We start from the raw sequence: 230,686 nt of genomic DNA on the forward strand, positions 1-230,686 counted from the left end.
GCTGCGCGACGGTGGTCGGGAGGATCTGACCGAGACCGACAGTCTCGACCGGCTGCAGGATGAAGGCGCGGATGCGCTCTATCACGATCTCTTCGACCAGCTGGACACCGCAAGCCGGTTGCGCGCCTGTCTTGGGCGGCTCGACGGCCTCCGTCGCAAGACGGTGATGATGGCCTATGTCTCCGGCTACAGTCATGGCGAAATTGCCGGTCGCCTGAAGCTGCCGCTCGGCACGGCGAAGGCCTGGATCCGCCGCTCCCTGGTAGCCCTGAGGGAGTGCATGGCATGAGCACCTGGCAAACCGAAGCAGAACGCGCCGATGCCTATGTTCTTGGTCTGATGGACGAGGACGAGCGCCGTGCAGTCGAAACGGAGATGGAAGCGAACGCCGAGCTGGCTCGACTGGTCGGCGAGGCGCGCGACCGTTTTCTCGAACTGGATCTAGCAGGACCAGCAGCAACCGTCTCCGCCGATCTCTGGTCGCGGATCGAGGAGAAGCTCGGGCCACAGCAAGCTGCCGCCGTGCAGCCAGCGTCGCGCGCCGCCGTCAACGACAATCGCCTTGCCTGGTGGCGTGGCGTCGGCATGTCCGCTGCCGCAGCCTCGGTGCTGTTGCTTGCCGCTCTGACCTATACGGTCCTGGGGCGTGCGGAACCGCAGGTCATCGCCGTCCTGATGAATTCCGAAGGCGAGCCCGTGGTCATGATCGAGGACTTCGGCAACGACACTGCCAAGGTCATCCCGCTAACCGATGTGTCCGTTGACGCTGATCGATCGCTGCAGCTCTGGACCCTGCCGTCTCAGGATACCGGCCCGGTATCTCTCGGCGTCCTCGATGGCTGGCGCACGGCAACCGTCGAAGGTCCTGACCTGCCAGGGCCTATGGAGGAACAGCTCTACGAGATCACCGTAGAGCCCCTCGGCGGTTCACCGACCGGCAAACCGACGGGGCCGATCCTGGGCAAGGGCTTCGCCAAGATGCCGAGGCCCTGACGATCGGTCGCGCCCACCGGATGGGCGCGACCGTCTGGTTTCAGAATTCCTGCCACTCGTCCTGCTTCAGGGCCGCATTGCCATGCATCGGGGCAGGGCGGGACGGCGCTTTCCGCGGGGCACTGGCCGGGGTTGCAGGTGCTGCGGCGCGTGGGGCTGCGTGGCTTGTCGGCGCAGCGCTCTGCTTGCCGGCATAGTGCCGGCCAAGCGTGAAGCGCGAGATGAACTGGCGCAGGCGCTGGGTTTCCGTGGCAAGCGTCGCACTTGCCGCATTGGATTCCTCCACCATCGCCGCGTTCTGCTGGGTCACCTGGTCCATCTGGTTGACGGCCGAGTTGACCTCCGAAAGGCCGGTCGCCTGTTCGCGGGCCGAGCTCGCAATCGCCTGCATGTGGTCGTTGACCGCCACGATATTGTCCTGGATCGTCTTCAGCGCCTCGCCGGTCTCGCTGACCAGCTTCACACCGTTCTTCACCTCTTCCGACGAGTTGCGGATCAGTTCCTTGATCTCCTTGGCCGCCTGCGCAGAGCGCTGGGCGAGCTCGCGCACTTCCTGTGCGACAACCGCAAAGCCCTTGCCGGCCTCACCCGCACGGGCGGCTTCGACGCCAGCATTCAGCGCCAGGAGGTTGGTCTGGAAGGCGATCTCGTCGATCACGCCGATAATGTTCGAGATCTGGTTCGACGACTGCTCGATGCGCGCCATGGCCCCGACGGCCTCAGCAACGATCTGGCCGGAGCGCGTGGCGCTCGTGTCGGCGGCCTGGGTCGCGTGACGAGCTTCCTCGGCACGCTTGGAGGCGTTGTTGACGTTGACGGTGATTTCGTCGAGCGCCGCCGCCGTCTCCTCCAGCGAAGCCGCCTGCTGTTCGGTGCGCTTCGACAGATCCTCTGCGCTCGAGCTGATCTCGCGGCTGCCGCTGTCGATCAGATCCGTCGACTGGGCGACCGCGCCGAGTGTCGTCGCAAGCTGGCTCACCGCTTCGTTCAGATTGGTCCGCAGCGACTCGAAATCCGGAGCGAAGGCTTGATCGAGAGTGAAGCTGACATCGCCCTTGGCAAGGCGTCCAAGTGCGTCGCCGATGGTGTCCACCGCGGTCACACGCTCCGTCACATCGGTTGCGAACTTGACCACCTTGGTCACGCGACCGCGGTCATTCAGGATCGGATTGTAGGAGGCGTTGATGACGACCTTCTTGCCGCCTTTACCGTAGCGCGTGAATTCGGCCGCCTGGAACTTGCCGGCTCTGAGCTGGGTCCAGAACTCCTGATAGTCAGAGCTTCTTGAATATTCCGCATCAACAAACAGGCTGTGATGTTTGCCCTTGATTTCATCCATCCGGTAGCCGAGCGCATCGAGGAAATTCTGGTTTGCCGAGACCACCTCGCCCTCTGGCGTGAACTCGATGATGGCCTGCACGCGGCTGATGGCCGCCATCTGGTTCTGGAAGTCGAGGTTCTGCAGCCGCTCTTTTGCGTTTGCCCATTCCACGACGAAGCCCGTGGTCTTGGAGCCGCTCTTCAATGGCGTCACGATCAGATCGAAGGCCCGTTGGCCGACCCAGATTGTCGCCTTGTGCTGGTTCTGCAGGCTCGCCAGCATATTGCGCTGGTGGCCCGGGTTCTTGTGGAAGATGTCGATATTGCTGCCGATGAGCTTCGCAAAATCGAAGCGTGGCAATTCCTTCTTCAGGTCGCTTTCTGCTTCTCTGAGCAGTTCCTTCACGGCGGAGTTCATGTAGCGGATATTGAGCTTCTCATCCGCGATCATGATGTTGGCGGTGATTACTTCCAGTGACTCGAGCTGCGCACGGGTGTTGGAGGGCATTCCGAACATAGTTTTGGTCCTTTGGCCAAGCTTTGATGACGAACCCCGGCTGCAGGACAGTCGAAGGTAGACAAACAGCGGACCACAAGACCGATTTTGTTATTTGTGTATATCTTGTTGATTCCGAACGTTTTTCTGGATCAAGATATACAAAATTAGAAGTGTCGAATGAGTTAATGTGCGAGCAAACGACGCACGCCGTAGACAAAAGTCTTGTAAATCAAGGATGACAAAAAAGGCCGCGATCGCTCGCGGCCTCAGACCCTTCAGTTCAGGAATGCGTATCAGAACAAGACGCTGGCGCCCTGATCGGCCGGTCCGGCAATCCGCCGGAAGCTTGCAAAAAGCTCGCGCCCCATTCCGAATTCGTTGCCATCGAGATCAGTGGTTGCCAGCGGCCGCGCATGGAACTCTGCGGCATCGACGAGCACTTCCAACGTACCGGCCACAGCATCGAGACGAACGATGTCGCCGTCCTTGATCTTGGCGATCGCGCCGCCGTCCACGGCCTCGGGCGTCACGTGGATCGCGGCCGGCACCTTGCCGGAGGCGCCCGACATGCGTCCGTCGGTGACGAGCGCCACCTTGAAGCCACGGTCCTGGAGGACGCCGAGCGGCGGGGTCAGGCGGTGCAGTTCCGGCATGCCGTTCGCCTTCGGACCCTGGAACCGGACGACGGCAACGAAGTCCTTTTCCAGCTTGCCGGCCTTGAAGGCGTCCTGCAATTCCTGCTGGTCGTTGAAGACGATGGCCGGTGCCTCGACGACATGGCGCTCCGGCTTCACGGCGGAGATCTTGATGACCGCCTTGCCGAGATTGCCGGTCAGCATCTTTAGGCCGCCATTCGGCTGGAACGGCTTGTCGATCGTCGTCAGTACCTTCGGATCGGCGCTGACCTCGGCGGCCGGCTCGCGTTGCACTGTGCCGTCATCGGCAAGCTTCGGGTCGATCGTATAGGCGGCGAGACCCTGGCCATAGACGGTGCGCACATCGTCATGCAGGTAGCCGGCCTTCAAGAGCTGCTTGATCAGGAAGCCCATGCCGCCGGCCGCGTGGAAGTGGTTCACGTCGGCAAGCCCATTCGGATAGACGCGGGCGAGCAGCGGCACGATGTCGGAGAGCTCGGAAATATCCTGCCAGGTGAGCTGGATGCCGCCGGCACGCGCCATCGCGATCAGGTGGATCGTATGGTTTGTCGAGCCGCCGGTCGCATGCAGGCCGACAACGCCGTTGACGATCGAGCGCTCGTCGATCATCTCGCCGGCCGGCGTGAACTCGTTGCCGAGCGCGGTGATGGCGAGTGCGCGCTTCGCCGCTTCCTTGGTCAGGGCGTCGCGCAGCGGCGTGCCCGGATTGATGAAGGAGGCACCGGGCAGGTGGAAGCCCATGATCTCCATCAGCATCTGGTTCGAATTGGCCGTGCCGTAGAAGGTGCAGGTGCCCGGCCCGTGATAGGACTTCGATTCAGCTTCCAGCAGTTCGGCGCGGCCGACCTTGCCCTCGGCATAGAGCTGGCGGATGCGTGACTTCTCGTCGTTCGGCAGGCCCGAGGTCATCGGCCCGGCCGGGATGAAGACCGAGGGCAGGTGACCGAAGGTGAGTGCGGCGATCATCAGGCCCGGCACGATCTTGTCGCAGACACCGAGATAGACGGCTGCGTCGAACATGTTGTGGCTGAGGCCGATGCCGGCTGCCATGGCGATCGCGTCGCGCGAGAAGAGCGAGAGCTCCATGCCCGGCTGGCCCTGGGTCACGCCATCGCACATGGCGGGAACGCCACCGGCCACCTGTGCCACGCCGCCGGCTTCGGAAGCCGCCTGGCGGATCAGTGCCGGATAGGTCTCGAACGGCTGGTGGGCAGAGAGCATGTCGTTATAGGCAGTGATGATGCCGAGGTTCGGCACCACGTCGCCGGCCAGTGCTTCCTTGTCCCTGGGGGAACAGACGGCGAAGCCATGGGCAAGGTTGCCGCAGGACAGGGTCGAGCGGTGCACGCCCTTGGAAATCGCACGGCGTGTGCGGTCGAGATAGGCTTCACGGGTCGGCTTGGATCGCTCGACGATCCGCTTGGTGATGGCTTCGATACGGCTGTCTGCACTCATCGGATATGGCTCCTCGTCTGGCGCGGGCGCTTGAAGGCGCACATCGCGCAAAGGCCTCCTCGGCCGGGAAACTCGTCATTCGCGCATCAGCCCGCCGCATGTGCCGGCGGGCGAGGGCTCTCCCTCAGAGCGCCCAATAGATGTCGGGCGTTGTCTGGGCTCGTTCAAGAACGGCCCGGATCGGCATGTCCTTCTCGTCCGAGCCGGCCAGTGCCTTGTCCAGCACGGCTTTCTTTTCGCCGCCCTCGATATGCACGACCAGAAGACCGGCATCATGCAGCGCTGAGAAGGAAAGCGTCAGCCGGGCTTCGCCTGCGCCCGGCGCTTCCATGGTCATGACGCGGCGCGGCTGCGAAAGATCAAGCGCCGCATCCAGATGGTCTCCGCCGGGGAAGAACGAGGCGGTGTGCCCGTCCGTACCCATTCCGAGGATCACGACATCGAAGGCCTTGGACATGCCGGGCACGATCCCGGTTGCCGTCTTTGCAGCCTCCTCGATCGTGGCCTCAGGCCGATAAAGCGGCACGAACTCCGCCGCGGCCGCTTCATTCTTCAGCAGGTGCGTCTTCACCAGCAGATGGTTCGAACGCGGATTGTCTTCCGGGACGAAACGTTCATCGACCAGCGTCACCTTCACCTTGGCCCAATCCAGCGCCCGCGTCGACAGCGCCTCGAAAAATGCCTTGGGCGTGGAGCCGCCGGAAACGGCGAGCGTCGCCTCGCCTGTCTTGGCGATCGCCGCAGACAGGGCCGTGACCACGGCGTCTGCAAGCCCGTTTGCGAGGGCTGCACCTGTCTCGAATGTCTTCATGTGATGCGCCATCGCTTCCGGCCTCAGTCGTTTTCGTGCCAGGTACGGCCGTCACGCTCGATGAGCGCGATGGCCTGGCTCGGGCCCCATGTGCCGGAGGTATAGCCTTGCGCCTTCTGGCCGATCTCTTCCCAGGATTTCAGGATCGGATCGCACCAGTTCCACGCGGCCTCGACTTCGTCGCGGCGCATGAACAGCGTCTGGTTCGAGCGGATGACGTCCATCAGCAGGCGCTCATAGGCGTCCGGATTGCGCACGTCGAAGGCCTGGGCGAAGCTCATGTCGAGGGACACGTGGCGCAGGCGCATGCCGCCCGGGCCCGGATCCTTGATCATCAGCCACTGCTTCACGCCTTCGTCCGGCTGCAGACGGATGACCAGCTTGTTGGCCTCGATGCGTCCGGCATTTTCGCCGAAGATCGAGTGCGGGATCGGCTTGAAGGCAATGACGATCTCCGACATGCGGGTGGCGAGCCGCTTGCCGGTGCGCAGGTAGAAGGGCACGCCCGCCCAGCGCCAGTTGTTGATCTCGGCCTTGATTGCCACGAAGGTTTCCGTGTCGGACACGGCGCCCAGTTCTTCCTGATAGCCGTTGACCGCACCACCGGCAGAAGCGCCGGCGCGATACTGGCCGCGCACCGTCTGCTTCTCGACATTGGCCGGTGTGATCGGCTTCAGCGAGCGCAGCACCTTCAGCTTCTCGTCGCGCACGGCTTCGGCGTCCAGCGAGGAGGGGGCTTCCATGGCCACAAGGCAGAGAAGCTGCAGGATGTGGTTCTGCACCATGTCACGCAGGGCGCCGGCCTTGTCGTAATAGGTTACCCGGCCTTCGAGGCCGACGGATTCGGCGACCGTGATCTGCACATGGTCGATATGGGCGGAATTCCACAGCGGCTCGTAGAGTGCATTGGCAAAGCGCAGCGCCATCAGGTTCTGCACCGTCTCCTTGCCGAGATAGTGGTCGATACGGAAGATCTGGTCTTCCTTGAACACCTTGCCGATCGTGTCATTGAGGATCTGCGCCGAGGCGAGGTCGCGGCCGATCGGCTTTTCCACGACGATGCGGGTCGACTTGGTGATCAGCTTGTGATCGCGGATCTTGTCGGCGATGTCACCGAAGATCGACGGCGAAACGGCGAGATAGAAGGCCCGGACGATATCCTTGCCCTGATCGAGCAGCTTCTTCAGATCTTCCCAACCCTGGTCGGACTTCGCATCGACGGAGACGTAGAAGACGCGGGCGAGGAACTTCGCAACTTCCGCCTCTTCGAGTTCCTCTGCCTTCAGATGCTCATGAAGCGCATCGAGCGTGAACTTGCGATATTCCTCATGCGTCATCGCTGTACGCGAGGCACCGATAATGCGTGTCGGCTCGGTCAGCTGGCCGGCCAGCTGGCGGTGAAACAACGCCGGCAAAAGCTTGCGCTCGGCCAAGTCGCCGGTGCCGCCGAAGACGACGTAGTCAAAGGGTTCAACGGGGATGATCTGGCTGCTCATGCGCATCTCTCGTTCGGCAAATTCGTTGGACAGGTTCTAATCTAATCGATTTAAAAAAGCCACCCCGATAGGGTGGTTTTTGTCGTGGGACGTCGCAGAGAGGATGAACAAACCGTGTTCTGCGACAATCCAACACACCCGCCGGGATCTTGTGCGATCTGCGGTCGGCGGGTGCACTTTCGGCTCAGAATCGGTCGCGCAGCGCGTACCAGGTGAGCGCCAGGAACAGCAGCGGCTTGCGAAGGCTGGCCCCGCCGGGAAAGGGCGGGATCTTCAGCTCCTTCAGGACGTCGAGTTCCCGCGCATTGCCCGCCACCGTGTCGGCATACATCTTGCCGGAATAGTTCGATAGCATGACGCCGTGTCCGGAATAGCCGGCAAGCGACGTGACGCCGGGCATGACATCCCGGGCAAACGGTTTGCGCGGCAGCGTGATCCCGACCGAACCGCCCCAGCCATGGGTGATCTCGATGTCCTTAAGATCCGGATAGATCTCGGCAATCTGCCGGCGGATGTGGCTGGAGATATCCCGCGGACTGTCGGCCGTGTAAGCCTCCCGCCCGCCAAACAGCAGCCGCCCGTCGCGGCTCTTGCGAAAGTAGCGCACCACGAAGCGGCTGTCGGCAACGGCCTCCGAACCGCGCAGCACCTGCGGAAACTTGGTCAGCGGCACGGTTGCGCCGATGAACGACCGGATCGGCATGACATGTGACGCCGTCACGGGCTCCAGATTGCCGATATAGGCATTTGTCGCAATCAGCACGCGGTCCGCGGTGATCGTGCCCTTGGGCGTGTCGATGAAAGTCTTTCCGCTCGCCTGGCGAATGGCGCTGGCCGGGGTCATCTCGTGGATCTTTGCGCCAGCTTCGGCCGCCACGCGGGCAAGCCCGACCAGCAGCTTCAGCGGATGGATATGCCCCGTCCCGGTGTCACGCACGCCGTAATGATAGCGGGTGGATCCCACCCGCTCATGGGTCTCCTCGCGATCCATGTAGGAGATATGCGGATAGCCGTAACGCACCGCCATGATCTCCGCGTCGTGTCGATAGTCCGATTCCCAGCCCCGCTTGTGCGCAACGTTCAACTGGCCGGGCATGTATTCGATGTCGATGCCATGCTGTTCGGCGAAGTCGATGAGGTAGCGCTTGGCGTTTTCCGCCATGTCGAACAGCGCCTTGGAGCGTTCGAAGCCAAGCTCCGCCTCGAGCTCGCCCGGCCAGGCGCGCTGGCCGGTGCCGAGCTGTCCGCCATTGCGACCGGAGGCGCCATCGCCGAAGCGGCTGCCCTCGATCAGAACGACGGACACGCCGAGACGCGCGAGATTGTAGGCGGCCTGCAGGCCGGTAAAGCCGCCGCCGATGATGGCGACGTCAGCGGTGACGGAGCCGTCGAGACCAGGATATTCCGGGCGCTCGCCAACACTGTCCTGATACCAGGAGATCCCCGGCGCGATCGGGCTTTGCCATGTCATGACTGCGAGTTCCTCACACGTTGAGCAGGAGGAATTCGCGTTCCCACGGGCTGATCACCTGCATGAAGGTCTCGAACTCCCCGCGTTTGACGCCGGCATAGATGCCGATGAATTCGGAGCCGAAGACTTCGTTGAAGTCGGGCTCGCTCTCGAGCAGGGCAACCGCTTCCAGCAGGCCGCGCGGCAGATCGACCGAGCCCTCGTTCTCGGATCCCTCGGCGGCAGCCGTCGGCTCGATTTCCTTGACGATCCCGAGATAGCCGCAGGCGAGCGACGCCGCGAGCGCGAGATAGGGATTGGCATCCGAACTCGGCAGGCGGTTTTCGACGCGCCGCGCGGCCGCATCCGACACCGGCACACGGAAGGCCGTCGTGCGGTTGTCGTAGCCCCAGGCATTGTTGACCGGTGCCGCCATGTCGGGTGTCAGGCGGCGATAGGAGTTCACGTAGGGCGCCAGCATGACGAGCGAGCTCGGCACGTATTTCTGCATGCCGCCGATGAAGTGGAAGAACTCCGGCGAGGCCGAGCCATCAGGATTGGAAAAGACGTTCTTGCCCGTCTTGATATCGACCACCGACTGGTGGATGTGCATGGCCGAGCCCGGCTGGCCCTGCATCGGTTTCGCCATGAAGGTCGCATAGATCCCATGCTTCAGCGCCGCCTCGCGGATCGTGCGCTTGAACATGAAGACCTGGTCGGCAAGCTCGATTGGATTGCCGTGACGCAGGTTGATCTCGAGCTGGGCCGGACCCTCTTCATGGATCAGCGTGTCGATCTCCAGACCCTGCTTTTCCGAGAAGTGGTAGATGTCGTCGATCAACTCGTCGAACTCGTTGATCCCGGCGATCGAATACCCCTGGCCACCGACGATCGATCGGCCGGAACGGCCCTTCGGCGGGTGCAGCGGATAGTCCGGGTCGTCGTTCATCGCAACGAGGTAGAACTCGATTTCCGGGGCGACGACCGGCTTCCAGCCCTTCTCCTCGTATAGCCTGAGCACGTTCTTCAACACGTTGCGCGGTGTGTACGAGACATTCTGGCCATCGACATTGACGATGTCGCAGATCACCTGCGCCGTCGGATCGCTTTCCCACGGCACGACCGAAAGGGTCGAAAGATCGGGCACCAGCTTCAGGTCGCTGTCGCGCGGCTCGTAGCGGAAGTTCTCGGTCTCATCGGGATATTCGCCGGAGATCGTATGGCGGTAGAGCGCCGAGGGAAGCGCCAGCGAGGTGTTCGACGTGAACTTCGACGACGGCATCATCTTGCCGCGGGGAACGCCGGCAAGGTCGGGCGTGATGCATTCGATGTCCTCGATGCCGCGGGCTCTCAGCCACGTCGCCGCTTCCTTCCAGTTCGAGACTCCACGCTTCGATCCGGGGTCGGGCGGAATGACCGCCTTTTTGGAGGGCGCGCTCTGGGGTCTCAGCATGGATTTCTTCGCGGGCATGTCTCACCGGTTGGTTGTTGATGCGGTCCATCATAGCCAGACTTTGCCCTTTGGCCAGCGGGACGCGTTGACTTTGATCATAAGTTTGTCGAGACAGACGGCGGATTCCCGGGAGCAATGGCCTATGGCGAAGAAGTTTGACGTCGCGATCATCGGAGCCGGTGCCGCCGGCATGATGGCGGCTTTCACTGCCGGCCGGCGGGGCAAGTCGGTGATCGTGCTCGACCACGCCAAGGCGCCGGGCGAGAAGATCCGCATCTCCGGCGGCGGCCGCTGCAACTTCACCAACATCCATGCCGGCCCGAAGAACTACATTTCCGAGAACCCGCATTTCGCCAAGTCGGCGCTCGCCCGCTACTCGCCATCCGATTTCATCGCCATGGTCGACCGCCACAAGATCGCCTGGCATGAAAAGACCCTCGGCCAGCTCTTCTGCGACGACAGCGCGAAGGACATCATCCGCATGCTTCTGGAAGAGATGCGGGCGGTACAGGTTGATCTGCGTCTGTCCTGCGAGATCTCCGACATCGCCAAGGGCGTCGACGGTTTCCGCCTGTCGACCAGCGAAGGACAGATCCTCGCAGACAATCTGGTGATGGCCTGCGGGGGCAAGTCGATCCCGAAGATGGGTGCGACCGGCTTTGCCTATCGCATCGCCGAGCAGTTCGGCCTGCCGGTCACGGAAACACGACCGGCTCTTGTGCCCCTGACGCTCGAACCCAACCTGCTCGGCGAACTCTCGGAACTGTCGGGCGTTGCCGTCGATGCCGATGTCTCCTGTGGCAAAACCCGCTTCCATGAGGCGTTACTATTCACCCATCGCGGCTTATCCGGTCCCTCCATTCTGCAGATCTCGAGCTATTGGCGCGAAGGCGACGAGATCCAGCTTTCGCTGGAGCCTGGCGTCGATATCCTCGGACACCTGAAGACGGCCAAGCGCGAAAATGGCCGCCAGCAGGTCCAGACCGTGCTCGCCCAGCATCTGCCGAAGCGTCTGGCCCAGTATCTGGCGGAGACCGCAAAGCTCGAACGTCCGCTCGCCGATCTGCCCGACAAGGCACTTGCCACACTGGCTGAGCGCATCCGCCGCTGGGCGATCAAGCCGGCAGGCTCGGAAGGCTATCGCACGGCTGAGGTCACGCTGGGTGGGGTGGATACGAATGCCCTCGACAGCCGCTCCATGCAGGCCAAGACCGTGCCCGGCCTCTATTTCATCGGCGAATGCGTCGATGTCACGGGCTGGCTTGGCGGCTATAACTTCCAGTGGGCCTGGGCCTCAGGCCATGCGGCCGGCGAGGCCCTCTGAACAAAAGCTCACGCTCCGGACAAGCTTAGGCGGGTAATTCAGAGCTTGTTAACATGCGTCGGTCATCCTGCTCGAATGCCGGTGTGATATCGCTGATATCGCGACATGAGGTCTGGCCGGCTGAGGCCCGCAAGGGCATGACCTTCCCTGGCCGCATCAAGGACCGCGCCCATGAGCCCTGAGACCCGCAAGCCCCGTGCCATCGCCATTGCCGCCACCCGTGCGCGGGACGAGGAACGCACGCGTCTTCGTCATCTGAGCATCGTCTGCTTCTATGCTGCCAGTGCGCTTGCCGCGCTCGCCCTGCTCGGCTGAAGCAATCTCCTCAAGTCAAATCATGACGGCGGTCGCCTCCGATCGACCCTTCGTCACGCATGGTCGAGCCGCCGCGGCGACGTTGTCGGCTATAGACCAGACACGTCTTCGACAGATTGTCCCGCTTTGAGACCCCGCTCTCGCCTTTAACGCAACCTTGAGACTTTTGCTGCAACCCTCTCCGATGGAGTGGAGTGCAGACTGTGGCGATGACCTTCGGCGCAGTCGTCATTTGAGGCGGCAGACACCGAGCGTGCACCGTCTTCTGTTGGAGGAAGTCATTTGATCGATCGTATTCTTTCGCGCTTTTCGATTTCGACCAAGGTGCTGGCCTTCGTGCTGCCCTTTGTACTTTCGATCACCGCTGTTGGTCTGATGGGCCTTTACGCATCGGGCCTCCTCCAGCAGCGCATGGAAATCTCCAACGGCACGATGCGCTCCTTGAACGGCTTTCGAAACGTGAACGCCGCCATGACCCGCTTCCTCGATCAGACCTCTGAGGAAACCCGCACCGCCGTGGTCTCGGAACTCTCGACCCAGCAGGCGACGCTCAACCAGAACATCGCCGAGATCGGCACTGACGGCACGGGCCGCAACTTCCTCGACGAGGCGATCGCTGGAACCGGTGCCGTCAACGAGAAGATCGACACGCTCTGGCAGTTGCATGAATCCGAAGTGGCGCTGGCCGCGGCGATCCAAGATCACCTCAAGGGACTGATGGCCCAGCAGATCCGTGTTTCCGACGAAGCGCAGAAGCTGCAGCGCGCCGTGCTCGGCGGTGAGAACGATGCAAAGAGCGCGCTGAAGGAGGCGGACCGCCTGTCTGCAGCGGCTCGTCAGCTGGGCGAGGTCAGCAAGGGCTATTTCTCCGCCGGCCTGCCGGAGGCTCAGTTCCCCTATCTGCAGACGCAGGTGGCAGAGCTGGTCAAGACGCAGCGCAAGATCGCCAACGCGCTTCCGGCTGAGCATAAGGGCATGGGCAAGGAGCTGCAGGCCGCGATCAACGATATCAAGAAGATCATTGCCGCAGGTGATACCAGCATGGAGGCCGGGCGCGCGATGGGAAGCATCCTCGCGCAGTTCCGCGGTTTCCAGGCCGTCCTGACGGAAAGCGCCGCAACGAAATATGCCGAGTCGGTACAGAAATTCGCGGCCGTCGAAACCGGCGCCGTCCAGGCGGCCGACGTCTTGGTTGGAAGCCGTACCCTGATCGCTGACGTCTATGATCTGCGCATCATGACCGCGACCTTCCTCAACGTGAAGGACGACACCACACGCGAGCCGATCCTGCGCCAGATCAAGCTGATCGGCGACAATCTGGCCGTTCTCGGCGGAAGCATCTCGGATAAGGCTTTCTACGACAGCCTGACCGCCGCGATCACCCCGCTTCTCGCATCGCTGACGGCCGACACCGAAGCGCTCGTGAAGACGAGCGCCGAGCGTATCGCAAGCTTCGATGAAGCCAGCCGCACGATGGATGCGATCTGGGCATCGCTGACCTCGTTTGCAGATCTGCAAAAGGATGTCGCCGGTACCGAACGCCAGGAGGCGAACCGCCTCTCGATCGGCACCATGATTGCCGGCGTCGCGCTCGCCGTCATCGGCGGTATCGCGCTCGTCATGACGCTGCAGCGTCCGATCGCACGCATCACGGCCACCATGCAGCGACTGGCCGAGGGCGACCTCGAAGCCGGTATCGCCGGTGACAAGCGCGGCGACGAAATCGGCGCCATGGCCCGGGCACTCGCCGTCTTCAAGACCAATGCCCGCACCAAGCTGGAGATCGAATCCGAGCGTCAGCGCGAGCAGATGGAGGCCGAAGCCGAGCGTCGCCGCAACGATGAGGAAAAGCAGGCGCTCGACCAGCAGATCGAACATGCCGTCGGCAAGCTGGCCCAGGCTCTGGAGCGTCTCGCCAATGGCGACATCTCGTTCGAGATCGAGGGCCGCTTCCATGGCCGTCTCGAACAGCTCCGCAACGACTTCAACCTCTCGCTGGCGCGCCTGCGCGACACGATGCACCAGATCTCGGGCAACGTGGACCAGATCCAGAACAACGGTCGCCAGATGGCGCAATCGGCGCTCGACCTCGCACGCCGCACCGAACAGCAGGCCGCATCTCTGGAAGAGACGGCCGCCGCCGTCGACGAGATCACCGCAGCCGTCCGCTCGTCGTCCGAGCGTGCGGAAATGGTGAACGGCGTCGTCCGGGAAGCCAAGAAGAATGCGGATGAATCCGCAGTCGTCGTTGGCAGCGCCATCTCGGCCATGGGTCGCATCGAGGAGGCCTCGGCCCAGATTTCCAACATCATCGGCGTGATCGACGAGATTGCCTTCCAGACCAACCTTCTGGCTCTGAATGCCGGTGTCGAGGCTGCTCGTGCCGGTGAGGCCGGCAAGGGCTTTGCCGTGGTCGCCCAGGAAGTCCGCGAACTTGCGCAACGCTCGGCCGGTGCCGCCAAGGAAATCAAGGCGCTCATCAACCGGTCGGCGGAAGAAGTCGCCAGCGGCTCCACCCATGTTCAGCAGACAGGCACCGTCCTGTCTCGCATCGGTACCCAGATCGCCACGATCAGCGAGCATATCGAGATGATCGCCGAGACCAGCCGCGAACAGTCCGGTGCCCTGCATGAGGTCAACGGTGCCGTTGGACGCATGGATCAGATGACGCAGCAGAACGCCGCGATGGTCGAAGAGGCCACGGCCGCCACCCAGGATCTCTCCGCCCAGACGGATGCGCTGCGCGATCTCCTGCAGCAGTTCCGCATCGAAGCCGATCGCCAGCATACGGCCAGCCGCGTAGCCTGACGGAGCCTGAAAACTACGAAAAAGCCCGGCCATCTGCGCCGGGCTTTGTCGTTTCAGGCGTCAGCCAGCCGGCAGGCATGGCCGGGAGGGGCTTCAGCGACACCGCGTGCCTCTCGTCTCCGCTGCACTGCGCGTTTCAAACGATCTGCGAGGCGGCGGAATCTGCTCCATGGGGCCTCGCTGTGCTGCGCATAAAACGCGTCCTCGGACATATGCTCCTTCTGGCCAACGTGTCGCTTGAGCGCCGTGATTGCGATGGCTGCGTAAACTTCGTGCATGACGGATCTCCTGTATTCGATGCCGTCCTTCCTTCTATTCATCATTATTGGATGTAAAAACGATCAAGATCGTGCTATGTCTTTCATCCATGAAAGACATAGCTTGGGACGCCTATCAGCTATTTCTCGCGGTCGCCCGGCAGGGCGGCCTGACCGCCGCTGCGGAAACCACGGGTCTGAGTGCGGCGACACTCGGTCGGCGCATGGTCGAACTCGAGCAGGCGCTCGGGCGCGAACTCTTCCTGCGCAGCCAGACCGGCTACCGCCTGACGAGCGACGGCAGCCAGTTGCTGGAGCATCTCGTGGAGCTGGAGGCGGGAAGCCGGCGGGTGGAGGAGTGGCGACGCGGCACGGTGGGCCAGTCGCTGGTGCGCATCAGCCTCGGAACCTGGATCGCCTGGCTTCTTTGCCAGAACATGGCCTTGATCCGCACAGCCCGCGACGAATTCCGCATCGATCTCAACGTTGCCGAACAGCGCGCCCGCCTCTCGCATCGCGAGACCGATATCGGCATCCGTGCCTTCGAGCCCGAAGAGCCGAACCTTGCCGCCATGCCGGCAGGCGAGGTGGCCTATGCAGCCTACAAGGCACGCAACAGGGAATGGATGGGCCCCGAGCCTTGGGTCGCCGTCGATGATGAGAATGCCGTCTCCGCTTATCTGCGCTGGCCACGCCAGCAGGCTGCCGATCGCGTTGCTATCACGGTCAATCGTCCGCGCTCGCTAAGAGATCTGATTAGAGCCGGCGCCGGTGTCGGGGTACTGCCCTGTTTCGTCGGCGATCTCGACCCGACGCTGGAACGGGTAGGGGACGAGATTCCCGAATTGCGCCATCGCCAATGGATCGTCATGAACAATGACGACCGCCATCGCAGCGATATCCGCGCGGTCGCCGACCGGCTGTCAAAGCTGCTGAAGTCTCACCGGGATATTCTCGCCGGCAAACGTCCGAGCACCAGCGGCTAGACCTCGTCCAGCCAAAGCGCGTCGGCGGTGTTGCGGTGGGCTGCACCAAAACGAAAAACCCGCACGACGATCAAACTCCTCCCCGGAGGCGATCATCGTGCGGGAACCGATCCGGAGGTCAGGTGCCGGACGGGGGATTGTCTGTGGCTCAGGCGGCCTGGTGGTTGCCTTGGGTCACGATGACGGGGATCAGGAGATCACCCCAGTTGCCGTCGCCACCGTGATGGCGGGCGGAGCGAACGAGTTCGACCGAAACGCCGGCATCGACGGCCTTCATGATCGAATGGTTGAGACGGTGCAGGTCATTGGCCAGCATGCGGATCATCGCCTGCTGATCGGTGCTCATGGCCGACGACTGTTCTTCGGCACGTTCCTTGACTCGGGTCTGGGGTGTCATGGCATTTCTCCTCTTGGTGTTGGGGGTTCTTGAACTGTTGATCTCGTGAAGCTCGGCCCCTCATCCGGCTGCCGCCACCTTCTCCCCGCAAGCGGGGAGAAGACGCACTACGATGCGTCGGTCTCCGGGCTCCCTCTCCCCGCTTGCGGGGAGAGGGTAGGGTGAGGGGCTATCGCCCAGGTCATTCGGCCGCCGGCTTGAACTGCTCGGTTTCGGTCGATTCTTTCATCGCGGTCGTCGAGGACTGGCCGGCGGTGATGGCAAGCGAAACGGCGTCGAAGTAACCTGTGCCGACTTCGCGCTGGTGCTTGGTCGCCGTGTAGCCGTTGACCTCGGCTGCGAATTCCGCCTCCTGCAGCTCCGAATAGGCCGCCATCTGACGATCCTTGTAGCCGCGGGCCAGTTCGAACATGCCGAAGTTCAGCTGGTGGAAACCGGCAAGCGTGATGAACTGGAACTTGTAGCCCATCGCGCCGAGCTCCTTCTGGAACTTGGCAATCGTCGCGTCGTCGAGGTTCTTCTTCCAGTTGAACGACGGCGAGCAGTTGTAGGCGAGCTTCTTGCCCGGATGGACCTTGTGCACGGCTTCGGCGAACTTACGGGCCTGTTCAAGATCCGGCTTGCCGGTCTCCATCCAGATCATGTCGCAGTAAGGCGCATAGGCGATGGCGCGGGCAATGCAGGGCTCGATGCCGTTCTTCACCTGATAGAAGCCTTCCGCCGTGCGGCCTGCATCGTAATCGACGAAGGGCTGATCGCGTTCGTCGATGTCGGAGGTGAGAAGCTTCGCTGCTTCTGCATCGGTGCGGGCAACGATCAGCGTCGGAACGCCCATGATGTCGGCAGCCAGACGGGCAGCCGTCAGGTTGCGGATATGGGCTGCCGTCGGGATCAGAACCTTGCCGCCGAGATGGCCGCATTTCTTTTCAGACGCCAGCTGATCTTCGAAGTGGACGCCTGCAGCACCGGCTTCGATGAAGGCCTTCATGATTTCGAAGGCGTTCAGCGGTCCGCCGAAGCCGGCTTCTGCATCAGCAACGATCGGTGCGAACCAGGTGTCGACCGACAGGCCCTTGCCTTCCTGCGTCTCGATCTGGTCAGCGCGCTGCAGTGTGCGGTTGATGCGCTTGGCAAGCTCCGGTGCGGCATTGGCCGGATAGAGCGACTGGTCCGGATACATGGCGGAAGCCGTGTTGGCATCGGCGGCAACCTGCCAGCCGGAGAGATAGATGGCCTTCAGGCCGGCGCGGACCATCTGCATGGCCTGGTTGCCGGAGAGCGCGCCGAGCGCGTTGACGAAGGGCTCTTCGTTGATCAGCTTCCACAGGCGGTTGGCGCCCATTTCGGCAAGCGTATACTTGATCTCGACCGAACCGCGCAGGCGCTGGACGTCAGCGACAGTGTAGGGGCGGTCGATGCCGTCATAGCGGCCCTTGGGGGCATTCGGAACAAGATTGTAAAATTCAGTCATGATGTGTCTCCCTGTCACTGCTAGGCGCGGGCCAAGTCGGTTGCCTTGACCGCTTCTGATGTGACTAGATTTACACCGCAACGCAAAAGACGGCCAGAAAATTCGATAAAACAAGGGGATGAAAGAGGTTATGCTGTCTTGTCTTTGACAAGAGGGGCGTGTAAAGTTGTAAAAATAGTCAAATCTAGACACGGTCATCCGGCTGTAGGATCTTGTAAAGGAGCTGTAAAATGGCAGAGCGCAAGATTTTCGCGGGCCCCCGTGTCCGCCGCATCCGCAATGGGCTCGGGCTGACCCAGACGGCGATGGCAGAGGCTCTGGAAATCTCGCCGTCCTATCTCAACCTCATCGAACGCAATCAGCGGCCGCTGACGGTCCAGCTCCTCCTGAAGCTCGCTTCGGTCTACAAGGTCGATCTCGACGAATTGCAGGGGGAGGCCGGTGGCTCGACCAGTCAGCTGCGCGAGGTCTTTGCCGATCCTCTCCTGTCGGGCGAATTGCCGGGTGACCAGGAGTTGATCGAAGTGGCGGAAGCTGCGCCCAATGCTGCAAGCGGCATCGTCAAGCTCTATCGCGCCTACAAGGAGCAGGCGGCGCGTCTGTCGGATCTTGCCGATTTGCTCGCCCGGGAAGGCCATGAGACATCTCTGTCCGGGGCGAAGCTTCCCATCGATGAGGTGCGCGAAGTCTTCGAGCGCCGGCCCAACTATTTCGCAAGGCTCGATGAGGCCGCCGAAGCCTTCCACGCCACACTCAACCTTTCGCCGGGGGACGATCTCGCCGTCGCGCTGAAAGCCTGGCTTCGGTCCACCCACGGTATCGTCGTGCGGGCTTTGCCCGTGCAGACCATGCCGTCCTTGCGTCGACGCTACGACCGCCACTCCATGCGTCTCTTTCTCTCCGAGCGTCTCTCGCCTTTCGACCAGCTGCGGGAAGTGGCCATGGAAGTCGTGTTGCTGGCACTCGGCGAACATGTCCAGGCCGAACTCGAGGCGCTGGAGCTTTCCTCCGGAGAGGCGCGCCGCATCGCCCGCTTCGAGCTGGCCCGCTATGCGGCCCATGCGCTGATGATGCCCTATGGCGCCTTCCTCTCGGCCGCCATCCGTGCCCGCTACGACATCGACGTGCTGCGCGCCCGCTTCAATGTCTCCTACGAGCAGGCGGCAAACCGCCTGACGATGCTGCAGCGGCCGGGCGCGGTGGGTGTGCCCTTCTTCATGATGGAGATCGACAATGCCGGGAACCGCTTCCGCCGCGCCGGTGCAACGGGCTTCCCGCAGGCGAAGTTTGGCGGCGGCTGTCCCAAGCTCAATATCCACGCCGCCTTCGCCCAGCCGGGGCAGGTGCTGGTCGAGCAGGTCGAGATGCCGGATGGCAGCGCCTTCCTGACGATGTCGCGAACGCTCGAGGGGCCGCAGGCCGGCTTCGGCGAGCGTATCCGCCGCACCGCGCTGCTGGTCGGCTGCGATGCCGCAAGCCGCGACGACGTCGCCTATGCGGCAGCCCTGCCGGATCGGTCCATGCCGGCGGTCGCGATCGGTCCGGCCTGTCGCCTGTGCGAGAGATCGGGCTGTCTTGCCCGCGCCGAACCGCCGCTCACGCGCCCGCTCGGCCTCGATGAAATGGTCACCGGACTCTCCGCCTTCGATTTCCAGTGAGTATGATCATCCCCTGATAAAGCATTCGCGACTGCGAAGATTTTTGCTTGTCGCCCGTCCAATTCCTTTCTAGTCTCTTAAAAAATAACGGGAATGGCACGGGGAGCTCACCGCTCCCTCAGGCTGGAACAGGAGAAAAAATGAAGGCTCATTTCATTCGTACGGCGTCAGTGGCCCTGGCGACGATCTTCATCGCATCGGCTGTCCAGGCGCAGGAACGCGTCGTCAACGTCTACAACTGGTCGGACTATATCGACGAGTCGGTTCTCGAAGACTTCACCAAGGAAACCGGCATCAAGGTTGTCTATGACGTCTTCGATTCAAACGAGCTTCTCGAAACGAAACTGCTGGCCGGCGGCTCCGGTTACGACGTCGTGGTCCCGACCGCGCCCTTCCTGGCGCGCCAGATCCAGGCCGGCGTCTTCCAGAAGCTGGACAAGTCCAAGCTTCCGAACCTGTCAAACCTCTGGCCTATGGTCTCGGAGCGTCTGGCCAAATACGACCCCGGCAATGAATATGCCGTCAACTACATGTGGGGCACCACCGGCATCGGTTACAATGTCGCCAAGGTCAAGGAAGCGCTCGGTGCAGACTTCACCGTCGACAGCTGGGATGCGATCTTCAAGCCGGAAAACGCTGAAAAGCTGAAGTCCTGCGGCATCAACATCCTCGACGCCTCCGACGAGACCTTCGCGATTGCGATGAACTACATCGGCAAGGATCCGGACAGCAAGGAAACCGCGGATCTCGAAGCCGGCGGCGATGTCTACATGAAGATCCGTCCGTCGGTCCGCACCTTCAACTCCTCCGCCTATATCGATGACCTCGCCAATGGCGACATCTGCATGACGATCGGCTGGTCGGGCGACATCCTCCAGGCCAAGGCGCGCGCCGAAGAAGCCAACAACGGTGTCGAGATCAACTACGTGATCCCGAAGGAAGGCACCTACATGTGGTTCGACAACATGGCGATCCCGGCGGATGCCAAGAATGTCGAGGAAGCCCACGAATTCATCAACTTCCTGATGCGTCCCGACGTCATCGCCAAGGCATCGAACTATGTTCAGTACGCCAACGGCAATCTGGCCTCGAAGGATCTGCTCGACGCTGAGGTCAAGGACAACCCGGCCGTCTACCCGCCGGAAGACGTCATGGCCAAGCTCTTTACCATCTCGCCTTACGGCCCACGCGAACAACGCGTGCTGAACCGGGTCTGGACGCAGATCAAGACCGGTAGCTGATGAAAACGACCATTCGCCGGGCGCCATAAACGCCCGGCGAATTTCTTATGGATAGGGGCAACGATAAAAACGGCTGGGTTGGTAATGGCGAAGACACTGGGGCCTGTTAAGCGTAAATTCTCTCCTTGGACCGATCCGGATGCCGTTCCATTCATCCGCTTCGAAAACGTCACGAAGCGCTTCGGCGATTTCGTCGCGGTCGATAATTTGAGCCTCGACATATACGAGCGTGAATTCTTCTCGCTGCTCGGTCCGTCCGGATGCGGCAAGACCACCTTGATGCGCATGCTGGCGGGCTTCGAACAGCCGACCTCGGGGCGCATCCTGTTGCAGGGGCAGGACCTCTCCGGCGTGCCGCCCTACAAGCGGCCGACCAACATGATGTTCCAGTCCTATGCGCTCTTTCCGCATATGACGGTCGAAAAGAACATCGCCTTCGGCCTCGAGCAGGACAATCTGCCCAAGGCGGAGATCGACGCGCGCGTTCAGGAAATGCTGAAGCTCGTCAAGCTCGAGCAGTTCGCCAAGCGCAAGCCGAACCAGCTCTCCGGCGGCCAGCGCCAGCGCGTGGCACTGGCCCGCTCGCTCGCCAAGCGTCCCAAAGTGCTGCTGCTCGACGAGCCGCTCGGCGCACTCGACCGCAAGCTGCGCGAAGAGACCCAGTTCGAGCTCATGGACATCCAGACCAAGCTTGGCCTGACCTTCCTGATCGTCACCCATGACCAGGAAGAGGCGATGACCGTTTCGGACCGCATCGCCGTCATGGACAAGGGCATCCTTGTGCAGGTGGCAACGCCGGCAGAGATCTACGAGGCGCCGAATTCCCGTTACGTTGCCGACTTCATTGGCGACATCAACATTCTCGAAGCCAGGGTCGAATCCAAGGAAAGCAACGGCAGCGAAGATCTTGTCCGCATCGACAGCGACGGCCTGAAGATTGCCGTGGAGCAAGCCTGCGAAGCCAGCAAGGGCGACAGCGTCGCTTTCGCCATCCGGCCTGAAAAGGTCCGCATCTCCACCTCCCAGCCGGAGAGTGCAGCCGCCAATGCACTGCATGGCGAGGTGTGGGATATCGGCTATCTCGGCGACTTCTCGGTCTTCATCGTGCGTCTGGACGACGGCCGCATGTTCCGCGCAGCCCAGGCCAATGTCGCCCGCCTTGTCGATCGTCCCATCACCTTTGGCGACATGGTCTGGTTGTCCTGGCCGGCCGATGCCGGCCTCGTTCTGACACGCTGAGGAGGGTAGAATGGCCGATACCGTCGCCCTCTCGAAGCCAAATCCAGCGCGCTGGCTGGTCGTTCTCGTCCCCTATCTGTGGATGGCGCTTTTCTTCCTGACGCCCTTCCTGATCATCGTGAAGATCTCGCTGTCCGACACGGCGATCGCCATGCCGCCCTATACGCCGGTGCTGGAAGGCTTCTCGGCGATCGGCGACTTCATCAGCCAGCTGGATTTCGAGAACTACGTCTTCCTCACCGAGGACCCGCTCTACGTCAACGCCTACCTCTCGTCATTGCGGATCGCGTTGATCTCGACCTTCCTGCTCTTGCTGATCGGTTATCCCATGGCGCTTGCCATGGCGCGCGCTTCGGTCAGCATCCGTCCGACCCTGGTCATGCTGGTCATCCTGCCCTTCTGGACCTCCTTCCTGATCCGCGTCTACGCCTGGATCGGCATCCTGAAGCCGGAGGGGCTGCTGACGGTGCTGCTACAGTCCGTCGGCCTGATGGATGAGAGCACTCAGGTGCAGATCTTCCGCACCGAGATCGCAGTCTTCATCGGCATTGTGTATTCCTATCTGCCCTTCATGGTGCTGCCGCTTTATTCGGCGCTCGAGAAGATGGACGGCACGCTGCTCGAAGCTGCAAGCGACCTCGGCTGCCCGCCTTGGAAAGCCTTCTGGAAGATCACCTTCCCGCTCTCAATCCCGGGCGTCATCGCCGGCTCGATGATCTGCTTCATCCCGATCACCGGCGAGTTCGTCATTCCGGATCTGCTCGGCGGCGCCGATACGCTGATGATCGGCAAGACGCTCTGGACCGAATTCTTCGGCAACCGCGACTGGCCGCTCGCCTCCGCCGTGGCCGTATTGCTGCTCCTCATTCTGGTCGTGCCCATCGCGATCTTCCAGAACCAGCAGCAGAAAGCGTGAGGGCGGTCCGATGAAACCTGGAAAATTCGACGCCACCATCCTCACGCTCGGCTTCGCCTTCCTCTACATCCCGATCCTGATCCTGGTGATCTACTCCTTCAACGAGTCGAAGCTGGTGACGGTCTGGGGCGGCTTTTCGCTGAAGTGGTATGGCGAGATGTGGCGCAATGACGGCCTGATGAGCGCCGCCTGGGTCACACTGCAGGTCGGGCTTCTGAGTGCCACGCTCGGCACCGTGCTCGGCACGCTCGCCGCGCTCACCCTGGTCCGCTTCACCCGCTTTCGCGGTCGGCTGCTCTTCTCCGGCATGGTCTATGCGCCGCTCGTCATGCCGGAGGTCATCACCGGCCTGTCGCTGCTCCTGCTCTTCGTCGCCATCGGTGTCGATCGCGGCCTGATGACGGTGGTGATCGCCCATACGACCTTCACCATGTGCTACGTGGCGATCGTCGTGCAGTCGCGCCTCTTGACCTTCGACATGAGCCTGGAAGAGGCAGCCCAGGATCTTGGCTGCCCGCCGGTCAAGACCTTCTTCAAGGTCACCCTGCCGCTGATTCTGCCGGCCGTCATCTCCGGCTGGATGCTTGCCTTCACCCTGTCGCTCGACGATCTGGTCATCGCAAGCTTCACCACCGGCCCCGGTGCCACGACCCTGCCGATCAAGATCTACTCGCAGGTTCGTCTGGGTGTGACGCCTGAAATCAACGCCATCTGCACCATCCTGATCGGGATCGTCACGATCGGCGTGATCATCGCCTCGATCGGCACCAAGCAGAGGGAACTGCAGCGGCAGCGCGACGAGCACGTCGCGGCCCGCGGCGCCATGGCATGACATCTGCAAGGGCTGCCCCGGTTATCCCCGGGGCGGCATCAGCAGATAGGCGACCAGCCAGACCGGCAGGATGACCACTGCGCCCATCAGCATGCGCGGGGCCGCCCAGGCAAAGCAGGCGACAATCCCGTTCTGCAGGTCTTCCGCGGTCATGCCCATGCTGTCGAGCACGGCTCTCGGCGTGATCCCGAAGAGGGACAACAGGCTCCCCGCCAGCAAGGATGCCAGCGCGAGCTTGAATAAACCCGATACCATTGACTGCACGTCCCGCCCCCGAAACTCCGACTCGTCACATTCTAGACGGAGGTCTTCCGATTGGAACAGTCGGCAGGGGTTGGACCGCGACCTTTATTGCCCCGGCGTGGGGGAGTTGGGGATCGGCGAAATGACCGGGTCGTTCCACGCGCCGCCGATGAAAAAGCGCAAAGGTGTATCGGCTTGCGCATCGGCATCGGAGAGTTCACCGGTCAGCGCGAGTGCCTGCCGGCTGTAGGGAACGATGCCCGACAGCTCCAGAATCTCGTCTTCTGTAGCAATCCTTGCCCGCTCGACCTCTGCGCTTCCCTCCGAAAAACGCACGGCAACGTCAAGCGCCTCGTAGTCGAAGCTGCCGTCGCCGGCCGCGCTCAGCTGGAAATAGGCCCGGTCCGTTGCCAGTCTGCGCAATCCTGCCGCATCGAAATTCAGGATCTCGCCGCTGTCGGAGGAAATCTGGAGACGGCCGGACATGCTCTCGATATTGCTCTTCCAGCCGGTCCCCAGCAATTTGGCATTGAGGCTGACAGATCCCGTTCCCTTCAGCGACGGGCCGCCACCAAGAGCGAGGCCTGACGTAAGGCTGCCGAGGTTGATGCCTTCCATGTTCATCGCCAGATCGGCGCCCTGATCGAATGCCTCCCCGCTGCCCGTGAGGCGCGCCGAAATCGTTCCGCCGAGGAAACGGGTGTCTGCGATGACCAGTCTCACGCTGTCACGTTTGGCGATCAGGCTCGCGCCGAGATCGGTAAGGGGAAAGGCCTCATAGCTAGCGGTGTCGGCCGAGAGCCTGATGTCGACGTCGATCCAGCGGGTCAATGCCGGCAGAGGCACATTGGCGCGATCGCCGACCTGGATGGAGAGCGCTTGGAGCATGTCTCCCAACTCCAGATGCTCGACCGCCAGCGTCCCGCTCAGCAGAGGCCTTTCGTCGGGGCGTGGCCTGAGCGCCAGGATGCCGTCGCCGCGGCTGTCGTTGATTTGAAACTCCAGACCTTCGAAGCGCCATTCGTCGGTCATGTTCGAAACCTGCGCATTCAGCGAAGCGGTCCGCCAGCGTTCGGTGCCTGCGAGCCGAATGCCGAATGCCGCTGCCGCCTGCGCGACGTCTCCGACGCGAACATTGATATCAAGGGTATCGACGCGAGCATCGCGCAGGCCGACCAGCCCTTGCAACTGCGCCTGCATGCCCGGCAATGTGACCGAGGTCCGGATCCGGCTCGAAGCGCCGCCGATCAGCCTGAGCGGTGTCGGCGTATCAAGCGTCACCGATACCGGCTTTTCATCGACAAGAAAGGATGCCTGTCCTGACAAGGGCGCTGAGAGATCGCTCCAGTCGATGGTCGCGTTCACCGCGCGGGCGGTGAGGGATGCGGCACTTGCCGCATCGGTGAACGTGAACTCACCGTCGACGATGTCCACGCTGCCGATTTCTACGTCGCCGGAGTTGTTTTCGGATCCGCCATCCGCGCTGCTATCGAGTGCAGCTCGAACCGCTTCGCTGAGCAGGCCTTCCTCGGTCCAGTCGAGACCACCGTCTGCGCCGCGCACGACGTGAATGCGTGGCCGCTCGAGACGGAAGGTCTTGAAGTCGGGTCGCCCCATGAAGGCGGAGATCAATCCGAATTCTGCGGATAAGCGCTGAACCTCGCCCAGAACCTCCCGCTCGCGGCCACGCGTGCGGCTGAAAACGATGCCGTTCAGGGTGACTTCCGGCGTCGGCCAGAAGCGCACATCCGAAACGTCATCGATGGAGACGTCATGCCCCGTCCAGACGGCAATCGATGAGGCAATTGCGGATCGGACGACGGAACTCGAAACCAGATAGGGTCCGCTCAGCCGCAGCGCGACCGAAACCAGGACGAAGGCGAGCGCAAGAAAAATCCCGAGCTTGAGCGCGCCTCGGCGACGGCTGCCTGGCGGTCTGGAAGAACTTCCTTCAGGCTGAACGTGACGCCCTGTGTTGCGCATGCCGGTGAGGGATCCCGCGTTTTTCATCAAGTCACTCCGGCGGATATAGGAATTTCCCCACCGGCGCAAACCTCAGACGATATTCCAAGGTCTTCGCGTCTGTATATTGCATTGCGGCATGTTATAGGATGACCTCTGTGATGAGGAGGATCAGCATGACCGGACAGCAAGCCCTTTGGACACCCTCGGAAGCCTTCAAGGCGACACAGCCGCTCAGCCAGTTCATGGCATGGTGTGCCGAGCGCACCGGTCGCAGCTTTTCCGACTATGACGACTTCTATCGCTGGTCCGTCGAAGACCGGGCGTCCTTCTGGTCGGCGGTCTGGGATTACTGTGGCGTGATCGGCGATAAAGGGGAGACCGCACTTGCCGATGGCGACGACATGCTCAAGGCTCGTTTCTTCCCCGAAGCCCGCTTGAACTTTGCCGAAAATCTCCTGGCGCATGCGGGCGAGGGGGATGCCCTCGTCTTCCACGGAGAGAACAAGGCTGCAGACCGCTGGTCCTGGACCCGCCTGACGGCAACCGTCTCTCGGCTTCAGCAGGCGCTGACCGCCATGGGCATCGGCGAGGGCGATCGCGTTGCCGCCATGATGCCCAACATGCCCGAGACGGTCGCGCTCATGCTGGCGGTCACGTCGACAGGCGCCATCTGGTCCTCCTGCTCGCCCGATTTCGGCGATCAGGGCGTACTGGACCGCTTTGGCCAGATCGAACCCAAGCTCTTCATCGCCTGCGACGGCTACTGGTACAACGGCAAGCGGCAGGATGTCGCCGACAAGGTCGTGGCAGTCTCATTAAAGCTCAACGTGCCGGTCCTCGTCGTTCCCTATGCCGGCGACACCCCGGCTCTGCTGGAACGGCTCGCCGATGGCCGCAGTTTCGATCAGTTCATCGCCGACTACTCGGTGAAGGAGATCGAATACAAGCGGCTTCCCTTCTCGCATCCGATCTACATACTCTTCTCGTCGGGCACGACGGGCGTGCCGAAATGCATCGTGCATTCGGCTGGCGGCACCCTTCTGCAGCACCTCAAGGAGCACCGTTTCCATTGTGGCCTCCAGGCGGGCGAGAAGCTGTTCTATTTCACCACCTGCGGCTGGATGATGTGGAACTGGCTGGTATCCGGTCTCGCCTGCGGCGCAACGCTCTGCCTCTATGACGGCTCGCCCTTCTACCCGGACGGCAATGTCCTCTTCGACTATGCCGCGGAAGAGAAGTTCGCGATCTTCGGCACATCCGCCAAATATATCGACGCAGTTCGCAAGGGCGGCCTGACGCCGAAGGTCACCCATGATCTGTCCAGCCTGAGGCTGATGACGTCGACCGGTTCGCCGCTGTCGCCGGAAGGCTTCTCCTTCGTCTATGAAGGCATCAAGGACGATATCCAGCTCGCATCGATTTCGGGCGGCACCGACATCGTCTCCTGCTTCGTGCTCGGCAATCCCTTGAAGCCCGTCTGGCGCGGTGAGATCCAGGGTCCGGGCCTCGGCCTTGCCGTCGATGTCTGGGACGATGAAGGCAAGCCCGTGCGCGGCGAAAAGGGCGAGCTCGTCTGCACCAAGGCTTTCCCGTCCATGCCGGTGATGTTCTGGAACGACCCTGACGGAGCAAAGTATCGCTCCGCCTATTTCGATCGCTTCGAGAACACCTGGTGCCACGGCGATTTCGCCGAATGGACCGAGCATGACGGCCTGGTCATCCATGGGCGCTCGGATGCAACGCTCAATCCGGGCGGCGTGCGCATCGGCACGGCAGAGATCTATAACCAGGTCGAACAACTCGACGAGGTGGTCGAAGCGCTCTGCATTGGCCAGGACTGGGAAGACGACGTGCGGGTGATCCTCTTCGTTCGCCTTGCACCCGGCATCACCCTGACCGAGGAGCTCGACAAGAAGATCAAGACCCGGATCCGCACCGGCGCCTCGCCCCGCCATGTGCCCGCCAAGATCATTCAGGTCGAAGACATCCCCCGCACCAAGTCGGGCAAGATCGTCGAACTCGCGGTCCGCGAGGTCGTCCATGGCCGCCCGGTGAAGAACAAGGAAGCGCTCGCCAATCCTGAAGCGCTGGCCCTGTTCGCCGATCTGCCACAGCTCAGGTCCTGACCTCTTTTTTGTCCCGAAACGCTGCAATTTCAGGACAATACCTCAAATGTGGGGTAGCGGCGGAGGCCGGGCGGTAAGGTTCTCTTAACTGGCATTCGGCAAGACTGGCGCCAACTTGGAGATGCGCGATCAAACGCAGCGAGGCTCTGCCTCCGACAAAATGTCGATCGCTCTATTGCTCCGGTTCGACAGCATTGACTAAGGGCGGCTCCGGCCGCCCTTTTTTTCGTCTGAGCGCTTGAGATCAGCGCTTTTCGTCGAGTGAGCGCGATACCAGGATCACCGGAATGAGCCCTGCCGCGATGATAATCATCGCAGCCACGGAAGCATCCTGCGCCATGCCGCGCGAGGCGTCTTCATAGACGAGGGTCGCCAGCGTGTTGAAGTTGAAGGGGCGCAGCAGGATCGTCGCCGAAAGCTCCTTCAGGGTCTCGATGAAGACCAGCAAGGCGGCGGTCAGGACGGCGGGCCTGAGATTGGGCAAGAGCACCTGTCGCAACGTCTGCAGCCCCGATCGACCGAGCGTGCGCGCCGCCATATCGAGATGTGGCGACAGCTTCTGGAAACCGGCATCGATCGTGCCTTCCGCCATGGTCAGGAAGCGCACCGTATAGGCATAGACGATGGCAAATCCCGTGCCGGAGAGCAGAAGGCCCGTCGACAGCCCGAGGTTCTGTCGCAGCCAGCCGTCGAGCGCGTTGTCGAAGGCCGCAAGCGGGATCAGCACGCCGATGCCCAGCACCGTGCCGGGAATGCCGTAACCGAGCGCCGCAAGCCGCCCGGCACCCTTGGCGAGACGCGAACGATCCGTGCGCGCGGCATAGGAGAGCACAAAGGCGAGCAAGACGGTGATCAGCGCGGCCGATGAGGATACCAGCGTCGAATGCCAGAGCGCATCGAGCAGGCGCGGTTCGAGGAAATCTTCAAGCCGTCGCCAGGCAAAGCCGCCAAGCACGAAGACGGGGACGAAGAAGCCGACCAGGATCGGGATCGAGCAGAACAAGGTCGCCAGCACTGCCTTGATGCCGGACAGGCGAAGCCTGACCGCATCCGGCACCACCGCTGTTGTCTTGTGGCTGGTGAACCGCTGCTGACGCCGGGCCATGCGTTCGATGATCAGGAGACCCGCCACGATCACCAGCATCACGCAGGCGATCTGTGCGGCACCCGCCAGGCTTCCGCGGTTGAGCCAGGTGTCATAGACCGAGAAGGTCAGCGTTTGCACGCCGAGATATTCGACCGCACCGATATCGTTCAACGTCTCCATCATCACCAGCGTCAGGCCGATCATGATGGCCGGCCGCGCCATCGGCACCTGGATGCGGGCAAAAACCCGCAACGGACTGGACCCGAGCGTGCGGGCCACATCCGCTGCCGCGCGGCCCTGCATCAGGAACATCGAGCGGCAGGCGAGATAGACGTAAGGGTAAAGCACCGCGGACATAACCAGGACGGCACCCGTCAGCGACTTCACGTCGAAGAAACTGTACTCGCGGGACGAGGTGAAGCCGAAGAGCGCCCGGTAGCCCGTCTGCACCGGACCGGTAAAGTCGAGAAACTCGCCGAAGGCATAAGCTGCGAGATAGGAGGGGATCGCCAGCGGCAGCACCAGCGCCGGTGACAGAAAACGCCGCAGCGGAAATTCGCAGGCCGCAACCAGCCAGGCGCAACCGATGCCGACGACCGCCGTGACGAGGCCCGTGAAGAAGAGCAGCCAGAAGGTCCGCACCCCGGCCCGCGGGATGACATTCGTCATCATGTGCTGCCAGTTGTCCGGATCCGCCGAGAACCCGATGACGAAGATCGCAATGATCGGCATCGAGACGATCGCAGCCGCGACAAGCGCTGCAATCGTGGCAGAACCGAAGCGCTTCCCGGCGGGTGCGCCGGAGGAAATGGCGGAGTGGGCTGTGCCCGGGCGCGGCAGTGTGGACAAGGTATCGGCCCTTGCGAAAGCGGGAATGGCTCTCCTCTAGCCCAAAGCGCCGGCAATGAAAACCTGCCCTTGGGGTCACACCTGCCTTACCGGCGCAGGAGCGCGAGGCTTTCCCCGATCAGCCTGACACCGAGCGCGGCGATCACGGCGCCTGCCAACCGGTCGACCCAGAGCTTCCCGCTGAGATAGGCCCGCTGTGAACGCGGTGCCGAAAAGGCGATCGCCACCACGGCATACCATCCGGCTTCGATGAGGAAAATCACGGGCGGCAGGGCAAGAATGAGCGCCAGCGGCGGCTCCTGCGGCATGAGAGCTGCGAAGATGCTGGCATAGACCACGGCCGTCTTCGGGTTGCTGACTTGTGTGACAACACCGAGAAAGAAGGCCCGTGGAACGGAGAGCGCAAACCGGCCGTCTGATGGGCCGACGGACATGGGCCCGCGGGCGCCGCGCCAGATGGCGATGCCGAGATAGACGAGGTAAAGCCCGCCGGCACATTTGAGAACGAGATAGAGCCATTCGACCCTTTCGAGGAGGGCGACAAGACCCGCCAGCGCCAGCACCGCGAAGAAGGCTCCGCCAATTCCCATGCCCACGGCCGCGGCAAGCCCATGTAACCGGCTATTCGCCACGGAGATCCGCGAGACGAGCACAAAGCTCGGTCCGGGACTCATCGCGCCGATGCCGATCGCGATCATGATCGCGAGAAGAACGCTGATGGTTGCCATGCCGATGCCGCCTCCGATTGAACCCGCCGGTGGTCACGCTATCGGGCAGATACTGGCCGCGCAAGCCTGTCGTAGACAGCAGAGTGACCATTCCGAACGAAGCCGCTGCGGCGACAGCCGAACCGGTGCCGCCTTCGAAATCACCATGCCGCGCGGCGCGTGATAGGCGCCGCCCGTCTGACCTCAGTCGGCCAGAACGCGCGGCGAGGGGAAGGTTACCTCGACCAGAGTGCCTTCGTTCGGCGTCGACGAAATTGCAAACTGCGCCCGGTTCGCATCGACCATGGCCTTGGTGAGCGGCAGGCCGAGGCCCGTGCCGTCGCCACGATTGCGCGGCGTGCCGGTCGAAACCTGGCGGAACGGCTTCATGGCCTGTTCGAGTTCGCTGCGCGACATGCCGATGCCTGTATCCCGGATCCGGAGCACGACGCTGCCATTCGGCTCATAGGCGGACGACACGATGATCTGACCGCCGGACGGCGTGAAGCGGATCGCATTGGCGAGGATGTTGAGCACGATCTGCTTGATCGAGCGACCGTCGGCCACGACGTTCGGAACGGCCTGCGACAAAGCGGTGCGGATGATCACGCGCTGGCTGTTTGCCTGCGGCTGGACGATCGCGACGGCCGCCTGCACCATCTCGTTCAGGCCCACCGAGGAGAAGTCGAGTTCCATCTCGCCGGCCTCGATCTTGGAGATGTCGAGGAGGTCGTTGACGATGTCGAGCACATGCCGGCCAGAGCGCACGATGTCATGTGCATATTCGCCGTAACGCGGGTGGCCGACGGGACCGAAATGCTCGTTGGCCATCATGTCGGCAAAGCCGATGATCGCGTTGAGCGGCGTACGGATCTCGTGGCTGACGCGGGCAAGGAAATCGGTCTTGTGGGCATTGGCCGTCTCGGCCGCACGCTTGGCGTTGCGCAACTCTTCTTCCGTGCGCTTCCACTGCGTGATGTCGCGGATCACGGCGCAATAGCCGTTGGACGAGGCGAGCTTCCCGATCGTCATGAAGAGCGGCAGAAAGCCACCGGAGGCTTCACGGCCGATGACTTCGCGGCCGTCGTTCAGCACGCTCGCCACGCCATGGCCCGAGAGGCCGTTGAGATAGTCGAGGATCGACTTCTGGCTCTCATGGGCAAACAGCATGACAAAAGGCTTGCCGCGGGTTTCCATGTCATCGAAGTTGAACAGCGCGCTCGCCGCCCGGTTCATGGAGCGGATATCACCGTCGGAATCGAGGATCACCACGCCATCGGTCGCCGTTTCCAGGATCGAGCGCAGCTCGTCGACTTCGACCTTCAGCCGCGCCAGTTCGCCTGCCGAGGCCGGCGCCGCAGCAGGTACCGCAGCGATTTCGCCCACGGGCTCAGCCGGCGTCTCTGGCTGTGCGGCAAGTTCCGGCTGCGCGATCAGCGCCAGCATCAGCGCGCTCGTGTCGTCGAAACGCACCGACTGCAACCGTGCCGTCACCGGCAGCAGGCGATCGTCGGCGCACAGAGCCACGACCTGACCCGCTTCGTCGCCGGGCGTCTCGAGATCGCGGCGCTGGATCAGCGTGTCGAGACCGCCGACTTCTTCGAGCTCGGCCAATGTCTTGTAGCCGGTGAGGTTGAAGAATTCCGGATTGGCATGGATCAGACGGTCGCCGACATGAACGAGAAGCGCCACCGGCATCAGATCGACGATGTCGGCTGTCAGACTGCGTTCCCGCTTGCCCGTGCCGCGTTCATGCCCGGCAATCGTTGCCATCGCCGGCAGAGCAGGCTCTTCGACCGTAACAGGGGCAGGTTCGGACGGCGGCGTCGGAACCACGGCGATCGGTTCTGCCGGTTGAGGCGCTTCGGGTGCCTTCGGCGGCTGAGGCGCCGGTTCGCTGCGCAGCGCCGGCGGCTCCGTAGGGGTCAGCGACTGCTCGACCTTGGCGCGAAGCCCGAGCGGATCGAGCTTGCGCGCGATTTCCTGGAACGCCGCCTGTTCCCCGGGCGTCAGACTGTCGCGCTGACGGGTGCGGTGGTCCTGCAGATGAACGACCTTGTCCGGCAGGCTGGGCTTGCGCGGTTCCATCACGCGAAGAACCGGCGGCTCGAAACCCGACGTCCTGGAGACCGGGCTGTCACTGGGGCTTTCAGGCGCGGGGTCGACGGCCGTCGCGGTCTCTGCCTCGTCGGCATCCTGCGCGTCATCTGCGTCGTCGACCAAAGCCTTAAGGGTCTGCTCTCCCTCTTCCGCGATCTGGTCCTCGACGAAATCCTCCGGCGGATGTGTTTCCCCTTCGCTGAGTTCGCTCAGGAATTCCGCGAGCTCCTCTTCGCGATCGCTGTCGCGCAGCACCGGCTCATCGGAAACCGCGTCCACCGTTTCCGCCTGATGCACGAAGGTCATGCCGATCGCATCGGGATCCTCGATGGCATCGGCGACACGCACGATGCCGAAGCCGCGGAAACCATCGAAGTCGCGGTTGCGGGTATAGGTCGGCAGAGCCGCGAGATCGACGGGTACGACGAGCCGCGTCCCTTCGACGGGCCAGTAGATCGTCTTGCCGGACCACGTATCCCGCTTTTTCAGCAATTCGCCGATCTTGCCCTCGGGGTCGAGGTTGAAGAGAGCCGCGAGATCGGAAAAGGCGACGCCATTGATGTCGGCTGCGCGCGGGCCTACGGCCTGCGCGAACTCTGAGGAGACCTCGCTGAAGCGGCCTTCGGCATCGATCTTCCAGACGAAGCGCGTGGCACGACGGTTCTGGCTGAACACGAAGGCTTCGCCGTCGGCGACGGCAGACGTCGACTTGATCTGCGCTGCAGGACGTGACGGCGCGACAGCGTGAACTGCCTCGGCTGCTGGGACCGGATCTGGCTCAGGCTCTGCGACCGGCTCGACGGCAGTGGCCGGCTCGTCCGCCGTCTCTGCAGCTGCGTCGTCCGCGGTCTGGGACGTGTCATCAGCCTCGCTGTAATCCTCCGATGCCACTTCCTCGGCGTCGTCCATCTCATCGAGTTCGTCCGTCGACGGCACGATTTCCTCGATGTCGCCGAGCGCGGCAATCACGCTCTCGAACGGAGCCGCAGCCGAGGGCAGCTCCTCCGCGTCGAACGCGGTCTCCGGCTCAGGCGTTTCAGCCGTCTGCTGATCGACATCGTCTTCGACCGTGTCGTCGGCGCGCACCGGTTCGGCGATCGCCGTCGGCAGATCCTCGTCCGGCGCATCGGCGAAATCGCCGCTCGGATCCATCTGGCCGAGAATCGTTTCGACGGTGAAGAGGAGATGCAGACCGGGCTCGTCGGCGATCTTTCCGATGGCAGCGGGCAGATAGCCACGGCCCGTCGGGATCGGACGCTTGACCAGCCGGTCGGCATCGGCCTCGACGAGGTTCACCAGCATCCGCGCTGTCTGCGGCGTGATCCCGAGACCGGCAAAACCCTCGGAGCTTGCGATCAGGCCGCCGTCGCCATCAAGCACGGCCATATGCGTATCCGGGTCGTCGAAGCCGCTCATCAGCTCCTGGGCGAGCTGCCTCAGATTGCCGTCGTTGCGTTTCAAGGGCGGCACCGCGAGCAGGATCGCCGGCTCACCCTTGCGGATCTCGATGCAGTCCGCCGTCGCCGTGACCGGCACGTTCTGGAAACCGGAATTGATCCGCAGCATCAGGCTGCGGCTGTCACCGACGGCAGAGAGCTGGCCGGCGACCGTCTCGATCTGGCGGAAGGTGATGTCGCTGCGATTGGGGCCTTCCTCGAGAAAGTCGTAGAGCGAGGCGCTGCCGAAGAAGCGCGCGCCCGCACCATTGCACCACAGCACCCGCTCCGGTCCCGGCGCAAACAGCACGAGCGCCTCGCCACGCGCCAGCCGCGGGCGGATGAGGTCGTGCACGGCGACGTCGATGAAGGGATATTGAGCGGGCATTCCTGGACCTGTCGTTTCATGGCCTGCAAGCAAATTAACAGATTTTTAATAGCTAGGCAGTGCCCTTGGGTCCAGAAAGTGGGGAGGCTTTCGATTGATAAGGTTAATCCGGCCGGCTTATCAACATGCAGAAAATCTAATTGTGCGGCGCACAATCATGTTGCAATGCACAATAAGCGGTGTTATATAAGCTTCATGAGTGAAACACGAGGGGTCGTTCAGATCCCGTAACGAGAGGAAATGCACCATGAATGCCAAGGATATGTTCTCTTTCTCGACCTTCGACCCGTCCAAGATGCAGGAAAGCTTCCGCGACTTCGCCGAAAAGGGCGCTGCTCAGTCCAAGGAAGCTTATGCCAAGATGAAGGCTGCGACCGAAGAAGCCACCAAGACCATGGAATCGACTGTACAGACGGCTCAGGCCGGCACGGTCGAACTCGGTCTCAAGGCCATCGACGCGATGCGCACCAATGCCGACCTTTCGCTGTCCCACATGGAAGCGCTCCTCGGCGTGAAGTCGGTTGCGGAACTCGTCGAGCTGCAGACCGCTTTCATCCGCAAGCAGGCTGAAGTGACCATCGAGCAGGCCAAGGCCATGCAGGAAACCGCCAAGAAGGTTGCCGAAACCGTTGCCAAGCCGGGCAAGGAAGCAGCCGAAAAGGCAATGTCCTCGCTGAAGGTCGCCTGATCGCCTGACGCAAAACGAAAATCCTCCCCAGGATAGTGGGCCGGGCATCAAGCCCGGTCTTTTTTATGAACCAGGCCTTTTCACAGGATGCGCAGAAAGGGCTTGAAAAAAAATCCGTCTGCTCGTATGTGACCCCTCAACGGCGTCAGCGACGCGGTCATGTGCGGTTGTAGCTCAGTTGGTTAGAGCGCAGGTTTGTGGCACCTGAGGTCAGTGGTTCAACTCCACTCAACCGTACCATTTTCTTTCTCCTCCCAAAGAATGTCATCGTGACGGTCACCGGCTGCGTCATCGTGCCGTCCAGATAGGTCAAATGCGACCGATTCCGTTTACCCGAATGCAAGGCTTTCAACAGTCTCGCCTTTCGTCGGCGAGCGTTTGCTGATCTGGTCGCTTCATCCAAACGGAGGTTCTTGATGGAGCGACGACACGAGATCCGGCAGGCCTGTGAGCTGAGCTCGCTGGTACTGATGTTCGGCTGTCATTTTCGCGGCCTGATTTCGGACTGGAGCCCCAAGGGACTGAAGCTCGAACTGACGGAAAGCCTGATGCTTGCCGACCGCGAAGCTTTCGTCCTGCATTGCGAGCGCTTCGGTGTGCTTCATGCCGAGGTCATCTGGCGAAGGGGTGTCAAAATCGGCGCGCGCATCCACAACTGGAGAACCGCCGCCGTCAGCAGCCGCATGCGTCCCTATCTTGCGCAGTCCGCACATCACTGAAAGCCCGAGGCTGCCCGGCCGCGCCGGTCACGGATTGCAGAGCGGACAATGGCTCGGATCGGCGAGCGCGCCGGCAGAAAGCGCATGCGTCTCCTCCGCGTCGCAGGAAACGCAGCCGAACACATCATGGCGGGGCAGGGAGGTCGGGCTGCCGCAGAGGCTGCAGGGCAGGCCACGCTCGGTTCGGACGCGTCCCCAGCCCGGATGCCGGCAATGCGGGCAGAGCGTCGCCAGGCGCGCCGTCAGCGATGTGCCGAGCCTGCCGATCACCTCCATCCGGCGCGGGTTCATGAAGGCGCGCATGTCGGTCTCGATATGCGCCTCACCGGTCTCGGATTGCCGAGCGGTGGCGAGGATCGCGTCGTCGAGTTCGTCGAGGTTACAAATGCCCTTCGCCACCGGTTGCAGAAGCTTGCCCGCCGGCGCGACGATCACACCTTGCTGCGGAAACCCGATCCTGCGCAGAAAGTCTGAAGCCTCGTCCACCGACGCTACCTGACAATGGCCGAAGCTCGGATCCTCGTCGATCGTCATCTCCGCCACCTCGAAACCCTGAGCGGCATCGACAAAAAGCAGCAATTCGCGTCCCGCGGCGAGAAAGGGAACCGTCGGATGCGGCCCATAGGCGCCCTCGCTGGCAAGCGCCGCCTTGAGACCGGTCGCCTCAATCGCGGCGGTGGCTTTCGCGCGCGCCGCCTCCAGCATCGTGCCCGCCCGCGGGCGCTCGCGGGTGAAGGTGCCGAATTGATCGGTATCGAGATCTGAAGGCATGACCAGCTCGATCCCGATCTCGGCAAAGCTTGGCCGCAGCACACGCTCCTTGCCGTGCATCGTTGCCATGGCGATCCGCCGTGGCAGCCCGATGGTGGATCCTGCATGCTCATCCCTCATGCCGTCACTCCAGTTTGAAAGGTAGACGTCGTCACCGACGAAAAAGCCCCGCCATGCTGCCATGACGGGGCCTGAGGATCATTCGGAAAGCCGCCGCATCAGGCGCGCATGACTTCCTTCACCCAGCCATGCGTGTCGGCGACAGATCCGCGCTGGATGCCGGTCAGCTGGTTGCGCAGCTTTTCGGTCTCGATGCCGGTGCCGGCATTGCCGATGACAAACTCGCCGCCGGGATGGCGTACGGTCCCGATGGCGGCCACCACAGCAGCCGTGCCGCAGGCAAAGGCCTCGCGCAGCTTGCCGCTGCGCGCATCCGCCATCCATTCATCGAACGAGTACGGGCGCTCGATGACCTTGAGGCCGTTTTCATTCGCAAGCTGCATGATCGAGTTGCGCGTGATGCCCGGCAGGATCGTGCCCGACAACGGCGGTGTTACGACGGTATTGTCGTCCATCACGAAGAAGACGTTCATGCCGCCCAGCTCTTCGATCCACTTGTGCTCGGCCGCGTCGAGGAAGACCACCTGGTCGCAGCCGCGGCTGGCGGCTTCCTTCTGGGCGAGAAGGCTTGCCGCATAATTGCCGCCGCACTTCGCAGCGCCCGTGCCGCCCGGTGCCGCGCGGGTGTAGTGCTCGCTGACCCACAGTGTCACCGGCTTGCTGCCGCCCTTGAAGTAGGGACCGACAGGCGAGGCGATGACGCAGAAGACATATTCACGCGACGGGCGAACGCCGAGGAAGGCTTCGCTGGCGAACATGAAGGGGCGCAGATAAAGGCTGCCTTCGCCTTCCGGCACCCACTTGGCGTCGATCTTCACCAGTTCCTCTACCGCCTTCAGAAAGAGTTCTTCTGGCACGTCCGGCATCGCCATGCGCTCGGCCGACTTGTTGAAACGGCGGGCGTTCTCTTCCGGGCGGAACAGCGTGATGCGGCCGTCCGCACCCTTGTAGGCCTTCATGCCCTCGAAGATTTCCTGAGCGTAATGCAGGACGCTAGCGGCCGGATCGACCTGGAACGGCTTGCGGGCCGTAACCTCCGGGCTGTGCCAGCCCTTGTCGACATGCCAGTGCACCACCGCCATGTGGTCGGTGAACAGCGTTCCAAAGCCCAGGTTTTCGAAGGCCTGCAGCCGCTCTGCTTCGGGCATGGGCGAGGCATTTGGAACGATCTGGAAGTCGAGCAGTGCGGTATTCGTGGTCATGGAGAGCCTGTGCCTGAGCTGTTCACGGTTGCGCGGGCCGCGCCGATAAAGGCGGTCGCGGCCGGTGCCGTGGTTTGTGCGGTTTGATCAGGGTTTGTCAACAGAAACCATGCGATCGCGATGCAGCAAAACGCTTGTGTCGCAGGGCGTCAGCCCATTTAGGCCGCCGCTGGAGCCAACAGAAACCAGAGGCCCGCCAGCGCAATCGCCGCACCGAGGCCCTGAACCAGTCTGCCGCCGGCGATCAGCTTCAGCGCCGCGCCGATCGCAATCCCGATCACATGGATGACACCTGTCGAGACCACGAAACCCACGGTAAAGGCTGCGGGATCCGTGGCGCGGGGTGCGAGAACGCCATGCGGAATGCCGTGCAGGATGGCGAAGATCGAAATCAGCAGAAGCGCTACCCATTCCGGCGCCTTCCAATTGGCCGCGATCACGCCGCCGAGCACCAGCACGGAGAGCGCGATGCCGACCTGAACGATATCCGTCGGCAGGATGCCGAGCATTCCCAGGACGCCGCCGACGCACATGATCATCGGGAAGGTTGCCGGCAGCGTCCAGACGGTCCGGCCCCCGATCTGGGCACCCCAGAGGCCGACGGCGAGCATGGCAAGGAAATGGTCAGGCCCGGCGAGCGGGTGGCCGAACCCCGAGCCGAAGCCGCCAAGCGGACCATCCATGACATGCGCATTGGCCGCCGAGGGCAGGAGAAGGAGGCCGAGGGACAGGCCCGCGAAAAGACGAGAGGCACCGCTTGCCAGGGCGCGCAAAAAGGGGAAATGAGAAGGGCGCGCCATATTCGCTGCTCCGGCTCTAGCTGCATTGGTCCTCGGCACGAAGAACCGACGACAGGGCGGCCTCCGCGCGAACACTTTCCCATCTACAGTCTCACACGATTCGGATATAGTCAGGCCGAGCCGCGTCGCATGACGCACGGCGTGATCCTCTTGCACCCAAGCCGGGTCATCATCGCGTTTCGGAGAAACCCATGTCGCTCAACCGACTGACACCTCTTCTCGGCCTTGCCGTTCTGGCAATGGCCTTGCCCACCGCAGCTGAAGCGCATGTCCTGGCGGGTGAGGGAGGCGGCTTCCTCCATGGTTTCGAGCATCCGCTGTCGGGACTCGACCACATGCTGGCCATGTTCTGTGTCGGCCTCTGGGGCGCGCAAATGGGCGGTCGTTCCGTCTGGAGCCTGCCGATCGCCTTTCCGCTGATCATGGTCGTCGGCGGCATGATGGGGATCGCCGGCGTCCCCCTCCCGGCTGTCGAAAGCGGTATCGCCCTTTCGATCATCGTCCTCGGAGCCGCAATCGCCTTCCTCTGGCGCCCGCCGGAATGGTTGGCCGTGGCTGTGATCGGTGTCTTCGCGATCTTCCATGGCTATGCCCATGGCGCGGAACTGCCGGGTGCGGCTGATCCTGCCTCCTATGCGCTAGGCTTCGTGGTCGCAACCGGCCTGATCCATCTCGCCGGCATTGCCGTCGGTCTCGGCTTCCAGCGTATCCAGGGCGGGCAGATGGCGAGAGCGCTCGGCGGATTGATCGGCCTCGGCGGCGTCTACTTCCTCGTCGCCTGATGCCGCTATCTGCAATACGCCTGCTTTCGCTGCTGCCACTTCTGGCAGGCGCGGTTGCCGGCGCTCTGTTCCTGTTGCCCGGATTATCGGACGGCACATCGGCCTATGCCGCCATCGCGAGCGTCGAGGTCCTGCTTCCGCTCGTCGGGCTTGGCGTGTTGCTCGGGCAGCTACCGGGACGTTGGGCCATGGCGAGTATGCTCTGCATGGTCCTCGGGAACCTCGCAGGCTTCTGGTATCGCGAAACGGTCTATGGCTGGATGGCGCCCGTGCCCGGTGCCGCACCCCATCTCTTTCTCGCCGGGCCGATCTCCTGCGCGCTGGTGGGGTTCGCGCTCATCCTCTCACCGAGGTTCCGGCCTGTCGTCTGCCTTCCCGTCTTTGCTCTCGCAGGCATAGCCCTTGCGACCGCAACGCGGCTTGGCGATCCCGTGCTCTTCGCAGAGCACTATCGGTGGAGCGCGCCCCTCCTGCAGGCCCTGACCATTCTCTCGATTGCTTGGCCGGCATCTCAAATCCGCAACACCGGCTTCACCATCGCCACCCGGATCGGCGGAAGCTGGATGCTGGCCGTTGCTCTCCTCTACGGCGGAGCTTTCCTCGCCGGGCGCGAGACTCAGCTGTCACCGCCAGACTTTCCACCCCTGCCTCGGTCGTTTGCGTCGGAGGCGCTGGTCCGGTGAAGCCAAATTGCCTTTACGCCGCTCTTCCTCTTGCTCTTTTTCTGTTCGCCGCGCCGGCCACAGCGCATCCGGATGTTGCAGCCTCGGCACGCCTTGTCTTCCATCTCGACGGAAACCGCCTGACCGGCCTCACACAGATCCTCGGTTTCGATCAGGCCACCAGCCGCCGGCTGGCCTCACGCTTCGACAAGGACCATGACGGCACGCTTTCCGATGCGGAGCATGCGGCACTCACCCGCGAACTGGGCGACCGCCTCTCGTCCCGGGGCTTTTTCCTGGAGGCAAGGTTTGGACCCGAGGCCGTGAACCTGCCACCCGCAGCCTCGGTCCGTGTCGATCTCGCAACCGGCCAGGTTACGATTGCGGCGGACTATCGCTGGCCGACTGCACTGCCGCTGGATGGCCAGTCGCTCTCGCTGATGCTGCGCGATCGCGACTTCACAATTGCCTTTCGCTTTGACCCGGAACTCCCCGCCGTCGTCTCCGGCACGCCTGGCGACTGCGAGATCTCCGTTGCCCCGGAACCGGGCGAAGCCTATTTCGGCGGTCTCGTCATCCCGGAGATCCTGCGCCTCACCTGCCGGTGAGACGAACCAGCATCAGGCGAAGATCGCCCGATCCTGCTCGACGGCGTCCTGCAGAAACTGCACGACCGCCCGCACCCGCACGAGCTCGCGCGCGCTCTCATGAAAGGTCGTCCAATAGGCCCGCCGGATCGTGACCTCGGGCAGGACACGCACCAGGCTTCCGTGCTGCCGGGCGATATAGCTGTGCAGGATGCCGATGCCGGCGCCGGCCAGCACCGCCTCCGTCTGGCCGATCGCCGAGGAGATCTCGAAGCCGGCATTCCAGTCGCGCATCACCTCGCCGGTATAGTTCAGCGACGGCGTGAAGATCAGGTCTTCGACATAGCCGATCCGGCGGTGGCCCTTCAGCTCGTCCGGTGTCGTCGGCAATCCCCTGGCTTCGGCATAGCTCTTGGAGGCGTAGAGGCCGAGCGTATAGTCGACGAGCTTCGAAGACACGAGCCGTCCCTGATCCGGCCGCTCGAGCGTCACCGCGATATCTGCCTCGCGCTGCGACAGGGAAAAGGAACGCGGCACCGGCACGAGCTGGATCTTCAGTTCCGGATGTCGCTCGATCAGCGCACCCAGGCGAGAGGCGAGAAAGAAGACGCCGAACCCATCGGGCGCGCCGATCCGGACGGTGCCCGCAACCTGCGTGTCCGTCCGCCCGAGCCGCGCCTGGACCTCCAGCATCTCGGTTTCCATGCGCTCGGCAGAGGCGAGAAAGGCTTCCCCCTCGGCCGTCAACTCGCAGCCATTGGTCCGGCGGATGAAGAGCCGGGTCGCGAGCGCCGTCTCTAGGGCCGTCAGGCGGCGCGACAGTGTCGCGTGGTTCAGCCCGAGCCGGCGGGAGGCGGCGAGGATCTGGCCGGTCCGTGCAACAGCGAGAAAGATGCGGACATCGTCCCAGTTCATCGCGCGTTCCCTCTTGCGTCAGCGTTCCCACTCACCGTCATGCCACGCCTTTCCCCGCCTGAAGGCCGAGCATCTCCATGCGCGTCTCGAAACTGTCTGCAATGTCCGACAGGCGGATGGCCGAAAAACGCGAGAGCAGCAGCGCTTCGGCCTCGCGGCGCGCATCTTCGAGCGCCTCGTTTACGGCGATCTCGACCAGACAGCCCGCATGATCCGAGGATGCGACGAGACAGAACAGCTCTGGCCGCTCGAGCGCGTCATAGACATCGAGCAGGGTGATCTCGCCGAGGGTCTTGCTCAGGCGCCATCCGCCGCCATGGCCCTTTTCCGACTGCACGTAGCCGCGCTCGCGCAGGCCGGCCATCGTGCGGCGCACCACGACCGGATTGGTGTTCAGCATCTTGGCGATCGTCTCCGAGGTCATGCTTTCGGCATGGCGACCGAGATGGATCAGCACATGCAGCATGCGGGACATGCGGCTATCCCCGCGCATCGGCATCTCCTTTTGTCATCCGCAAACGCTACCGCAACTGCGTTCACGCAACAAGCCAAGTTACATCACTTGACATGGGCTCGTCATGTAACTTATCAAAGTACATAACTTCAAAAGTTACGTGATGGAGATGCAGATGAAGTACGAAGCGATTGTTATCGGCGGCAGTTTCGCCGGGCTCTCGGCAGCCATGCAGCTGACCCGCGCGCGCAGAAACGTGTTGCTCATCGATGCGGGCCGTCCTCGCAACCGGTTTGCTGAAGCGTCGCATGGCTTCCTCGGCCAGGACGGAGTGGCCCCGGCAGAAATCCGCCGTCGCTCTCTCGAGCAGTTGGCCCGCTACCCGAACTTCACCCTGCTGGAAGGGGAGGCGGTTTCAGCCGAGCGCTGCCTCGGCGGCTTCCGGCTGACCATGGCCAACGGCAAGGTGCTGAAGGGGCAGGTTCTCGTACTGGCGCTTGGTGTCACCGATACGCTTCCTGCCATCCCGGGCCTCGCCGAACGCTGGGGCCGCACCGTCCTCCATTGCCCGTATTGCCATGGCTATGAGATCGGCGGTGGCCCGATCGGCATCCTCGCATCCTCTCCGCTTGCAGCGCACCAAGGGGGTATCCTGCCGGACTGGGGCAAGACCACGATGTTCGTCGAACCGGGTGTCATCTTCGACGAAGAGCAGCATGCCATGCTGCGCGCCCGCGGCGTGACGATCGAGACGGAGCGCGTGGTGGAACTGATCGGTGAGGGACAAGGCCTGGAGGCGGTGCGCCTGGCAGACGGGCGCGTCGTCGAAGTGCATGCGCTCTTTGCCCAGTCGAAGGTGGCCATCGCCTCGCCTCTGGCGGCTGAACTTGGTCTGCGTCTGGAAGAGGGACCGCAAGGCTTCCACATAGCGGTGGAGATGGGATGCACGAGCGAAGCGGGTGTCTTCGCGGGCGGCGATGCCACAAGCGCCATGCACAATGCCACCCTCGCCAGCGCGTCAGGCGTCATGGCGGGTGTTGCCGCCCATCGGGCTTTGATCGAGGCGTCCCTGTGGACCTGAGCGGGAACAGATTGCGCTGATTTTTGCACAACGGATGCGGAAATCATCGTCTTGATTTGTGAAAATCGAAGCGCATACTGCCTCCATCAAATTCAGGAGGAAACCCATGTATCAGATCGGGCATTTCATCGGCGGCAAGCATGTCGCCGGCACCTCGGGCCGCAAGCAGGCCATCTACAATCCCGCCACCGGCGAAGTGCAGGGCGAAGTTTCGCTCGCCAGCGCCGAGGAACTGAACGCGGCCGTCGAGAACGCCAAGTCGGCCCAGGCCAAGTGGGCGGCCACCAATCCGCAGCGCCGTGCCCGCGTCTTCATGAAGTTCGTTCAGCTCCTGAACGACAACATGGACAGCCTCGCCGAGACCCTGTCGCGCGAACACGGCAAGACGATCGAAGACGCCAAGGGCGATATCGTCCGTGGTCTGGAAGTCTGCGAATTCGTCATCGGCATCCCGCATCTGACGAAGAGCGAATTCACCGAAGGGGCCGGCCCGAACATCGACATGTATTCGATCCGCCAGCCGGTCGGCATCGGCGCGGGCATCACGCCGTTCAACTTCCCGGCCATGATCCCGATGTGGATGTTTGCGCCGGCGATTGCCTGCGGCAACGCCTTCATCCTGAAGCCGTCCGAGCGCGACCCCTCCGTTCCGATCCGTCTGGCCGAACTGATGATCGAGGCAGGTCTGCCTGCCGGCATCCTCAACGTCGTCAACGGCGACAAGTCGGCTGTCGACGGCATCCTGACCCATCCGGATGTTTCGGCCGTTTCCTTCGTCGGCTCGACCCCGATCGCCCGCTATGTCTATGGAACGGCTGCCATGAACGGCAAGCGCGCCCAGTGCTTCGGTGGCGCCAAGAACCACATGATCATCATGCCGGATGCCGACCTCGACCAGGCCGCCCAGGCGCTGATGGGCGCCGGTTACGGCTCGGCCGGCGAACGCTGCATGGCGATCTCGGTCGCTGTTCCGGTCGGCGAGGAAACCGCCAATCGCCTGATCGAAAAGCTGACCCCGATGGTGGAAAGCCTGCGCATCGGCCCATACACCGATGACAAGGCCGACATGGGTCCCGTCGTTACCAAGGAAGCCCAGGCGCGCATTAAGTCGCTGATCGACAGCGGTGTTGAAGCCGGCGCCAAGCTCGTTGTTGACGGCCGCGATTTCAAGCTCCAGGGCTATGAGAACGGCTACTTCGTCGGCGGTTGCCTCTTCGACCACGTCACGCCGGACATGGACATCTACAAGACCGAAATCTTCGGACCTGTTCTCTCGGTCGTCCGCGCCAAGACCTACGAGGAAGCCCTCGACCTGCCCATGAAGCACGAATACGGCAACGGCGTCGCGATCTACACCCGCGATGGTGATGCCGCTCGTGACTTCGCGAGCCGCATCAACATCGGCATGGTCGGCATCAACGTACCGATCCCGGTTCCGCTCGCCTACCACTCCTTCGGTGGCTGGAAGTCCTCTTCCTTCGGTGACCTCAACCAGCACGGCACGGATTCGATCAAGTTCTGGACCCGCACCAAGACGGTCACCTCGCGTTGGCCGTCGGGCATCAAGGACGGTGCCGAATTCGTCATGCCGACGATGAAGTAAACTGGGCGTCGGTCCGATCACATTTGCGCCACCCCGTTGAAGGACGGGGTGGCGTTCTCTTGTCAGGCGCCAGCCAATCGATAGCTTTTGCTTCGGGAGGGCTGACGATGCCGAAGAAGAAGATCCATACGGGCGGTTGCCTCTGCGGAGCGATCCGCTTCGAAGCCGATGCGCCGGCTGCCAAACCACACACCTGTTCCTGCAAGATGTGCCAGCGCCACACCGGAAGTCTGACGGCCAGCTGGGTCGAATTCCCGCGCGATGCCGTCCGCTGGATCGGGCCTTCAGGCGAGCCTTCCACCTGGCGCTCATCAGATATCTCGTCGCGCGCCTTTTGCAGCACTTGCGGCTCCTCGCTCGGCGCCATCGATGACCAGCCCACGGTCGCACTCCTGCTGGGGAGCTTCGATCGCACAAGCGCTGCCGACCTCAAACCCACCTATCACTCCTACAAGGGTGGGCGGCCGAAATGGTGGTGCATCGAGATCCTCGACATCTGAGGTCCAATGCGGACATCCGGAGTGTCGCAGCGCACTTGAGTGTGAGGGTGTCTCATGATCAATGTTCGAGCGCATCGCGGGGGATAGCGACGCAAACGATTTGATTTCATGAGGGACATTTCATGCAACAGGCAGTTTTCGGCCGGGCGGATGCATTGCGGCGCGGCGAGTTTCGCGGCAGCGCCGGCGAGTATTTCGGCATCTGGATCGTCAACATCCTGCTGACCATCATCACGGTCGGCATTTACTCGGCTTGGGCCAAGGTCCGCCGCAACCGCTATTTCTACGGCAACACCTTCGTTGACGGGCATTCCTTCGACTATCACGCCCGCGGCCTGCAGATCTTCATCGGCCGCGCCATCGTCTTCGGCTACATCGTCGCCTACAACCTGCTTCTGACCTTCAGCCCGATCATCGGCGGTATCCTGGCGCTATTGATGCTGGTCCTCCTGCCGTGGATCGTCATGCGCAGCCTGCGCTTCAACGCGCGCGTCACGAGCTACCGCAACATCCGCTTCGATTTCGTCGGCAAGACCGGTGGCGCCTTCGTCGCGATCATCGTCGGCGGTCTCGTGTCCTTCTTTTCGCTCGGCATTCTCGCCCCCTTCGCCAGCCGCTGGCTTTATCGCTACATCTTCAACAACCTGCGCTATGGCGATCGAACCTTCGAGACCGATCCGAAGATCGGCGCACTCTATCGCGTCTGGCTGCCGGCCTTCTTGCTGATGCTGGTCGGTGCCGCCGTAGCGGGGGTCCTTGGCATGGCGGCCTATTACGGTGCGGTCGAAGGTGCTGACACCAGCATGGATCCGGAGGCGCAATTGGTGCTCAGCATCTATGGAGCGCTGATCCCGGCCCTGGTGCTCTGGAGTGTTGCCGCGATCTTCTATCGTATCGGTGTGCGAAACGTGGTGATGAATTCGGCGCGTTTCGATCGCCGTCACAGCCTCTTCTCCGATCTCGGCCGGCTTCGCTATTTCTGGATCGTCATCTCCAACCTCGTCGTCACCGTGCTCACCCTCAGCCTGATGCGCCCTTGGGCCGCGGTTCGCGAGCACCGCTACGTGATCGAGCATTCCGGCATCGTGGTCGATGGTGAGCTCGATGATGTGGTATCCTCGATGCAGGCTTCCGGCTCTGCCGTGACGGCGGAATATCTCGATCTCGAAGGGTTCGACTTTGGCTTCTGACGACAAGCGCATCGCCGCCGGTCGCTGGCATCCGCCCGGCTCCAGCCGGGCGGAGCCGGCACTTCTCCTGAGCGAGGGCAAGACGCTCTATGTGCGGCTGACAGCAGGTGGCGATCCCGTTTCTGTCGGAGACATGGCCCGGACGGAGATCTCCGCCCGGGTCGGCCGCATTCCGCGACGGGTCGGTTTCGCCGACGGCTCGCTCTTCGAAACCGAAGACAACGACGGCATCGATCTCTTCCTGAAGAGACACGGGAAGACCGGCTTCGTGCACGAGCTGGAACGCTTTCACCCTCGGCTGCTGGCCTTCGTCGTCGCCGTCTTTCTGCTGGCCGGCATGATCTATCGTTATGCGGTGCCGGCGCTTGTGGAAGTCGCGGTTCTGGTGACGCCACCCGCTGTTACCCAGTGGATGGCCAGCGGCACACTTCTCTCGCTCGATCAGGCGGTCTTCAGCGAAACCCGCCTGCCGGAGGCACGGCAGACCGAGATCAGTCAGGCCTTCAACGAGATTGCAGCCCTCTCGTCCCGCGGCGTCGCCGGCTACAATCTCAACTTCAGGCAGGGCGGCGCGATCGGCCCCAATGCTTTTGCGCTGCCCGATGGCACGCTCGTCATCACCGACGAATTGATCGAACTGGCCGACGGCGACATGGATATGATCACCGGCGTTCTCGCCCATGAGATCGGCCATGTGGAGGAGGAGCACTCGCTTCGCCAGCTTTATCGCGCGGCCGGCATGGCGGGCCTCATCATGTTGATCGCCGGCGATGTCGGAGCAGCCGGCGAGGATATCCTGACCAATGGTGCAGCACTCATGTCGCTCTCGCATTCCCGCGACGCGGAAAACGAGGCAGACCGTATCTCGGTCGAACTGATGGCCAAGGCCGGGCGCGATCCACGCGCGATCGGCCGTTTCTTTGCGCGCCTGGAGGAAAAGCTCGGCCTCGGCGGCGATTCGTCCTTCCTCTCCACGCATCCCGGCACGGCCGAGCGTCGCAAGGCGATCGACGAGCACGCCCGGGCAATCGGCGCCGGCGGCACCTGAAAGTCCCGGCACAATCGAAGATAACGCGAAACGAAAGAAGGGGCGGTCATGGACCGCCCCTTCTGCATTCTGCTTAGACCAGCCGCTGCTTACTGCGTCGGGCCTTCGTTCAGCCCGACCTTGTCGACCAGTTCGGACGCGACCTTGCGGTTGGCGGCGATGTCGGTGAGCGGCAGCGTGTCCGGCTTGATCGCGCCGAAGCCGGCAACGATCTCGGAAGGCTTTGCATTCGGACCGACCGGATATTCGAAGACCTGCTCGGCATAGATCGTCTGGGCTTCATCCGAAGCCAGGAATTCCATCAGCTTGACGGCGTTGTCCTTGTTCGGGGAATTCTTGGCCAGCGCCATGCCGGAGATGTTCACATGCGTGCCGCGGTCGGCCGCATTCGGGAAGAGAACCTTGACCGACTTGGCCCATTCCTTTTCTTCCGGCTCCTTCTCGTTCGTCTGCATCAGGCCGAGGTAATAGGTGTTGGCCAGACCGAGATCGCATTCGCCGGCATAGATTGCCTTGGCCTGAGCGCGGTCGTTGCCATCGGGCTTCTTGACGAGGTTCTGCTTCAGGCCGGCAAGCCACTTCTCGGTGTATTCGGCACCATGATGCGCAACCATCGAGGCGAAGAGACCGATATTGTAGGAGTGCTGGCCGTCACGCATGCAGATGCGGCCCTTCCACTTCGGATCGGCAAGCTCTTCATAGGTGATCGCATCTTCGGAGACGCGATCCTTGGAGGCGTAAAGCACGCGGCCACGGGTCGTCAGGCCGAACCAGTTGCCATCGGTATCGCGATACTGCGCCGGGATCTGGCTGTTGATGTCTTCATCGTTGAGCGGCTGGGTGACGCCGCCATCCTTGGCTTCCGTCAGACGGGCGATGTCGACGGTCAGGATGACGTCGGCCGGCGAGTTTGCGCCTTCGGCCGTGATGCGCTCGACCAGACCCTTGTCGAGGAAAAGCACGTTCGTCTTGATGCCGGTTTCCTTCGTAAAGGCGTCCATCAGCGGCTGGATCAGTTCCGGCTGGCGGTAGGAATAGATGTTCACTTCGCCGTCGGCGAGCGCCGATGTGGCCGACAGGGCCAAAACGGATACGGCGCCGAGTGCGATGCTACGAATGGATGTCATGATAGGCCTCCCTCTTGCAGATTGTTGAGGCGCATATTCATGAATCCGGATAAGCTGTCAATTGGAGTCGACTTTAATCACAGACACGTGAGTTCAGAACTTGAGTATTTTGGAATTGTTCAAAACTGCAAAAGGCGCTATATAAGCCTCAACAAAACAGAGGAATCGTGCATGCGTTTGACAAAGCAGACAAATTACGCCGTGCGCATGCTGATGTATTGCGCAGCCAACAATGACCAGTTGAGCCGGATCCCCGAGATCGCCAAGGCTTACGGCGTCTCCGAGCTCTTCCTGTTCAAGATCCTGCAGCCGCTCAACAAGGCCGGTCTGGTGGAGACGGTGCGTGGTCGCAATGGTGGCGTGCGCCTGGGCCGTCCAGCCGAAAAGATCACGCTGTTCGATGTGGTGAAGGTCACGGAAGACAGCTTCGCCATGGCGGAATGTTTCGAGGATGACGGTGACGTCGAATGCCCGCTGATCGACAGCTGCGGCCTGAATTCGGCGCTGCGCAAGGCGCTCAACGCCTTCTTCGACGTGCTCTCCGAATACACGATCGACGATCTGGTCAAGGCGCGCCCGCAGATCAACTTCCTGCTCGGCATCGACGACCTGCAGCCGCGCCGTGTTGCAGCCGCACCGGCTGCCTGAGCAGCACCCCACACAACGAACTGATGAACCCGCCGCAAGGCGGGTTTTTCGTTGGCGGATAACCCTTTGGCGCCCCGCTTGCGTCCCTCCGCCGCTATGCTACGCTTACGTTCACGGCAATTTAAGTCTGCTTAATGTAGTCGCTACAGAAGTGCTGGGCGGGTACAGGTCTCTGGGGGGAGAGCATGTACGACTATGTGATCATCGGAGGCGGTTCCGCAGGCTCGGTTCTGGCGGCGCGCCTGAGCGAGGATCCCTCCGTCACCGTCTGTCTTTTGGAAGCAGGTGGACGCGGTGATGGCGTCTTCGCCCGCGTGCCGATGGCAGCGGCCGCCGTGGTGCCAGGACATGTGAAAAGCGGCAACTGGCGGTTTTCCACCGTGCCGCAGGCCGGGCTCAACGGACGTCGCGGCTATCAGCCCCGGGGCCGGGGTCTCGGCGGCTCGAGCCTGATCAACGCCATGCTCTATGTCCGCGGTCATGCCGGTGATTACGACGAATGGGCCACTCTCGGCTGTGAAGGCTGGTCCTGGGCGGATGTGTTGCCCTGGTTCAGGAAGGCCGAGGACAACATTCGTGGTGCAGACGATTTGCATGGCCGCGGCGGACCGCTTCAGGTCTGTGACCAGAACTGGACGCGACCGATCAACCAGGCCTTCCTCAAGGCCTGCGAGCAGAGCGGCCACCGCCAGAACGACGATTTCAACGGCCCTCAGCAGGAAGGCGCCGGCGTCTATCAGGCGACCCAGTTCTGGAACGGGCCGAAACGCGGTGAGCGCTGCTCGGCAGCGGCTGCCTATCTCCACGATGTGATGACGCGGCGCAATCTGACCGTCATCACCGAGGCGCATGTCACACGCATCGTCATTGAGCAGGGCAGGGCGGTCGGCGTCGCCTATCGTTTCGGCAAGGAAGAACGCACCGTCCGCGCCGGCCGCGAGGTGCTGCTTTCGGCCGGCGCGTTGCAGTCACCGCAGATCCTGATGCTGTCAGGCATCGGCCCTGCCGACCATCTGACCTCTCTCGGCATTCCCGTGGTTCTGGACCGCGCCGAAGTGGGCTCCAACCTGCAGGACCACCTCGATTACACCATGATCTTCCGCTCGCCCGACACCGATCTCTTCGGCATGGGCATCACGGCGACACGCGATATCCTGCGCGCCGCGCAAGAGTGGCGGAGGGAGCGCATGGGGCATCTACGGTCGACCTGCGCGGAATCGGGCGCCTTCTTGAAGACGGATCCCTCTGTCGACCGCCCGGATATCCAGCTACACTTCCTCGTCGCCATGGTTGATGACCACGTGCGCAAGATGCATTGGGGCCATGGCTATTCCTGCCATGTCTGCGTTCTGCGCCCCCATTCGCGAGGCACCGTGCGGCTTGCAAGCGCCGACCCCTCGGCCGCCCCTCTGATTGATCCTGCCTTCCTCTCCGATGCTCTCGACCTGGAGACCCTGCGCAAGGGGGCCCGGATGATGGCCGAGATCATGGCAGCCCCCGCGCTCAACAGGTATCGCGGCGTCGAGCTCTATCCCGCGGGGCCTTCGGACGCGGAACTCGACGCCGCCATCCGCGCCCGGGCAGACACAATCTACCACCCAGTCGGCACCTGCCGCATGGGTTCGGATCCGGATGCGGTTGTTGACCCCAGCCTCAGGCTCAACGGCGTGGAGGGCCTTCGCGTCGTCGATGCCTCCGTCATGCCGCGCCTGATCGGCGGCAACACCAACGCCCCCGTCATCATGATGGCCGAGAAGATCGCGGCCTCCATAAGGGCTGAGCGGCAGCCAGCAAGAGAAAGAGGTCTCGCCAGAGACGCGGTCAGCAAGAGCGGATTGCATTTCGCCTGAACCTTCCTATTGTCGCGGCCCTTGAACGAGGGTTGAGGAAGAGGAAGAGCATGCCGCACGAAAATAAGCCCACCGTCCCGCAGGCGGTGATCGTCATGGGCGTCAGCGGCTGTGGCAAGTCTTCGGTGGGCGCGGCCCTGGCAGATCGTCTCAGACTTCCCTTCATCGAAGGCGATGTGCTGCATCCCGAAACCAATGTCGCGAAGATGGCCGCGGGAACACCGCTGACCGACGAGGATCGCTGGCCCTGGCTGACAGTGATCGGCGAGCGCATGGCCGAGGCCCTGGCAAGCGGCGAGGGGATCGTCGTGTCCTGCTCTGCGCTAAAGAAGATCTACCGCGACCACCTGCGCGCCGCGACAGGCGGACGTCTCTCGTTCGTCTATCTCGATGGTTCGCGGGAACTGCTCGGCCGCCGCATGGGCGCCCGCACCGGCCATTTCATGCCGCTCGGTCTGCTCGATAGCCAGCTTGCCACCCTGGAAGTGCCGACGGGTGAGCCCGGCGTCGTCACCGTCTCCATCGATCAGCCGGTCGATGGCATCGTTGCCGACGCGCTTGCAGGCTTGAAGACGGAGGCCTGAGCCTCAGCCTTCATAGCCCATCAGCGGGCCGTAGAGCTCAGGGCGACGATCGCGGAACAGGCCCCAGCTGGCGCGCTGTCTTGCAATGCCGTCGAGGTCGAAGGTTGCGGTCAGCACCGTTTCCGTCTCGCGGTCGGCGGTCGCCACCATCGCGCCGGTCTGGTCGCAGATGAAGGACGAGCCGTAGAAGGTGAGCGACGTGCCCTTTCGTCCGTCTTCCTTGCCGATGCGGTTCGACGCGATGACCGGCATGACATTGGCCGCTGCATGGCCCTGCATCACGCGCTGCCAGTGGCCGGAACTGTCGAGGCTCGCATCCTGCGGCTCAGAGCCGATCGCGGTGGGATAGAACAAGAGTTCTGCCCCCTGCAGCGCCATGGCGCGGGCTGCTTCCGGGAACCACTGGTCCCAGCAGATGCCAACGCCGATCGTCGCGTGCCGGGTCTCCCACACTTCGAAGCCGGTATCGCCGGGTGAGAAGTAGAACTTCTCGGTATAGCCGGGACCATCGGGGATATGGCTCTTGCGATAGATGCCGAGCACGTCACCGGTGGCATCGACGATGGCCACGCTGTTGAAGAAGGTCTGCCCGGCCTTCTCAAAAAAGCTGACGGGAATGACGACGTTGAGCTCTTCGGCCAGTGCTGAGAAGTGATCGATCAGAGCATTGTCATGCGCAGGCTTGGCGAGATCGAAGAACTCCGCGATCTGGTCCTGGCAGAAATAGGGCGCCTCGAACAGCTCCTGGATCAGGACGATTTGCGCGCCCTTGGATGCTGCCTCGCGCACGAGCTTTTCGGCCCGTGCGATATTGCCGGGCAGATCCCAGCTGCAGGCCATCTGGGTGGCGGCGACGGTGACGGTGCGGGTCATCTGATCTCTCCTTACACGCCAAGCCGGTCGCGCATGCCGTAATACCAGGCACCGAGTGCGGTGAACGGCACGCGGAACATGCGACCACCCGGGAAGGGGTAGGCCTGCAGCGACGACCAGACGTCGAAGCGGCTCATTTGGCCGTGCACGGCTTCGCCCAGGATCTTGCCGAGCAGATGCGTCGTCGTCACGCCATGGCCGCTGTCGCCATGCGAGAAGTAGACGGTGTCCGACAGCTTGCCCATATGCGGGATGCGCGTCAGCGTCAGTGCAAAATTGCCGCTCCAGGCATAGTCGATCTTGACGTCCTTCAACTGCGGGAAGGTTTTGAGCATGTTCGGCCGGATGACGCCCGTCAGGTTCTTCGGATCCTGGCCGCCATAGCCGATGCCGCCACCATAGAGCAGACGGTTGTCGGCCGTGCGGCGGTAGTAGTCGAGAACGTAATTGGCGTCCTCGACGCAGTAGTTGGCCGGCAGCAGCTCCTCGATCAGCTTGGGATCCAGCACCTCGGTCGCCATGACCTGGCTGGAAACCGGCATCATCTTCTCGGTCACCTTCGGCGCGATGCCGGCCATATAGGCATTGCCGCAGACGAGGATGTGCTTGGCCCTGACGATCCCGCCTTCGGTGCAGACGAAAGGCTGCGGGCCGGTGTCGAGATGCACGACCTTGGAATTCTCAAAAATCTTGGCGCCGAGGCTTTCGGCCGCTGCCGCTTCGCCGAGCACCAGATCGAGCGGATGAATATGGCCACCATGGCGATCGATCATGCCACCGACATAACGATCGGTCTTGGCATATTTCGCGACTTCGGACTTGGAGACCATTTCCAGCCCGTCATGGCCGTGCTTCATCCAGTGCGCCCGGACGTCTGCCATCTCCTTCACCTGCTTGTCGGTGAAGGCCGCGAAGAAACCGCCGTCGACGAGATCGCATTCGATCCCGTATTTCGCCACGCGCTCGCGGATGATCCGGCCACCTTCCAGCGACATCTCGCCGAGACGGTCTGCCTTGTCCTGGCCGTAACGCTTGGCAATCGTCTCGAGGTCACGGCTATAGCCGTTGACGATCTGGCCGCCATTGCGGCCTGAAGCGCCGAAGCCGATGCGGTCGGCCTCGAGCACGATGACGGCATAGCCCTTTTCGGAGAGCTCAAGCGCTGCCGAAATGCCGGTAAAGCCGGCGCCGATGATGCAGATATCGGCGGTGTGCTGGCCATCCAGCTTCGGGCGCACGCGCTTGTCGCGGGCAGAGGCTGCGTAATAGGTGGCCGCATGGCCGGGATTGGGTCCGATCGACTTGGTCATGGCTTCACCTCACACGGTCCGGATATAGGCGTCGTATTCGACGTCGGTCACACGCAGCGAGAACTCCGAGAGTTCCTGCTGCTTGCAGGCGGTATAAAGGCTTCGATATTTCGGCCCGAGCGCCGCATAGGCGAAGCTCGACTTGGCAAAGCGCTGCAGCGCGTAGTCCCAATTGGTCGGCAGCGGCTCGTGATTGACGGCATGGTCGTCGCCGGAAATTGCGCCACCGGGCGAAAGCTTCTCCTTCATGCCAGCCAGTGCCGCCGACAGGATCATGGCGAGAACCAGATAGGGATTGGTGTCGGAGCCGGCGACGCGATGCTCGATGCGGGTTGCGGGCTTCGAGGCCGTGATGACGCGCACGGCCGCGGAGCGATTGTCGAAACCCCAGGAGGCATAGGTCGGCGCATGTTCGGATGGGCGCAGGCGGCGATAGGAGTTCTGATGCGGCGCAAAGATCGCCATGCTCTCGCCCATGTTCTCCAGAAGCCCGCCAACGGAGTGGAAGAGGGCTTCCGACGGGCCATCGGCGCCGACATAGATATTCTCACCCTTCTCGTCGAGAACGGAGAAATGCACATGCATGCCGCTGCCGGCCTGCGTGCCATAGGGCTTGGCCATGAAGGTGGCGTCGAGGTCGCTGGCGCGGGCCACGCCCTTGACGATCCGCTTCAAGAGGACCGCATAATCCGCGGCCGCCAGCGCATCCGGCACATGGTTCAGGTTGATCTCGTACTGGCCGGGGCCGTTTTCGCGCAGCGTCGTATCGGCCGGCACGTTCTGGGCACGCGCCGCCGTTGAAATGCCGTGAAACACCTCTTCGAAGTCCTGCAGTTCGGAAATCGAGAGAACCTGTGTCTGGCCGGTATGCCAGCGACCGTCACGCGTATTCGGCGGACGCACCGGGTCGAGTGCGGAACGCACCGGGTCGATCAGGTAGAATTCGAGTTCGGTCGCAACGACCGGCGTCAGCTTGGCCGCCTTGAAGCGATCAAGCACATGGCTCAGCACCTGGCGCGGATCGGCATAGAAGCTCTCGCCTTCCTGGGTGTGCATCTGCAGGAGCACCTGCGCCGTCGGGCGCGACAGCCAGGTGACCCGCGAAAGCGTGCCCGGAACGGGAAAGCAGATGCCGTCAGGGTCGCCGGTCCCCTCGGCAAGACCCGCGGCGTTGACGTCCCGGCCCCAGACGTCCAGCGCATAGACCGAGCGCGGCATGGCCATGCCCTTGGTCAGCACGTCGATGGCGCGTTCACGCGGGATCCACTTGCCGCGTGGCACGCCGTTGACGTCAATGACGAATGCTTCGAGGACTTCGATATCGGGATTGGCCGCGAAAAATTCGCGTGCCTCTTCGGCCATGTTCATGGATCACCGTGTGGCTGATTGAATTCGGGTTCGATACGTGCAGGCAGAAAGCGCGCGGACGCCAGGTCCGCTAACGATAGACGCTTTTCGCGTTATGGATCAAACACCGGCGCATGCCACTGTCCGTCTCTTCCTGATCCCCTGGCCGCCGGCGTTCTTGCGACGCTTCTTCTTGCCGGCCTGTTTCCACCGGGAAACAATTTGATCAAATTATTCGATCTGAGTACCACCTCGGGGCCAAAAAGGCTAGCCCCTTGAGACGGGGGCCAGAGAAGCTGGATGATTTTACGGACGGAAACGCTCCGGGCTCCAGGCGCGGGCGTCGATGAACGTCTTCTCGCCATCCATCATTTCCGCGATAAGGCGGCCGGTGACGGGCCCAAGGGTCAGGCCATGATGCGCATGGCCGAAGGCGAACCACATGCCGTCGTGACGCGGCGCCTTGCCGATGATCGGCATCATGTCCGGCGTGCAGGGACGGGCGCCCATCCAGGGCTCGGCATCCAGCCGCTCGGCGAGCGGGAAGATCTCGCGTGCCACCTTTTCGGCGCGCGCCAGCTGCACCGGCGACTTCGGTGCATCGCGATTGGCAAATTCCGCCCCCGTCGTCAGGCGAATGCCCTTTTCCATCGGCGCGAGGAAGTAGCCACGCTCGGCATCCATGGTCCAGTTGTTGAGGACGGCATTGCCGGCCGGCGCGTAATGCATGTGATAGCCGCGCTTGACGCCGAGCAGGAAGCGATAGCCGAACTTCCGGGTCACTTCTTCCGACCAGGGGCCAAGTGCCAGCACAACATCGTCGCCTTCGACCATGCCGTCATCGGTCTTCACCCGCCAGCCCTTGCCGGAAGCCCCGGTCTCCAGCGAAAGGGCATCGCCCTTGACGAAACGTCCGCCAAGCGACTGGAAATAGGTAAGATAGGCCTGCGTCAGACCATGCGGATCGGTGACCGACCAGGGATCGTTCCACTTGAGGCCCCCGACGAAGTCACCCCGGATATGCGGCTCTTCCTTGGCCAGCTCATCAGGGTTCAGCGCGCGGTAGCTGACGCCATATTCCCGCGCCAGCCGCTCTGCCTCGGCCAGCTCCGTGTCACGCTTGCCGGTCGTGCGGAAGATCTCCATCCAGCCGTCCTTGCGGATCAGATGATCGGCATGGGCCGCCTGGATCAGGTCCTGATGCTCGCTGACCGAGTTTTCGATGAGCGGCGCATAGGCGCGTGCGATCACCTGATGCCGGCTCTTGTTGGAATGCCACCAGTAGCGCGACAGGAAGGGTACGAGTTTCAGGATGGCGCTTGCATGATAATGCGCGTCGATGCGGTTGTTGAAGCCGTAGCGGATCAGCATCCCGAGCTCCTGCGGGAAGCCATAGGGCACGACGCCCTCGCGCTGGATGAGCCCCGCATTGCCGAAAGAGGTTTCCTCGCCCGCGCCGCGGCGGTCCACAAGCACCACCGAGCGCCCGCGACGGGCGAGATGGATGGCTGTGGAAACGCCGATGATGCCGGCGCCGAGCACGAGGGTAACCTTGGACATGTCAGTTGAATTCCTGAAGGTGGGATTGCCGGGCAAGGATGCATCCCGGTCTATTGCGGCGCAAACGAAAAATCGCCGCATTTGCCGCAATCCTCAAAATCCTTGCCAAGTCCGATTCCTGCGATATCTGCAGGCTATGCGACGGCAGCCAGCAAAGGGAATGCAATGCGCCTGCTCATACTTGGCTTTGCCTGGTTGATGGTCGGCATCGGCATCATCGGCATTTTCCTGCCCGTCTTGCCGACGACACCCTTCATGATCCTGGCCGCGGCCCTCTTTGCCCGCTCTTCCCCGCGCTTCGAACAATGGCTTCTCGATCACCCGCGTTTCGGCCAGCCTCTGATCGACTGGCGCAGGGAAGGGGCGATCTCGCAGAAGGCCAAGATCGCCTCCGTCTCGCTGATGACGCTGAGCTATGGGATCGTGATCTTCTTCGGGCCACCACAGCTCTGGCTCAAGCTGGTGATCGGACTGATCCTCGTCGCCTGCGCAGCCTTTATCCTCACCCGGCCTGCGCCAGGCCGCCCGCAGTGATCGCTTCGCCGCCGGAAAGCAGCGAATGGGCAGCCGATAGCGCCATGATCTGACGGGCCGGCTGCGGCCGCCCGAAGAAATAGCCCTGTCCTTCTTCGCATCGAAGCGCCGTCAGCATCTCGCATTGCAGGGCATTCTCCACCCCCTCGCAAACCAGCGTGAGGCCGAGACCGTGGGCAAGCGTGGTGATGGATTGCACGATAGTCTGCGCGGCGGGGTCGCTCACCATGTCGCGGATGAAGGCCTGGTCGATCTTCAGCTTGTCGAGCGGCAGGCTGGAAATATAGCTCAGCGACGAGTAGCCGGTGCCGAAATCGTCGAGCGCGATCGTCACGCCAAGATCGCGCAAGGCGTTGAGCTTCTCGAAGAGCTCCTCCGATTTTTCAAGGAACATCGACTCCGTGATCTCGACATGCAGCCGGTGCGGCGCAAGCCCGCTGACGGCCAGAGCCGCCCGAAGATCCGCGAGCAGATCGCCACGCAGGAACTGGACCGGCGAAATATTGACGGCGACGCTGACATGCGCCGGCCAGCTGGTGGCTGCCTTGCAGGCTTCCTTGAACATGAACTGCCCAAGGTCGCAGATAAACCCATTGGTCTCGGCAATGCCGATGAATTCCGCCGGCGAGATCATGCCGAGCGTCGGGTGCTGCCAGCGCAGCAGGGCTTCCGCCCCGACCAGCCGCCCGCTCTTGAGCGCGACCTGCGGCTGATAGAGCAGGAAGAACTGACCCTGTTCGAGCGCCCCGCGCATCTCGGCTTCCAGAAGGCGGGATCGTGCCCGGCGAAGGGCCGAGGAGGGATCATAAGCGCGCCAGCCGCTGCCGCCGACCCGCTTGGCCTCGATCAGCGCCAGTTCGGCCGCTTCGATCCATTGGCCCGGATCGCCGAGATCGAGGCTGCCGCTGCAGGCACCGACCCGCGCATTGAGCTCGATCTTGATACCATCGACTCCGAAGGAGGTGTCGAAGAGGGCAAGCAGGCGCTCGGCGCTCTCTGAAAGACCGGTCTCATCCTCGACGCCGGGTGTGGCAAGACAGAGCGTGTCTCCTGCCAACCGGGCGGAGAGACCATCGATGCCCGCATGTCTGCGCAGGCGTGCCGCGACCGCCGTCAGCACGCCGTCACCCTTTTCGCGGCCGAGCGTTTCGTTGAGATGGGAGAACCGATGCAGGTCGATAACGAAGACCGAGAAACCGGTCCCGACCGTGGCCATTGCATCCGCCAGCCCTCGTCGCGTCAGAAGCCCGGTGAGATCGTCGACGCGTGACATTTCTTCGAGCTTGGTCTCGTAAAGCCGCCGCGCGGTGACATCCCGCAGGCTTATGCAGGTGACATAGGTTCCGACCGAAGACAGGCCCTGTCCGCCGCCGCTTTCGAACGGCGAGATCGTGATCACCGCCTCGAGGTGTCGGCGACCGCTCCGCCCGGGCATGCTGAAGGAAAGAGGCTCGCTATGCGCCTTGTCGGGCTCGGCAACATGCTTTGCTTCAAGAGCCAGCACGGCCTCCATCAGAACCGCCGGTACGAAACCGGAAAGGTTTGTGCCGCGGGCGACCGGTTCGTAAAGTCCCAACAGGTCCGTGGTCGTGTGGCTGGCATCGAGCAGGTTGAACTTCTGGTCGAGCACGATGACCGGGTCGACGCTGTCGTTGATCACCCGTTTCAGCACCCGGCGAATGTCGCGGTTTTCGCGGATGGCCAGTTCCGCAAGCCAGCCTTTGATCCCGATCTTCTCCGCCATCAGCATCAGCAGGCCGAAGGCCAGCACCGCCCAGAGCGTTGCCGTGTGAAAGACGATCGCCTCGTTCTTGTAGAGGAGGAAGGCCGCAGCCTCGCCGATCGCCACCATGGCCGCAGAGGCTGCAAGCGGAACGCCGAAGGAAACGCGACTGAAGGTCAGCATGTAGGTGATGATGAGCGCGGCCAGCAGAAGCACGATCGGCTCGATTTGCAGCGGCACCAGCAACCGGTCCTGGACCAGCGTTTCCGTCGCCAGCACATGCAGCATCGGCCCGCTCAGGATACCGTAGACCGGCACCGCGAACAGATCCTTCAGCTCGGTCGCATAGGCACCCACCACCACCGATTTGCCGGACAAGGCGTCCCCTGCCACGGAGCCGGATAGAATGTCCGACACCGAATAGGTCGGCACGGTTTCCGGGCGGATGGAGAAGTCGATGGCGAGCCTGTGGGTTCGGGCATCGCTATAGCCGGCAAGGACGGCCGGTGCCGACTGGGTCGGCACGCCATCCACCATGTCGGTCACGGGGAAGGACCGCATCAGCCCGTCCTCGTCGAGCGAAACGTCGACCAGCGCCGTCCAGGCATGGTCCGCGAAGAGGGGGATCGGCGCCGTCAGCGTCAACGGATCGTCGGACCGCGCGCCGAACTGCTGGCGAAACATCGGCAGGATCACGCCACCGCCGGCCTCTTCGAGCGCGCGGGCGAGCCGCGCATCGCTCTCAGGACGGGAGGGCGTGCTGAAGTCGATATCGAGGAAGATGTCGCGCGCCCCTGCCGCGACCAGCCTGTCGATCAGTTCGGCATGCACATCGCGTGGCCAGGGCCAGGTCCCGACATCCGCCAGGCTCTTCTTGTCGATGGCGACGAAGACGAAGTCACCGGTGGCAGGCCGAGGCGCCCCCGCGGCCCGGAAAGCCGTCAGCTCATTATCGACATGCTGCACGACGGAAAGCGAGGGCAGCAAAAAGGGAAGCGCCATGATCATTGCGATCATGGCGAGCCTGAGCGATGTCAGGGAAGACAGCGTGCCGCGCGATTTGCGGGGGCCAGCCGTCATTCGCTGACCACTGTCATGAGGTGTGGTGCGACCCGACGATCAGTCATCGCGTCCACCCTTGCCGCCACCCTTGCCGTTGCCGCCGCCTTTGCCGTGACCGCCGCCCTTGCCGCCGTCACTGTCATTGCCGCGGCCGTTCCCCTTCCCACCGGAATTGCCCTTGTCTTTTCCTTCGCCTTTGCCGCCGGCATCGCCCTTCGAGGTGCTCTTGCCCTTGTCCGGCGCTCCGCCGGCTTTGTCGGCCTTGGATTTCTCCGCCATGGATTTCTCGGGGCCTTTCTTGCCTGCCTTCTCGGACTTTGGTGCATCCCCCTTGGCACTGCGGGCGGGAACGGCTGGCTTCGACGGGGTGACACGCGTGACGTCCGGCTTGCCGGAAAGGCCTGCGACCGCCATGCCGGAGGTGTCGACACGGGCACCCTGGCCGGCGCCCAGGTCGCTGCGTTCGCCGCTGCCGAAGCTCGTGACTTGCACGAGGCCGCGGTCGACGGCGACGGCCGCATCCGTCTCAGTGACTTCGACGGTAAATTTCGTGCCTTTGACCACGGCAGCGAGGAAAGGTGTCTGCACGGTGGTATGCGGTTGCTGGCGCTTCTCGATTTCGAGACTGATCTCGCCGACCTGCTGGACCACTTCCGTCTTGCGATTGATGTCGCTGCCCCGCGTGATGACAGCCGCGAGCGTGTTCGGCTGGAAGGCGATGCTTTCCGTGCCGCGCACGAGTTGCAGACGCCCGCGGGGACCGGTCGAAATCCAGGCCTTGTTCGGAACTTCCATGCCCTTGCGCAGCGGAATCCAAGTTTCCTTGTCGGTCGTATAGGCGACCTGGGACGTAGCTCTCGCTGCCACCCAGGTCTCGGTCGTCGCTGAAACGGTGCCTGACATGCAGGCCATGAGTAGACAGAGAATGGTGGACACGATGATGCGCATGATGGGCTCTCCCTTGATGCCCTAATTCAGCACTTCTTTCTTAAGATTCACCTGAATCTGATACCTCGGTTTTAGCAAACGCCTCTTTTTTGGGCGGTCAATCGCCCTTCCTGAAAAGATATGCGTCGGACGCATGGCGCTCCACTGAAGGGGTAGTCGCGTATGCAACCGCCTCCTGCGGACGGCCTACCTCGCCGGTCTCCCTGAGAAAAAACCGACGGCGCTGTAACAAATGCTGGCGTCATGTGTCGTATGGTCAGAAACCGATATCTTGGGCAGAGGCACGCATGGATCGCACGGAGCCGACATCGAACCGACCCGCCTCGGGCTGGACACGACCGAAACGTTTCGATCGCAACCTCATCGTGATCGGCGCAGGCTCGGCGGGCCTCGTCTCCGCCTACATTGCCGCGGCCGCCAAGGCGAAGGTGACGCTGGTCGAGGCCAACAAGATGGGTGGCGATTGCCTCAACTTCGGCTGTGTGCCTTCCAAGGCGCTGATCAAGAGCGCCAAGGTGGCACACCAGATGCGTCATGCGGACCATTATGGGTTGGAGCCGGTCGAACCCAGGGTGCCCTTTTCTGCCGTGATGGAGCGGATCCACAAGGTGATCGCCGAGATCGAGCCGCATGACAGCGTCGAGCGCTATACCGGGCTCGGCGTGGAAGTGCTGCAAGGCTATGCCAAGCTGATCGATCCCTGGACCGTGGAAATCGCGCTGAACGATGGCGGCACGCAGCGCCTGACGACGCGCGCGATCATCATTGCGACAGGCGCGCAGCCTTTCGTTCCGCCCATTCCGGGTCTCGCCGAGATCGGCTTCCTGACCTCGGACAACATGTGGGAGCGGCTCCGCGATCGCCCCGCGGTGCCGCAGAGGCTGGTCGTTCTCGGTGGCGGCCCGATCGGCTGCGAACTGGCGCAGAGCTTCGCCCGGCTTGGCTCCGAGGTGACCCAGATCGAAATGGCGCCGCGCCTCATGATGCGGGAAGACGAAGATGCGGCCCAATTCGTCGAGGCCTCGATAAGAGCGGATGGGGTGAATGTCCTGACCCGCCACAAGGCGATCGCCTGCGGTACCGAGGGGGGCGAAAAATGGATCGAAGTCAAGCATGACGGCAGCAAGCGCCGCATTGGCTTCGACGAAATCATCGTGGCCGTCGGGCGCGCGCCGCGACTGAAGGGCTTCGGGCTCGAGGAACTCGGCATCAAGGTCGACCGGGTCGTCGAGACGAACGAATATCTGCAGACACTCCACCCGCATATCCTGGCGGCGGGCGATGTCGCTGGGCCCTACCAGTTCACCCATGTCGCCGGACATCAGGCCTGGTTTGCCGCCATCAATGCGCTCTTCGGCGATCTCAAGCGCTTCAAGGCCGATTACTCCGTCATTCCCTGGGCGACCTTCACCGATCCGGAAGTGGCTCGCGTCGGCCTGTCCGAGGCCGAGGCAAAAGAGAAGAATGTGCGCTACGAGGTCACGCGCTTCGGCATCGACGATCTCGATCGCGCCATTGCCGATGGATCGGCCCGCGGCTTCGTCAAGGTGCTGACGGTGCCGGGCAACGACAAGATCTTAGGGGCTACGATCGTCGGTGAGCATGCGGGCGATCTGCTCGCCGAATTCGTCTTCGCCATGAAACACGGCCACGGCCTCGGCAAGATCCTCGGCACCATCCATATCTATCCGACGCTCGCCGAAGCCAACAAGATGGTGGCCGGCCAGTGGCGGCGCAATCACATCAACGGCTTCCTCCTCTCGCTGCTCCAACGCTTCCAGACCTGGAGGCGCGGATGATCGACGCCAAGATATTGCCGCTGCAGAAAGCGGCCCTTCAGCCGGTTGCCCAACGTCTGGCACATCGCGGCGTGAAGGCCGATCAGATCAGTCTCGTTGGTTTTTTGGCAGGGTTAGGCGCCTTCATCGCGCTCTGCTTCGGCCAGTGGCTCGCAGCTCTGCTGCTGATCCTCGCCAACCGTGTGTTCGATGGACTGGATGGCGCCGTTGCCCGCATCCAGGGTCCGACCGATCGCGGTGCCTATCTCGATATCGCGCTGGACATGGTCTTCTACGCCTTGATCCCGCTCGGTTTCGCTTTCGCAGCCCCGAACGTGAATGCCCTTCCCGCGGCCGTGCTCATCGTCTCCTTCGTCGGCACGGGATCATCCTTCCTTGCCTTTTCAGCGGTTGCCGCAAAGCTCGGCCGCAAGGCGCCTGAATTCCCCACCAAGGGCATCTACTACGCCGGTGGTTTGGCAGAAGGCTTCGAGACCATCGCCGTCTTCGTTGCCATGTGCCTCCTGCCGGCTAGTTTTCCGGTCATTGCCTATGGCTTTGCCGCCCTTTGCGCGCTGACCACCGTCATCCGCTGGCGCCAGGGCTGGGTCGCGTTCTCGGGGGACGGCCGATGAATGCCACCTGGTCATTCTCAAATGGCGGCGTTCAGCTGGTCGAGCGCGTTGCGCACCGTCAGGCGCGCGCGATGGAGAAGGACACGCATATTGCCCTCGGAAATGTCGAGGAGGGCACAGACCTCCGAGGCTTCGAGCTCCTGCTGACCCCGCAGGATCAGCACCGCGCGTTGCGCGGGCGGCAGCGTTTCGATGACCGCCTCGACATGCTGCAGGACGCTGCGTCCCTCGATGTGCCGCTCGGGTGTCAGGTCTTCCCAAAGCTCGGGCATGCTGCGCCAGTGGCCGCGACCGTCGAACGCTCCGGCGAGACCCTCGCCATCGCCGAAATCGTCAAAGGAGACGGTCCGGCCCTCGCGCCGCGCGCGGCTGCGCGCCTTGTTGATCAGGATGGTATAGATCCAGCCGGCAAGCGATCCGCGCCCCTCGAAGAGATCGATGCGACCGAGAACGGCGACCCAGGTATCCTGCACGACTTCTTCGGCAAGGTCGCGCGAGCGTACGATCCCGGCGCAAAACCGGAGCATCGCCGCGTTGTGCCGGCGATAGACGAGCTCGAAAGCCTCCGCGTCGCCGGAAAGCAGCCGCAGCGCCAGAGCCCGGTCATCACTGTCAATCTCCGCCACGCCGCCCCCTGCCTCAGCTCGCGGGCCATTAGCGAAACAATCGACTTCAAAGTCCAGCCGCATTCGACTCCATCAAGCCATAGTGACCATAGGGGATCAGTCGCCTTGCAGGGCACGATCTTACACCGCACGCATCCTTGCCCGGGAGATCATCATGGATGACCGCAGATCTCCGCACCCTGCTGGTGGAGCCAAGAGCATATGGCGCTATGCGCCCGTCGTTCTCGTGATCGCAGGCCTTGTGCTCGGCTATGCTTTCGGTCTCCAGAACTATCTGAGCCTGACCTTTCTGGCCGAGCAGCGAGAGGCCTTGCGCGCCTATGTGGACGCGAATTTCCTCTGGTCGGCGCTGCTCTTCCTCGTCGTCTATATCCTGGCGGTCGCCTTCTCCTTCCCCGCAGCCTCGGTGCTGACCATCTTCGGCGGTTTCCTCTTCGGCTGGCTGATCGGGGGAGCGCTGGTGGCCGTCGGCGCGACGATCGGCGCGTCGATCCTGTTCCTCGCCACGCGCTCGGCCTTCGGAGGCTTTCTGCGCCACCGGGTCGATGGTGTCGTCAAGAAGATGGCCGATGGCTTCCGGGAGAATGCCTTCGGCTATCTCTTCGTGATCCGTCTCGCGCCAGTCTTTCCCTTCTTCGTCGTCAATATCGCAGCGGCACTCTTCGACATCAGCCTTGGCCGGTTCTTCACCGCCACGCTGTTCGGGATCCTGCCCGGGACCTTCGCCTATGCCTATCTCGGCCAGGGTGTCGACAGCGTTCTCGTCGCCGCGCAAGCGAGCGGCCGGGAGGCGCAGATCTCCGATCTGGTGACACCGGAGATCACGCTCCCTTTCTTTGCGCTGGCCTTCGTCGCCCTGATCCCGACCGTCGTCAAGCAGATCCGCAAGCGGGGAAATGCAGGATGAAAAGCCAAGACATCATTCGGGAGGAGGGCTGAGCTATGTATCGATGCAGTGAAGTCGCCGAGCGCGCCAGCCTGCTGATCGACGGCGAGCTGGGCTTTCTGCCCCGGCTCAACATCCGGCTCCATCTGGCCGTCTGCCGGGGCTGCCGGGCCTTCATCGAGCAGATGCGCATCACCCGCGAATTGACGGCAATGGCAGACACTGCGGACGATATCCCGCCCGGCGAGGAGATAAAGGCCGCTCTGGCTCAGCGGCAGATGCAATTGAAAACAAAAGCATGAGATCCGGCGGATCTCATGCGCGTAGTTGAAACAGGATCCGCAGAGAGCCTTGGCATCCTGCGGTTGACCGAGAGGGAGATGAAGAACCATGCGTTTGATGACTGGAGTTTTTGCGGTCGGCCTTTTGGCTGCCTCAAGCAGCCTGCCAGCGGCGGCAGCCGGACCGGACCTCACCGACTGGAGCGCCATCGAGAAGGCCGGATCCGGGCAGACGGTCTATTTCAACGCCTGGGGCGGGTCTGAAAACATCAATGCCTATCTCGAATGGGTGGGCGCCGAAATGCAGTCGCGCTACGGCGTCACCGTCGTGCAGGTGAAGCTCGAGGATACCGCAAGCGCCGTCGCCAAGGTGATCGCCGAAAAGGCGGCCGGCAAAAACGAAGGTGGCTCGGTCGATCTCATCTGGATCAATGGCGAGAACTTCGTCTCGATGAAGCAGCAGGATCTGCTTCTGACGCCGGGCTGGGCGACCGCGCTGCCGAACTGGCAATACGTCGACGTCGAGAACCAGCCGACCATCCTCACGGATTTCACCGAACCGACGGATGGGCTCGAAAGCCCCTGGGGCGGCGCCAAGATGGTCTTCTTCTACGATAGCGCCCGCACGCAAGCCTCGGCGCTCCCGGACGATGCCATGGAACTGCTCGATTGGGCGAAGAAGAACCCCGGTCGCTTCTCCTATCCCGCGCCTCCGGATTTCATTGGCTCGTCCTTCTTGAAGCAGGTGCTGAGCGAAGTCATCGATGATCCGGCCAAGCTCGCAAAGTCTGTCGAAGAGAATAGTTTCGAACGGGACGTCGAACCGCTCTTCGCCTATCTCGATGAGCTGCATCCGGTTGCCTGGCGTCAGGGCAAGGCTTTCCCGCAGAACTATCCGGACATGAAGCAGAAGCTCGCGGACGGGGAACTCGACATCATCTTCGCCTTCAACCCGGCAGAGGCCTCGGCCGGCATCAAGGCGGGCGAACTGCCGGAGACCGTGCGCTCCTTCACCTTCTCCGGCGGCACCCTCGGCAACACGCATTTTGTCGCCATTCCCTATAATGCCAATGCCAAGGAGGGGGCGCTTCTGACGGCGAACTTCCTGATTTCGCCCGAAGCGCAGCTGCGCAAGCAGGATCCGACCTATTGGGGAGATCCGACCGTTCTCGCCATGGGAAAACTGCCGCAGGAGGATCGGGCAGCCTTCGCCGCCCTCGACCTCGGCGTGGCAACGCTTGCGCCCGATCAGCTCGGACCGGTCATTGCAGAACCCCATGCCAGCTGGATGGAGCGTATCGAGGTCGAATGGCGCCGACGCTACGCCAGCGGCAATTAAGCCGTGGCAGTTGAAGCGGCAGATCGCGTGTTCAGGAACGGGTTGACCGCAGTCCTTCCCAGGGCTGCGGTCGCCGTCACGCTCGGTTTCCTGCTTCTGCCGATCACCTTCGGCTTGCTCGGCACGCTCCTTCCGGCCTTCGGCTATCTGCCAGCTCTTGGAGGTGTTGAGCTGGGCTTCGCCCCCTTCCGGGATCTCTTCGCCACACCAGGCCTGGTCGCCGCCGCGGCCTTGAGCGTAGCAACGGGTCTTGCCGCTTCGCTCATCTCTGTCGGAATAACGCTGGTGTTCATTGCAAGTTATGCCGGCACCCCGACGCTCTCTCGCCTGCAGCATCTGCTGTCGCCGCTGCTTGCCGTTCCCCATGCTGCGGCGGCCTTCGGCTTCGCCTTTCTGATCGCACCGTCCGGCTTCTTGATCCGCCTCGTCGCTCCCGTCTTCGGCATCGATCGGCCGCCGGATATTCTCATCCCCCATGATCCCATGGGGCTGGCGATGATCGCGGGGCTTGTCATCAAGGAGACGCCTTTTCTCTTTCTCGTGACGCTCGCCGCCTTGCCACAGGTGGATCTCGCCGCTGCCCGCAGACTTTCGGCCTCTTTCGGCTATGGCCGGATCGCGGGCTTCGTCTACCTACTCTGGCCGGCGCTCTACCGCCAGATCCGCTTTGCCGTCTATGCGGTGATCGCCTATTCGTCTTCCGTGGTCGATGTCGCCCTGATCCTTGGCCCCAATTTGCCCGGCACGCTGGCGACACGGCTCGTCCAGTGGATGAACGATCCGGATCTCTCCGCCCGCTTTCTCGCCTCAGCCGGCGCCGTGCTGCAGCTCGGCGTTACCCTCGTGGCACTCATTGCCTGGTTCGTCCTGGAGCGACTTGCGTCCGGTGCGCTCAAGACCGCGCGCGACAAAGGCTGGCGGTGGGTGGCGGACAGGCTTGTCCGCCGCGTCTCGATCCTCCTCGTTGGCCTGATCGGCACCATCGTTTTCGCAGGTCTTGCCATTCTCGCCATCTGGTCGCTGGCCGGCCTCTGGCAGTTTCCGGAAATCCTGCCGCAGAGTTTCACCTTGCGAAGCTGGATGAGTGCCTGGCCGCGCATCGGCGATCCCCTGGTCACCACGCTGCTGACGGGCCTCGCCTCGACGCTGCTCGCCATCATACTCACGATCGGTTGCCTGGAGCGGGAGCTTCAAACGGGCCGCAGCGTCAGTGAAAAGGCGCTGTTGATGCTCTATCTGCCGCTGATCGTGCCGCAGATCACCTTTGTCTTCGGCCTGCAACTGCTCTTCATCGGCAGCGGCAGCGAACACAGGCTGCCGGCGCTGGTGCTCGTTCATCTGGTTTTTGTGCTGCCTTACGTGTTCCTCTCGCTGGCGGACCCGTGGCGCTCGCTCGACCGCCGCTATGAGATTATTGCCGCCGCTCTTGGTCGGTCGCGACTGTCCGTGCTCCTATCGATCCGCCTGCCCATGTTGATCCGTCCGATCCTGACGGCCATGGCGGTCGGCTTCGCCGTCTCGGTCGGGCAATATCTGCCGACGGTCCTGATCGGCGAGGGGCGGCTTTCAACCATCACCACGGAGGCGGTCGCACTCGCCTCCGGCAACAACCGCCGTGTCATCGGAGTCTATGCCCTGCTGCAGACCATCCTGCCTTTCCTCGCTTTCGCGCTCGCGGCCTTGATCCCCGCAGCACTGCACTGCAACCGCCGCGAGATGAAGGTCTGATGATGCTGCAAAGACAAAGCTCGACCGGCCTCTCGCTTTCTGGCGTCCTGATCCGCCTGAGAGGTTTGACCCTGATCGACCTGAGTTCCGATGTGGCGCCCGGTTCCGTGCTGACCGTCATGGGGCCGTCCGGCTCGGGCAAATCCACCTTGCTGTCCTATATCGGCGGCTTTCTCGATCCGGCTTTCGACGCGCAAGGCGCCGTCTCCGTCGATGGTCTCGATCTCCTGTCGCTTCCGGCAGAGGCCAGACGGGCCGGCATTCTCTTCCAGGATCCGCTGCTCTTCCCGCATATGTCGGTCGGTGCCAATGTCGCCTTCGCCATCCCGTCCGATGTCGCAGATCGCCGGCAACGTCGACAGATGGCCGCGGAGATCCTGGCCGAGATGGACCTGGCCGGGTTCGCAGAGCGCGATCCGGCAACTCTGTCCGGCGGGCAGAAGGCACGGGTGGCGCTTGCCCGCGTTCTCGTGTCGCGACCGCGCCTCCTGCTGCTCGATGAACCCTTTTCCAAGCTCGACATGGAGTTGCGCGCCCAGATGCGCCTGCTGGTCTTCGAGCGCGCTAGAACGGCCGGCCTCCCGGTCATCCTCGTCACCCATGACGAGGCTGATGCCGAGGCCGCAGGCGGTCCCGTCCATCGTCTCGGCGCCAGGGGAGCGCCCCATGAATGAAGTGGGCGAAGCCGTAGTGCCCATCCTCCTTCTGGGAGGGGGCCACGCACATGTCGAGGTGGTCCGGCGACTGGGAGAACTCGGTCTCGGCGCACAGATCACGCTGGTCTCGCCCTCTCGCCACGCGCCTTATTCCGGCATGCTGCCAGGGCACATTTCCGGCGAATACGGGTTTGACGACTTCCACATCGATCTCGCAGCGCTCTGCGCCCGCTCCGGCGTCACCTTTGTCGAGACATCTGCAACGTCCATCGATCCCGATGCCCGTCGGGTCTCGCTCTCCACCGGCGGAGATCTCGGCTATCACCTGCTGTCGGTCGATATCGGCTCTACCCCCTCGCTGCCGGACGGCATCGCGGCCGGGATTGCGGTCAAGCCGATCTCAAGCTTCACCGACCTTTTGCAAAGGCTCGATACGCAGGCGGCCGAGGGCAGGCTGTCCCGCCTCGCGGTGGTGGGGCAGGGCGTCGCCGGTGTCGAGGTGGCCTTCGCGCTGAAGCGACGCTTCGCCAGCCGCAATATCGCCATTGCGCTTGTTGGCCGCTCGACCGGAGTAGTCCCCGAGCGCAGCCGCTGGGCTCGATATTGCATCGAACGGGAAATGCGGAAGGCAGGGATGGCGCATCATCCCGCTTTCGATGTCGTAGCTTACGAACAGGGCACGCTCGTCGCCCGGGACGGACGTCGGCTGACGGTGGACGAGGTGGTCTGGACGACGTCGAGCGGCGCGCCGGCCTGGCTCAGGGAAACCGGCCTTTCTCTCGACGAGAGCGGCTTTATCCGAGTCGATGAGACGCTGAGATCGCTGTCACACCCTGAGATCTTCGCGGCCGGCGACGTCGCCTCGCTCTCGGATCCACGTCCCAAGGCCGGCGTCTTCGCCGTGCGCCAGGGACCTGTCCTCGCCGAAAACCTGCGCCGCAGCCTCGCCGGCGAAAGCCTGCAACCCTACCGACCGCAGCAGTCCTGGCTGGTGCTGATCTCGCTCGCCGACAACAGGGCGATCGCCGACAAATGGGGCATGGCTGTGCTTGGCCACTGGGTGGCGCGATGGAAGCACCGGATCGATACCCGCTTCATGCAGCGGTATCGATGATGCTCGCAAGGCAGGCTGGCAACGCTCGCAAAACGGCTGACGCGTATTACGATCAGTCTGTCTGCTGTGCCGCCGCCACTGGCGCCGTCACCAGCTTGTATTCCGCCATCTCTTCCGGCGTCAGGTAGTAGAGCCGGTCGGGCGGCGTCTCGAGTGCATTGATCCAGAGACCGTTGCCGATCCCCATCTCGTCCAGATGCCGCGCAATGCGCGCTGTCGTGCTCTGGGCCCCGGACATGGCCTGTTCCGGCGAAGGTCGGTCCTGGCCGGCATTGAAGACCTGGTGCACGCCGAGAATGGCGTCCTTCTCCGCCTCGCGGGCAACGCCGCCGGCAAACACCAGAGGGCAGGAAGAGGCACAGAGCGCTTTCGTCGCCACCTCGGTGTTGAGCCCTTTTTCCCGGATCAGCTTGGACATCGCCAACGCGTCCTCGACCGAGCCACCCGGTGAATTGAGCGAGACCGCCTTCACATATTCGCCGCGGGCGGCAATCTCTTCGGCAAAGCGGTCTGCAGCGCCCAGATCGATTGATCCCTCGGCCTTCAGCACGCCACCCGACAGAAGCTCGAACCGCATCGGCTGGCGCAGCACCTCCTGCGGTGTCCCGGGTTCGACCGGCGGCCCCTGAGGGTCGCCATCCGTCAGCGCCGGCGGCAGGACCGGCGCATCGGTGGTCATCGGGTTGTGGCCGGGCAGGGCTTCATTGGCCAGCTGCAATTCGCGCAGGTCGACAAAGAGGAAGGCACCCGCTGCCGCCAGGAGGCCGAAGAAGGCCCCACGCATCAGCAAGCCATCATCGGCTGTCAGAAACGCATGTTTCAGGCGTGGGAAAAGCGACGATGGCCTCACGCGGGTGGCCCCTTGCGCGGCGCCTTGGCCGACATGTCGAGGCTGGTGATGTTGGAATCCGTCCGCGCCAGCTCCTCCTCGTTTTCGGCAGACCTGACGGCCTCTTCGACATCGATCCCCTGCCGGCCCAGCGCGCGCTGAACCTCAAGCGCCTCCAGAAGCTCGGCGGCCGTTATCCGCTGGGCAAAGGGCATCCGCTCCTCCTGCCGCCGGATCGCCCCGTGGACCACGGCGAGGATGAAGACGAGAACCGCCGGCAACAGGTCGATCGAGATCGCTCCCGCCCAGGCCGGAATGAAGTCGGCGGCATAGCGGAGCACCGCCTCGGCAGAGGACAGGGGCACGAAACGGCGATCGGCAACCGGCTCCCGTGCGAGAATATCGTCGGCTGCCTGTGACAGCACCTGCGACTGGGCGGAGACGGAGGCGCGGATCGTCTCCATCACCTGGTCCTGTCGGTTGACGAGATCGGCACCCCGACCATCGGCAACGGGTGCGATGAAGCCGAGGGAAAGGTCTTCCGCAGCGCGCTTCACCGAGGGGGCGATCGAGGTCTGTTCCAGCGAGGTGATGACGCCGGACAGCGCCACGACCTCGGCCGAGAAGTCATCGCTGCGCGGGGCGATCGCGCCGGGGGCGGAAACTAGCTTGCGCATGGTTTCGAGATGGCTGCGCCCCTGGTCGAAGAGGGTGGTGACCCGTTCCCGCGAGGCGGTGATGCCGGTTTCCAGCTCGTTGAGCTGTGCCGACATCTGCGACAGCAGCTGGACCACGCTGCCCGACCCGGTCGTGCCGGTCAGCGCCCCGTTCTGGCGTTCGTCTTCGGCAAGCCGCGCAAACCGCTCCGACGTCCGCTGGATGTCTGGCAGCAAGCTTTGCGCCGCGAGCGCATTCTGATGCGCCTGGTCGAGGTCGGCGGTATAGTCTTCGACCGTCTCGGCGAGATGCTGTTCGAGTGCTGCCGATCCTGCGAGTGCTGCAGCATTCAGCCAGCTGGACATGGCAATGATCATGGCGCAGCCAAGGGCCATGACGCCGATCATCGCGCCACGGGCGGCGGCACCCGTCACATGCGGATAGAAACGCGCCATGTAGGACCAGAAGGCATAGATCGCCACCGACACGGAGGCCGAGTAGATGATCGCGGCGAAGAAGACGGCCGTCGCCGAGCCGTCGAGCAGACTGCGCACGCCGAGATAGGTATAGACGCCGGAAGCGAGAGCCAGAACGGCGAGCGCAAAGCGCGTCATGGTTTCGACGGCGAGGACGCCGTCTTGCAAGCGATGCGATGCGCCAAGCGCCATGAAGACCTCCGACAGGAATGAATTCTTACCAAGTTCTTAAGAACGGGGCGAAATGAGGGCCGGCGGCGCTTTCAGCCCCCACCTGCCACTGTTGTGATCGGCCGGCCAGGAAACATCCCGCGTCTTTAAGGCGATACCTGCCGGTTCTCAGCTGGCGAAGGCGCCGGACGTGCCTTCGGAGGCGTGCGGCAGGGGGATGCTGAGCCGCATCCGATATTGATCACCATGCTCGACGGTGATCGTGCCCTGCCACTTCCGGTCGACGAGCTGATGGATGAGCTTGGAGCCGAAGCCGGAAGCCTTGTCGGTGGCGGGGGCCTGACCGGAAGACATTGGATCCATCCATTCCGCTTCGAAGCGCGATCCGTTTTCCGCCTCGACCGTCCGCCATTCCAGCGTCACGACGCCGTCGTCGCGGCCGAGGCTGCCGTATTTGATCGAATTCGTGGAGAGTTCGCTGAGGACGAGGCCGAGATCGAAGCTGAGCTCCGGCGGCAGAAGGACATCATTGCCCTTCATCTCGATCTTCTCGGCAAAGGGCGAGAGCGTTTCCTCAGCGAGCGTCTTGAAGCGCGTGTCTGACCAGCCCTGCTGGGCAATGGCATGATTGGCGCGCGCCAGCGACGAGAGCCTGTGATTGAAAGCCTCACGAGCCGTGTCGGGATCGGCGGAATGGCGAAAGGTCTGCGCCGCAATCGAGCTGACGAGTTGAAGCATGTTGCCGGCGCGATGCGCCATCTCGCGGATCAGAAGCGTGCTTTGCGCCTTGGCTCGCTCCCGGCGCACGGCATTGGAGATGATGGCCGCAAGCGAGATCAGGAAGCTCGCATCGCCCTGGTCGAACAGGCGCGGCTCGGTCGAGTGAACGCCGAAGACGCCGTAGGGCCGACCATCCGAGCCGGCGATCGTCACGCTCATGCCGCTGACCACTCCGTGCTCGTGCAGGAGAGTGGGGCCCGAAAACCGCGTCTCTGTCGCGAGATTCTCGACGATCACGATGCCGTTCGACTGCAGGGTATAGCCTGCCTGGGAGGCGCGTTCGATGCCGACCGCGGCCGAGCCGACCAGTCCCGCCTGCCAGCCGATGCCGGCGACCAGAGTCAGGTGCTCGGCGGAATCGGCGAATGCCAGGATCTTGGTCAGCGGGAGGTCGAGCGCCTCTGCGGCAACGGTGACGGCCTTGTCGAGGATGGTCTGGAAGTCCACATCCTGGAAGGCCAGCTGGCCGGTTTCCGCAATCGCCGTCTGCTGCGCCAGGCGCCGCCTGGTTTCCGCAAGCGCCAGATCTTTCTCGCGCTCGAGCCGTTTGCGCTCCGTGATCTCCACGGCCGCGACATTGGCTGCGACAACCTCGCCGTGTTCGTTGGTGACCGGCGACCAGAACTCCATCCAGAAACGCTCCTCGCCTGGGGCGGCAGAGGTCTCACCCGACACTTCGAAGGGACCAACTGGCTCGCCGGTATCAACAATTTGATCCATCAGCTGGCGGGCCGCGGGTACAAACTCTGGGATGACGTCGGAGACACTGCGTCCCATGTGATCGTCCACAGGGTAACCGTTGAATTGAGCCATCGTTTCATTGACGCGCAGAAATTTGAGATCGCGGCTGATCACGCACAGCCCGACGGGCACCGCATCATAGTCCGCATCCGCGCCCTGGTCGGCTGCCGTCTCTGTCAGGTCTGCACTCATGTGATGGTCCCTCCAGAGCCGCGAAGCTCTCACAGCCACTGCGACTTCCATGCCCGACAACCATGTATGGCCGCAGACCCGAAACGCAAGTGCCGAGCGCAACTGCCCGCGTCCTCGACCAGAAAGTGATGTGGACAAGGTCGTTGACGGCATGCGCATGCAGGTAGGGTGATAACGACTTCATGTTCGCTCTGACGATCGGAGCACTTGTGGCCAACAGATATAGTTGATAGTTCCAATCACCTTTTAGCCTTTTCGTGCATTGCCACGACGAGGATCTTCGATTTCTGGAACATCCCATGCGCCTATGCCTCCTCGCCATTTCTGCACTCCTCTGGGCATCCTCGTCATGGGCCGCACAAGAACCGGGCTGGGACCCGCGCATCGACACGGGTGAGCTCAAAAACGGCCTACGCTACTTCCTCTATGACAGTGGCAAGGACGCCGATCCCTTCAACATACGCCTGATCGTCCATGCAGGCTCGGTGGATGAGCCGGTTCCAAGCGGGATTGCGCACATCCTCGAGCACATGGTCTTTCAGACCAATACAGCTCGTGGGCGTTCCATGCATGACGAGATCGAGGCGCTCGGCTGGCGAACGGGCGTGCAGATCAATGCGGTGACACGCGAGTCGGAGACACAGTTCATGCTCCGCACGCGCCCGAACGACAGCCTCGACCTTGCCGGATCGCTGCAGTTCATCGCCGATCTGGTGCTGAAGCCTGCCTTGAAGCAGGACGACTGGGAGAAGGAGCGCTTCGTCATTCTTGAGGAACTGCGGCAGACGGTCAGTGTCGCAGACAGGGTCAGTCGCCTCAAGAAGGCCGCTCTACGGACGGGATCCCGTTACGTGGATCGCCCGACGATTGGCACCCATGCCGGCATATCGCGCACCTCGATCGAGGAAATCCGAAGCTTCTATCAGAGCTTCTATCGCACATCGAACATGACGCTGATCGTCACCGGACGGTTCGACAAGGAGGCGGCACACAAGGCGCTGGAGCAGTCCTTTGCTGCTGCACCGAAGCTTCCTGCTCCGGAGCGGGACTACCGCATCCTGCCTCTGAAACAGGGACTGAGCGTTGATCTTGTGCAGGATGACGAGGGATCGAGCTCGCAAGTCACCTACGCCTTCCGACTTGCCATGCCGGAGCGGCTGACCGGTGCCGGTCAACTGGCCTATCTCCAGCAATACTTTCTGACGCGGCTGATCCGCGACGCAGTGCAAGCGGAAGCGCCTTATCACGCTGACGTCGCAGACAGTCTGAGCTTCGTGGCGCAGGAAACGACCGAGGAGCGGCTGATCCTCGCCTTCAACGCGCGGACGCAGAACCACACCGCCGCCACCTCGGTGCTGTTGCAAACCGTTGAACGGCTGCGGCGCGAAGGACTGTCGCGCGCCGGTTTCGACGAGCTGATGACGCGTGCGCGGAGGATAAACGCCAACAACGAGGGCGCGGCAGAAAACCGGACCTTCGCCGAATGGGAAGACAAAATTGCCTCGGCGGTGTTGACCGGCTCAGTCGTCGATGACCCCGCGACGCGCTCGGCGAGGACCGCAGCGCTTCTTGACCGGATCACGTTCGAAGGCCTCAATGCCCGGCTCCGCGAGATGCTGGATGCCGAGGACCGGGTGCTTTTCCTCCAGGCACCCGGTGGCGTCTCGGTTGCACTGCCGTCAGTCGAGGCGGTCGAAGCGGAACGGCAGCGTTTGGCGGCTCTGAGCAAGCTTCCTCCGCGCCAGCCTTTGGCGACGGAAGCTCCTGTCGTGGCGTCTGCGCCCCTCTGGCCGGCCGATAAGCAGGTAGCCCGGACAGGCCACATCATGGCCGACACGCGAACCCATGATCCCGAGGTGATCGAATGGAAGCTCTCGAACGGCGATAGAGTGGTCTGGCTGGTGCGGGACACGCCGGATGGCAAGGTCTATCTCTCGGGGCAGTCGCGCCCCGGCTACCTCAACAGCCGCTTCGGCAGCCCGGCCTCCCAGGCGGCTGTCCAGCTTTTCACCCAGAGCGGTTTCACCTTCTGGACACAGGCGGAAAACGATCTTTGGGCGAAAGAGCAGAAGCAGCAATGGAGCTTTGCTCTGAAGGAAGGACACCTCGACCAGGGGCTCGCTGCAGATCCAGCCGATCTGCAGGCACGGCTTGAGACCTATGCGGCAATGCTCGCCTTCGGCGGTGTCCGCGCCGAGGCAATCGAAGCATTGCGGGCACAGATTGGCGAGGAGCGTCCGGACGAACTGGTCAAAACGCGTGCGAGACTGCTCTATGGCACAGCCGACACAGCGGAAGACCTTGAGACACTGAGGCAAGTCGCGCCGGACGAGATGAACGGGATTGTCCGAGCCCATTTCGAGCAACCTGTGATGTGGTACGCGGTCGGGCCCGAGCCGGGGCAGGAGATCCGCGACAGTTTCGGCGCAGTGATCGGTGCTGTACCACGCAGACCCTCGATGACGGCCGAGATCGCCCTGCAGCAGCCCGGTCGACACTCTGCCGACGTCGAGGTCTTTTCTGATGACCGCGCCCGCGTTGAGATATCCTTCTATGCAGGCCTCGACTGGACGCCGGAAGCAAGCTTCGTCATCTCGACCCTGACGCCGATGGCACAGCAGAGCCTGAAGAAGGAACTGCGCAACAGGCTGGGCGGCATCTACAGCCTGGAATTCGAGCTGGAAGTGGACCCGGATCAGGATCGTGTTCTTGGCACACTCGCCTTCTACTGCGCTCCGGACCGGACCGAGGAGCTGACGCAGGCCGCCTTTGCTGTCCTCGACGATATGCCAGAAATCGCAAAACAGGCGGATATCGAAAAGATCCGGTCCGACATCGCGTTTGCTGAAGGTGCGCGCTTGACCGACCCGAACACATGGCTCCGAAGGCTGGCGCTCAGCTATCGCCGCTACGGTGATGCCGGATACCTGCGCCGCATGCAGGGACTGGGCGAGCGGATCACTGGGCAAAGGCTTGCGGCCCATGCCAGGCACATTTTCAAGAGTGAAAACGTCGCCGTGCTGGTCAAGCGTCCGCTCGGCACCAGCGCAAAGCAGGAACGCGGCGTCGAATGATCCTGCTGCTGCCGGAACAACCCCGAGATTGTGACTGGCGGTGGGCCCGTCCACCGGCCGTGCATCCCGTTTGCGGCAGGATGCGGGGATGACCGGCGACGCGCAAAGGCTGGATGACGCCTTTCTCGGCATGCGGCAATCGCTCTACCGCGCGATCCTGCGTATCGTGCGCGATGCGGCCGAGGCTGAAGAGCTGACGCATGACGCCTATCTGAGAGCACGACGGGCCTTCGATCACGGCACTCCGGGAAATGTCGAAGCCTTCCTCTGGCAGACCGCACGCAATCTGGCGCTCGACCACCTGCGTCGCCGCAAGGTCCGGTCGCTGCACGAGGAACGGGAATTCGAGGCCGCCGATGTGGTCGTCGTGGCCGATCCGCAGCCCAGCATCGAAGAGCAAGCCATCCAGCGCGACATGGTGAAGGCCTTCAACCGGGCCCTGCTCACCCTGCCACCCCGTGCCCGCTCCGCCTGGTGCCTCAACCGTCTGGAGGGCCTTGCCTATCCCGAGATCGCAAGACGGCTCGGTGTCTCTCCCAACACTGTTTTCAACGACATGAAGATGGCTATGGCCGTGCTCATGGAGATTCGGGAGAAAATGGACCGATGAGCCGGGTGTGGAGGAGCGTGTGGGCAGGTTTTGGGAGGAAAGTCATTTTGAAACGTCATTTCTTCAGTGGCTCTATTTCAGTGGAAGATCATCATGCACACAGTGACTGACGACAGGCAGCACGCGGAGTACCGTCATCCTGACGCGATGATCGACCAGGCGCTGGAATGGGTGCTGAAGCGCCAGGCAGGCGAGGTGGATCAGGACGCTCTGAATGCATGGCTGGCAGAGGGTGCGGATCGCGGCGCGGCTCTGGCGAAGGTGATGGCGCTTTACGACTGTCCCGCACTGACCGTTGCGACCGCGCAAACCGCCCCGAGCGGCCAATCCCCCCAAGCCGGGCAGATGGCGGCCATCGCCATCAAGGGAGCAGAGACCGGGAGGCGGCGCTGGCCCTTGCGGCCCCTCGCGCTGGCGGCTTCGATCGCCGCAGCCGTCGCAGTGCCTCTCCTCGGCAGTGACTGGCTCATTGGCCTGGAGGCCGATTATCGCACGGGCGCCGGTGAAGTCGTGGCCATCGATCTGCCGGATGGCTCCCGCATGCAGATGAACAGCCAGACGGCGGTCAGCCTGGATTTTGCAGGCGGTCGAAGGGCGGTGCGGCTTCTCGAAGGCGAGGCCTTCTTCGAGGTGGCGCATGATGCGACCCGTCCCTTCACTGTGACCGCCGGCTACGCCACCGTGAAGGTCACGGGTACGGCATTCGATGTCGCGCGAGGGGACGAGGCGGACGTCGTGCATCTGGAAAGCGGACGCGTGATGCTGATCCATGACGAGGGCGAAGCGGATGAGGTCGAGATGTCTCCCGGCCAGACTGCCTCGGTCGATCATTCGCAGATCGCCTTCCTCCCTTCATCCGACAATGAGAGCCGCCTTGCCTGGCGCGAGGGCTGGATCCAACTATCGGCCGTGCCGCTGCACACGGCGCTCGCCGAGATCGGCCGCCACACGGATCTCAGCATCGTCACTTTGCCGGGTGCAAGCTTGAATACTCCCGTCAGCGGCAGCTTCCGGATCGACGAGGCCGATGCGGCGATCGCAAGTGTCGTGACCGCTGCAGGCGCGAAGTTCGAACGACTGCCGGGCGGAATCCTATTCATTCACTAAAGCCTCAAGTTTTTTTGTGAGGCCGGCCGGGCTGATGCGTCATCCCCATCAGAGCCCTCGCGCATGATGCGCAGGGGTGGGGTGACAACAGGGTGACAAGGGCTTCCGGCCCGGGATGACGATGGTAGAGCGTAGAGTATCTTCCGGCAGGCGCAGGCTTGCCATGTTCATGGTGTCCACAGCACTGGTTTCGGCTTCGGCCAGTGTGTTTACGGCTTACGCGCAGGACATAGGGTCAAGTCCCGCAGCGACTGCCCCTCGTGCCATATCGATCCCCGCGCAGCCGCTTGATTCGGCGCTCCGGGCATTCACTCGCCAGACAGGTTGGCAGGTGGGCTATGCCGCTGCCCTGGTTGCAGGCCGGACCTCTGGTGCCGTTGCAGGCGAAACAGATCCCCTTTCCGCACTTCGCACGCTCGTGGCTGGTGCCGACATCGAAATCCGTGTGACAGGCGCCCGCACTGCTTCCCTGGTTGGTGCCGAGATCATTGAAGAGTCGGCGGCCGCCGGCACGACCTTGCTCGAGGAAATCACGGTGTCCTCGTCGGGAGGCGGTGTAAAGCTCGGGACAGAGAGTGCCGGAGATACCGGCACGACGGTGCTCGATGCGACGCAAGTGGGGATCCGCACCGACGGCAGCGGCGACGCCAACAGCTTCCTGCGGGGCCTGCCGAATGTTCAATACCAGGACGATACCAGCGACGATGCCGGCGTTGATGGGCAGGATGCGATCAACCTGAAGCCGCTCGAACTCTCGATCTCGGGCGGCCGCACTTACGAGAACAATTTCATCCTCGATGGCATTGCCATCAACACGGTGACGGGCACCGAGGAGATTATCGGACAGGAGCTGGAGAGCAGTACCGACACACCCAACATCGATCGCATATTCGGCCTGCATTCCCAAACCGTCTATGTCCCGTCGAGCTTCGTCGAGAGCGCCACTGTCATAGACAGCAATGCATCGGCAAAATACGGAAACTTCCTCGGCGGTGTCGTCTCATACGAGCTTTCCGATCCGGCCACGGATCGTTGGCGCTATACGGCGGAGGTCGAGTATCAGTCCGATGCTATGGTCAGATATGAGCTTGGCACGGAGGACGGATCAAACCCGTTGGACAAAGCTGCTCCGGAATTCGTCAAGCGCAAAGCCAGTATCTCGGCCACGGGGCCTGTCACGGACAAAATCGCCGTAATAGGCCAGTTCAGCCGATCAACGGCCGCGACGTCGAAGGAGCAGGCCTACAATTACTATTCAAACGTAGTGGATGAAGACAGCCGCAACGACTTCTACCGACTGCAGGTCAACGCCGAAACCGATCTCGGTGATTTCAAGATCGAGGCGGTGAAAACGGACTACTCGCAGAGTTTCCAGTCCGACAACTGGTACAATTACGGCTTTGACAGCGACACCCGGACAAATGCGTTGAAGCTGGAGCACGCCTATGATTTCGACGAGTTCGAACTCGGTGGATTGTCATTCAGCAACGTGAAGCTTGTAACGAAGGCGGTCCATTCGTCGTCCGATACGCTCAACATTCTGGGCGGAAGCGAGGTTCGATCCTATCAGCTGACGGAGTATTCCGGTGGTAGCATACGCTGGACGTCGACAGAGCTTGCCGATTACTGCCAGGTCGAACCGACGAGGACGAACGCTCAGTTCTGCCGCATCAGCAACACGGACGAGAACGAAAGAGGCCAGGGGCAGAAACAGAATTCCTTCTCCCAGGAAATCACGGGCGATGTCCTCGCAGGCAGTTTTCTTCTCGGCTACGGCTATGATCAAATTGTCGCGCATCGCTGGCGGGAGCAGGACTACGTCTACTATACGACCGCAACGACGATCTATGATCGGCGAGCCCTCGGCATCAGCGGCTTCACATGCGCCTCGTCAGAAGTCTGTAGCGCCGAGCAATATGCCAACCTCAAGGCGATCAATCCCGCCTTCGACATCGAGGCCAGTGTGGCCTCGTTCAACAGCTATCTGGAAGTCGATCAGACCTTTGGCTGGCTGACCCTCCGGGGAGGGGTAAGACTGGATTATGATGATTACCAGCAGAATATGAACCTTGCCCCCCGCCTTGTGGGCACGATCTCGCCAACCGAAGATCTGGATATCTCGGGCGGGTACAACCGCTATTACAGTGGCGCCAATCTGGCCTATGCCGTCCGCGATCAGCAACCGCGTACACAGAACTATCGCCGCACGGATACCGGCGGGGTTGTGGGTGACGATTGGACACCGTTCGGGACGACGGGCGTCTATTCAAATTCCGTTTCCGATCTCAACACGCCTTATGCTGACGAATTCACGGCTGCGATCCAGTGGACTGACCCTTGGCTTGATGCGGACTGGCGGTTGCGTTATCTGCGCCGTGAAAGCAAGGAGCAATATGCGTCTGAGTTGATCGCATCCAATACCCGTGCGCTGACCAATGCCGCCTCCGGCAATTACCAGTCGGTCACTGGCGAGTTCTTCAAGGAGCTGCCCGCGCATTGGGTGCCTCAGATGGATGCGGCCGGGCTTTCGGCATCGCTAACTTGGGCCGACCGCAATGTCTCCGCCAACAGCTACTTCTATGACGAGGATGAGCTTGAGGAGCGGATCTATTATAAGGGCGCTTCCTATTCCAAGGCCGGCTTCAACGTCGTGACGGGCAATATGGATATTCCGTTGCGGGCGCAGATCGGATTGTCCGGCAGCTTCTTCGAGGAAAAGCTGAGGCTCGGGATCGCGGCCAACTACAATTTTGCCTATGACGGCGTGTCCGACTCCGGAGACACGATAGAAGTCGACGGCGTCGACCACGAAATATGGGAAGACAAGGCCTTCGATGGTGTGCTGACGGTGGATCTGACCGGTTCCTACAAGTTCGCATCGATCGACGATCACGGCATGACCTTGAACTTCAAGGTGGTCAATCTCTTCAACGAACTCGGAAACGCCACGGCTTCCAACGACAATCCCTGGGTCATCGGCCGCACCCTTTGGGTCGGTGCATCTGCGGAGTTCTGAGACGTCAGGGTAAGGGATCGCCCTCCGGCAAAGAAGCCGTCGCGCTTTACCTCATCTGCGGAAACGAAAGCTCACACTCGAAGCCGTTGCCCCCGTCTTCGAGTATGACGCTCCGAAGATTCATCGCGCCGTTCATCTGCGCCATGAGCCTGTCGACGATGGCAAGGCCGAGGCCGGAACCCGGTTTGCTGGTCTGGCCGCGTTTGAAACGGGTTCGGTAGACATTCACATCGGGATCGAGCGGGACCGGGACGGCGTTGGTGACCGTGATGCGGCCATGGGCCGTCTCGTCAGTCGTGTCAGGCCGCCGGCCGAATAGCCGGCTGCGGAGAACAGATGGGAAATTCCGGCGTGCTCAAAGAGATCCGATGCACTGACCCGGAAAGCTGACAGGAACCTGAACGGCGCTGCGGGGGCCGATAGTGGCTTGGGAAGAGGGAGCCAGGATCAACAGGGAATTACGGTCCGGAGCGGAATCTCTGCGCTTCCGCCAGCCCCTGACGGGCATCCTTATCTTTTCTTTATTCCGCCCGCCGCTCTTCCCAATCGAAGCCTGACGCGGGGTGCCCTTAATCCTGTCCGTGTACCAACAGGAGACACGGGATATGTCCGACTTCATCTTCATCGCGCTCGGCGCCAGCACGCTTCTCGTGCTGGCAGTTTACGCCCGCGCGCTCGACCGGCTTTGAGAGAGGGTTGCAAATGCTTGAACCTCTCTTCGGCCTTTTCGTCGCGCTGGCCCTCGGCGCCTATCTCGTCGTGACGCTTCTGCGTCCCGAGCGTTTCTGATCTGGAGCAGTTCCATGACATCAGTCGGATGGCTGCAGATCAGCCTTCTCTTCCTTGCCGTTCTCATCGCCATCAAGCCACTCGGTCTCTACATGGCCCGGGTGTTTTCCGGTGAGCGGACCTTGCTTTCGCCCATTCTCGGCCGCGTCGAGCATGACCTTTACCGCGTGAGCGGCGTCACCCCTGAAAAGGAGCAGAGCTGGCTCGGCTACACGCTTGCCATGCTTGCCTTTTCGCTCGCCGGCTTCCTGGCGCTCTATGCCATGCTGCGGCTGCAGGCCTATCTGCCGCTCAATCCGCAGGGCTTTGCCGGGATGCCGTCGGATCTCGCCTTCAACACGGCCGTCTCCTTCGTCACGAACACCAACTGGCAGAACTATGGCGGCGAGACCACGCTCAGCCATTTCAGCCAGATGGCGGGGCTGACGGTGCAGAATTTCCTGTCCGCGGCCACCGGCATGGCGATTGCCGTCGCCGTCACCCGCGCTCTTGCCCGCTCGAAGGTTTCGACGCTCGGCAATTTCTGGGTCGATATGACCAGGGCAACCCTCTACGTGCTCTTGCCGATGGCGGTCGTCGTCGCGCTTGCCTTCGTCGCACTCGGTCTGCCGCAGACGCTCCAGGGTTCCGTGACGGCCACGACGCTCGAAGGCGCCAATCAGGTTATTTCGCTTGGCCCCGTCGCATCGCAGGAAGCGATCAAGCAGCTCGGCACCAATGGCGGCGGCTTCTTCAACGTCAACGCCGCCCATCCTTTCGAAAACCCGACGGCTTGGTCGAACTACCTCAACATCTTCGCCATGCTCTCGATCTCGGCGTCGCTCGTCTACACCTTCGGCCAGATGGTCGGAAACCGCCGGCAGGGCTGGGCGCTGATCTCGGCCATGGCGGTCCTGCTCATCGCAGGCGTGGCCGTGACCTATTGGGCCGAAGCCCAGGGCAACACCATCCTGACCGCCATTGGCGTCGATCCGGGGCTCGGCAACATGGAAGGCAAGGAAGTCCGCTTCGGCCAGGCGATGACCGCGCTCTATGCGGCTGTCACGACGGGCCTCTCGGATGGTGGCGTCAACGGCATGCACGGCTCGCTCACCGGCCTCGGTGGTCTCGTGCCGATGTTCCTGATGCAGCTCGGTGAAGTGCTGCCGGGCGGCGTGGGCTCCGGTCTCTACGGCATGCTGGTCTTTGCAATCCTGTCTGTCTTCGTCGCCGGCCTGATGGTCGGCCGCACGCCGGAATTCCTCGGCAAGAAGATCGAGGGTCGCGAGATGAAGTTCGCCATGCTCGCCGTCCTCATCCTGCCGCTGGTGATCCTCGGCTTCACCTCGGTCTCCGCCATGCTCCCCTTTGCTGTGGCAAGCGTCGGGACCGCTGGCCCTCACGGACTGTCGGAAATCCTCTATGCCTACACCTCGGCAGCCGGCAACAACGGCTCGGCCTTTGGCGGCCTCACCGGCAATACGCCCTGGTACAACACCACGCTCGGGATCGCGATGCTGCTCGGCCGCTTCGCCTATATCGTGCCGGTGATGGCAATCGCCGGATCGCTCGCCGCCAAGGTGAAATCACCTGCCTCCGCCGGCACCTTCCCGACTGACGGCCCGCTCTTCGTTGGCCTGCTGATCGGCATCATCCTCATTTTCGGCGGCCTGCAATTCCTGCCCGCGCTGGTGCTCGGCCCGATCGTCGAACACTTCGCCATGCTCGCCGGCCAGACCTTCTAAAGGACCCATCATGTCAAAAGACCAAAAAGCCTCCGGTCTTCTCGACCCAGCGATCCTGTTTCCGGCGATGCGCGATGCCGTCGTCAAGCTCGATCCGCGAAAGCTCCTCCGCAACCCGGTCATCTTCGTGACCGAGATCGTTGCCGTTGTCGTCACGATCCTCTTCGTCCGCGATCTCGTCAGCCAGTCTGGCGGCGCGGGCTTCTCCGGCCAGATCGCCGCTTGGCTCTGGTTCACCGTGCTCTTTGCCACCTTCGCCGAAGCCGTGGCCGAGGGCCGGGGTCGCGCTCAGGCCGACAGCCTGAAGAAGACCAAGTCCGAGCTTGTCGCCCGCCGGCTCGGCGCAGGCGGTGAGATCGAAACCATCCCGGCCTCAAACCTCAAGGTCGGCGACATCGTGCTGGTCGCGGCCGGCGAGCTCATCCCCGGCGACGGCGAGGTGATCGAAGGTGTCGCCTCGGTCAACGAAAGCGCCATCACCGGTGAATCCGCCCCCGTCATCCGCGAATCCGGCGGCGACCGTTCGGCCGTCACGGGCGGCACGCAAGTGCTCTCCGACGAGATTAAGATCAGGATCACCGTCCAGCCCGGCTCCTCCTTTGTCGATCGCATGATCGCGCTCATCGAAGGCGCCCAGCGCCAGAAGACGCCGAACGAGATCGCACTGTCGATCCTGCTTTCGGGCCTGACCTTGATTTTCCTGTTCGTCTGCGTCGCGATCTGGGGCCTTGCCGGCTATTCAGGCACGGTGCTCTCGGTCACGGTCCTGGCGGCCCTGCTCGTGACCCTGATCCCGACCACGATCGGCGGTCTGTTGTCTGCCATCGGCATCGCCGGCATGGACCGCCTTGTCCGCTTCAACGTCATCGCTACCTCCGGCCGCGCGGTCGAAGCCGCCGGCGACGTCGACACGCTGCTTCTCGACAAGACGGGCACGATTACCTTCGGCAACCGCATGGCGAGCGACTTCCTGGCTGCTCCCGGCGTTACCCCGGCAGAACTCGCGGAAGCCGCCCTCATTGCCTCGTTGTCGGACGAAACGCCGGAAGGGCGCTCGGTCGTGGCGCTGGCGACAGGGGAATTCGGCGTGCCGATGCCGAAAGCCGAGTTCGATGCCGTCATCGGCTTCACCGCCGAAACGCGCCTCTCGGGTGTCGACATCGGTCAGCGTCGCCTGCGCAAGGGGGCAGTCGACGCAGTGCTGAAGTTCGCCGGTCTCACCGATCAGGATGCCCCGGCCGAATTCCGCCGCGCCGTCGATCAGGTCGCCCGCACCGGCGGCACGCCGCTCGGCGTTGCCGATGGAGACCGCCTGCTCGGCGTCATCCATTTGAAGGACGTCGTCAAACCCGGCATCAAGGAGCGCTTCGCGGCACTGCGCGCCATGGGCATCCGCACGGTCATGGTCACCGGCGACAATCCGGTGACCGCAGCCGCCATCGCTTCCGAGGCCGGCGTTGACGATTTCCTCGCCCAGGCAACCCCGGAAGACAAGCTCGCCTATATCCGCCGGGAGCAGCAGGGCGGCCGGCTGATTGCCATGTGCGGCGACGGCACCAATGATGCGCCGGCCCTTGCCCAGGCCGATGTCGGCGTCGCCATGCAGACCGGCACCCAGGCCGCTCGCGAGGCCGCCAACATGGTCGACCTCGATTCAAGCCCGACCAAGCTCATCGAGATCGTCGAGATCGGCAAGCAGCTGCTGATGACGCGAGGCTCGCTGACGACGTTTTCGATCGCCAACGACGTGGCCAAATACTTCGCCATCATTCCGGCCTTGTTCGTGGCCACCTATCCGGCGCTCGAAGCCCTCAACATCATGGGGCTGACGTCACCGCAGTCGGCCATTCTGTCTGCCGTCATCTTCAACGCGCTGATCATCGTGGCGCTGATCCCGCTCGCCTTGAAGGGCGTTGCCTACCGCCCATCCGGCGCGGCAGCGCTGCTCCGCCGCAACCTGCTCGTCTATGGCATCGGCGGGCTGATCCTTCCCTTTGCCGGGATCAAGGTCATCGACATCGCCGTCAGCGCTCTTCATCTGGTGTAATCATGCTCAACCATCTCAGACCCGCACTCACCCTCGTCGTCATCATGACCCTGCTCACGGGCCTGGCCTATCCGCTGGCAATCAACGGCATCGCCCAGGCGGTGATGCCCGCAAACGCCAATGGCAGCCTCATCGAACGCGACGGCCAGATCATCGGCTCCGCGCTCATCGGTCAGAATTTCGCCTCTGAGCGCTACTTCTGGCCGCGCCCCTCCGCAACGGCTCCAGACCCCTACAACGCGGCGGCCTCGTCCGGCTCCAACCTCGGTACGACCTCGGTCAAGCTGAAGGATCGTGTCACCGCCGATGTCGCGCGGTTGACCGAAACCGGCATCGCGCAGCCTGTCCCCACCGATGCCGTCACCACCTCTGGCTCTGGTCTCGACCCGCATATCTCGCCGGCCTTTGCGGAAGCTCAGGTGGCGCGCGTTGCGCAGGCGAGGGGGCTCGATCCATCTGCCGTCGCAGCACTTGTCGCGCAACAGATCGAAAATCCCGACTTCGGCGTTATCGGTCAAGCAAGGGTCAATGTGCTAGAGCTCAACCTGGCACTCGATGCCCTCTAGAGCATTTCCTGCGAAATCAGAATCGCCTGCAATGCTCTATCTCTTTGCTTTAACGCAATTCCGAACGCAAAACCGGTTCCCACTTTTGCTGGAATTGCTCTGGATGTGAGACCTGGATGGCGGATGACGACCGCAAGGACGAGAGACGTCCCGATCCCGATGCCCTGCTTGCCCTGGCGGATAAGGACCGCCGGGGCAAGCTGACCGTTTTTCTGGGCGCTGCTCCCGGCGTCGGCAAGACCTATGCGATGCTGTCGCGGGCCAAACGCCTGCAGGCCGACGGCGTGGATCTGGTCGTTGGCCTGGTCGAGTCTCACGGTCGCGGCGAGACCGCAGCACTACTCGATGGGCTCGAGATCCTACCGCGTCGGCGGGTGGCCCATCGCGGCCGCATGCTTGAAGAATTCGATCTCGATGCAGCGCTGGAGCGGCGCCCGCGCATCGTCATCGTCGACGAGCTCGCCCATTCCAACCCCGAAGACAGCCGCCATCCGAAGCGCCATCAGGATATCGAGGAGCTGATATCAGCCGGCATCGATGTCTGGACGGCGCTCAACATCCAGCACCTGGAAAGCCTGGCCGATCTCGTCGCGCAGATCACTGGCGTGACCGTGCGTGAACGCGTGCCGGATGTCGTGCTCAAACGCGCCGACGAGGTTCTGCTCGTCGATCTCGCGCCGTCAGAACTGATAGAGCGCCTCAAGGACGGCAAGGTCTATTTGCCCGAAAGCGCCAATCGCGCTGTCGACCGCTTCTTCCGCCTCGGCAATCTGACGGCGCTGCGCGAACTGGCACTGCGCCGCACCGCCGACCGAGTCGACGATCAGATGGTCGACTATCTCAAGCAGAACGCCATTGATGGTCCCTGGGCCACCGGCGAACGCCTCATTGTCTGCGTCGGCTCCGATCCCCTGTCGGAAAAGGTTGTGCGAGTCGCGAGCCGTTTGGCTTCCGGTCTCAACGCGCCCTGGCTGGTCGTCTCCATCGAGCGCGCCGATTGGGAAGTCGAAACGCCGGAGCGCCTGCAAAAGATCGAGACGCTGTTTCGCCTCGCCGAACAGCTCGGCGCGGAAACGCGGCGTATCATCGGAAATGACTTCGTCGATGAGATCCTGAAGCTCGCCCGCCGGGAACACGCAACCCAGATCGTGATTGGCACGCGCAAGCGGAGCCGCTGGCAGAAGCTCGTCACCCGATCGCTGCCCGATGCCTTGGCCTCCCGGGCCTCAGGTCTTGGCATCCATATCGTGACGCAGGACGGCGCGACCGCCGAACGCGCCCGCCCGTCCATAAGCCTTCCACGAGCCGTGGCGCTCAGACAATCGGCCCTCTCGGCTATCGGTTTTGTCGCCCTGACGACGGCATTGGGCAAGGCGATCGATGTCTTTGTTCAATTGCCGAACATATCCTTGCTCTTTCTACTCGCGGTACTGGGCGCCTCCGTGATCGGCGGCTATGCAGCGGCATTCCTGGCGGCGGTCCTGTCGGCGCTGGCCTATAACTTCTTTTTCATTGATCCCCGCCACACCTTCACCATTGCCGCACCGCACGAGGTCTTCGCGCTCTTCGTCTTTTTTGCGGTGGCCATCGTTGCCGGCGGTCTGGCCTCGCGTATTCGCGAACAGGCCGAGGTCGCGCGGATCCGTGCGACGGCGCTGCAATCGCTCTATGATTTCTCCCGCAAACTTGCGAGCACGGGAAAGGGCGACGACGCGATCTGGCTTGCTGTTTCGCAATTGCAGGCGAGCCTGAAGCGCAAGGTCGTGCTGCTTGTCCCGCGCAAGGGCGATCTCGGCATGGCCGCCGCCTGGCCGCCTGATACGGAACTCGACGTGACGGACATGACCGCAGCCCGCTGGACACACGACAAGCGCGAGCCGGCCGGCCATGGCACGGGCACGCTGCCGAACAGCCGCTTCGAGTTCCGCCCGCTGCTCGGACCCCATGGCATTGTAGGTGTCTGCGGCATCGAGCACACCGGCGACCGGCTCGACCTCAATGCTGAGCGCGCGCTGACCGCCATTCTCGACCAGACGGCGATCGCGCTCGATCGGGCACGTCTGGCCGACGAGACGGTCGAGCAGGCCGCGCGACTGGAAGGCGAACGGTATCGGGAAGCGCTGCTCTCCTCCATTTCCCATGACCTTCGTACTCCGCTGGCCACAATCACCGGCGCCGTTACCGGTTTGCGTCAGCTCGGCGAGCGCATGACGCCTGAGAACCGAGACGATCTCCTGCAGTCGATCGAGGAGGAGAGCGGCCGCATGAGCCGCTTCGTGGCCAATCTGCTCGACATGACCCGCATCGAGGCTGGCACGCTGAAGCCCAAGCAGGATTGGGTGGAAGTCGCCGACGTCGTGCAGTCGGCAGTCGAGCGCACCCGCAAACACGCGCCGGGACGTGTCGTCGAGACGGGTATTGCCTCTGACCTGCCCCTGATCCGGGGTGACAGTGTTCTGATCGGCCAGGTCCTGTTCAACCTCCTGGACAATGCCGTGAAATACGGTGGCGAAGAGCCGGTCAACGTTTATGCCCGCCGAGACGGCAAGGATGTGCTGATTTCAGTCACCGACCTCGGCAAGGGCATTCCGCCTGAGGATCTGGACCGGATCTTCGAAAAATTCTATCGCAGGGGCAAGCCAGACGGTCGCGCACCGGGCACCGGGCTCGGCCTTTCCATTGCCCGCGGCTTCGTCGAGGCGATGGGTGGGCGGATCCATGCGGAAAGCCCGGCTCTCAAGAAGCGGGGCACGCGCATCGTCATGCGGTTTCCCGGAAGTGAAGAGAGGGGCCAGATCAAGTGAACCAGTCCCGTATCCTGGTCGTGGATGACGAACCGCAGATCCAGCGCTTCCTCAAACCGTCGCTGATGGCCGCCGGCTATGAAGTGGTCGAAGCCGGAACAGGCGCGGAGGCGTTGAAGGCTGTCGCCACCCAGGCGCCCGATCTCGTCATCCTCGATCTTGGCCTGCCGGACATGGACGGCAAGGAAGTCATCGCCAGCCTGCGCGGCTGGTCGGACATTCCTATCGTCATTCTTTCGGCCAGAGACCGTGAGAGCGAGAAGATCGCGGCACTCGATCTGGGCGCCGACGATTACATCGAGAAGCCATTCGGGATCGGTGAACTGACCGCCCGCATCCGGACAGCACTGAGACATCGAGGTCGCAGAGACGCCATCCCGACCATCATGGAAATCGATGGCCTGACGATCGATCCCGTCAAACGCCTCGTCTCGCGCGGTGGTGAGATGGTGCATTTGACGCCGAAGGAATACGACCTGCTCCTGCTGCTCGCCCGTCATGCCGGTCGGGTTGTCACGCACCGCACATTGCTGACATCCGTCTGGGGGCCCGCCCACGGCGACGACCTGCATTATCTGCGCGTCTTCATCGGCCAGCTCCGCCAGAAGATCGAACGCGATCCGACCCAGCCCCGGATCGTGCGGACGGAACCAAGTGTAGGGTATCGGATGGCGGAGCAGGAGTAAAACCTGCTACCGGGTCCCCAGCCAATTTTCTTCGAGACCCGTTTCAGCACGACGGATGCCCTGGCGAATAGCAGCCAGAATTGCTCAAGTTGTTGAGAAGGCGTCGCTTTTTTCTGTAAGAAATAGTCGCTGATTTTCGATGACAAACGCACCGAAAATGGCCCGCCTGGAGAACCTGGATTCTCACATGATTTCAGAGGCTTAACAAAATCGCCTTTGATTTCCTTTTGTTTTTCCGTCGCGAGCGACCGTGGATGCCATCTTTGTGCCCTGGCTTTGGGCCGACGTCAACATGGCGGGAGAGCGGCAATTATTTCCGCATCGAAGCGCCGATCTGGATGTAAGCCATCTCCTGATCGCGGTGCAGTGATAGCTTCCGATTAAGTCTCTGCGTGTCGCACGAGTTGAGCATTCCTGAACGTTGGGCGCTGATGATGGAACGTGCACCTTTATCGCGTTGCTAGCCAAAGGATCGGAACGCCAATGAGAGAAGCCGCCAAAGCACTTTTATCGCTTTGGCGGCTCATGTTGTCGTTTGCTAAGCGGTGTCCTGGCCAGGAGCTAGTCCTTTTCCGAGCTCAGACATAGTGAGCAAATGCTTCTTCTAACCGATGGGACGTCCTTTAAGCAGCAACGGCGGGCTGAGATGCGTCTCTACTGACCGCCCTGTAACGGATCAGGTCCTCGATCGAAATCAGCGGGAGACTGTGCAGCTTGCAGAACTCGATCAGATCCGGCAGTCGTGCCATGGTGCCGTCGTCGTTGGCGACCTCACAGATCACGCCCGACGGTTTGGCCCCGATAAGCCGCGCGAGATCGACCGCGGCTTCAGTATGCCCTGCGCGACCCAACACACCTTCCGGATGGGCACGCAGCGGGAAGATATGCCCTGGCCGCGCGAAGTCTTCGGGCTTGGTTGCGTCATTTATCAGCGCCCGGACTGTCGCGGCTCGATCTGCCGCGGAGATCCCGGTGGTTGTCCCGTGGATATAGTCCACCGACACGGTGAAGGCCGTCTTGAGGTACTCGGTGTTGTTCGGGACCATCAGGGGGATGTCGAGCGCATCCAGCCTTTCGCCTTCCATAGCGACGCATACAAGCCCGCGGGCATGCTTCATCATGAAAGCGATGGTCTCCGGAGTCACATAGTCGGAAGCGACGATGATGTCGCCTTCGTTTTCCCGATCCTCGTCATCAACGACGACGACCATTCCCCCGCGCGCGAGGGTCTCCAATGCGTCTTCAATTTTCGAAAGTGTCATTCCAGTGCCTTTCAAGGGTAACCGCGTGAGCGGCCAAAACACGACCTTTCGGTCGCCATTCCATCCCTTGGGCGAACACAGCACGCACGCCTCCCCGACATGGGAAGTCGCAATAGCCGATGCTCTCTTTCATCCGGACTCTAACCGTCGGCTCCGGCATCGCACCGGATCTGCTGCCTTTCACCGAGGTGAAAGCGCTCGCGGGCTCCCGGCAAAGCCGGATACCGCCGGTGGGGAATTACACCCCGCCCCGAGAACATCGTTAAGGTAGGGGAGAAACTACCGGATTTTCAAGGGGAAACTGAGCATTCGCAATAAATTCGGGGGCAGATGTCGCAACAGCCTCAGCCGAAGTCGCGAAACAGAAAAAGCACGGTGCGCAGGGCACCGTGCAGGCTTGGGAGGCCTTTGTATGAGGTGATGATTACCAGCAGCAGAATCCGCCATCGACCAGAACATCGACGCCGGTGACGAAGCTCGAAGCACTCGAAAGCAGGAAAACAGCGGGCCCAACCATCTCGTCAACGCTGGCCATCCGCTGCATCGGCGTCTGTTCTTCGAAGAGTTTCGTCTGGTGCACCATCTCGGGGCGGGTGTTCATCGGTGTTGCCGTGTAGCCGGGGCTGATCGTGTTGACCCGGATACCGCGCCCCACCCATTCCATCGCCATTGACTTGGACATGTGGATGACGCCGGCCTTGGAAGCATTGTAGTGGCACTGGTTGAGCCCGCGATTGACGATGACGCCCGACATGGACGCGATGTTGACGATCGATCCGCGTCCGTTCTTCAGCATGGCACGGGCTTCCGCCTGGCAGGACAGGAAGACGCCCTTCAGGTTGATATCCATCATGGTCTGAAACTGCGATTCTTCCATCTCTTCGGCCGGATTGGCATTGGCGATGCCTGCTGCATTGACGGCAAGCGTCAGCGGGCCGAGTTCGGCCTCCGTCCGGGAGACGGCCTCGTTCAAGGAGGCGGATTGTGTCACGTCCGCCGCGATTTCGATGCTACGCCGGCCTGCGGCTTTGACATGGCGCGCCGTCGTCGCCAGCCCGTCATCGGTGCGGCGATCGAGAAGCGCAACATCTGCGCCGCATTGAGCGAGGCCGATCGCAATTCGCTGGCCGATGCCGCTGCCGGCCCCCGTCACAAATGCGACATTGCCCAAGAGATCGAAGAGTTTCGGGGCGTTCAAAGTCATGTCCGACATGGTATTTCTCCTGCAGTTCAGATCGTGGCCAGTTCCATCACCGACACGTCATTGGCTTCCGCGCGGTCGAGAATGCCCGCTTGTTTTCCCTGAGCCATTACCATGATCCGATTAGAGACTCCGAGAACCTCTTCCAGATCCGAGCTGACCACGATGACGGCGATGCCCTGGCGAGCGAGTTCCATGATGGTGTCGTAGATCGATGAGCGGGCGCCGACGTCAATGCCTCGCGTCGGCTCATCAAGGACAACAACCCTAGGATTTCTAGCCAGCCACTTGGCAAGAACCACCTTCTGCTGGTTGCCGCCCGAAAGCTCGCCTGCATTCTGCTCGCCGCGACCCTTAACGCCGAACTTCTTGATGTAGCCGTTGGCGAATTGACTCAGCCGCTTTGAGGTTATCCAGCCGGACTTAGAGACCGCGTCGAAATTGGCGTAGCCGATGTTTTCGGTAATGGAGTGTTCGAGAACGAGACCCTGGAGCTTCCGGTCTTCTGGAACGAGGACGACACCATTGCGGATCGCGTCGCTGGGGGATCGCGGAGTGATCACCGCGCCGTCGAGCACCACGTCCCCGGTCGCGATCGGGTCCGCCCCCGTGATCGCGCGAACGAGTTCGGTCCGGCCCGCACCCACCAGACCTGCAATCCCAAAGACTTCGCCGCGCTTCACCGTAAAGTTTATGTTGCCGAACGTGCCCGATGGAGAGGACAGGCCGCGCACTTCGAGCATGACGTCGTCGGACGGAACAGGCACCGGGGGGAACATGCGATCCAGCGAGCGGCCAACCATGGCCTCTACAATGGTGCGTACTGGGACGTCACCTCTGCCAAATTCCTCCACCTTTGCTCCGTCACGCATGACCACGATGCGGTCAGCAATCTGACGAATTTCTTCAAGTCTGTGGGAGATATAGATGATGCCAACGCCGTCAGCCTTCAGGCGCTCGATCTGGCGGAACAGGAGTTGTGTTTCCTCGCCTCCGAGTGCTGCTGTGGGTTCGTCGAGAATGAGCAGGCGAGCGTTCAGCGTCAGCGCCTTGGCGATTTCGATCAACTGCTGCTTGGCGGTGGACAGGCCCTCCACAAGGCGCCGGGGCGATACGTCGAGACCCAGCCTCTGAAGGCCCGCATGGGCACGCTCTTCCATAGCCTGACGGTCGATGCGCCCGCCCTTGGTCAGGTAGCTGCCAACGAAGACATTTTCGGCGATCGATAGTTGCGGCAGGAGTTTCAGCTCCTGATGGATCATGCCGACACCCGCATCCATGGCAGCGCGAGGCGTGGCTGGCGCATAAGGCGCGCCAAACCACGACATGGAGCCGGTTGTAGGCTGAACGGCGCCGGAAATGATCTTAGAGAGGGTCGATTTCCCAGCGCCGTTTTCACCGAGCAGCGCCACGACTTCACCCGCTCTCACATCAAGATCGATGCCGTGCAGGACCTCAAGTGATCCGTAGACCTTGCGGATCTGCCGGAGCGAGAGGATGGGAGGGAGGTCATTGGCAGTCATGGCGCTGTCTTCCGGTCGTGATTAGGGGTGCTCGGCGACGAACTTCGCGGCATTCTCCGGAGTTGTCAGGAAGCCCGGAAGGAGTTGTTCCGCCGGCAGAGTTTCGCCTGCAGCAAGCTTGATGGCGCTGTCGACCGCGAGGCGGCCGATGCCGCGAACCTGCTGTGTTGCGGTGGCATCGAAGCCGCCTTCAGCAAGGATCGGCAGGGCCGTAGTGTCACCGTCGAAGCCACCCACGTAAACGCGCTGCGACACGCCAGAGACCTTGACTGCTTGTGCGGCACCGAGAGCCAGACCGTCAGCCTGTGCGAAGATCAGCGAGACGTCCGGATGGGCCTGCAGCAGGTTCTGGCCAATGTTGAGACCTTCGGCCTGTGACCACTGCTCGCTCCACTGCTGAGCCACCAGCTCGACACCCGAATTCTCCTCGATCGCCTTCATGCAGCCCTTTGTGCGCTCGACTTCAGGGGTGGTGCCCTTCTGGCCGTGAATCATGATCATCTTGCCCTGGCCGCCAGCGAGACCAATGATGTGCTTGCAGACTTCATAAGCCGAAGTCGCGTTGTCGGTGGCGATGAAGGTGTCGCCGGGGGCGCCGTCAGCATTGCGGTCGACATTCACGACAGGGATGCCGGCTTCCTTGGCAAGACGGGTCGGGACCGCTGCAGCGGCTGCACCCGCGGGAATGTAGATGAAGGCGTCGATATCCTGTGTCAGCAGGTCCTGTACCTGGCTGACCTGCGTCGCGCTGTCATTCTTGGCATCGACGGTGATAACCTCGATGCCCTTCTCCTTGGCATAGGCTTCGACGCCAATCTTGATCTGGTTGAAGTAGTCGGCCTGCAGGTTGGACACGGCGAGCCCGATCTTCTTGACCTCTTCGGCGGAAGCGCCGAGCGGGTTGAGAGCCGTTGTCGCCAGTGCTGCGGCAGCGAAAAGCATGGTCTTGAGTTTCATGGTAGATCTCCTCCGTTGTTTCGGCACCCCGCTACCATCGCAGGACCGAAGGTTTGCCCGGCTTTCGCCTGGCGGTGAACTGGCGGGCTATCCGCCAAACTGATGTCTGTCCGAAGCGTCACTTCCTCTTGATGGCTTCGGCTGCGACAGCAAGTGCGATGACAACGCCGATAACGACGGCCTGCGTGAAGGGCGAGACACCGAGAAGGTTCAAGCCATTGCGCAGCACGCCGATGATCAAGACGCCGATGATTGTTCCAAGAATGCCGCCCTTGCCGCCGCTGAGGCTCGTTCCGCCGATAACGACGGCCGCGATTGTGTCCAGCTCATAGGAAACGCCGGCAGTCGGTTGGACCGAGTCCAGGCGCATGGCCAGAACCACGCCCGCCAGACCAGCAAGCAGGCCGGACACGACATAGACGCCGATCGTGTAGAGGTTGACATTGATGCCGGCGAGGCGGGCGACTTCCTGGTTGCCACCGATCGCGTAGAGTGAACGTCCGCCGGACGTGTAGCGCAGATAGAGCCAGCCGAGCACGAAGACGACCAGCATGACCGCAACAGTTAAAGTCAGGAATCCGCCGTACCGCGTGTAGGCGAGCAAGCTGAACCAAGAGGGAAAGCCGACGATCTGCTGACCGTCAGTGATCATGTTGGCCAATCCGCGTGCCACCGACATCATCGCCAGCGTGGCGATGAAGGCGGGCACCCCGAGCGCAGTGATCAAGATGCCAGAGACCGCTCCTGTGGCGGCGGCGACGCCAAGGGCAAGAAGGATGCCGACAGGCAGGGGAAGCCCAACCTGGTTGGCTAGGTAACCCATAACCATCATCGTCAGTGCGAGTACCGACCCAACGGCCAGATCGATGCCGCCGATCAGGATGACCATCGTCATGCCGACCGCCATGATGCCGAGCACCGTCACCTGATCGAGGATGTTCAGCAGGTTGCGTGCCGACATGAATTTGTCGGTGGCAAACGAAAGGAAGATGCAAAGCAGGATCAAACCGACCAATGGGCCGGTCGTACCCCTCAGTGCCGCCATGGCACTCGCTCCAGCGCCGCGCTCTTGGTCTGTCGCTGATATCGACATCCATGCCTCCCGTTCTGCTCCAGCAACTTCATGCCGGTATAATTATTCATTGCTGTGTGTAAATTCGTAGCGTAGGCCTTTGGCTGCTGTCAACTGCTCCAATGACTCAGTTGAGCAAATTTAATTTCCCTGATCCCGCTTGACAGAAAACCATCTGGTGCAATTATATGAGCAACAGTATATTTATTCACAACGAGGTTTCCATGCAGCCGAATGATCTTGACCGCATCGCAAGGCAGATCCGCCTTCGCGATCTCCAGGCGGTCTACGAAGCGGGCGCTGGCCATATCGGTGGCGAGATGTCGGCAATCGACATCCTTACGGCGCTGTATTTTCAGGTCCTTAGGGTCTGGCCGGATCAGCCAAGGCATCCTGAGCGCGATCGTTTCGTGCTGTCCAAGGGGCATGTCGCGCTGGCATTTTACGTGACGCTTGCGAAGCGTGGCTTCTTCCCCGAGGAGGAGATTTCAACATTCCTCAAGCCACATTCGCGTCTCAATGGGCATCCCAATTGCAACAAGGTGCCTGGCGTTGAAACCAATACCGGACCCCTTGGCCATGGCCTGCCGGTCGCAGTGGGTATGGCGAAGGCAGCCAAGTTGACCGGCGCTGCTTATCGCACCTACGTCCTGACTGGTGACGGCGAGATGCAGGAAGGCTCTAACTGGGAAGCCATTTCCTCGGCCGCCCAGTTCGGTCTCGACAACTTGACCCTGATCATCGACCACAACCGTTTTCAGCAGGGTGCGGCCTTGAGCGACACCAATAACATGGCGCCCTTTGGCTCCAAGCTTCAGGCTTTCGGCTGGGATGTTACGGAGATCAACGGCAACGCCATGTCAGAAATCGTGCCGGCGCTGCAGCACCGCTCTGATCGTCCACACTGCATTGTCGCTCACACGAATAAGGGCCACGGCATTTCCTTCATGCAGGACCGCGTTGATTGGCACCACAAGGTGCCGAACGCCGAACAATACAAAATCGCTCTCGCCGAGCTCTCGGAGGTGCTATGATGAACGCCGTGACCATGACCGAAAAACTGCATGACTGCCGCGATGCCTTCGTCTCAGTGCTTGAGCGTCTTGGTGCTGAGAACTCTAAGGTCGTTGCTGTCTGTAATGATTCCGTTGGCTCCTCCAAGCTCGGTGGCTTCAAGTCGAAATGGCCCGAACGGCTGGTGAATGTCGGCATTGCCGAGCAGAATATGGTCGGCGTCGGTGCTGGCCTCGCCAATGGCGGCCTGTTGCCCTTTGTCTGTGGAGCCTCCTGCTTCTTGACTGGGCGCTCGCTAGAGCAGGTTAAAGCCGACATTGCCTACTCGAATGCCAATGTGAAGCTCGTCGGTATTTCCTCGGGCATGGCCTATGGCGAACTTGGGCCGACGCACCACTCCATCGAGGATTTTGCCTGGATGCGGGTGCTGCCGAACTTGCCAGTCATCGCACCCTGCGACTCGATCGAGACGGCGGCAGCGGTCGAGTGGGCGGCGCGCTATGAAGGCCCGGTATTCCTGCGTCTGTCGCGCGTCGGCGTGCCGGATCTCCTTCCACAGGGCCATGTCTTCGAGCCTGGCAAGGCCAATCTCCTGCGCGACGGTGACGCCGTCACATTGATTGCCAACGGCACCTTGACCCATCGTGCCATGAAGGCAGCCACGATTCTCGCTTCCCGCGGCATCGAGGCACGCGTGCTCAACATGGCGACCGTTCGCCCGATCGATGTGGACAGCATTGTTTCGGCGGCTCGCGAAACCGGCGCCATTCTGACGGCCGAAGAACATTCGGTCTACGGTGGCCTTGGATCCGCGATTGCGGAAGTCGTTGTTGCTGAAGCTCCGGTGCCGATGAAGATCCTGGGGGTCCCTGGTATTTTTGCGCCGACGGGATCGGCGGAGTTCCTGCTCGATGAATTCGGCATGGCGCCTGAGGCCATGGCGAATGCTGCCGAAGAGCTGCTGGCGCGCAAGCGCAACCGCAGCTAACGGCTATTCTCCCGAGGATGTCGCCGCATGATGCACGGCGGCATCTGACCGCATCCGGAGCTCGACATGATCACCGCCATTCTCGCTATCGACCAAGGGACCACCAACTCCAAGGCCGTACTCGTCTCGAGCGATGGCGTCATCTTGGCGCGCGGGTCCTCGCCGGTCGGCATTTCGCATCCGCAGCCCGGCTGGGTGGAGCAGGACGCCAACCGTGTGTGGACTTCGGTGCTGGAAGCGATTGCGGTCTGCCTCATCGATGCGCCTCCGGTGTCCATCGCCGGGATTGCCATCTCCAACCAGCGCGAGTCCGTGACCATCTGGGACGGTGAGACCGGTGAACCGCTCGGGCCGGTCGTTAGCTGGCAGTGCCGCCGCAGTGCACCGGTCTGTGCCGAGCTCAACGCCGCCGGTCATTCCGCCCGGGTCGAGTCACTTACCGGTCTGCCCATCGATCCGATGTTTCCCGGACCAAAGATGAAATGGCTCCTTGATCGCGCACCTGAAGGCAGGAAGCTCTGCCTCGGCACGATCGACTCCTGGCTTATCCACCGCTTCACTGGCGGAAAAGTGCATGCCTGTGACGCCTCCAACGCCGCGCGCAGCCAGCTTCTTGACCTGAAGGAAATGGACTGGAGCGATGAGCTTTGCACCCTGTTCGGCGTGCCCAAAGCCTATCTGCCGCAAGTTCGCGATAGCGCCTCGCACTTCGGCGAGACCCTTGGCGTCTCGGGTCTGCCGAATGGCATTCCGGTGGCGGCCGCTATTGGTGACAGCCATGCCGCCCTCTTCGGACATGGAGCCTTCGAACCTGGTGACGGAAAGGTCACTTTCGGCACTGGCTCCTCGATCATGACGACCTTGCCGCATTTCATCGCGCCGCAGAACGGCATCACCACGACCATTGCCTGGTCACTCGGCGGAACGCCCACCTATGCCTTCGAGGGCAATATTCTGGTTTCGGCCGCCTCGCTACCGTGGATGGTGGAAATCCTCGGTCTCCCCGATGTCCAGGCGCTGGTCGATCTTGCGAAAACCGCTGAGCCGGAGGGACCGGGCTTCGTGCCGGCCTTTGTTGGTCTCGGCGCGCCCCATTGGCAAGCCGATGCACGTGCCTTGTTTTCCGGGATCACGTTCAACACGACCCGTGCGCAGATGGCGCGTGCCGTCACCGACTCCATCAGTTTTCAGGTCCACGACGTCTTCAAGGCTATGGTGGCGCAGTCTCCGGCACCGCTGGGCCGGCTGTTCGTGGATGGTGGGCCCAGCAAAAATACCTTCCTGATGCAATGCGTGGCCGATACGCTTGTCCATCCGGTCATCCAATGCGATGCCGCTGAAGCCTCCGCGCTTGGTGCCGCCTATCTTGCCGGCCTGAGCCTGGGTCTTTGGGACAATCTCGAGGCAATCAAGGCCTTGCCGCGCAAGACAATGACACTCGACGCAAGAAATAGCGACTTCAGCAGGCGCCTGCTGGTCTGGGAAGATGCAATCTTCCGCTCGACCGTTACACCGACTTCATCTATGGGTGAATAAAAATTCACCCATCGGAGGGGTTCATGGGACGTCTCAACGAGCTTCGACTTATTGCCCGAGTCGCACAGATGTATCACGCCGAAGGCAAGCGGCAGGCCGAGATTGCCGAGATCATGCATATGTCTCAGGCGACCGTTTCCCGCATGTTGAAGCGCGCGGAGATGGAAGGGATCGTCAGAACGACGATCATTCCCCCGCCCGGGACCTTTGCCGAGCTGGAAATGGCGCTGCGTGATCGTTACGGCCTGACAGAAGCGATCGTCATCGACTGCTCGGAAGACCGTGATGGTGCGATTATGGCCCGCATAGGCGAGGCGGCTGCGCACTTCGTCGAAGTGACCCTGCAGCAGGATGAAATCATTGGCGTGTCCAGTTGGAGCCAGACCATACTTCGCATGGTTGACAACATTCATCCGCTGAAGACGGGGCGCGCGAAATACATCGTTCAGATCTTGGGCGGCATGGGCGAGGCCTCGGTTCAGACGCATGCCACCCAGCTTACTGCAAGGCTTGCAAAGCTCACCGGCGGTGAGCCGCGCCTGCTGCTTGTCCAGGGCATCACCTCGTCCCGGGAGGCAAAGCTGGTGATGCTGGCTGACCCGGTCGTGCGTGGCACGATGGACCTGTTCGGCCGTCTGACGCTCGCCATCATCGGTATCGGCGCCGTCGAGCCGTCCGAGCTGCTGGCCCGCTCCGGCAACGTCTTCTCCCGCCAGGAGATGGCGATGCTGCACGACGCGGGAGCGGTCGGTGAAATCTCGTTCCGCTTTTACGACCGAGACGGCAAGCCGGTCGAGACCCCGCTCAACGAGCGGGTCATAGGCATTTCGCTTGAGGACCTGCGTAAGGCCGACAGAGTGATGGCGCTTGCCGGGGGAGAATCGAAGACTGAGGCAATCGCTGGTGCCCTTAGGATGGGCATCATCGACGTCCTCGTTACGGACAAATTCACAGCGGCCCGTTTGACGGCCTGACCCGTTTCTGGCGGATTGTCGGATCGGCTGCATCAAGGAGGAGTAGGACTATGCAGCGTTTTTCCGGCCAAACCGTCTTCGTGACCGGTGGCAACAAGGGTATTGGGCTCGGTATTGCTCGCCGCTTTGCCGAAGAAGGCGCAAAGATCGCCATTGCAGCGATCGAGCCTGAAACGGTTGACGCCGCCCGACGGCTTGCCGAAGAGACCGGCGCCGGAACACTCGGCCTGCAACTCGACGTCACCGACGCCTACGCCGTGCGCGCGGCCTATGCCGAAGTGGAAGGGCGCCTCGGACCTATGAGCATCTCGGTCCAGAATGCCGGTGTAATCACTATCGCCAAGGTCGAGGATCTGAGCGAGCGCGAGTGGGACCTTAATCTCGACGTCAACACCAAGGGCGTTTTCCTCTGTTGCCAGGAGGCGGTGGCCCGCTTCCGCGCCAGTGGCACGAAAGGACGCTTGATCAACACGGCATCCGGTCAGGCACGTCAGGGCTTCATCTACACCCCCCACTATGCCGCCTCGAAGTTCGGCGTGGTCGGTCTGACCCAGAGCCTTGCTAAGGAACTGGCCAGAGAAGGCATCACTGTGAATGCCATTTGTCCTGGCATTATCCACACCGAGATGTGGGATTATAATGATCGGGTCTGGGGCAAGATGCTGGGCGACTACGGCCCCGGCGAACTGATGGCTGAATGGGTCGAAGGCATCCCGATGGGCCGCGCTGGAACACCCGCCGAAGTCGGCGCGCTCGTGGCGTTTCTTGCATCGTCCGATGCAGCATACATCACGGGACAGACAATCAACGTGGACGGCGGGTTGATTATGTCGTGAACTAGAAATGCGGCTGCGGGAAAGTGACGTACGAGCATGTTCAGTGGAGTTGAGGTAGAGGAATTGCTGAAGCAATGAAAGGATGCGATGTGTCTTTGATAAGCCACACTGAGGCGGTGCTCTACGAACGAGTTCATTACATCTTCTGGTCCCCAGCCAACTTTAGGAGGCCTGCTTGAAGCACGACGGATGGCCAGAAGAACAGCAGCCGGAATTGCTTAAGCTGTTGAGAAGGCGTCGCTTTTTTCTGTAAGAAACAGCCGCCGAATTTACGCGGAAAACCGGCCTAAAATGGCCCGCCTGGAGAACCTGGATTCTCACATGATTTCAAAGGCTTAACAAAACAGCCTTTGATTTCCTTTTGTTTTTCTGTCGCGAGCGACCGTGGATGTCATCTTTGTGCCCTGGCTTTGGGCCGACGTCAACGTGGCGGGAGAGCGGCAATTATTTCCGCCATTGGTTATCTAGGTTTCGCTGATGCTCGGCTGAAGGGGCAGGGCTATAGGCCTTCATTGGGTAGATCGGACCCGCTCGTGTTCAGCCCGCCACGGCGTTGCATTCGGCCTCGATGGAAGGAAACAAAGCTCCACGCGTGTGCCTTCCCCTAAGCGAGAGGTGATTCTGATTTCGCCCCCAGACTGGCGGACGAACCCATAGACCATCGCGAGCCCGAGGCCCGAGCCTCCGGTTTTCGAGCGTGTTGTAAAGTAGGGTTCCATCGCCTGATCGAGGACTTCAGGTGACATGCCCACACCCTGATCGATCACCGCAAGGGTCACCGTGTCTGCCTCCCCCCGCGCCTCCACGCGCACCACTCCGCCGTCCGGCATGGCCGCAGATGCGTTGAGGCAGAGGTTGAGTATCGATTGCTCCAGCAGCGCAGGATCAAGGCTGACGGTTGGCAGATTGGCTGCGAGCTCCAGCTCCAGACGATTGCGGGCGCCAATCGCCATTTCGAGAACATCAGCCATCCCTTGAAGGATCGTGGCGATGTCTATCGAGGCGGGACGTATCTGCTGCTGGCTACCGACGGATAACATGCTGGAGGCGAGTGCGCGCCCTCGTTCAGCGGCCTTTCGTATGCGCCCGAGGTGGCGCTTCTGCCGTTCGGTGAAGCCAGGTTCGCGCTCCAGCAGGCCAAGACTACCGGTAATGATGCCGATCATATTGCCGACCTCGTGGCTCACCTGGTGCGTCATACGCATTACCACATCAAGGCGCTGAGCGCGGGCGGCTTCCATCTCCTGGCGATCCATGGCGGTCACGTCACGGGCGAGGAGGACCACGCCGCCGTCCGGTTGCCTTGATGCAGAGATCTCCACCACCTGGTCGTCGAGAAATCGGTGCCGAAGTACCTGACGCTCAACAAGCGAGCCACGCTCGTTTTCGGCCGGCATGAGCAGGGGATCAATCTCCGGGACCGTTCCAACGAACCGGCGCAGCGACATTTTTCGCGACGATCCCGTTTGTCGCATCAGTTCGATGATGCGACGGTTCATGGTGATCGGTCGGCCTGTCGGATCGAAGAGGGCAATGCCTTCGTTCATCGTCCTGAAGGTCGATCGGATCGTACGCGCGGCCGCTTCCGCTGTGCGTCTGAGGCGCGACACGCGGTCGACGCTCTCCTTGAAGGCGCGGAAGGCGTCGAGCAACCGGATCAGTTCCGTTTCAGTCCCTGCATAAACGGGTGGCCCCACATTTTCCTCTCCGCGCGCCAGCGCATTCATGCCGCGCGATAGGTCACCGATCCCGTGAGAAACGCGCATGACCGAGCGGATGGACAGAATGGCCAGGATGACGACAGCAAAGGATGCAAGCACGATCATGACGAGCAACTGGCGCAACGCGCTCGAGGTGGCTTCGAGGTTCTGGTTAAGCGCACTGGCAACGAGTGCGCTCTGGGTTTCGGTTGCATGCGAGAGGTCACGCGAGACGATGTGCAGGCGTGAGACGGACGCGCGGATGGTGAACATCTCAAGCAGGTAAAGCGTCTGTGCCTCGAAGATTCGTCGATATGGTTCGAGCTGTTCGGGGGAGATGCGCAGGTTGGGAGCAGGCACCAACATCCGGGCGGTCGTTTCGGCAACGAAGCGCCGTTGGAGTTCGCCGAGCTGAAAGAGGCTGTCCGATGTTGATGCGGATTGTGCAATACCGTTCAGACGCTGCCGAAGATCCTGATCCTGGATTGTGCGGGCAGTAGCTATTTCCCCAAGCGCCACGGCTGCTTCGGCCTTCTGCTCCTGGGCGGCATCTGCATTGGCTGCGAGGGCCAGCGTCTGCGCTTCGATATCTTCAAGGAGTTCGATGATCCGGCGCGCACCAGCGCCTTGCCCAGGCGCACTTGGCTGATCCGGTGCGATTGTGTCCAGCAGTGTCTCTACCTGCGCGACCACCGCACGGCTTTCGCTCGAAACACGATAGGGCGAGGTGGCATTCATCAGGAATGGTGCGCTCGAAACAAGGTCGGAAACTTGCCTCGAAACCAGTGATGCCTTGGCAAGGCTCGAGAAGGCCTGCACGCTGTAGGCCGACATTTCGCTGCGCGCCCTCTGCAGGCCATAGATGGCGACGGTCGACAGCAGGAGAACCGAGACGCAAATGAAGGCAATTGCAAAGGGCAGTCTAAAAGCGATGGAGGAGAGGAAGGCGCGGTTGATCAAGGCAGGGATCCAGCGTCGTCAGTGTGCAAGACATACCCCCTGCCGCGCCGCGTCTGGATATGGCATGGGAGGTCCGGGTTCCGCTCGATCTTGCGCCTGAGACGCAGCACCAGAACATCGACGTTGCGATCAACGAAACGATCGGAGTCGGCACCCATTCGGTCGAGAATCTGGGCGCGGCTCACGGGCGTGTTCGGTGTCTCGGCGAGGATCTCCAGCAAAGCGAACTCTGCTGCCGTCAGCGTTCTGGTTGGATCGGCGAGGCAGACTGCTCTGCGTTGCCCGAGATCAAAGGCCCATTCACCAAGCCTGAGGGCGGCTGGCGGTTGATCGCGATCACTTTCCCTGTCCTGGCGTAGTTGAGGATGGGTGCGCCGGAGAACCGCCTTGATCCGTGCGGTCAGTTCGTTCGGTTCGAACGGCTTCACGACATAGTCGTCCGCTGCGGTCTCCAGTCCCAGAACCCGATCGGTCGCACTGCCCGCTGCAGTCACCATGACTATGCCGACATCGGTTTGAGCCCTCAAGCGCTGCGCAAAGGCCCGGCCGGAGAGCCCAGGCAGATTGTGGTCCACCAGGACAAGCTGAACCGTCTCGTGTTGCAATCGCTCTTGTGCGGCTTCGGCGGATGGTGCCGTTATCGGTATCCAACCCTCTGCCTCCACCAGATCACAAATAAGCTCCGCCATATCCGGATCGTCCTCAACGATCAGAATTTTCACCTTCTGGTTCAACACGTTGCAGTCCTCCCATCTGCATCATAACCGTCACATAGGAAAACGCCAAAGACTTGCTGGTTATCGGCAGACGACACAATTGTAACATTTGAAATCTCTGCAATGCGTGACGATGCCGTCCTGAAAGAACGGTAACCATTCTCCGGGTTGCCAGCCCGGAGTGATACGGACATGTTTCACTCATTGGAACGGGGAGGTTTCAAGGGAGGACGAGGTGAAGTTATTGACCGCCATCGGCGCCGGGGTACTTGTGACCTTCGCTGCGGCCACGGGTTCCCGGGCAGCCGACACGCTGAACATTCTCTGCGGTGTTGACGAGGTCTGGTGCGCCGTCATGGAAAAGACCTACGAGGCGAGGACCGGGCGTGCCATCAACATGCCGCGGATGAGCACTGGCGAAATACTCGATCGTGTGCGGGCTGAGAAAGATGCGTCGACGGTCGATGTCTGGTGGGGCGGGACTGGCGTCACGCATCTGCAGGCCGCCTATGAAGGGTTGCTCGAACCCTATCGTCCCCAACAGGAAGCAGACCTTCTGCCCTGGGCTCGGAACTTCTTCTCTTTGTCTGGCGGCACGTCCGTAGGCCTTTATGCCGGGGCACTCGGATTTGCCTACAACGGCGAGCTTTTGGCGGCTGCAGGATTGCCGGCGCCCAACTGCTGGAAGGATCTCGCCAAGCCGATCTATCGCGGCCATATCCTGTCAGGAAACCCGCATTCGTCAGGCACCGCCTTCACAACGCTAGTGACGCTCGTGCAGTTGCTCGGCGAAGACGAGGCTTTTGGCTATATGCGCGAACTCGGCCAGAACATCACCGAATACACAAAGGCCGGTGCCGAGCCGGTCAAGGCGGCGGGCAGGGGAGAGATAACGATCGGCATCTCCTTCATGCATGATGCCGTCACGCAAAAGGAGGCGGGCGCTCCACTTGTCATCGTCGCGCCTTGCGAGGGCACCGGCTACGAGATCGGTGCGGTCAGCATTGTCAAGGGCAGCCGCAATCTGGAAGAGGCGCGGCGCTTCGTCGATTTTGCGCTTAGCCCCGAAGGGCAGGCGACCGGCGCTGCCGCGGGCCAGAACCAGGTGCCATCCAATGCCCGGGCCGTGCTGCCGCCCGCCGCTCCCGATATCTCGATGATCAAGATGGTGGACTATGATTTTGCCACTTTCGGATCACCCGAACAGCGAAGTCGGCTCCTGAGCCGCTTCGATCGCGAGATCAACCCGATCAACTGATCTTTTCAATACCAGGACCGCCGCGGAAACGGTGCCTTTCGGCACCGCCGCCGAAGGCTTGTCAGTTTCTTCGACTTCAGACGCAAGCAACAGGAGGATACCCATGCGACTGACCATACTGTCCACTCTACTCTTTGCCGGCACGAGCTTGTCTGCCGGCTCGGCTCTGGCCGCGGGTGAGCTCAACCTCATCTGCGCTGCAGACGTCGTTATCTGCGAGCAGATGCAGGGCGATTTCGAAAAAGCTCATGACATCAAAGTCAACATGGTTCGCATGTCCTCGGGCGAGGCCTATGCCAAGATCCGCGCTGAAGCACGCAACCCGAAGACGGACCTGTGGTGGGCAGGTACCGGCGACCCCCACCTGCAGGCCGCCTCCGAGGGACTGACAGAGGAATACAAGTCGCCGATGCTCGATCAGCTACAGGATTGGGCGAAGAACCAAGCCGAAAGCTCCGGATTCAAGACCGTCGGAGTCTATGCCGGTGCGCTCGGCTGGGGCTACAACACCGAAATCTTCAAGCAGAAGGGCTACAAGGAGCCCTCCTGCTGGGCGGACCTCCTGGCGCCGGAACTGAAGGGCGAAATCCAGATCGCCAACCCGAACTCGTCGGGGACCGCCTACACGGCGCTCGCCTCGCTCGTGCAGATCATGGGCGAAGACAAGGCCTTCGAGTATCTCAAGTCCCTAAACGCCAACATCTCGCAATACACCAAGTCCGGGTCCGCACCGGTGAAGGCCGCCGCCCGCGGCGAGACTGGTCTCGGCATCGTCTTCATGCATGATGCCGTGGCTCAGACGGCCGAGGGTTTCCCCGTCAAGTCGATCGCTCCTTGTGAAGGCACCGGATACGAGATCGGCTCCATGTCGATCGTCAAGGGCGCTCGCAACATGGACAATGCCAAGACCTGGTACGACTGGTCGCTGAAGCCGGAAGTTCAGTCCCGCATGAAGGATGCCAAATCCTTCCAGCTTCCCTCGAACAAGACCGCGGAGATCCCGAAGGAAGCCCCGCGCTTCGAGGACATCAAGCTGATCGACTATGACTTCAAGACCTATGGTGATCCGGAAAAGCGCAAGGCACTGCTTGAGCGCTGGGATCGTGAGATTGGCGCCGTCGCAAACTGATCTTTGCGCCTTACGGTCGGCAGCTGCGAGGCTGCCGACCCTCCTTCTGCTCTCTTCCCGATATTTTGAATGAGGTCGACCATGAGACATGGTAACCGCAGACTGGACCTGTTGCTGGCCTTTGGAGCCGCGTCCTTCATTCTGCTCCCCTGGTACAGGCTGGAATCGGGCTTCTTCGGCCTGGGTTGGCTCGATGATTTTCCGTTCACGGAGAGCGCTGCGCCAGGCGTTCTGCAGTTGTTGGGTCACGGTCGTCTTTGGCTTCTCGGTGTCGCCCTCTTCTTAGGTTTCGGTCTCGCGGCACGATTTGCTGTCGATCCGATGCGCCGTGGGGCGTTGTTTGCGGCGGCCGGTGCGGCGGGTCTCGTCTATCTCTGCCTGCAGGGGCTGGCGGTCGGCTTCTCCGGCTGGACATGGGGGATCAGCGAAGCCCTTATCGGACCGCTTTCCGACGGGCAGCCCTCCATGGGGGCCGGTGCCGTCACCATGGCGATCGTCTTCGTCCTCATGTTCGCCTTCGGCTTGGTCGAACGCGGGGTGATGAAAGGCGACGCATTTGTGGTCGGGTCTATCTCTCTGCTTGTCTTTCTCGTCTTCGTCTTCGTTTTCTATCCGATTGGCAGCATGCTGGTGGCCGCAGTTCAGGATTTCGATGGCTCCTTCAAGCCCGATGGGTTCATAAAGAATCTTCAGGATCCGGGCATCTGGAGCCTAAGCTGTGTAATCGGTGAAGGACGCTGCGGCGTCGCCTGGCGCACCTTCACGCTCGCAATCATGACGGCGTCCGCCTCCACTCTGCTGGGGCTAGCCTTCGCGCTCGTCGCCACCCGCACCCGATTCCCATTCAAGAAGGGACTGCGGCTTCTGACCGTCCTGCCGATCATTACGCCGCCCTTCGTCATTGGCCTTGCGCTCGTCCTGCTCTTCGGTCGCGCCGGCGTGGTCACTGAGACCCTATCGGGCTTGTTTGGGATCGAGCCTGGGCGCTGGCTCTACGGCCTGACCGGCATCTGGATTGCCCAGGTCCTATCCTTCACCCCCATTTCCTTCCTCGTCCTGATCGGCGTCGTCGAGGGCGTCAGCCCATCGATGGAGGAGGCGTCGCAGACGCTGCGCGCGGACCGTTTGCGCACCTTCTGGCGGGTATCCCTACCTTTGATGAAGCCGGGCCTCGCCAACGCCTTCCTGATCGGCTTCATCGAAAGCATGGCAGATTTCGGCAATCCGCTGGTGCTCGGCGGCAGCAATGGCGTGCTCTCGACCGAGATCTTCTTCGCTGTGGTCGGCTCGCAGAATGATCCGTCGCGAGCAGCCGTCCTGGCGCTCGTCCTCCTCTTCTTCACGCTGTCGGCCTTCGTGGCCCAGCGGGTCTGGCTGTCGGGCAAGAACTTCGCGACCGTCACCGGCAAGGGCGACAGCGGCGCCCATATCGCGCTACCACGTGGCATCTCGATCGGCGTGCATGCTCTTGTCATCCCGTGGATGATCTTCACCGTCGTCGTCTACGGGATGATCCTCGTCGGCGGCTTTGTGACCACCTGGGGCCTCGACAACACGCTGACACTTGAGCATTACGCCCGCGCGTTTTCTGTCAGCATCCAGAACGGCTTGATCGCCTGGACGGGTGTTGCCTGGAATTCCTTCTGGACGACCATGGAGATCTCGCTGATCTCCGCGCCTCTGACGGCCGCTGTCGGTCTGCTCACCGCCTACATCATCGTGCGGCAGAAATTCGCTGGCCGGAACCTCTTCGAGTTCGCCCTGATGATGAGCTTCGCCATCCCCGGCACGGTCATCGGCGTCAGCTACATCATGGCCTTCAACCTGCCGCCGCTGGAAATGACCGGTTCGGCGTTGATCTTGATCGCCTGCTTCGTCTTCCGCAACATGCCGGTCGGCGTGCGTGGCGGGATCGCGGCGATGAGCCAGCTCGACAAGAGCCTGGATGAAGCTTCGCTGACGCTGCGGGCAGACAGCTTCCGCACGGTCCGCAAGATCATCCTGCCGCTTTTGCGCCCGGCGATCACCGCCGCGCTCGTCTACTCCTTCGTCCGCGCCATCACCTCGATCAGCGCTGTAATCTTCCTGGTCAGCGCCGAACACAACATGGCGACTTCCTACATCGTGGGCCTCGTTGAAAACGGCGAATACGGCGTGGCGATCGCCTATTCCTCGATGCTGATCGTCGTGATGATCACCGTCATCGGTGGTTTCCAGCTCCTCGTCGGCGAGCGCAAGCTGCGTCGCGAAAACCGTATTGCCGGTCTCGGCAACAACAGTCCCGTTCCTCTCGGTCAGGAGAAAACCGCATGATCACTGTCAAAGCCGGATCCGTCACCTTCCAGAACGTCCGCAAGACCTTCGGCGCCTTCACCGCCATCCATGATCTTTCACTCACCATCGAGCCCGGAACGCTGGTCACCCTGCTTGGTCCCTCCGGCTGCGGCAAGACGACGACTTTGCGCATGCTGGCGGGTCTGGAGCATCCGACCTCCGGCAAGATCCTGATTGGCGGCAACGATGTGACCATGCTGCCGGCAAACGCGCGTGACGTGTCGATGGTTTTCCAGTCCTATGCGCTCTTTCCGCACATGACCTCGCTCGAAAATGTCGCCTACGGACTGGAGTCTTTGGGCCTCGGCAAAAGGGAAACGCGCGAGAGGGCCGAGGAGGGCCTCAAGCTCGTTGGCCTCGCCGGCATGGGGCATCGCCTTCCTTCAGAACTCTCAGGCGGCCAGCAGCAGCGCGTTGCGGTGGCTCGTGCTTTGGTTCTCGAACCTCAGGTGCTGTTGCTCGACGAACCGCTCTCCAACCTGGATGCACGGCTTCGCCGCCGCGTCCGCACGGAAATTCGCGACCTCCAGCAGCGTCTCGGTTTCACCGCCGTATATGTGACGCACGATCAGGACGAGGCGCTTGCCGTCTCCGACCGGATTATCGTGATGAAGGATGGCGAAATCGCCCAGTCCGGTGCGCCGCGCGAACTTTATGAAGCCCCGGCCTCCCCCTTCATCGCTGACTTCATGGGGGAGGCGAACGTGCTGCCCTGCGAGGTGGTCCGGTCTGATGGTGGGGAAGTGCTCGTGCGTGTCAGCAATATCGAGCATCGCCTGCAGTCCAAAGCGGGCCAAGGCCCAGCCAAACTCGCAGTCCGACCCGGTGCCATCCGGATAGGTTCTGCTGACGCACAAGGATTGAAGGGTCGCGTGCTCCACTCGGCCTATCTCGGCGGTCATGTCGAATATGAAGTCGAGACGGACGTCGGCACGCTCTTCGTTATCGATCACGACGTCGACCATGCCCATGCCGCCGCAAGTGACGTCACACTTGCGTTCAAGAACCGTGGCATTGCCGTCATAAGCGGCTGATCCCTATCTCAGAAAGACCAAGGAAGAAGAGAATGACAGTGAATGATACGGCTCTCGCAGCGCGTTTTGCTCTGGCCAAGGCACTGGCGGCGGAAGCGGGCGCCATGGCGCTCGACTATTTCAATCGACGCGACACGCTGGTGATCGAGACGAAGCGCGACTTGCAGGATGTGGTCTCAATTGCCGACCGGAACGTCGAGACCTTCCTCAAGCAACGTGTGGCCGAAATCTACGCCAATGACGGTTTCCTGGGAGAGGAGTTCGGCCATGATGAGGGTAGCTCAGGGTTTACCTGGGTCGTAGATCCGATCGACGGCACGGCTCCTTTTGTCAATGGCATGCCGACCTGGTGTGTTTCCATCGCGATCGTGCGGGGTGGGGAGCCGGTGGTCGGGGTCATCCACGTGCCCTGCTCGGATGAGCTATTCGCCTCTGCACATGGCTTTGGTGCGACCCTGAACGACAAGCCCCTGCACCTTGATCCCAGCCGCAATCTGCAGAATGCAATGACGGGGATAGGCTGCAATAACTACGTCACCCCCGAACGCGTCGGTGCGATCATCGCCGGCCTCATGGCTCGAGGCGGCAATTTCATCCGCAACGGGTCGGGTGCGCTGATGCTGGCCTATGTCGCAGCGGGACGCTTGGTTGGGTATTACGAGCCGCATATGCGCGCGTGGGACTGCATGGCGGGCTTCTGCCTCGTCCGCGAAGCTGGTGGGACGACCCTTCATTTTCCGGGAAGTGGTGCCGAGTTCCTGAATGGCCATCCAGTGCTCGCCGCAAACCCGTCTTGCTACGATGAACTCCTGCAACTTCACATGAGCAACCTGACTTAGGTGAAGGTTCGCCTCGGGCGGGAGACGCTGGGCTCCCGCTTACTATGCGCGCAGGTCCAGCCTCTCTACGCTATTAAAGACATCTGATTGCGCCGAAAAAGGCCTGTTGATCTTTCTGCCTATCAGGAAATGATATCCGCTCTGCACTGCGCCTGGTGCTGGTCGTATCTCAGATCCGCTAGGCCTGAGGAAAGCCGCCGACATGCCCACAGGTCCTGGCGGCCAAGCTGCGACCACTTTCCAGGCAGGTCGCCCAGTCACGACCCGAAAGGTTGGCCGAAAGGAACCCTGCAATGAAGCTGTCGCCGGCACCTGTCGTGTCGATCACCTCGATCGGCTCGATGCCGCTCGTGGCCGATCGCTCGCCATCGCTCACGGACGCTCCTTTTGCACCGCGCGTGACGACGGCCAGTCGGGCACCATCGGAGACCAGCCGGTGCAGCATCGCATCGGCCGCCGCATCGTCCTCGCCCGCCGAGCCAAATGCGATCGCCAGGCCGGAAACGCCAAGGTTCTGAACGTCGCTATTGACTGAAATGTCCTGGGATACACTCACGCCTGAGCGACAGAGCTCCTGGCGCAGCGCTCCCTGGTCGTCCATCCAGCCGATATGGACGTGATCCATCTGCTTGAGCTTCTCCAGATCTTCCGGCGTGGGCCTGTATCCGGCGCAGACACCGAAGTCCTCGTGGGTAAAGACCCGCTCCCCGGAGGGGAGGATGTCAATCAGGGTGAAGGCCGTGTGGCCCGGTCGAAGCTGCACGTTGGCGACCTGCACGCCATGGACAGCCAGCTCCTTGATCGTGCGATGACCATCAGCGTCGTCACCGACAGCACCAAAATAGTGGGACTCGTGTCCGAGACGCGCAAGCTGAACGGCGACATTCACGGCATTACCGCCGATCAGCGACATGCCGGAAGGGCGGAACCGATCAATGCAGTTATCGCCGACTGCGGCAAACCTGAGCATGGTCATCCCCCTAGCAACCTTCTGTCGGGGCCGCGCAGCTCGAGCGCGCGACCTCCGAATCGTCAAGAACCGTATCAGTAGGCGACACGCTTGTAATAGCGGCGCGTCGTCAGCGGATGATTGCGCATCACCTCAAGATGCGCGCTGATCCGTTCAAGGACCGTGGCGAGCAGGATCGGTGAGATCAGCGCACGAACCTCCTGCGAAATCCCAGGAAGCTCGAATTCCGCCGTATCCAGCACCGTCATTTTCTCGGTATAGGCAGGAGCGAAATTCTCCACGCGCTCTGCAAGCGGGCGAAGGGCGTCTTCTCCCTTGAACAGGATGAGGCTGACATCCTTGTCGATCAGCTCCAGGGTTCCGTGGAAGAAATCGGAGGCATGAACCGGGCGTGTGCGGATCCACTGCATCTCTTCCAGAATGCACATCCCGTAATAGAATGCTTCCGGCCAGACGTTTCCGGCACCGGTGATGATGTGATAGTCGGCCGCGGCCAGCTTGCTCGCGAATTCTTGAGCTTTCGGCTCATAAGCGCGCTTCACGTCGAGGAGCAGGGTTGGGAGCCGCTCGAGCTCGGCTGCGATCTCGGCATAGTTGGAGATCTCCCCGCGGTGACGCATGATTGAAAGGGCGATGAACAGCGACTGCAGATAGAAGGATTCGCAGGAGGTGTCGTCTTCGGCAAAATTCACGAAGACATGATCGCCCCCCTTGCCGAGCGGCGTGTCGGCATGACCGACCAGCGTGATCACCGTGGCGCCAATCTCTTTCATCTGGGCGAGCAGTGCGACGCTTTCCTTGGTCGTGCCCGAAAGGGAGGGCATGACGATGATGGACTTGGACGTCAAGTTTGCAGACCCCGTCAAGATCAGCTCTGCCGGCATGTCTATGAAGGCGGGGAAACGGGAGCAGCGTTGCAGGAGCTGCGCTGCCGGCTGCATCAGAATGGCCGCGCCGCCTGTGCCGAGGAAGTAGATGTTTTCGGCTCCTGCCGTCAGACAATCCGAAACTACCCGATCGAGACGCGCGCGCAGAGCCACGGCACCTCCCTGGATCTTGAGGAAACGGGGTTCGTCGAAATTCAGCATGGGTCGCTTCTCCAGTACTTGACGGCGCTACAGGCTCGAGGGATCAAATGTTGTAAGACAACTGACATCTTTGCTGCTTTTCGTCAAGGGAGGCGTCAGGAGGAAAATTATGCCAATGTTGCGACGCGGTACCGGCTCTAACGGTCACGAGCGGCGCTTGACCTGCAAGACTTTGTCAGACAAGAACGAGTTCAGACAATGTGCGAGGTAACCGTGGACGAACCGATCCGTGACTCCAGAACCCTGGCAATCCAGCTTCGGGACCGGATTGCAGAGCTCATACGCGCGGAGGGGCTCAAGCCCGGCGACAAGCTCCCGACCGAGGCGCAATTGACGCAACGGTTCCACATTTCCCGGCCTGCGCTGCGCGAAGCTCTGAAACTCCTCGAGCAGGACGACATCATCTACGTCGAGCATGGCCGCGGACGGTTCATCTCCGCCATGTCGGCCGTGCAGGTGGACAGACCGATCACCGTCTTCGAAAGCGTCACCGACATGGCGCAGCATTACGGCTACAAGCCTGTCAACAAGGTGCTCTCGATCAGCGAGGAGGATCCGCCGGCGGTCGTGTCCGAGAAGCTGTGTCTCGAAGCCAAGGCGCGCGTCATCCGGATCGAACGATTGCGCCTGCACGACGAGGAACCGATCCTCTATTGCATCGACTATGTGCCACGCACCATCATACCTGCCAAGCTCTACGACATAGACTGGAGCGGCTCCTTGCTTAACCTGCTCGAGCAGCATCGCCATCGCCCGCGCATGTCGGCCGCTACCGTGTCGTCAGTCATGCTGCCGGACGACGTCGTCGAGCGCCACGATCTTCGCGACTTTGGCCCGGCCCTGCTGATCGCCGAGACCTGTTTCGATGCGGCGGGCAAGCCGGTGAACTATGCGCTGGACTATCATCGCGGTAGCCATTTCACCTTCAGCCTCGTGAGGAAGTGAAGGGCCGCCTCCAGCTCAATGCAGCAACTGGCTGAGGAATAGGCTGGCGCGGTCCGTCCGGGGTCTCGCGAAGAAATCAGCCGGCGGGGCCTCTTCGATAATCGAGCCTCGATCCATGAATATGACGCGGTCCGCCACCTCGCGCGCGAATCCCATTTCATGGGTAACGCAGACCATGGTCATGCCTTCGTTCGCGAGCGCCACCATCGTGTCGAGCACTTCCTTGACCATTTCGGGGTCGAGGGCCGAAGTCGGCTCGTCGAACAGCATGATGCGCGGGTTCATGCAGAGCGCCCGGGCGATGGCGACGCGCTGCTGCTGGCCGCCGGAGAGCTGGCCGGGATATTTGTCGGCCTGCTCGGGGATCCGCACGCGCTCGAGGAAGTGCATGGCGATCCGACGGGCCTCGCTCTTGGGCATTTTCTTCACCCAGACCGGTGCCAGGATACAGTTCTCCAGAATGGTCAGGTGCGGAAAGAGATTGAATTGCTGGAAGACCATGCCGACATCCCTCCGCACGAGGTCGGCCTTCTTCTCATCGCCGTCGAGCTCGATCCCGCCGACGATGATCCGCCCTTCCTGATGCGCTTCCAGCCGGTTGACGCAGCGGATCAGTGTCGACTTGCCCGAACCCGAGGGGCCGCAGATCACCACCCGTTCGCCCCTCATGATGTCGAGGTTGATACTATCGAGAGCGTGAAAGGTGCCGTACCACTTGTGCACGCTCTTAAGCGTGATTTCCGGCATCGCCTCGGGGGTTTGGGTCATGGATGTCTCCTCGACTTTATCTGAGAACCAGCCAGCCGGAGACCATGATGACGCCGGCTCCGGCCAGGGTGTGAACTTCGATGGGGGCGGCAAACATCAGGGCGCCGTAGACGCAGCCCCAGATGATCTGGCTGTACTGGAAAGGGGCAACGACCGAAGCTTCCGCAATTCGGAAGGCACGGATGAGCAGCCCATGTCCGGCGAGCAGCAGCATGCCGCCGGCCGCCATCAGAACGCCCTCGACGGGGCGAACTGGAGAAAGGCCTCCGTGCAGCAAGGCGGCCGCCAGCGCGAGCGGCATCAGGATGATGAACAGCGACGACAGAAGCGCCTCGTCATTCTCCTCGACCCTTGTCTTGCGCAGCAGGATCAGGGAGAGCGCAAACAACACGGCCGAACCAAGGGCTGCCAGGTGGCCGAGGTTCAGGGACGTGGCACCGGGCTGCAAGGCGATCGCCACGCCCGCAAATCCAAGGACAACTCCGGTCCATCCACTCGCGGACAGCCGCTCCCGCAGGACGAGCCAGGACATCAGAGCCACCAGGATCGGTGTTAGAAAGGCAAGAAGATAGGCTTCCGACAAGGGCAGGAGCGCGAAAGCGTAATGGATCAGCAGCGTGTCCCCTGCGAGCAGAACTGCGCGCAGCACCGCGATGCCGGGCTGGCGGGGAAGGAGCCGGGTCACACCCCCTGTCACCACGGCATGGCCACACAGCAGGATGAAGGCGCCGACCGTGACCAGAAGAGTGACCTGCGGTGCCGGCAGCCGCTCGGCGCTCAGTTTCACCAGAGCGTCGGTGCCGGAAAAGACGGCAAATGCCGCAAGGGTCAGAAGGACGCCGCGCCTGTTGTTCGACCCGGACGCGGCGCCAGGGACGGGAGCGATGTCAGCGGACATTGAACCGCCCGAAGCGCTCCTCGATCCGCGCCTGCAGAAACTCGAGGCTGATCGACAGGATCCAGTAGATCATCGAGGCCGTGATCAGCATTTCGATGTGGCGGAATTCCGTCTGCCCCTGTGTACGGGCGAGATACATGATCTCCCAGACGCCGACGACCGACACGAGGGATGAGTCCTTCAGCATCGCGATGAACTGGTTGCCGGTCGGCGGAATGATGACTCGCATTGCCTGGGGCAGTATGACGAGCCCCATGGTCTGGCTCGGCGACAGGCCAAGTGCGGTGGCACCCTCGGTCTGGCCTCGGGAAATGCTCTCGATGCCGGCACGGAAGATTTCCGTCATATAGGCACCGTAGCAGAGGGAGAGGGCCAGGATCCCGGCGGGGATGGCGCCGATGACGTAACCCACCTGAGGCAGGCCCAGGTAGATGATGTAGATCTGCATGAGCAGGGGCAGGCCGCGAAAGAGCGACGTGTAAAACGTCGCCAGGCCATAGATCACACCGTTGCGCGAGAGCTTGGCAATGGCACCAGCCAAGGCAATGGCGGTGGCAATCGCAATCGAGATCGCCGAAATGAACAGTGTCGTTGTCACGCCTTGCGTGATCAGGAAGCCAATCTTCTTGGCGATGAAAGCGAACGACAGGTCGAAGGAATGGAAGAAAATCATCAGCAGGGCGAACAATTCCATCCACACGGCAACGATCTGGTAGTTCCTCTTCAACAGGTGCAGGAGCTTCCAGTTGATGGCGATGATGATGGCGATCACCGCTGCAGAAAGCGCTCTTGCCGCCGACGCGTTGTCGGCGAGAAAGCCCTCGGAAGCCGGAATGAGCCTGCCGATCCAGGCAGAGCTGACGCCTAAGCCGTAGAGGGCTGCAGCGACCAGCGCGAGCACAAGCATCCCGCCGATCCGGCGCGCTGCTGCGGGATATGTAAGTATGAGACGACCGATCATTCTGCCATGTCCTTTCAGGCTGCCCGCTCGCGCCACCAGTCCTGCGCCTGGAGCTTCCAGTAGGTCAGTTGTGCCACGGCAAGGCCAGCCACACCGCCGGCCCAGTCCAGGCCAAAGGGCGAAAACAGGCGGTGGCGATCGCTCTGCCCGAGGATCGCCTCTGCAACCACCTTGCCGCCGATCGCCGTGGTGTTGAGGCCGTGACCGCCAAATGCGGTGCAATGCCACACACCAGGCTGCATCTCGCCGATCTGGGGCATGAGGTGGCGGGCATAGGCCATGAGACCGGACCACGCGAGTTCCGTCCTGAGTCCGCTGAGTTGCGGATAGGTGTTGGTCATCTCCCGCCGGAGCTCGTGGACGAGACCGGAGGTGGACGCGGCGCGGGTCGTGATCCGTCCGCCCCAGAGAAGGCGTTTGCCACCATCGATCAGGCGATAGTAGTCGCCCGCTCGGCGGTTGTCGCCAATGCCGTCGCGCGTCCTGATCGCGGAGGCGATCATTTCCGGCGCCTCTTCGCTGACCATGACATAAGTTGCGATTGGCAGGAACGCGCGCTTGAGGCGAGGATTGACGGGCCCCGTGTAGCCCCCTGTCGCGAACACCACTGTCCGAGCTGCCACCACACCGTTGCTCGTGCGCACTTGCTTCCTGTCCGGCACAAGATCGGTAGCAAATGCGGGAGAGCCTTCAAAGATGAGACCGCCAAGCCGCTCGATCTCGTTTGCTAGGCCGCGTAGGTAGTTGAGCGGGTGAATGTGAAACGCCTGGGGGTCGCGCAAACCATGGAAATAGCGGTTCGATTTCAGGTTCTGTCGGACCGTCGCCGTGTCGAGATACTCAAGCCGCTGGCCGTATTTGTGCCGGGCCTCGGCTGCATAGCTTTGCATTCCGGCCCCGTCGTCATAGCGCATGACGCTGGTCACCCCATCCACCGGATTGGCACCAGCAATGTTGAGACCGGTAATGGTGTCTCGGACGAAATCGACACCTTCGATCGACATCAGGTAGAGCTTGTCTGCGGCCTCGGTACCGTTGATCCTTGCAATCTGCTCGACCCCCGTCGCGTAGCCCGCGCTGACGAAACCGCCGTTGCGGCCGGATGCGCCGAAGCCGACAGACTGTGACTCGAGCACCACGACCTTCTGCCCGCCACGCGCCAGTTGGAGAGCGGTGGTGAGGCCAGCCAGGCCGCCGCCGATCACGACAGTGTCGCAGTCGATATTGCCAGAGAGAGCGGGGCGCTCCTTCCGGTCGGCGAGCGTGCGGGAATAGTAGGTATCGGGATAGTTCATGAGGGCACCGGGCGGTTGGGGCGCGGAGAACCTTATCTCCACGCCCGTTAGGATCAGTTGGCGCTGTAGTCCTTGCCGTACCACTTGGTGGTGAGGGTGGCCAAAGTGCCGTCTTTCTTCATCTCCTCGATGATGCCGCCGACCTTCGCGGTCCAGTCCGGGTCGACCTTTTCGGCGATCACCACCAGCGGTTCGCGGAAGGCGTATTCGCCCTCGAGAATGCGCAGCGGGTAGCCGTTCTTGATGGCGTTGAGCGCGGTCTGTTCGGGTGCGATCACCGCGTCGAGACGAACGCCGTCACCCAGACGCAGATCGTCGAAGGGCAGCATGGAGTCGGCAAACGTGCGGACCTCGCCCGGCTCCAGCTTGTATTCGATCGGCGGCAGGCCGGGGGCGTCGATTTCCAGCCGGCGATTGATGAAGTCTTCCGAGGTCGTGGCCGTCTCGACTCCGATGATCTTGCCTTTCAGATCCTCGACCGATTTTGCGGTGCTATCCTTGTGCAGGACGTAGACATAGGGGCTGAAGTAATAGATGCCGACGAAATCGATGACCTGCGCACGTGCCTTGGTCGGAGTGACCGATCCGACGCCGAGATCATAACGCCCCTGCCAGCGGCCGCCGGTCAGCGTCGCCCAGTCTGGCGTCTCGAAGCTGACCTCGACGCCCAGACGCTTGGCGATTTCCTTCGACACGTCGATGTCGAACCCAACCATCTCGTTGTTGTCGTCCAGATAGCTCTGCGGCGGCCAGCCGCTGTTGGTCGCGACGACCATCGCCTTTCTCTCCATGACGCGGTCGAGCGTTGCGCCTGCATGCGCCGCGGTCGTCATGGCAAGGGCGGCAACGCCCAGAGCCAGGCCGGTGATGAACTTCTTCATGACATTCCTCCTGTGAAAGGACAGACACGGATCCCCATATATGTAAGATGTCTGACAATTACAGTTGAGGCCATGAAGAGGAGACTGTCAATGTTTCAGGGGTATAAGTCAGTATGAAAAAAGCTGATCCAGTCATCTGCTTTCGTTATGGCCGTCGACGGCGTAGGGTTGGTCAGACAACCACCTCCGGTTCTCCCACGGGCCGAAGGTCCAGGGACCTTTTTCTGACGAGCGCGCCTAAGTTGGTCCCCAGCCAATTTACCCGGAGCTGATTTCAGCACAGCGGGTGGCCTGAAGAACAGCAGCCGCAATTGCTCAAGTTGTTGAGAAGACGCCGCTTTTTTCTGTCAGAAACAGTCGCTGATTTTCAGCGGAAAACCGACCTAAAGCGGCCCGCCTGGAGAACCTGGATTCTCACATGATTTCAAAGGCTTAGAAAAATAGCCTTTGATTTTCCTCTGTTTTCCTGTCGCGAGCGACCGTGGACGCCATCTTTGTGCCCTGGCTTTGGGCCGACGTCAACATGGCGGGAGAGCGGCAATTATTTCCGCTCAGGAGCACCAGCCCGACGGTGAGACGGGCCTATTCGCGCGGTCGCCTTGCGCTCTCGTTCTGATCATGGAGCGAAAGCACACCATCGCCCCATAGCGTACTTTACTTGACGCAGATTTCGCATGGTTCCGAAAGTTGCAGTGCAAAGTGAGGTTGATGTCTCTTGCCTCATCCTATCGGTTGCATCGTGAATTGCTTCACCATCCAGATACCGCTTCAGCGTCCAACCAGTTCGGCGTCCGCGATCTCCCTACAGATATTGCTGGAGAAATCTGGCGTGAAAATTGCTTGATGATGGGAGATGTAAGTGGGAGACCGCATTGTCCGTACACACGACCACTCATGCAGTTGAAAGGAAGCCACGGCGCGTGTTGGACGCAGCAGTGGCTCCAGAGATATGTCTGCGAACCACGCGGCACTCGTGGTTGTCTGTGGCAGCCGTGACGTGAGCATGTCAAAATCTTCAACTGATCTGACGATCCTTGTCATTGACGAAAATGCCATTCGGGCCTCGATCATCGAAGAGGGGTTGAACGAAGCCGGGCATCTGAATGTCCGGGTGATCCATGAGATGCAGGGTGTCGCGCGGCTGATCGAGACGATGGATCCTGATGTCATCATCATCGACATCGAGAACCCCAATCGTGACATGATGGAGCATATGTTCCAGCTCACCCGGATGATTTCGCGGCCGATTGCCATGTTTGTCGATCGCTCGGATACTGCCGCCATTGAGGCTGCCGTCGATGCCGGCGTATCGGCCTATGTGGTCGATGGGCTGAAAAAAGAGCGTATCAAGCCGATCCTCGACATGGCGGTGAGCCGCTTCAATGCCTTCAGCCGCCTTCAACGCGAACTGGTCGAGGCGCGCAATGCGCTCGAGGAGCGCAAGGTCATCGAACGCGCCAAGGGCATCCTGATGAAAATGCGGGGCTTGAGCGAGGAGCAGGCTTTCGCTCTGCTTCGACAGACCGCCATGAATGAGAAGAAGAAGCTGGCCGACATCGCCCAGAGCGTCGTGACGGCCGCAGGACTGCTGCTGTGAGTGCGGCGTGGATCGGAGAATGCTGGTGAGCGAGATGGTTTCAACCCAATCCGGCGATACTGTCATCCATGCGCCCGTGACTGTGCGTGGCAAGGAGCAGAGAACGCTCAGGGCAGGGTACATCCCGTTGATGGATGCCTCGATCCTGATCGTCGCGGCAGAGCTTGGCTTTGCTGAAAGGGAGGGACTGCGCCTCGAGCTGGTCCGGGACGTTACCTGGGCGAATGTCCGCGACCGGCTTGCCTTCCGCCAGTTCGACATTGCCCACATGCTCTCGCCGATGCCCGTCGCATCCATGCTCGGGCTTGGCTCCAATCCCTCGCCGACGATCGCGCCCTTTTCCCTCGGTCGCGGCGGAAATGCCATAACCTTGTCCGCCCGAATCTTCGAAAGGATGAAGTCTTTGACGGGGCTGGCAGATGATGCCGATGCCCTGGCTAATGCCAGGGCACTGGCGGCCTTGCTCGCCGACATGCGCGCGCGGGGCGAAGCGGTGCCCACACTCGGGATGACCTATCCCTTCTCCTCGCATAATTACGAGTTCCGCTACTGGCTGGCGGCGGGCGGCATCGATCCGGACCGGGACGTGAAGCTGGTGGTGGTTCCGCCACCGCTGACTTCGGATGCGCTCGCGGCCGGCGCGATCGATGGCTTCTGCGTCGGGGCGCCCTGGAACATGATTGCGTCGGAACGAGGCACGGGTCGCATCGTGGCTGCCAAGCAGGATATCTGGCCTCTGGCGCCTGAAAAGGTGCTCGGCATGCGCCCCGATTGGGCCGATGCCAATGCCGACACGGTCTCCCGTCTGATCGTCGCGCTCGATCAGGCGGCGCGCTGGTGCGATGACCCCGATCACCACAACGAGCTTGCCGATATCCTGAGCGCTCCGGAATACATCGCAGCGCCCACCGGCATCATTCGCCGCGTCTTGAATGGCGAGTTCAGTCTCGATGCGCAGGGGACAAAACGGGTCGTCCCGGATTATTTCCTCTTCCATCGCGGGGCCGCCAACCATCCGCGGCCAGATCAGGCAAGCTGGATTTATAGCCAGATGCTTCGCTGGGGTCAGGCAGACTTCAGTGATGAAGGCATGATGCATGCGCGGAGCGCTTTCCGGCCTGACCTCTACATCACAGCGTTGGGGCAGGACGCCGCCCTACCGGATGATGCGAGCGAAAAGGCGTCCGGTGGCTATGATGGCTTCATGGATGGCACGCGCTTTGATCCGGATGATGTCCAGGCCTACGTCGAGCGATTTCCGGTCCGATCAAGCTTGTCGTCGAGCCCGAGGACGGTCGATAGCTGATGCGCTGCGGTGCACAAACCTGAGGCATTTGCACGAAAAGTCAGGCCCTAGAACGAGCAGGCTGATCTTGTGACCGTCGAGAGGCGGTCGCACCTTCCATTAAAACAGCGCTTGTTTTTCGGACGCTTAACCGTCGCCAGACGAAACTGGCACGGCCCTTGCTTCACTGTCTGCGTCCACGGTCAACGGCGACCGCGGGACGGATGAGCGCCTTAGAGGCGCAGATAACCATCAGACAATGACGTCGCAGGCTTCTTGCTGTCTGGCTCCTCCCGCCAGGACCTCGCAGGAAAGCACGCGGCGTTTTTTCGTTTTTCCGGATCTCCGTCAACAGACAAAGAGGGGCACACAGCTATGACCAAGACCACAGCAATGAGCATCAGCCGCCGTCAGATTCTCAAGATCGGTTCTGCGGCAGCACTTGCGAGCGCGGCTCGCCTTGCGTTTCCGTCGGGCGCTTTCGCCGCAACCGCCGGGCCTGAAGTGACCGGTGTGAAGCTCGGCTATATCGCGCTCACCGATGCTGCACCGCTGATCATCGCGCAGGAAAAGGGGCTGTTTGCGAAATATGGTCTCACCGAAGTGGAAGTCCTCAAACAGGCTTCCTGGGGTGCTACCCGCGACAATCTCGTGCTTGGCGGTGAAGCGAACGGCATCGACGGCGCCCATATCCTGACGCCGATGCCCTATCTGATATCGACCGGCAAGGTTACCCAGAACAATGTGCCAGTGCCGATGTCGATCATTGCGCGGCTCAATCTCGATAGCCAGGGCATCTCCGTTGCCAAGGAATATGCCGAGACCGGTGTTCAGCTCGATGCCTCCAAGCTGAAGGAAGCCTTTGCCGCCAAGAAAGCAGCCGGCAATGAGATCAAGGTCGCGATGACCTTCCCGGGCGGCACCCATGACCTCTGGATCCGCTACTGGCTGGCCGCCGGCGGCATCGATCCGGACAAGGATGTCTCCACCATCGTCGTGCCGCCGCCGCAGATGGTCGCCAACATGAAGGTCGGCAACATGGATGCCTTCTGTGTCGGCGAGCCCTGGAACGAGCAGCTCGTCAACCAGGGCATTGGCTTTACCGCCTGCACCACCGGCGAGCTGTGGAAGGGCCATCCGGAAAAGGCGCTCGGCCTGCGCACCGACTGGATCGAAAAGAATCCAAACGCCGCGAAGGCGCTGATGATGGCGGTGATGGAAGCCCAGATCTGGGCCGACAGCATGGACAACAAGGAAGAGATGTCGGCGATCCTCGGCAAGCGCCAGTGGTTCAACGTGCCGCCGAAGGATGTCGCCGGCCGCCTCAAGGGCACGATCAACTACGGCAATGGCCGTCTGGCCGAGAACACCGGGCTCGAGATGAAGTTCTGGAAGGACCACGCTTCCTATCCTTTCAAGAGCCACGACGCCTGGTTCCTGACCGAGAACATCCGCTGGGGCAAGTTCGCACCGGATACCGATATCAAGGCTTTGGTCGACAAGGTCAACCGCGAAGACATCTGGCGCGCGGCAGCCGCTGATCTCGGCATCGCTGCCGCCGACATCCCGGCATCAAGCTCGCGCGGTCCAGAAACCTTCTTCGACGGCAAGGTCTTCGATCCGGAAAACCCGAAGGCCTATCTCGATAGCCTGACGATCAAGACCGGAGCCTGATGTCACAGTCTCCCCCGCGGGGGAGGCTGTGGCCACGCATGGCCGGATGAGGGGAGAGACGCTTGGCGCATTTGCCTCCCCTCATTGCTGGCTACACACCAACCGCCCAAAAGGACCACACCATGACCGCAACCGTCCGCAAGATTGACACCGAGGCGACGGCCATTTCAGCGACCAGGACAGGCACGGTCGTCATGATCGCACAACGCCCGCCCCGCAAGATCGACCTCCAGAAGGCACTCGCCGCCATCTGTCGCAATGTCCTGCCGCCGCTTGTGGTGCTGATCGCGCTACTCGGCATCTGGCAGATCGCCTGCTCAAATCCGGGCGCCACGCTGCCGCCACCATCACAGGTGTGGATCGACAGCTATGATCTGATCGCTGCCCCGTTCTTTGATTACGGGCCCCAGGATATCGGCCTTGCCTGGCGCGTTCTCGTCTCGCTCGAGCGTGTCGCGATCGGCTTTGGCCTCGCCGCCGTCGTCGGCGTCTTTCTCGGTGCCGTCGTCGGTCAGTCGGTCTGGGCCATGCGCGGTCTCGACCCGATTTTCCAGATCCTGCGCACGGTCCCGCCGCTCGCCTGGCTGCCGCTGTCGCTCGCCGCCTTCCAGAATTCCAACCCGTCCGCGATCTTCGTCATTTTTATCACCTCGATCTGGCCGGTGATCATCAACACCGCCGTGGGTGTTCGCAACATTCCCGACGACTATCGCAACATTGCCCGGGTGCTGCGTCTCAATCCGCTGGAATTCTTCATCCGCATCATGGTGCCGGCCGCCGCCCCTTACATCTTTACCGGCCTTCGCATCGGCATTGGCCTCTCCTGGCTTGCCATCGTTGCCGCCGAAATGCTGACCGGCGGCGTTGGCATCGGCTTCTTCATCTGGGATGCGTGGAATTCCTCGCGTCTCTCCGACATCATCGTGGCGCTCGCCTATATTGGCGTGACCGGCTTTGTTCTCGACAAGCTCGTCGCCCTCCTCGGCAACGTCATTACCCGCGGCACCGCGAAGAACTGAGGAGAGCGACCATGAACGCCTATCTCAAGATCGACCATATCGACAAAAGCTTCGAACGTTCGGGTACGCGAACTGAGGTGCTGAAAGACGTCACTCTCACTATCGACAAGGGCGAGTTCGTCTCGATTATCGGCCATTCCGGCTGTGGCAAGTCCACACTGCTCAACCTGATCGCCGGTCTGACGCGGGTGTCCGCCGGAGCCGTCCTCCTTGAGAACGTCGAGGTGAATGAACCTGGTCCGGAACGCGCCGTCGTCTTCCAGAACCACTCGCTGCTGCCCTGGCTGACCGTCTACGAAAACGTCAATCTCGCCGTTTCCAAGGTCTTTGCGGGCAAGAAGACCAAGGCGGAAAAGCATGACTGGGTCATGCGCAACCTCGACCTTGTCCAGATGGCGCATGCCAAAGACAAGCGCCCAGCGGAAATCTCCGGAGGCATGAAGCAGCGTGTCGGCATTGCCCGGGCGCTCGCGATGGAGCCGAAGATCTTGTTGCTCGACGAGCCCTTCGGTGCTCTCGATGCTCTTACCCGCGCCCATCTGCAGGATGCGGTGATGGAGATTCACTCCCGTCTCGGCAACACGATGATCATGATCACGCATGATGTCGATGAAGCGGTGCTCTTGTCCGACCGCATCGTCATGATGACCAACGGCCCCGCCGCCCGCATCGGCGAGGTGCTTGAGGTCCCGATCTCGCGGGTGCGCGACCGCATCGCGCTCGCCGCAGACCGCACCTACCTCAAATCCCGCGAAGCCGTGTTGAAGTTCCTCTACGAACGCCACCGCTTCGTCGAAGCCGCGGAGTAACATCAATGGCTGAAAAACTCGTCATCATCGGCAATGGCATGGCGCCGGGGCGCATGCTGGAAGAGCTGTTCGAAAAGGCCCCCGGCCATTTCGACGTGACGATCTTCAACGCCGAACCGCGCGTCAATTACGACCGCATCATGCTGTCGCCGGTGCTGTCAGGCGAGAAGTCCTATGACGACATCGTCATCCACAATGACGACTGGTACGCCGCCCATGGCGTGACCCTCTATAAGGGCGCAAGGGTCACGGAGATCGACCGTCATGCGAAGACGGTCACCTCGGCCAACGGCATCACGGTCCCTTACGACAAGCTTGTCATTGCGACAGGCTCGCTGCCCTTCATCATCCCCGTGCCTGGCCATCAACTGCCCGGCGTGTTGCCGTATCGTGATCTCGACGACGTCGACGCCATGCTGAGCATCGCTGAAGGCAAGGGGAGGGCGATCGTCATCGGCGCCGGCCTTCTGGGTCTGGAAGCCGCTTATGGACTGAAGCAGCAGGGTATGGATGTCACGGTCATCCACCTGATGCCGACCATCATGGAACGCCAACTCGACCCGGCCGCCGCCTATCTCCTCGAGAACGCGCTCACCGAACGCGGCATCGACATCATCACCAAGGCCAATACCAAGCAGATCCTTGGCACCGAAAAGGTCGAGGGCATCGAGCTGGAAGATGGCCGCGTGATTGCAGGCGACATGGTGATCATGGCGGTCGGTATTCGCCCGGCATCGAGCCTCGCCAAGGAAGCTGGCATCGCCGTCAACCGCGGCATCGTCGTCGACGATGGCATGATGACCTCGGACCCCAATGTCTTTGCGCTTGGCGAATGCGCCGAACATCGCGGCACCTGCTATGGTCTGGTCGCGCCGCTTTACGAAGCTGCCCGCGTTCTTGCCGATCGGCTGACTGGCGGTTCGGCCGAATATCACGGCTCGGTCGTCAACACGAAGCTCAAGGTCACTGGTATCAATCTGTTCTCCGCCGGCGACTTCGCAGAAGCGCCGGACCGCGAGGAAATCGTGCTGCGCGATGCCTCGGCCGGCATTTACAAGCGCCTTGTGCTGAAGGACAACAAGATCCTCGGAGCTGTGCTCTATGGCGAGACGGGCGATGGCTCTTGGTTCTTCGACCTGATGAAGCGCGGAACCGATATCTCTGAGATGCGCGACACCCTGATCTTCGGCCAGTCCTATCAGGGGGGCACTCCGCTGGACCCTATGGCGGCCGTTGCAGCCTTGCCGGATGATGCAGAAATCTGCGGCTGCAACGGCGTCTGCAAGGGCAAGATCGTCTCGACAATATCCGGCAAGGGCCTGACCACGTTGGACGGCGTGCGAGCGCATACCAAGGCATCCGCTTCCTGCGGCAACTGCACCGGTCTCGTCGAGCAACTCATGGCGCTCACTCTGGGCGACGGCTACAATCCCGCCGCCGTCACGCCGATGTGCTCCTGCACCGAACTTGGCCATGACGATGTGCGCCGTCTGATCAAGGCCAAGGGGCTGAAGACCATTCCCGCCGTCATGCAGGAACTGGAGTGGAAGACCTCTTGCGGCTGCGCAAAATGCCGCCCGGCGCTCAACTACTATCTCGTCTCAGACTGGCCGGACGAATATGCCGACGATTATCAGTCGCGCTACATCAACGAGCGCGTTCACGCCAATATCCAGAAGGACGGCACCTATTCCGTTGTCCCACGCATGTGGGGCGGGGTGACAAATGCCGCCGAGCTTCGCGCCATCGCTGACGTGGTCGACAAGTTCGACATCCCCATGGTCAAGGTCACCGGCGGCCAGCGCATCGACCTGCTCGGCATCGAGAAGGAAGACCTGCCCGCTGTCTGGGCCGATCTCGGCAAGGCTGGCTTTGTGTCAGGCCAGGCTTACGCAAAGGGTCTCAGAACCGTGAAGACCTGTGTCGGTTCCGACTGGTGCCGCTTCGGCACGCAGGATTCGACTGGCCTTGGCATCCGCATTGAGAAATTCATGTGGGGCTCCTGGACACCGGCCAAGCTGAAGCTCGCCGTATCCGGCTGTCCGCGCAACTGCGCCGAAGCCACCTGCAAGGATATCGGTGTCATCTGCGTGGATTCAGGCTTTGAGATCCATTTCGCTGGTGCCGCCGGCCTCGATATCAAGGGCACGGATGTCCTTGGCCTCGTCAAGACCGAGGACGAGGCGCTGGAGCACATCGTGGCACTCACCCAGATGTATCGCGAGCAGGGGCGCTATCTCGAGCGCATCTACAAATGGGCAAAACGCATCGGCCATGACGAAATCCGCCGCCAGATCATGGAGGATGCCGACAAGCGCCGTGCCTACTACGACCGCTTCGTCTTCAGCCAGAAATTTGCCCAGGTCGACCCATGGTCCGAGCGCGTCTCCGGCAAGGACAAGCATGAGTTCAAGCCGATGGCGACCATCAACTACAACCAGGCTGCGGAGTGAGGCGATGAACGGAAACTGGATCGCAATCGGGACGATCGACGACATCCCGCTGCGCGGCGCGCGCTGCGTGAAGACCCCCCAAGGCAAGATCGGGGTGTTCCGCACAGCCGAGAACGAGGTCTTCGCCATCGAGGATCACTGCCCCCACAAGGGCGGCCCGCTCACGCAAGGGATTGTCCACGGCAAGGCAGTGACCTGCCCACTACACAACTGGGTCATCTCGCTCGAAACCGGCCGGGCGCTCGGGGCCGACGAAGGCGAGGTCAAGACCATCCCGGTCCGCAATATCGATGGTCATCTCTCCATCATGCTCGAAAGCATGATGGTTGCAGCCGAGTAAGTGGGATGATCAACGCGCGGAGCCGCTGCCATGTCCTGTGAAACCAAGACGACCTGCCCCTATTGCGGCGTCGGCTGCGGCGTGATCGCCGCCGTCGATGATGAAGGCAAGGTGAGCGTGCGGGGCGATCCGGACCATCCCGCCAATTACGGCAGGCTCTGCTCCAAGGGTTCGGCGCTGGCCGAAACACTCGGGCTCGACGGTCGCGCGCTTCACCCGGAAATCCATGGCAAACGTGCGGGGTGGGACGAGGCGCTCGATTTCGTCGCCTCGACCTTCCAGCAGACGATCGCCGATCATGGCCCCGACTCCGTCGCGTTTTACGTCTCCGGGCAGTTGCTGACCGAGGACTATTACGTCGCCAACAAGCTGATGAAGGGGTTCATCGGCTCTGCCAATATCGACACCAATTCGCGCCTGTGCATGGCATCCTCGGTTGCTGGACATCGCCGTGCCTTCGGCGCCGATACCGTGCCCGCCTGCTATGAGGACCTAGAGCTTAGCGACCTGGTGGTCCTCGTTGGCTCCAACATAGCCTGGTGCCATCCGGTCCTTTACCAGCGTCTAGCGGCAGCCAAGGCTGCCCGTCCTGCCATGAAGGTCGTCGTGATCGATCCCCGCCGAACCGCGACCAGCGACATTGCCGACCTGCATCTCGCGGTCCGACCTGACGGTGACATCGCTCTCTTCAATGGCCTCCTTGCCTATTTGGCGGAAACAGGCGCAATCGACGAAAACTATGTCGGAAAACACACCTCAGGGTTTGGCGAAGCCCTGCTCGCCGCCTCGCGCGGAAGCATGGCGGATCTCTCCGATGCGACCGGTGTCTCCGGCATGCTTCTCCGCCAGTTCTTCCGCCTCTTCGCGCAGACTGAGAAGGTCGTCACCTGCTATAGCCAGGGGGTCAACCAGTCGTCTGTCGGCACAGACAAGGTCAACGCCATTATCAACTGTCACTTGGCGACATGCCGGATCGGTCGACCCGGCATGGGTCCGCTGTCACTGACCGGCCAGCCGAATGCAATGGGTGGCCGTGAGGTCGGCGGGCTCGCCAACATGCTCGCGGCCCATATGGCGATCGAGAACCCTGTGCACCGCGAGCGCGTGCAACGCTTCTGGAAGTCGCCATTCATCGCGGAGCGAGCTGGCCTGAAGGCCGTCGACATGTTCGAGGCGGTCGCCGATGGACGGATCAAGGCGATCTGGATCATGTCGACCAATCCTGTGGTCTCCATGCCGGATGCCGACGTGGTGAAGGCTGCCCTTGAGGCCTGCCCCTTCGTGGTCGTTTCGGACATCCAGCAGGATACCGACACCGCGCGCCTCGCTCATGTCCTGCTTCCGGCCAGTGGCTGGGGCGAAAAATCCGGGACCGTGACGAATTCCGAACGACGCATCTCCCGGCAGAGGCCATTCCTGCCCGTTCCAGGCGAGGCCCGTGCCGATTGGTGGCAGTTGGCGGAGGTCGGTAAACGCTTGGGCTTCGGTCCCGGTTTCGACTATCGCGGTCCGGCCGATATCTATGCCGAGCATGCGGCGCTCTCCGCTTTCGAGAACAACGGCGAGCGCGATTTCGACATTGGTGCCCATGCTGAGATCAACGCGGAAGACTATGACGCCCTTCTGCCGTTCCAATGGCCTTTGCGGCAAGACGGATCATCGGCTGCCCGGTTTTTCGCCGATGGCGGCTTTTTCACTGCAGACCGAAAGGCGCGCTTTGTCCCCGTGACTGCACCGGCGCTTGAAGAGGCCGATGGATGTTATCCCTTTACCCTGAACACGGGCCGTATCCGCGATCACTGGCACACGATGACGCGAACGGGAAAGAGTGCCAAGCTCTCCGCGCATATCGCCGAACCCTTCTGCGAGATTCATCCGGCGGACGCGGATAAAGCCGGAATCGGCGATGCCGATCTGGTAAATGTCGAGGGTGCTAACGGCAGATCGATCATCGTGCGGGCCTTGCTGACCGAACGCCAGAGCCGCGGCTCGATCTTCGTGCCGATGCATTGGACGGGCGAGACGGCGCCCAGCGCCCGGGTCGATACACTGGTCTCCGCCCGCGTCGATCCGATCTCGGGTCAGCCGGCGTTGAAAATGGCTCGCGCGTCCGTCACCCGCCACGTGGCGAAAGCCTACGGCTTCCTGGTGTCGGCAACGCGCCCGCTCGATCTGCCGTTTGCCTACTGGTCGATCGCGAAAGCTGAAGGCGGCTACCGCGTGGAATTTGCAGGTGAACAACCTGCCGAGAGTTGGGAGACCTGGCTGCGGCGCAGCCTTGAGCTTGAGGGTCATCATGAATTCTCCGGTTACATGGACCAGCGAGCCGGTGACCACCGCGTGCTCGCCTTCGAGGGAGAGAAACTGTCGGCCGGCCTGTTCGTCTCGTCGAACCCGGTCTCTGTCTCGCGGCAATGGGCGGTGGATCAGCTCTGGCAAAGCCATTCGGATCGCAGTGCGCGCTCGATGCTGATTGCCGGTCGACCGGCTGCCGGCCGGCCGGACAAGGGGGCGATCGTCTGCTCCTGCTTTTCGGTCGGCATCAACCAGATCAACGCGGCTGCACGAGGTGGCTGCCGGTCGATTGAGGCCATCGGCGTTGCCTTGAGTGCCGGAACGAATTGCGGCTCGTGCCGCCCCGAAATTAGGAGGATCCTGGATGCGACGCAACCCATCGCTGCCGAGTGACGGACAGGAGCGCATTTCGCCGCTCGCCAAGCTTCCAGTCTTCTGGAGCCTTCAGGGCAAACGAGCGGTGATTGCCGGCGGATCGGATGGCGCCGCCTGGAAGGCCGAGCTGCTGCAGGCCTGCGGTGCCATGGTCGAACTCTATTGCGAAACCGATGATCTCGGCGAGACCATGACGGCGCTGATCGAGCGCACCTCACTGACCCACCATGCCCATCCCTGGCATTGTGGTATCTTCACCGGAGCCTCGCTGGCCCTTGCGGACTGCGAAACCGATGACGAGGCGCGCGCGTTCTTTTGCGCAGCGCGTGCGGCAGGCGTGCCTGTCAACGTGATCGACAAGCCGGCCTTCTGCCAGTTCCAGTTCGGCTCTATCGTCAATCGCTCGCCGATGATCGTCTCGATCTCGACGGATGGGGCGGCTCCCATCCTCGCCCAGGCCATCCGCCAGCGGATCGAAACACTTTTGCCGCCGTCCTTGAAGCAATGGGCAAGCCTTGCGCATCGGCTCAGAGAAGCGGTCAATCGCCGGCTTGCGCCCGGTGGGCCAAGGCGGCTCTTCTGGGAGCGGTTCGTTGCGCAAAGCCTGATGACGAATGAACCGCCGACGGAAGAGACTGCGGACGAATTGCTGGTGACGGCGGAGCAGATCGCGTCTGCTCCGGGCTCGGGATCGGTGACACTGGTTGGGGCAGGGCCCGGTGATGCCGAACTTCTGACGCTGAAGGCCATGCGGGCATTGCAGGCGGCCGACGTCATCCTCTTCGACGACCTCGTCTCGCCCGAGGTTCTGGAACTGGCGAGACGAGAGGCGAAACGCTTCCTCGTTGGCAAGAGAGGCGGCCGGGAAAGCTGCCGCCAGGACGACATCAACGACATGATGGTGCGTTTCGCAAAGGCCGGCAAACGTGTCGTCCGCCTCAAGTCGGGGGACCCGATGATCTTCGGTCGCGCGGGCGAAGAAATTGCCAGACTGGAAAGCGAGGGGATTGCCGTCGACGTTGTGCCGGGCATCACCGCTGCTTCTGCCATGGCGGCGTCGCTGAAGACCTCGCTCACCCACCGCGACCACGCCCAGCAGGTTCGTTTCGTCACCGGCCATTCCCGGAAAGCGGAACTGCCGAGAACCCTGGACTGGCCCTCGCTCGCCAAAGCCAACCAGACAACCGTCTTCTACATGGGTGGGCGGATGGCAGGGCAGATCGAGCGACGGCTGAGTCAGAACGGCATGTCGTCCGAGACACCGGTCGTCGTCGTGTCCTCCGTCAGCCGCATGCAGGAACGCCGCTGGGCCGGGCACCTTGGAGGCCTGGCAGATGCCATGCAAACAATCGGCGTCGACGAACCTGTCCTGATCGGTGTCGGCGCAGTTTTCGGCAGGGAAGCCGAGGCCACGATTCTCAACCACGATCCCCGTTCTCGGGAAAAGAGGTTCGTGCACGTTTGACCAACGGTGCGAAAATCGCTGAGCAGTAGTGGCGCTGTTGCCCTTTTTGGGACGCCGGAGGTGGGGTTCCGGAAGGTCCCCAGCCAATTTTGCGAGACCCGTTTCAGCCCGACGGATGGCCTGAAGAAGAGCAGTTACGAGTGCTCAAGTTATTGAGAAGGCGTCGATTTTTTCTGTGAGAGATAATCGCTGATTCTAAGCGGAAAACCGACCTTAAATGACCTGCCTGGAGAACCTGGATTCTGACATGATTTCAAAGGCTTAATAAATTCGCCTTTGATTTTCCTTTGTTTTCCTGTCGCGAGCGACCGTGGATGCCATCTTTGTGCCCTGGCTTTGGGCCGACGTCAACATGGCGGGAGAGCGGCAATTATTTCCGCGATATGTCGTCATCGACTGCTCATGTTGGCGCAGCCGAATGAAACGCTAGGCGTAAGTGAGGACTGACCATTGACTTGGCTTGCACGCTTACCAGTTCGGGCCATTCGCCGCCTGCAGCCTGCTGGACTTGTATATTTCGATCGTCGGCATGGCGATGTTGGTTCCTGGGTTTGGCAGGGAGCACAGCGGCATGGGGTCCGGCTCCGCGTGGCCTTCCTCGGACCAGATGAATTCGCCCTGCGTCAGTTCCTCGGCGGGCGGTAGGCTTGCCAGTGCGCCGATCACACTGACGGATGCTGCGGCGACGGCCAGAATAATGGTTCGCATCATGTGCTCCTTTTCAAGTCTGTGACTGCTGACGGCGCCCGGGCGATGGGAGCGCTGGATTGAAGAGTGCCAGCCGGATCGGCCGAGATTGCTCTCGACCGATCTGGTCTGCAGGCGCTTGGGGTCAGGAAGCGTTCGAGATGGTGCGGTTGACGAGGGTCACCGACTTGTCGGCATTGACCTTGTAGACCTCGCGGACATCGCGACCGTCACCGTTGGAGAAGGTGTGGAAGAAGGTCGAGCCGGCAGGAGCCTTTTCGAGCATCACATCGCTGTTGTCGTAGGTGATCGAGCCCGGGATCGGCTGGACGCTGGCAAACGCGGCCGTGCCGGCTGCGAACGAGATCAGGGCGGCGGAGAGAGCGGTAAGAATGGTCTTCATGGTCGTGTTCCTTCGAGGGTTGAGTGAGGGCCGATCTTCGGCCGGTTTCATTGGACTGCTGCTGCAAGACAGGTCTCTGGCGCGAGGCCTGGTAGGGCGCTGATCGCGCATCCGGGAGGGGAAGACTGCGTGGTTGATCAGCCAGTTCAGAGTGACAGTGAGGGGGATGAGGTTCCATTGAACCTGAGTTCGCGCGTCACCAACATTGGTATGTTGCAGCCATGCCGAAGGCAGGGCGGGGATGACCCAAGGTTTGGGTCAAGGTGGTGATCGCGGAGGGTCGCATGCCGAAGAGGGTGTGGCGTCCCCTCATACCCCGAATGCGAGAGGCCTGCGATGGCGAACGGTCAGCCCGCGCCAATCACCCCACACCATCCCGATGTATAGGGGCGAGCATACCAGCGGCTGATGGGCTGGTTTCCGGGGGCGGCGTAGACTTGGCGTGCGGGACAGGGCCGGCGCCGGAGGCGTCGGTCAGAGACCTTGCATCCACCGCATAGCCAACAGGAGATGACCCATGGAGCCTCTCGCAGTCGAGGCGCGCCGCAAGGCCGCGCTCAATACCCCGTCTCGATTTTCACCCGAAGCCGTGAACGACATATCGGCCGCGCTCACCGGCCTGCTTGCCGATACCTTCGCGCTCTATTTCAAGACCAAGAACTTCCACTGGCACATGAGTGGGCCGTCCTTCCGCGACTATCACCTGCTCCTCGATGAGCAGGCAGGCCAGATCTTCGCTATGACCGATGCGATCGCCGAGCGGGTCCGCAAGCTCGGCGGCACAACAATCCGCTCCAGCGGCCATATCGCCAGGCTCCAGCGGTTGCTGGACAACGATGCGGCCTATGTAACACCGCAGGATATGCTGGCCGAGCTCCGGGACGACAACGAGCGTTTCGTGTCCTTTGCCCGCCAGACGCATGGGCTCTGTGCCGAGCATGGCGATGTTGCCTCAACCAGCCTGCTTGAACAGTGGATTGACGAGGGCGAACAGCGAGTCTGGTTCCTCTTCGAGATCGGTCGCAACACGTAAGGAGCGCATCGGAAACAGGTGCGTTCAGGCTCACAGCCAGATATTAAGAACGGGACCGTGCCACGATCGGCTTCGGTCCCGTTGTTCTATGCGCCGATCAGCATCATTACGCCGAACAGCAGAACCTGCTGCCAGACACTGTGGCGCATTCTGCTGCGGGCAAGGCTTGGAGATTTTCGGATGTCGAGGCTTTGCCGCTTGGCGGTATCGCGCACGAAGCGCGCGATCAGGGCGGAAGGCGCCTTCGGCACTCTAAAGGATAAGGGCGTCGTCGCACGCAAGGCCCCGTGCAACAGGATAGGCAGACCAGCAGAGCGGATGCCGTCTCAGGCGATCCGCCCATTGCGCCGCCATGCGGCTGGGGTCTGACCCGTAATGCGGCGGAAGACGCGGCAGAGATGGGACTGGTCGGCGAAGCCGCAATCAAGCGCAATTTCGCATAGCGGCGTGTCGGTGGTGAGCATCAACTGCTTTGCATGATCGATGCGCCGCCGGCAGATATAGTCGTGCGGGGATGTCCCGAAGCTGGCACGAAAGGCGGCAGAAAAATAGCTGGTACTCAGGCGCGTGATCTGGGCCAGCTCATCGATACCAATGCGTCCGGCAAGCTCTTTGTCGATATGCCGCTTGACCCGACCGACCTGCCAGGGAGCCAACCCGCCACGGGTCCAGGGCACAGGGTTGTCGGGCAAATCAGGGCTGCCGACAAGGGCGGAAGCTTTCCGGATGAGATCCATCGCAGTGTCCTCGTTTTGCTCAACGAGGGACATGGCATGGGCAAGCAGGCGGGTAAGCTGGTGGTGCTGTGACGAAAGCGAAACCGCGTCAATAGGCGCTCGGTGAAGGCTGTCGTCGATCTGAAACGGTAGTGCTGACATGACGATCCCTATTGGTTCTGGTGTATGGGGAGATCTTCATGCGAACGGTGATTCAAAGAAATTGTACGGGAATTGATCGACGTCAGACTGCAGTGCTAGCCTCGCATACACACGTATAGTTGCCGGATCATCGGTGCGGGTTTTAAACAAGCTGAACACTTAAAATCCCTGGAAGGCGAAGGATGTCCGTGAGCCCTCTCGTTCTGGTCGTCGATGACGAGCAAATCGTCCGCAGTTCTGTCGATAGCCTGCTGCGCTCGGTTGGCTATCGGGTGAAGGGCTATGCCACGCCGCTTGATCTGTGCCGCGACGTGCAATCCCTGGAAGAGGCCGATTGCCTGATCCTGGATGTGCGTCTGCCATTCACCAGTGGCCTCGATTTCCAGCAGAAGCTCTCTGAAATGGGCGTCGAGATCCCGATCGTTTTCGTGACCGGCCATGGCGATATACCGATGTCGGTAAGGGCCATGAAGGCTGGAGCCGCAGACTTTTTGCCGAAACCCTTCCGGGATCAGGATATGCTCGACGCTGTCGCCGCCGCCTGCCTGACCCGGGCTGCGGCCAAGGGCGAGACCAAGCTCGAGGCGGAACTGAAGGAGCGGTTTTCCTCGCTCACCCCGCGCGAGCGCCAGATCATGGAAATGGCGACAAGCGGCCTGATGAATAAGCAGATTGCCGGCGAGCTCGATCTCAGCGAGATCACCGTCAAGATCCATCGCGGCAAGATCATGCGCAAGATGATGGCGAGAACCTTTGCCGATCTGGTGAAGATGTCGGAGGCCATTGCGCGAAATCAGGGGACACCGGCGGGCCGATAAACTCAGGTATAGTCGATAAAGTTATGAAATACGTCTATTAAGGCATGCAAGGTGAACCCGGCGGCGACCGGAGATTGGCAGATCAAGGTGCATGCTCCCAGGCTGATTTCAGTGATCGACGACGAGGTCGAAGTCCTTCGTGCTACGAGCAGCCTCTTGCGATCCTGCGGCTTCGACGTCGCGACCTATTCTTCCGCTGAAGATTTCCTCCATTCGCCCAGCAACGGCCGCTCGGCCTGCCTGATCTCCGATGTCCAGATGCCGGGCATGAGCGGGATCGAACTCTTCGCAGCGCTCAGGCAACGCCAAGACCCTGTCCCGGTCATCTTCATCACCGCCTTTGCTGACGCGCCCGTCCGCCAGCATATCGAGGCGCCCGTCTGCGTGCTTCAGAAGCCCTATCAGGCGGAAACCCTGATCGCCTGCATCGAGCGAGCGATCAGCGTCCAGCCACAGACCTGACGAGGCGCCGAAGCGCCCCGCCTTTTGGCCTATTTTACATCCCGAGTTCTCGCCGAAATGGCTATGAGGTGCCGTACCGTCGGTCGCTCCTGGCCTTGGTGATAGCCGATGAGCTGGCCGTGGATCTCGGCGTCCGCATGCGATGCGCGTTCATGCTGTCGTAGATGCTCGGCCCAGGACTCGACGAAGAACCATTCAACGATCTGCTCGGGCTTTGCCGCATCCTCGCTCACGCCCCACAGATAGGCGCCGTCTCTCCGCCGCGCTTCGGCATGGAGGTTGAGCGCTCGCAGGAATGCGGGGCGATCGGCTGCGGTAACCGTGTACTCGATCTGCACCATGACGGGACCCTCATCATGGGCAACGCTATCCGCCACGATAGGTTCGGGCCAGTGGTGGGAAGCGGAGAGATCATCTTCACCCAAAGGTAGTTTCAGCCGATGCATATGAAGTGATGTCAAAGTCAGGCCGGCAGCCGCAATCAGCAGCGTCGTGGTTAGTCCCATCGACTCGGCCGTGATGCCCCAGGCGATGCTGCCCACCGTCATCGCCCCGTTGAAGACGGTGAGGTAGACCGCGAGTGCACGTCCGCGCACCCAGTTGGGCAGCACTGCCTGGGCAACGCCATTGAGGACAGTGAGCGCCGCTATCCACGCGCTGCCCAGCAAAAAGAGGCAGACGAAGGCCACCCATTGCGGTGGTGCGAAGGTGAGAGCGACCATGACGCCGGCGCTGAGGATCGCAGATCCCAGGAGAATGGCATCGGAACTGAGACGGTTGCGCAGTCTCGGCAGGATGGTTGCTCCACCGATGGCCCCGGCACCGACCGAGCCGAGCAGCAGACCGAAGAAACTCGCTCCGCCGCCGAGCAGATCCTTGGCGACGAGGGGGAGAAGCGCCCAGGTGGCGCTGGCAAAGATGAAATAGACACCAGCCCTCAACAGCACCACATGCAGCTTGCGGCTTGAACGGGCATAGCGCAGCCCCGCGCGGAAGGCGCCGAAAAAGTGCTCGGGGATATGGCTGCCCTCGGCCCGTGGGCTTTGCCACCAGAGAAGCGCGCCGATCACGAAGAGGTAGGTGGCAAGATCCGCTGCGTAGGCAATGGCCGCACCGAAGGCGCCGAGCAGGATGCCGCCGATCGCAGGGCCGATCGACCGTGATACATTGATCCCGACGGAGTTCAGCGCGATCGCGTTGCGCAACTGGGATCTCGGAACGAGATCCGGCACCATCGATTGCCACGCGGGACCGGCAATGGCTGCGGCCGTTCCGCCGACAAGGGTCAGGCCGATTAGGAGCTCGACGGTGATCAGCCCGCGCCAGGCGAGCAGCGTCAGGGCGAGGCTGACCGCCAGCAGCACGACCTGCATCGCCATCAGCAGTTTGCGCCGATCGAGAATGTCGGCCAGTACGCCCGCTGGCAGCGCCAGCAGGAAGATCGGCAGTGTCCCTGCGGCCTGGATCAGGCCCACGGCACCCGGAGAGGCTGAGAGATCGGCGACGAGCCAGGCACTCGCGACGTCTCGCATATAGGTGCCGGTATTGCCGATGACGGTTGCGGTCCAGAGGACAGCGAAGGCCATATGGTGGAACGGAGCGAGCGCACTGCCGGCCTCCGCTTTGTCAGGCTGCACTTGGGTCATGACGATCACCTCTCAAAGGTTCGGTGCGACGGAGAGACCTGCTGCGAAACGGGCAGGGTGTAGATACACGAAGGCCGCCGCGGGTCAGGCGGCGGCCTGGGAGGCACAATCCGGCTCAGCTCTTCACGAAGGCCAGAAGGTCCGGGTTGATGACGTCGGCGTTGACGGTCAGCATGCCGTGCGAAAAGCCCTTGTAGACCTTCAGCGTGCCGTTCTTGAGAAGCTTGACCGAGATCTCGGCAGATGCGGCGATCGGCACGATCTGATCGTCGTCGCCATGCATCACCAGCGTCGGCACCGAGATATTCTTCAGGTCCTCGGTCTGGTCGGTTTCCGAGAAGGCCTTGATGCCATCGTAATGGGCCTTGGCGCCGCCCATCATGCCCTGGCGCCACCAATTCTGGATCACGCCTTCATGTACGGTCGCACCATCACGGTTAAAACCGTAGAAGGGGCCAGCCGGCACATCGCGGAAGAACTGCGCACGGTTGGCGGCAAGTGCTGCACGGAAACCATCGAACACTTCGATCGGCAGACCGCCCGGATAGGCTTCCGTCTTCACCATGATCGGCGGGATGGCCGCGACCAGGACGGCTTTCGCCACACGGCCCTGCGGTTCGCCGAAGTTCGCGACATAACGCGCCACTTCGCCGCCACCGGTGGAATGGCCGATATGGACCGCATTGCGCAGATCGAGCTTTTCGAAAACGGCCGAGGCATCGGCAGCATAGTGGTCGAGATCGTGACCTTCGCTCACCTGCTGCGAGCGGCCATGGCCACGGCGGTCATGAGCCACGACGCGGTAGCCGTTCAGGAGGAAGAACAGCATCTGCGCGTCCCAGTCGTCGGACGACAGCGGCCAGCCGTGATGGAAGACGATGGGCTGCGCATCCTTCGGACCCCAGTCCTTGTAGAAGATGTCGACGCCGTCTTTGGTGGTCACATAATTCTCGGTCATTGGTATCGTTCCTTCCTGTTGAAGTGCGTTGAGGGTTTCCGAGGCAAAGACCGGGAGCGTCGTTGCCAGCGAAAGGGTGGCGCCCGCGAGCAGTGCCTGCCGCCGGGACAAGAGGAATTCGTGTTTCTGATCCATCACTTGGTTCCTGCTGATTGGATGATCCGAGACTAAGGCTTGGGTGCACGGCGCTCTTGTCGCCTAGGCCGGTTTTTTGGACGTTTGGCCGCTCACATCCATGCCGGCGACGAGAAGGAAGGCGGCGACCAGGCCGAGATGCTCGAAGAAGGCATTGGTCGCGCCCGTGCGTGCCGGACCCTCCGGCATCGTCCAAAACTGCAGGGCGATGAAGGTCGCCGCGAGCGTGAAGGCAGCCAGCGCCAGGGCTCCGGCGCAGCGTTGAAAGCCCGTAATCACCATGGCGGATGTCACGAGCTCGAAGCCAATCACGCCGGCCGCGAAGAGGGGCGCGGGCAGGAGGCCAAAATGGGTCATTTCCTGAATGGCGCCCTCGAAGTCGAAGAGCTTCGTCAAAGCACCCTGGATATAGGCCGAGCAAAGCCCGCTCAGCATCAGGACCTTTGCCGTCGACCCGTTGAGCGCATCGCGACGCGCCGGCGGAGTGGTCTGTTCAAAACGTGTGATTGTTGTCATCGTCTTCTCTCCTAAACGGCCCAGCAGGAGCAGCCGAGCGCACCGAAAAAGCCCTTGAGATCGCTGATGGGCAGGCTGGAGGTCCAGGCGCCGGCATGGTCGTGACCATGCAGGCCGCAGTCATTGGCGCAGCCGCAGGATGAGATCGCATGGCGGCGCAGCGAGTTCTTGCCAGCCCCTTGCGGCTCGCCCCAGCCGGCATAGCCCCCGAAGGTTCTGACCGGCGACCAGTCGGGCATGGCAGGAGGAAGGGGCGGCGCATCAATGCCGCTGAAGTCACCGGCGCCGTAGACGACCTTACCGCCCACGATGGTGAGGTCGGAGGTCAGGAAGGAGATCTCGTCCTCCGGGCAGGAAAAGTAGTCCTTGCTCGGGACGATCAGGTCGGCGAACTGACCGGCCTCGATGCGGCCCTTGCGGCCCTCCTCATTGCTGAACCACTGGACCTTCTCGGTCCACATGCGAAGCGCCGTTTCCCGGTCCAGGCAGTTCTGCCGAGGGTAGAGGTTCATGCCGCCCACGGTCTTGCCTGTGATCATCCAGGAGAGCGAGACCCAAGGGTTGTAGGAGGCAACACGGGTCGCATCCGTGCCCGCCGAAACATGCACGCCGCGATCGAGCATCTTGGCAATCGGCGGCGTTGCTTCGGCGGCACCATGTCCGTATCGCTCGACGAAATACTCGCCCTGATAGGCCATGCGGTGCTGCACCGCGACGCCGCCACCGAGAGCCGCCACGCGGTCGATCGAACGATCGGAAATTGTTTCCGCATGGTCGAAGAACCAGTTGATGCCATCCAGCGGCGTATCGCGGTTGACCTTTTCAAAGACGTCGAGCGCCCGCGAGATGGTCTCGTCATAGGTCGCATGCATGCGCCAGGGCCAGCGGTTCTGCGCAAGCACCCGCACCACCTCTTCAAGATCGCCTTCCATCTCCGGCGGCATGTCCGGACGTGGCTGGCGGAAATCCTCAAAATCGGCGGCGGAGAAGACCAGCATCTCGCCAGCACCATTGTGGCGGAAGTAGTCGGTGCCCTGCTTGTAGGTGACCGAGGAGGTCCAGCGGAGAAAGTCTTCCTTCTCCTCCTTCGGCTTCTGGGTGAAGAGATTGTAGGCGAGCCGAACCGTCAGCAGGTCCTCGTCCGCCAGCTTCTGGATGACGGCATAATCATCCGGATAGTTCTGAAAACCGCCGCCGGCATCGATCACGGCCGTTACGCCCAGTCGGTTGAGCTCACGCATGAAATGGCGCGTTGAGTTTACCTGGTAGTCGAAGGGAAGCTTCGGTCCCTTGGCGAGCGTCGCATAGAGAATACCAGCATTGGGTTTGGCGAGCAGCAACCCGGTCGGATTGCCCGCCGCATCGCGCGTGATCTCGCCACCCTGCGGATCCTTGGTATCCTTGGTGAAGCCGACAGCGCGAACGGCGGCGGCATTGAGGAGCGCGCGATCATAGAGATGCAGCAGGAAGACGGGCGTGTCTGGCGCGATCGCATTGATCTCGTCGATCGTCGGCAGCCGCTTCTCGACGAACTGATGCTCGGTGAAACCGCCGATCACCCGCACCCATTGGGGTGCAGGCGTCACTGCCACCTGGCGCCGCAGCATGTCCATGGCGTCGGCCAGTGAGCGGATACCGTCCCAGCGCAGTTCCATGTTGAAGTTCAGCCCGCCGCGGACGACATGGGTGTGGTTGTCGTTGAGGCCGGGCAGGACGCGTTTGCCGCGTAGATCGACGGTCTTCGTCTGTGCACCGGCAAGCTTCATGATCTCGGCGTCGCTGCCGACAGCGAGAAATTTGCCGTCCTTGATTGCAATCGCCGTCGCCGACGGATTGGAGCGGTCAAGCGTGGTCACGAGTCCATGGTAGAGGATGAGGTCGGCATCCATCACAGTGTTCCTTCTGAATTGGGAGGGCTTCGGTATGCGGGCGAGGAGCTCAGCCCGCCCGGTCCTGCGGCCTGCGGGGCTCACTGAGGTCGGTCGTCGTCCGCGTTTCACTGTGCTTCGGGAGCGATGTCGTGATCGGCTGCCGAACGAGAGCGCCTCTGGCGAGTGGCACGATCTGCTCGCCGATGAGGATGCCGAGCAGGCCGACCAACGCGATAACAGGCGGGGCAGGGGAGCGCACGTTGAGGACCCCGTAGATCACGCCGACGAGCAGCCCTGCTGCGAGTGAGATGAGATAGAGTTTCATCACCGTTTCCTTTCGGCGTGAGATCGAATGCATGCGGTGGTGCTGCGAACGTGTCGTCCACCTACGCCTGGCGCGGGAGGGGAGCCGCGCCAGGCGTGGTTGGTCGTTCCGGTTGGGAGGCGGGACGCGGAACGACCGGCGGGGACGCGGTCAGTGACCTTCGGCTGCGTTAAACATCGTCTTGGCGTAGGTGACGCCGAGGCCGTAAGCGCCGCCGAGCTTCTTCGCGATGCCGGTGGTTGCCTCGTAGGTTTCAGCCCGAGCCCAGTCGCGCTGCAGTTCAAGGAGATACTGGAGCGAGGTCATCGGCTGGGCGCCGGCCTGCACCATGCGGTCCATGGCGCGGTCATGCGCCTCCGTGCTGACATCGCCGCAGGCGTCGGCGATCACGTAGACCTCGAAACCCTGGTCGAGCGCTGAGAGAGCCGGGCCGACGATGCACACGCTCGTCCAGAGGCCACAAAGCACGATGCGCTTCTTGGCGATCCGGTTGACATCGGCAATCACAGCCGCGTCTTCCCAGGTGTTCATCGAGGTGCGGTCGAGCATCGGCTGACCGGAGAAGGTGCTGGTGATCTCGTCGAACATAGGGCCGGAGAAGCTCTTCTCCGCGACGGTGGTGAGGATGGTCGAAACGTTGAAGGTCTTCGCGGCATTGGCAACAAGCGCTGCATTGGTGCGCAGGTTGACGGCATCAATGCTTTTGGTGGCAAAGGCCATCTGGGACTGAAAGTCGATCATGATCAGCGTGTGATCGGCGGCGTTCAGGAGTTTCGCGCCAGGGGCGGCTTTGGCTTGAATGGTCATTTTCGTTTCCTCGGTGCTTGGGAGAAGCAGTGACGAGGAGAGAATGCCGTGGAGCGCCGTCGGTCTCTTGTCGGTTACTCAGCCGTTTTGGACGTTTCGCTGATCTCCAGCGGTTGTCCTTGACGCTATGGGCTCGGGAACGGCAGCGCGTTCAGTTCCTGTGCCGGCGATAGTCGCCGGGGGACATGCCGGTATGGCGCCGGAACGCGCGCCCGAAAGCGGCCTGCGAGGAGAAGCGGCAACGGAAAGCGATTTCCGCAAGCGAGAGGGTCGGGTCTTCCAGGAGTTGCTGCCCAAGCAGCAGCCGTCGATTGGCCACGTACTCCGACGGGGACTGCCCGAGCGCTGCCTTGAATGACCGGGCAAAATGATAGCGGCTTAGGCAAGCGACTTCGGCAAGCTCCGCCACAGTCAGATCGGCTTCCAGGTTTTCCTCGACATAGTCGATGACCCTGTTTCGTCTGGCCGGGCTCAAGGCGCCGTTCACGTCTGCTGACGTGACTGCGAGGCTGTTTCCCGAATAACGCGAGAGAAGATGCAGAGTAAGCGCCATGGAGAGTTGTTCGACGAGCAGGTCCCCGGCTGCCGTTTCGTGGCGCATTTCTTGAAGGACGCGCACACAGATCTGCCGGACAAATTCATCGGCTACGTCTGCCAGATAAGCGATGTCGCCGGATGCGACGGGCTGCGATGTCAGCTCACCGACCGTGGCGAACTGGTGCTCGGGTAGATAGAGATGCAGGATCTCGGGCAATGCCTCGGTGATCCGGATGGAATCTTCCTGGACACCGATCGGGCAGAACCAAAGCGTGCCGCTGCGGACCGCCGTCGACTGAAATCGACCGTCACCCCGGCGATGCACGAAGCCCGTCGGCGTTCCCTGGAGAGCCAGGGTGATCTCCATCTGGGTGCTGCAAATGTCGGGTATTTCGCAGGCTGGATGCGCACGCACCTCCGCGCCCAGATTACGCCACCGCCGATCCACAGAAGAGTTGATGACACCCGCCTGAGGGAATTTGAAAATGCCATGATCGTGTAGTGACGACATGCGCCTTTGCCCCTCTATAAGCATTTATCATAAAACTCCGATTTGCTGTCCGCAATGCCAAGTTTTCGCATTCGCAGCAAACTCGGCCTTTACGACAGCACGTGGGGCAAAGACAGTCTTGGCTCGTCGATGTTACGACAGCACAATGGGCAACCACGTCGGGTTATGACCATGCTCCAAGTAGCCAGAGATAGCGGAATGTTCGATCGAGCGTGGCTTCGAGCCTGCAATCAAACTCTTGTCTGGCAGTCTGCCGGAGCAAGCTTCTATCGTCTGTCGCAAGACGATGGCGAATGGGATGCGCTCTTTCTCCCCCGATCCAGGGAGCCGGTGCGCTCGCCTCAGGCCGACCTGCGCCTGCGCCGCTATGCAAATGCCGAGATCTGGCTCGATACCCCCGCCGCCATTCTCGAAGAAGACGAACACCGGGTACTTGTCTTCGATACACAAAGCATCTTGCTTGGATTGTTGTCACCTTCGCCCGTTCCGCTGCAGGAGTTCCTGCCACGGGCGCTATCCATGGTTCGGGCGCTTGCCGCAGCCCATGCTGATGGCGCACCGCTCGGCTCTCTGCATCCGATCGATTTTGCCATCGATCAAAAGGGTACGATCCGTTTGCGAGCAATGCCCGCCTCGGCCTCCTCCCAGACACTCGGCGTGATCGACGAGATCATCTACCGGGCGCCGGAGCAGTTGCGACCGGTTGCACCGCAGTGCGACAGCAGGAGCGACCTTTACGCGCTCGGCATGATCCTCTTCAGGCATCTGACAGGCATCTTCCCGCTGGCAGCCAACTCGCCGGTCGAATGGCGTCACGCTCATCTGGCACTGGCACCCATGGATGCCAGCAGCATGTTCGCAGATCTGCCGCCGGTGATTGGGCAGATTCTCAAGCGGCTACTCGCGAAAGAGCCGGCTGCTCGCTACCAGTCCGCTTTGGCGCTGGAGCTTGACCTGGCGCGCTGCGATCAGGAATGGCGCGAGAACGGCGCGATCAGCCAATTCGAGATCGGACGCGTCGACGCGCCTTTCGCACAGCTCTTGACCTCTTGGCTCTTCGGCCGTGGCGACGAGGAACAGATCCTCGGCAATGTACTCAATCGGTTCCTGGTTCATGGCAAGCCGTCGATGATATCGGTGCATGGCCAACCCGGCGTCGGCAAGTCGAGCCTCGTCCAGAGCCTTGCTAAGATCGCCGGTGAAAGGGCCCTTTTCATCCAGGGCAAGAGCGACCAGCATCAGTCGGAAGTCCCTTATGGTCCCATCGTGCAGGCAATCAGCGCCTTCATCGACGAAGCCGTCCGCGCGGATCATGTGACCCTTGCATCACTTCGAAAAGCACTCGCCCGCGAGCTTCAGGGCAATGCATCCTTGCTGGTCGATCTCCTGCCAGCCGTGGAAATTCTGACCGGACCCCAAGCGAGCCGGATCGAGATACCGGGGCCAATGGTCCAACTCCGCTTGCAGCGGGCCTTGCGCACGGTGCTATCGGTCGCGGCAGCGACGATCAGCCCGATGGTGCTGTTTCTCGACGATGTCCAGTGGGCTGATGAAGCTACCCGCTCCTTCCTGTCGGTTCTGGTCAACGAGCCGGTCACGGGGCTTCTTCTGATCGTTGCCCGGCGCGAGCAGTCCGGCGAAGCCCAAGCCCTGTCCGACCGCTTGATGGCAGAGGCACGCGTTTCGATGGCTGAGCTGGCAGAGCTTTATCTGCGACCGCTCTCTCTCCAGTCCACACGGCAGATGCTCGAAACGATTTTTTCGGATGCCCCGGACGGTCTGTCTAATCTGGCCGAGACGCTGCATGAGAAGACAGGAGGAAATCCCTTCTATCTTCGAAGACTGCTGCAGGCACTCGTTCAGGATGGCGTCGTCTATTTCTCGCCGGCCGAGAAGGCCTGGCTGTGCCGGGTCGAAGACGTGGCTCGTTATCCGGCGAGCGAAAACATCATCTCCTTCGTGACGGCCCGTCTTGAGAAGGAGGGGCCGGAGGCACTCGGTCTTCTACAGACGATGGCCTGCATCGGTCCGGAAGCAGAAAAGGCCGTCCTTGCCCGGGCGCTTGGCCTGTCCGAAGAAAACCTACAGCAACTTGCCGCCCCTCTGGGGCGTTCGGGCTTTGTCGTGCTGTCGCCTGCCAAACTCAGCTTCGCCCATGACCGTATCCAGGAGGCCGCCTATTCCCTGATGGACGAGGCGACGAGGCGCGACCGCCATCGTCATCTGGTCGCGGTGATGATGGCGATGTGGGACAGTGGCACCAATGCTGCGGCCTTCGCCATCGCCAACCAGATCGAGCAATCTCGGGCCGAAGATCTGCCGCTCGAAATGCGAAAGCCGTTTATCGAGGCGCTTCTGGCCGCTCTCGCTCATGCAAGACGTTCCGCAGCCTTTGGTCAGGCGGTCCGCTACGGCGAGACGGCGGTCAAGTTGATCCGGGAGGACCTTTGGACAGACGACTACGGCCTCTCATTCCGCGCGCATACGCAACTGTGTGAGGCTTTACTGGGATCTGCCTCGCTCGAAGCCGCAGAACGCCGGCTCAACGAGCTCCTGCCATACGCGCGATCCGCACTCGACAGAAGCGCTGTCTTCCGCCTTCGCGCCAACCTGCTGACGCTGAAATCCGATTACGATGGCGCAATCGACGAAGCGTTGCTGGGTCTCGACGAACTCGGCGTGAAGCTCGCGCGCGGGTCGAGCGAAGCGGAGCAGGATGATGCCTATCGCGCCATCCGGCGGCGACTGGACGGGAGGCAGATTTCCGACCTCGAACACATGCCTCTCACGGAGGATCCGCGCATCAGGGCCGCTATGTCGCTGCTGGCACCACTGATCTCATCGGTTTTCACGACGGATGGGCTGCGTTTCCTGCATCTCGCCAAAATGGTCGAGCTCACACTCGATCATGGCGCCAGCCCGGAATCCACCCATGGCCTTGCCTGGTTCGGCGCCATGATCTCCGACAAATACGACGCCTATGCCGACGGTCTGAGCTTCGGCCTCGCCGGCCGCGCACTTCTCGACAAATACGGCTTTGAGGAGCATCGGACCTCTGTCCTGCTTGCCGTTGACCAGGTCTCGCCTTGGACCCGCTCGATGCCCTATGCCCTGGAACGCGTGCGCGAAGCGCTCGATGCGGCCCATGCGGCGGGCGATGTTGGCTGGGTGTGTTATGCACGCAATCACCTTGTTTCCGACCTGATTGCGATGGGCGAGGAAATCCCGAAGATCCGGCGCGAAGCGGAAGAGTCTATCGCGGTTACCCGGCGCTTTGGTTACACCGACATCGAGCATATTCTGGCAGCGCAGCTCCGTCTGGTCGTCGACCTCGCCGAAGGACAGGGCTATGTCCAGTCGTCAGAAAGTCTCGTGCAGACGGCCCCCGTGGTATCGCCGACCACGGCTTTCTGGGTTGCCTTCTATGAAGGTACCTCGCTCTACTACAACGGAGCCTATCCGGAAGCGGTCGACAAGCTGATGGCCGCCGACGCATTGAGCATCTTCCTGCTGGCCCATATCGATACGGGTTTCTGCAAGTTCTATCTCGGCCTCGCTCTTGCCGCCCGCGCACGAGACGCATCCGCAGAAAGAACCGACGATGCCCGTCTCGACGAAGTCCGCTCCCGTCTTGCGCTCTGGGCAGACCTCAATCCCTTGAACTTTGCCGACAAGCTGCTGCTCCTCGATGCCGAGATTGCCCGCAGAAACGGAAGTTACGCAGAGGCGCTTGTCCTCTACGAAAAAGCCGCCGCCGCTGCCCGCTCCTCGCGCTTCGAGCATGAGCACGCGCTGGCGCTTGAGCGCGCCGGGGCCTGCTGCCTGGAGATGGGCAATCGCATCAGTGCCAATGCCTATCTGTCGCTTGCCTCGGAAGCTTATGAGCGTTGGGGTGCAGGACGGAAGGCTAGAAGCCTCAGGACATCTTTTGCCGTCGATTCAGAGCGGCGTCCGGCTGCTGCATCTGGCCTGGCTTCGGCCTCCGGCGATCTTGAGACAGTCCTCGGGACCTCGCTGGCGCTTTCGGAAGAGATCGTTCTAGACCGGGTGATCGAAACTCTGATGACACGAATGCTGGTGCATGCCGGCGCCAATCGGGGGCTGTTGCTGAAGATCGCTGATGGCAAGCTGGAGGCAGAGGCGTCCGCCTGGACCGAAGGCGACAGCGTGCGCGTCAGCACCATAAATCCGGATCGCTATGGCCTGAGCCCACCCTATTCGGTGATCGACCGCGCCCTACAGACGCGAACCCCATTCGTGATTTCCGGCTCCGACTTCGGAGCCTGGGCCGCCGACAAACAATCCGCCACCGGGCGCTCGATCCTCTGCGTGCCGCTTCTGCGTCGTGGCGAACTGACGGGCCTGCTCTGCCTTCAGAATGACTATCTGGAGGGTGTTTTTGCTGCTGACACCGTGGCGCTCCTCAAGCTCCTGGCCTCTCAAGCGGCAATCTCTCTGGAAAACGCCAGGCTCTACACCAGGCTGCTGCAGGAAAACGAGCTTCGCGCACGCAGCGAGCAGGCGCTTGCCGGTGCCAGAGCCGAACTCGAGAAGAACGCCCGCCTGACGCTGCTCGGCGGCATCGCCGCCTCTGTCACGCATGAGCTCGGCCAACCTCTGTCTGCGATTGCCTCAAACGCCGGTGCCGGCCTCCGCTGGCTGAGCCGCGCGGAACCGGACATTGCCGAAACGCTGAGCGTGCTGACCGAAATCGAGACCAGCGTCTCGCGTGCTCATGACATCATCCGCGCTTTGCGGGCTCTCTCCAAGCAGGCCCCGAAGGTCGAGGAGATTGTCGACGTCAACGAGGTCATTCTGGAAGTGTTGCGCATCGCACGATCCGAGGTCGAGCGCCATGGCACTGAAATCAGTCTCGACCTTTCCGCGGACGAAGCCACCGTGCTGGGCGATGCGACGCAGCTCAAGCAGGTGGTGTTGAATCTCGTACACAACGGTATGGAAGCGATGAACGAACTTCCTCGCCAAAGACGCAAGATCGAGATTGCCTCGACATATACCGAAACCGAGATCGTGGTGACGGTACGAGACTTCGGCAGCGGGATCCCCCCAGAGATCGCATCTCAGATCTTCGAACCCATGTTTACGACCAAAGCTTCAGGGATGGGCATGGGCCTTGCGATCTGCAAATCCATCATCGATGCGCATGACGGCGTGATGAACGCTACTGGGGCGAGCGTTGGAACGACATTTACATTTTCGCTGCCCGTTCACCGCAAAACGGCCATCTGATATCAATTGCGCAAGCGGTGGGCCCCCGCGTGTTCACTATCGTTGAGCAAGATTGTGGCCGGAAAAGACAACAAGGCTATGGATATACCGCACGCTGCGAAGGTCCCCAGCCAATTTTAGCGAGACCCGTTTCGGCACCACGGATCCCTGACGAACAGCAGCCAGGATTGCTCAAGTTGTTGAGAAGGCGATGATTTCAAAGGCTTAGAAAAATATCCTTTGATTTTCCTCTGTTTTCCTGTCGCGAGCGACCGTGGATGCCATCTTTGTGCCCTGGCTTTGGGCCGACGTCAACATGGCGGGAGAGCGGCAATAATTTCCGCTTAAGAGCGTCAAGCCGGAGGTCAGGTGAGCATTTTCGCGGGTCCGCTGTGCGCCCTCATTTCGGACATGGAGGTCATCCGATAAGTTGCCCGAAAACGGACATGCCTCAATGTTGGCCTAATGTCGCCTGTGCGCCTTCATTGTTGCCGTTTGGCTGAAATCGAGCGGTACCGTATAGCGGACCATCCGGTCAACCTTTGCGAGGCGCCGTTAAGCGCTCAGGGGCCAGTCCAAGGTCGCCAACGGCAGCCAAAACAACAGCGACCACGATCGATGCTTTGAGGCGCTGTAGCCCAGAGATTTTTCAACAGTCCTAGCAATTTGGAATGTGCGCCGTCTGCTCTTTGAAAAGAGGCTGCGGCGGTCTTGACCCTTCCATCATTGGATGGAGCACCTTCAGCAAAGGTGAATTCGATGCGCCCGGAAAACATGGCGCATCACTTTTCAGGGTGAAGCACTATGAAAACGAACATCATGAAATCCTTCGCTGTTGTGTTGCTGCTCGGCGTCTCAGTCGTCGTGCTGCAACGGACGGAATTCCGATCAACGCTCCATGATATCTTGGGCATTGGGGTATCAAATGCAGCTCAAGATGCAGGCCCTCAAACGACAGAGGCTGCGCCCCCAAGGGTCGAAGTAGCCGAGGTGGTCGCTAAGCAGATTACTCCATACTCCGAGTTTACCGGTTTTCTCGAGGCTTCAAAATCAGTCTATCTCCGACCTCGTGTTAGTGGCTTGATCAAAGCCGTAACTGTACCTGAGGGAGAGAACGTGGAAGCGGGGCAAGCCCTGTTCCAGATTGATCCCAGGCCGTTCAACGTGGCGCTCGCCGCCGCTCGGGCCGATCTCCAACAGGCCGTTGTCTTGATGGAGAACGCGCAGGATGAGCGCAAACGCGCCGAAGTCCTTGCCCGAAAGGGGTCGGTGCCAGATAAAGTTCTTGATGATGCCGCAGCTCTCGAACGTCAGCGGGCAACTCAAGTAGACCGCGCAAAGGCTGCGGTAGCCGCGGCGGAACTCGACTTGTCCTTCGCGAGCGTCGAAGCGCCCATTACGGGGCGAGTGGACCGCGTACTTGTTGACGAAGGGAATCTTGTATCGGGTGGCGACGTGGGTTCAGCCACGTTGCTGACCACAATCGTCGCAACCGACGTTTTGCACGTCTACTTTGACATTGATGAAGCGACCTATCTGAACCTTGCCAACTGGACTGGTGCCAAGGATAGCTTTAAGGGGCTTGGGCTCGCAGTCCAGATCGGCCTAGCAGACGATGATGGTTTTCCTCATTCCGGTGTTCTCGAATTCCTTTCGAACAGGGTTGATCAGGAGACGGGGACCATCCGCGCCCGTGCCTCTGTCTCCAATCGGGAAGGTCGACTGACACCGGGGCTTTATGCCCGGGTCAAGATGGCCACGGGCCTGCCCACGCCCTCGATTCTCATCGCGGAATCAGCAGTCGGTGTCGAGCAAGGGCGGCGGTATGTCCTGGCACTTACTGAAGCCAATGAAGTTGAGTACCGCTCGGTTGAACTCGGTCAGAAGCAAGGCGGACTCCGCGTAATTTCCAGTGGCCTCAAACACGGCGACAGGATCGTTCTTAAAGGCTTGGTTGGCCCGGGCGCGAAGGTCACTCCGAATCTCGTCGATATGCCCGTTGATGGCACTAACCGCGAGCTTCCGGTCGCGGCCGCCCAGCAGGAGGCACGGCTATGAGATTTCCTAGATTCTTTGTGGATCGGCCGATTTTTGCGATCGTTCTTTCTGTGTTGATGCTGATTGCAGGCGGTCTGACCCTACTGAAGCTGCCGCTAAGCGAGTACCCTCAGGTCTCTCCGCCAACCGTGCAGGTTACAGCAGTTTACCCCGGGGCCAATCCTCAGATGATCGCGGAAACTGTAGCCGCGCCACTTGAGCAGGCCATCAATGGCGTTGAGAGCATGTTGTACATGAGTTCTCAATCTGCCACGGACGGGCGCATGACCCTCTCAGTGACTTTCCAGCAGGGGACAGATCCGGACCTTGCTCAGATTCAGGTCCAAAACCGGGTTTCACGAGCCCTTCCCAAGTTGCCCAAAGAGGTGCAGCAGATCGGTGTAACGACGCAGAAGACGTCGCCCGACATATTGATGGTCGTCCATCTCGTGTCACCTGGTGATAGATACGATCCTTTGCATCTTTCGAACTTTGCCAACTTGCAGGTACGCGAACGCCTCGCTCGGCTGCCGGGAGTCGGTGATGTGCTTGTGTGGGGGGCTGGTGAATACTCGATGCGGGTCTGGCTTGATCCAGGGAAAGTCGCTGCGAGAGGCCTCACGGCTTCGGACATAGTGCAGGCGATCCAGGAGCAGAATGCAAGAGTGGCCGCGGGCGCCGTCGGCCAGCAGCCTAATGAATCCTCATCACTACAAGTCACGCTCAACACCGACAGCCGTCTTTCGACCGAGGATGAGTTCCGCAATATCGTCGTGAAATCTGGAAAAGACGGGCGCATGGTCCGGCTTGGTGACCTAGCCAGAGTTGAACTTGGATCGGACTCTTATTCGCTCCGGAGCCTACTCAACGGCAAGCCTGCTGTGGCAATTCAGATCGTCCAAAGTCCAGGTGCGAATGCGTTGGAAGTAGCGAGTTCGGTCCGGAACGCGATGGAAGATCTTCAGAGCACATTTCCTGAAGGCATCGAATACCGTATCGCCTACGATCCGACAGTGTTTGTAGAGGCCTCTCTTGAAGCCGTTGCAGTGACCTTGATCGAGGCGATCGTGCTGGTCGTCATCGTTGTCATCGTGTTTCTCCAGACGTGGAGAGCTTCGATCATACCGTTGGTAGCTGTGCCGATCTCACTCGTGGGCACGTTTGCCATCATGTACTTTCTCGGTTTCTCGCTGAACACCCTGTCCCTGTTCGGATTGGTACTTTCAATAGGTATCGTTGTCGATGATGCGATCGTAGTCGTCGAAAATGTGGAACGTCATATTGCCCTGGGATGTGAGCCGAAGGAAGCAGCTCGTCGAGCAATGGACGAAGTCACCGGGCCGATCATTGCCATCACATCGGTCTTATCGGCGGTCTTCATTCCGTCCGCATTCCTGTCCGGTCTTCAAGGCGAGTTCTACCGACAATTCGCGGTAACTATTGCAATCTCAACAATTCTGTCGGCTGTAAATTCGCTAACGCTGTCGCCAGCGCTGGCGGGGATGCTGTTGAAGCCGCACCATGGTGATGCACGTCGAGATTTGCTGACACGGACAATCGACACATTACTCGGTTGGTTCTTCCGCTTGTTCAACCGATCGTTTGATCTGGCTTCTCACGCCTATGTCTGGTCGGTGCGCAGGGCAGTCAGGCTGAGTGTGGTTGTTATTCTTCTTTATGGAGGACTTGTCGGGCTGACTTGGGTCGGCTTCCAAAGCGTACCTGGGGGCTTCGTTCCCGCGCAAGACAAGTACTTCCTGGTGGGAATCGCACAGCTCCCGCCTGGCTCTTCTCTCGACCGGACGGAAGCCGTGGTGAAGAAGATGACGGATATCGCGCTGTCTGAGCCCGGCGTGGAAAGCGTCGTGGCGTTTCCAGGCCTGTCGGTGAACGGCATGGTCAACATACCGAACGCCGCAGTGATGTTCACAATGCTCAAGCCGTTTGAAGAGCGCAAGGACCCGTCATTGTCGGCGTTTGCAATTGCTGGCCGACTCATGGGCAGGTTCAGTGACATACCAGATGGGTTTGTTGGCATGTTTCCTCCTCCTCCTGTCCCTGGTTTGGGTGCAACGGGTGGCTTCAAGCTCCAGATCGAGGATCGCGCGTCGCTTGGCTACCAAGCGCTCGCCGATGTTCAGGCTGAAATCATGGCCAAAGCGATGAAGGCACCGGAACTTGCCGGGATGCTGGCAAGCTTCCAGACAAATGCCCCGCAGTTGCAAGTGGATGTCGATCGGCTCAAGGCCAAGTCTCAAGGCGTTGCACTTGGCGGCATCTTCGAGACGCTCCAGGTCAATCTGGGTTCTCTCTACGTCAATGACTTCAACCGTTTTGGCAGGACATATCGGGTGATCGTCCAGGCCGATGAGCCATATCGTATGCAGCCTGAGGACATCAGTCGTATGAAGGTTCGCAACGAGGCTGGCGCGATGATTCCGCTGTCCTCGCTTCTGACCATGGAGCAAAGTTCCGGTCCCGATCGGGTCATGCACTATAATGGCTTCCCGTCTGTAGACATCAGCGGAGGCCCGGCGCCAGGGTATTCGTTCGGCCAAGCTACTGCTGCGATCGAGCGGATTGTGAACGAAACACTCCCTCCGGGAATGACATTCGATTGGACTGAGCTAGCATATCAGGAGAAACAGGCAGGCAATGCGGCCGCCTATATCTTCCCGCTCTCGGTGTTCTTGGCATTTCTGATCCTTGCGGCTCAATACAATAGCTGGTCGCTCCCTTTGGCGGTTATGTTGATCGCGCCAATGGCATTGTTTTCAGCGATTGGGGGTGTCTGGCTCTCCAGCGGGGACAACAACATCTTCACCCAGATCGGGTTCGTCGTTTTGGTCGGCCTCGCCGCGAAAAACGCGATTCTCATCGTCGAATTTGCCCGTGCGCAGGAGGAGAGGGGCATCGATACTCTTGATGCTGTACTCGAGGCCGCCCGACTGCGTCTTCGACCAATCCTTATGACCTCTCTTGCCTTCATCGCAGGGGTCGTTCCCCTCGTCGTGGCAACGGGGGCAGGCGCTGAAATGAGAAATGCGATGGGAATCGCAGTCCTATCCGGGATGGTCGGTGTGACAATCTTCGGCCTGATCCTCACCCCTGTGTTCTATGTACTCGTCCGAAAGCTGGCTCAACGCAGGAGCCATGCCGAGGCGAGGAAGCAGGCACTAGGCTAGCCCAACAAGCGCGCTGCGACGGTTGGGCCAGTTCCATCTGGAAGGGGAGCAACTGTCGCAGCGCGCTGGCAAAAAGAACACCATCGATCGACAGCGCCTTTTACTCAGTCACAGGCACTGTCCAGCTAGCTTACGGTCAAGGTACACAGCACAATGCTCAAAAACTTGAAGTCCGCATGTTGTGGGTCACTAATCTGGTACTGCTTGGCAGTGGCGCTGCCATTCGAAACCGCACTCGGACGTGTACACCAGACTGCAAAACTGTCTCCGTCTGAGGAGCAATCAGATACGTTCATCAATGAAGATCAGAAAGCGAATGGCACCCAACTTCGTGCCATCGTCTTTTCGCACATTCTCCGCGAGACACATAGCAACCTCTCTCCCGAAACTATGAGTGATCCGGAAATCAGTTTCCTCCGATATATGCTTTTGCATAATGAAGCCGCAGTGCGGATGTCTGCATTCCCGGCTGAGTTTGGGGTTAGCGATGAGGTGCGCACAATGATTGAGCGCATCGTCCAGGATGCCAATCGTTTAGACAGCAGGATTGGGTATCTACTCTTAAACAAGCGTGAGAATTGACAAGTCCAGTGTCCTGGAGGCTTGGCAGCTTGAGCAAGCAATATGAAGGACACGTCGGGCAGCAGATTGGGCTGGCTAAGCGGTGCCGCCTAAGGCCTCGACCAAGTCTCTTGCCAGCAATATCGCTATCGAATGCTGGTCTATCGAGATCGATTGTTCTGTTTCAAACGTAGGACCGACGATCAGACGATGGACGAACACCGTCCGACCTCGGCGATCATAGGGCCGCTCAGAACGGCCATGCCCCTATTGTCTGCAGGCGAGCTTCGATCTGAGGCATCTGCTCAGCGAAGCGTCCACGAACCGCCCAATCACCAATTTCTGTAATAGGGCTCTCGGTTGCGCCGAAGCGCTGGTGGACCTCAGCTTTTATGTTCGGATCACCTATGTCTCGGTCATAGAATGGCACCCCAATCCAATGAAGCCAGGACTTTAGCTCACGGCTTTCTGGGCAATAAGGAATCGAATACACTGTGACTGCGCAGCTCATTACCTGTCTCCTTTCGAGCCATTCATTTTGATTTCAGGCCAGGTCGTTGGGCCGCCCGGCGCTCATAATACTGTGGCGTATGCGTGGGGCCGCCCGGCTAACTGTCGAGTTCATCGCCCATTCAATCATCACCGCTCGCTCCAGTGCCTGGAGCCGTAAGTGGGTTGATGAGTAGGGTGTCATCCTGAGTGTGTTCCTGACGGTCATTCCTTCATCGTTCAGAGCCTCGGAAGAGAGAACGATCGGCTTTTCGACCCAGCGCTTCAGACCCACGCTGCGGGATGCAAGCAGAACGACCGCTTCCAGCTTCGTTGAGGGTTTAGAGAGGGGCAGAGAGAACTGAGCAATGTCGGCCAGGCTTTCTTTGCCGAAGCGGACCCGCCCGCTCAGCGTCAGCGACTGGGAGAGGAAAATGCTCAATTCGAGTTCAGAAGCAGACCAAGTTCCATCGCCATGGATGCAAAGCGAAATCATCGCTACGTCCTCGTCATGTTAACGATATGCCACTTGTGAGGCCTCCCATGTTGGGAAGGTCAAGCCTCCAGCACCGCGGAGTGTCGCGTTAAGCGATGTCGAAATCGGTGGGGTGGAAGACGAGGGTGCTGGCCGACAGCCTTGGTATCGAGGACGAGATTCTTTTGACGGAGGCCTTGACCTTGCCATCGTGGGAAGGTGCACCAATGGCCCTACCGTAGCACTCAGATGAATGGAGGTAGCGATGAACATCGGTGAAGCGTCAAAAGCAACTGGTATCTCCGTGAAAATGCTGAGGTACTACGAGGAGATCGGGCTTGTGCGCCCGGCCCTTCGAACCCATTCCGGGTATCGGGTCTACACAGAAAAACACATTGCCATGCTACGGTTTATAAAAAGCGCTCGTGATCTGGGATTCCAGGTCAAGCAGATCGCAGCTCTCATGGGCCTGTGGTTGAATGGTTCGCGATCAAGTGCTGATGTGAAATCTCTCGCTCTGGCTCACGCAGCCGAGCTAGTACGACGCCGGCAAGAACTCGATGAGATGATTTCAACCCTTCAAGCCATGGCGAACCACTGCCATGGTGATCAACGGCCAGATTGCTCGATCCTTGCTGCTTTGAGCTCCGACCGTCCAAGCAAAACAACTGCCACTGCCAAGCGAGGGCTGCCTCAGAGGCATCCAGGATTGAGCGTTGCTCGTCTTTGAACCTCGTCTCTTTTGATCTGCATCACCGATGACAGTTGGCCAGATCACTTTGATCGCGCCATCGTCGTCGTTGATGTAGCCGCATACGACGCACAGCGACATGTCTTGATTAGAATTGCGAAGCCGCGCACCTGGGCAACTCGGTGCTCGGGTCCGCGCCCACAGCCGACGGGGGATTCGTAAAATGATTGAAGAACGTAATTGCGCTCGAGCGGTGAGCCTTTCATACGCTCCTTTTGAACGTGCCCGTCGGCGACTTGAAGCAGCATTAGCTCCAACCACTCTAAAAAGGTTCACAACCACGCTATTTGCCTACGGGGCGATCGCGACTGGAATAATCGCTGCGGTATTGGCGCTGCATGTCATTATCTTGGAGCCACTCGTACTCGCCGTACCTTCGCTCTAGAATATACTCGGCGATGGCAATCCGCTTTTTCAAGGATTGGCTATCGCGTATGCGTTTAATTCGCCAAGTCGTCTGGTGCAGACGTTTCAATCCCCAATTGATCAGGATCGGTGGATGGCCAACTCCCTTTTGCGCCACACGGTCGAAGCCAAAGTCTCGCCCCGACCAAAACTGCGATCGATGACGACCCTTTTTGGTGGGTTGTCCAGCGCCGATGAAGGACATGCGGACGCAGCAACTCGACGTGTCCATGCCTGCCAGACACAACCTTATGCTCGAGCTTTTCTGCTCACGTTGACTTCATGGTTGAAATGGAAACAAATCAGGCTGAAGAACCTCGATGGCAGCTTTGGTTAAATCGCTGATGCCCGCTGGTGCGCATGGCGAGGACTAGGGTTCACGAACAGTCGCGATACTGCGCGACAGCCTGGTCTGCGAGTAGCGGACTTCGGCGGAGTTTAGAGCCACAGGGCACGCTATCTACGTCTCCATTGATCCCCAAGCGCGTTGCGACGATCCCGTCCAGCGAGAGGTATTTTCACGTGCGGCTGCGGAAAACTAGAGCTCTGGCAGATCTGTATTGATGGACGAGAGCCGCCTCTGGCTCGAAGGCCAGAGGCGGCTGGGTTCATCACGCCACTGGTACGTCTGTTGGCTTTGCGTTGCCCCTGACGAACAGCAAAGCGAACACGGATGCCGCAAGAGCGATCAAAGCGGCTCCGGCAAAGGCCGAACTGTAGCTGGCCAAGAGGGCGTTCATCCCGCCATTCCCCCCGGATGACTGAGCTGCAGCGACCGAGACCATGATCGCAAGGCCTAAGGCCGATCCCACCTGGTAGGTGGTATTGATCAGGCCCGACGCCAATCCTGTATCTTCTGGAGCAGCGCCGCCCATTCCCGTCATTGTCACAGGGATGTAGGCGAGTGACATTCCCAGCGCCGCAATCAACGTCGCGGGAAGAACGGAGACCAGATAGCTTCCATCAGCGGGAATTGTTGACAACATGCTAAGAGCGCCGCTCAGCACGATCAATCCGATGACCATGACAGACTTGATGCCGAAGCGAGCAATTAGTGGACCTGTCAGCTTCACCATGAAGAGCATGATCACCAGTGTCATCGGCAGGAGCGCGAGGCCCGATCCAAACGCTGACAATTCAAGAATCGACTGTAGATAAAGATTCAAGAAGAACCAGAGCGGGATCCACGTAGCTCCTAGAAGCGCCATTGCCATATTCCCCGAAGCGAGACCGGGCGCGCGGAATAGGCGGAGTGGGAGCAGCGGGTTTTTGGAAGTTGCCTGCATGACGGTGAAGACGATCAGCATCGCAATCGCGCTTCCGATCAGAGTTAGAGTTTGCGGTACCAACCATCCAATCTGCTCGGCAGTCACAATGGCGTAGACTGCGATCGCAATCGCTGCCGTTATCAGTGCAGAGTCCAGCATCTTGAGCTTGCTGCGGACGGTCGCTGTAAATGGCAGAAGAGACGGCCCCACTGCCAACACCGCGAGGCCCAGAGGGACGTTCACCAGGAAGGTCCACGTCCAGCTCATCCATTCCGTGATGACGCCGCCGAGAAAAACTCCGGCGGTGCCTCCGGCTGCGGCCGATGCTCCCCAGTATCCAAATGCCTTGCCGAGTTCGGCCGGGTTATGGCCGAACAGACGCATCAGGATGGTCAAGGCTGCTGGTGCAATCAAGGCAGCGCCCACGCCCTGCAACGCGCGCCCGGTCAACAGAACGCTTTGACTGTCTGCCAAGCCAGCGAGAAGAGATGAGGCGGTCATAATACCGAAGCCGGACAGGAAAATGCGGCGAGCGCCGAATACGTCGGCGAGTTTTCCGCCGAATAGAAGTAGGCCCCCGAACGCGATTACGTATGCGTTGAAGATCCAGCTCAGACCTTCATCTGTGAAACCAAGCTCAGCTTGGATGGTCGGTAATGCAACACCGATGATGGAGGTGTCGAGGATAACGATGAACTGCGCTGCGCAGAGGAGCGCTAGCGCCTTCCAACGTTTGGGATCGGGTTTGAACTTTGACATCAATGGAAGCTCCCTTGTTGAGGCATGCCGCTACACGTTCAACGGCTACCCTTTTTGTCGGAGCTCCCACTGTGGCAGGGTCAATTCCCCTCCCACTGTGGCAAGGTTTACGAGCCCTGTGGCGCTAGTTTTGAACGGCCCATGTCTTGACCCTCCCTGCGTTGGAGGCCTGACAAGCGATGCTCGTCTATTCGAGCCTCGTGGAGACCTGCAATGATTGGAACATATGCAAAAGCCATATTGGGAAACATCATCGGCCGTATCTGGCCGCAGATGAGAACGTCTGGAAAAGATCGAAGCCTGCTGACTCAAGACGTGGAAGACCAGGATGAGCACCTCCTGCACGCGTCACAGCTTGTGAGAACCCAGCCACAGTACTTTGCCTCCCAACAAGCTCCTCTGATCTGATCAGTTTTGATCAGATCGCAATTCATTCACTGGGAACTTAAAGCGCCCGGAGTGCCAGAAAGGTCACCTGGTGCCCACTCGACGTGACTTGCATGTAGCTAATGGGCAACTTTTGTTGGTTTGAAAGCAACTCAGACAGCGAACGGTGCTCAGCTCGTTCAGTCTGATCGACAAGATGCGCGTGATGTGGGTCCCGCCATACCGGAGAATAGCTCAATGATTGTGAGACTTTGGAAGACCCGTGTAGTTGAGCAGCGGATGGCCGACTACGAAAGGTTTGCGCGCGAAGTCTCTCTGCCTATGTTCCGACGACAGCCCGGATGCTGTGGGGTTGCGATGTTCCGCCGGGGCCTGGACTGTGTCGTCCTCACTCTCTGGAAAGACCGTGATTCTGTGGGGGCACTATCAACTTCCAAATCCTACGCTGAGGCGGTAGGCCAGATTAACTCCGCAGGTTTCCTACTTGAGGACCAGTCTGTGGAGCTCTTCGATCTTCATCTTTTCGCTGACTTCGGCCGTGAATCTAGCAGTAGTCCTTGCTCAGACGTGCTGCCGCGAATGCAAGAAGGTGAAAAAACTGCGAATACGGCTTGACCTTCCCACACTGGAAACGACCATTTCTATCTTCGCCTGAAAATCGAAAGGAGGCGAAGTGTGGAGTATTACGTAGAACGAATGACCTGTTCCGGATGTGCCCGGAGTGTGACCAAAGCGATCCTATCAATCGACCAGACCGCAGAGATCTCAGCCGATCCGGCGAAGCGTAAACTTGTGGTGCAGACATCTGCAGCGCCAGGAGATATTGAAGCTGTGCTAGCAGAAGCGGGTTACCCTGCATCCCGACGGCCTGAGTGAAATCCATCTTGCAGCAGCTCTTCATGGTCTTATTGCAGCGCCATAGTTGTGGCGAGAGTTGTGATCGTCCCGGCGCTGAAGGCGTTGGACTTTGACCAATTTATAGGTGCAGCAGTTGCTCAAGCCGAATGTGGCCCGGATTCACTACCGCAACGACCGCTCTGGTGAATCACATTGAAAAAAAGAGTGGCGGGCGACAGCTCCGAAGCTGTTCGCCACTCTTCCCGCCAAAGAGAGATCTCCGCGTCCAAGATTCAGCCATCGGCCGAGCGATATGCTGCGCACAGCTCTGTAGGCCTTTCTAGAGGCAAGGCGGAGGCGGGCGGGGGAATCAAACATCCATGCCCCAAATTCCCCTAAAGAGCGCTTGACCTTGCTAGTGTGGGAAAGTGCACGCTTGCTCAAGCTTGACTGACATCAATCCGCGACGGCGGGAATCCGGCTAATGTGGCTTCATCAAGTGAGAGACGGCGATGAGCAATGACTTGAAGCTTCGGATATGGACCATGGCGGTCTTCGCGGCACTGGCGATAGCCCTGCTGTTCGCCTCTACTGCCTCGGATGCAGGTCCCCAACCTTGTTCGACTCATGTCGCTCATGCCGACCAAACCAGTCACATGGAAACGGAAGATTTGGCAGCGTCAGGTTCGTTAGCCGAGGCATATTGCGCTAATGACTGCATGCTCTGTGTCGCATATTCATCCCTAGTGCTCTACAGCCCGGAAGGATTTGGGCGTGGACCGATCTGCCTTGAACCGCCGTCTAGACTGCACGGCCAGCTTCCCGTTCCAGGACGTCATCCCCCCCGATCTGCTGCCTGACAAACGCGCCTAATGCGCAATTATCCTGTCAACCGCATGGCTGTTGTAACGGCCGGATCGAGAGAAACATCATGTATCGCAGAGACTTTCTGAAAACGCTCGCCTTGGGTTCGGTAGCCCTGTCCCCCCTCGGGCACACCTGGGCAAACTCCGCAACACAAACGAGCGAGCTTGTGATCGGTAAACGGACCCTGGACATCCACGGCAAGGCTGCCTCCGTCTTCGGACTGACCGACAAGGCCGGGAACGCCGGGCTGGTCCTCAACGCGCCCTCGGACTTCGACGTTCTTCTTCGCAACGAAAGCGACGAGGAGACGCTCATCCACTGGCATGGGCTTACGCCGCCTTGGGATTTGGACGGGGTGCCGGGCAATCCGGCTGCACTGCTTCCGCCTAAGGAAAGCCGGGCCTACAAATTTACCTTGCCGAGAGGCGGCACCCATTGGATGCATGCCCACACTCTGCAGGAGCAGAACCTGCTCGCGGCACCCCTAATCATACGAACCGCCGAGGATCTTGCCCGCGACGAGCAAGAGGTCATCGTGCTCCTGCATGATTTCTCCTTCAAGTCGCCCGAGGAACTGCTTTCCGACCTTCAGAGCGGTGGCGGTCATGCCATGCCCTCCGGACACGGAGATATGTCCTCCATGATGAACATGCATGGTGGCCATCAGATGGGCTCGGCTGAAACTTCGGCCGCGCCTCACATGATGATGGGCATGGACCTGAACGACATCGAATATGACGCCTATCTCGCCAATGACCGGACGCTCGATGACCCCGAGATCGTCAAGGCAGAACGGGGCGGCCGCATCAGGCTTCGCATCATCAATGGCGCCACGGCAACCGCCTTCACGATCGATACGGGCGAACTCGAGGGCGAGCTGATTGCTGTCGACGGGATGGACATCGTCCCGGTCCGCGGCCGACAGTTCCCCTTGTCCATGGGCCAACGAGCCGACATCCGTTTGGCCTTGCCGCCTGCCGACGGGGCGTATCCTATACTGGCTCTGCGGGAGGGGGCCGTCGAGCGCACTGGCGTGATCCTCGCCACCACCTCCGCACGAGTGCAAAAGCTCGAAACCACTGCGGCAGCCAAGGGCCCGGTTCTTGACCTTTCGCTCGAGCAAAGCCTTCAAGGCCTGACACCGCTGGCACGGCGCGCTGTTGATCGGCAGTTTGCGCTGATGCTGGGCGGTGACATGGCGACCTATCGCTGGTCCATCGACACCGACAGCCCGATCGAAGTCAGCAGCGGACAGCGCATTCGGATTTCCATGCACAACATGTCGATGATGGCCCATCCGATGCATCTGCATGGCCATCACTTCCAAGTCACGGAAATCAACGGCAAGAACATTTCCGGCGCTATGCGGGACACTGTGATGCTACCGCCCATGGCGCAGGTGTCGATCGAGTTCGACGCTGATAATCCAGGCCGCTGGCCGCTGCATTGCCATCATCTCTATCATATGGCGACAGGCATGATGACATTCGTCGACTATGTCCAGCAGGGCTGAAGGAGGGCGAGATGAACAACGCAAATCACGCGCATCACCACCATCACGGACATTCACACGATCCGGCAGTTTCTTCATCTAAGCCTAGTGGTCCGGGCGGTCGGCTACATCCGGATTGGCCACGTGAGCACTAATGTCTGCTTACGCCAGGCAGCTCTACATTTGCGGACTTTCCGCTGTCGGCCCCATCATCTAACCCGAAGGTGCGCGTTCTCCCTGTGGCCAATGGTTGGCCAAAGGAGAACTTAAAATGGGTATCTCACAATATGATCCTAGCGCGCTGGGTCGACCGGCTTGGAACGCAGGCAAGCAAGTTGGCGTCAAGAAGCCCCTGAAGCAGCGCCAGATCTGGGCAGTCCGCTTCTTCCTCGACCGTGAAGGAAGGACGCGAGATCGGGCGCTTTTTGATCTTGCCATCGACAGCAAGCTCCGCGGCTGCGATCTGGTAAAGCTCAAGATCGGGGCACTCGTCACCGGCCACGACATTCGAACTCGAGCGATGGTCGTCCAGCAGAAGACTGGACGACCCGTGCAGTTCGAAATTACGACTGAGGTCAGAGCTAGTCTGCTTGCCTGGCTTCAACAAAGGGGAGGAACAGTCGATGACTATGCCTTTCCCAGTCGCGGCGGCCACGCTAATCATCTCAGCACTCGGCAGTACGCCCGACTGGTCGATGAGTGGGTGACGGCGATCGGGCTTCGTCGGGAGGATTACGGTACGCATTCTCTACGGCGAACGAAGGCTGCCATGATCTACAAGGCCACCGGCAATCTTCGAGCGATCCAGATCCTGCTTGGCCATACCAAGATCGAGAACACAGTCAGATATCTCGGCGTCGACATTGAGGACGCACTAGAACTGGCCGAGCGGACTGAAATCTGAATGAGGACGGCCCCGCACGTTGTGGGGTCGCGCCCTTTCGCTGCGAGAGCCTCTCGAAGGATTCAATCCGCTTTGCGCCTTCAAAGAAGCCATACGCTTCTGATGGTTTCGTGCTACTGGCGTGCGCGTGCAACACTAGCACCCATCCTCGAGAACAGCATCCGGGGTCTACAACAGGAAAGATCGAGCGTTGGCCCGCAAGAACAGAGATGAGCTAGCTTCCTGGGACGAGCCTACGCCAGAGCCGGTGCTCTGTCCGATGTGCGAGCGCGTCATCCCGGAGGATCAGAGAGACGAGCATCATCTCGTGCCCAAGAGCAAGGGTGGAAAGAAAACCGTCCTCCTGCACCGTATCTGCCACGACCAGATCCATTCGATCTTTACCGATGCGCAACTCGCCAAGAAGTTTTCCACGATCGAAAACATCGTGGAAGACCCTGCGGTGCGAACATTCGTCACTTGGGTGAGAAACAAGCCTCCGGGCTTTTCGGATTCTGCAAAGGAATCACGGCAGTCATTCCGTCGAGGCCGCTAATCGTAACAGTCGAAAGTTCTGGCTGCAAGCGAATGCTGCCGTGGCGGGAACGCGCCTTCAAAACAGTCATAACATCGGTCAAAGCGAGCAACGTAATGCAGACACTTTAACAACTCAGATTCAGCTCCCGACACAGTCAAGCGCTTCTGCGAAATTCCAAGGGCGTCTGCCCTGTCACAGACTTGAACGATCGTGCGAACTGGCTTGCACCATTGAAGCCTGTCGTGGTGGCGATGTCAGAGATTGGCAATCGACTGCTGGCGAGAAGACCCTTGGCCTTTTCCAGCCTTATCCTCAAAATGTACTGGTGTGGGGGCTCGCCGAAGGTCGCCTTGAATGCTCGGGCGAAATGAAATCGCGTCAATCCGCAAAGAGCAGCCAACTCATCCAGGCCTAGGTCGCGACCTAGGTTCTCGGCGATGTAGCTCAAAACGAGCTCTTGCCTGGATTTACTGAGCTGGCCCGCCGATGCGATCGACTTCGGTGCAATGGAGCCTTCCTGAGCCAGGCGGAACATTTCCAGGGCGGCAGTCAAGCCGAGGGTTTCGGCATAAATCTGCGATGCGGGGCGGCGCTCGTCAGCCATGACGGACGCAAGCTTCTGCATGGTCGCGCCGAGCACATTGTCCTGGAAATACACGTGAGGCCTAGACTCGAACGGCGTGAATTCCGCCTGCAATTCCTCGTACATCGCTGATGGATTAAAACAGATCACCGTAAAGGCGTTCATCCGATCGGCGGGTTTCGCCCAGCCGGTGATCTCAATTCCGTCTGGGACAAATGTCATCTGGTCGCGTAAATCACCCCCGGCGATCGGTTTGTCGCCGAGCACCTCCATCTCCCCGTCGAGCAATAGCAGGTCGTGATATGCCAGATAGTGGCACGATCCATCCCACTTGAACTCATATTCCGTCGGGAGTTTCAGGCGCGAATACTGCACGGAAAGGCCACGCCAGGAGTTTGCCGCATGGGTTTCCACGGGCGGTTCTGGATTCCGAAATTCAAGCTCAAGTTCGGCAAGTTTATCCATGGGTGTCGCTGGCACTCTGTGGAGGAGGGAGAATCCTCACGTTGGCTGTAGTCGAATGATTCACTGGCGAAGAGCAAGAAATGAAAAAAAAGCGCAAAAAAAGCGGAGGTGCATTCGAATCTTCACATATCTTAAATTCATGAACCTGAGAATTAGCACCATTGGATGTGAGGCTTGTCTGAGGCTTTCCGGAAAGACTGGAAGCTCAAATACGCCGATTTGGGGGGGGTATGAAATGTTCGGGTTCGGTAGTTCTGACGCCAAGGCGGTCATGAATGCGATGAGCAAGTCGCAAGCAGTCATCGAATTTCAGCTTGATGGTACGATCATCACGGCCAACGAGAATTTCTGCAAAGCGCTGGGATATCAGCTTTCAGAGATCGTGGGAAAGCATCACCGTCTCTTCGTCGACCCCATTGAAGCTAGCGGTCAGGAATACCGCGATTTCTGGGCCGGACTTGCCGAGGGGAAGTTTGATCGGCGTCAGTACAGGCGAGTGACTAAAGACCGCAGCGAGATCTGGATCGAGGCTTCCTACAATCCGATATTCAAGAGCGGCAAACCGTTCAAGATCGTGAAGTTTGCAACTGATATCACGGAGCACAAACTTAGGGCGGTCGAGGAACGCGGCAAGCTGGATGCGATCTCGCGTGCGCAGGCCGTAATCGAGTTCACGCCAACTGGCGAGATCCTGACCGCGAACGATAACTTCCTGAAGACACTGGGTTACCACCTGTCCGAGGTTCAAGGGAAACATCATTCGATGTTTTGCGAGTCAGCCTATGTTGGCAGCGACGAATACCGCCAGTTCTGGCAGAAGCTTGCCGGCGGCGAGTTTCAGGCCGACGAATTCAAACGCATCGGCAAGGGCGGCAAGCCCGTTTACATCCAGGCCTCCTACAATCCGATTTTCGACTTGAACGGCAAGGTCTTCAAAGTGGTGAAATTCGCCACTGATGTTTCCGAACGCGTTCGAAACGTCGAACAACTGGCAGAGGCCCTGCAAGCCATGTCTGCGGGAGACCTGACGCAGGAACTCCGCTCCCCGTTTATGCCGGCGCTTGAAAAACTCCGTCTAGACTTCAACGAGACATCGTCGAAACTTCGCACCACACTGCAGACGATCTCCCAGAACGCCGGCGCCATTGCAGCCGCTTCTCAGGAGATTCAGTCAGCGTCCAACGACTTGTCAAAGCGCACGGAACAACAAGCAGCCTCCGTTGAGGAGACGGCTGCGGCTCTCGAACAGATCACGACGACCGTTGGCGATTCCAGCCATCGCGCTCAGGAAGCTGGATCGTTGGTCCGCCGCACGAAGGAGAATGCCGAAAACTCCGGTAGGGTTGTCAGCCAAGCAGTTGATGCGATGGGTAAGATCGAGCAGTCGGCCGGGGAGATCGGCAACATTATCGGCGTGATCGATGAAATCGCCTTTCAGACTAACCTTCTCGCGCTGAATGCGGGCGTAGAGGCGGCACGTGCCGGTGAGGCCGGCAAGGGCTTTGCGGTCGTCGCCCAGGAGGTGCGCGAACTTGCTCAACGTTCGGCGAAAGCTGCAAAGGAGATCAAGGAGCTGATCAATACCTCCAACGAACACGTCAGGAGTGGCGTTGCCCTAGTTGGCAACACGGGGAAGGCGCTGCAAGAGATCGTCAGCCAGGTTGTTCAGGTTGATAGCAATGTCGTAGCGATCGTCGAGGCTTCGAAAGAGCAGGCCACGGGATTGAAGGAGATCAACACTGCGGTCAGCACGATGGACCAAGGTACCCAGCAGAACGCGGCCATGGTCGAGGAAACGACGGCGGCGGCCCATAGTCTGGCGCGGGAAGCCGAACAGTTGTTTGCTCTGCTTGGCCAGTTCAATATTGGTAGCGCCGCCGCGTCACCTCGCTCTGTGCAGGCAAGCGTCAGCACAGGCTCAAGGCCTGTTCCGCTCAAAATGGCTAAGAGCGCCGCCAAGGTCATCCATACAAGCCATGGCAATGCTGCGCTGAAGTCGGGCGACCATTGGGAAGAATTCTAATGCTGGCGGGACAGTCTTGGTCGGCACTGGAGCAACAGACAGTGTTCGTTGATGATGCGCCATGGCGGCCAACCATGGACAACAAAGAAGACCGATATGGCCCAAGTCATTGATTTCCGTCCATCTCGGATCTCTGGCAATCTAAACAATGCAGCACATACGACTACGGTCCCTGCTGAATTCCTTGTGTTGCTTCAGTCGATGCAGGCAATCGATCACGCGCTATTAGTCCTAAGGCGACATTTGATGGATGAGACTAAATGCACGTCAGACCCGGATAGCGACGCCTAGTGACGATGAGAGCTGTCTGTTTAAGTTGCCTGAGCAACATGCGTAGCCTGTGTTCCGGTTGCCCCGCTATACAAGCGTGAGTTTTCCACGTTCTCCCTGTGGCCAATGGTGGCCATAGGAGAACTGAAATGGGTATCTCGCAATATGATCCGGGCGCACTGGGTCGACCGGCCTGGAACGCAAGCAAGCAAGTTGGCGTCAAGAAGCCTCTGAAACAGCGCCAAATCTGGGCAGTCCGCTTCTTCCTCGACCGTGAAGGAAGGATACGAGATCGGGCGCTTTTCGATCTTGCCATCGACAGCAAGCTCCGCGGCTGCGATCTGGTAAGACTGAAAATCGGAACCCTCGTCACCGGCCACGACATTCGAACTCGGGCGATGGTCGTTCAGCAGAAGACTGGACGACTCGTGCAGTTCGAAATTACGACGGAGGTCAGAGCTAGTGTGCTTGCCTGGCTTCAACGAAGGGGAGGAACAGTCGATGACTATGCCTTTCCCAGTCGTGTCGACCACGCTGATCATCTCAGCACTCGGCAGTACGCCCGACTGGTCGATGAGTGGGGGACTGCGATTGGGCTGCGACGGGAGGATTACGGTACGCATTCCCTGCGGCGAACAAAGGCTGCCATAATCTACAAAGCCACTGGCAATCTTCGAGCGAGCCAGATCCTGCTTGGCCATACCAAGATCGAGAACACAGTCAGGTACCTCGGCGTGGACATTGAGGACGCACTGGAATTAGCAGAGCGGACTGAAATCTAAACGCGGGCCGGCCCCGCACCTCGTGGGGCCGTTCCTTTCCTCGGAGAGCCTTCACAAGGGTTCAATCCGCTTCGCGCCGTCATTAAAGTCGTTCGGCTTGTTCTAGCCTCACCCAAAAGCTGACAGCCACAGGATGGATCTTTGGTGTTGCCGCGAAGTCAAACCTGCAGAGAAAGCGTTTCATAGATCATCGAGAGATAGCCGGGCTGCTCCCATGCGCTCGCGTGGACTTGTATGAAGCGGGCGCGTGCACTTCCAATTGGGCATGTTTCACTCAGACAGAGCTAAGCTTAGCGTAAGTGCCCACATCGCTTGCTGCTGTGCCGGACTAGATGACTTACATGCGAAATTTTATGCATTCGATTTCCCTGAAATTAAGTAGGCGGGAATAAGCTGGGTCACCTATTGCCTGTGAGTTTACGAATGCACCGAATGTTTCGCCGAAAGCCGTTCCTTGTCTTGGGGCTACCCCTAGCGGTCGCCACCCTCACAGTCGGCCTTTTGTTCGGGGCCCTGTTTCTCTCTGCTGCAACATCAGATGAGGCCGCGAACCAGCGTCAGCAGGACCTTCTGAAGCTTGTGGTGACCAAACTCGAAGCGGAAGTCGCACACAACCAGGAGAGCGCAACTGTTTGGGACGATGCAGTCGTCGAAGTACGTCAGCGAAACAAGGATTGGATAGCGTCCAACCTTGGCGAATGGATGCACAGCTATTTCCAGCACGATGTGGCTCTCGTCCTCGATAGCACTGGCAACCCCATTTACGAGTTTGTCGCTGAACCGTCAGCATCAGTTTCTGGCACAAACATCGCCAAAATCGCCGCCCCCTTGGTCTCTAAGCTACAGAAGAGACTTGCTGCGGGTGAAATGTCGGCCGGTACCACCATTCTCTCGATTGGTGAAAGCGACCTTCTCGACCTCAATGGGCGGGCAGCCATCTTCAGCATAAAGCCCATCATTTCCGATAGCGGAGAGATCGAGCAGGAGCCCGGTGCCGAAAATCTCCATGTGGCGGTGCGCTATCTGGACGGAGTTCTGCTGTCGAAATTGGCGCAGGACTACCAGTTTCAAGACCTTACCTTCGTCCGCCAACCGACAGATGGTACGGATAAATCCAGCGTCGCATTGCTTTCTGCATCTGGGCACACGATTGGTTACTTTCAGTGGCAACCATTTAGCCCGGGAGCCAGCGTGATACAGGCGGTCTCTCCTGTGATCATCGCGGTGGGCCTCTCGGCCTTCCTTCTGATGAGCTTTCTCGGGCATGCCATTTGGCGTCGCTCTACAAGCCTTGCCGAGAGCCAGCAGGAACTCAGGCACCTTGCTATGCACGATCCCCTGACGGGTCTTGCAAACCGAACGACATTCCAACGCACTCTTGTCCAAAACCTTGACAGCGCCACCGCCGAAACGGGCATCGCGGTGATGTTCCTGGACCTTGATCACTTCAAGGAAGTAAACGATAGCTTCGGGCACCCGGTCGGAGACTCCCTGATCAAGGAGGTCGCAAACCGCCTGAGGGAGATCGCCCCGTCGGCGCTCGTATCCCGGGTCGGGGGAGATGAGTTCACGCTGCTTCTCCCTGCAGAGGATCTCAAGACTATTGACCGGCTCGCCGAGGAGATTATCGAGAGACTACGTATGCCCTTCCAGATTGAGGGTAGCCTCATCACGGTTGGAGCGAGCATCGGAATTTCGCTGTTCTCGCCGGGTGTGGAAGCGACGGAAATGACCAGACGCGCGGACATCGCGCTTTATCATGCCAAAGCGGCTGGCCGAAATACCTTCGCCGTCTTTGGAAGTCACATGGAAGAAGTCTTAAGGCGTCGTCGAGCGCTGGAGAGCGATCTGGCGATAGCTCTTGAAACCGGGACGCAACTCGCCGTTCATTTTCAACCCGTTTACGCGGCGATGGACGGACGTATATCGTCGATGGAAGCTCTATGCCGCTGGATGCATCCAACATTTGGTGCAATATCGCCTGATGTTTTTGTGCCAATTGCCGAGGAATGCGGGCTGATACAGAAACTCGGACTTTATGTTCTGGAAGAAGCCTGCAGTCTGCTAGCCGAGGTGCCGGAATCCGATATTGGAATCTCTGTCAACGCGTCGGCGATCGAGCTCATGGCGCCAGGTTACGCGTTTCGTGTCCTGACAATGCTATCAAAGTTCAGTCTTGCCCCATCTCGCCTCGAGATCGAGATTACCGAGAGGGTCGCGACAGACACGAAAGGCAAGGCCGCTGCTTCGATCAGGTCATTGCGGGATGCAGGCGTCAGATTCGCCATCGATGACTTCGGAATGGGCACTTCCTCGTTCGGGCAGCTCCTCAATCTGAATGTCGATCGCATCAAGATAGACAAAATGTTCGTTGACCAGCTTCATGAAAATGGAGGTGCGCCGCTGGTCGAAGCCATTGTGCAAATGGCGCGGCACAAGGGTTTGAAGACCACAGCAGAAGGCGTCGAAACTGCTGATCAACGCTTAACACTCACTTCACTTGGCTGTGACAACCTTCAGGGCTTCCAACTCTCCAAGCCTCTGAACAGGCCGAACACGATTAGGTTGCTCTCCCAACAGGAGCAGACAAGGGTATCTGCAGTTTTGTGAGCGTGTTGCTTGTCGAAGGAGAGCGCGGTCAAAGGCTGAAATCTATGCTTCTAGCATGGAAACAATCTGTTACTTTCCCGACACAAATTGCATCGCGTCCCTCTGCTACATCCGGAGGGCTGAGCGATGGACGGACTTGCGGAGAGAACACACTTGGATGCCTCAGCCGAAATCCTGATCGTTGACGATGACGGTCAGATCTTGATCCTTGTGGCAAAGTTCCTGAGGGCAAACGGCTTTCGCGTTCACACGGCGCGAAACGGCGTGGAGATGGCCGAGACCCTAAAGCGCTTGTCGGTCGATCTCATCGTGCTGGATCTCATGCTGCCGGGGAAGAACGGGCTGGAGATCTGTCGCGAACTGCGCCGCACTTCTTCCGTCCCGATCATCATGCTGACGGCCAAGGGCGACGAGACGGATCGCATTATCGGTCTTGAGGTCGGGGCAGACGACTATCTGCCCAAACCCTTCAATCCTCGCGAATTGCTAGCACGCATCGGCGCGGTGCTAAGGCGGACTCGCACGGCTGGCAACCCGACGACTGAGCGTGCCGGGCGGAGCTTCAGCTTTGCTGGGTGGTCGCTCGATACGATGAAGCGAGAACTGACCGCACCGAGTGGTGTGGTCGTGGATCTTTCAACAGGGGAATACGACCTGCTGCTCGCGTTCCTCGAAGCGCCACAACGCGTTCTCAGCCGTGAGTTCCTCTTGGACGCGGCCCGCAATCGCGCAATCGAAGGCTACGATCGGTCGATCGATGTCCAAGTCAGCCGTCTGCGTCGTAAGCTCGACGGCCGTGAGGATCTCATCAAAACGGTGCGCGGCGCGGGTTATCTCTTTGCGACGGATGTCGTCCGTGCCTGATGTTCGTTTCGAAACACGGTTACAAGGCTGGTGGCGGTCGATAGACAGCCTGAGACTGCGGACAGCCCTCGTCGTGCTGTTTGGTATCTCTCTCGTCCATTTTGGCAGTCTCTTCACTTACCACCAGAGCCTGGAAAAAGAACTGGACCTCGCAAACGAAGTCCGGCTTGCAGACCAGCTTCTGACGATCAAACGATCCGTCATGCGTGCGCCAGTCGATGAACGGGAGGATGTCGCGCACGACTTCTCCGGGGGTTCGATAGACGCCCATTGGGGTTCCACTCCGTACGCGGTTGAGGGCGATACCGCTGGTCAGAACTGGGAGCCACTTCGTCGCAACCTTCGAGCACTTGCTCCAGAGATTGCCGAGGACGGTCTCATTATCGGGCCGGATAACCAGGCAGGTGATGATCCGCATCTGGCAGTCGTGTCGATCAAGCTCCCCGATGCATCTTGGATCAACGTCAATCTCGTCTCCTGGGATCGCAAAGTGCCGCCGCCGGGAGGAATGCTGGTTTCGACAACCTTGATGGCTCTCGGGGCAGTCGTAGTCTCCATGCTTCTGGTGCGCTGGTTCACTCGTCCTCTGACTGCTGTCGCTACTGCTGCCAAGGATTTCTATCGAGGCAAGACTGTCGTTCCCGTTCCGGAAACCGGGCCAAGAGAGGTGGTTGAACTCGCTGTCGCCTTCAATGATATGCAACGGCGCATCGAGCGATTGATCGAAGACCGCACTCAAGCGCTCGCAGCCGTTTCGCATGATCTGAAGACTCCGATCACACGGCTGCGGTTCAGAGCCGAGGATCTGGCCGATGGTGTCACGCGCGATGCAATGGCCGAGGATTTGACTGAGATGGAGCGGATGCTCGATCAGACACTATCCTTCCTGCGTGGCGATCGCAGCGACGAAGAACTGAAGCCGATCGACATCGTCGCGATCCTCGGAACGCTGGTCGACGATGCGGCCGATCGTGGCGCATCCATCAGGCTTTCCGGCGCCACTCATGCAATTATCACAGGGCGTCGGCTGGCGCTCAAGCGAGCCTTCTCCAATCTCATCGAAAACGCACTCAAATATGGCGAAAGGGCGAGGGTCCAGGTCGACGATCGGCAGTCCGACGTCCTCGTTGCAATCAGTGATGACGGCCCCGGCATCGCGGCGCAGGACGTCGAGCGGGCCCTTTCGCCCTTTGTTCGGCTTGAGCCATCCAGGAGCCTTGAAACAGGCGGTTTTGGGCTCGGACTCCCGATTGCCCAGGCGATCATTGACGGGCATTCCGGTTCGCTTCGCCTGGAGAAGGGTGAAACGGGAGGGCTGGTCGTTAGTGTCATCCTCCCGAAGGACGTGGCAAAACCAACCTGAAACATTCTGTAACAATCGGGACATCGACGGACAAAGAGGCGCAGCTACACCGGAGCAAATCAACTTTTGCTCAGGGTTACGATGGTCGACCGATTCGCCTCTGTTCTCGCTGGAATCTGCCTTTCTGCCATAGGACTTGCTGCAACCTCCGCTGCGGCCCATGAGGGCCATGATCACGGCGCGCCGCCTCCGCCTGTCTCCACCACGATCGCACCGCGGGCCGACGCATCGACGGCCGACCTCGAGCTGGTCGCCGTGGCACGCGGAGAGCGGCTTGAAATCTTCCTCGACAGCTTCAAGGGCAATGAACCGATCAGCGGAGCGATGCTCGAAATCGATAGTCCTTCAGGAACTCTGACGGCCGAAGCTTCGGGCGAGGGAACCTATGTGGCGACGGCACCATGGCTGACAAAGCCCGGTTCATACGATCTTGCCATCACCGTGATGGCCGGTGACCTCTTCGACGTCCTGACAGTTACAATGGTAATCCCCGAGATGACGGCCAGCCCTGTTCCGGTGGCTGCCGCGGATGGTTTCCTTATCAGTTCGGCTTTTGCGCAGGACGTGGGCGCGCGGCTGCAGCGCCAAGACATGACACTGTGGGCTGTCGGTGGTGGCGGTATCGTGGTCGGGCTTCTACTTGCTGCACTCTTCCGCCGCCGTAAGCCTGCCGCATCTGTCGTTGCGATCGCGGCAGCCCTCTTGCTTGCCGGGGCACCGCAGTCGGATGCCGCTGGTCCTGCAGCACCGATCGCGCAAGCGGCCGAGCGGGATGTCGCCCAGCGTTTTGCCGATGGCTCTATCTTTGTCCCGAAGACAACCCAGCGGATCCTTGCAATCCGCACGATCTTCACCGAACAGGCCGCGCATGCTGGTACCGTGGAGTTGCCGGCACGCATTATTCCCGATCCGACGACTTCCGGTTATGTCCAGGCATCCGTGTCAGGAAGGCTTCTACCTCCGCCCGGCGGCTTCCCCCAACTCGGCACGCGTGTCGCCGCTGGCGATGTACTGGCGCTGGTCCAGCCCTCACTCAGTGCCGCTGATCTGACGAGCCAGCAGCAGCAGGCCCGAGAGCTCGACCAAGAGATCATGCTTGTCGAACGCAAGCTGCAGCGTTTCGAGCGGCTACAGTCGGTGGTGGCGCGCGCCGAGATCGAGGATGCAACACTTGAGCTCCAGGGCCTCAAGGCGCGGCGCGCCAATCTGGAGCAGGCGCCGACGGCGGCTGAAAAGCTGACCGCACCTGTATCTGGCGTTATCGCTGCGGCCCAGGCCGTTGCCGGACAGATTGCCGAGCCCAATACTGTGATCTTCCAGATCATCGATCCAAGCCGTTACTGGGTAGAAGCACTGAGCTTCGACGCGCATTCCGTCACCGGAGCCGCGCGCGGCAAGTTCATGGATGGCAGAACCGCCTCTCTCTCCTATCGGGGCAGCGGGCTTGCTGATCGCAATCAGGCCATTCCGATCCATTTCAGCGTCGAGGGCCAGGCAGAAGGTATCCGTGCCGGGCAGTTGCTGACGGTACTCTCTTCCACCACGGATGAGCGCACAGGCATTGCCGTGCCACGCACCAGTGTTCTGCGTGCCTCCAATGGGCAGTCACTTGTCTATGAACATACCAATGCAGAACGTTTCGTGCCGAGGGAAGTCCGTACCGAGCCGCTGGATGGTGACCGTCTTCTCATCGTCTCCGGGATCGAAGCCGGAAAGCGCATCGTCACACAGGGTGCCGAACTCCTGAACCAGATCCGCTGAGGCTCCGATGTTCAACTTTCTCGTTACCCAGTCGCTGCGGAACCGCCTGTTCGTCCTGGCGATTGCCGCAGTCCTGATGATCTACGGGGCGTTTACGGTCACCCGTCTGCCCGTTGACGTCTTCCCCGATCTCAACCGACCGACCGTCACCATCATGACGGAAGCCGAAGGACTGGCACCGGAAGAGGTCGAGCAGCTCGTTACCTATCCGCTCGAATCCCAGATGAACGGCCTTCCCGGTGTGAGCCGCGTTCGCTCCACCTCCGGCGTGGGACTTTCGATCATCTATGTCGAGTTCGACTGGGACACGGATATCTATCGCAACCGCCAGCAGATCGCCGAGAGGCTGTCGCTTGTACAGCCGCAACTGCCGGCGAATGTCGTGCCGCAGATGGGGCCAATCAATTCGATCATGGGCCAGGTCATGCTGATAGCCGTGACCGGGCCGGACAATGTCTCGGCCATGGAGTTGCGCGAGCTCGCTGATTTCACCGTCCGACCGCGGATCCTGAGCATCCCCGGCGTTGCGCAGGTCATTCCGATCGGGGGCGAGGTACGCCAGTATCGCGTTTCTCCGAACTCTGCCGCCATGCGGGCACTCGGCGTGTCCTTCGAACAGATCGAACAGGCTCTGGCGCAGTTCGGCTCAAACACAGGGGGCGGCTTCACCGACCAGTACAGCCGTGAGTTCCTGATCCGAAATGTCGGCCGCACTCAGAACATTGAAGATCTAGCAAGTGTCGTCGTGGCCAGCGTCGATGGCCAACCGGTTCTCCTGCGACAGGTCGCCGAAGTCGGCTTCGCGCCGCGCCTGAAGCGCGGGGATGCCGGTTATCAGGGACAGTCTGCCGTGATCGTCTCGGTAGAAAAGCAGCCTGATATCGACACTGTCAAATTGACCCGCGAGGTCGAGGCCGCCCTCAGCGAAATCAGCGCAACGTTGCCCGCGGGCGTGAAAGCCGATCAGGTCCTTTTCCGCCAAGCCAACTTCATCGAAACTTCGATCGGCAACGTCCAGAAGGTCCTTCTGGAGGCAATCGTTGTCGTTGCCATCATCCTCTTCGTGTTCCTCCTGAATACCAGGACCACCCTGATCTCGTTGACGGCGATTCCTGTGTCTATTCTGGTCACCGCGATCGTCTTTCATCTGTTGGGGTTGTCGATCAACACCATGACGCTTGGCGGCCTGGCGATTGCCATCGGTGAACTGGTCGACGATGCCGTCGTCGACGTCGAGAACATCTTCCGGCGGCTGCGGGAAAACCGGGAAAAGGGCAATCCGCGCTCGGTCTTCGATGTCGTCGTATCGGCCAGTCAGGAAGTTCGCTCCGGCATCGTTTATGCAACGATGATTATTGTTCTGGTCTTCGTGCCGCTGTTTGCCCTCTCCGGTATCGAGGGACGGCTCTTCGCGCCGCTGGGTCAAGCGTACATCATCTCAATCCTCGCTTCGCTTGTGGTCTCGATCACGCTGACGCCCGTCATGGCCTATTACATGCTGCCGGGCCTGAAACGCCTCGACGAGCATGAGGGCGTGGTCGTGCGTGTCCTGAAACGGGCGAACCGTCGGCTGCTCGACTGGTCCTTCGGCCATCCTAAAATCTTGATGTCGACCGTGGTCGCCGGCGTCGTGGCAGCGGTTTTGTTTGCCACCCAATTGCCGCGATCGTTCCTGCCGCCCTTCAATGAAGGCACGCTGACGATCAGCATGCTCTTCAACCCCGGCATCTCGCTTGCCGAGAGCCATCGGGTCGGTCTGATTGCTGAGCGGTTGATCATGGAAGTGCCGGAGGTCGAGCAGGTCGGTCGTCGCACGGGACGCGCCGAGCTCGACGAACACGCAGAGGGCGTCCACTCGTCCGAAATCGAAGTGGCGCTCGCTGCAGACGGTCGGTCCAAGGACGAGATCATTGCCGATATCCGCTCGCGGCTCTCGGTTCTGCCCGTTGCCACCAATGTCGGCCAGCCGATCTCGCATCGCCTCGATCATATGTTGTCAGGCGTGCGCGCCCAGATCGCGCTGAAGATCTTCGGCGAGGATCTCGACAGCATTCGGGGCTTTGCCGAGGAGTTTCGCGGCGAGCTAGCTGAGATCCCGGGGATCGTCGACCTTCAGGTGGAAAAGCAGGTCCGGATCCCGCATCTCGAAGTGATCGTCGATTACCGCCGGGCTGCCCTTTACGGCATCCAGCCGGCGGCCGTCACCGAGCAACTTGAGCGACTGTCGAACGGGACGATCGTGTCCCGCATCGTCGACGGCAATAAGCGGTTCGACGTCGTGTTGCGACTCGAGGATGATATCCGCAGCACCAAGGGGCTCTCGGATCTCCTCATCGAGACGCCGGCGGGCTGGATCCCCGTCAGCCAGATCGCAGAGGTCCGCGAGACGGATGGTCCCAACCAGATCCTGCGTGAAAACGGCAAGCGTCGCGTCGTCGTTCTCGCCAACACCGACGGCGAAGCCGACATGGCAACGGTCATCGCCGAGATCCGAAAGGTGATCGCGACCTCGACGCTTCCGCCCGGTTTCTTCGTCAGCCTGGAAGGCACCTTCCAGGCGCAGGAGGAATCGATGAGAACCATCGGCCTCCTCTCCATCATCTCGCTGACGATGGTGTTTGCGATCCTTTATTCGCGTTATCGCTCGGTGCTCTTCGTCTCAATCATCATGGCGAGCGTGCCGCTGGCCTTGATCGGCTCGGTAACCGCGCTTTGGATAGCCGGCCAGCCGCTTTCCGTGGCCTCGATGATCGGCTTCATCACGCTCACAGGCATTTCGACCCGAAACGGTATCCTGAAGATCAGCCATTACATCAACCTGGCGATCCAGGAAGACCTGCCGTTCGGCAAGGAGCTCGTCGTGCGGGGCTCACTGGAACGTCTGACCCCGGTCTTGATGACGGCCCTGTCTGCGGGAGTCGCCCTGATCCCGCTGATGATCGATGCGACCGCACCTGGCAAGGAAATCCTCCACCCGGTCGCGATCACGATCTTCGGGGGATTGGTGACAGCGACCGTACTCGACACGCTTCTCACACCAACGCTGTTCCTGAAATACGGCCGCAAGCCACTGGTGCGCCTCGTCGAGCAGGCTCGCACCCAGGTGAGGGAAGCGGTGCAACCCGCCGGAACGTCCACACAAACCATTGAAGCCTTTTAAGTCCTACTAGGAGAACTCCATGCGCCGCAGTCTGCTCGCCCTTTCCCTCGTCTTTGTCATGACAGCTCTGCCCGCGTATGCACACGCGCCACGCCCTGGGCCGAACGGCGGGCTGAAGGTTGACGCAGGCGCAAACCACCATGTCGAACTCGTGGCGACAGGAACGACTGAAGTGACGGTCTACCTGTTCGATGCGGCCGACCAGCCCGTCTCTGCGGCCGGACACACAGGCAATGCAATCCTTTTGGTGGACGGCGCTGTTCGTCGGTTTGCGCTGTCTGCTGCTGATGGCAACCGCCTCACGGGAATTTCGCCCGTTCCGGTCAATCCGGGTGTCAAAGGTGCGATCCAGGTGATCACCCCAGACGGGACCACCGCGCAGGGAAAGTTCTGATCTGGAAAGCTTGCAAGGGAGGGATGGGCAGGATCCTTGACTTGCGGCAATGTTGTAATGCCATCACTTTCCAAGATTAGGTCATCGACTTGCGGGAGGCCTTCTGAGCATCTCCCGTCTATGTTCGGGGGGCTAACCGAAGTTCGCAGGAGAGAGAGAATGAGACGCAGAAATTTCTTGGCTTTGGCCGCCACCGTCGCTCTGACACCCTCCACGGGCTTCGCCGCAGTGCCATCGGTCATCCTGCATAAGGATCCCAATTGTGGCTGCTGCTCGTCATGGGGCGCCGCCTTCGCCAAGGTAGGCTTCTCAGTTCGCACTGTCGAAGAACCGGACATGGATCAGGTCAAGGAACGCCTCAAGGTGCCGACGTCGGTTCGAGCCTGCCACACTGCAGAGGTCGACGGCTATTTCCTGGAGGGACATGTGCCGATCGATGCCGTGAAAAGGCTGCTCGGTGAGCGTCCGCCCCTAGCCGGGCTCGCAGTCGCAGGAATGCCATTGGGTTCGCTCGGCATGGGCGGGTCGCCGGAACCCTACGACGTCATCGCAATTCCGCGCGATGACGGTGACATGTATGTCTATCTGTCATTCAAGCCCGACTGACAGGAACGGCTGCCTTTACAAGCTACAGTCCAAACGACTGGAGGATAGGGCAGGGGCCGCTTTTGCCGGATGAGCATTCCGAAACCAGGCGTTCTAGCGCCTCGCGGGTGCGGTTGAGTTCGGTGATCTGCGTCTCCAGCGCGATCAGCCGCGCCTTTGCAGCCTCTCGTGCCCGCTCCCTGTCATCTCCGGCATCGAGTTCGAGCAGTTCTCGTATCTCCTCCAGCGTAAAACCAGCGGTCTGGGCCTGCCGGATGAACTGCAGACGCCTCAGATCCTCAGTTCCATAGCGCCTGCCACCCTCAAGGCGCTTTGGGGTCTTCAGGAGACCCTTGCGCTGGTAGAACCTGACGGTCTCCACGCCGACGCCACCGGCTGATGCAAATTTTCCAATTGTCATGTCCATGGGTATTGACTCCGTACCATGGTACGGAACGTATGGTCTCGCCAACTGTTTCACAAGTCAAAGGAGACATGAAATGTTGGACAGAACCAGCCCCTCGACCTCAGCGAAGAAAGCCGTCCTCTACCGGATGGTCACTGCAGAGCATACATGCCCTTATGGCCTCAAAGCCAAGGATCTGCTCAAGCGGTCTGGATATGAGGTGGATGACCGCCACCTGATAACCCGCGCCCAAACGGATACGTTCAAGGAAGAGCACGGTGTGAAGACGACACCGCAGGTGTTCATCGACGGCGTCCGTGTCGGCGGCTATGACGATCTGCGGCGCTACTTTGGAAAGCCTGTGGCCGATCCGAAGGCGGCCACCTATCGCCCCGTCATCGTGCTGTTTGCGATGACTGCACTGATGGCAATGGGTGTCAGCTACGCTGTCTTTGGCACGCCCTTCACCATCAGGGCCTTGGAGTGGTTCATCGCTTTCTCGATGGTGGTCCTGGCCATGCTCAAGCTTCAGAATGTCGAAACCTTCGCGACGATGTTCCTGAACTATGATCTGCTCGCGAAGCGGTGGGTGCCATACAGCTACATCTACCCCTACGCCGAAGGACTTGCAGGCGTTCTGATGGTGGCAGGCGTTGCGAACTGGCTGTCTGTTCCCGTGGCTCTGTTCATTGGTGGCATTGGCGCAGCTTCGGTTTTCAAGGCCGTCTACATCGACAAGCGTGAGCTGAAATGTGCCTGCGTCGGGGGATCGAGCAACGTACCGCTCGGGTTCATCTCACTCACCGAGAACCTGATGATGATCGCGATGGCGGTGTGGATGGCATTGGCCTACTCCGGGATCATGCCAGGACACCAAATGTGATAACCTAGCCATCAAACGAAACGAGGATGCCGGCGGATCGATCCGCCGGCATATGACATCTCACATCACCCGCTTGATGTCGCTATAGGCGCCGTCGGTCTTGAGCGTCACCGTCACGGGATCGCCGGTCCGGTTTCGCCAGAACCAGCCGTGATTGCCGTCGAAGGCAGCTTCCAGAACGCCAGAATCCTCGGCGACGCCGCGACCTTTCTCGTAGCTGATGCTTTCGCCGCCACCGTCACCATGGGTGTCGAAGTTCACCTTGGAGCCATTGGCCGTCCAGGCATAGTTCGCCTTTGCGCCCTTGAGCATGACGAGCTTGACCTCTGCGCCTTCACCGGGTTGCAGCGTGATCGAAACCTCGTCCTGACGTATTGCATCCTGGGCATAGGCCGCGGAGATGCCGAACTCTCGAATGATCTGCTCCAGAAGGTTTGATCCTTCCTGCGGAGCGGTGGCGGGTGCCGCTTGTGGGGCAATCAGGCTTTCGCCTGCGCTCTGATCCTTCTGGCGGTCAAGTTCCGCCTCTTCGGCAAGCTGCGCCTTGATCTCGCCCATCTCGGTCAGGCCCATGGCGGAGCCGAGGCCCGTCGGATCGATCGCATATTCCGAGGGCATCACCACGGTGACCAGGAGAACGCCTGCGGCGATGACGGAGATGATTGTCGACTTGACGAGCTGTGCCGAGGACGGGAGGTCGTCGGGATTGGGAGCTTGAGAATTGAACATGGTTTATTCCTCTGAGGTTCAGGAAACGAAGTAGCCGGTCATCTGCATGCCAAACAGCAGCCAGCCGGCAGTCATCATCAGGACATTGGCGGTATAGGCATGGCGCAGGAAACCCGAGGTCTTGCGCCAGTAGCTCATGGCAATCAGGATGATGGCGAGCGCGACAAGCTGGCCGATCTCGACGCCGACATTGAAGGCAAGCAGGTTGGGGATCAGCCCGTCCTCGGCAATGTCGTATTCGAGGATCTTGGTCGCGAGACCGAGCCCGTGGAACAGGCCAAAGATGAGAGTCGCCACCTTGGTATTCGGCTGGAAGCCGAGCCAGCGCTGGAAGGCGCCGAGATTGTCGAGCGCCTTGTAGACGACCGAAAGCCCGATGATCGCATCGATGAGGTAGGCGCTGACATTCCAGCCATAGTAGACGCCGAGCAGCATCGTGGTCGAATGGCCGACGGCAAACAGGCTGACATAGAGGGCGATGTGCTTCAGCCTGTAGAGGAAGAAGATCACACCGAAGAGGAAGAGCAGATGGTCATAGCCGGTGACCATGTGCTTTGCGCCCAGATAGATGAAGGGGATGATGTGGACCCCCGAGATCTCCTGGATATAGCCCTTGTCGCCTTCGGCAACGGCATGCGCGGCGGCCTCATGGGCAAAGAGCAGCAAAGAGAGGCTGGCAAGCAGCAGGGTGGCGACGATGTGGCGGGTATAATCCCTTTGCCACACGCCTCCGAGAAGCAGTGTTTTCATGTTTGATGTCCGTGAACGGTTGAACCGGCCGCACAAGCGGCGTGGATCAGACGACGTTCACGAAGCGTGGCGGGCGGTCGATGCCGTAAAGGCGACCGTCATCTCGCGTCGTATCGATCAAGATGAAGGCCGAGTGCCGACCATCGGGTCGCTTGGGCCGGGATGCGGACACGAGACCGGCTTTTTCATGCGTATGGTCAGCATGATGATGGTCCGTATCAGCCGTGTCGACGCTAAAATCCAGATCATCGTCGTGCGAGTGATCGCCATGCTCATGTCCATGGGCGTGGTCAAGCACGGCCTGAGCCGAGCCGTGTTCGATCAGCGGATGACTACCCTGTGGGACGAACGAAAACACCAGCGTGGCGAGGATGGCCAGCGTGGTCATCAATAGAGATCCGAATCGTCGTCCACCCCGAAACTTCATGGCCGACGAGATAGCCCTGATTGATGGCGGAAACAAGAAAGCGGATTGAAATATCCCCTCCGGGGGGATAGGAATTCTTCATGAGCGAGCATCGACACGAAACGCATCCCGATATTATCAAGCGCCTCAAGCGTGCCGAAGGCCATCTGAGGAGTGTCAGCGCCATGATCGAGGCAGGAAAGCCTTGCCTCGACATCGCGCAACAACTGGATGCCGTCGAAAAGGCAGTTCGCAACGCCAAGCGCACGCTGATCCAGGACCATCTCGACCATTGCCTGGAGGAAACGGTGGGCGCGCTGGATCTCTCCCAGCGAAAAACGATCGACGACTTCAAGACCATCACGAAGTACCTCTGAAAGAGGCGACAGATGCTGGATGTTCTGCGCAATCGAACCTACCGGCATCTGTTTCTGGCTCAGGTCATCGCGCTCGTCGGAACGGGCCTTGCCACCGTCGCACTTGGCCTGCTTGCCTTCGATCTCGCAGGCGAGCAGGCCGGAGCGGTGCTGGGTACCGCGCTGGCGATCAAGATGATCGCCTATGTGGCTGTCGCCCCGATCGCCGGAGCTTTCGCTGAAGTGCTGCCGCGTCGGGCGATGCTGGTGACGCTCGATCTCGTCAGGGCCGCAGTCGCCCTCTGTCTGCCCTTCGTTTCGGAGATCTGGCAGGTCTATGTCCTGATCTTCGTTCTTCAATCTGCGTCTGCCGCCTTCACCCCGGCATTCCAGGCGACCATTCCTGATGTCCTGCCGGAAGAAAAGGACTATACCCGGGCGCTTTCTCTCTCCAGGCTCGCCTATGATCTGGAAAGTCTTGTCAGCCCGATGCTGGCGGCTGCCCTGCTGACGGTCATCTCCTTCCACTCGCTCTTTGCCGGAACCGTATTCGGATTTCTGGCCTCGGCGGCACTCGTCGTTTCAGTAGTGTTGCCCGATCATCCCGCAAAAGAGCGCCGGAGCATCTACGAGCGCACGACACGCGGTTTGACGATCTATCTCGCGACACCGCGACTTCGCGGGCTGCTCGCGCTCTGCCTCACAGTGTCTGCCGCAGGCGCCATGGTGATCGTCAATACCGTCGTCTTCGTGCAGGCAAAGTTCGAACTGACTGCCTCCGACACGGCGATTGCGCTCGCGGCATTCGGGTCGGGCTCGATGCTCGCGGCGCTCGTGCTGCCCAGGCTTCTCGACCGAGTTTCAGACAGGTTCGTCATGCTCTACGGCGCTGCACTTCTCAGTGCAGGCCTGATCGCGACTGCATTCATCGAGACCTACAGTCTGCTGCTGGCGCTTTGGTTTCTGCTCGGCATTGGCTACTCCGTCGTTCAGACACCATCCGGCCGTCTGCTGCGGCGGTCAGCTCATCCGGAGGATCGGCCGGCGCTCTTCGCCCCCCATTTCGCCCTGTCTCACGCCTGCTGGCTGATAACCTATCCGCTTGCCGGGTGGCTCGGCGTCGCAATTGGTCTTCCTGGGACCGCCTTGGTCATGGCGGGAATGGGCGCCGCGGGTCTTGTTACAGCATTGTCACTGTGGGAAATGGCGGATGAAGCCGAGGTGGAACACAGTCACGATGACCTTGCAGATGATGACCCGCATCTGCGCGAGGGGCACCATCGCCAAGGTCGTCGGCACAGTCATGCCTTCATGATCGATCGGCTACATCCGGATTGGCCACGTGAGCACTAATGTCTGCTTACGCCAGGCAGCCCTACATTTGCGGACTTTCCGCTTACGGCCCCACTGCAGAAATAGCTTCCGCTATAGAGCTCCACATTACCGGTCAGGCCTTTCGGCTTCCGGAGGCTCGCGTTGCAGGTCTTCACTCTAATGTACTCGTCTCCTCTCTCGATGGCGAGTTTGCCACACTAAAATTGCGCGGCCGCGCATGGAGAGAGTACCGCAGTTCCTTCCGCCGAGGCTGTCGGCAAATTATCCAAGTTGGACCACTTGCTCTGCATTTCGCGAATACGTGACATAGAACCCTTTTATCGCCCGGTGCTCCTGCAGGAGATATCCCAAAGAGAAACCCTCGGTTTTTGATCGGTGGCCGATCATCTGTGCCTTCCTATGATCCGAACAATGAAGGGTCAGTGAAAGTCGGCTGCCGCGTTGGCAGTGAATGAAGGCTGCTGGAATGCGTGGCCGCCAGTAGAAGATGTTTCCACGGCGGATAAGATTTTCGACCCCGTGGCGGACTGCCATGACGAAGACACCCTGTATCAGGCCCGAAGGTCACCCCATGCCGATTTCAGCTTGGGCATCACCTTTGGGCATCAGGTCGCCGATGACGCCAAAACGGGATCCGGCACGACGGAAAAACGTAGGAATCATGGGTTTTTGGGAGAATTGGCTGGGGAACCTGGATTCGAACCAAGATTAACGGAGTCAGAGTCCGCCGTTCTACCATTGAACTATTCCCCAACGAAGGGCGTGGCGCCCCGTCGGTGAGCGGGCTTATAGCCAAAACATCTGCCATTGCAAAGACCGAATTTCAAAAAAATGACAGGGGAGCCAAAAGAGCAGCGGAGCGTGGTGAAGCCCGGTATCGGCTGGAGCATTTCCCGTTTTCGCAGGCGGCGCCGGCTGCGGTTCTGAGCGAAATGAAAAACCGTTTGGCGCACAGGGCAGGCGCTGGTATGCTTCGCCCAACGAAACGAATGTGACACCTGCGGCATGCGTCGGTTCTGGCGCCTTGCGCGGTGCAGTGGATAACTTCAGTGACAGACCCCAACGGCGGCGGACAGCCGAACAGCGAGGGGGCGTCGACAGGCAAGCGCAAGGGCGGTTCCAACCGTCGGCGCGGCAAGGGCAAGAAGGCGGGACCGGTCAGGAACGGTCACGACGCTTCTGCCTCGGCAGGATCGGCGGACGGGCCGGTCGCCGAGCGACGTTCCGAATCAGTCTTCGCGGATGGCCCCATCCGCAAGCGCAAGCGCCGTCGGCGCGGCAAGGGCGGCGGCCAGCCCGCACCTCCCACCCTTAACAGCCAGAACGGCCGGGCGAACCCGTCGACACCGGGCGCAAGCGCGTCTTCGGCTGCGGTGAGCGCTATGCTGGTGCTGTCCGAGCCGGGAGCGGCACCGTCGAATGGCGCAACCCCCGGGTCTCGACAGCAGGCGCGGAACGGCGATGGCGGTCCCGCGACACTGAGTGATCCCGCACCCTCCCGCAGTGGCCGCAAGCGCAAGCGTCATCGCAATCGCCACGCCGCCGTGCAGAAACCGGGGCAGGTGCGCCCCCTGGCCGGGTCGGAGCCGCCGTCCGCTGCGGCGGCAAAGCTGCGCGGCGCAGAGCCGCAGCCGAGCCCCGCCGTGCCGCCGCGGGCCAATCCGCAATCCGTCCCGGTGCAGACGACTGCACGCTGGCGCATGGCCCAGGAGGGCGCGCCCGACGATCTCTATGCGGCCCTCGATCTAGGTACGAACAATTGCCGCCTCTTGATCGCCCAGCCGACGAGGCCGGGTCAGTTCCGCGTCGTCGATGCCTTCTCGCGCATCGTCCGTCTCGGCGAGGGGCTCGCCGCCACCGGTCGCCTGTCGCAGGATGCCATGGACCGCGCCGTCGAAGCGCTGCGCGTCTGCGCCTCCAAACTCTCGGGCAGAGACATCCGGCGCATGCGCCTGATTGCGACCGAGGCCTGCCGTGCCGCCGAAAACGGCGAGCTCTTCCTAGAGCGGGTGACGGCCGAAACCGGGCTGCAGCTCGAGATCATCAATCGGGAAACGGAAGCGCGGCTCGCCGTGTCCGGCTGCTCTTCGCTGGTCGGTCGCGAGGCGCGCTCGGTCGTGCTCTTCGATATCGGTGGTGGGTCCTCGGAGATCGCCGTGATCAAGATCGGCGACAACCGCTCCAGCCGCCTCGCCAATCACATCACCCATTGGACCTCGCTGCCGGTCGGCGTGGTGACGCTGTCCGAGCGCCATGGCGGGCGTGATGTAACCCCTGACATCTTCGAGGCAATGACCCGGGAGGTCGAAGGCATGCTGGCGCGCTTCGATTGCCCGGCTCTGCCGGCCGGTCCGGATGGTTTCCCGGAGGATTTCCACCTGATCGGCACCTCGGGCACGGTGACCACCCTTGCCGGCGTTCATCTCGATCTGCCGCGTTACGATCGCCGCAAAGTTGATGGCCTCTGGCTTTCCGATGCCGAGGTGACGGCGATGCAGGCCAAGCTGTTGTCGTGGGATTATGCCGGCCGTGCCGGCAATCCCTGCATCGGGCCTGACCGCGCCGACCTCGTGCTTGCCGGCTGTGCCATTCTCGAAGCTATCCGCCGCCGCTGGCCGGCCAGCCGCATGCGCGTGGCCGATCGCGGACTGCGCGAGGGATTGTTGACTGATATGATGGCCGATGATGGCGTGTGGCGACGTGGCCGCAGCCGCCGGCCCCACACGATGAGGGAACGCTGACCATGGCAAAGCCACCCATCGGCGGCAACAGGACCGGCCGCAAGCTCGGCCAGAGGGTGAAGAAGGGCAAGCTCAAGGCGTCGTCGCGGCGCTGGATCGAGCGCCACATCAACGACCCTTACGTCCAGCGCGCCAAGCTCGAAGGCTACCGCGCCCGCGCCGCCTTCAAGCTGCTCGAAATCGACGAGAAGCATCAGATCCTGAAGGGCGCCACGCGCATCATCGACCTGGGGGCTGCGCCCGGCAGCTGGTCGCAGATCGCCGCCAAGGTGACGGATTCGACCGACGAGGACATCCGCGTCGCCGCGATCGACTTCCTTGAGATGGCCCCGATCCCGGGCGTGAAGATCCTGCAACTGGACTTCCTCGATCCGGATGCCCCGCGCCAGCTCATCGAAGGCGTCGGCGGCACGCCGAACCTCGTCATCTCCGACATGGCGGCACCCACCACCGGTCACCAGAAAACGGACCATATCCGCACCATGCATCTCTGCGAGGTCGCGGCACACTTTGCCGTCGAAGTTCTGGCCGAGGGCGGGCACTTCCTCGCCAAGACCTTCCAGGGCGGCACGGAAAAGGACCTGCTCACCATGTTGAAGCAGAATTTCCGCCAGGTGCTGCACATCAAGCCGGCCTCTTCGCGTCAGGAATCGGTCGAGATGTTCCTGCTCGCCAAGGGCTTCAAGGGTCGCAAGGGCGCGAGCAGTCTTGATGTCGACGAGCAGGGTTTCCCGCGCGATCCACGCGAGGATATCCCGGCCGAAGAGGACCTGGACTGAAAAACGATTGAGACGGGGGCAGGGCCGGCATGTTCACCTACATCACCATCGGCATCAACGATCTGCCGCGTGCCGTGAGGTTTTACGATCCGGTGCTGGCGACGCTCGGTTTCGAGCGCCGCCAGATGGATGATCAGGAAGCCGGCTATGCGGCCGCAGGCGACAGCCGCTGCCGGTTCTGGATCACCCATCCCTTCGACGGCAAGCCGGCGACGATCGGCAACGGCTCGATGCCGGCCTTCGAAGCCCCGTCGCGCCGCGCGGTTGATGCCTTCCATGCCGCAGCGCTTCAGCACGGCGGCACCGACGAGGGTGCACCGGGACTGCGCCATTTCCACCCGAATTTCTATGCCTGCTATGTCCGCGATCCTGATGGCAACAAGCTGTCGGCGCTCTGTGAGCGGCCGGAATGATCACTTGACCGGAAGCGTCTCCTCCGGCGCCGTGCGTCGGTAGCCTGAGACCGCCGACCCGACATCGCGCGGCAGCCCGAAGAAGGGCAGGATTGCGAAGACCGACAAGCCGGCAACCATGGCGAAGGCGAGATGGAAGTCGCCGAGCGACAGCGTCTCGCCGGTTATCCGCGTGCTGGCCTCCAGGATGGAGGCGGCAACAGCGACACCAAGCGCAAGGCTCACCTGCTGCAGCACGGAGGTGAGAGAGGTCGCCTGGGAGGCGGCCGCGTCCTCGATCTCCGCATAACCCAGCGTGTTCACCCCGGTGAAGAAGAAGGATCGGCAGAAGCCGCCGATCAAAAGCACCGCTATGATCAGCAGGATGGGTGTCGCCGGCGTGAAGAAGGCATTCGCCCCGGTCGTGATCGCCCCGAAGAGACCGGCGAAGATCAGCACATTGCGGAAACCGGCAGCGGCAAAGGCGCGCCGCGCGATGAACTTGGTTGAGATCGCACCGACGGCGGCGATGAAGGTGGTCATGCCAGACTCGAAGGCGGTCATGCCGAAACCGAGCTGCAGCATCAGCGGCAGCAGGAAGGGCGTGGCCCCGGCTGCGATGCGAAACAGCGTGCCGCCGATGATCGAGGCGCGAAAGCTCCTGTTGGCAAAGAGCGTAAGGTTGAGCAGCGGCGCGGGATGCCGCCTTGCATGGAGGATGTAGAGGATCATCGAGATGGCCCCGGCCACGGTCGCTGCCGCGCCCACCCAGACGGGCAGGGCCGGCAGGCTCATGACGGAGAGACCGAAGACGAGGCCGGATGCCGCGACCGCGCTCAGCGCAAAGCCTGTCCAGTCGATCCGACCGGTGTCGATCGGCGCGATCTCGGGCAGGTAGATGCTGGAGAGCCAGAGACCGATGAGGCCGATCGGGATGTTGATCAGGAAGATCCAGTGCCAGCTGAAGAAGGTCGTGATGAAGCCGCCGACCGGCGGCCCGGTGATCGGCCCGAGCAGGGCAGGGATGGTCAGGAGGGCCATCGCCGAGACCAGCTCGCTTTTCTTCGTCGTGCGCAGAAGCACAAGGCGCCCGACCGGCGTCATCATGGCGCCGCCCATGCCCTGCAAAAAGCGCGCGGCGACGAAGGAGAGCAGCGAGCCGGAGATGGCGCAAAGCAGCGAACCCAGCATGAAGACAACGATGGCCGCGCGAAACACCCGCTTCGCCCCGTATCGGTCCGCCATCCAGCCGCTCACCGGAATGAAGATCGCAAGCGCCACCATATAGGAGGTGAGCGCCAGCTTCAGCGTGATCGGTCCGACGCCGAGATCGGTGGCGATCGTCGGCAGCGCCGTGGCGATCACGGTGGAATCCATCTGCTCCATGAAGAGCGCGACGGCAAGGATCAGGGGTGTGATGCGGTTCATGGGTATTCCGGGCGGACCGCAGAGGCGGCTGGGAAGGGTCTCTTAGCGCAAACGCACAGCGGGAGAAACAGCTGGCATCGACGATCGGAAAGGGGAAGCCCGCGACCCCGGTTCCCACCAGTGCCGAGCATCGGCATCACGATGGTGTGAGCCCGCTACTCGCAGTCCATCTCTCCCCTATGTCGAGGTCAGCCCATGCAGGGGTGAGGTGTTTTGATTGAGGAGATTTCGATGGTTTCGATGAAAAGACGTATGCTTCTGGGTAGCGCCGGTGTAGCCCTGGCCGCACCCATGATCATGACCCGGGCTGCTGTCGCGCAGCAGACGGGTGCGGAGACTTCGATGGATATCGACCACGCCATGCCGCCCGAAACCCATCGCTTCAATGTCGGCAGCTTCGAGGTCCTGGTCGTCAAGGATGGCGCGCGCCCCTCCGATAACCCGCAGGAGACCTTCGGCACCAATCAGTCGCCGGAAACCGTCGGCGCGCTGTTGGAAGCGAACTTCCTGCCGGCCGACAAGTTCGTCAACAGCTTCGCGCCGGTCCTCGTCAACACCGGATCCGATGTCATCCTCTTCGATACGGGACTTGGTGAGGGCGGTCGCGCAAATGGCCTCGGTCGCCTGGCCGAAGGCCTCACGGCTGCTGGCTACAAGCGCGAAGACGTCACCACCGTCGTCATCACCCACATGCATGGCGACCATATCGGTGGCTTGATGGAAGGCGGCCAGCCGACCTTCCCGAATGCGCGTTATGTCACCGGACAGGCCGAATATGATTTCTGGGTCGATCCGGCGCGTGTCGGCACGCCGGCCGAAAACGGCCACAAGGGCGTTCTCGCGAACGTGCAGCCGCTGGCCGAGAAGATGACCTTCATCGGCGATGGTGGTGAAGTTGTCTCGGGCGTCACCGGCATGGCGGCCTTCGGCCACTCGCCGGGCCACATGATCTATCGCCTGGAATCGGAAGGCCGTCAGCTTGTACTGACCGCCGACACCGCCAACCATTTTGTACTGTCCCTGCAGCGCCCGGATTGGGAAGTGCGCTTCGACATGGACAAGGCCGCGGCCGCTGCAACGCGCACCAAGGTCTTCGACATGCTCGCGACCGACAAACTCGCTTTCCTCGGCTATCACATGCCGTTCCCGGCCGTCGGTTTCGTCGAGAAGATCGACCAGGGCTATCGCTTCGTGCCCAAGGCCTACCAGTTCGAGATCTGATGATCAGCGGGGCCGCGCTTGATGTGCGGCCCCCTTTTTCTCACTGGCCTGCGTAGATTTCTTCCGTGGCCTGTTCGACGAAGTGATGCATGCGGCTGTCGATATCAGCCTCGCTCACTTCGACACCTGCCTTCGAAAAGTCCTGGCGCAGCTGTTCGAGCAGGCGATGCGGCTCGACGACCTGCTTCACAGCCACGCTGCGCGCATAGGCCTCGACGTCGTCGAGACCCATCGTATAGGCGGCCCAGCGGCCGATCATCTTGCTGCCGCGCACCTGTGCCTTGAACTGGATTTCTGCCTGGCGGGCAAACTGGTTTTCGAGTGCCTGCGCACGCTTCTTCAATGCGGTCATGATGGATCCCCCAGATCACTGTGACTTCTTGTTCTTCTTGTGTGCCCCCAGCCCCTGAGAGCGTGTCTCTTATAGATGAGAAGGAACTGATAGGCGGTATAAGTGCTACCTAAAATTCGAATGAATCTGCATTTTTCTGTGGGGTGACACAACGGCACGGCGAAGCCCCGTGCCATGGATCGTTTTGCTATTCCCTTCCTGTCATGAACGTGTTACCAGCCCTCGCCAACTTCCAAGCATTTCTTGCAGAAGCGACCGAACGGGATGTCTCGTTTCCGGGCGGATTCTGCCTATTCAAACGAAGGAATTGGCAATGGCACGCATCGTAATGTCGGCAACTGGCGCAGAAGCGCTCACCTTTGACGACGTCCTCCTGCAGCCGGGGCACTCCGAAGTGATGCCGGGGCAGACCAACATCGCAACCCGCATTGCCCGCGATATCGATCTTTCGCTGCCGATCCTTTCCTCCGCCATGGATACCGTCACCGAAAGCCGGCTTGCCATCGCCATGGCCCAGGCGGGCGGCATGGGCGTCGTTCACCGCAACCTGACCCCGATCGAGCAGGCCGAAGAGGTCCGGCAGGTGAAGAAATTCGAAAGCGGCATGGTCGTCAATCCGGTGACCATCGGCCCGGACGCAACGCTTGCCGAAGCCAAGGCCCTGATGGGTGCGCACGGCATCTCGGGCATCCCGGTCGTTGAAGGCACAAGCCGTCCTGGCCGTCTTGTCGGCATCCTGACGAACCGCGACGTGCGCTTCGCCTCGGATCCGAACCAGAAGATCTACGAGCTGATGACCCGCGAAAACCTCGTGACGGTCAAGGACGGTGTCGACCAGCAGGAAGCCAAGCGCCTCCTGCATGCGCATCGCATCGAGAAGCTTCTGGTCATCGACAATGAAGGCCGCTGCGTCGGCCTGATCACCGTCAAGGATATCGAGAAGTCGCAGCTCAACCCGCATGCCGCCAAGGATGCCCAGGGTCGCCTGCGCGTCGCCGCCGCCATCTCGACCGGGGACGACGGTGTCGAGCGCGCCGAGCGCCTGATCGACGCCGGCTGCGACGTGATCGTCGTCGACACGGCTCATGGCCACAGCCAGAAGGTTCTGGATGCCGTCGCCCATGTGAAGAAGATGTCGAACGCCATCCGCATCATCGCCGGCAACGTGGCGACCGGCGAAGGCACCAAGGCGCTGATCGACGCCGGCGCGGACTGCGTCAAGGTCGGCATCGGCCCTGGTTCTATCTGCACCACCCGCGTTGTCGCTGGCGTGGGCGTGCCGCAGCTCGCAGCCGTCATGGCCGCCGTCGAGGAAGCCAACAAGCACGATATCCCTGTGATCGCCGATGGTGGCCTGAAGTTCTCGGGCGACGTTGCGAAGGCGATTGCCGCAGGTGCATCCGCCGTCATGGTCGGCTCGCTGCTCGCCGGCACGGATGAAAGCCCGGGCGAGGTCTATCTCTACCAGGGTCGCTCCTTCAAGGCCTATCGCGGCATGGGCTCTGTCGGCGCCATGGCTCGCGGCTCGGCCGACCGTTATTTCCAGGCAGAAGTGCGCGATACGCTGAAGCTCGTGCCTGAGGGGATCGAAGGCCAGGTGCCGTACAAGGGTCCGGTCTCGGCCGTCCTGCACCAGCTCGCCGGCGGTTTGAAGGCTGCCATGGGTTATGTCGGCGGCAAGGACATCAAGGACTTCCAGGAGAAGGCGACCTTCGTCCGCATCTCCGGCGCCGGCCTGCGCGAAAGCCATCCGCATGGCGTGACGATCACCCGCGAAAGCCCGAACTACCCGGGCGCGGCATGACCCTGGGGCGTTTGCCCGGTCCACGTCAGGCGCCGCTGCTCTGGGCAAGCGGCGCCTTGTCCGCCGCCTTGCTCGGCTGGATGAACCTGAGCTTCGCCTTGCCCTTCGCCGGCTTGACCGGCGGACGGGCACTTCCCGATCTCGATATCGAGAGCACGGGGCAGGGGCTGCTTGCCCTGAGATCGCTTCTGGAAACGAGGCCGGAAGCAGCCGACCTTCTCCGCGCCATGCATCTCGGACCGGACCTCCTTCTGCCCGCAATCCTCGGCCTCTTCCTCGTCCTGTTGATGCGAAGGGTCGCGATCGGCGCTGGCCTTTATGGCCGTCCGGCGGAGCGCCTCCTGCCGTTTCTGCTGGCGCTGCCGATCGGCTATATCCTTGTCGACTACCTCGAGAACTTGGCGAGCCTCATGCTTTTTCCGCCAGCCTCGCCGGCACCGGGAACGGCGACCCTTCTTGCCGAAGCGCTGTCCTGGCTCACGCGTCTGAAGTTTGCCGCGCTCGTCATTTCAGGCATCCTCATTCTGCGGCTGGCCTTTGGCCCCAGGCCGTCAACCGATGCCTGATCCTTCTGCTCAACCGATTTTTAAGGACGTGATTCCCAATGACCGGTTTCGAGATGTTCTGGCCACTGGTGGCCCATGCCTTCCTCGTGTTTTGTCTCTACGCTCTGCTGGTTGTCCGGCGCGCCGCCGTCGTGCGCTCCGGCAAGGTCGAGCGCATCGCCTTCCGTGAGAACCTCGCCGAGCCCGAGGAGAGCCGCGTGGTCAACCGGGCAATCGCTAACCAGTTCGAGCTGCCTGTCCTCTTCTATGCTCTCTCGGTGCTGCTTTACATCACCGAGGCCGACAACATCGTGGCCGTGGTGCTCGCCTGGATCTTCGTCGCGGCACGCTATGTTCAGGCCGCCATGCAACTGACCGGCAATCTGCCGCTGCGCCGCCTCTTCTTCATGATCGGGTTCGTGACGCTCTTCCTGATGTGGCTGTGGCTGGTCGTCTGGATGGCCACCAGCTGAAGCCTTCACGGCAACGTGTCTGGGCGCGGCGTAGCTCGGCCCTATTTTGGCGTGGCATCCAATCCCATCCCCCGAGGAGAGTGTCATGTCGAAGCCCGAAATCACGCAGGCCATGATCGATGCCTATGACGAATACACCCATCTGACCCTCGACCGTCGCGGCTTCATGCAGAAGCTGACGACGCTCGCTGGCTCCGGTGCCGCGGCCGCCGCCATCATGCCCATGCTCACGGCCAACCAGGCGAATGCCGCCATGGTCGAAGAAGGCGACGCCCGCCTCGATGTCGCAGACATCACCTATCCCGGCGCGTCCGGCGAGATGAAGGGCTATCTCGCGATCCCCAAGGATGCGGCGGAGAAATTGCCCGCCGTCATCGTCATCCACGAAAACCGTGGCCTCAATCCGCATATCCGCGATGTTGCCCGCCGCATGGCGCTTGAGGGCTTCGTGGCGCTGGCGCCCGACTTCCTCTCCCCGAACGGCGGTACGCCCGCCAATGAGGACGAAGCGCGTGCCATGTTCCAGTCGCTCGACATGGCCAATGCGACGGCCAATGGCGAGGCGACCCGCGCTTTCCTCGCCGGTCATGAGAAGACCAATGGCAAGGTCGGCGCGATCGGCTTTTGCTGGGGCGGCGGCATGGTGAACCGCATGGCTGTGGCTTCGCCCGAGCTCGGCGCCGGTGTAGCCTACTATGGTTCGCAGGCGCCAGCCGACCAGGTGCCAGCCATCCAGGCACCGCTGATGCTGCACTACGCCGGTCTCGACGAGCGCATCAATGCCGGCATCGACGCCTACAAGGCCGCCCTCGACGCCAATGGCAAGACCTACGAGCTGCACATGTATGAGGGCGTCAACCACGCCTTCAACAATGACACCTCATCGGCGCGCTACGACAAGGCAGCCGCCGACCTTGCCTGGTCGCGGACCATCGAGTTCCTCAAGAAGAACCTGGCCTGATCGAGCTGCGGGGAGTGGGATCGCTCCCCGCATCCATGACATTTCGATGAAATCTCCCAGCCTTTGACACCGATCAAACCGCGGCACGCCTCCCGCGCATAGCTTTCCCTCAAGCCGCCGGCACACGCGCCGCGCGCAATGAAGCGAGGGAGATTGACATGGCATCGATGATGAAGGCTGCGGTGGTCCGCGAATTCGGCAAGCCGCTGGTGATCGAGGAAATGGCGATACCGGATCCCGGTCCCGGCCAAATCCTGGTGAAATACGAGGCGACAGGCGTCTGCCACACCGACCTGCATGCCGCCAATGGCGACTGGCCGGTCAAGCCCAATCCGCCCTTCATCCCTGGTCACGAAGGCGTGGGCTATGTCGCCAAGCTCGGTGCCGGCGTCACCCGCATCAAGGAAGGCGATCGCGTCGGCGTGCCGTGGCTGCACACGGCCTGCGGCTGCTGCTCGCCCTGCCGCACCGGCTGGGAAACGCTCTGCGGCAGCCAGCAGAACACCGGTTATTCGGTCAACGGCACCTTCGCGCAATACGGCCTCGCCGATCCCGATTTCGTCGGCCGTCTGCCGGACAATCTCGATTTCGGTCCGGCCGCTCCGGTGCTCTGCGCCGGCGTGACTGTCTACAAGGGGCTGAAGGAAGCGGAAGTGAAGCCGGGCGAATGGGTGGTCATCTCCGGCATCGGCGGCCTTGGCCACATGGCCGTGCAATATGCCAAGGCCATGGGCATGCATGTCGTCGCCGCCGACATTTTCGATGACAAGCTGAAGCTTGCCAAGGATCTCGGCGCCGATGTCGTGGTCAACGGCAAGGACAAGGATGCAATCGAGCAGGTGCAGAAGGCAACGGGTGGCGTGCACGGTGCGCTTGTCACGGCCGTCTCGCCCAAGGCCATGGAGCAGGCCTATGGCTTCCTGCGCTCCAAGGGCACCATGTCGCTGGTCGGGCTGCCGCCGGGCTTCATCTCGCTGCCGGTCTTCGAGACCGTCCTGAAGCGCATCACGGTGCGCGGCTCGATCGTCGGCACGCGCCAGGATCTGGAGGAAAGCCTGCAGTTCGCCGGCGAAGGCAAGGTCGCCTCGCATTTCAGCTGGGACAAGCTGGAAAACATCAACGACATCTTCCATCGCATGGAAGAAGGCAAGATCGACGGCCGCATCGTCCTCGATCTCGCAGCCTGAATTTGTTTGATCAACGGGGGCGGCACGCTTTTGCCGCCCTGCACCCGTCGCAGACGCCGGACGTCTGATCTTATTCGCCAGACTGGATCGTCATGATCCGCGGCGTTGCGGTCGAACAGGCATTGTCGTCACAGATGCCGGTGATCCAGACCTCGCCATTGCCGATCATCACGCCCTCCGAATTGACGAAGAGATCGCCATACTCCTGGTTCGCGACCGCTTCCAGAATGGCGTCGGTGAAGACATCGTCATACCCGTCGCGCAACTCCTCCTCGGACGCATAGGTCTCCTCATTACCGTCGATCCGGACGGTGATCGGATAATTGACCAGGCTCACCACGATATCCGGCTTGCCCTCTTCGAGAGCGACCTTGAAGGCATAGAAGAGCTCTTTGTAGTCGCCAGCCGGTCCGAGCAGCGTCTCGATCTGCTCGTCCACCGAAGCCTCATCGGCCCAGCTCGCGGGAGACCCGGCAAGGATGACAGAGAATGCGACAAGCAGCAGGCGAAGGAGACGGTTCATGAGGCTTCCTCGAGAGAGTGTTCTTCCCTTCCATAGTCCGGAAGCGCAGCGGCGCCTCGAATTTCTTTTGGGATGATCCTGAAGGAAACGCTGCAAAAGTGAACACTGAGTGAAGCCTGACACACTGGCAGGCTTCGCGAGACGGCCTATCTATTGCACTGCAGCAAAGAATGGACAGGCCCATGGCAGAGACTGGCACCGAGACAGGAACGAACGCAGCCACCGATCGCATCTTCGTCTTCCAGGGAGGCGGCGCGCTTGGAGCTTATCAGGCCGGTGCCTACGAAGCCCTGCATGAAAACGAGGTGGAGCCCGACTGGCTCGCCGGCATCTCCATCGGCGCCATCAATGCGGCCATCATTGCGGGCAGCCCGCGGGAGAAGCGGATCGCCAATCTTCGGGACTTCTGGAATACGGTCTCTTCAAGCCTGAACTTCGGCTGGACGGCGCAGGACAACACGCTCCGGCGCATCCAGAACGACGCTGCAGCCATGGCCGCCACCGCCTTCGGCATTCCGGGCTTCTTTTCGCCGCGCCTGGCGACGCCCCACCAGCTGCTGACCAATCCGGATCTGCGGGTGAGCGCCTATGACACCGAGCCCCTAATGCGCACGCTGGAACGGCTCGTTGACTTCGATCTCCTCAATGATTGCCAGACCAGGCTCAGCCTGGGGGCGGTCGACATCCGCTCCGGCAATTTCGCCTATTTCGACAATCGCAAGACCCGGCTCGACGCCCGCCATGTCGCCGCCTCCGGCGCTCTGCCGCCCGGTTTCCCGCCGATCGAGATCGACGGTCGCCATTACTGGGACGGAGGCCTCGTCTCCAACACGCCACTACAGCATGTGCTGAACGTCAACGACGCCTCGCGGGATCTGGAGATCTTCCAGGTCGACCTCTTCAATGCCCGTGGCGACATGCCGCGTGACCAGTTCGAGGTCGAAAGCCGCATCAAGGAAATCCGCTATTCCAGCCGCACGCGCATGAACACCGACGATTTCGCCCGCCGCCAGATCGTCCGCCGTGCCGCCAAGCGTCTGCTTGAAAAGCTGCCGCCCGAGTTCCGTGATGACGAGGATGCGCAGATCCTCCGCTCCATCGGCCATGAATATGACGTGACGATCGTCCACCTCATCCACCGCCGCGCATCCCACGCGACCCATGCCATGGACGCTGAGTTCTCCCGCAGTGCCATCCAGGAGCACTGGAAAGCCGGCTATGACGACGCGACCTACACGCTAAAACATCCGAAGTGGCGGCATCGCGGTCGGCCTAAGGACGGCATCCAGATCTTCGATCTGGCGCGGGAGCGTCATCTGCACGTGGACGGGTGACGCGTAGAAGCGACCTTTTTTGTGTGAAAACGCACAATTTTCCTCTCGCACGGCGCCGTTAACGCTTTTGCGAGGCCGCTGACCTATTCCGGTAACGAATATTAAGCAGCCATGAAGGCTGTCTCATCGGAGAATGCAATGAGCGATCAGGTGGTCGAGGGGCGGCTGGAGCTGCGCAAGAAGCCGCAACAGGAGAGAAGCATCCAGCGGCTGGAGGCGATCCTGGAGGCCGCGATCGAGCTTTTCTTAGAGAAAGGTGTTGCCGAAACGACCATGAGCGAGATCGCGCAGCGCGCGGGCATCTCGATTGGCTCCCTGTACCAGTTTTTCCCGCAGAAGGCGGCGGTCATCAAGGCGCTGCACGAGCGCTTCTCCGCACAGCTGGAAGGCTTCATCCGGCAGATATTTGCAGACGTCGAGACTTTGGACGAGGCGGCAGAGCGCGCGTCGGAAAGTCTCATCGAACTCTATGGCATGTTCCGCGCCCAGCGCATCTACATGACACTGTGGCAGGCAATCGTTGTCGACAAGGACCTCTCCCAGTTGTCGAACGATTTTCACGAACAGATCATCGCCAGCTTCTACCGCGATCTGGCTCATCTGGTGCCGCAAAGCGAGTTCGAGCGCTTTCGCGTCAATATCAAGCTGATGATCCTCGCCACCGGCGAGGTCATCCGCTTCACGACCCAGCAGCCGGATGAGGTCGCGGAAGCCCATCTGGCGCAGTGGCGCCGCGTCATTCGCGGCAGCATCTTTGCCTTCTGATCTGGCCTACCAGCCGGGGATCATGTTCCCGGCGCGCAGCCGCGGATAGTAACGCGAGATCGTCTTCGGCTCGCCATCCATGTCGTCCTCCACCTGCGCCGGCGTGATGTTGTCGAGGCAGGCGGTGATGTGGTCGGTAATCGCGTTGACGAGTGACGTCGAAAGCCCCGGGCGCTTCATCAGGCCGATCTGAACGGGTGGAAGGGGCGGGAAGCCGTCATTGGCCGTCAACACCTTCATGCCCGTCCGAAGTGCGGATTCCGGCAGGATCGAAACCGCCATGCCGGCGAGAACCGCTGCCGCGACGACGGTCGAGGACCAGCTCGTGAACAGGATCTGGTAATCGCGGCCGTCGGCATCGAGCGCCGAGCAGGCAAGCTGCCGCCACTGGCAGTCCCGGCGACCCACCGCGAGCGGCACCGGTGCGTCTTCCTTCAACGGATGGTTGGCGGAGCCCACCCAGCAAAGCGGCTCGGTGCGCACCACATCAGATTGCCGGAGCAGCGGATTGTGCGTCACCAGCGCGATGTCGAGTTCGCCTTTCGCCATCTTGTCGGCAAGGTCCATCGAGGGTTCGCAGACGATATAGAGTTCTACATTCGGATGGGTCTTGGCGAAGCGCCCGATGATCTCGGGCATGTAGCGGTCCGCATAATCATCCGGCGTACCGATCCTCAGCGTGCCCTCGAGCCTGTTGTCGTCGAAGGCGGCGATCGCCTCGGAATTCAGTCGGATGATCCGCCGGGCATAGTTGAGCAGCTTGTCACCATCAGCAGTCAGGCGGTTGCCCCGACCATCCTTGATGAACAGCTGTTTGCCGACACGTTCCTCCAGCCGGCGCATCTGCATGGAAACGGCGGACTGGGTCTTGAAGACGCGCCCTGCAGCCTTGGTAAAGCTGCCGGTGTCGACGATGGCGATGAAGGTCTGCAACTGATCGATATCGAGGGGAGCCGACATGGGAAGTCATCCATCAGAAGGGTTGATGACTACCATTAGAAACATTCGTTGGACTGATCAATATCCTTTCGGCATCTTCGCAATCGTAATCCTCACCGACCGGTCTCCGGCCATTCATCCACCTCGAACCTCGTCACCTGTCTGCGCCCGCAGACGGGTTCGTCTTCTCGTGCCTGCTGAAAGGAAGATGGCCATGCGCACGAACGATCGGATCTTCGATTTTGACCTCGACCTCGCCACCGAACGGCCCAACCGGACGCTTGCCGCGCGTCTTTATCAGCTGGCTGGATGGCTCGGATCCCTTCGTGTGGCGCTTCGCAATCGCCTCGCAGCGAACAGTCTCGCCGATCTCGACGAGCGCCTTCTGAACGACCTCGGTCTGAGCCGCGGAGACGTTCGGGACGTGTTGCGTCGACACGGCCTGACTGACGATCCTTCGCTGCAACTGGCCCGTCTCGCGCGCCGCCGCGCAGAGCGATCCATACGCGGTCAGAAGACAGACTGAGCCTCCTCCCATCCCCGCAGGGTGACAGCCAATAGCCCTGCCTCTTGCCCGGCCACAGCTCCTGTGGGCCGGGCTTTTTTCATAAACGCTAAAATAACGATCTCTATTGTGAAATATGAAGGGAAAAGCCTCGGGAAGTAACCTGTTGCTAACGAGCGTATGTCAGCGATGAACTCGCCTGACGTGCTACCTGCTTCGGAGACCCTTCATGCGCATATCGACAAAGCTGCCGCTGGCGGCCACGCTGTTCGCCCTCGTGATCCTGAGCGCCTCCGTGGCGATCGGCTTGGTCCAGCAGAGCCGGGTTCTCGACGAACAGGTCTACCAGAAACTGGAGGCAACCGCGGATGGTCGCCGCAACGAGACACGGCGCTTCCTCGAAGCCATCCGTCTCGATGCCCGTGGCACCGCCGCCGACATGATGACGCAACAGGCCCTGTTCGGCATCACCGGCGCCTGGCCCAAGCTGGGAGACGACCCGGCGACAGAATTGCACAAGCGCTATATCGACGAGAACCCGAATCCGATCGGCGAGAAGTACAATCTCGAAAGCGCCAAGAAGGACAGCTACGACCGCGCCCACCGCCAGGGCCATGTCACCTTCCTGAAACATCTGAAAGCACAGGGCTATTACGACATCTTCCTGATCGATGCCGATGGCAACGTCGTCTACACCGTCATGAAGGAGCGCGACTTCGGCACCAACCTGATCTCCGGCCCCTACAAGGATACGGGCCTCGCGCAGGTCTTCCGCAAGGTCATCGCAAGCGATGATCCCGATGCCTTCGCGAATTCCGACTTCGAGGCCTATGCGCCGTCCAATGGCGCTCCGGCAGCCTTTGTTGCCGTGCCGATCATCATGAACGAGCGCAAGCTCGGCGTGCTGGCTTACCAGCTGCCGAACGATCAGTTGAACACCATCTTCACCAACACGCGCGGCCTCGGCGAGACGGGCGAAACGCTGCTGGTCGACAAGGCCGGTATGCTGGTCTCCGACAGCGTGCGCAGGCCGGATTTCGACAGCCTGAAAGTCGCCATCAACGCGCCGCTGCTCGCGGACACCTTGAGCGGCCAGGACGTTAACGGCAATATCGAGGGCTACCGCGGTATCACCAGCTATGCGGCCGCCGTGCCGCTCGATTTCGGCGATGTCCGCTGGTCGGTTGTCGCCCTGATCGGCGAAGAAGAGGTCATGGCGCAGCTGGTCTCCGCCGGTCTCAAGTCGGCCGGCATCGGTGCCTTCCTGGTTCTGATCGGCTCGCTGGTCGGCTTCGTCTTCTCGCGCAGCTTCACCCGCCCGATCTCGGAACTCGTCAGCTCCATGGGCCAGCTTGCCGATGGCAATACCGACATCGACCTCAAGGGTGTCGATCGCTCCGACGAAATTGGTGACATGGTCCGTTCTGTGGCGGTCTTCCGTCAGGCCGAAATCGACAAGCGTGAACTGGAGGCGGAAAACGAGAGCCGCCGCTCCGCCACCGAAAGCGAGCGCCACCAGCGCGAAGCCGAGCGTGCCGCCGCCCAGGCCGAATTGACCGAGGCCATCGAAGTCCTCGGCACCGGTCTTCAGCGCCTCGCCAATGGTGACCTGACCGGCACCATCCGCAAGCCGCTCGCCGGCAATCTCGATCGTCTGCGTCTCGACTTCAACGCCTCGCTCGAGCGCCTCTCCGGCACGGTGTCCGCCGTCCATGGCAATGTTGCCGAGATCAACCGCAAGAGCGGCACGGTCAGCTCCGCCACCGCCGACCTCAGCCATCGCACCGAACAGCAGGCGGCAGCCCTGGTTGAAACCTCGACGGCGATCCGCCAGATCATGGAGGCGATCCGCCATTCCTCGGAGCGCGCCGAGAACGCCTCGCGTCTCGCCCGTGAAGCCCGCGCCAATTCCGATCGATCCGGCGAAATCGTCGGTGGCGCCATCGACGCCATGCAGAGGATCGAGAACGCGTCCAGCGAGATCTCCAAGATTATCAATGTCATCGACGAGATCGCCTTCCAGACGAACCTCCTGGCGCTCAATGCCGGCGTCGAAGCCGCCCGCGCGGGTGAAGCCGGCAAGGGTTTTGCCGTCGTGGCCCAGGAAGTCCGCGAGCTTGCCCAGCGGTCCGCAACGGCCGCCAAGGACATCAAGGCCCTGATCACCAAGTCTGGCGAAGAAGTCTCGAGCGGTGTCGGTCTGGTCCGCGAAACAGGGACGGTGCTCTCGTCGATCGCCGGCCAGGTCGTGCAGATCGGCGACCACATCCACTCGATCGCCTCGACGTCAAAGCAGCAGTCTGCGAGCCTGAACGAGATCAACGACGCCGTCGCGCGCATGGAAAACGTCACCCAGCAGAACGCGCGTGCGGCCGAACAAACCAATGCCGAGATGTCGGGCCTGACCCGCGATGCGGAAATGCTCTCCAGTCTCGTCGGCCAGTTCACGCTGGAAGCCAATGCTTCCACGGTCCAGAACCGATTCGCCGATCAGCGTGACACGGGCGTCAATCGCCCGGTCCAGCCCGCAGCACCATCGCAGCCCGCACCATCAGCGGCCAAGCCGGCCTCGCGCTCCTTCCTCAAGCCGAAGGTGGCTCCGGCGGAAGCCGGAAATCGTGCGGTCGCCTCTCCCGCCCGGTCGCTGATGGACAAGATCTCCATCGGCCTCGGCGCCAAGCTGACCCAGGCCAAGGACAACAAGTCTGACGGCGAGTGGGAAGAGTTCTGAGGCCACACCACTTCTCAAGTGAAAACGGCGCGGGAGACCGCGCCGTTTTTCATTTCAGGAAAGGAAGCAAAGATCAGGACTTCTTCGGCTCGGGCGCCGGCTCGTCAGCTGCGGACGCATCATTGCGCGAGGCAGAGAGATAGGTCTCGAAGATCTGCTCCATGCTCTTCTGATAGCTCTTCTGCACTTCCAGTCCGCTGTCGAACATCGTGTTCATCATCGCGGAGAAGCTCTCCTGCGCTTCCTTCTCCGGCGTCTTCTCGGGCTCCGGTGCTGGCTTCGGCGCTTCGGCCGGCTTGCCCGTCATCTGCGCCGTATAGGCCGCAGCCATGTCCTGGAACGCCTTGGTGAAGGGATTGTCGAGGAAAGGATTGGCCGGCGCCTGGGGTTCGGGCTTCTTCTGCGTCGCGCCCATCATTTCCTGGAAGGCGCGGGTGAAGGGGTTGTCGAACATGGTGGCCGCCTGCGGCTGCGGCTTGGGTTGCAGACCGGTGCTCTCCAGCCATTGCTGCATCATTGCTGCCATCGGCGTGCCGGCAAAGGCGTTGGCGCCGGAAAACTGTCCGGTGCTCTGCTTGAAGAGGCCGCCCATCAGCGTGTCGGCCATGACGGGCATCATCTGCTTCAGGATGTCCTGTCCGATGCCGGTCAGTTGCGCGGCCTGTGCAGCAATCGCGCGCGAGACTTCCTTGGAGCCGAAGAGCTGCTGCAGCACCTGATTGCCGTCGGCAATCCCCTGTGGCGTGAAAGCCGAGCTCATATCCTCGAAATATTTGGCATAATTGCCCGATGCCATCGCCTGAAACAGGGCCGAGAAATCGTAAGGGTTGGTGGTGTTGCGCTTGAAGCCCGAGGCAAAGGCCGGCATCAGCGCCGCGACTGCCTTGGCCGCCTGTTCCTGTGCCAGGCCGTATTGCTTGGCCATGGCGTCCATCGCCATGCCGTTTTGCGCCTGCAGCATCATGTCGAACAGTGGCAGCATGGCATTTCTCCCCGGATGCGTGCAGATGATTCCGCACTATATCCGGAAAGGTCCCTCAGCAAACCGCTTTTTGCCACCGTGCTTAAATGCATGCGGTGGCAAGAGCGAAGGCTCAGTACTGGTAGTCCACGAAAACCGGATCTACCGAACCGTTCCAGCGGCCGTGATAGAGCGCCAGCATATCGTCCGCGAGCGTCGTCCGCTTGGCGAGAACCTCGTCCAGCGTGTTGAGGAAGACGCTCTCGTCCTGGCCTTCGGAATTGAGCTGCGCCCGGGCCTTGAGGCCAGTGCGGGAGATCTCGACGACCTCGCGCGCAACCTCCATCAGCGGCCGTCCGGCGACCGAGGCTTTCAGCCCCTGCGCCGGAACGGCGTCGCGCATGGCCACCACATCCTCGACCGTCCAGCCGGCGGTCATTTCGTCCGCGGCTGCCAGGGCCGCATCGTCGTAGAGCAGACCGACCCAAAGCGCCGGCAGCGCACAGATGCGCCGCCAGGGGCCACCGTCGGCGCCGCGCATTTCGAGGAAGCGCTTCAGGCGAACGTCCGGGAAAAGGGTGGACAGGTGATTGGTCCAGTCGCCGAGTTGCGGTTCCCAGTCGGCGATCTCGCCCTTGAGTGCGCCATTCATGAACTGGCGGAAGGTGATGTGCGTGCAGTCGTGATACTTTCCGTCGCGGACCACGAAGTACATCGGCGCATCGATCGCCCAGTTCACGTAGTCGCCGAAGGAGAAGTCCTTGGAGAAGGTGAAGGGGAGCACGCCGGCGCGCCGGTTGTCGGTGTCGCGCCAGATGTCGCCGCGCCAGGACAGAAGCCCGTTGGGCTTGCCTTCGGTGAAGGGCGAGGAGGCAAAGAGCGCCGTCGCCAGCGACTGCAGCTTCATCGACACCCGCATCTTCTGGCGCATGTCGGCTTCCGAGGAGAAGTCGAGGTTAACCTGGATCGTACAGGTCCGGTACATCATGTCGAGACCCTGGCTGCCGACCTTCGGCATGTAGCGGGTCATGATCTCGTAGCGGGATTTCGGCATGCGCGGCGTCTCGGCCAGCGACCATTTCGGGCTGCCGCCGATGCCGAGGAAACGGATGCCCATGGGTTCTGCGACATCACGCAGCACGGCGAGGTGCTGGTTGGATTCCTTGCAGGTCTGGTGCAGCGTCTCGAGCGGCGCACCCGAAAGCTCGAACTGGCCGCCGGGCTCGATCGAGATCGCGCCCATGCCGTGCTGTTCGCCAAGCCCGATGATATTCTCGCCGTCCATGATCGGCTCCCAGCCGAGCTTGGCCTGCATGCCGGTCAACAGGGCCGAGATGCTGGCTTCGCCGAAATAGGGAACGGGGCTGTTGTCGGCGCGGAAGAAGGCGAACTTCTCGTGCTCGGTGCCGATCCGGAACTTCTCCTTCGGCTTGGCCCCGGCTGCCATGTAGGCCGCCATGTCGTCGAGTGTGCCGAGAGGGGTCTGGTCGGTCGTATCACGGGCCATGAAAGCTACCTTGCTGGGCGTCGCAGGTGGGCACGAGCAGGCCCATCACTGTGGCTGATTGAACCGGATTTATGTGCCGTGCAAGTGAAATTCTCTCAAGCACGACTCAAAAAACTGGAACGAGGTGAAGCGGAAATGGAGGCTAGCGCCAGTCGCCGATGGCGGCCTGCACCACGGCCATGGCGGCCACGGCGGCGGTATCGGCACGCAGGATGCGCGGACCGAGCGGAATGGCCGTCACGAAGGGCAGGGAGCGCAAGAGGGTGCGCTCGTCTTCCGAAAAGCCACCCTCCGGCCCGACCAGCAACGCGAAGGACTTTTCCTCGATCTTCGAGAGAGCGGGCAGGGGATTTTGCGTGGCGCTGTCTTCATCGCAATAGATGATCCGGCGATCGACCGGCCAGCGGTCGAGCAGGTCCCTGAGCTTCAGCGGTTCCCGGACCTGCGGGATCGCCAGGATGCCACATTGCTCGGCGGCTTCGACGGTATTGGCCTGCAGGCGATCGATGCTGCCGATCTTGCCCTGCACATGCTGCGTCATCACCGGCTGCAGGATGCCGGCGCCCATCTCAACCGCCTTCTGAACGAGATAATCCATGCGCCCGACCTTGAGCGGCGCGAAGAGAAACTGCAGATCGCAATCTTCGGGCTGCGGGCGTGTTTCTTCGATCGGCGTGATCAGGATCTTCTTGCGCGTCGGAAAATGCACGGCCGCTTTCCACTCGCCATGCCGTCCGTTGAACACCAGAAGTTCCGCCCCTTCTTCGAAGCGCAACACGTTGGCGAGGTAGTTGAACTGTTCCGCCGTCGCCTCGAAGGCCTGGTTCAAGCTGAGGTCGGCGGTCACATAGAGCCGCTGCATCCGGTAATTGGCACGCATGATGGTCTCGTCTCCGGGATCAAAGAGCGAGCTGAGACATAACCCAATACAGGAAGGCTGCAAGTGCGGCGGAGGCCGGAACCGTGATGATCCACGCAGCAACGATCGTCATGAAATGCGAACGGCGCACCAGATAGCGGCGGCGGATCTCTTCCGGATTGCGCTCCGGCTTCGGCTCGATCACGAAGCGCTCCGCCTTGTTGCGCATGTATTCCATGCGCCGCTTGGAGTTGCGGGTATACCACTCGCGGAAGAAGCCGACACCGAAGACGGCACCAACGGCAATGTGGGTGGAGCTGACGGGCAGGCCGAGCGCCGAGGCGACGATCACCGTGATCGCTGCCGACAGCGAAACGCAGAAGGCGCGCATCGGGTTGAGCTTGGTGATCTGCTCGCCGACGAGGCGGATGAGGCGCGGCCCGAAGAGCAGAAGCCCGAGCGAAATGCCGGCGGCACCGATCACCATGACCCAGAGCGGCACCGTGACCTGTCCGGAAATCTCGTGGTCCTGCGCTGCATGCACGATGGCCGAGAGCGGTCCGATCGCATTGGCCACATCATTGGCGCCATGGGCGAAGGAGAGCAGGGCAGCCGCGAAGATCAGCGGCAGCTGGAAGAGCTTGCGGAGCGACTGGTTGCGGTTCTCGAGCCCGCGCGACTGCCGCCGGATCAGGGGAACGCTCAGCCACCACGAGAGAACACCGAAGCCGAGACCGATCAGGCAGGCCTGCACGAGGCTGACGGCGATCAGCTTGTTGAGGCCTTTCAGTGCGAGATAGGCGATGAAGGATCCCGTCATGATGCCGATCAGCACCGGCACCCAGCGCTGGGCAGCCTCGATCTTTTCCTCGCGGTAGATGATGAATTCCTTGATGAAGGCGAGGAACAGGGCAGCGATGATGCCGCCGAGCACGGGTGAAATTACCCAGCTCGCGGCAATGCCGCCCATGACGCCCCAATCGACCGCCGACATCCCGGCTGCCGCCACGCCTGCGCCGAGGACGCCGCCGACCACCGCATGGGTCGTCGAAACCGGCGCGCCGATCCAGGTCGCCAGATTGACCCACAGCGCCGACGATAGCAGGGACGCCATCATTGCCCAGATGAAGACATCCGCATTCGGCATCTTGGACGGATCAACGATGCCGCGCGAAATGGTCGAGACCACATCGCCGCCGGCGATCATCGCGCCCGCCGTCTCGAAGACGACGGCAATCGCCAGTGCCACGCCCATGGTCATGGCCCGAGAGCCGACGGCCGGCCCGACATTGTTGGTGACGTCATTGGCGCCGATATTCATCGCCATGTAGGCGCCGATCGCTGCTGCGGCAACGATGACCATAGCACCGGGGCGGTCCATGACGACCGCGGCAGCCACCACCGCCACGACGACGAGGAAGATCAGCCCGATCCCGAGTGGCGCGAATCCGCGCGACACGTGGTGCGCCGCTTCCTCCACATGAGCGATCTTGTCGAGATCCTTGTCCAGTGTTGGCTTGACGAGTTTCGGCTTGGTCTTGCCCATGCGAGATGTCTCCGGACGAGGCTACCTGTCCGGTTCCTCATTCTCTTTCTAGCGGCGGATGATGAAACCTGATCCGCGATCTATTGGCCTGTGCGGAAAATCCCATCTGATGGCAGAAGCCCCTAGCGATAAAGGGCCGCTGCCGCAATATGACAGTTTTGTGACAGTTGATTTCAGGCCGTTTGTGCAGCTTTTTTTGCCACGGGGACTGCCGATTGTGACATTTTGGCAAAGTCACCGAACAGCATCTTCAGTTCCGGTTCGTCCACGCGGGAGGCGGCCTCGTCACAGGAAACCCATTCCAGGCGACGGACGCCCTTTTCCGGAAACTCCTTCACGGCGCCTTTGACTTCCAGGGCATGGACCTGCACCCGGGTCGGCACTTTGTGGCCGCCGCGCATCTTCTTCATATAGGTGTAGAAGCCGATCGGCTCGACTGTTGCCTTGCCCTTGATGCCGGCCTCCTCGAAGGCTTCACGTTCGGCAATGGCATATGGCTGCTTGCCGGGCATGTGCCAGCCCTTCGGAATGACCCATCGGCCGGTGTCACGGCTTGTGATCAGCAGCACCTCCAACTCACCCGTCTTCTTCTTGCGGCGATGGCAGATCGCAGCAAATTGCTGCCGCGGCGGACGCTGCAGCATGAGCTTGATGTCGGATGTGATGCGGCCGATGATTCCCAAGGAATTGTCACCTCGATTCGTTGTTTAAGGATACGCCTGTCAGCCGCAGCTTTGCGGCCAATGTTGCGGGAAGCTCAAGTTTTTCACGCAATAGTTAGCGCTGCTTATCAGGTGTGAGCGCCAGGCGTTCAATTCAATGCGACATTCGGTGCCCGAAAGTCGCATTTTCCGACATTCAAGTCGGTTCCGGCGTCGCAAACACGCCGAATTGGGTCAGCCCTTCGATCACGCCACGAGCAGCTTTGCCGACGGTCGTGATCATGCCGTCTCTGGCCTGTGCGAGGCTGACGAGCTCCGGGAGAGCATTGCCGGGCAGGATCCCGCGGACACCCTCCAGTTCGAACATGCCGCGGTCATTGCCCGTGTCGCCGGCAACCACCACCTCGTCCATCGAGATTTCAAGCTCCCGGCAAAGCCAGATCAGGGCCTGCCCCTTGTCGGCAATCTCCGGCAGCACGTCGAGATCGCGCGCGCTCGAATAAACGATCCGCGCTCGGTGGCCCGAACTGGCGAGCATCTGTTCCAGTTCCAGAATTTCTTCGGCACTGGCATCGTGCAGATACCAGCTGGACTTGTAGTCGTGCTGATACTGCGCCGGCTGCCGCGTCAGCCGCTCCATCATCACAAGCTCGGCCTCGATCAGGTCAACGTCGTAACCATCGGCAATGACGGCCGTATAGGCCTCGGCGAGATGCGGATGGTTTTCGGAATGCACCATGGTGCCGACCCCGCCGATCAGGAAATCTGCCTTCGGCAGACCTTCCTCCGCCGTAAACTCGAGGATGTCCTCGATCAGCCGCCCGCTGTTATAGACGAGGAGCGGGCGCTCGTTGTCCGGCAGCGCCTGCCAAAGTCGCGCGAACTCGATGGACGCGTCGCGGTCTCCCGCGAGCGTGCCATCGAGATCCGATGAGAATAAACGGACCGGTATCAATCCCCGTCGTTCCATGGTTCGCCCCAGTCGCTTTCTTCAAGAGCTTGCGCCACCGGGCGGCCTTCCACAAGGGCGACGAGCTGCTGCGCGATGCCGGTCCAGGTGAAGAGGCTGCGGGCCTTGTGCGCACCCATGCGCGACAGCCGACCGTAAAGCCGCGGATGCTTCAGCGGCTTCATCATGGTGATGCCGAGGTCATACTTGTCGAAGGTATCGGCAAAGAGCGCATGGCGGCCGTAGCTGATGGCACGGAAGAGACCGCCGTGGATGGTGACGATCGTCGGCGTCCCGCTCGCCATCGCCTCGATCGCGGTCATGCCGAACGGCTCGTACCGGCTGGACAAGACGAAGAGGTCGGCTGCACGATACATGTCCGGCAGATCCTCGTCGGCAATGAAGCCCGAGAAATCGACCTTGTCTGCGATCCCGAGATCCACGACCTGCTGCTTGAGCTGGGCGAGGATGGTTTCTTCCTGCGGATCCATGTTTTCGCCGCCGACCGCAAGCCTCAGCCGGGCCTCAGGCACACGTTCGACAAGAACCGAGAAAGCATCGATCAGGAGATCGTAGCCCTTGTTCGTTGCCAGCCGGCCGAGCGCGAGAATGGTCGTGCCTTCGAAGCCGAGGCGCTGCCGCACCATTTTCCGCGAGGCTTCAGAGACAGGGTAGAAGCGGTTGTCGTCATAACCCGGCGGGATCATGTGCACGCGGTTGCGCGCCAGTCCGTAGTCCTCGGTCAGCATGTCGAGCTGGATCGGCGTGGTGGCAATCACCAGCTGGCAGCTGCGATAGACGATCAGCTCGTGCTGGATGCGTTCCTTGAAGTTGAACTCCTGCTCGAACTTGTCGGCCTGCTCCGGATAGTCCGTCTCCATCTGCCGCTTCTTCCACAGGCCGAGCGAATGCGGCGTATGGATGTGCGGGACGCGCTGAGCCTCCGAGAGCCGCTGCCCGGCAACCCCGGCATCCCAGTAGTGGCTGTTGATGAAGAGGTAGGTGAGCCCTTCGCGCTTGATCCAGCGCAGCGCTTTTTCATTCCACTCGTTGAGATGCCGGTGCAGATATTCCTTCGGGATGAAATCCGGGCCGCCGCAGGGAATGCGCACGACCCGCACATGTTCATCGACCTCATCGATCTCAGGCTGATCCTCGAAGCGGCGGGTAAAGATATCGACCTTGTGGCCGAGTTGGGCGAGTTTCTTCGCCAGTTCAAGCACATAAACAACTTGGCCGCCGGTGTCGGCGGCCCCGAGAGGCGGCTGTGCAGCCACGTAGCCATGCGTGGAAACGAGCGCAATGCGCGGCGTCTCATGCGGATCCGTTGGTAAAGCCATAATCCCCACTCTTGAAAATTCGTTCTTAAGAAGCGGGAAAAATAACACATGAAACGGCAAAAGGTTTCAAACTCAGAACGAAATTTCTGCGCAATTGCAGTTTTGTCGCATTTGAAACCGTCTGTGGACGGCGTGCCGGTCGTTACCGGCTGCGGCCGCCGCGTCCGCCATCGCGCCGGATCAGCCGCAGCTTGGCAATACGGCCCCACTCGTTCGCACGGGCGCTTTCGTCGGCCGCGCGCATGACAAAGTCGATATGCGCTTGGGCTGCGGCCTTCGCGCTCGCAGGATCACCCGCCAGAATGGCGTCATGGATCGCCACATGCTGCTCCAGCAGTTGCTCCCGGGCATTCGGCAGCGAGAAGACGGCCTTGCGGTTGAAGAAGATGCCTTCCGACAGGAGCCGGTAGCAGGCCCGCATGGTATGCAGCAGGATGATGTTGTGGGCCGCCTCGCCCACGGCATTGTGGAAGTCCACATCGGCGGAGAGTTCAACCTCGGGCTGGCTCTCGTCATGGGCGCGCCGCATGTCCGCGATGATGCGCGAAAGCAGCGCCTTGTCGGTCGCCGTCGCCCGCTGTGCCGCAAGCTCTGCTGTCAGCCCTTCGAGTTCGCGCCTGTATTCGAGATAGTCCCGGGTGGCGCGGGCATGTCGCGAAATCAGATCGGTGATCGGCTGGGAAAAGACCTGGCCGATGATGTCGGCCACGAAGGTCCCGCCGCCATGATGACTGACCAGAAGACCCCGGTTCTCCAGTTCCTTCAGCGCATCGCGCAGGATCGGGCGGGAGACTTCCAGCGATTGGGCAAGCTCCCGTTCCCCGGGCAGGCGGTCGCCGTCACGCAGCACGCCGTCGAGGATCAGCAGCTCGATCTGCTGCACCACCTCGTCGGCGGTCCGGCTGTGGCTCACGCCAGAAAACAAGGTTTCGTCGCTCTCGTCCATCGCGGCCTCCACTCCGCTCACTTAGCAAGCGAAGCGAAGACTGGTCAAATAATCTGCCCACTTCGAAAAGGAGCAGTATCCTCATCCGCTGTGACAAATGCGTCTTTGCGGTTCGCAGTACTCGCTGCTAGCTTTGGATCAGGGCAAGGGAGACGGTCGGCGTGGCAAAGGGTGATTTTGCATTTCCAATGGCGCCGGAGCGGGCGCTGGCACTCGGCGAGATACACGCCCGGCCTTATGCGCTGGTGAAGTCCGGCCGTGTGATCTTCCAGCTCGCCTTCATGATGGACGGCGGCTCGGCGGTCCACCATGCCGCAATCTCCGAACTGTCGCGGGCAAGGGGTGTCGCGCCGCCTGAGAAGAACGGACGTTACCACGCACTACCCTGGGGGCAGGGGACGCTGCGCTGGGAGCGCCACACCGAATTCTCCACCTGGTTCTGGGACGGACCGCTGCCGGAGAAGTTCGGCGGCGAAGTGCCCGTGCATCCGTTCGGCGATGGCTTCACCGCACCCGGGCCACTGATTTCAGGCATCCGCCTCGAGCTGCGCCCCGAAGGCCCCGAAACGGCCGAGGCGCGCGCCGTCTTCGATCCCGCGAGCCTCTGCTACAGCGAGCTGAAAAACGGCCAGGCGGCCGTACTCACAGACTTCCGCCAGGATGGCCACGGCCTCACCCACATCCTCGTTGTCGACCGCGGCATGACGGAAGCGGGACGTGGCGCCGTCGTCCAACGCCTGCTCGACATCGAGACCTATCGCACGATGGCCATGCTCGGCCTGCCGCTCGCCCAGACGCTGTCGCCCGAGATGCGCCGCATCGAAGACGGTCTGACGGCCGTCACGCAGCGGATGAAAGCCCATGCCCGCGACGAGTCCGACGAAATGCTCTCGGAACTGACACGCCTTGCAGCCGAGCTTGAAGCCAATGCGGCCTTGAGCCTCTACCGTTTCGGCGCCAGCCGTGCCTATGACGGCATCGTGCGCGAGCGCATCAAGACGCTCGATGAAACACCGGTCCCGGGCCACGAAACCCTGGGCGCCTTCCTCGAGCGGCGTCTGGCGCCGGCCATGCGCACCTGCCAGTCGATCGAGGAACGCCAGGCGAACCTCTCGCGAAAACTCTCGCGCGCCACAGCCCTTGTCCGCTCCTGGATCGATGTCGAGCTGGAACGGCAGAACTCCGATCTGCTGACCGCCATGAACAGCCGCGCCGAAATGCAGCTACGCCTGCAGCAGACAGTCGAAGGCCTCTCGGTCGCGGCCATCTCCTACTATGTCGTCGGCCTCGTCGGTTATGCCGTAAAGGCCGTGCCCCACGATGTCCTGCCCTTCGACCCCTCCATCATCACCGGCCTCTCGGTGCCGCTCGCCGTGCTCGGCGTTTGGTGGGTAGTAAGGAGGATCCGTAGGAGCCACGAGCGGGACGGCTGATCAGCGCTCCGCGGCCTCGGCAATGACGTCGGCGATCCACTCGTTTAGGCTCTTGTCTTCGGCGCGCGCCGCGATGACGGCCGCTTCGTGCAGCTTCGGATCGAGCCGCAGGTTGAATTTGCCGGAGAACTGCCGGTAGGGCTCGACGCCTTTCTCAGCACACATCTCCAGAAAGACGAATAGCGAAGTCGCACCCTCCTTGCGCAGTGTCTCGATGCTTTCGCCATAGAAATCTGCGCCACCATTCAGCCCCAGAAACTCTCCGCGCAGAAGACCGAGTTCCGGATCGAGCGATACAACCGCCTTGTGACCTTCGATGTCGATGACATTGTTCATGGCGTCACTCCATTTTCTTCCAGCCATTTGCGGATGCTGGCCACCGCGCCCTTGTCGGTCTCCGGTGTCGGATGCGGCCGATGAAAAACCCTGACCTGACCGAAGAGGAACACGCCAACGCGTGAACCCTCGCGCTCGCTGATCTCCGCGCCGAGAGCCGCAAACAGCGCTTCTATGTCCGGCCAGCGGATCGTGCCGCTGACCGGCCGGGCGAAGATCTGCTCCAGCGTCGCTCGATGCTTCTTTTTCATCGAGCAATGATACCACGAACCGGTACTACATCAAGTCCGCCTTGAGGTGACATCGTGTGCGCAGCGCATTTGTCCTTGCCGAGCGTCAGCGTCCGTTCGATATAAAGCCAGCAGAAGTGGATGAAGGCAGAATGGCAAGACAGACCAAGGCAAAACTCGACAAGAAGGGGCTGACCGGCCTTGGGATCGAGAAACTGGTCGATATCCTTCTGGAGGAGTCCGCTGCGAACAAGGCGCTGAAGGCCCGGCTGCAGACGGCGCTCGCGGGCGAGACCGGGCCCGACGAGATGGCCCGGCTGATCGATAAGCGGCTCGATGCATTCGATCAGGCAACGACCCGCATCAACCGGGCCCGCGCGCGCGATCTTGGCGGCGAGTTCGCAGCCTTGGCCCGCAACATCCTCTCCGAGCTTGGGGCTGCCGATCCTCAGGCTGCCGCCGAGCGGATCCTGCGCTTCCTCGGTCTCCGTTTCCCCGTTTCCGCCCGCATGGCGACCGACAATGCCCGCCTCTGGAAGGTCTTCGACGATACCGAGCTCGCCGCCCTTGAGCTGATCAAGACTGTCGGCGCCGAAGAGCAGCCGCTGCTCGTGCCGCATCTCGAACGCCTGCGTCTGCGCGACCGCTACGGCGAGCATACCGGTTTCCTGCGCGCGCTGACGGGTGTTGTCTCGGGGCCGGCAGCGAAGGCGTGGCGCAGGGTGCTGGCCGAAGTTCTGCCCTCCGAACCCTTAAAGCTCGGCGCGCTCGATCTCCTGCAGTCGCTGGCTCTGCATCAGGGCGACATCGACGATTTTCTCGCGCTGGAGCGCCAGAAGCCAGACAACCGCCGCGACACGCTCGCCGTGGCCAGCATGCTGCACCAGGCCGGACGCCACGAGGATGCGCTGGAATGGGTGCGCGAGCGCCCGCGCGGCGCGCGCCTCATCCCGGTCAATGGGGTGCTGGCATCGGTCGGTCCAGACTATGGTGCTCATGAGCGCCGCCTGCTGGAGGCCGAGATTCTCGAAAGGCTGAAGCGTCGCGAGGACGCCCAGGAACTGCGCTGGCGGGAATTTGCCGAAACCCTCGATCCCGAGGTCCTCAAGCTCTACCTGTCGAAGCTCGACGATTTCGCCGAATTCGACGAGCTCGACCGGGCGCTGGCGCTCGCCAAAGAGCACGAGGACATCTATCTCGCGCTCGACTTTTTCCTCGCCTGGCCACGCCTCGATCTCGCCGCCGCCCATGTCCTGCGCCACAGCCATGACTGGGAGGGCCGCCACTACGACGACCTCGCCCCCGCCGCCGAAGCATTATCGGCAAAGGAGCCGCTGGCTGCCGTCGTTCTCTACCGCGTGCTGGTCGAAGACATCCTCCGGCGCGGCATCGGTATGGCCTATCCCCATGCCGGGCGCTATGTCGGCGAACTTGCGCGTCTGATGCCGTACCTGCCCGAAGGCCACGGCCTTTCGACCCATGCCGCGTTTCTGGCGGAGCTAAAGCGCAATCATTCGAAGAAATACGGCTTCTGGAGTTCGGTGCCGGGTGGACTGTCGGCGCAGTCCTAGCGCTCCCAATATGGCACCGGCCCATACAACTCCGCCAGATAGTCGATGAACAGCCGCACTTTCGCGGGCAAAAACTGGCGGCTCGGATAGACTGCCGAGAGCGCTACGTTGCGCGAGCTTTCATACTGCGGCAGCACCTGCACGAGTTTGCCGCTCTTCAGCTCCGCCCCGACATCCCAGGTGGAGCGCAGCGCAATGCCGAGGCCGGCGATCACGGCCTCGCGAATGACCTCGCTGGAATTGGTGATCAGCATGCCCTCCGGACGCAGCGTGACAGGCCCGGTCGGCCCTTCCAGCCGCCAGGAGTCGTGGTTATGGGCCGGCAGGCAGCGGTGTTTCTTCAGGTCCTCCAGGGTCTCGGGCATTCCATGCGCGGCCAGATAGTCAGGCGCCGCACACAGCACGCGGCGCACCGGGGCGAGCCGGCGGGCGACCAGCGAGGAATCGTTGAGTTCGGCAATGCGGATTGCAAGATCGAAGCCGCCGCCGACGATGTCGGTAAACTCGTCCGACAGCACCAGATGGATCGCGAGATCCGGATGCGCGTCCATGAAGGGCTTCAGGTGCGGCGCCACATGCATGCGACCGAAGGAGGTCGACGCGGAAATCTTCAGCGTGCCGTTGACCTCCGAGGAGCGTCCTGACGCAAAGGCTTCCGCCTCTTCGAGCCCGCCCAACACCGTCAAAACCCGTTCGTAAAACCCCTGACCGGCCTCCGTCAGCGAGATCTGCCGTGTCGTGCGCTGCAGGAGCCGCGTGCCGAGCTTGTCCTCGAGCCGCTTGATGCGTTTGGACACAACGGCGGGCGACAGGCCAAGATCGCGCGCCGCCGTCGACATGCTGCCGGCAGCGATGACGCGGACGAAGACTTCGAGATCGCCAAGATTGGTCATGAGTAATCGCCACTGTTTCCGATTTCGTCATAAGTGCATAGCATTTGCCCTGCGAAAGTCCTAGTGGTAAGAAAATTAGACCAGTTGAGCGAAAGGCCTCCTGTCGCTAGGATCGGTGCATGTCGGGAGGAGACCATCATGAGTGAGGCCATCGCCTTTTTGCCGCCGAGAGCCCAGGTCCTGTCGCGCCGCGCCGAGATCCTGGCCGACCTGAAGGAACTCGTGCCCGCCGGGCGTCTCGTGGCCGAGGAAACCGCGCTGGTGCCTTTCGAAACCGATGGCTTCATCGCCTATCGCCGCCGCCCGCTCGCCGTCGTCCTGCCGGAGACGACAGCCCAGGTCGCCGCAGTGATGAAATACTGCCACCGCTACGGTATTCCCGTCGTCCCCCGCGGCGCCGGTACCTCGCTGTCGGGCGGTGCGATCCCGCAGGAAGATGCCGTCGTGCTCGGCCTCTCCGCCATGACCCGCATCATTGAGGTCGACTACGCAAATCGCTGCGCCACGGTCCAGGCAGGCGTCACCAACCTAGCCATCTCCGACGCCGTCGGCGCCGACGGCTATTTTTACGCCCCCGACCCGAGCTCGCAGCTCGCCTGCACCATCGGCGGCAATATCGCCATGAATTCCGGCGGCGCCCACTGTCTGAAATATGGCGTCACCACCAACAACCTCCTCGGGGTCAAGATGGTGCTGGTGGACGGCACGGTGATCGAACTCGGCGGCAAGCATCTGGATGCCGAGGGTTATGACCTGCTCGGCCTCGTCTGCGGCTCGGAGGGCCAGCTCGGCGTGGTCACGGAAGCCACCGTCCGCCTGCTCGCCAAGCCGGAAGGCGCGCGCCCCGTGCTCTTCGGTTTCGACAGCGCCGAGGCTGCCGGCTCCTGCGTCGCCGATGTCATCGGCGCCGGCATCATCCCCGTTGCCATCGAATTCATGGACAAGCCCGCGATCGATATCTGCGAGGCCTTCGCCAAGGCCGGCTACCCGCTCGATGTCGAGGCTCTGCTGATTGTCGAGGTCGAGGGCTCCGAAGCCGAGATGGACGCCATGCTGGCCTCGATCGTCGAGATCGCCAAGCGCCATGGCGTCAAGACCGTGCGCGAAAGCCAGACGGCAACGGAAGCGGCGCTCATCTGGAAAGGCCGCAAGTCCGCCTTCGGCGCCACCGGCCGCATCGCCGACTACATCTGCATGGACGGCACTGTGCCGCTCAGCCAGCTCGCTTACGTCTTGCGCAAGACCTCCGAGATCATCGATCGCTACGGCTTGCGCGTCGCCAATGTCTTCCACGCCGGCGACGGCAACATGCACCCGCTGATCCTCTACAACATCAACGACCCCGAAGACGCCGCCCGGGCGGAAGCCGCCGGCATGGAAATCCTCAAGCTTTGCGTCGATGCCGGCGGTTGCCTCACCGGCGAACACGGCGTCGGCATAGAGAAACGCGACCTGATGCGCCACCAGTTCTCCGACATCGACCTCGCCCAGCAGATGGCTGTGCGCTCCGCCTTCGACGAGGGCTGGATCCTCAATCCTTCCAAGGTCTTTCCGCTGGAGGGGAGGGGATGATGACCGTGTCGGTTCTCTCTGTGGTTTACCCCCCTCTGTCCTGCCGGACATCTCCCCCACAAGGGGGGAGACCGGCAACCCGCCTGCGCCCTGCGCGCGGCAAGCATTCGCCCGGTGAAGCCTCTCGCCGTTTTGCGCCTTCTCATGAGCCTGTGTCGGATCGGACCCGAAGGGCAGAGCGGCAACCCCATCCACTCTCCCCCCTCGTGGGGGAGATGCCCGGCAGGGCAGAGGGGGGCGTGCTTGCGCCAGCGCATCTGCAAGCGGCCACAAACGCGAAAGCGACGCCATGCTGACCCCCTCGACCGAAACCGAAGCGGCCGACCTCATCCGCGAGCATGCCGAGAAGAAAACCGCGCTGCACATCCGCGGTGGCGGCACCCGTGCGGGCTTCGGCAATGCCGTTAGCGCCGAGGTCACGCTCTCGTCCTCGTTGCTGACCGGCATCGTCGAATACAACCCCGCCGAAATGGTCATCACCGCCCGCGCCGGCACGCCCGTTGCCGAGATCGAGGCAGCACTGGCCGCAAACGGGCAGGGCATGGCCTTCGAGCCGATGGACCATCGCGGCGCCATGGGCACCTCGGGCACGCCCACCATCGGCGGCCTCTTTGCCGTCAACAGCTCCGGCCCGCGCCGCTTCACGGTAGGGGCTGCCCGCGACCATCTGCTCGGCGTCCGCTTCGTCAACGGGGCGGGCGATGTGGTGAAGGCCGGCGGCAAGGTGATGAAGAACGTCACGGGGCTCGATCTCGTCAAGCTGCTCGCCGGTTCCCACGGCACGCTCGGCTTCCTCACCGAAGTCACCTTCAAGGTCCTGCCGGTGCCGAAGACCTCGACCACCCTTGTCCTTTCCGGCCTCGAGGACGAGCAGGCGATGCAGGCGCTTGCCGCCGCCATGTCACTGTCCGTCGAAGTCTCAGGCGCCGCCCATCTGCCGGAAAGCGTCCGCGGTCGTTTCATCGGTGGATCCCTTCCCGAAGGTGCCGCCACCGTCATGCGCCTTGAAGGCCTGGAAGCCTCCGTTGCCGTGCGCGCCGAAAAGCTGGCGGCGACCATGGCAGGCTTCGGCGCTGTCGGTCGCCTCGACGCTGAACAATCGAAGACCCTCTGGCGCGAAATCCGCGATGTCGCACCTTATGCCGATGGCACGGCGCGTCCGCTCTGGCGTGTGTCCATGGCGCCATCGGAAGCCTGGAAGCTGGTGGCGGGGCTCAGGCTCCGCGCCGGCATCGATGCCTATTATGACTGGCAGGGCGGGCTCGTCTGGATGCGCGCCGAGGCCGATCCGGAGGCGGAGGTGCTGCGCCATGGCATCCGCACGCTTGGCGGCGGCCATGCCACGCTTCTGAGGGCCGCGCCGCAGATTCGCGCGGAAGTCGCCGCCTTCGAGCCACAGGCCTCGGCCGTCGCTTTGCTTTCCGCCCGGTTAAAGGCAAAACTCGACCCGCACGGGATCTTCAATCCCGGCCTGATGACGTGAAGGAGTTTTGTCATGACTGATCCCCATTACCAGCCGCCCACAGGCTCCGGAGGCGAAGGCTGGTTCTCGCCCGGCCGCCTGAATGTTCAGGTGGTCTATTGCCTCTATCTCGTCAGCTTCGTCGTCGGCCTCCCCGGCATCGTCGGGCTGATCATGGCCTATGTGAACCGCGGCAAGGGCGAGCCTTGGGTCGACACCCACTATACCTATGCCATCAGGACCTTCTGGATCGGCCTGCTCTATGCCTTGATCGCCGGCCTGCTGATGGTGGCCGTCATCGGTGTCATCCTGATCTTCGCCGTTGCCATCTGGATCGTCGTCCGCTGCGTCATCGGCCTGCAGAAGGCGTCTGCGGGAGAACCCATTGCCCGTCCCACCAGCTGGTGGATCTGAATTGAAGTTGAAAGAAGCGGCCATGCCGGCCGCTTCTCTGGAGGAAACGCGTGCAGACCAATTTCACCGCCGAACAGCTCGCCGATCCCCATGTCGCGGAAGCCGAAAGCATCCTGCGCAAATGCGTGCATTGCGGCTTCTGCACGGCTACCTGTCCCACCTATGTAACGCTGGGCAACGAGCTCGACAGCCCGCGCGGCCGCATCTACCTGATCAAGGACATGCTGGAAAACGGCCGCCCGGCGGATGACCAGATCGTCACCCATATCGACCGCTGTCTCTCCTGTCTCGCCTGCACCACGACCTGTCCCTCCGGCGTCGACTACATGCATCTGGTCGATCATGCCCGCATCCATATCGAAAAGACCTATCGCCGCCCGTTGATGAACCGGCTGACGCGCAACATGCTGGCCATGGTCCTGCCTTATCCCGGCCGCTTCCGACTGGCCCTGAAGCTTGCTGCCCTCGGTCGCCCCTTTGCCGGCCTCTTCGATCAGGTGAAGGCTCTCAAGCCCATGGCCGCCATGCTCAGGCTCGCACCCTCCAAGGTCGCGCCACCTTCCGACTTTGCAAAGCCTGCGACCCATGCCGCCGCGGCCACCCGCCGTGGCCGTGTCGCGATCCTCACCGGCTGCGCCCAGCCCGTCCTCGATCCCGGCATCAACGAAGCGGCGATCTCGCTTCTCACCCGCTTGGGCGTTGAAGTCGTCGTACCCCCGGGCGAAGGCTGCTGCGGCGCGCTGGTCCACCACATGGGCCGCGAGGAACAGGCACTCGACAGCGCGCGGCGCAATGTCGATGTCTGGACCCGTGCCATCGAAACGGGCGGCCTCGACGCGATCATCGTCACGACCTCGGGCTGCGGCACGACCATCAAGGATTACGGCCACATGCTGCGCCTCGACCCCGCCTACGCCGACAAGGCGGCGCGTGTCTCGTCGCTCGCGAAGGACGTCACCGAATATCTCTCGACCCTCGATCTGCCGATCGCAGAAACCAAGGGCATGACGGTCGCCTATCACTCCGCCTGCTCCCTGCAGCACGGCCAGAAGGTGACGATGGCGCCGAAACTGCTCCTGAAGTCGGCAGGCTTCACGGTCAAGGACCCGCCGGAAGGCCATCTCTGCTGCGGCTCCGCCGGCACCTACAACATCATGCAGCCCGAGATTTCAGCCAGGCTGAAGGCTCGCAAGGTCAAGAACATCGAATCGACGAGACCCGACATCATCGCCGCCGGCAATATCGGCTGCATGACCCAGATCGGGTCCGCCACCGGCATTCCCGTCGTTCATACGGTCGAGCTCTTGAACTGGGCCTATGGCGGTGAGCGTCCCAAATCGCTCGATCGACGACCCGCAGCCTGAGCGAATTGTTAAGCGATTGCTTTTACGCTTGTCCCAGGATGGAGCATCCCGGGAGGCCGTCATGGCGAAGAAAATCGTGATCGTCGCATTGCTGTTTCTCTGTCCGCTTGCCGTGCAGGCACAGGCGGCGGAGCGCATCTACTGCGCCAGCTCCGACAAGGCTGTCGACATGTCGCTCGAAAGCGGCTTCAGCAGCAGGGACCAAGAAAAGCTCGTGCATTTCCGCGGCATGGCCGGCGTCAAGGATCCGGCCGCACCACGTGAATTCCGGCGTTTCCAGATCAATTCGGAGATGCTGCGCCAGTACTGGATCGACGGACGCGACCTGCGTTTCAGCATCCAGACCTTCACGCCACCCAGCCAGCCGGTCTATCGTGTCACCATGTCCATGCGCACGGAACGCAGCGACGCCACGGCGACCCGCTTCAACGGGGACTATGAGCTGAAGGTCGAGAAGCTCAAGGGTGGCAGCACGGTGGGTGCGGACGTCCTCGTCTCCCACAGCGCCGCCATCTTCTGCGATATCAAGCGACGCTGAACCTCAGAAGCGGTAGCTGACGCCGACATTGACCGCATTGGTCAGGATATTGGTCTTCAAAGACGCGCCGGAATCGATATCCACATCGACCCAGGAATAATTGCCCTTGTATTCGACGAAGGCCGACCAGTTCTTGGTGAAGTCGTAGGCCACGCCCGCTTGCGCCTGCACGGTCGCACCACCCAGCTGGTATTCGAAGGTCCGGCCCGAGCCACGCGTGACCTCGACATGCGGAATGTTGATGCCGGCACCGGCCCCGACATAAGGTACGAATTTCGTGCCCTCGATCGGCATGCGATAGAGCGCATTCAATGTCAGCAGGTTGATGCCGTCTGAGAATTCGAAAGCCGACCAGCCGGACGCGTCGAGGGTCTTGCTGTCCGCATAGACTTTGGCATGGCTGAAATCGAGGGACAGGCCGACATTGGGCTGACCGAGATTGTCCATCCACCACGTGCCGCGGACACCGTAATAGGGCGGCATCTCGAAGGACTTGCCTTCCCAGCCTGCGCGGAAATCCGGTGCGTCCGAGACCTCGATGTCACTGTGCGGCGCGGTCTGGAAGCCGCCATAAACGGAGACACCCATTTCGGCCTGTGCCGGCAAGGTGGCGAGCGTGGTGAGGCACGCACCGGCAAGGGCGAGCGCAAGCGAGCGATTGATCATCAACAGTCCCCGAGAAAACAAAGCGTGTCAGACGCGGGGCCCCCGAGCCCCGACCTGTGCGGAGACTGCACCGCCGAGACAACAATATCATGACACGCAAAACGGCCGCGCTTAGTCAGCACGGCCGTCTATAGGAAACGAGGATATAGGCAACCTCAGCCGCCAAAAATCGTGCGCAGGATATCGACGCCCTTGTCGTCGAAGGAGACGTCGCCCTGACGGTTGCCCGGGCCGATCACGATGACCTTGGAGCCGATATCGGCGCGATCATACAGATGCTCGACATCCTTGTTCATCATGCGGATGCAGCCGGACGACATGTTGAGGCCGATCGTCCAGGGTTGGTTGGTGCCATGGATGCGGAAGATCGTGTCGCGGCCGCCCTTGTAGAGATACATGGCGCGGGCGCCGAGCGGATTGTCCGGTCCACCTTCCTGCACGACCGGCAGGATATGACCCTTGGCGGCTTCGCGGCGGCGCATCTCTGCCGGCGGACGCCATTCCGGCCATTCCGCCTTGCGACCGATCTTCACCACGCCCGACCAGCCGAAGCCTTCCCGACCGACGCCGACGCCGTAGCGCGTCGCGCGGTTGTTGCCCTCGACATAGTAGAGAAACTTGTTGTTCGTATCGATGATGATCGTGCCGGGCTTTTCATCCGTCGTCAGGCGCACGACCTTGCGCTTGTACTTCTCCGGCACTTCCTTGCGCTGCTGCGCAACGAGCGTCACGTCACTGGTCGTCTGAATGCGATTGAGGCTGATGGCAGACGCCGGCAGCGGCATGGCAAAGGTCACCGCCAGCATGGCCGCGGTGACGCTCTTCGAAATCGTCTTGAGCATATTCTGTCCCCTGAATTTGCAGGGCTCAGAGCCTAGCTCCTTCCTTTTGCAAAGCAAGGGCTAATCCACCGACTGTGATCTGTTGAGTGCCTTAGATCACAATCACCTTGGTGCCGACTTTCACTCGCTCATAGAGGTCGGTGACATCTTCGTTGCGCATGCGGATGCAGCCGGAGGACACACCGCTGCCGATCGACCAGGGCGCGTTGGTGCCATGAATGCGGTAGAGCGTCGAGCCGAGATAAAGGGCACGGGCCCCGAGCGGATTTTCCGGACCGCCGGGCATATGCGCGGGCAGGAAATGCCCCTTGGCCGCCTCGCGGGCGATCATCTCCTGCGGCGGGCGCCAATCCGGCCATTCGCGCTTGGCGGTCACCTTGTGCGTGCCGGCCCATTCGAAGCCCGGTTTACCGACGCCCACGCCATAACGCTTGGCCATGCCGTCTGCCATAACGAGATAGAGGAAGCGCTCGCGCGTATCGATGACGATCGTGCCCGGCTTCTGCTCGGTCTGATATTGCACCATCTGCGGCAGGAACTGCGGCTCGATCTGGGTGCGAACGGGTTTGTCGGGTCGCATCGCGACCGGCTGGGCCGCCGGCTGCTGCGGGAAGAGCACGCGGCGCTGCTGGACGACACGGCGCTGCTGCACCGGCTGCTGGCGAAGCACCTGCTGCGGCTGCTGGACGATACGCTGGCGGCCTGCCGGCACGGCCTGGCGCAGGCGTTGCGGCGCCGCATAGCCGCGCGTCTGTGCCGGAACGCCGCCGAGCTGCAGCACCCAGGACGCCTGCAGGTCCGGGCTCACCATGACAGGCGGGCGGCTGCGGTAACGGTCACTGGCGTTGACGGGCAGGGCAATCGACAGGCTGGCCAGCATGGCCAGAAACAGTGAGGTTTTCGACATCGGACAACTCGCTACGTGGGACCGGATGCGGCGGCACGCACTGCCACCAACTCGCGTTAAACCTGCCAGAGCGCGACCCGCCAATTGGTAAAGACCTGGTCGTGAAAATGCGATCGACGCCGTAAACCTTTCGGAAGGGTTAGCGAGCGGTTTGGAAAAATCGTGAACAAATGGTAAACGCTTCACCGCAGCGGGGGAGAATCGCATGGACATCATCGCCGAAGGTCTGATCCGGGGAGAGGACGGTCTCGACCGCTGCTTCTGGCATGGCGGTCTCGAAGACTACCGCCGCTATCATGACGAGGAATGGGGCCGGCCCGTCACGGATGATGTCAGGCTGTTCGAGAAGATCTGCCTCGAAGGTTTCCAGTCCGGCCTGTCCTGGCTGACGATCCTGCGCAAGCGCGAAAACTTCCGCGCAGCCTTCGCCGGCTTCGATTTCCATCAGGTCGCCCGCTTCGGTGACGATGACATTGCCCGATGCCTTGGCGATGCCGGCATCATCCGCCACCGTGGCAAGATCGTCTCGACCATCAACAACGCCCGCCGGGCGGTGGACCTGCAGACCGAATTCGGCTCGCTCTCGCGCTACTTCTGGAGTTATGAACCCGACGCGTCCGAGCGCCCGCCGCGCATGGATTATGCGACACTGAAGGCCAATCCGACATCGCCCACCTCGATCCGTCTGTCGAAGGACCTGAAGAAGCGCGGCTGGACCTTTGTCGGCCCGACCACCGTCTATGCCTTCATGCAGGCCATGGGCCTCGTCAACGACCACATCGAAGGCTGCTGCTGCCGCGCGCCGACGGAAGAGATGCGCACCCGGCTGGTTCGCCCCTGACCGTCAGTCGATGCTGACCGCAAGAATGCGGCTGATCTCGGTCAGCGACCGCCCGGATTGCGCACGCCATGCATTGAACGCCGCCTGAACGGCCGCCTTGTCCTTTGCCGAGGTCGGCGCCTTGTCGACGACGCCCTCGGCGATCAGCCGGTTCACCACGCTCTGCGACAGGATGAAGCTGTCGATCCCGGCAAAGCGCAGGAAGTATTGGCCGGTATTGCCGCCGAGCCGCCAACCCTTCTTCTGCAGCAGGTCGAGCAGCCCGACGTAATTCTCCGTCGGCCAGCCGGCAAAGAATGCGCCGGCCGAGCCATGCTCCCGGGCAATCCCCGAGACAAACACGGCATTCTCCTGCACTGCCCGGATCTTCGGACCATGCCGTACGATCCGCGTATCCGAGACGAGCCGCGCAAGATCCTCGTCGTGCAACATCGCACAGTGCCCGATGTCGAAACCCTCGAAGGCCGCCTCGAAGCCGGGCCACATCGCCTCCACGACCTTCCAGTTGAAGCCGGACTGGAAGATGCATTTGGTCATCAGCGCCAGAAAGCGATCATCCGGCATGGCCGCGATCTCGTCCTGCGGCTTCGGATGCTGAAGGCTCTCGAGCACACCGGCCTCACCCTTACGGGCAACCGCGAGCGCATGGATTTCGTCGAAGGAGCGCATGGGGCCTCAATGCTGCAGGTTGGCGACGAGGTCCGGCACATGGCCGAGATCCGGGATCTCACGGAAGCGCGGTGCCTCTTCGGGCTTTTCGACATGCTCCAGCACCCAGGTCAGCTCATGGGGCACGAACACGCCCCAGGCCCCCGCCGCGATCGCCGGCACGACATCCGACTTCAGCGAATTACCGATCATCATCGACCGCTCCGGTCCCTCGCCATGTTTGCCGAAGATCCGCCGATAGGTGGTTGCGGTCTTGTCCGAGACGATCTCGACCGCATCGAAATAATCGCCAAGGCCTGACTGCGCGAGTTTCCGCTCCTGGTCGAACAGGTCGCCCTTGGTGATCAGCACGAGGAAATACTTGCCGGCCAGTGCATCGAGCGCATCGCGCGCATGCGGCAGGCATTCCACCGGGTGGCTCAGGAGGTCGCGGCCGATCGCCAGGATCTCGCTGATGACGGAGGAGGGCGCTCGCCCCTCGGTAATCTCGAGCGCCGTTTCTATCATCGAGAGGGTAAAGCCTTTGATGCCGAAGCCGTAATGGGCGAGGTTGCGCTTCTCCGCCTCCAGCAGACGGTCCGAGACGTGATCTCCTTCGGCATAGTCGGCGAGCAGGCTGCGGAAGTGGCTTTCCGTCAGCTTGTAATACTGCTCGTTCTGCCAGAGCGTGTCATCGGCATCGAAGCCGATCACAGAGACAGGGCGATTGGACATGACGCCTCCTTTTCAGTCAGGGGCCAAACACTAATCCGTCTCTTCGGCAAAGCAATGGCGTCCGAAGACGCCATTACAGGTTCATGGGGAAGGCGGCTTACTGCCCGTTCTTGGCGAGCCACGCCTTCATCATGGCGATCTCGCCTTCCTGGGCCGCGATCACCTCTTCGGCAAGCTTGCGGATCTCGGGATCCTTGCCGTGTTCGAGCACGATCTTCGCCATGTCGATCGCGCCCTGGTGATGCGGGATCATGCCCTGCACGAAGTCGACATCGGCATTGCCTGTGAGCGGCACGGCCATGTCCTTGTGCATTTTGGCATTGGCCTCCTGGAATGCCTTCGACGACGGGCTGTCATCCATCTTGGAATGACCCATGGCCGACATGTCATGGCCCTGATGCATGCTGTTGTCCTGGGCAAGGGCGGCCGACGTAGAAAGGGCGGTCGAAAGCGACGCCGCAACGAGAATGGTCTTCAGCATTGAAATCTCCTGTGCTGATCTATGAAGGGGAAAGCGCGGACCGGATCGCCGCGCAGTTCATCGGATCAGACGCGGGGAGGGGGCGTCAGCGGCGCCGTCATCTGCGACACCAGCCTCGAGGAAAGGCTCGCTGCTTCGGCGGCGCGCGCCGGCTTGCCGCGTTGTGCAAGAACAGGATCGACCGGCAGTGTCAGGCAGGCTGCGCAATGCGAGGCCATCTTCAAAGGCATAGATGACTGATCGTCGTCACCGATAGAGGTGGTCTTTCCGCCCGAATGCGGGCAGTCGCTATCCGCCACGGCCTTGGCCGGCATGTAATGCGGCTGGAAAACACCGCCCTGATCCATCGCATGCATAACGGGTATTGCCATGGCCGGCATGCCGGTCATTGGCATGGCGCCATAGGCCAGTCCTGCGAGCAGCAATAGAAAACGGAAAAGCGGTCTCATGGGTTGAAGATGATGCTGGATCGCGTCGAAAGCAAGGCTGACGGTGACCGCCTCAGCGCACGATCACGCGATGCACGATCTTGTAGTCGCGGCTCTCTTCGCCAAAGGGAATGACCGACCAATCCCAGCTGTCCCGGACCGGACCCGGATCAATACCATGCATCAGGTCGACCGTTTCGTGGGTCTGGTTGTTTCGGTCGATCACCGTGTAGCCCACATCCGTGACGAGACAGGTTGCGGCCGGCACTTGCGCAAGACCGTCGAGATGGGCGTCGATTACCTGGGGGACAAGCACCTCAGCGTCCACATGCCCCTCGAGCTTGCGCGCAGCGCCAATTCCGATCTGCGACAGCAGGTTCGCCGAGACCACGAAATCGAGATAGGGCACCTGCCGGAGAAACGAGAGCGGCTCCAAAATTTCGCCGGCAAGCAGAGCATCTATCCCCGAAAGATCCCGCTCGATCAGGCGTACATTCTTCAGACCCTTGAGCTTCAGCCAGCTCCGCACGCTTGCCAGATGCACGAGATCGACCAGCACCACAGTATCGAAGAGTCGCGAAAGCTCGGCCACCGGCACATCGCGCAACAGCCCCGATCCCAGCACCACCACCGTCCGCCGCTGCCGGCAGGATTCGGCCGCGCTCAGAATGGCCGCCTTCGTCCGTCTCTCGTGCTCAGCCCACGTTGTACGACAGCGATTGGCCCGCGCCCAGAGATTGACGGAGGAGCGGATGAAAGGGCGATGCGCGGCCGAGGTTAGCGGCCAGGTCGCGGCATAATTCAGGGCTTCGAGGATCATGGATTACCGATAGACGGAGCTGCGATGGCCGATCTCGACCACGAGGACGACGAGTTTGCCGTCCTGGATATCGCAGATGATGCGTTAGTCGCCAACTGTGTAGCGCCAATAGGCACCAAGCTTGCTGCCATGAAGCGGATCGCCAAGGCTTCGCGGGTTGTCGTGGGTAGCAAGGCGTTCTTCAAGAAACTGTTTGATGCGGCGCTGGATGACGGGGTCGAGTTTCTTGATCGTTTTCTGAACGGGCTGACGATACTCAATCGTCCAGGCCACGCCAGAACTCCTCGGAACTGATGACCTTGTCCTCTCCGCTCTGGATACGCCTCATGGCTTCATCGGCGGCGGCCAGATCTTGAAGGTTTTCAAGTTCCCGCTGGATCATCTGACGCAGATAATCATCCGGCTCCGCACCCGCCTCCGACGCGTATTCGACGATCAACTGGTGCATTTCTTCCGGCATCTCGAGCGTGACGCGCTTGTTCATCGGCCCAACCTCTGGTTTCGCGCTGGAAAATACCACCGCACCGGCCCATTTTCCAGCAGAGGGCCTCCTCCCCGCCCGCCTTCGCCCTTGCCGCCAAATCCTTGATCCTCTAAGACACCGGCACCTTTTTGAAACGAGAATTCCGGTTGTCATCATGAGCGAGAAGAACAAGAAGCCGCAAAAGCTGAAGGCCCGCCTGCCGCGTGGCTTCGTCGATCGCGAGGCCGCCGATATCCGTGCTGCCAACCAGATGATGGAGACCATCCGCGAGGTCTATGAGCGCTACGGTTTCGACCCGATCGAGACCCCGCTTTTCGAATATACCGATGCACTCGGCAAGTTCCTGCCCGACTCGGACCGCCCGAATGAAGGTGTCTTCTCGCTGCAGGACGACGACGAGCAGTGGATGTCCCTCCGCTACGACCTGACCGCCCCGATGGCGCGTCATGTTGCGGAGAACTTCCAGGAAATCCAGCTGCCGTTCCGCACCTATCGCGCCGGCTACGTGTTCCGCAACGAGAAGCCGGGTCCTGGCCGCTTCCGCCAGTTCATGCAGTTCGATGCCGATACTGTCGGCGCGCCGGGCGTCCAGTCCGATGCCGAAATGTGCATGATGATGGCCGACACGCTGGAAGCGCTGGGCATCAAGCGCGGCGACTATGTGATCCGGGTCAACAACCGCAAGGTTCTGGATGGCGTGATGGAAGCCATTGGCCTCGGCGGCGAGGAGAATGCCGGACGGCGTTTGAACGTGCTGCGGGCCATCGACAAGCTCGACAAGTTTGGTCCGGAAGGCGTGCGTTTGTTGCTAGGCGAAGGCCGTAAAGATGAGTCCGGTGACTTCACCAAGGGAGCCGGATTGAGTGAAGAGCAAATCAAAATCGTCGAAGAGAAGATTGTGTTCTTCTCGACTGGTGCAAGGTTCACACGTGCCGCGTCGGGTGGCCTGGCAGACAACGTTGTGCTGGATCAGCGGCAACTAGATGATCCAGAAGCCCTTTGGCTCGATAACCTCGATCTGGCGGCAATGGTCGGTAATCGAGGGGCTGACAATGACACTGGTCGCGCAGCGGCCGACGAACTCCGTACTATGGCTGAGTTGTTCAACGCGGCCGGGTACGGAACGCGTCGGATTATGATCGACCCCTCCGTCGTCCGTGGCCTCGAATACTACACCGGCCCCGTCTACGAAGCCGAACTCACCTTCGACGTCACCAACGAAAAGGGCGAAAAGGTCGTCTTCGGCTCGGTCGGCGGCGGCGGTCGTTATGATGGCCTCGTCTCGCGCTTCATGGGCCAGCCGGTCCCGGCCACAGGCTTCTCCATCGGCGTCTCGCGCCTGATGACGGCGCTGAAGAACCTCGGCAAGCTCGGCCAGGACGACGTCCTGGGCCCGGTCCTCGTCACCGTCATGGATGGCGATGTCGAGAGTATGGGCCGCTACCAGCGCTTCACGCAGCAGCTTCGGGCCGAAGGCATTCGCGCGGAAATGTACCAGGGCAACTGGAAGAAGTTCGGCAATCAGCTGAAATATGCCGACCGCCGCGGCGCGCCGATCGCCATCATCCAGGGCGGCGACGAGCGGGCGCAAGGCGTCGTTCAGATCAAGGACCTGATCGAGGGCAAGCGCCTATCCGGCGAAATCACCGACAACGCCGAATGGCGCGAGGCCCGCGTTGCCCAGGAAGTCGTGGCCGAGGCGGACCTTGTCGCCAAGGTCAAGGAGATCCTGGCCGCCCAGGCGGAAGACCGGCGTCGGGCGAAGGGTGTTTGATGTTTGAGTTCGTGGCTTTGCCCCTCCCCAACCCTCCCCACAAGGGGGATGGCGCCGGTCGGCACAAGCCGCTGATGCTGAGAGCCCCGTTTGCGGTGTCTGATGTCAGAGCTGGCGGTTACCCCCCTCTGTCACTTCGTGACATCTCCCCCACAGGGGGGGAGAGTGGCGGCAGCGCGAGGGGCTGGCCCCAATCCGCTCTCCCCCCTTGTGGGGGAGATGCCCGGCAGGGCAGAGGGGGGTATCAACACATTCCAGGTTCAATCTCATGCCCCTGACCGACATGCCGGATTTCGCCGGCACCATCCTGCAGGAATTCACGTCACGCGGCACCACCCGCGTCGATACACCTGTGATCCAGCCGGCTGCTCCCTTCCTCGACATGGCGGGTGA

Annotated in this window: 199 protein-coding genes, 2 tRNA genes, 1 pseudogene and 1 riboswitch (2 of these 203 running past the window's edge); of the genes and pseudogenes, 114 read left to right on the top strand and 88 right to left on the bottom strand. The window is 61.4% G+C overall.

All coding sequences use genetic code 11. The features are described 5' to 3' along the window. Window positions 1-289 carry the 3' portion of a sigma-70 family RNA polymerase sigma factor gene (locus M1E12_RS00820; RefSeq protein ID WP_113460285.1) on the top strand. 263 nt of this gene lie to the left of the window's left edge, so only the last 289 of its 552 coding nucleotides appear in the window; its start codon lies beyond the left edge, outside the window; the stop codon is at window positions 287-289. Next, window positions 286-993 (top strand): anti-sigma factor, encoded by a 708-nt coding sequence (locus tag M1E12_RS00825; protein ID WP_479563386.1) that lies wholly within the window; start codon window positions 286-288, stop codon window positions 991-993. Before M1E12_RS00820 ends, M1E12_RS00825 begins: the two co-directional genes overlap by 4 nt. A gap of 40 nt (window positions 994-1,033) precedes the next feature. On the opposite strand, the gene M1E12_RS00830 is transcribed toward M1E12_RS00825, so the two are convergent. The 6 genes from M1E12_RS00830 to M1E12_RS00855 form a co-directional block, all read right to left on the bottom strand. Beyond that, the gene (locus M1E12_RS00830; RefSeq protein ID WP_479563387.1) at window positions 1,034-2,830 is read right to left on the bottom strand and encodes a methyl-accepting chemotaxis protein; all 1,797 of its coding nucleotides are present in this window, start codon (window positions 2,828-2,830) and stop codon (window positions 1,034-1,036) included. 275 nt (window positions 2,831-3,105) lie between these two features. Next, window positions 3,106-4,923: a phosphogluconate dehydratase gene (edd, locus tag M1E12_RS00835; protein ID WP_479563388.1), complete on the bottom strand. Its 1,818-nt coding sequence runs from the start codon at window positions 4,921-4,923 to the stop codon at window positions 3,106-3,108. Window positions 4,924-5,047: 124 nt separating this feature from the next. Next, the gene (gene pgl, locus M1E12_RS00840; RefSeq protein ID WP_479563389.1) at window positions 5,048-5,746 is read right to left on the bottom strand and encodes a 6-phosphogluconolactonase; all 699 of its coding nucleotides are present in this window, start codon (window positions 5,744-5,746) and stop codon (window positions 5,048-5,050) included. An 11-nt stretch (window positions 5,747-5,757) separates the two neighbouring features. Then, window positions 5,758-7,230 carry a glucose-6-phosphate dehydrogenase gene (gene zwf, locus M1E12_RS00845; protein ID WP_310240454.1) on the bottom strand — a complete coding sequence of 491 codons (1,473 nt, stop codon included), beginning with the start codon at window positions 7,228-7,230 and terminating at the stop codon, window positions 5,758-5,760. A 184-nt stretch (window positions 7,231-7,414) separates the two neighbouring features. Continuing rightward, on the bottom strand, window positions 7,415-8,701 hold the full coding sequence (locus M1E12_RS00850; RefSeq protein ID WP_479563390.1) for an NAD(P)/FAD-dependent oxidoreductase: 1,287 nt from the start codon (window positions 8,699-8,701) through the stop codon (window positions 7,415-7,417). Between the two features lie 13 nt (window positions 8,702-8,714). Further along, window positions 8,715-10,151: a glutamine synthetase family protein gene (locus M1E12_RS00855; RefSeq protein WP_113459847.1), complete on the bottom strand. Its 1,437-nt coding sequence runs from the start codon at window positions 10,149-10,151 to the stop codon at window positions 8,715-8,717. Window positions 10,152-10,275: 124 nt separating this feature from the next. Between M1E12_RS00855 and M1E12_RS00860 the strand changes: the two genes are divergently transcribed. The 4 genes from M1E12_RS00860 (at window position 10,276) to M1E12_RS00875 (ending at window position 15,823) form a co-directional block, all read left to right on the top strand. Further along, window positions 10,276-11,457, top strand: coding sequence for a BaiN/RdsA family NAD(P)/FAD-dependent oxidoreductase (locus M1E12_RS00860; protein ID WP_479563391.1), 1,182 nt, complete (start codon window positions 10,276-10,278; stop codon window positions 11,455-11,457). 171 nt (window positions 11,458-11,628) lie between these two features. Beyond that, complete coding sequence (locus M1E12_RS00865; RefSeq protein WP_479563392.1) at window positions 11,629-11,772, top strand: hypothetical protein; 144 nt, start codon at window positions 11,629-11,631, stop codon at window positions 11,770-11,772. Between the two features lie 282 nt (window positions 11,773-12,054). After that, a complete protein-coding gene (locus tag M1E12_RS00870) occupies window positions 12,055-14,580 on the top strand; it encodes a methyl-accepting chemotaxis protein (RefSeq protein WP_479563393.1) in 2,526 nt (841 codons plus the stop codon). 367 nt (window positions 14,581-14,947) lie between these two features. Then, window positions 14,948-15,823 carry a LysR family transcriptional regulator gene (locus M1E12_RS00875; RefSeq protein ID WP_479563394.1) on the top strand — a complete coding sequence of 292 codons (876 nt, stop codon included), beginning with the start codon at window positions 14,948-14,950 and terminating at the stop codon, window positions 15,821-15,823. A gap of 148 nt (window positions 15,824-15,971) precedes the next feature. Here the strand turns inward: M1E12_RS00875 and M1E12_RS00880 are convergent, their stop codons facing one another. Both M1E12_RS00880 and aceA read right to left on the bottom strand, forming a co-directional pair. Beyond that, window positions 15,972-16,220 (bottom strand): SMc00767 family acetate metabolism repressor, encoded by a 249-nt coding sequence (locus M1E12_RS00880; RefSeq protein ID WP_054150807.1) that lies wholly within the window; start codon window positions 16,218-16,220, stop codon window positions 15,972-15,974. 181 nt (window positions 16,221-16,401) lie between these two features. After that, complete coding sequence (gene aceA, locus M1E12_RS00885) at window positions 16,402-17,691, bottom strand: isocitrate lyase (protein WP_479563395.1); 1,290 nt, start codon at window positions 17,689-17,691, stop codon at window positions 16,402-16,404. Between the two features lie 230 nt (window positions 17,692-17,921). On the opposite strand from aceA, the gene M1E12_RS00890 reads away from it, so the two are divergent. The 5 genes from M1E12_RS00890 (at window position 17,922) to M1E12_RS00910 (ending at window position 23,577) form a co-directional block, all read left to right on the top strand. Further along, window positions 17,922-19,349, top strand: coding sequence for a helix-turn-helix domain-containing protein (locus M1E12_RS00890; protein WP_479563396.1), 1,428 nt, complete (start codon window positions 17,922-17,924; stop codon window positions 19,347-19,349). Window positions 19,350-19,489: 140 nt separating this feature from the next. Then, window positions 19,490-20,590, top strand: coding sequence for a polyamine ABC transporter substrate-binding protein (locus tag M1E12_RS00895; RefSeq protein WP_113459840.1), 1,101 nt, complete (start codon window positions 19,490-19,492; stop codon window positions 20,588-20,590). 84 nt (window positions 20,591-20,674) lie between these two features. After that, entirely contained in the window at window positions 20,675-21,829 is a 1,155-nt protein-coding gene (locus M1E12_RS00900) for an ABC transporter ATP-binding protein (RefSeq protein ID WP_479563397.1), read from the top strand. A gap of 10 nt (window positions 21,830-21,839) precedes the next feature. Further along, entirely contained in the window at window positions 21,840-22,745 is a 906-nt protein-coding gene (locus tag M1E12_RS00905; protein WP_479563398.1) for an ABC transporter permease subunit, read from the top strand. A 10-nt stretch (window positions 22,746-22,755) separates the two neighbouring features. Beyond that, window positions 22,756-23,577, top strand: coding sequence for an ABC transporter permease (locus M1E12_RS00910; protein ID WP_113459837.1), 822 nt, complete (start codon window positions 22,756-22,758; stop codon window positions 23,575-23,577). A gap of 21 nt (window positions 23,578-23,598) precedes the next feature. Here M1E12_RS00910 and M1E12_RS00915 read toward each other — a convergent pair whose 3' ends face one another. Together M1E12_RS00915 and M1E12_RS00920 are read right to left on the bottom strand one after the other, a co-directional pair. Then, on the bottom strand, window positions 23,599-23,832 hold the full coding sequence (locus M1E12_RS00915) for a DUF6460 domain-containing protein (protein WP_479563399.1): 234 nt from the start codon (window positions 23,830-23,832) through the stop codon (window positions 23,599-23,601). A 93-nt stretch (window positions 23,833-23,925) separates the two neighbouring features. Then, on the bottom strand, window positions 23,926-25,830 hold the full coding sequence (locus M1E12_RS00920) for an AsmA family protein (RefSeq protein ID WP_479563400.1): 1,905 nt from the start codon (window positions 25,828-25,830) through the stop codon (window positions 23,926-23,928). Between the two features lie 197 nt (window positions 25,831-26,027). Here M1E12_RS00920 and M1E12_RS00925 point away from each other — a divergent pair, with 197 nt between their 5' ends. Continuing rightward, the gene (locus M1E12_RS00925) at window positions 26,028-27,911 is read left to right on the top strand and encodes an acetoacetate--CoA ligase (protein WP_479564788.1); all 1,884 of its coding nucleotides are present in this window, start codon (window positions 26,028-26,030) and stop codon (window positions 27,909-27,911) included. 244 nt (window positions 27,912-28,155) lie between these two features. Here M1E12_RS00925 and M1E12_RS00930 read toward each other — a convergent pair whose 3' ends face one another. From M1E12_RS00930 to M1E12_RS00940, 3 genes are all read right to left on the bottom strand, one after another. Continuing rightward, entirely contained in the window at window positions 28,156-29,730 is a 1,575-nt protein-coding gene (locus M1E12_RS00930) for an ABC transporter permease (protein ID WP_479564789.1), read from the bottom strand. A gap of 203 nt (window positions 29,731-29,933) precedes the next feature. After that, entirely contained in the window at window positions 29,934-30,575 is a 642-nt protein-coding gene (locus M1E12_RS00935; protein WP_479563401.1) for a LysE family translocator, read from the bottom strand. A gap of 183 nt (window positions 30,576-30,758) precedes the next feature. Next, entirely contained in the window at window positions 30,759-34,478 is a 3,720-nt protein-coding gene (locus M1E12_RS00940) for an ATP-binding protein (RefSeq protein ID WP_479563402.1), read from the bottom strand. 247 nt (window positions 34,479-34,725) lie between these two features. Here M1E12_RS00940 and M1E12_RS00945 point away from each other — a divergent pair, with 247 nt between their 5' ends. From M1E12_RS00945 to M1E12_RS00955, 3 genes are all read left to right on the top strand, one after another. Then, window positions 34,726-35,166, top strand: a complete 441-nt coding sequence (locus M1E12_RS00945) for a phasin (RefSeq protein WP_113459831.1) — start codon at window positions 34,726-34,728, stop codon at window positions 35,164-35,166. Between the two features lie 163 nt (window positions 35,167-35,329). Further along, window positions 35,330-35,406 (top strand) — tRNA-His (locus tag M1E12_RS00950). 176 nt (window positions 35,407-35,582) lie between these two features. Further along, window positions 35,583-35,885: a PilZ domain-containing protein gene (locus M1E12_RS00955; RefSeq protein ID WP_479563403.1), complete on the top strand. Its 303-nt coding sequence runs from the start codon at window positions 35,583-35,585 to the stop codon at window positions 35,883-35,885. A 27-nt stretch (window positions 35,886-35,912) separates the two neighbouring features. Here M1E12_RS00955 and M1E12_RS00960 read toward each other — a convergent pair whose 3' ends face one another. From M1E12_RS00960 to M1E12_RS00970, 3 genes are all read right to left on the bottom strand, one after another. After that, entirely contained in the window at window positions 35,913-36,776 is an 864-nt protein-coding gene (locus M1E12_RS00960; RefSeq protein WP_479563404.1) for a DUF6671 family protein, read from the bottom strand. A 98-nt stretch (window positions 36,777-36,874) separates the two neighbouring features. Continuing rightward, complete coding sequence (locus M1E12_RS00965; RefSeq protein ID WP_479563405.1) at window positions 36,875-37,978, bottom strand: branched-chain amino acid aminotransferase; 1,104 nt, start codon at window positions 37,976-37,978, stop codon at window positions 36,875-36,877. 158 nt (window positions 37,979-38,136) lie between these two features. Further along, on the bottom strand, window positions 38,137-38,778 hold the full coding sequence (locus M1E12_RS00970; protein ID WP_479563406.1) for a HupE/UreJ family protein: 642 nt from the start codon (window positions 38,776-38,778) through the stop codon (window positions 38,137-38,139). A 191-nt stretch (window positions 38,779-38,969) separates the two neighbouring features. Here M1E12_RS00970 and M1E12_RS00975 point away from each other — a divergent pair, with 191 nt between their 5' ends. Genes M1E12_RS00975 through M1E12_RS00985 form a run of 3 tightly spaced genes read left to right on the top strand, consistent with a single transcriptional unit; the run spans window position 38,970 to window position 40,830 of the window. Further along, window positions 38,970-39,560, top strand: coding sequence for a HupE/UreJ family protein (locus M1E12_RS00975; RefSeq protein WP_479563407.1), 591 nt, complete (start codon window positions 38,970-38,972; stop codon window positions 39,558-39,560). Continuing rightward, window positions 39,560-40,243: a hypothetical protein gene (locus M1E12_RS00980; protein ID WP_479563408.1), complete on the top strand. Its 684-nt coding sequence runs from the start codon at window positions 39,560-39,562 to the stop codon at window positions 40,241-40,243. The genes M1E12_RS00975 and M1E12_RS00980 overlap by 1 nt, the downstream gene beginning before the upstream one ends. After that, on the top strand, window positions 40,240-40,830 hold the full coding sequence (locus tag M1E12_RS00985; protein ID WP_479563409.1) for a DUF1007 family protein: 591 nt from the start codon (window positions 40,240-40,242) through the stop codon (window positions 40,828-40,830). Before M1E12_RS00980 ends, M1E12_RS00985 begins: the two co-directional genes overlap by 4 nt. 12 nt (window positions 40,831-40,842) lie before the next feature. Here the strand turns inward: M1E12_RS00985 and M1E12_RS00990 are convergent, their stop codons facing one another. Both M1E12_RS00990 and M1E12_RS00995 read right to left on the bottom strand, forming a co-directional pair. Next, a complete protein-coding gene (locus M1E12_RS00990) occupies window positions 40,843-41,724 on the bottom strand; it encodes a LysR family transcriptional regulator (protein WP_479563410.1) in 882 nt (293 codons plus the stop codon). 37 nt (window positions 41,725-41,761) lie between these two features. Beyond that, window positions 41,762-42,217 carry an Rrf2 family transcriptional regulator gene (locus tag M1E12_RS00995; protein ID WP_479563411.1) on the bottom strand — a complete coding sequence of 152 codons (456 nt, stop codon included), beginning with the start codon at window positions 42,215-42,217 and terminating at the stop codon, window positions 41,762-41,764. A gap of 136 nt (window positions 42,218-42,353) precedes the next feature. On the opposite strand from M1E12_RS00995, the gene M1E12_RS01000 reads away from it, so the two are divergent. The 5 genes from M1E12_RS01000 to M1E12_RS01020 all read left to right on the top strand — a co-directional run bounded on the left by M1E12_RS01000 (window position 42,354) and on the right by M1E12_RS01020 (window position 47,600). After that, complete coding sequence (locus M1E12_RS01000; RefSeq protein ID WP_479563412.1) at window positions 42,354-43,259, top strand: NAD(P)/FAD-dependent oxidoreductase; 906 nt, start codon at window positions 42,354-42,356, stop codon at window positions 43,257-43,259. Window positions 43,260-43,365: 106 nt separating this feature from the next. Continuing rightward, window positions 43,366-44,862 (top strand): CoA-acylating methylmalonate-semialdehyde dehydrogenase, encoded by a 1,497-nt coding sequence (locus M1E12_RS01005; protein WP_479563413.1) that lies wholly within the window; start codon window positions 43,366-43,368, stop codon window positions 44,860-44,862. Window positions 44,863-44,969: 107 nt separating this feature from the next. Next, complete coding sequence (locus M1E12_RS01010; protein WP_479563414.1) at window positions 44,970-45,362, top strand: GFA family protein; 393 nt, start codon at window positions 44,970-44,972, stop codon at window positions 45,360-45,362. Window positions 45,363-45,484: 122 nt separating this feature from the next. Then, on the top strand, window positions 45,485-46,552 hold the full coding sequence (locus tag M1E12_RS01015) for a YjgN family protein (RefSeq protein ID WP_310240494.1): 1,068 nt from the start codon (window positions 45,485-45,487) through the stop codon (window positions 46,550-46,552). Continuing rightward, window positions 46,542-47,600, top strand: coding sequence for a M48 family metallopeptidase (locus M1E12_RS01020; RefSeq protein ID WP_479563415.1), 1,059 nt, complete (start codon window positions 46,542-46,544; stop codon window positions 47,598-47,600). The genes M1E12_RS01015 and M1E12_RS01020 overlap by 11 nt, the downstream gene beginning before the upstream one ends. A gap of 89 nt (window positions 47,601-47,689) precedes the next feature. Here M1E12_RS01020 and M1E12_RS01025 read toward each other — a convergent pair whose 3' ends face one another. Beyond that, window positions 47,690-48,727, bottom strand: a complete 1,038-nt coding sequence (locus M1E12_RS01025) for a Fe(3+) ABC transporter substrate-binding protein (RefSeq protein ID WP_479563416.1) — start codon at window positions 48,725-48,727, stop codon at window positions 47,690-47,692. 171 nt (window positions 48,728-48,898) lie between these two features. Between M1E12_RS01025 and rirA the strand changes: the two genes are divergently transcribed. The 3 genes from rirA (at window position 48,899) to M1E12_RS01040 (ending at window position 51,809) form a co-directional block, all read left to right on the top strand. After that, window positions 48,899-49,375: an iron-responsive transcriptional regulator RirA gene (gene rirA / locus M1E12_RS01030; RefSeq protein ID WP_113459817.1), complete on the top strand. Its 477-nt coding sequence runs from the start codon at window positions 48,899-48,901 to the stop codon at window positions 49,373-49,375. Between the two features lie 185 nt (window positions 49,376-49,560). Beyond that, entirely contained in the window at window positions 49,561-51,225 is a 1,665-nt protein-coding gene (locus tag M1E12_RS01035) for a GMC family oxidoreductase (RefSeq protein WP_479563417.1), read from the top strand. A gap of 50 nt (window positions 51,226-51,275) precedes the next feature. Continuing rightward, complete coding sequence (locus tag M1E12_RS01040) at window positions 51,276-51,809, top strand: gluconokinase (RefSeq protein ID WP_479563418.1); 534 nt, start codon at window positions 51,276-51,278, stop codon at window positions 51,807-51,809. 3 nt (window positions 51,810-51,812) lie between these two features. Here M1E12_RS01040 and aguB read toward each other — a convergent pair whose 3' ends face one another. The 4 genes from aguB to M1E12_RS01060 form a co-directional block, all read right to left on the bottom strand. Then, window positions 51,813-52,682 carry an N-carbamoylputrescine amidase gene (gene aguB / locus M1E12_RS01045; protein WP_479563419.1) on the bottom strand — a complete coding sequence of 290 codons (870 nt, stop codon included), beginning with the start codon at window positions 52,680-52,682 and terminating at the stop codon, window positions 51,813-51,815. Between the two features lie 11 nt (window positions 52,683-52,693). After that, entirely contained in the window at window positions 52,694-53,992 is a 1,299-nt protein-coding gene (locus M1E12_RS01050) for an NAD(P)/FAD-dependent oxidoreductase (RefSeq protein WP_136542469.1), read from the bottom strand. Window positions 53,993-54,001: 9 nt separating this feature from the next. Next, on the bottom strand, window positions 54,002-55,360 hold the full coding sequence (locus tag M1E12_RS01055) for a glutamine synthetase family protein (protein ID WP_113459812.1): 1,359 nt from the start codon (window positions 55,358-55,360) through the stop codon (window positions 54,002-54,004). Between the two features lie 285 nt (window positions 55,361-55,645). Further along, window positions 55,646-56,899, bottom strand: coding sequence for an NAD(P)/FAD-dependent oxidoreductase (locus M1E12_RS01060; protein ID WP_479563420.1), 1,254 nt, complete (start codon window positions 56,897-56,899; stop codon window positions 55,646-55,648). A 165-nt stretch (window positions 56,900-57,064) separates the two neighbouring features. Between M1E12_RS01060 and M1E12_RS01065 the strand changes: the two genes are divergently transcribed. Beyond that, window positions 57,065-57,433, top strand: coding sequence for a YbaN family protein (locus tag M1E12_RS01065; RefSeq protein ID WP_479563421.1), 369 nt, complete (start codon window positions 57,065-57,067; stop codon window positions 57,431-57,433). Here the strand turns inward: M1E12_RS01065 and M1E12_RS01070 are convergent. After that, on the bottom strand, window positions 57,402-60,236 hold the full coding sequence (locus M1E12_RS01070) for an EAL domain-containing protein (protein WP_479563422.1): 2,835 nt from the start codon (window positions 60,234-60,236) through the stop codon (window positions 57,402-57,404). The genes M1E12_RS01065 and M1E12_RS01070 overlap by 32 nt on opposite strands. A gap of 39 nt (window positions 60,237-60,275) precedes the next feature. Further along, window positions 60,276-61,166 (bottom strand): FecR domain-containing protein, encoded by an 891-nt coding sequence (locus M1E12_RS01075; RefSeq protein ID WP_479563423.1) that lies wholly within the window; start codon window positions 61,164-61,166, stop codon window positions 60,276-60,278. A 287-nt stretch (window positions 61,167-61,453) separates the two neighbouring features. Here M1E12_RS01075 and M1E12_RS01080 point away from each other — a divergent pair, with 287 nt between their 5' ends. Then, window positions 61,454-62,965: a dihydrolipoyl dehydrogenase family protein gene (locus M1E12_RS01080; RefSeq protein ID WP_479563424.1), complete on the top strand. Its 1,512-nt coding sequence runs from the start codon at window positions 61,454-61,456 to the stop codon at window positions 62,963-62,965. Next, window positions 62,962-63,579, top strand: a complete 618-nt coding sequence (locus M1E12_RS01085; protein ID WP_479563425.1) for a CDP-alcohol phosphatidyltransferase family protein — start codon at window positions 62,962-62,964, stop codon at window positions 63,577-63,579. The genes M1E12_RS01080 and M1E12_RS01085 overlap by 4 nt, the downstream gene beginning before the upstream one ends. A gap of 17 nt (window positions 63,580-63,596) precedes the next feature. Here M1E12_RS01085 and M1E12_RS01090 read toward each other — a convergent pair whose 3' ends face one another. After that, window positions 63,597-64,205, bottom strand: coding sequence for an RNA polymerase sigma factor (locus M1E12_RS01090; RefSeq protein WP_479563426.1), 609 nt, complete (start codon window positions 64,203-64,205; stop codon window positions 63,597-63,599). A gap of 154 nt (window positions 64,206-64,359) precedes the next feature. On the opposite strand from M1E12_RS01090, the gene M1E12_RS01095 reads away from it, so the two are divergent. The 6 genes from M1E12_RS01095 (at window position 64,360) to M1E12_RS01120 (ending at window position 70,209) form a co-directional block, all read left to right on the top strand. Further along, the gene (locus tag M1E12_RS01095; RefSeq protein WP_479563427.1) at window positions 64,360-65,112 is read left to right on the top strand and encodes a TVP38/TMEM64 family protein; all 753 of its coding nucleotides are present in this window, start codon (window positions 64,360-64,362) and stop codon (window positions 65,110-65,112) included. A gap of 35 nt (window positions 65,113-65,147) precedes the next feature. Then, complete coding sequence (locus tag M1E12_RS01100; RefSeq protein ID WP_479563428.1) at window positions 65,148-65,393, top strand: zf-HC2 domain-containing protein; 246 nt, start codon at window positions 65,148-65,150, stop codon at window positions 65,391-65,393. Window positions 65,394-65,481: 88 nt separating this feature from the next. Next, window positions 65,482-66,711, top strand: coding sequence for an ABC transporter substrate-binding protein (locus tag M1E12_RS01105; protein WP_479563429.1), 1,230 nt, complete (start codon window positions 65,482-65,484; stop codon window positions 66,709-66,711). Between the two features lie 42 nt (window positions 66,712-66,753). Beyond that, entirely contained in the window at window positions 66,754-68,439 is a 1,686-nt protein-coding gene (locus tag M1E12_RS01110) for an ABC transporter permease (RefSeq protein WP_479563430.1), read from the top strand. Window positions 68,440-68,441: 2 nt separating this feature from the next. Continuing rightward, window positions 68,442-69,113 (top strand): ATP-binding cassette domain-containing protein, encoded by a 672-nt coding sequence (locus tag M1E12_RS01115; protein WP_479564790.1) that lies wholly within the window; start codon window positions 68,442-68,444, stop codon window positions 69,111-69,113. Continuing rightward, a complete protein-coding gene (locus M1E12_RS01120; protein WP_479563431.1) occupies window positions 69,106-70,209 on the top strand; it encodes an FAD-dependent oxidoreductase in 1,104 nt (367 codons plus the stop codon). Before M1E12_RS01115 ends, M1E12_RS01120 begins: the two co-directional genes overlap by 8 nt. A 52-nt stretch (window positions 70,210-70,261) precedes the next feature. Here M1E12_RS01120 and M1E12_RS01125 read toward each other — a convergent pair whose 3' ends face one another. The 3 genes from M1E12_RS01125 to M1E12_RS01135 form a co-directional block, all read right to left on the bottom strand. Continuing rightward, window positions 70,262-70,993 (bottom strand): COG3904 family protein, encoded by a 732-nt coding sequence (locus M1E12_RS01125; RefSeq protein ID WP_479563432.1) that lies wholly within the window; start codon window positions 70,991-70,993, stop codon window positions 70,262-70,264. 62 nt (window positions 70,994-71,055) lie between these two features. Further along, window positions 71,056-72,363 (bottom strand): hypothetical protein, encoded by a 1,308-nt coding sequence (locus M1E12_RS01130; protein ID WP_479563433.1) that lies wholly within the window; start codon window positions 72,361-72,363, stop codon window positions 71,056-71,058. 147 nt (window positions 72,364-72,510) lie between these two features. Further along, window positions 72,511-74,055, bottom strand: a complete 1,545-nt coding sequence (locus M1E12_RS01135) for an HWE histidine kinase domain-containing protein (protein WP_479563434.1) — start codon at window positions 74,053-74,055, stop codon at window positions 72,511-72,513. Between the two features lie 299 nt (window positions 74,056-74,354). Between M1E12_RS01135 and M1E12_RS01140 the strand changes: the two genes are divergently transcribed. The 4 genes from M1E12_RS01140 to M1E12_RS01155 all read left to right on the top strand — a co-directional run bounded on the left by M1E12_RS01140 (window position 74,355) and on the right by M1E12_RS01155 (window position 81,862). After that, complete coding sequence (locus M1E12_RS01140) at window positions 74,355-77,129, top strand: M16 family metallopeptidase (RefSeq protein WP_479563435.1); 2,775 nt, start codon at window positions 74,355-74,357, stop codon at window positions 77,127-77,129. A gap of 88 nt (window positions 77,130-77,217) precedes the next feature. After that, entirely contained in the window at window positions 77,218-77,739 is a 522-nt protein-coding gene (locus M1E12_RS01145; RefSeq protein WP_479563436.1) for an RNA polymerase sigma factor, read from the top strand. A 93-nt stretch (window positions 77,740-77,832) separates the two neighbouring features. Further along, window positions 77,833-78,846, top strand: coding sequence for a FecR family protein (locus M1E12_RS01150; RefSeq protein WP_479563437.1), 1,014 nt, complete (start codon window positions 77,833-77,835; stop codon window positions 78,844-78,846). Between the two features lie 331 nt (window positions 78,847-79,177). After that, window positions 79,178-81,862 carry a hypothetical protein gene (locus M1E12_RS01155; protein ID WP_479563438.1) on the top strand — a complete coding sequence of 895 codons (2,685 nt, stop codon included), beginning with the start codon at window positions 79,178-79,180 and terminating at the stop codon, window positions 81,860-81,862. A gap of 46 nt (window positions 81,863-81,908) precedes the next feature. Here M1E12_RS01155 and M1E12_RS01160 read toward each other — a convergent pair whose 3' ends face one another. Next, window positions 81,909-82,133: a hypothetical protein gene (locus M1E12_RS01160; protein WP_479564791.1), complete on the bottom strand. Its 225-nt coding sequence runs from the start codon at window positions 82,131-82,133 to the stop codon at window positions 81,909-81,911. Between the two features lie 431 nt (window positions 82,134-82,564). On the opposite strand from M1E12_RS01160, the gene kdpF reads away from it, so the two are divergent. The 6 genes from kdpF to M1E12_RS01190 all read left to right on the top strand — a co-directional run bounded on the left by kdpF (window position 82,565) and on the right by M1E12_RS01190 (window position 90,478). Next, on the top strand, window positions 82,565-82,651 hold the full coding sequence (gene kdpF, locus M1E12_RS01165) for a K(+)-transporting ATPase subunit F (protein ID WP_063832233.1): 87 nt from the start codon (window positions 82,565-82,567) through the stop codon (window positions 82,649-82,651). 14 nt (window positions 82,652-82,665) lie between these two features. Further along, the gene (kdpA, locus tag M1E12_RS01170) at window positions 82,666-84,375 is read left to right on the top strand and encodes a potassium-transporting ATPase subunit KdpA (RefSeq protein ID WP_479563439.1); all 1,710 of its coding nucleotides are present in this window, start codon (window positions 82,666-82,668) and stop codon (window positions 84,373-84,375) included. 10 nt (window positions 84,376-84,385) lie between these two features. Next, a complete protein-coding gene (kdpB, locus tag M1E12_RS01175) occupies window positions 84,386-86,422 on the top strand; it encodes a potassium-transporting ATPase subunit KdpB (protein WP_479563440.1) in 2,037 nt (678 codons plus the stop codon). Between the two features lie 2 nt (window positions 86,423-86,424). Continuing rightward, a complete protein-coding gene (gene kdpC / locus M1E12_RS01180) occupies window positions 86,425-86,988 on the top strand; it encodes a potassium-transporting ATPase subunit KdpC (RefSeq protein WP_479563441.1) in 564 nt (187 codons plus the stop codon). A 116-nt stretch (window positions 86,989-87,104) separates the two neighbouring features. Continuing rightward, window positions 87,105-89,792, top strand: coding sequence for a DUF4118 domain-containing protein (locus tag M1E12_RS01185; RefSeq protein WP_479563442.1), 2,688 nt, complete (start codon window positions 87,105-87,107; stop codon window positions 89,790-89,792). Beyond that, window positions 89,789-90,478: a response regulator gene (locus M1E12_RS01190; RefSeq protein WP_479563443.1), complete on the top strand. Its 690-nt coding sequence runs from the start codon at window positions 89,789-89,791 to the stop codon at window positions 90,476-90,478. The genes M1E12_RS01185 and M1E12_RS01190 overlap by 4 nt, the downstream gene beginning before the upstream one ends. 623 nt (window positions 90,479-91,101) lie before the next feature. Here M1E12_RS01190 and ribB read toward each other — a convergent pair. The 5 genes from ribB to M1E12_RS01215 form a co-directional block, all read right to left on the bottom strand. Further along, entirely contained in the window at window positions 91,102-91,740 is a 639-nt protein-coding gene (ribB, locus tag M1E12_RS01195) for a 3,4-dihydroxy-2-butanone-4-phosphate synthase (RefSeq protein ID WP_479563444.1), read from the bottom strand. A gap of 117 nt (window positions 91,741-91,857) precedes the next feature. Continuing rightward, a riboswitch (FMN riboswitch) is annotated at window positions 91,858-92,002 on the bottom strand. A 162-nt stretch (window positions 92,003-92,164) separates the two neighbouring features. Beyond that, on the bottom strand, window positions 92,165-92,953 hold the full coding sequence (locus M1E12_RS01200) for an SDR family oxidoreductase (protein WP_479563445.1): 789 nt from the start codon (window positions 92,951-92,953) through the stop codon (window positions 92,165-92,167). Window positions 92,954-92,970: 17 nt separating this feature from the next. Beyond that, a complete protein-coding gene (locus tag M1E12_RS01205) occupies window positions 92,971-94,464 on the bottom strand; it encodes a sugar ABC transporter ATP-binding protein (RefSeq protein WP_479563446.1) in 1,494 nt (497 codons plus the stop codon). Between the two features lie 21 nt (window positions 94,465-94,485). Next, window positions 94,486-95,421: a substrate-binding domain-containing protein gene (locus M1E12_RS01210; protein ID WP_310240540.1), complete on the bottom strand. Its 936-nt coding sequence runs from the start codon at window positions 95,419-95,421 to the stop codon at window positions 94,486-94,488. A 118-nt stretch (window positions 95,422-95,539) separates the two neighbouring features. After that, a complete protein-coding gene (locus M1E12_RS01215) occupies window positions 95,540-96,514 on the bottom strand; it encodes an ABC transporter permease (protein WP_310240542.1) in 975 nt (324 codons plus the stop codon). A 203-nt stretch (window positions 96,515-96,717) separates the two neighbouring features. On the opposite strand from M1E12_RS01215, the gene M1E12_RS01220 reads away from it, so the two are divergent. From M1E12_RS01220 to M1E12_RS01240, 5 genes are all read left to right on the top strand, one after another. Then, window positions 96,718-97,527 (top strand): transketolase, encoded by an 810-nt coding sequence (locus M1E12_RS01220; RefSeq protein ID WP_310241077.1) that lies wholly within the window; start codon window positions 96,718-96,720, stop codon window positions 97,525-97,527. Then, complete coding sequence (locus M1E12_RS01225; protein ID WP_479564792.1) at window positions 97,527-98,495, top strand: transketolase family protein; 969 nt, start codon at window positions 97,527-97,529, stop codon at window positions 98,493-98,495. Before M1E12_RS01220 ends, M1E12_RS01225 begins: the two co-directional genes overlap by 1 nt. Window positions 98,496-98,564: 69 nt before the next feature. Next, window positions 98,565-100,031, top strand: coding sequence for an FGGY family carbohydrate kinase (locus M1E12_RS01230; protein WP_479564793.1), 1,467 nt, complete (start codon window positions 98,565-98,567; stop codon window positions 100,029-100,031). 23 nt (window positions 100,032-100,054) lie between these two features. After that, a complete protein-coding gene (locus M1E12_RS01235; protein WP_479563447.1) occupies window positions 100,055-101,005 on the top strand; it encodes a sugar-binding transcriptional regulator in 951 nt (316 codons plus the stop codon). Between the two features lie 50 nt (window positions 101,006-101,055). Next, window positions 101,056-101,841, top strand: a complete 786-nt coding sequence (locus M1E12_RS01240) for an SDR family NAD(P)-dependent oxidoreductase (RefSeq protein ID WP_479563448.1) — start codon at window positions 101,056-101,058, stop codon at window positions 101,839-101,841. Between the two features lie 509 nt (window positions 101,842-102,350). Here M1E12_RS01240 and M1E12_RS01245 read toward each other — a convergent pair. Then, window positions 102,351-104,501 carry a sensor histidine kinase gene (locus M1E12_RS01245; RefSeq protein WP_479563449.1) on the bottom strand — a complete coding sequence of 717 codons (2,151 nt, stop codon included), beginning with the start codon at window positions 104,499-104,501 and terminating at the stop codon, window positions 102,351-102,353. Further along, window positions 104,498-105,238: a response regulator transcription factor gene (locus M1E12_RS01250; protein ID WP_479563450.1), complete on the bottom strand. Its 741-nt coding sequence runs from the start codon at window positions 105,236-105,238 to the stop codon at window positions 104,498-104,500. The genes M1E12_RS01245 and M1E12_RS01250 overlap by 4 nt, the downstream gene beginning before the upstream one ends. Window positions 105,239-105,452: 214 nt before the next feature. Here M1E12_RS01250 and M1E12_RS01255 point away from each other — a divergent pair, with 214 nt between their 5' ends. The 5 genes from M1E12_RS01255 (at window position 105,453) to M1E12_RS01275 (ending at window position 111,811) form a co-directional block, all read left to right on the top strand. After that, a complete protein-coding gene (locus M1E12_RS01255) occupies window positions 105,453-106,475 on the top strand; it encodes an ABC transporter substrate-binding protein (RefSeq protein ID WP_479563451.1) in 1,023 nt (340 codons plus the stop codon). 103 nt (window positions 106,476-106,578) lie between these two features. Further along, window positions 106,579-107,604: an ABC transporter substrate-binding protein gene (locus M1E12_RS01260; protein ID WP_479563452.1), complete on the top strand. Its 1,026-nt coding sequence runs from the start codon at window positions 106,579-106,581 to the stop codon at window positions 107,602-107,604. Window positions 107,605-107,685: 81 nt separating this feature from the next. Further along, complete coding sequence (locus M1E12_RS01265) at window positions 107,686-109,917, top strand: ABC transporter permease (protein ID WP_479563453.1); 2,232 nt, start codon at window positions 107,686-107,688, stop codon at window positions 109,915-109,917. Then, window positions 109,914-110,972 (top strand): ABC transporter ATP-binding protein, encoded by a 1,059-nt coding sequence (locus M1E12_RS01270; RefSeq protein ID WP_479563454.1) that lies wholly within the window; start codon window positions 109,914-109,916, stop codon window positions 110,970-110,972. The genes M1E12_RS01265 and M1E12_RS01270 overlap by 4 nt, the downstream gene beginning before the upstream one ends. Window positions 110,973-111,004: 32 nt before the next feature. Continuing rightward, window positions 111,005-111,811 carry an inositol monophosphatase family protein gene (locus tag M1E12_RS01275; RefSeq protein WP_479563455.1) on the top strand — a complete coding sequence of 269 codons (807 nt, stop codon included), beginning with the start codon at window positions 111,005-111,007 and terminating at the stop codon, window positions 111,809-111,811. A gap of 178 nt (window positions 111,812-111,989) precedes the next feature. Here the strand turns inward: M1E12_RS01275 and M1E12_RS01280 are convergent, their stop codons facing one another. Together M1E12_RS01280 and M1E12_RS01285 are read right to left on the bottom strand one after the other, a co-directional pair. Beyond that, window positions 111,990-112,787 carry a PfkB family carbohydrate kinase gene (locus tag M1E12_RS01280; protein ID WP_479563456.1) on the bottom strand — a complete coding sequence of 266 codons (798 nt, stop codon included), beginning with the start codon at window positions 112,785-112,787 and terminating at the stop codon, window positions 111,990-111,992. Between the two features lie 68 nt (window positions 112,788-112,855). Then, complete coding sequence (locus tag M1E12_RS01285) at window positions 112,856-113,869, bottom strand: SIS domain-containing protein (protein WP_479563457.1); 1,014 nt, start codon at window positions 113,867-113,869, stop codon at window positions 112,856-112,858. A 213-nt stretch (window positions 113,870-114,082) separates the two neighbouring features. Between M1E12_RS01285 and M1E12_RS01290 the strand changes: the two genes are divergently transcribed. Continuing rightward, complete coding sequence (locus M1E12_RS01290; protein WP_113461650.1) at window positions 114,083-114,814, top strand: GntR family transcriptional regulator; 732 nt, start codon at window positions 114,083-114,085, stop codon at window positions 114,812-114,814. 15 nt (window positions 114,815-114,829) lie between these two features. Here M1E12_RS01290 and M1E12_RS01295 read toward each other — a convergent pair whose 3' ends face one another. From M1E12_RS01295 to M1E12_RS01315, 5 genes are read right to left on the bottom strand one after another with little or no spacing between them, the layout of a single operon-like run. Next, entirely contained in the window at window positions 114,830-115,582 is a 753-nt protein-coding gene (locus M1E12_RS01295; protein ID WP_479563458.1) for an amino acid ABC transporter ATP-binding protein, read from the bottom strand. A gap of 16 nt (window positions 115,583-115,598) precedes the next feature. Next, on the bottom strand, window positions 115,599-116,480 hold the full coding sequence (locus tag M1E12_RS01300) for a DMT family transporter (RefSeq protein WP_479563459.1): 882 nt from the start codon (window positions 116,478-116,480) through the stop codon (window positions 115,599-115,601). Continuing rightward, a complete protein-coding gene (locus tag M1E12_RS01305) occupies window positions 116,470-117,441 on the bottom strand; it encodes an amino acid ABC transporter permease (RefSeq protein WP_479563460.1) in 972 nt (323 codons plus the stop codon). The genes M1E12_RS01300 and M1E12_RS01305 overlap by 11 nt, the downstream gene beginning before the upstream one ends. A 14-nt stretch (window positions 117,442-117,455) precedes the next feature. Next, window positions 117,456-118,736 carry an NAD(P)/FAD-dependent oxidoreductase gene (locus M1E12_RS01310; RefSeq protein ID WP_479563461.1) on the bottom strand — a complete coding sequence of 427 codons (1,281 nt, stop codon included), beginning with the start codon at window positions 118,734-118,736 and terminating at the stop codon, window positions 117,456-117,458. Window positions 118,737-118,789: 53 nt separating this feature from the next. After that, window positions 118,790-119,617 carry a transporter substrate-binding domain-containing protein gene (locus M1E12_RS01315; protein ID WP_113461639.1) on the bottom strand — a complete coding sequence of 276 codons (828 nt, stop codon included), beginning with the start codon at window positions 119,615-119,617 and terminating at the stop codon, window positions 118,790-118,792. Between the two features lie 1,003 nt (window positions 119,618-120,620). Between M1E12_RS01315 and M1E12_RS01320 the strand changes: the two genes are divergently transcribed. The 9 genes from M1E12_RS01320 (at window position 120,621) to cysG (ending at window position 132,929) form a co-directional block, all read left to right on the top strand. Beyond that, the gene (locus M1E12_RS01320) at window positions 120,621-121,214 is read left to right on the top strand and encodes an ANTAR domain-containing response regulator (protein WP_102019625.1); all 594 of its coding nucleotides are present in this window, start codon (window positions 120,621-120,623) and stop codon (window positions 121,212-121,214) included. Between the two features lie 34 nt (window positions 121,215-121,248). Continuing rightward, on the top strand, window positions 121,249-122,520 hold the full coding sequence (locus M1E12_RS01325; protein ID WP_479564794.1) for a CmpA/NrtA family ABC transporter substrate-binding protein: 1,272 nt from the start codon (window positions 121,249-121,251) through the stop codon (window positions 122,518-122,520). 354 nt (window positions 122,521-122,874) lie between these two features. Next, window positions 122,875-124,173, top strand: a complete 1,299-nt coding sequence (locus tag M1E12_RS01330; protein ID WP_479563462.1) for a CmpA/NrtA family ABC transporter substrate-binding protein — start codon at window positions 122,875-122,877, stop codon at window positions 124,171-124,173. Window positions 124,174-124,295: 122 nt separating this feature from the next. Continuing rightward, window positions 124,296-125,192 carry a nitrate ABC transporter permease gene (ntrB, locus tag M1E12_RS01335; protein ID WP_479563463.1) on the top strand — a complete coding sequence of 299 codons (897 nt, stop codon included), beginning with the start codon at window positions 124,296-124,298 and terminating at the stop codon, window positions 125,190-125,192. A gap of 11 nt (window positions 125,193-125,203) precedes the next feature. Beyond that, entirely contained in the window at window positions 125,204-126,001 is a 798-nt protein-coding gene (locus tag M1E12_RS01340; RefSeq protein WP_479563464.1) for an ABC transporter ATP-binding protein, read from the top strand. A 5-nt stretch (window positions 126,002-126,006) separates the two neighbouring features. Continuing rightward, the gene (gene nirB, locus M1E12_RS01345) at window positions 126,007-128,454 is read left to right on the top strand and encodes a nitrite reductase large subunit NirB (RefSeq protein WP_479563465.1); all 2,448 of its coding nucleotides are present in this window, start codon (window positions 126,007-126,009) and stop codon (window positions 128,452-128,454) included. A gap of 4 nt (window positions 128,455-128,458) precedes the next feature. After that, entirely contained in the window at window positions 128,459-128,794 is a 336-nt protein-coding gene (gene nirD, locus M1E12_RS01350) for a nitrite reductase small subunit NirD (RefSeq protein WP_110792334.1), read from the top strand. A gap of 30 nt (window positions 128,795-128,824) precedes the next feature. Next, complete coding sequence (locus M1E12_RS01355) at window positions 128,825-131,482, top strand: nitrate reductase (RefSeq protein ID WP_479563466.1); 2,658 nt, start codon at window positions 128,825-128,827, stop codon at window positions 131,480-131,482. After that, complete coding sequence (gene cysG / locus M1E12_RS01360; protein ID WP_479563467.1) at window positions 131,454-132,929, top strand: siroheme synthase CysG; 1,476 nt, start codon at window positions 131,454-131,456, stop codon at window positions 132,927-132,929. Before M1E12_RS01355 ends, cysG begins: the two co-directional genes overlap by 29 nt. A 468-nt stretch (window positions 132,930-133,397) precedes the next feature. Here cysG and M1E12_RS01365 read toward each other — a convergent pair whose 3' ends face one another. Together M1E12_RS01365 and M1E12_RS01370 are read right to left on the bottom strand one after the other, a co-directional pair. After that, window positions 133,398-133,640 (bottom strand): hypothetical protein, encoded by a 243-nt coding sequence (locus M1E12_RS01365; protein ID WP_479563468.1) that lies wholly within the window; start codon window positions 133,638-133,640, stop codon window positions 133,398-133,400. A 121-nt stretch (window positions 133,641-133,761) separates the two neighbouring features. Continuing rightward, window positions 133,762-134,019, bottom strand: a complete 258-nt coding sequence (locus M1E12_RS01370; RefSeq protein ID WP_479563469.1) for a hypothetical protein — start codon at window positions 134,017-134,019, stop codon at window positions 133,762-133,764. 517 nt (window positions 134,020-134,536) lie between these two features. Here M1E12_RS01370 and M1E12_RS01375 point away from each other — a divergent pair. Continuing rightward, window positions 134,537-135,052 carry a Dps family protein gene (locus M1E12_RS01375; protein WP_479563470.1) on the top strand — a complete coding sequence of 172 codons (516 nt, stop codon included), beginning with the start codon at window positions 134,537-134,539 and terminating at the stop codon, window positions 135,050-135,052. A gap of 86 nt (window positions 135,053-135,138) precedes the next feature. Here the strand turns inward: M1E12_RS01375 and M1E12_RS01380 are convergent, their stop codons facing one another. Then, window positions 135,139-135,333, bottom strand: coding sequence for a hypothetical protein (locus M1E12_RS01380; protein WP_479563471.1), 195 nt, complete (start codon window positions 135,331-135,333; stop codon window positions 135,139-135,141). A 45-nt stretch (window positions 135,334-135,378) separates the two neighbouring features. Next, entirely contained in the window at window positions 135,379-135,789 is a 411-nt protein-coding gene (locus M1E12_RS01385; protein WP_479563472.1) for a helix-turn-helix domain-containing protein, read from the bottom strand. A gap of 323 nt (window positions 135,790-136,112) precedes the next feature. On the opposite strand from M1E12_RS01385, the gene M1E12_RS01390 reads away from it, so the two are divergent. Then, entirely contained in the window at window positions 136,113-136,748 is a 636-nt protein-coding gene (locus tag M1E12_RS01390; protein WP_479563473.1) for a response regulator transcription factor, read from the top strand. Between the two features lie 87 nt (window positions 136,749-136,835). Further along, window positions 136,836-137,210 (top strand): response regulator transcription factor, encoded by a 375-nt coding sequence (locus tag M1E12_RS01395; protein ID WP_479563474.1) that lies wholly within the window; start codon window positions 136,836-136,838, stop codon window positions 137,208-137,210. Window positions 137,211-137,239: 29 nt separating this feature from the next. Here M1E12_RS01395 and M1E12_RS01400 read toward each other — a convergent pair whose 3' ends face one another. The 7 genes from M1E12_RS01400 to M1E12_RS01430 all read right to left on the bottom strand — a co-directional run bounded on the left by M1E12_RS01400 (window position 137,240) and on the right by M1E12_RS01430 (window position 144,372). After that, window positions 137,240-138,856 carry an MFS transporter gene (locus M1E12_RS01400; RefSeq protein WP_479563475.1) on the bottom strand — a complete coding sequence of 539 codons (1,617 nt, stop codon included), beginning with the start codon at window positions 138,854-138,856 and terminating at the stop codon, window positions 137,240-137,242. Between the two features lie 115 nt (window positions 138,857-138,971). Continuing rightward, complete coding sequence (locus M1E12_RS01405; protein ID WP_479563476.1) at window positions 138,972-139,949, bottom strand: alpha/beta fold hydrolase; 978 nt, start codon at window positions 139,947-139,949, stop codon at window positions 138,972-138,974. A 63-nt stretch (window positions 139,950-140,012) separates the two neighbouring features. Beyond that, on the bottom strand, window positions 140,013-140,465 hold the full coding sequence (locus tag M1E12_RS01410) for a DoxX family protein (RefSeq protein ID WP_479563477.1): 453 nt from the start codon (window positions 140,463-140,465) through the stop codon (window positions 140,013-140,015). Between the two features lie 11 nt (window positions 140,466-140,476). Further along, the gene (locus tag M1E12_RS01415; protein WP_479563478.1) at window positions 140,477-142,354 is read right to left on the bottom strand and encodes an amidohydrolase; all 1,878 of its coding nucleotides are present in this window, start codon (window positions 142,352-142,354) and stop codon (window positions 140,477-140,479) included. Window positions 142,355-142,403: 49 nt separating this feature from the next. Beyond that, on the bottom strand, window positions 142,404-142,661 hold the full coding sequence (locus M1E12_RS01420) for a XapX domain-containing protein (protein WP_102019293.1): 258 nt from the start codon (window positions 142,659-142,661) through the stop codon (window positions 142,404-142,406). A gap of 150 nt (window positions 142,662-142,811) precedes the next feature. Next, the gene (locus M1E12_RS01425; protein WP_479563479.1) at window positions 142,812-143,468 is read right to left on the bottom strand and encodes a hydrolase; all 657 of its coding nucleotides are present in this window, start codon (window positions 143,466-143,468) and stop codon (window positions 142,812-142,814) included. Window positions 143,469-143,619: 151 nt separating this feature from the next. Then, window positions 143,620-144,372: a helix-turn-helix domain-containing protein gene (locus tag M1E12_RS01430; RefSeq protein WP_245407899.1), complete on the bottom strand. Its 753-nt coding sequence runs from the start codon at window positions 144,370-144,372 to the stop codon at window positions 143,620-143,622. A gap of 342 nt (window positions 144,373-144,714) precedes the next feature. Between M1E12_RS01430 and M1E12_RS01435 the strand changes: the two genes are divergently transcribed. The 4 genes from M1E12_RS01435 (at window position 144,715) to M1E12_RS01450 (ending at window position 155,549) form a co-directional block, all read left to right on the top strand. Then, on the top strand, window positions 144,715-149,766 hold the full coding sequence (locus M1E12_RS01435; RefSeq protein ID WP_479563480.1) for a trifunctional serine/threonine-protein kinase/ATP-binding protein/sensor histidine kinase: 5,052 nt from the start codon (window positions 144,715-144,717) through the stop codon (window positions 149,764-149,766). A 783-nt stretch (window positions 149,767-150,549) separates the two neighbouring features. Beyond that, window positions 150,550-151,803, top strand: a complete 1,254-nt coding sequence (locus M1E12_RS01440; protein WP_479563481.1) for an efflux RND transporter periplasmic adaptor subunit — start codon at window positions 150,550-150,552, stop codon at window positions 151,801-151,803. Then, entirely contained in the window at window positions 151,800-154,967 is a 3,168-nt protein-coding gene (locus M1E12_RS01445; protein WP_479563482.1) for an efflux RND transporter permease subunit, read from the top strand. Before M1E12_RS01440 ends, M1E12_RS01445 begins: the two co-directional genes overlap by 4 nt. A 204-nt stretch (window positions 154,968-155,171) precedes the next feature. Beyond that, window positions 155,172-155,549, top strand: coding sequence for a hypothetical protein (locus M1E12_RS01450; protein WP_479563483.1), 378 nt, complete (start codon window positions 155,172-155,174; stop codon window positions 155,547-155,549). A gap of 229 nt (window positions 155,550-155,778) precedes the next feature. Here the strand turns inward: M1E12_RS01450 and M1E12_RS01455 are convergent, their stop codons facing one another. Continuing rightward, window positions 155,779-156,039, bottom strand: a complete 261-nt coding sequence (locus tag M1E12_RS01455; RefSeq protein WP_479563484.1) for a glutaredoxin family protein — start codon at window positions 156,037-156,039, stop codon at window positions 155,779-155,781. A 33-nt stretch (window positions 156,040-156,072) separates the two neighbouring features. Beyond that, window positions 156,073-156,513, bottom strand: a complete 441-nt coding sequence (locus tag M1E12_RS01460) for a hypothetical protein (RefSeq protein WP_479563485.1) — start codon at window positions 156,511-156,513, stop codon at window positions 156,073-156,075. A 244-nt stretch (window positions 156,514-156,757) separates the two neighbouring features. Between M1E12_RS01460 and cueR the strand changes: the two genes are divergently transcribed. Then, window positions 156,758-157,222 (top strand): Cu(I)-responsive transcriptional regulator, encoded by a 465-nt coding sequence (cueR, locus tag M1E12_RS01465; protein WP_479563486.1) that lies wholly within the window; start codon window positions 156,758-156,760, stop codon window positions 157,220-157,222. 520 nt (window positions 157,223-157,742) lie between these two features. Beyond that, window positions 157,743-157,985: a hypothetical protein gene (locus M1E12_RS01470; RefSeq protein ID WP_479563487.1), complete on the top strand. Its 243-nt coding sequence runs from the start codon at window positions 157,743-157,745 to the stop codon at window positions 157,983-157,985. A gap of 274 nt (window positions 157,986-158,259) precedes the next feature. Here the strand turns inward: M1E12_RS01470 and M1E12_RS01475 are convergent, their stop codons facing one another. Further along, complete coding sequence (locus M1E12_RS01475; RefSeq protein ID WP_479563488.1) at window positions 158,260-159,675, bottom strand: MFS transporter; 1,416 nt, start codon at window positions 159,673-159,675, stop codon at window positions 158,260-158,262. A 1,062-nt stretch (window positions 159,676-160,737) separates the two neighbouring features. Here M1E12_RS01475 and M1E12_RS01480 point away from each other — a divergent pair. The 4 genes from M1E12_RS01480 to M1E12_RS01495 all read left to right on the top strand — a co-directional run bounded on the left by M1E12_RS01480 (window position 160,738) and on the right by M1E12_RS01495 (window position 164,697). Beyond that, entirely contained in the window at window positions 160,738-160,938 is a 201-nt protein-coding gene (locus tag M1E12_RS01480) for a heavy-metal-associated domain-containing protein (RefSeq protein ID WP_479563489.1), read from the top strand. 892 nt (window positions 160,939-161,830) lie between these two features. Beyond that, window positions 161,831-163,279, top strand: a complete 1,449-nt coding sequence (locus tag M1E12_RS01485) for a multicopper oxidase family protein (protein WP_479563490.1) — start codon at window positions 161,831-161,833, stop codon at window positions 163,277-163,279. A 250-nt stretch (window positions 163,280-163,529) separates the two neighbouring features. Further along, complete coding sequence (locus M1E12_RS01490; RefSeq protein ID WP_479563491.1) at window positions 163,530-164,162, top strand: tyrosine-type recombinase/integrase; 633 nt, start codon at window positions 163,530-163,532, stop codon at window positions 164,160-164,162. Between the two features lie 190 nt (window positions 164,163-164,352). Further along, window positions 164,353-164,697 (top strand): HNH endonuclease, encoded by a 345-nt coding sequence (locus tag M1E12_RS01495; RefSeq protein WP_479563492.1) that lies wholly within the window; start codon window positions 164,353-164,355, stop codon window positions 164,695-164,697. Window positions 164,698-164,833: 136 nt separating this feature from the next. On the opposite strand, the gene M1E12_RS01500 is transcribed toward M1E12_RS01495, so the two are convergent. Then, window positions 164,834-165,727 (bottom strand): helix-turn-helix domain-containing protein, encoded by an 894-nt coding sequence (locus M1E12_RS01500; protein ID WP_479563493.1) that lies wholly within the window; start codon window positions 165,725-165,727, stop codon window positions 164,834-164,836. Window positions 165,728-165,962: 235 nt separating this feature from the next. Between M1E12_RS01500 and M1E12_RS01505 the strand changes: the two genes are divergently transcribed. The 9 genes from M1E12_RS01505 (at window position 165,963) to M1E12_RS01545 (ending at window position 179,560) form a co-directional block, all read left to right on the top strand. Continuing rightward, window positions 165,963-167,750: a methyl-accepting chemotaxis protein gene (locus M1E12_RS01505; RefSeq protein ID WP_479563494.1), complete on the top strand. Its 1,788-nt coding sequence runs from the start codon at window positions 165,963-165,965 to the stop codon at window positions 167,748-167,750. Window positions 167,751-168,169: 419 nt separating this feature from the next. Then, a complete protein-coding gene (locus M1E12_RS01510) occupies window positions 168,170-168,802 on the top strand; it encodes a tyrosine-type recombinase/integrase (RefSeq protein WP_479563495.1) in 633 nt (210 codons plus the stop codon). A gap of 432 nt (window positions 168,803-169,234) precedes the next feature. After that, window positions 169,235-171,412, top strand: a complete 2,178-nt coding sequence (locus M1E12_RS01515) for a bifunctional diguanylate cyclase/phosphodiesterase (protein ID WP_479563496.1) — start codon at window positions 169,235-169,237, stop codon at window positions 171,410-171,412. Window positions 171,413-171,565: 153 nt separating this feature from the next. Beyond that, window positions 171,566-172,276, top strand: a complete 711-nt coding sequence (locus tag M1E12_RS01520) for a response regulator (RefSeq protein WP_479563497.1) — start codon at window positions 171,566-171,568, stop codon at window positions 172,274-172,276. Next, on the top strand, window positions 172,170-173,639 hold the full coding sequence (locus tag M1E12_RS01525; protein ID WP_479563498.1) for an ATP-binding protein: 1,470 nt from the start codon (window positions 172,170-172,172) through the stop codon (window positions 173,637-173,639). Before M1E12_RS01520 ends, M1E12_RS01525 begins: the two co-directional genes overlap by 107 nt. 81 nt (window positions 173,640-173,720) lie before the next feature. Further along, window positions 173,721-175,400, top strand: a complete 1,680-nt coding sequence (locus tag M1E12_RS01530) for an efflux RND transporter periplasmic adaptor subunit (RefSeq protein WP_479563499.1) — start codon at window positions 173,721-173,723, stop codon at window positions 175,398-175,400. Window positions 175,401-175,407: 7 nt separating this feature from the next. Further along, window positions 175,408-178,560: an efflux RND transporter permease subunit gene (locus M1E12_RS01535; RefSeq protein WP_479563500.1), complete on the top strand. Its 3,153-nt coding sequence runs from the start codon at window positions 175,408-175,410 to the stop codon at window positions 178,558-178,560. A gap of 19 nt (window positions 178,561-178,579) precedes the next feature. Then, the gene (locus tag M1E12_RS01540; protein WP_479563501.1) at window positions 178,580-178,954 is read left to right on the top strand and encodes a hypothetical protein; all 375 of its coding nucleotides are present in this window, start codon (window positions 178,580-178,582) and stop codon (window positions 178,952-178,954) included. A 159-nt stretch (window positions 178,955-179,113) separates the two neighbouring features. After that, the gene (locus tag M1E12_RS01545; RefSeq protein WP_479563502.1) at window positions 179,114-179,560 is read left to right on the top strand and encodes a DUF411 domain-containing protein; all 447 of its coding nucleotides are present in this window, start codon (window positions 179,114-179,116) and stop codon (window positions 179,558-179,560) included. A gap of 22 nt (window positions 179,561-179,582) precedes the next feature. On the opposite strand, the gene M1E12_RS01550 is transcribed toward M1E12_RS01545, so the two are convergent. Beyond that, entirely contained in the window at window positions 179,583-179,966 is a 384-nt protein-coding gene (locus M1E12_RS01550; RefSeq protein WP_479563503.1) for a MerR family transcriptional regulator, read from the bottom strand. A 73-nt stretch (window positions 179,967-180,039) separates the two neighbouring features. Here M1E12_RS01550 and M1E12_RS01555 point away from each other — a divergent pair, with 73 nt between their 5' ends. Continuing rightward, window positions 180,040-180,828: a MauE/DoxX family redox-associated membrane protein gene (locus M1E12_RS01555; RefSeq protein ID WP_479563504.1), complete on the top strand. Its 789-nt coding sequence runs from the start codon at window positions 180,040-180,042 to the stop codon at window positions 180,826-180,828. 60 nt (window positions 180,829-180,888) lie between these two features. On the opposite strand, the gene M1E12_RS01560 is transcribed toward M1E12_RS01555, so the two are convergent. Both M1E12_RS01560 and M1E12_RS01565 read right to left on the bottom strand, forming a co-directional pair. After that, window positions 180,889-181,557, bottom strand: coding sequence for a transmembrane anchor protein (locus M1E12_RS01560; RefSeq protein ID WP_479563505.1), 669 nt, complete (start codon window positions 181,555-181,557; stop codon window positions 180,889-180,891). A gap of 18 nt (window positions 181,558-181,575) precedes the next feature. Then, complete coding sequence (locus tag M1E12_RS01565; protein WP_479563506.1) at window positions 181,576-182,307, bottom strand: HupE/UreJ family protein; 732 nt, start codon at window positions 182,305-182,307, stop codon at window positions 181,576-181,578. On the opposite strand from M1E12_RS01565, the gene M1E12_RS01570 reads away from it, so the two are divergent. The 3 genes from M1E12_RS01570 to M1E12_RS01580 all read left to right on the top strand — a co-directional run bounded on the left by M1E12_RS01570 (window position 182,306) and on the right by M1E12_RS01580 (window position 184,422). Next, window positions 182,306-182,701, top strand: coding sequence for a hypothetical protein (locus M1E12_RS01570; protein WP_479563507.1), 396 nt, complete (start codon window positions 182,306-182,308; stop codon window positions 182,699-182,701). The genes M1E12_RS01565 and M1E12_RS01570 overlap by 2 nt on opposite strands. A 113-nt stretch (window positions 182,702-182,814) precedes the next feature. After that, window positions 182,815-183,090 carry a metal-sensing transcriptional repressor gene (locus tag M1E12_RS01575; protein WP_479563508.1) on the top strand — a complete coding sequence of 92 codons (276 nt, stop codon included), beginning with the start codon at window positions 182,815-182,817 and terminating at the stop codon, window positions 183,088-183,090. 12 nt (window positions 183,091-183,102) lie between these two features. Beyond that, on the top strand, window positions 183,103-184,422 hold the full coding sequence (locus M1E12_RS01580) for an MFS transporter (RefSeq protein ID WP_479563509.1): 1,320 nt from the start codon (window positions 183,103-183,105) through the stop codon (window positions 184,420-184,422). A 661-nt stretch (window positions 184,423-185,083) separates the two neighbouring features. On the opposite strand, the gene M1E12_RS01585 is transcribed toward M1E12_RS01580, so the two are convergent. Further along, window positions 185,084-185,157: transfer RNA gene (locus tag M1E12_RS01585), tRNA-Gln, on the bottom strand. A gap of 296 nt (window positions 185,158-185,453) precedes the next feature. Here M1E12_RS01585 and M1E12_RS01590 point away from each other — a divergent pair. Genes M1E12_RS01590 through M1E12_RS01600 form a run of 3 tightly spaced genes read left to right on the top strand, consistent with a single transcriptional unit; the run spans window position 185,454 to window position 188,337 of the window. Beyond that, on the top strand, window positions 185,454-187,145 hold the full coding sequence (locus M1E12_RS01590; protein ID WP_479563510.1) for a Ppx/GppA phosphatase family protein: 1,692 nt from the start codon (window positions 185,454-185,456) through the stop codon (window positions 187,143-187,145). A 2-nt stretch (window positions 187,146-187,147) separates the two neighbouring features. Beyond that, entirely contained in the window at window positions 187,148-187,924 is a 777-nt protein-coding gene (locus M1E12_RS01595; RefSeq protein ID WP_136542331.1) for an RlmE family RNA methyltransferase, read from the top strand. Between the two features lie 29 nt (window positions 187,925-187,953). After that, window positions 187,954-188,337: a VOC family protein gene (locus tag M1E12_RS01600; protein ID WP_136542330.1), complete on the top strand. Its 384-nt coding sequence runs from the start codon at window positions 187,954-187,956 to the stop codon at window positions 188,335-188,337. On the opposite strand, the gene M1E12_RS01605 is transcribed toward M1E12_RS01600, so the two are convergent. Next, complete coding sequence (locus M1E12_RS01605; RefSeq protein ID WP_479563511.1) at window positions 188,338-189,744, bottom strand: DHA2 family efflux MFS transporter permease subunit; 1,407 nt, start codon at window positions 189,742-189,744, stop codon at window positions 188,338-188,340. A gap of 240 nt (window positions 189,745-189,984) precedes the next feature. On the opposite strand from M1E12_RS01605, the gene M1E12_RS01610 reads away from it, so the two are divergent. Further along, complete coding sequence (locus M1E12_RS01610; RefSeq protein WP_479563512.1) at window positions 189,985-190,965, top strand: MBL fold metallo-hydrolase; 981 nt, start codon at window positions 189,985-189,987, stop codon at window positions 190,963-190,965. A gap of 40 nt (window positions 190,966-191,005) precedes the next feature. Here M1E12_RS01610 and M1E12_RS01615 read toward each other — a convergent pair whose 3' ends face one another. Continuing rightward, the gene (locus M1E12_RS01615) at window positions 191,006-191,317 is read right to left on the bottom strand and encodes an ATPase inhibitor subunit zeta (protein ID WP_479563513.1); all 312 of its coding nucleotides are present in this window, start codon (window positions 191,315-191,317) and stop codon (window positions 191,006-191,008) included. A 313-nt stretch (window positions 191,318-191,630) separates the two neighbouring features. Between M1E12_RS01615 and guaB the strand changes: the two genes are divergently transcribed. The 5 genes from guaB (at window position 191,631) to adhP (ending at window position 196,287) form a co-directional block, all read left to right on the top strand. Then, the gene (gene guaB, locus M1E12_RS01620) at window positions 191,631-193,121 is read left to right on the top strand and encodes an IMP dehydrogenase (protein ID WP_479563514.1); all 1,491 of its coding nucleotides are present in this window, start codon (window positions 191,631-191,633) and stop codon (window positions 193,119-193,121) included. Further along, on the top strand, window positions 193,118-193,687 hold the full coding sequence (locus tag M1E12_RS01625; protein ID WP_479563515.1) for a hypothetical protein: 570 nt from the start codon (window positions 193,118-193,120) through the stop codon (window positions 193,685-193,687). The genes guaB and M1E12_RS01625 overlap by 4 nt, the downstream gene beginning before the upstream one ends. A gap of 38 nt (window positions 193,688-193,725) precedes the next feature. After that, on the top strand, window positions 193,726-194,139 hold the full coding sequence (locus M1E12_RS01630; protein ID WP_113462089.1) for an MAPEG family protein: 414 nt from the start codon (window positions 193,726-193,728) through the stop codon (window positions 194,137-194,139). A gap of 85 nt (window positions 194,140-194,224) precedes the next feature. Continuing rightward, window positions 194,225-195,100 carry a dienelactone hydrolase family protein gene (locus M1E12_RS01635; protein WP_479563516.1) on the top strand — a complete coding sequence of 292 codons (876 nt, stop codon included), beginning with the start codon at window positions 194,225-194,227 and terminating at the stop codon, window positions 195,098-195,100. 158 nt (window positions 195,101-195,258) lie between these two features. After that, on the top strand, window positions 195,259-196,287 hold the full coding sequence (gene adhP / locus M1E12_RS01640) for an alcohol dehydrogenase AdhP (protein WP_479563517.1): 1,029 nt from the start codon (window positions 195,259-195,261) through the stop codon (window positions 196,285-196,287). A 70-nt stretch (window positions 196,288-196,357) separates the two neighbouring features. Here adhP and M1E12_RS01645 read toward each other — a convergent pair whose 3' ends face one another. Continuing rightward, window positions 196,358-196,810 (bottom strand): hypothetical protein, encoded by a 453-nt coding sequence (locus M1E12_RS01645; protein ID WP_479563518.1) that lies wholly within the window; start codon window positions 196,808-196,810, stop codon window positions 196,358-196,360. A 182-nt stretch (window positions 196,811-196,992) separates the two neighbouring features. On the opposite strand from M1E12_RS01645, the gene M1E12_RS01650 reads away from it, so the two are divergent. Both M1E12_RS01650 and M1E12_RS01655 read left to right on the top strand, forming a co-directional pair. After that, the gene (locus M1E12_RS01650; protein ID WP_479563519.1) at window positions 196,993-198,144 is read left to right on the top strand and encodes a DUF3734 domain-containing protein; all 1,152 of its coding nucleotides are present in this window, start codon (window positions 196,993-196,995) and stop codon (window positions 198,142-198,144) included. Between the two features lie 138 nt (window positions 198,145-198,282). Further along, window positions 198,283-198,909 (top strand): TetR/AcrR family transcriptional regulator, encoded by a 627-nt coding sequence (locus tag M1E12_RS01655; RefSeq protein ID WP_479563520.1) that lies wholly within the window; start codon window positions 198,283-198,285, stop codon window positions 198,907-198,909. A 6-nt stretch (window positions 198,910-198,915) separates the two neighbouring features. Here the strand turns inward: M1E12_RS01655 and M1E12_RS01660 are convergent, their stop codons facing one another. Beyond that, the gene (locus tag M1E12_RS01660; protein ID WP_113462084.1) at window positions 198,916-199,869 is read right to left on the bottom strand and encodes a LysR substrate-binding domain-containing protein; all 954 of its coding nucleotides are present in this window, start codon (window positions 199,867-199,869) and stop codon (window positions 198,916-198,918) included. A 193-nt stretch (window positions 199,870-200,062) separates the two neighbouring features. Between M1E12_RS01660 and M1E12_RS01665 the strand changes: the two genes are divergently transcribed. Together M1E12_RS01665 and M1E12_RS01670 are read left to right on the top strand one after the other, a co-directional pair. Then, window positions 200,063-200,374 (top strand): YjiS-like domain-containing protein, encoded by a 312-nt coding sequence (locus tag M1E12_RS01665; protein ID WP_113462083.1) that lies wholly within the window; start codon window positions 200,063-200,065, stop codon window positions 200,372-200,374. 208 nt (window positions 200,375-200,582) lie between these two features. After that, on the top strand, window positions 200,583-203,084 hold the full coding sequence (locus tag M1E12_RS01670) for a methyl-accepting chemotaxis protein (protein ID WP_479563521.1): 2,502 nt from the start codon (window positions 200,583-200,585) through the stop codon (window positions 203,082-203,084). A gap of 73 nt (window positions 203,085-203,157) precedes the next feature. Here the strand turns inward: M1E12_RS01670 and M1E12_RS01675 are convergent, their stop codons facing one another. The 8 genes from M1E12_RS01675 to M1E12_RS01710 form a co-directional block, all read right to left on the bottom strand. Continuing rightward, window positions 203,158-204,066 carry a DUF937 domain-containing protein gene (locus M1E12_RS01675; RefSeq protein ID WP_479563522.1) on the bottom strand — a complete coding sequence of 303 codons (909 nt, stop codon included), beginning with the start codon at window positions 204,064-204,066 and terminating at the stop codon, window positions 203,158-203,160. Window positions 204,067-204,178: 112 nt separating this feature from the next. Next, on the bottom strand, window positions 204,179-205,552 hold the full coding sequence (locus M1E12_RS01680; RefSeq protein ID WP_479563523.1) for a glutamate--cysteine ligase: 1,374 nt from the start codon (window positions 205,550-205,552) through the stop codon (window positions 204,179-204,181). A 142-nt stretch (window positions 205,553-205,694) separates the two neighbouring features. After that, window positions 205,695-206,432, bottom strand: coding sequence for a 16S rRNA (uracil(1498)-N(3))-methyltransferase (locus tag M1E12_RS01685; RefSeq protein WP_479563524.1), 738 nt, complete (start codon window positions 206,430-206,432; stop codon window positions 205,695-205,697). A gap of 19 nt (window positions 206,433-206,451) precedes the next feature. Next, window positions 206,452-207,957, bottom strand: a complete 1,506-nt coding sequence (locus tag M1E12_RS01690; protein ID WP_310240578.1) for an inorganic phosphate transporter — start codon at window positions 207,955-207,957, stop codon at window positions 206,452-206,454. A 173-nt stretch (window positions 207,958-208,130) separates the two neighbouring features. Beyond that, on the bottom strand, window positions 208,131-208,640 hold the full coding sequence (locus M1E12_RS01695) for an NUDIX hydrolase (RefSeq protein WP_479563525.1): 510 nt from the start codon (window positions 208,638-208,640) through the stop codon (window positions 208,131-208,133). A gap of 175 nt (window positions 208,641-208,815) precedes the next feature. Further along, window positions 208,816-209,589, bottom strand: coding sequence for an HAD-IIB family hydrolase (locus M1E12_RS01700; RefSeq protein WP_479563526.1), 774 nt, complete (start codon window positions 209,587-209,589; stop codon window positions 208,816-208,818). Next, window positions 209,571-210,908, bottom strand: a complete 1,338-nt coding sequence (locus M1E12_RS01705) for a glycosyltransferase family 4 protein (RefSeq protein ID WP_479563527.1) — start codon at window positions 210,906-210,908, stop codon at window positions 209,571-209,573. The genes M1E12_RS01700 and M1E12_RS01705 overlap by 19 nt, the downstream gene beginning before the upstream one ends. Window positions 210,909-211,050: 142 nt before the next feature. After that, entirely contained in the window at window positions 211,051-211,854 is an 804-nt protein-coding gene (locus M1E12_RS01710) for a FadR/GntR family transcriptional regulator (RefSeq protein WP_479563528.1), read from the bottom strand. A 161-nt stretch (window positions 211,855-212,015) separates the two neighbouring features. Between M1E12_RS01710 and M1E12_RS01715 the strand changes: the two genes are divergently transcribed. Beyond that, on the top strand, window positions 212,016-213,287 hold the full coding sequence (locus M1E12_RS01715; RefSeq protein WP_479563529.1) for a DUF3422 family protein: 1,272 nt from the start codon (window positions 212,016-212,018) through the stop codon (window positions 213,285-213,287). Here the strand turns inward: M1E12_RS01715 and M1E12_RS01720 are convergent, their stop codons facing one another. After that, window positions 213,288-213,623: a type II toxin-antitoxin system HicB family antitoxin gene (locus M1E12_RS01720; RefSeq protein ID WP_479563530.1), complete on the bottom strand. Its 336-nt coding sequence runs from the start codon at window positions 213,621-213,623 to the stop codon at window positions 213,288-213,290. Continuing rightward, window positions 213,620-213,874, bottom strand: a complete 255-nt coding sequence (locus tag M1E12_RS01725) for a type II toxin-antitoxin system HicA family toxin (RefSeq protein WP_113375983.1) — start codon at window positions 213,872-213,874, stop codon at window positions 213,620-213,622. Before M1E12_RS01725 ends, M1E12_RS01720 begins: the two co-directional genes overlap by 4 nt. 131 nt (window positions 213,875-214,005) lie before the next feature. Here M1E12_RS01725 and M1E12_RS01730 point away from each other — a divergent pair, with 131 nt between their 5' ends. Continuing rightward, window positions 214,006-215,424: a DUF6880 family protein gene (locus M1E12_RS01730; RefSeq protein ID WP_479563531.1), complete on the top strand. Its 1,419-nt coding sequence runs from the start codon at window positions 214,006-214,008 to the stop codon at window positions 215,422-215,424. Here M1E12_RS01730 and M1E12_RS01735 read toward each other — a convergent pair. After that, window positions 215,421-216,317 carry a LysR family transcriptional regulator gene (locus M1E12_RS01735; protein WP_479563532.1) on the bottom strand — a complete coding sequence of 299 codons (897 nt, stop codon included), beginning with the start codon at window positions 216,315-216,317 and terminating at the stop codon, window positions 215,421-215,423. The two genes, M1E12_RS01730 and M1E12_RS01735, sit on opposite strands and share 4 nt — an antisense overlap. Window positions 216,318-216,455: 138 nt before the next feature. Here M1E12_RS01735 and M1E12_RS01740 point away from each other — a divergent pair, with 138 nt between their 5' ends. The 5 genes from M1E12_RS01740 to M1E12_RS01760 all read left to right on the top strand — a co-directional run bounded on the left by M1E12_RS01740 (window position 216,456) and on the right by M1E12_RS01760 (window position 221,667). Continuing rightward, window positions 216,456-217,889: an FAD-linked oxidase C-terminal domain-containing protein gene (locus M1E12_RS01740; RefSeq protein WP_136542312.1), complete on the top strand. Its 1,434-nt coding sequence runs from the start codon at window positions 216,456-216,458 to the stop codon at window positions 217,887-217,889. Between the two features lie 289 nt (window positions 217,890-218,178). Continuing rightward, window positions 218,179-219,372: a glycolate oxidase subunit GlcE gene (gene glcE / locus M1E12_RS01745; protein ID WP_479563533.1), complete on the top strand. Its 1,194-nt coding sequence runs from the start codon at window positions 218,179-218,181 to the stop codon at window positions 219,370-219,372. A 12-nt stretch (window positions 219,373-219,384) separates the two neighbouring features. Then, window positions 219,385-219,765, top strand: coding sequence for a DUF4870 family protein (locus tag M1E12_RS01750; protein ID WP_479563534.1), 381 nt, complete (start codon window positions 219,385-219,387; stop codon window positions 219,763-219,765). A 50-nt stretch (window positions 219,766-219,815) separates the two neighbouring features. Then, window positions 219,816-221,129, top strand: a complete 1,314-nt coding sequence (gene glcF, locus M1E12_RS01755) for a glycolate oxidase subunit GlcF (RefSeq protein WP_479563535.1) — start codon at window positions 219,816-219,818, stop codon at window positions 221,127-221,129. 61 nt (window positions 221,130-221,190) lie between these two features. Continuing rightward, on the top strand, window positions 221,191-221,667 hold the full coding sequence (locus tag M1E12_RS01760; protein WP_310240603.1) for a hypothetical protein: 477 nt from the start codon (window positions 221,191-221,193) through the stop codon (window positions 221,665-221,667). 3 nt (window positions 221,668-221,670) lie between these two features. Here the strand turns inward: M1E12_RS01760 and M1E12_RS01765 are convergent, their stop codons facing one another. From M1E12_RS01765 to M1E12_RS01775, 3 genes are all read right to left on the bottom strand, one after another. Then, window positions 221,671-222,333: an outer membrane protein gene (locus M1E12_RS01765; protein WP_113462064.1), complete on the bottom strand. Its 663-nt coding sequence runs from the start codon at window positions 222,331-222,333 to the stop codon at window positions 221,671-221,673. Between the two features lie 155 nt (window positions 222,334-222,488). After that, entirely contained in the window at window positions 222,489-223,118 is a 630-nt protein-coding gene (locus M1E12_RS01770; protein ID WP_479564795.1) for a L,D-transpeptidase, read from the bottom strand. 148 nt (window positions 223,119-223,266) lie between these two features. Then, window positions 223,267-224,082: a L,D-transpeptidase gene (locus tag M1E12_RS01775; protein WP_479563536.1), complete on the bottom strand. Its 816-nt coding sequence runs from the start codon at window positions 224,080-224,082 to the stop codon at window positions 223,267-223,269. Between the two features lie 211 nt (window positions 224,083-224,293). Between M1E12_RS01775 and M1E12_RS01780 the strand changes: the two genes are divergently transcribed. Then, complete coding sequence (locus tag M1E12_RS01780; protein WP_479564796.1) at window positions 224,294-224,923, top strand: DNA-3-methyladenine glycosylase I; 630 nt, start codon at window positions 224,294-224,296, stop codon at window positions 224,921-224,923. A 3-nt stretch (window positions 224,924-224,926) separates the two neighbouring features. On the opposite strand, the gene M1E12_RS01785 is transcribed toward M1E12_RS01780, so the two are convergent. The 7 genes and pseudogenes from M1E12_RS01785 to relB form a co-directional block, all read right to left on the bottom strand. Then, a complete protein-coding gene (locus M1E12_RS01785) occupies window positions 224,927-225,592 on the bottom strand; it encodes a DNA-3-methyladenine glycosylase I (protein ID WP_479563537.1) in 666 nt (221 codons plus the stop codon). 6 nt (window positions 225,593-225,598) lie between these two features. Next, on the bottom strand, window positions 225,599-226,306 hold the full coding sequence (locus M1E12_RS01790; protein WP_113462059.1) for an HAD family hydrolase: 708 nt from the start codon (window positions 226,304-226,306) through the stop codon (window positions 225,599-225,601). Between the two features lie 97 nt (window positions 226,307-226,403). Continuing rightward, complete coding sequence (gene copM / locus M1E12_RS01795; RefSeq protein ID WP_479563538.1) at window positions 226,404-226,787, bottom strand: CopM family metallochaperone; 384 nt, start codon at window positions 226,785-226,787, stop codon at window positions 226,404-226,406. A 65-nt stretch (window positions 226,788-226,852) separates the two neighbouring features. Further along, window positions 226,853-227,236, bottom strand: coding sequence for a hypothetical protein (locus M1E12_RS01800; protein WP_479563539.1), 384 nt, complete (start codon window positions 227,234-227,236; stop codon window positions 226,853-226,855). 52 nt (window positions 227,237-227,288) lie between these two features. Then, entirely contained in the window at window positions 227,289-228,035 is a 747-nt protein-coding gene (locus M1E12_RS01805) for a hypothetical protein (RefSeq protein ID WP_479563540.1), read from the bottom strand. A gap of 3 nt (window positions 228,036-228,038) precedes the next feature. Beyond that, window positions 228,039-228,308: pseudogene (locus M1E12_RS01810) on the bottom strand (type II toxin-antitoxin system RelE family toxin). After that, the gene (gene relB / locus M1E12_RS01815; RefSeq protein ID WP_479563541.1) at window positions 228,292-228,519 is read right to left on the bottom strand and encodes a type II toxin-antitoxin system RelB family antitoxin; all 228 of its coding nucleotides are present in this window, start codon (window positions 228,517-228,519) and stop codon (window positions 228,292-228,294) included. Before relB ends, M1E12_RS01810 begins: the two are co-directional and overlap by 17 nt. 154 nt (window positions 228,520-228,673) lie before the next feature. On the opposite strand from relB, the gene hisS reads away from it, so the two are divergent. Both hisS and M1E12_RS01825 read left to right on the top strand, forming a co-directional pair. Next, window positions 228,674-230,293 carry a histidine--tRNA ligase gene (gene hisS, locus M1E12_RS01820; RefSeq protein ID WP_479563542.1) on the top strand — a complete coding sequence of 540 codons (1,620 nt, stop codon included), beginning with the start codon at window positions 228,674-228,676 and terminating at the stop codon, window positions 230,291-230,293. 268 nt (window positions 230,294-230,561) lie between these two features. Next, window positions 230,562-230,686, top strand: the start of a protein-coding gene (locus tag M1E12_RS01825) for an ATP phosphoribosyltransferase regulatory subunit (RefSeq protein ID WP_479563543.1). 997 nt of this gene lie beyond the right edge of the window; 125 of the gene's 1,122 nt are visible here — the first part of the coding sequence; its start codon is at window positions 230,562-230,564; its stop codon lies beyond the right edge, outside the window.

It is taken from the genome of Rhizobium sp. K33 (genome assembly GCF_056501445.1).

Coding starts and splice junctions, on each gene's coding strand:
- M1E12_RS01145 (WP_479563436.1), top strand. CDS start 77,218: ATGACCGGCGACGCGCAAAGGCTGGATGACGCCTTTCTCGGCATGCGG.
- M1E12_RS00880 (WP_054150807.1), bottom strand. CDS start 16,220: ATGACACCCCAGACCCGAGTCAAGGAACGTGCCGAAGAACAGTCGTCG.
- M1E12_RS01445 (WP_479563482.1), top strand. CDS start 151,800: ATGAGATTTCCTAGATTCTTTGTGGATCGGCCGATTTTTGCGATCGTT.
- M1E12_RS01655 (WP_479563520.1), top strand. CDS start 198,283: ATGAGCGATCAGGTGGTCGAGGGGCGGCTGGAGCTGCGCAAGAAGCCG.
- glcE (WP_479563533.1), top strand. CDS start 218,179: ATGCTGACCCCCTCGACCGAAACCGAAGCGGCCGACCTCATCCGCGAG.
- M1E12_RS01285 (WP_479563457.1), bottom strand. CDS start 113,869: ATGCTGAATTTCGACGAACCCCGTTTCCTCAAGATCCAGGGAGGTGCC.
- M1E12_RS01555 (WP_479563504.1), top strand. CDS start 180,040: ATGTTGGACAGAACCAGCCCCTCGACCTCAGCGAAGAAAGCCGTCCTC.
- M1E12_RS00825 (WP_479563386.1), top strand. CDS start 286: ATGAGCACCTGGCAAACCGAAGCAGAACGCGCCGATGCCTATGTTCTT.
- M1E12_RS00860 (WP_479563391.1), top strand. CDS start 10,276: ATGGCGAAGAAGTTTGACGTCGCGATCATCGGAGCCGGTGCCGCCGGC.
- M1E12_RS01225 (WP_479564792.1), top strand. CDS start 97,527: ATGAACGCCGTGACCATGACCGAAAAACTGCATGACTGCCGCGATGCC.
- M1E12_RS01665 (WP_113462083.1), top strand. CDS start 200,063: ATGCGCACGAACGATCGGATCTTCGATTTTGACCTCGACCTCGCCACC.
- pgl (WP_479563389.1), bottom strand. CDS start 5,746: ATGGCGCATCACATGAAGACATTCGAGACAGGTGCAGCCCTCGCAAAC.
- M1E12_RS01685 (WP_479563524.1), bottom strand. CDS start 206,432: ATGCGTGCCAATTACCGGATGCAGCGGCTCTATGTGACCGCCGACCTC.
- M1E12_RS01365 (WP_479563468.1), bottom strand. CDS start 133,640: ATGATGCGAACCATTATTCTGGCCGTCGCCGCAGCATCCGTCAGTGTG.
- M1E12_RS01005 (WP_479563413.1), top strand. CDS start 43,366: ATGTATCAGATCGGGCATTTCATCGGCGGCAAGCATGTCGCCGGCACC.
- M1E12_RS01485 (WP_479563490.1), top strand. CDS start 161,831: ATGTATCGCAGAGACTTTCTGAAAACGCTCGCCTTGGGTTCGGTAGCC.
- M1E12_RS01070 (WP_479563422.1), bottom strand. CDS start 60,236: ATGACGGCTGGCCCCCGCAAATCGCGCGGCACGCTGTCTTCCCTGACA.
- M1E12_RS00975 (WP_479563407.1), top strand. CDS start 38,970: ATGTCGCTCAACCGACTGACACCTCTTCTCGGCCTTGCCGTTCTGGCA.
- kdpF (WP_063832233.1), top strand. CDS start 82,565: ATGCTTGAACCTCTCTTCGGCCTTTTCGTCGCGCTGGCCCTCGGCGCC.
- M1E12_RS01015 (WP_310240494.1), top strand. CDS start 45,485: ATGCAACAGGCAGTTTTCGGCCGGGCGGATGCATTGCGGCGCGGCGAG.
- kdpA (WP_479563439.1), top strand. CDS start 82,666: ATGACATCAGTCGGATGGCTGCAGATCAGCCTTCTCTTCCTTGCCGTT.
- M1E12_RS01570 (WP_479563507.1), top strand. CDS start 182,306: ATGTTTGATGTCCGTGAACGGTTGAACCGGCCGCACAAGCGGCGTGGA.
- M1E12_RS01060 (WP_479563420.1), bottom strand. CDS start 56,899: ATGTCCAAGGTTACCCTCGTGCTCGGCGCCGGCATCATCGGCGTTTCC.
- M1E12_RS01390 (WP_479563473.1), top strand. CDS start 136,113: ATGTCCGTGAGCCCTCTCGTTCTGGTCGTCGATGACGAGCAAATCGTC.
- M1E12_RS01420 (WP_102019293.1), bottom strand. CDS start 142,661: ATGAAACTCTATCTCATCTCACTCGCAGCAGGGCTGCTCGTCGGCGTG.
- M1E12_RS01435 (WP_479563480.1), top strand. CDS start 144,715: ATGTTCGATCGAGCGTGGCTTCGAGCCTGCAATCAAACTCTTGTCTGG.
- M1E12_RS01200 (WP_479563445.1), bottom strand. CDS start 92,953: ATGTCGGACATGACTTTGAACGCCCCGAAACTCTTCGATCTCTTGGGC.
- cueR (WP_479563486.1), top strand. CDS start 156,758: ATGAACATCGGTGAAGCGTCAAAAGCAACTGGTATCTCCGTGAAAATG.
- M1E12_RS01800 (WP_479563539.1), bottom strand. CDS start 227,236: ATGAGACCGCTTTTCCGTTTTCTATTGCTGCTCGCAGGACTGGCCTAT.
- M1E12_RS01185 (WP_479563442.1), top strand. CDS start 87,105: ATGGCGGATGACGACCGCAAGGACGAGAGACGTCCCGATCCCGATGCC.
- M1E12_RS01515 (WP_479563496.1), top strand. CDS start 169,235: ATGTTTCGCCGAAAGCCGTTCCTTGTCTTGGGGCTACCCCTAGCGGTC.
- M1E12_RS01280 (WP_479563456.1), bottom strand. CDS start 112,787: ATGACCATGCTCAGGTTTGCCGCAGTCGGCGATAACTGCATTGATCGG.
- M1E12_RS00850 (WP_479563390.1), bottom strand. CDS start 8,701: ATGACATGGCAAAGCCCGATCGCGCCGGGGATCTCCTGGTATCAGGAC.
- M1E12_RS01635 (WP_479563516.1), top strand. CDS start 194,225: ATGTCGAAGCCCGAAATCACGCAGGCCATGATCGATGCCTATGACGAA.
- M1E12_RS01130 (WP_479563433.1), bottom strand. CDS start 72,363: ATGGCGCTTGGCGCATCGCATCGCTTGCAAGACGGCGTCCTCGCCGTC.
- M1E12_RS01065 (WP_479563421.1), top strand. CDS start 57,065: ATGCGCCTGCTCATACTTGGCTTTGCCTGGTTGATGGTCGGCATCGGC.
- M1E12_RS00905 (WP_479563398.1), top strand. CDS start 21,840: ATGGCCGATACCGTCGCCCTCTCGAAGCCAAATCCAGCGCGCTGGCTG.
- M1E12_RS01455 (WP_479563484.1), bottom strand. CDS start 156,039: ATGAGCTGCGCAGTCACAGTGTATTCGATTCCTTATTGCCCAGAAAGC.
- M1E12_RS01000 (WP_479563412.1), top strand. CDS start 42,354: ATGAAGTACGAAGCGATTGTTATCGGCGGCAGTTTCGCCGGGCTCTCG.
- M1E12_RS01120 (WP_479563431.1), top strand. CDS start 69,106: ATGAATGAAGTGGGCGAAGCCGTAGTGCCCATCCTCCTTCTGGGAGGG.
- M1E12_RS01615 (WP_479563513.1), bottom strand. CDS start 191,317: ATGACCGCATTGAAGAAGCGTGCGCAGGCACTCGAAAACCAGTTTGCC.
- M1E12_RS01430 (WP_245407899.1), bottom strand. CDS start 144,372: ATGGAGATCACCCTGGCTCTCCAGGGAACGCCGACGGGCTTCGTGCAT.
- M1E12_RS01630 (WP_113462089.1), top strand. CDS start 193,726: ATGACCGGTTTCGAGATGTTCTGGCCACTGGTGGCCCATGCCTTCCTC.
- M1E12_RS01760 (WP_310240603.1), top strand. CDS start 221,191: ATGGCGAAGAAAATCGTGATCGTCGCATTGCTGTTTCTCTGTCCGCTT.
- aguB (WP_479563419.1), bottom strand. CDS start 52,682: ATGACCCGCACCGTCACCGTCGCCGCCACCCAGATGGCCTGCAGCTGG.
- adhP (WP_479563517.1), top strand. CDS start 195,259: ATGGCATCGATGATGAAGGCTGCGGTGGTCCGCGAATTCGGCAAGCCG.
- M1E12_RS01150 (WP_479563437.1), top strand. CDS start 77,833: ATGCACACAGTGACTGACGACAGGCAGCACGCGGAGTACCGTCATCCT.
- M1E12_RS01470 (WP_479563487.1), top strand. CDS start 157,743: ATGGCCAACTCCCTTTTGCGCCACACGGTCGAAGCCAAAGTCTCGCCC.
- M1E12_RS01475 (WP_479563488.1), bottom strand. CDS start 159,675: ATGTCAAAGTTCAAACCCGATCCCAAACGTTGGAAGGCGCTAGCGCTC.
- M1E12_RS01040 (WP_479563418.1), top strand. CDS start 51,276: ATGCCGCACGAAAATAAGCCCACCGTCCCGCAGGCGGTGATCGTCATG.
- M1E12_RS00935 (WP_479563401.1), bottom strand. CDS start 30,575: ATGGCAACCATCAGCGTTCTTCTCGCGATCATGATCGCGATCGGCATC.
- M1E12_RS01725 (WP_113375983.1), bottom strand. CDS start 213,874: ATGAAAAAGAAGCATCGAGCGACGCTGGAGCAGATCTTCGCCCGGCCG.
- M1E12_RS00945 (WP_113459831.1), top strand. CDS start 34,726: ATGAATGCCAAGGATATGTTCTCTTTCTCGACCTTCGACCCGTCCAAG.
- M1E12_RS01400 (WP_479563475.1), bottom strand. CDS start 138,856: ATGACCCAAGTGCAGCCTGACAAAGCGGAGGCCGGCAGTGCGCTCGCT.
- M1E12_RS01325 (WP_479564794.1), top strand. CDS start 121,249: ATGGTTTCAACCCAATCCGGCGATACTGTCATCCATGCGCCCGTGACT.
- M1E12_RS01270 (WP_479563454.1), top strand. CDS start 109,914: ATGATCACTGTCAAAGCCGGATCCGTCACCTTCCAGAACGTCCGCAAG.
- M1E12_RS01535 (WP_479563500.1), top strand. CDS start 175,408: ATGTTCAACTTTCTCGTTACCCAGTCGCTGCGGAACCGCCTGTTCGTC.
- M1E12_RS01550 (WP_479563503.1), bottom strand. CDS start 179,966: ATGGACATGACAATTGGAAAATTTGCATCAGCCGGTGGCGTCGGCGTG.
- M1E12_RS00990 (WP_479563410.1), bottom strand. CDS start 41,724: ATGAACTGGGACGATGTCCGCATCTTTCTCGCTGTTGCACGGACCGGC.
- M1E12_RS01540 (WP_479563501.1), top strand. CDS start 178,580: ATGCGCCGCAGTCTGCTCGCCCTTTCCCTCGTCTTTGTCATGACAGCT.
- M1E12_RS01600 (WP_136542330.1), top strand. CDS start 187,954: ATGTTCACCTACATCACCATCGGCATCAACGATCTGCCGCGTGCCGTG.
- M1E12_RS01135 (WP_479563434.1), bottom strand. CDS start 74,055: ATGAGTGCAGACCTGACAGAGACGGCAGCCGACCAGGGCGCGGATGCG.
- M1E12_RS01095 (WP_479563427.1), top strand. CDS start 64,360: ATGGATGACCGCAGATCTCCGCACCCTGCTGGTGGAGCCAAGAGCATA.
- M1E12_RS01405 (WP_479563476.1), bottom strand. CDS start 139,949: ATGGATCAGAAACACGAATTCCTCTTGTCCCGGCGGCAGGCACTGCTC.
- M1E12_RS01775 (WP_479563536.1), bottom strand. CDS start 224,082: ATGTCGAAAACCTCACTGTTTCTGGCCATGCTGGCCAGCCTGTCGATT.
- M1E12_RS01100 (WP_479563428.1), top strand. CDS start 65,148: ATGTATCGATGCAGTGAAGTCGCCGAGCGCGCCAGCCTGCTGATCGAC.
- M1E12_RS01025 (WP_479563416.1), bottom strand. CDS start 48,727: ATGACATCCATTCGTAGCATCGCACTCGGCGCCGTATCCGTTTTGGCC.
- zwf (WP_310240454.1), bottom strand. CDS start 7,230: ATGAGCAGCCAGATCATCCCCGTTGAACCCTTTGACTACGTCGTCTTC.
- M1E12_RS01205 (WP_479563446.1), bottom strand. CDS start 94,464: ATGACTGCCAATGACCTCCCTCCCATCCTCTCGCTCCGGCAGATCCGC.
- M1E12_RS01235 (WP_479563447.1), top strand. CDS start 100,055: ATGGGACGTCTCAACGAGCTTCGACTTATTGCCCGAGTCGCACAGATG.
- M1E12_RS01415 (WP_479563478.1), bottom strand. CDS start 142,354: ATGGATGCCGACCTCATCCTCTACCATGGACTCGTGACCACGCTTGAC.
- M1E12_RS01675 (WP_479563522.1), bottom strand. CDS start 204,066: ATGCTGCCACTGTTCGACATGATGCTGCAGGCGCAAAACGGCATGGCG.
- aceA (WP_479563395.1), bottom strand. CDS start 17,691: ATGACTGAATTTTACAATCTTGTTCCGAATGCCCCCAAGGGCCGCTAT.
- M1E12_RS01490 (WP_479563491.1), top strand. CDS start 163,530: ATGGGTATCTCACAATATGATCCTAGCGCGCTGGGTCGACCGGCTTGG.
- M1E12_RS01690 (WP_310240578.1), bottom strand. CDS start 207,957: ATGGGCAAGACCAAGCCGAAACTCGTCAAGCCAACACTGGACAAGGAT.
- hisS (WP_479563542.1), top strand. CDS start 228,674: ATGAGCGAGAAGAACAAGAAGCCGCAAAAGCTGAAGGCCCGCCTGCCG.
- M1E12_RS01785 (WP_479563537.1), bottom strand. CDS start 225,592: ATGCGCTCCTTCGACGAAATCCATGCGCTCGCGGTTGCCCGTAAGGGT.
- M1E12_RS01750 (WP_479563534.1), top strand. CDS start 219,385: ATGACTGATCCCCATTACCAGCCGCCCACAGGCTCCGGAGGCGAAGGC.
- M1E12_RS01240 (WP_479563448.1), top strand. CDS start 101,056: ATGCAGCGTTTTTCCGGCCAAACCGTCTTCGTGACCGGTGGCAACAAG.
- M1E12_RS01310 (WP_479563461.1), bottom strand. CDS start 118,736: ATGAACTATCCCGATACCTACTATTCCCGCACGCTCGCCGACCGGAAG.
- M1E12_RS00920 (WP_479563400.1), bottom strand. CDS start 25,830: ATGAAAAACGCGGGATCCCTCACCGGCATGCGCAACACAGGGCGTCAC.
- M1E12_RS00980 (WP_479563408.1), top strand. CDS start 39,560: ATGCCGCTATCTGCAATACGCCTGCTTTCGCTGCTGCCACTTCTGGCA.
- M1E12_RS01330 (WP_479563462.1), top strand. CDS start 122,875: ATGACCAAGACCACAGCAATGAGCATCAGCCGCCGTCAGATTCTCAAG.
- rirA (WP_113459817.1), top strand. CDS start 48,899: ATGCGTTTGACAAAGCAGACAAATTACGCCGTGCGCATGCTGATGTAT.
- edd (WP_479563388.1), bottom strand. CDS start 4,923: ATGAGTGCAGACAGCCGTATCGAAGCCATCACCAAGCGGATCGTCGAG.
- M1E12_RS01410 (WP_479563477.1), bottom strand. CDS start 140,465: ATGACAACAATCACACGTTTTGAACAGACCACTCCGCCGGCGCGTCGC.
- kdpC (WP_479563441.1), top strand. CDS start 86,425: ATGCTCAACCATCTCAGACCCGCACTCACCCTCGTCGTCATCATGACC.
- M1E12_RS01295 (WP_479563458.1), bottom strand. CDS start 115,582: ATGACCCAAACCCCCGAGGCGATGCCGGAAATCACGCTTAAGAGCGTG.
- M1E12_RS01595 (WP_136542331.1), top strand. CDS start 187,148: ATGGCAAAGCCACCCATCGGCGGCAACAGGACCGGCCGCAAGCTCGGC.
- M1E12_RS01125 (WP_479563432.1), bottom strand. CDS start 70,993: ATGCGTGGGGCCTTCTTCGGCCTCCTGGCGGCAGCGGGTGCCTTCCTC.
- M1E12_RS01790 (WP_113462059.1), bottom strand. CDS start 226,306: ATGTCCAATCGCCCTGTCTCTGTGATCGGCTTCGATGCCGATGACACG.
- copM (WP_479563538.1), bottom strand. CDS start 226,787: ATGCTGAAGACCATTCTCGTTGCGGCGTCGCTTTCGACCGCCCTTTCT.
- M1E12_RS00940 (WP_479563402.1), bottom strand. CDS start 34,478: ATGCCCGCTCAATATCCCTTCATCGACGTCGCCGTGCACGACCTCATC.
- M1E12_RS00960 (WP_479563404.1), bottom strand. CDS start 36,776: ATGAGGGATGAGCATGCAGGATCCACCATCGGGCTGCCACGGCGGATC.
- M1E12_RS01605 (WP_479563511.1), bottom strand. CDS start 189,744: ATGAACCGCATCACACCCCTGATCCTTGCCGTCGCGCTCTTCATGGAG.
- M1E12_RS01765 (WP_113462064.1), bottom strand. CDS start 222,333: ATGATCAATCGCTCGCTTGCGCTCGCCCTTGCCGGTGCGTGCCTCACC.
- M1E12_RS00970 (WP_479563406.1), bottom strand. CDS start 38,778: ATGGCGCGCCCTTCTCATTTCCCCTTTTTGCGCGCCCTGGCAAGCGGT.
- M1E12_RS01425 (WP_479563479.1), bottom strand. CDS start 143,468: ATGACCATTCAAGCCAAAGCCGCCCCTGGCGCGAAACTCCTGAACGCC.
- M1E12_RS01770 (WP_479564795.1), bottom strand. CDS start 223,118: ATGCCGCTGCCGGCGTCTGCCATCAGCCTCAATCGCATTCAGACGACC.
- M1E12_RS01720 (WP_479563530.1), bottom strand. CDS start 213,623: ATGAACAATGTCATCGACATCGAAGGTCACAAGGCGGTTGTATCGCTC.
- M1E12_RS01625 (WP_479563515.1), top strand. CDS start 193,118: ATGACCCTGGGGCGTTTGCCCGGTCCACGTCAGGCGCCGCTGCTCTGG.
- M1E12_RS00925 (WP_479564788.1), top strand. CDS start 26,028: ATGGCATGGTGTGCCGAGCGCACCGGTCGCAGCTTTTCCGACTATGAC.
- M1E12_RS00930 (WP_479564789.1), bottom strand. CDS start 29,730: ATGCCGATCATTGCGATCTTCGTCATCGGGTTCTCGGCGGATCCGGAC.
- M1E12_RS01530 (WP_479563499.1), top strand. CDS start 173,721: ATGGTCGACCGATTCGCCTCTGTTCTCGCTGGAATCTGCCTTTCTGCC.
- M1E12_RS01575 (WP_479563508.1), top strand. CDS start 182,815: ATGAGCGAGCATCGACACGAAACGCATCCCGATATTATCAAGCGCCTC.
- M1E12_RS01220 (WP_310241077.1), top strand. CDS start 96,718: ATGCAGCCGAATGATCTTGACCGCATCGCAAGGCAGATCCGCCTTCGC.
- M1E12_RS01705 (WP_479563527.1), bottom strand. CDS start 210,908: ATGGCTTTACCAACGGATCCGCATGAGACGCCGCGCATTGCGCTCGTT.
- M1E12_RS01340 (WP_479563464.1), top strand. CDS start 125,204: ATGAACGCCTATCTCAAGATCGACCATATCGACAAAAGCTTCGAACGT.
- M1E12_RS01140 (WP_479563435.1), top strand. CDS start 74,355: ATGCGCCTATGCCTCCTCGCCATTTCTGCACTCCTCTGGGCATCCTCG.
- M1E12_RS01315 (WP_113461639.1), bottom strand. CDS start 119,617: ATGAAGAAGTTCATCACCGGCCTGGCTCTGGGCGTTGCCGCCCTTGCC.
- cysG (WP_479563467.1), top strand. CDS start 131,454: ATGCGACGCAACCCATCGCTGCCGAGTGACGGACAGGAGCGCATTTCG.
- relB (WP_479563541.1), bottom strand. CDS start 228,519: ATGAACAAGCGCGTCACGCTCGAGATGCCGGAAGAAATGCACCAGTTG.
- M1E12_RS00995 (WP_479563411.1), bottom strand. CDS start 42,217: ATGCGCGGGGATAGCCGCATGTCCCGCATGCTGCATGTGCTGATCCAT.
- M1E12_RS01320 (WP_102019625.1), top strand. CDS start 120,621: ATGTCAAAATCTTCAACTGATCTGACGATCCTTGTCATTGACGAAAAT.
- M1E12_RS00890 (WP_479563396.1), top strand. CDS start 17,922: ATGGCAGAGCGCAAGATTTTCGCGGGCCCCCGTGTCCGCCGCATCCGC.
- M1E12_RS01680 (WP_479563523.1), bottom strand. CDS start 205,552: ATGGCCCGTGATACGACCGACCAGACCCCTCTCGGCACACTCGACGAC.
- M1E12_RS01010 (WP_479563414.1), top strand. CDS start 44,970: ATGCCGAAGAAGAAGATCCATACGGGCGGTTGCCTCTGCGGAGCGATC.
- M1E12_RS00965 (WP_479563405.1), bottom strand. CDS start 37,978: ATGACCACGAATACCGCACTGCTCGACTTCCAGATCGTTCCAAATGCC.
- M1E12_RS01300 (WP_479563459.1), bottom strand. CDS start 116,480: ATGTCCGCTGACATCGCTCCCGTCCCTGGCGCCGCGTCCGGGTCGAAC.
- M1E12_RS01460 (WP_479563485.1), bottom strand. CDS start 156,513: ATGATTTCGCTTTGCATCCATGGCGATGGAACTTGGTCTGCTTCTGAA.
- nirD (WP_110792334.1), top strand. CDS start 128,459: ATGAACGGAAACTGGATCGCAATCGGGACGATCGACGACATCCCGCTG.
- M1E12_RS01080 (WP_479563424.1), top strand. CDS start 61,454: ATGGATCGCACGGAGCCGACATCGAACCGACCCGCCTCGGGCTGGACA.
- ntrB (WP_479563463.1), top strand. CDS start 124,296: ATGACCGCAACCGTCCGCAAGATTGACACCGAGGCGACGGCCATTTCA.
- M1E12_RS01055 (WP_113459812.1), bottom strand. CDS start 55,360: ATGAACATGGCCGAAGAGGCACGCGAATTTTTCGCGGCCAATCCCGAT.
- M1E12_RS00910 (WP_113459837.1), top strand. CDS start 22,756: ATGAAACCTGGAAAATTCGACGCCACCATCCTCACGCTCGGCTTCGCC.
- M1E12_RS01370 (WP_479563469.1), bottom strand. CDS start 134,019: ATGAAGACCATTCTTACCGCTCTCTCCGCCGCCCTGATCTCGTTCGCA.
- ribB (WP_479563444.1), bottom strand. CDS start 91,740: ATGACACTTTCGAAAATTGAAGACGCATTGGAGACCCTCGCGCGCGGG.
- guaB (WP_479563514.1), top strand. CDS start 191,631: ATGGCACGCATCGTAATGTCGGCAACTGGCGCAGAAGCGCTCACCTTT.
- M1E12_RS01565 (WP_479563506.1), bottom strand. CDS start 182,307: ATGAAAACACTGCTTCTCGGAGGCGTGTGGCAAAGGGATTATACCCGC.
- M1E12_RS01035 (WP_479563417.1), top strand. CDS start 49,561: ATGTACGACTATGTGATCATCGGAGGCGGTTCCGCAGGCTCGGTTCTG.
- M1E12_RS00955 (WP_479563403.1), top strand. CDS start 35,583: ATGGAGCGACGACACGAGATCCGGCAGGCCTGTGAGCTGAGCTCGCTG.
- M1E12_RS01440 (WP_479563481.1), top strand. CDS start 150,550: ATGAAAACGAACATCATGAAATCCTTCGCTGTTGTGTTGCTGCTCGGC.
- M1E12_RS01500 (WP_479563493.1), bottom strand. CDS start 165,727: ATGGATAAACTTGCCGAACTTGAGCTTGAATTTCGGAATCCAGAACCG.
- M1E12_RS01305 (WP_479563460.1), bottom strand. CDS start 117,441: ATGATCGGTCGTCTCATACTTACATATCCCGCAGCAGCGCGCCGGATC.
- M1E12_RS01650 (WP_479563519.1), top strand. CDS start 196,993: ATGGCAGAGACTGGCACCGAGACAGGAACGAACGCAGCCACCGATCGC.
- M1E12_RS01505 (WP_479563494.1), top strand. CDS start 165,963: ATGTTCGGGTTCGGTAGTTCTGACGCCAAGGCGGTCATGAATGCGATG.
- M1E12_RS01075 (WP_479563423.1), bottom strand. CDS start 61,166: ATGCGCATCATCGTGTCCACCATTCTCTGTCTACTCATGGCCTGCATG.
- M1E12_RS01610 (WP_479563512.1), top strand. CDS start 189,985: ATGAAAAGACGTATGCTTCTGGGTAGCGCCGGTGTAGCCCTGGCCGCA.
- M1E12_RS01670 (WP_479563521.1), top strand. CDS start 200,583: ATGCGCATATCGACAAAGCTGCCGCTGGCGGCCACGCTGTTCGCCCTC.
- M1E12_RS01375 (WP_479563470.1), top strand. CDS start 134,537: ATGGAGCCTCTCGCAGTCGAGGCGCGCCGCAAGGCCGCGCTCAATACC.
- M1E12_RS00830 (WP_479563387.1), bottom strand. CDS start 2,830: ATGTTCGGAATGCCCTCCAACACCCGTGCGCAGCTCGAGTCACTGGAA.
- M1E12_RS00865 (WP_479563392.1), top strand. CDS start 11,629: ATGAGCCCTGAGACCCGCAAGCCCCGTGCCATCGCCATTGCCGCCACC.
- M1E12_RS01660 (WP_113462084.1), bottom strand. CDS start 199,869: ATGTCGGCTCCCCTCGATATCGATCAGTTGCAGACCTTCATCGCCATC.
- M1E12_RS01510 (WP_479563495.1), top strand. CDS start 168,170: ATGGGTATCTCGCAATATGATCCGGGCGCACTGGGTCGACCGGCCTGG.
- kdpB (WP_479563440.1), top strand. CDS start 84,386: ATGTCAAAAGACCAAAAAGCCTCCGGTCTTCTCGACCCAGCGATCCTG.
- M1E12_RS01105 (WP_479563429.1), top strand. CDS start 65,482: ATGCGTTTGATGACTGGAGTTTTTGCGGTCGGCCTTTTGGCTGCCTCA.
- M1E12_RS01645 (WP_479563518.1), bottom strand. CDS start 196,810: ATGAACCGTCTCCTTCGCCTGCTGCTTGTCGCATTCTCTGTCATCCTT.
- M1E12_RS01735 (WP_479563532.1), bottom strand. CDS start 216,317: ATGACCAATCTTGGCGATCTCGAAGTCTTCGTCCGCGTCATCGCTGCC.
- M1E12_RS01355 (WP_479563466.1), top strand. CDS start 128,825: ATGTCCTGTGAAACCAAGACGACCTGCCCCTATTGCGGCGTCGGCTGC.
- M1E12_RS01525 (WP_479563498.1), top strand. CDS start 172,170: ATGTCCAAGTCAGCCGTCTGCGTCGTAAGCTCGACGGCCGTGAGGATC.
- M1E12_RS01275 (WP_479563455.1), top strand. CDS start 111,005: ATGACAGTGAATGATACGGCTCTCGCAGCGCGTTTTGCTCTGGCCAAG.
- M1E12_RS01085 (WP_479563425.1), top strand. CDS start 62,962: ATGATCGACGCCAAGATATTGCCGCTGCAGAAAGCGGCCCTTCAGCCG.
- M1E12_RS01115 (WP_479564790.1), top strand. CDS start 68,442: ATGCTGCAAAGACAAAGCTCGACCGGCCTCTCGCTTTCTGGCGTCCTG.
- M1E12_RS01560 (WP_479563505.1), bottom strand. CDS start 181,557: ATGTTCAATTCTCAAGCTCCCAATCCCGACGACCTCCCGTCCTCGGCA.
- M1E12_RS01730 (WP_479563531.1), top strand. CDS start 214,006: ATGGCAAGACAGACCAAGGCAAAACTCGACAAGAAGGGGCTGACCGGC.
- M1E12_RS01740 (WP_136542312.1), top strand. CDS start 216,456: ATGAGTGAGGCCATCGCCTTTTTGCCGCCGAGAGCCCAGGTCCTGTCG.
- M1E12_RS01385 (WP_479563472.1), bottom strand. CDS start 135,789: ATGGATCTCATCCGGAAAGCTTCCGCCCTTGTCGGCAGCCCTGATTTG.
- M1E12_RS01545 (WP_479563502.1), top strand. CDS start 179,114: ATGAGACGCAGAAATTTCTTGGCTTTGGCCGCCACCGTCGCTCTGACA.
- M1E12_RS01805 (WP_479563540.1), bottom strand. CDS start 228,035: ATGATCCTCGAAGCCCTGAATTATGCCGCGACCTGGCCGCTAACCTCG.
- M1E12_RS01265 (WP_479563453.1), top strand. CDS start 107,686: ATGAGACATGGTAACCGCAGACTGGACCTGTTGCTGGCCTTTGGAGCC.
- M1E12_RS01580 (WP_479563509.1), top strand. CDS start 183,103: ATGCTGGATGTTCTGCGCAATCGAACCTACCGGCATCTGTTTCTGGCT.
- M1E12_RS00900 (WP_479563397.1), top strand. CDS start 20,675: ATGGCGAAGACACTGGGGCCTGTTAAGCGTAAATTCTCTCCTTGGACC.
- M1E12_RS01215 (WP_310240542.1), bottom strand. CDS start 96,514: ATGTCGATATCAGCGACAGACCAAGAGCGCGGCGCTGGAGCGAGTGCC.
- M1E12_RS01260 (WP_479563452.1), top strand. CDS start 106,579: ATGCGACTGACCATACTGTCCACTCTACTCTTTGCCGGCACGAGCTTG.
- M1E12_RS01210 (WP_310240540.1), bottom strand. CDS start 95,421: ATGAAACTCAAGACCATGCTTTTCGCTGCCGCAGCACTGGCGACAACG.
- M1E12_RS00855 (WP_113459847.1), bottom strand. CDS start 10,151: ATGCCCGCGAAGAAATCCATGCTGAGACCCCAGAGCGCGCCCTCCAAA.
- M1E12_RS01710 (WP_479563528.1), bottom strand. CDS start 211,854: ATGGACGAGAGCGACGAAACCTTGTTTTCTGGCGTGAGCCACAGCCGG.
- M1E12_RS01700 (WP_479563526.1), bottom strand. CDS start 209,589: ATGGAACGACGGGGATTGATACCGGTCCGTTTATTCTCATCGGATCTC.
- M1E12_RS01050 (WP_136542469.1), bottom strand. CDS start 53,992: ATGACCAAGTCGATCGGACCCAATCCCGGCCATGCGGCCACCTATTAC.
- M1E12_RS00875 (WP_479563394.1), top strand. CDS start 14,948: ATGAAAGACATAGCTTGGGACGCCTATCAGCTATTTCTCGCGGTCGCC.
- M1E12_RS00915 (WP_479563399.1), bottom strand. CDS start 23,832: ATGGTATCGGGTTTATTCAAGCTCGCGCTGGCATCCTTGCTGGCGGGG.
- M1E12_RS00895 (WP_113459840.1), top strand. CDS start 19,490: ATGAAGGCTCATTTCATTCGTACGGCGTCAGTGGCCCTGGCGACGATC.
- nirB (WP_479563465.1), top strand. CDS start 126,007: ATGGCTGAAAAACTCGTCATCATCGGCAATGGCATGGCGCCGGGGCGC.